The organism is Pantoea sp. SGAir0180 (assembly GCF_043546245.1).
In genome coordinates, this window is record NZ_CP028071.1 from 1,089,991 (window position 1) to 1,320,676 (window position 230,686).

Here is a 230,686-nt window from a genome sequence, read left to right on the forward strand (position 1 = left end):
GGGCGGGCCAGCGTGCCGCCGAGGCGCACTTTACCGAGGGGGGAAATAATCAGGCCGAGACAGAGAAGAACAAAAATATTTCCGGCACTGATAAAGAACCAGTCGAGTCGGGTGGTCAGCCAGTTCAGCATTCCTTTAAACAGCGGTGCCACATCACTTTGAAAGACGAGCGTTAAAACGATAAAGGCAATAATGACCATCCCGGAGAGAACAAATACCCGGTTGTGAATATCCAGACCGAAGGGGCCAACATTTACCACGATATTGTCCTGCCCCACCTGATAATCAGTATCATAAGGTGCGACGTCCCCGTCAGGCAGCATGGGATCTCTGGCGTCTGCCATAATCATTTCCTCGCGATTTGTTCGTTGTTGTTAATGCCATCCTCAGCACGCCGGGCTGGCTCTGTTTTAGTTAACGGACATCGTTTCGCTCATCCCTGACAATCCCTGTTTTCCTGTGGTGCAAGAGTGCGGCTATCAGTCTCCTTTCCTTTCATTCAGCTGAACACCACCGTACGTTTGCCGCTTAAAAACACCCGTTTTTCGACGTGATAACGCACGGCATTAAATAACGTTACCCGCTCAATATCCTGTCCACGACTAATCAGGTCATCCGGATAAAGGGCGTGATCGACGCTCTGAATGCCCTGGGTAATAATCGGCCCTTCATCCAGATCGTTATTCACATAGTGGGCAGTGGCGCCGACCATTTTTACCCCTTTTTCCCAGGCCTGATGGTAAGGGCGCGCGCCTTTAAAGCCCGGCAGCAGGGAGTGATGAATATTGATGGCTTTTCCGTCGAGTTTTTCGCACATGGCAGGTGACAGGACCTGCATATAACGGGCCAGCACTACCAGGTCGATATGATGCTGCGCCAGCAGCGCCATAATGCGGGCTTCCTGTTCGGCGCGGTTCGCGTTATTTACCGGCAGATGGTAATAAGGAATACCGTGCCATTCGGCCAGGGAACAGAGATCGGGATGGTTAGAAATGATCAGCGGGACATCAATATTGAGCTGGCCGGTGCGGTGACGAAATAACAGATCGTTAAGACAGTGATCGAATTTAGACACCAGAATAGCGACGCGTTCGCGATGCTGCGGCGGCGTGAGTTGCCAGTGCATTTCAAAGGGCATCACGCGCGGCGTGAAATTATCCCGAAAAAGGTCGGTACTGAAGGGGGAGGCGGGTGAAAAGGCAACGCGAATAAAAAAATGGTGACTGACCCTGTCATCAAAAGAGTGTATTTCATTGATGTAGTGACCGGACTCTGCCATGAATCGGGTCACAACATCCACGGTACCCAGTTTACTCGGGCAACTGGCGGTAAAAATCCATGAATCGGGCAGCGCGCTCATGGGCAGCTCCTGTGAAGAAGAGAAACGCGTGCCGTCGGAAACGCGTCCGGCCGGCACAACAGGGCATTACTTCGTAATGGTCAGGCCATATTCACGACTGGCATCCTGTAACCACAGCCAGATGTAGTCGGCGAAGCTACGACGGACGACCAGTTCCCAGCGGTCTTCGCCGGTCCGGCGGATCAGTGCGCTGCTTTTGGCAAATACCGAACCTGCGACTTTGCCCACCGGGAACGCACGGGGATGGAGATCCAACACCGTGCTTTTCTTCAGCACATCAATGGCATGTTTGCCGGAGAGCGTCAGTATCGTCTGTCCGCCGCTGACGTTGACCACGGAGTAGTGACCGTCAATCTCTGCGCGCAACGCTTTTTCCACCGGAAACAGCTGATCCATTGGCAGAACCACCAGCCACTCGTCGGGACTCAGCCAGCGCACAGAAATGTCGCCCTCTTCACAGGAGGTAAGGGGGACGGTGGGCAGCGCTACACCCAGCACCGTCAGGCAACCCCGCATAAAACTCCGGTTCTGCTGTGAACCGCGCAGCACCAGATGGCCCAGCAGCGCCTGTTCGCGCAGCTGAACGCCACCGGGCTGCGCATGGCTGGCCGCCAGCTTGTCCAGCCCGGCGTGATGCAGAGGGGATTCGGCGCGTACCTGCGCAGGCGCACACTGATCCATGACCGCCACCTGTCTGACAGTCTTTGCCGGTTTGGTTTCAGGTAAGAGGGTTTCAGACATGTTGACGTTCTCCTTTCGGATCGATAAAGACCGTGCTGCAGATTTCCGCTTCGACCACCCGGCCATCGGCCAGCGGGTAGAATACGGTTTCGCCCATGCGAGACAGCCCGCCTTTGATAAAGCCCATGGCGATGCTGCGATTCAGGTTAGCGCTCCAGTAGCTGGAGCTGATGTGGCCCAGGATATCCATCGGGACAGGCTGAGCAGGATCGGCCACCGCCTGTGCGCCTTCCGGCAAGACGATCATAGGATCGCGTGTTTTCAGCCCGACCAGCTGTTTGCGCTGGTCACGTACGCAGTCAGCCCGCGCCATGCCGCGTTTGCCGATATAGCTGAACGGTTTTGTGTCCGCGACGCACCAGCTCATATTGAGATCGTGCGGCGTCACCGAGCCGTCGGTGTCCTGACCGGCAATGATGAATCCCTTCTCGGCGCGCAGGATATGCATGGTTTCGGTGCCGTAAGGCGTCAGATCGTATTTTGCGCCGTGCGCAAAGAGTTTCTCCCAGACGTACAGGCCGTAATTGGCCTGTACGTTGATCTCAAACGACAGCTCACCGGTAAAGGAGATACGGAAGAGTCGTGCCGGTACGCCCGCTACCTTGCCTTCCTGCCAGTCCATAAACTTAAAGGTCTCTTTGTCCAGCGAGACGTCGCTGCACAGTTCAGCCAGTAAATTGCGGCTGTCGGGGCCGGATACGGTCATCGTGGCCCAGTGATCGGTCACGCTGGTAAAGAACACTTCCAGCTCCGGCCATTCGGTCTGATGGTACAGCTCCAGCCATTCCATGACGTGTGCCGCGCCGCCGGTGGTGGTGGTCATCAGGAAGTGGTTTTCCGCCAGGCATGACGTCACGCCATCGTCGAATACCATGCCGCTTTCGCCGCACATCAGACCGTAACGGCATTTGCCGACGCCCAGTTTGGCCCAGGCGTTGGTATAAACACGGCTGATAAACTCACGGGCATCTTTGCCCTGAATATCAATTTTGCCCAGCGTGGACGCATCCAGAATGCCCACGCCATTGCGCACCGCACGACATTCGCGATCCAGCGTCTGTTGCATCGTTTCGCCGGCACGCGGGTAGTACCAGGGGCGCTTCCACTGGCCGACATCCTCGAACATCGCACCTTGCCTGACATGCCACGGGTGCATGGCGGTGAAGCGTTTGGGTTCAAATAGTTCACCACAGTTACGCCCCGCGATAGCGCCAAAGGCGATCGGCGTATAGTTCGGACGAAATACCGTGGTCCCGGTCTCGGGGATGCTCTTGCCCATCACTTTGGCGGCAATCGCCATGCCGTTGATGTTGCCCAGCTTTCCCTGATCGGTACCAAACCCCATTGCCGTATAGCGTTTAATGTGCTCAATCGCTTCAAACCCTTCCCGCGTTGCCAGAGCGATACCGGCGGCCGTAACGTCATTCTGCAAATCCACAAACTGCTTGGGTGCGCGGCTGATCGGTTTGATGTGCGGAATATGGAACAGGGCGGCGGGCGGATGTTCCAGCCACTTTTTCACGTCGGGGAGGGCGACCTCGACCGGCGTCAGGCCCAGCTTCAGCGCAGCGTCCTGTCCGGCATTGATGCCTTCCTGCAGCACGTTATCAAGCGCATAGCGCCCGTTGATGCCGCCTGCCGTCAACTGCTTCTGATGTGTCGGCCCGGGCAGGAAACCCGTCACTTCCGTGTTCCAGACCGGACGGCTGCCGGTATGGCCCGCCAGATGAATGACCGGGCTCCAGCCCCCAGAGCTGGCTACGGTGTCGCAGGTGAGGGAAAAGGGCTTGCCGGCGATCGCCTCACCTTTTTTATCCAGGGCGGCAATCGTGACGCCGCTGACGCGCTTTTTGCCCTTTACTTCAATAACGGCACTGCCGGTGATGATTCGAATACCGCGGCCACGAACAGCGGCGGCCAGTTCACCTTTGGTCACGGTTCGGGTATCTACCACGGCGACCACCTCGCGTCCCGCATCAGCCCAGTCGAGCGCGGTTCGGTAAGCGCTGTCATTGGTGGTCATCAGCACCAGCTGGTGCCCGGGCACCACGCCATAGCGGTTGATGTAGGTGGAGATGGCAGAAGGGATCATGCAGCCCGGTACATCGTTATGGCTAAACACCAGCGGTCGCTCCTGGGCACCGGTGGCCAGCACAACCCAGTGTGCCCGGACGCGGTGCATACGCTGGCGAACCTGGGCCGCCGCAGCGCGATCGCCTTTGTAGTCGGTTCGGTTCTCGTTAACGGTAAGAAAGTTATGGTCGTGATAGCCATTCACCGTGGCGCGCGTCAGCAGCGTCACCTCCGGCATCGTCGCCAGTTCCGCCACCACCTTGTTGACCCATTCCATTGCCGGTTTGCCGTCAATCAGTTCCCGGCTGGCAAGCAGATGGCCACCGAATTCATCCTGCTCATCCGCCAGGATGACGCGGGCGCCGCTGCGACCGGCGGCGAGTGCCGCCATCAGGCCCGCAGGCCCGCCGCCCACAACCATGAGATCGCAATGCTGGTTCATGGCGTCATAGATATCGGGATCTTTCTCGCGTGGCGCGCGACCCAGACCGGCGGCTTTGCGGATGAATTTCTCATAGGTCGGCCACATCGATTGCGGATACATAAAGGTTTTGTAGTAAAACCCCGGCGGCATCACTTTGCCGCCAAGGTTGCCTACCAGACTCATCAGGTCGGATTCGACAGACGGCCAGCCGTTGGTGGCCGAACAGACCAGGCCGTCATAAAGGGCCTGCTGGGTAGCGCGCACGTTTGGCACCTGCGTGGCTTCTGTCGCGCCAAGCTGCAGCACTGCGTTCGGCTCTTCAGCGCCGGCGGCGACAATGCCGCGTGGACGGCTGTATTTAAAACTGCGACCGACAATATCAATGCCGTTGGCGAGCAGGGCGGAGGCGACGGTATCGCCTTCATAGCCCTGATACGGCTTGCCATTCCACGTAAAAGTCAGCGTACTGGAACGGTTAATTCTGCCGCCGGACGGCAGGCGATTCTTCTGGCTCATGCGCTCCGCTCCTTACGCGTGTTCACGGGATTCAGGCTGTTCGTTGAGTGTGTAAACCTGTTTGATCTCATAGGTCTGGGTATCACGTACCAGATTAAAGAATTTGCGGCATCCCGCGCTGTGCACCCAAAGTTCGTGATGTAATCCGCGCGGGTTTTTACGGAAATAGAGAAAGGTTCCCCACGCTTCATCACTGCACTGATCCGGGTTAGCAGGCCGCGCGATATGCGCCTGGCCACGGGGATGAAACTCTTCTTCTTCGCGATACTCACCACAGTGAGGACAGTAAATGTGCAGCATGTTGTCACTCCTTAGTGGGCTACGCCTGCGGCGCCATGTTCATCGACCAGCGCACCGGTATAAAACCGGGACAGGGCGAAGGGTTCGGCAATCGGGTGCGGCGTGCCGTGCGCTAACTGATGGGCAAACAGGTTGCCGGAGCCAGGCGTAGCCTTAAAGCCACCGGTGCCCCAGCCGCAGTTAAAGAACAGGTTGCGCACCGGGGTGGACGAGAGAATCGGGCTGGCATCCGGGCAGGTGTCGACAATGCCGCCCCACTGACGGTTCATGCGGACACGGCTGGTGCACGGAAACAGCTCAACAATGGCCTGAATGGTGTGTTCGATGACGCTGTAGGAGCCGCGCTGACCATAGCCGACCCAGCCATCAATACCTGCGCCGATGACCAGATCACCTTTATCTGACTGACTCATATAGCCATGCACATGGTTGGACATGACGACGGTATCCAGGAAGGGCTTGATCGGCTCGGAGACCAGCGCCTGAAGCGGATGGGATTCAACCGGCAGCTCAAAGCCGGCCATTTTGGCCATCACGCCAGAGTTACCGGCGGTGACGCACCCCACCCGATCCGCTTTAATTACGCCGTGGTGGCGGGTTTTGACGCCGGTGATTTTGCCGTCACTGATTTCCATATCAATGACCTCGCAGTTCTGAATCAGATCGACGCCCAGGCTGTCCGCCGCACGGGCATAACCCCAGGCCACCGCATCGTGACGGGCATTGCCCCCGCGCCGCTGTACCGACGCGCCCAGTACCGGATAGCGCGCATCTTTGCTGCAGTCCAGTGCGGGGATCTCTTTCTGTAACTGGTCGCCGTAAACCATCTCGTTGTCGATGCCCTGCAGGCGATTGGCATTCGCCAGTCGTTCATTGGTGCGCAGGTCCTGCAACGTATGGCAGGTGTGATAAACCCCACGCTGAGAGAACATCTGGTTGTAGTTCAGCTCTTGTGACAGGCCTTCCCATAATTTCATGGCGTGCTCATACAGCGCTGCGGATTCATCCCACAGGTAGTTGGAGCGCACAATCGTGGTGTTACGGCAGATGTTGCCGCCGCCAAGATGGCCTTTTTCCAGCACCGCCACGTTGGTGATGCCGTGCTCTTTCGCCAGATAGTAGGCGGTAGCCAGACCGTGCCCCCCGCCGCCGATGATAATAACGTCGTAGCGTTTCTGCGGGGTGGGGTTGCGCCAGACTTTCTGCCAGTTCTCGTGATAGCTCAGACTGTGCCTGAGCAGGCCAAATCCTGAATAGCGTTGCATCATTTCTACTCCAGTAACTCTCGCGCGTGGGCGAATTGACAGACGATAAAACCGCGCCGCCGACCGAAGCCGGTGGCCGCCTGGCCTAACGGTAAACCGGGAAGTCCGCGCACAGGGACAGCACCTGCTGCTTCACCTGAGCAATCTTCGTCTCCAGCATGTCGGCGTTGTTCATCACATCCAGGATGTCGGCAATCCAGCCGGCCAGCATGCGACAGTGCGCTTCGCTGAAGCCGCGCGTGGTAACAACCGGCGCGCCAATGCGCAGACCGGAGGTCACAAACGGGGATTGTGGATCGCCGGGAACGGCATTTTTGTTGACGGTAATGTTGGCGCGTCCCAGCGCCGCATCGGCCGCTTTACCGGTCAGCCCCTGTTTAATCAGGCTGAGTAAAAACAGGTGGTTGTCGGTGCCGCCTGAGACCACATCGTAGCCACGCGTCATAAACACGTCGGCCATCGCGCGGGCATTGTTGACCACGCGACGCTGGTAGTCGTTATAGTCAGGCTGCATGGCCTCTTTAAAGGCGACGGCTTTGGCGGCGATCACATGCATCAGCGGACCGCCCTGGCCGCCCGGAAACACGGCGGCGTTGAGCTTTTTCTCCAGCTCGGGGTTGGCTTTTGCCAGAATCAGGCCGCCGCGCGGACCGCGCAGGGTTTTATGCGTGGTGGTAGTGACCACATCGGCATAGGGCAGTGGAGTGGGATAAAGGCCCGCCGCGACCAGGCCTGCCACATGCGCCATGTCGACAAACAGCCAGGCACCGACCTTATCGGCAATGGCGCGGAAGCGCGCCCAGTCCACGACGCGTGAGTAGGCCGAGAAACCGGCGACGATCATTTTCGGCCGATGTTCCAGCGCCAGCGCTTCGACCTGTTCATAATCAATTTCGCCGCTGGCTTCATTCAGGCCGTACTGCACGGCCCGGTAAATTTTGCCGGAGAAGCTGACATGGGCGCCGTGCGTCAGATGACCGCCGTGCGCCAGGCTCATGCCCAGAATGGTGTCGCCCGGCTGGCACAACGCCATATAGACCGCCGCATTCGCCTGCGAACCCGAATGGGGCTGCACGTTAGCGTAATCGGCACCAAACAGCGCACAGGCACGTTCTGTTGCCAGTTTTTCGACTACGTCGACATATTCACAGCCGCCGTAGTAGCGCTTCCCCGGATAGCCTTCTGCATATTTATTGGTCAGTACCGTACCCTGAGCCTGCATCACGCGCGGGCTGGTGTAATTCTCGGAGGCGATAAGCTCAATATGCTCTTCCTGACGCACCGCTTCCTGTTCAATGGCCTGCCACAGTTCACTGTCAAAGCTTTGAATATCGTCGCGCTTCGCAAACATGCTTTTCTCCTTGCCCGGATAACCACGCAGCGCCTGCTTTGGGCCTGAACCGTTCAGGGCAGCGGTAGAGTGAATGTGGGAGGGATAATAACCAGCGTCACCGATGCCGGAATGTTTGGTAGCGCCCCGGCGATGTCAATTTGCGACATACCCACGCAAGGCGGACACATTGAACGGTGAGGAACGGCAGAAAGGGCAAAACATGGCGAATTCATCGCCAAATACGTCGTTATCCGGCATCTCTTGTTTTTCATCCGCGCAGATAATGCGGCTGTCATTCACTCAACGGCAGGCATAAGCCCGGGAGCGCAACATGAGTATCAGTGTCTTCGATCTGTTCAAAGTCGGAATTGGTCCCTCCAGTTCACATACCGTTGGCCCTATGCGCGCGGCACAACGCTTTGTCGAACCGCTCGGTCATCGTGAGGATCGTGGGATGATTTACCGCATCAAAGTCGAACTGTTTGGTTCGCTCAGCGCCACCGGGCGCGGGCACAGTACGGATAAAGCGGTACTGATGGGGCTGATGGGCACCTCACCCGATACCGTCGATCCCGCTACGATCAACAGCACGATACAGGCGATTGATGAAACCGGCTCCCTCACGCTGCCCTGGGGAGAAAACATTGCGTTCGACAGCCATGAGGACCTGCTGTTTGTCGATGATGTGCTTGCTTACCATCCGAACGCGATGCGCCTGAGCGCGTTTTACCGCAACGGGCAAAGCCGTTCGACCGTGTATTACTCCATTGGGGGCGGATTTGTGCTGGATGAGGATGAGGCGCTGGCGTCGGCACATCTGGTGCCACAGTGCACGCTGCCCTACGACTTTAACAGCGGCGCCGCTTTGCTGGCACACTGTGCGGACCGGCAGTTACGCATCAGTGCACTGATGCTGGAGAATGAAAAAGTCTGGCGCACGGAGGCCGGGATTCGGACCGGTCTGGCGCAGATCTGGCAGGTGATGCAGCAGTGCATTGCCAATGGTCTGGAAAATGAAGGCATCCTGCCGGGAGGGCTTAACGTGCGCCGACGAGCGCCCATGCTCTACCGATCGCTGTGCCGCGCCTCAGCGGAAAATGTGATCAGTTCAACCCTGTCGGCGATGGACTGGATCAACCTCTATGCGCTGGCGGTCAATGAGGAAAATGCGGCAGGCGGGCGTATGGTTACCGCGCCCACGAACGGGGCGGCAGGTATTATCCCGGCGGTACTGATGTACTACATGAAGTTTGAACCCCAGGCGCGCGAAGACGATGTGGTCGATTTTCTGCTCGCGGCGGCGGCGATCGGCGCACTGTGCAAGAAAAATGCTTCCATTTCGGGGGCCGAAGTCGGCTGCCAGGGTGAGGTGGGGTCCGCCTCTGCTATGGCAGCAGCCGGCCTGACCGAGGTGCTGGGTGGCACGCCCGAGCAGGTCGAAAATGCCGCCGAGATTGCGCTGGAGCATAATCTCGGTCTGACCTGTGATCCGGTTGGCGGACTGGTGCAGGTGCCGTGCATCGAACGCAATGCCATTGCGGCAATGAAAGCGATAAACGCGGCACAGATGGCGCTGCGCGGCGACGGTCAGCACTTTATTTCGCTGGATAAAGTGATTCGCACCATGCGCGACACCGGACGGGATATGCAGGATAAATACAAGGAAACCTCGCGCGGCGGGCTGGCGGTCAACGCGATTGAATGTTAACGATGTGTTGGTTTTTGGTTACTTACGCTTATGGGTTCGAATAAAAAACAGCCAGAAAAACACGTCACAAAACAGTGCAATAAAACCGTCATATGACTAAAACGGTTCAGCGGGTGCACCGTTATGAAGCCTGCCTGCGTTGAAAGGGCTGCAATGATCAAATCTGTGAAGCTGAACAAACATTTGTTTCGCTTATGTTAACTGTGTGTCATTTTTGCGTCGTGTGACCTGGTGACGAATGGCATGGCTGTTGCTTACTCTATAGGTGTTGGAAAGCAGTTGGGTGAAATACCCCTGGGTGATGTTCCTGTTAAGCCTAATAGAGGTCAGCGCACATGTTCGATACAGACGCAATTCATAAACGTTCCTCTACTGAAAATAAAACGCGCAGCGTAGGCTTTTTGCTGGTGAATAACTTCACCATGATCGCGCTGGCAACCGCCGTTGAACCCTTACGCATGGCGAACCAGCTGAGCGGCAAGGAGCTGTACAGCTGGTATACCGTCAGTGAAGAGGGCGCGCCCGTTGTCGCCAGTGACGGGATTGCCATTACACCCGACCATTCGATGGCGAACGTGCCGGCACTGGATGTCCTGATTGTGGTCGGCGGTGTCAACATTACCCGCAGCTATTCCAGTCGACAGATTGGCTGGCTGCAAAGTCTGGCGCGCCGTAAGATCCTGATTGGTGGCATCTGTACCGGCCCGTACCTGCTGGCGGAAGCGGGGCTGCTGGATGGCTATCACTGCAGCGCCCACTGGGAATGCATAGCCTCCATGCAGGAAGCCTATCCCCGCGTGATCTGCACCAATCAGCTGTTTGTGATTGAGCAGGATCGCATGACCAGCAGTGGCGGTACTGTACCGATGGATATGATGCTGACGATGATTCAACGGCATTTTGGCCATCAGCTCACCGCCGCCATTTCAGAGATGTTTATCTGCGACCGGGTCCGCAACGAGTCCGACTACCAGCGTATTCCCCTGCGCCATGTACTCGGCACCGCCCAGCCCAGCCTGGTCGAAGCCGTTTCCCTGATGGAGGCCAATATCGAAGAGGCCATCGATCTGGATGAACTGGCCGGATACGTGGGCCTGTCCCGGCGACAGCTTGAACGGCTGTTCCAGAAATATCTGCACTGTTCGCCCTCACGTTACTACTTAAAGCTGCGTCTGTTCCGCGCCCGTCAGTTATTAAAACAAACCTCCATGTCGATTATTGAAATTGCGCTGGCCTGCGGTTTTGTTTCCACGCCGCACTTCAGTAAATGCTATCGCGAACACCTTGGCGTGCCGCCGCGTGAAGAGCGGCGCGGCGTTCACAGCCAGGGAAGCGGCAAAACGCTGACGCAGTTTTTCATGGCCGACCTGCCCGGGCTGACTAACTGGCAGCAGGAAAGCACCGTCTCCACCTCCCTGCGTATTCTGAACGAAGCGCGGTTTGAACCCACCTTTGGCTCCGTCACGCTGCCGGGCAATCTCTGACGCCTGTCTTACCCCACTGCGTCAGCAAAAAACAGCCTTTCGGGGCTGTTTTTTGCTTCGGGTCCCGCAACATATTGCCGTTTTTCTGTGCCCTGAACTGCGCCAGCGGTCAGGCAAGTGACGTTTTCAGAACAATTCTGCCCGCGCGTAAACCCTATTCTGTTTTCATCAGGCCGCATCCGGTTATGACGTAAACCAGAGAGGAAGATATGAACGCGACTGAATTGCATGATTCTGCGATTGTCATTGATGGGTTGGTCATTGCGAAGTGGGACAGAGCGCTGTTTGAAGATATGCGTCGCGGCGGACTCACCGCGGCCAACTGCACGGTATCCGTGTGGGAGGGCTTCCAGAGCACGGTGAATAACATCGTCGAGATGAATCACCTGATTGCGCAAAACGCCGATCTGGTCACCAAAGTCACCACGACGCGCGATATCCGCCGCGCTAAGGACGAAGGCAAAACCGGGATTCTGCTGGGCTTCCAGAACGCCCATGCGTTTGAAGACCAGCTTGGCTATATCCAGGTGTTTAAAGAACTGGGTGTCGGTGTGGTGCAGATGGCCTATAACACGCAGAACCTGGTCGGTACCGGCTGCTATGAGCGTGACGGCGGCCTCTCGGGCTACGGCCATGAAGTCGTGGCGGAGATGAACCGCGTCGGCATGCTGTGCGACCTGTCGCACGTCGGCGCGCAAACCTCGAAAGAGGTAATCCTCGCCTCGAAAAAACCGGTGTGCTACTCACACTGCCTGCCGTCAGGTCTGAAAGATCACCCGCGCAATAAATCGGATGAAGAGTTGAAGTTTATTGCCGATCACGGCGGCTTTGTTGGCGTCACCATGTTTACCCCGTTTTTAAAGAACGGTATTCACTCCACCATCGAGGATTATGTCGAAGCCATCGACTACATCTTTAACCGGGTCGGGGAAGACCAAATCGGCATTGGCACCGATTTCACCCAGGGACATGGCCAGGCATTTTTCGAATGGCTGACTCACGACAAAGGCTACGCCCGCCAGTTAACGGACTTCGGCAAGATCATCAACCCGGAGGGCATTCGTACTTTGGGCGAATTCCCGAATTTAACCGCCGCCTTGTTACGTCACGGCTTCACCGAAAAGCAGGTGCGTAAATTTATGGGCGAAAACTGGCTCAATCTGCTGGCCAATGTCTGGAACGAGTAAATCCGTTACCCATTCCTGTGAACACGTGAGGTTAAACCATGGCACATGCGCCTGAAATGCCTATCAGCGTCGATGATGAAACCGGCGTCTGGACCACCGATGCGTTACCGATGTTGTACGTACCGCGCCACTTTTTTGTGAATAACCATATGGGCATCGAAGAGGAAATCGGTGCAGAACGCTATGCCGCGCTCCTCTATAAAGCGGGCTATAAATCCGCCTGGCACTGGTGTCAGAAAGAGGCCGAACTGCACGGTTTTTCGGGTGAGGCGGTGTTTGAACACTACATGAAACGCCTTTCTCAGCGCGGCTGGGGCTTTTTTACCACCGAGTCGCTGGACCTGAAGCAGGGGACCGCGCGCATCCGGCTCGATCACTCCGCGTTTGTGTATCAGTACGGCAAAGTGAACCGTAAGGTGGACTACATGTTTACCGGCTGGTTTGCCGGTGCCATGGACCAGATCGCCGAAAGCCTGGGCTACAGCGTAAGAACGCAGGCGGTGCAGACGCAGAGTGCGGCGGAAGAGGGCTGTGATTACGGCATCTTCACCGTTTCGCCGCGCTAAACACGCACGCGCCGCAGCCTGCTGCGTAAGACGCATGACCTGAAGGAACCGCTGGCTGGCGGCGGGCTATCAGAATTACGTGAAGGTGAAGCTATGTCACAGTTTGATCTGCTGTTTGAGCCATTGAAGATAAATAAACTGACTATCCGCAACCGCATTGTCAGCACGGCCCATGCCGAGGTGTACGCCACGGATGGCGGAATGACCACCGATCGCTACGTGAAATACTATGAAGAGAAAGCGAAGGGAGGATGTGGCCTCTGTATCTGCGGCGGCTCAAGCGTCGTGTCCATCGACAGTCCGCAGAGCTGGTGGAGCTCGGTCAACCTGAGCACTGATCGTATCATTCCGCACTTTCAGAATCTGGCCGATGCCGTGCATCAGCACGGCGGCAAAATCATGATTCAGATTAGCCATATGGGTCGCCGTTCACGCTGGGATGGGGAAAACTGGCCGAATCTGATGTCGCCGTCCGGTATTCGTGAACCGGTGCACCGCGCCACCTGTAAAACGATCGAGGAAGAGGAGATCTGGCGCGTCATTGGCGATTTCGCCAAAGCGGCGGTGCGGGCGAAAGCGGGCGGCCTGGATGGTGTCGAGTTATCGGCCGTGCATCAGCATATGATCGACCAGTTCTGGTCGCCGCGCGTCAATAAGCGCACGGATGAATGGGGTGGCAGCTTTGAAAAACGGATGCGTTTTGGCCTTGAAGTCCTGACTGCCGTGCGTGACGCGGTGGGGCCGGACTTTGTGGTGGGCATGCGCATCACCGGCGATGAGTTCCATCCGGACGGCCTCAGCCATGAGGACATGCGCCAGATTGCCGCGTACTACGATAAAACCGGCCTGGTCGATTATTTCGGTGTGGTCGGTTCCGGCTGTGACACCCACAACACGCTGGCTAACGTGATCCCCAACATGAGCTATCCGCCCGAGCCGTTCCTGCACCTGGCGGCAGGCATTAAAGAAGTGGTCTCGGTGCCGGTGATCCATGCGCAGAATATTAAAGATCCCAATCAGGCACAGCGCATTCTCGCCGCGGGCTATGTGGACTTTGTCGGCATGACGCGCGCCCACATCGCCGATCCGCACCTTATCGCAAAAATCAAAATGAATCAGGTAGACCAGATTCGTCAGTGCGTCGGGGCGAACTACTGTATCGACCGTCAGTATATGGGGCTGGATGTGCTGTGTATTCAGAACGCGGCCACCTCGCGCGAGTACATGGGGCTGCCGCATATCATTACCAAAACCGACGGCCCTGTGCGCAACGTCGTGGTCATCGGCGGCGGGCCTGGCGGACTGGAAGCCGCACGCGTGGCAGCCGAGCGCGGTCATAAGGTAACGCTGATCGAGCGCGCCAGTGAACTGGGCGGACAGATCACCATTGCCGCCAAAGCGCCGCAGCGCGACCAGATGGCGGGGATTACGCGCTGGTTAGCGATGGAGCTGGCGCGCCTTAACGTTAACGTTATGACTGATACGACAGCGGATACGGCGATGATCCGGGACCTGAATCCGGATGTCTGCATCCTCGCTACGGGTGGACAACCTTTCCTTGAACAAAATCCGGAATGGGGCGCAGCCGACGGAAGGGTGGTCTCCAGCTGGGACATTCTCAACGGCGTGGTGGAGCCGGGCAAAAACGTACTGGTGTACGACGCCATCTGTGAATTCTCTGGCATGTCCGCCGCCGACTTCCTGGCGGCACGCGGCGCGTTAGTCGAACTGGTCACTGGCGACATCAAACCCGGCATTGGCATCGGCGGCACGACGTTCCCAACCTACTATCGCAGCCTGTATGAAAAAGCGGTCGTGATGACCGCTGATCTGGCGCTGGAGAAAGTGTATCGCGAAGGCGAGAAGCTGGTGGCGGTGCTGGAAAATGAGTATACCGGCCAGAAAGAGGAGCGGGTGGTCGATCAGATCGTGGTCGAGAACGGCACGCGTCCTGATGAGGCGCTGTACTACGCGCTGAAAGCCGAATCGCGCAACAACGGGCAGATTGATGTAGAGGCGCTGTTTGACATCAAACCGCAGCCGGTGTTGTCGCAGCCGGGCAGTGGCATGATCCTCTGGCGCCTGGGCGACTGCGTGTCGCAACGCAATGCCCACGCCGCGATTTACGATGCACTGCGTCTGTGTAAGGACCTGTAATTCGCCGTCGTTGACGTGCAGCCCGCGCGCTGCACATCGCAGAAATTGTCTGGTAAGGGCACATCATGGTACTCGATCGGTTACTTCCCTGGTTACTGCTTGGCGCAGTGATACTCGCCCTCATCGGTATGGTCAGGCGCATGCTGCTCTGGCGGCGCGGGCAACCTGAAAAGGTGGCCCTGCTGAGCGGTTTGCTGGCCATGCCACGGCGCTATCTGGTCGATCTGCATCATGTCGTGGCACGCGATAAATACATGTCGCGCACCCATGTGGCGACCGCAGGTGGCTTTGTCCTGTCAATGTTACTGATTCTGGCGGTTCACCTCTTTCGCATCAGCAACGTACTGGTCAATGGCGTACTGGCGGCCGCGCTGGTCGTCATGTTTACAGGCGCGCTGTTTGTCTGGTATCGCCGCCGCAATCCGCCCGCCCGGCTTTCGCGTGGCCCCTGGATGCGGCTGCCGAAAAGTCTGCTGGTGTTTGCGTTCACCTTCTTTATCACCACATTGCCGATCTCGGATCGGTTTGGCGAGGCCGGACGCTGGGCGCTGGCGCTGCTTCTGGTGGCGGGCATCATCTGGGGACTGGGTGAGATGGTGTTTGGCCTGGCCTGGGGCGGACCGATGAAACATGCCTTTGCGGGCGCACTGCATCTGGCTTTTCATCGCCGGCCGGAACGCTTTGGCGGCGGACGTTCAACCGGACTCAAAAGCGTCGATCTCAATGCGCCGACACTGGGCGTCGAAAAACCGGCGGATTTTAAATGGAATCAACTGCTCGGATTTGACGCCTGCGTCCAGTGCGGTAAGTGCGAAGCAATGTGCCCGGCATTTGCGGCGGGTCAGCCGCTAAACCCAAAAAAGCTGATTCAGGACATGGTGATCGGCATGGCAGGCGGCAACGATGCCCGTTTTGCGGGCAGCCCTTATCCCGGTGTACCCGTCGGTGAGGCCTGCGGCCAGCCGCATCAACCGATCGTCGGGGGGCTGATTAAAGAAGAGACGTTATGGTCCTGCACGACCTGCCGCGCCTGCGTTGAGGAGTGCCCGATGATGATCGAGCACGTTGATGCCATTGTCGATATGCGCCGTTTTATGACGCTGGAAAAGGGGCAAACACCAGGCAAGGGCGCGGCAGTGCTGGAAAACCTCAGTCTCACTGACAACCCGAACGGCTTTAATCCGCGCAGCCGTACGCACTGGGCGGCTGACCAGAACCTGCCGCTGATGCGCGACGTGAAACAGACCGACGTGCTGTTCTGGGTATCGGACGGCGCGTTTGATATGCGCAGTCAGCGTATCCTGCGCGCCTTCGTCAATATTCTTAAGGCCGCCAATGTGCGTTTTGCGGTGCTGGGCGATGAAGAACGGGACAGCGGCGACGTGGCGCGGCGGCTGGGCGATGACGCTACATTCCAGCGCCTGGCGAAAAGCAACATTGCGACGCTGCAACAGTATCGTTTTAACCGCATCGTCACCACCGATCCGCATGCCTTTCACTGTCTGAAGAATGAATATCCCGAACACTATCCGGCTGGCACACAGCCCGACTACGAGGTGCTGCACCACACGACGTTCATCAACGAACTGGTTAAGGCACAGCTCCTGGACCTGAAGGATTACAAGGGCGGCAAGGTGACCTGGCACGATCCCTGTTATCTCGGCCGCTATAACGGTGAATATGCCGCTCCGCGCGAAGTGCTGGCGGAGCTGGGGATCACGCTGTCTGAAATGACCCGATCCGGCTTTCGTTCCCGCTGCTGCGGTGGCGGAGGCGGTGCGCCGGTGACGGATATTCCTGGTGAACGCCGTATCGCCGATATGCGCATGGAGGATGCCAGAGAGACCGGGGCGGAACTCATCGCTGTCGGTTGCCAGCAGTGTACCGCGATGCTGGAAGGCGTTGTCGGGCCACGTCCGGCGGTAAAAGACATCGCCGAACTGGTGGCTGAGGCGCTGAACGAACCCAAAAAACCGCTGCCCGCGAAAATCCGCGACCGCCAAATTGCTGTGGAGGTTATCTGATGGAAACGATCATACGTCGCGATCCGCGCCTTGAGTGGATCAGCCGCAACCGCCTGCATCCCGAGCATGCGGAGCGGTGTCAGCCACCGCCGGAGAGCCGCGGCCCGTCAGGGTTGCTGCGCAAAAACCCACATGTCGTAGGCTTTACCGGCCCGACTGGCCTCAGGCGCATTGACCGCGAGAACGGTAATGCCTGCGTGCAGCTCGCCAGCCGGCGTCTGGCCGGGCCTGATCATCCGGTCGAACGGCCACTGTATCGTGTGGAGCAGCCCGATTATTGCGTGGCCGTGGTGCTCGACATGTCCGGCGGACGCCTTACCCGCCACGATCGCGATATCCTGGGCCAGGCTCATCAGCTGATCCAGCATGCTGGTGGCGCTGGCGTGGTGATGGCCGTGGTGTTTGGCGAGCATCGTGAAGGGGACTTTGCAACGGCCGGTGTGGATCGCCTGCTGCATCTCAGCGGCGAGCACTACACCGGCTACCGCCCGGAGCAGCGCATTCATGCACTGATGGCGGTTGAAAAAGAGTGGGCACCGCGTTTCTGGCTTTTCCCGGACAGCGTCGCGGGCGGCTTCGAACTTGGCTGCCGGTTTGCCGCCCGCACGGGCGAACGGCCCGCAACCCAGGTCTGGCGCGTAACCGGGGAAACCTGCACCAGCCGTGCCGCAGGCGGCAGCGCGGACATTACCCGTCCGCTTGCGCGCGTGATGTTGCTGGCGGAGGAGTGCGCCGAACCGATCGACGACACCCGGCATGAGGTCTTGCCGGTCAGCATCGGGCCATTGAGTATCCGGACAAAACGTATTGAGGACTGCGGCCTGATACCGGTCGATCCGGCTGCGGTGCCGCTGGGCGAAGCGGAATTCATTCTGTCGGCAGGCAATGGCATCGGCAACTGGGAACAGTTTCATGCCACGGCCGCGCTTCTCGGGGCCACCGAAGGCGCAAGCCGTGTCGTGGTGGACAGCGGTCATATGCCGCGTTTCCGTCAGGTAGGGGCCACCGGCACCTGGGTAACGGCACGGGTTTATGTGGCGGTGGGCATCTCCGGCGCGGTACAGCATTTACAGGGCATTGCGCAGTGTGACCGGGTGATTGCCATTAATACCGACCCCGGCTGTGATATGGTCAGCCGCGCCTCGCTCAGCGTGATTGCCGACAGTGATGAGGTTCTGACAGCGCTGGCACGGCGGGTGCGTGACTGGCGCAAAGAGGAGTTACATCATGCAGCATAATGTGCAACACAGCGGCTGCCGTATCACCGCGCTGGTGTCGGTGGGCAGGCATCCGGAATCCGGACGCGCCCGTCGGGCGGAACAGGACGCCCGCGCGGTAGAGCTTGGGCTGACGCTGGCGCAGGACACCCTGGAAGTCCTGCATGCGGGCGATCCGCATGATGCGGCGCTGCGCAGCTATGCCGGAATGGGCGTGGAGGCGCTGCGCGTGCTCGCCATGGACGAACAGGGCGACGCGGTGGCGGTATTGAGCGATTACCTTAGTCAGGATCAGCCGGACGTGATCCTGACCGGCGGCCGGTCGGAGCGGGGTGAGTCGTCCGGTATGCTGCCTTTTCTGCTGGCGGAAGCGCTGGCGATGCCGGTGGTGGTCGGCGTGGCGGAAATCGTCAGCCTGAACGGCACCGATGCCGAAGTATTACAGGCACTGCCGCGGGGACAGCGCCGGTTGCTACGCATTGCGCTGCCGTTTATCGCCAGCGTCGACATGGCCGCCTGCGCACCGCGTCAGGTCGCCTTTGGTCCGGCAAACCGGGCGACGATTATGGCGCAGCCGGGCGTTGAGGTGCGGGATGCGGCAAGAGCGGAATGGCAGATTGCCCCGGCGGTCAAACGGCCGAAGCGTCTCAAAAAGATCAAAGCCAAAACGGCTGCTGACCGCTTTAAAGCGGCAACCGCCAAATCACAGAGCGACGGCGGAAAGGTTTTGCAAAATAAACCGGTAGAGGAAATGGCGCAGGCGGTCTTTGATCTGCTGCTGGAGGAGGGGGTGATTCGCTAGGGCAACGCTGATCCTGCCTGGCTTGATCCTCGCCAGGCAGGAATATCATCAGTCTTTCACGTTTTTGAGGATGGTTTCACTGTACCAGTCGATAAAGTTAATCACGCCGAACTCATAGGTTTCCGAATAAGGGCCCGGTTGATAGCCGACAGAGTTAATCCCACGCTGGTTTTCTTCCCCCAGAACGCGATCCTGCTCATTGGTCGCATCCCAGACGGCACGCAGTTTCTCGGGATCAAAATCTTCACCCGCCACCGCGTCTTTATGCACAAACCATTTGGTGGTGACCATCGTTTCCTGCGCCGAGAGGGGCAACACGCGGAACACAATAAAGTGATCGCTCTGCATGTGGTTCCAGGAGTTCGGCAGGTGCAGGATGCGCATGGAACCCTGATCGTGACTCAAAAAACGCCCCATGAGTCTGGTGCAGCCTTCGCGACCATCTATGGTCATCGCCTTCGTGCCCTCTTTCAGCGGCATCCGCACGATGCGGTTACGCAGGCCAAAGCTCTGGTGGCGATGGGGAATCCCCTGTTCGTCCCAGCGTGCGGCCTGTTTATTGTAGTAATCGTGGAAGCTCTGCGGCGCGCGCGGATCGTTGGTATCGTCCCACTCCAGCAGGCTGTTCAGCAGTTCAGGATGACTTCCGGCGCAGTGATAGCACTCGCGATTATTCTCCAATACCAGTTTCCAGTTCGCTTTTTCGTACATGTGCGATTCTGCCGCCAGTTTGGTGTTTTCCACGTCATAGGGCGCCATATATTCGTCCAGGGTGGCCAGAAAGGCGTCAAAGTCAGACTGTGGCGGCGCATCAGCCAGACAGACAAAAATAAAGCCGCCGGCGGTTTTGCAGTGCGCCTTTTTCAGCCCGTGCTGCTTCATATCGAATGCCTGATTCATTTCCGAGCCGGCAAATAACAGATTGCCTTTCAGGTCGTAGGTCCACTGATGATAGGGACACACCAGGTTCGCTACTTTGCCGCGCTCTTTTGAGCAGAGTCGGGAGCCGCGATGACGGCAGGTATTATGAAAGGCGTTAATGTTACCTTCCGCGTCTCGCAAGACCAACACCGGGTTCTGACCCACCTCAAGGGTGAAGTAGTCCCCTTTTTTCGGGATTTCACTGCTCATTCCGGCAAACAGCCACTCTTTCTGAAAGATCGCCTCCATATCAATGCGAAACAGAGTCGGGTCGTTATAAAGCGCCTGCGGCAGCGAGTAGTTGGGCTGACACTTTTCGAGCAAATCGCGTATGCGGTCGTTCGCATCGACAAGGCTTGTACAGGTGATATTCAGCAGATCGTTATGGCTCATAGTGATCTTCCCGCGCGGTTAAGGAGAGTGTTTTGCGCCTTTCCAGGCGTAACAGGATGCCAACCACCCAAATTTTCCGTCAGGCCAGACGTTGATACACGCGTAACGGCTAAGGGTGACGTCCATGCTGCACGGGTTACGCGCACGCGAATGTTCTGCCAGCGACATCCATCCCCTCTGTTAAAGACGTGCGCGCGAAATTTCTTAGCGGGACGGTTTTTTTAAGCATTTCCGTGTCGCGAATAACTAAATGCTGAAACAGGGTTAAACGGAAAATCAGGCTTACCGGCTCAAAAGCCTGTTGCGATGTCGCCAGTCAGACAGGCAATTGAACTCTCCACTTCTGATGGGAATGAAACGTATGTCAGACCGAAATATCACCGTACTGAATACCAATGCTTTTGAGCCTGTCACAACACAAACCTGGACCAATGGCCGCCATGCGGTGCGCTGTGTGAAGGTGATACAGGAAACCCATGACGTGAAAACCTTCTGTTTTATGGCAGAGCAGCCGGTGATGTTCTTTTTCAAACCGGGGCAGTTTGTCACGCTGGAACTGCTGATCGAGAATGAAACGGTTTTCCGCTCCTATACCATCTCCAGTTCGCCCTCCGTGCCTTACAGCTTCTCCATTTCGGTAAAACAGGTGCCGGGCGGCGTGGTCTCGAACTGGTTACATGCCACACTGCGCGAGGGCATGAATCTGGCAGTACATGGTCCGGTAGGGCAGTTCAACTGCATCGACTATCCCAGCAACAAGGTGCTGTACCTCTCTGGCGGCGTGGGCATTACGCCCATGATGTCGATGGCGCGCTGGTATTTTGATACCAATGCGGATGTGGACATGGTGTTTGTGCACAGCGCACGAACGCCGGAAGACATTATTTTCCGACGCGATCTGGAAAACATGACGGCGCGCATCCCCAATTTCAGACTGAGTATCATCTGTGAGCGGTACGAATCGGGCCAGTGCTGGTCCGGCTTCAGCGGTTTCCTCAATTTGGCGATGCTGCAGATGATTGCTGCGGATTTCAAGGACCGCGAGATTTTCTGCTGTGGCCCGACACCGTACATGCGTGCGATTAAAACGCTGTTACAGGAAGTCGGTTATGACATGACGCGCTATCACGAAGAGTCGTTTGGTGCCACACCAGAGGTCGTGCAGGAGCAGGTCGAACAGGAGGCCGAAGAGGCCGCTGAAATGGCCGACGCGCTGTGCAGTTCAGAACTGCTTAGCGTGGCATTCACCCAAAGCGACAAGAGCGTCAGAATCGCCCCCGGCGAAACCGTGCACGCCGCCGCGGCCAAACTGGGACTGCATATTCCAAAAGCGTGCGGCATGGGTATCTGCGGCACCTGTAAGGTGAAGTGCCTGGACGGCGACGTCGAGATGAACCACAACGGCGGCATCACCGATGAGGATGTGGAAGAGGGCTACATTCTGTCGTGCTGCAGCATTCCAAAGAACAATATCATCGTTGAATTTTAATGACGATCCGCATCGCCGTCTGGCGCACCCTCAGCGCGAGCACGTTTGCTGTGCACTGCGCAACGGTGACGCAGCCTGAACAGGGGTAAAGCGCCGTTCACCGCAGCGGATAGACAGCCGCAGCGTCAGTGACAGGGCTTATTTTCTTTCTTGCTGGCCGTCCTCACTCTGCATCGACGCCTCACTCCCGCGTAAGGGCCGTCGAACGGGACATATGTCCTGCAAGCGTTCACAAAAGCGCACCAAACAAAAAGCCCGCTCAGGTTTCCCTGAGCGGGCTTTTCTTAATCTGGCTCCTCTGACTGGACTCGAACCAGTGACATACGGATTAACAGTCCGCCGTTCTACCGACTGAACTACAGAGGAATTGTTGGAACGGGGCGAATAGTAGCGGCGTCAGTACGGGATGTCAAAGCACTCTTTAACGGTTTGCGTTCAAGTGCGTGTAAAAGCAGCGCATTGGCGAAGAACTGACGCATTCGCTTGCTTTTCAAACTGCTAACAGGATCTCACTTTAAACCCATTTCCAGGTAGATGTTAGACGCATGTCAAATTTTTGTTATTTGACGATATCAAAACACTTGTTTCAGTGCTTTTATGATAAAAATTTCAAAAAAGTAATTTATGGAATAAATAAACTGTTTACGGCGACAAAATGGAGTGTTCTGAGATGTGTCCGCGTTGCCTGTAGCGCATGTTTATGGAAATCATGAAGATAAGAAAAGTGGTGGGGGTGTCAGAAAAGCGTCAACGTAGTCGTCTTACCTCAAATTTTCCATTAAAAACGCCAGCGAGGCGGTATGAATGTAAAAAATATTTTTCATTCAACAGGTCAGTCGCTAGCAAGTTAACAAATAAGAAGGGTCCCTATGAACATCAAAAAAACGATTGTTGCTTCACTGTTAGCCTGCATCTTGCCCGCCGCTGCGATGGCGAAAGATATTTCCGTGGGGGTTTCGATGGCGATGTTTGACGATAACTTCCTGACCATTGTGCGTAACGCTATACAAAATGAGATGAAAAAGGATGACGTAAAAGGCCAGATTGAAGATGCCAAAGGCGATGTCGCGCAGCAACTTCAGCAGGTACAAAACTTTATTGGTCAGGGCGTCGACGCCATTATTGTTAACCCGGTGGACACCGACGCGGTGAAACCGATTATCGATCAGGCATCTAAGGCGGGTGTGGCGCTGGTGTTCGTCAACCGCAAACCCCAGGCGCAGTTGGGTGACAAGATGGCGTTTGTGGGTTCTGACTCCGAACTGGCGGGCCGTCTGCAGATGGAAGCGCTGGCAAAAGCCATGAACGGAAAAGGTAACGTGGCTATTTTGCTGGGTGATTTGGCGAACGAATCCACCCGCGAGCGCACCAAAGGGGTGGAAGCGGTCGTGGCGAAATACCCGAATATTAAAGTGGTACAAAAGCAAACGGCGAAATTTAGCCGTAACGATGCGGTGGACGTCGTGAGTAACTGGATGACCGCCGGAGACGATATCAACGCTATCGCGTCAAACAACGACGAAATGGCCATCGGTGCCATTCAGGCGCTGGGTAAAAACGATAAACATATTCTGGTCGCCGGTGTCGATGGTACCCCCGATGCGCTGCAGATGATTAAGAACGGCAAAATGGTCGCCAGCGTGTTCCAGGACGCAAAAGGACAGGGTGAAGGTGCCGTTCAAACGGCGGTTAAGCTCGTCAAAGGTGAGAAAGTGCAAAAGATCGTCGATATCCCGTTCCAGCTGATCACCAAAGACAACTACACCAAATACACCAGCATGAACCAAAAATAAACGTCCTGAACCTGTGGAACGGAGGTGATGTATGACCGCGTTTGCGCTTGAAGCCGAAGGCATCAGCAAGTTCTTTCCGGGCGTGAAGGCACTGGATAATGTGTCGTTACGTGTGCGTCCGGGAACGGTACATGCGTTGATGGGTGAAAATGGCGCGGGCAAATCCACTTTAATGAAATGCCTGATCGGGATGTACCGTCCCGATCAGGGCTCCATTAAAATTAAAGGGGAGCCAGTGCAGTTCAGGGACACCATGGATGCGTTACGTTCCGGTATTTCCATGATTCATCAGGAACTCAACCTGGTGCCGCATATGACCGTCGCAGAGAATATCTGGCTGGGACGGGAGCCAGTGAAGTTTGGTTTTGTCGATCACGCCCGACTGAATGAAGAAACCCAGCAGTTGTTAAGCCGCCTGAACATCAGACTGAAAGCCGATCGGCTGGTGGGCGAACTCAGTATTGCGTCACAGCAGATGGTGGAGATCGCCAAAGCGGTGTCCTGGAACTCGGACATTGTGATCATGGACGAGCCCACCTCCGCCCTGACGGAAACCGAGGTCGCCCATCTGTTTACCATCATTCGTGATCTGCGCGAGCAGGGCAAAGCCATCGTTTATATCAGTCACAAAATGGATGAGATCTTCGCCATTACGGATGAAATCAGCGTGTTCCGCGATGGCAGCTGGGTGGGCAGCGACAGTACCAGCGCATTCACGCGTCAGTCGCTGATTACCAAAATGGTTGGACGTGAGCTGACGCAGCTGTTCCCGAAATTCAATAATGCGATTGGGGAAGAGGTGCTCACCGTTCGTCATCTGAGTTGTCAGGACCGCTTTTCCGACGTCAGCTTTGGCGTGCGCCGTGGGGAAATTCTCGGTGTGGCGGGTCTGGTCGGTGCCGGACGCAGTGAAGTGATGGAAAGCCTGTTTGGCATGGTGCCTTTCGACAGCGGCGAAATCCTGATTGATGGTGTGCCGGTCGCTATTGATTCGCCGTCGGTCGCCATCGAAAAAGGAATGGCGTTTCTGACAGAAGATCGCAAGAAGTCCGGGTTGTTTTTGGTGTTGTCGGTGTTAGAGAACATGAGCATCGTCAACATGCCTGAATACAGCGGTAAAGGCGGTTTTGTCAGTCATGTGAAAATGGCTCAGGACTGCATGGATCAGATCCGCCGTCTGAATATCAAAACCCCCACCATGGACCAAATCATCAATAACCTGAGCGGAGGGAATCAGCAGAAAGTCCTGATTGCCCGCTGGCTGCTGGCTCAACCCAAAATCCTGATTCTTGATGAGCCGACCCGTGGAATTGACGTCGGGGCGAAAGCAGAGATTTACCGTTTGATCAGTGAACTGGCCAACCGTGGAGTTGCCATCATTATGGTGTCGTCAGAGCTGCCGGAAATTCTGGGCATGAGTGACCGTATCATGGTGATGCATGGTGGGCGCATTACCGGCATCCTCGATAAAGACGAGGCCGATCAGGAAACTATTTTGTCGTTAGCATCCGAATGAGGCGCGAAACCACGATGAGTAATATGAAAGCAACGGCCACGCAGGCTCCTCAGCATCAACCCTCTTTTTTTGCGCATTTACGTCAGAAACTGCCAAAAGATACCGGCATTTTTGTCGTGATGGTCGGCATTGCGTTGATTTTCGAAATGTTTGGCTGGTATGTGCGCGATCAGTCCTTTTTGATGAACACCAATCGTCTGATTCTTATCGTCCTGCAGGTTGCCATTATCGGCATCATTGCTGTGGGCGTGACCCAGGTCATTATTACCACCGGTATCGATCTGTCCTCCGGGTCGGTTATCGCGCTCACTGCCGTGGTAGCCGCCAGTCTGGCGCAAACTTCAGATACGCTGACCCCGATGTTTCCGTCACTGGTGAACATGCCCGCGGTGGTGCCGATTGGGGCCGGCATTGGGGTAGGGTTATTGTGCGGTCTGATTAACGGCGTATTAATTACCCGTACCGGTATTCCCCCGTTTATTGCCACGCTGGGCATGATGGTGTCGGCCCGTGGACTGGCACAGTATTACACCCAGGGTAACCCTATCAGTTTTCTCTCTGACGGGTTCACCTCGATTGGCCAGGGCGCAATGCCGGTCATTATCTTCCTGGTGGTTGCGCTGGTGTTCCACATCGCACTGAAACATACCCGCTACGGCAAATACGTGTACGCCATCGGCGGTAATATGACCTCGGCCAAAGTGTCCGGTATCAACGTCAATAAATACCTGATTATTGTCTATACCATCGCAGGCGCGTTGTCCGGCCTGGCGGGCGTGGTACTGGCGGCGCGCGTCAGTAGCGGCCAGTCTAGCATGGGCGTGGGCTATGAGCTGGATGCGATTGCCGCGGCGGTTATCGGCGGCAGCAGCCTGATGGGCGGCGTAGGGCGCATTACCGGCACGCTGATAGGCGCGGTGATACTGGGACTGATTAAAAGCGGCTTTACGTTTGTCGGGGTAGATGCGTACATCCAGGATATCATCAAAGGCATCATCATCGTCGCCGCAGTGACCATCGATATGCGACGCAACCGTGCCAAACGCTGAATACGCTGCCGCCCTGGCGCTGTAGCGGCGCTGGCGGCAGGCGCTTATCCCGGTCACATCGTTCACCCTGCGCCCGGGACTAAGCGCCACCGCCGCCTTGCTACATCACAAATGCGTTTACGTCGTCCCGTTTCGCGATCCTGTTAAAAGAAAAAACAGGGTAGTAAACGTTTCGGTTATTCCTTTTTAACTAATGCGCCTTTGCACGTCTGCCGGGCCGCAATAACGCCGCCCCGGCGGTCTGCTAAACCTGTTACGTTTCCCGCCTTTTACGGATAAACCCTGCCCCGGAGAGGTGGGAGGATTTCCCGGTCGTCAAGCCTCATCCTCGGTGAAGATTGCCTGTTAACCATCCCTGCACGCTGGTCTGTCATGTTGCGCACTATTGCGGTGCAGGGCGACATGAATGGGAAAAGCAGGTCTGGCAGTCGTCCGGGATTACCTCTTTAGAGGTAACAGGAAACGCTTTTTTATCCGACTGTTAGAAAAATTTTCAAAGATATTTTGCAAACTGAATAAACCTGGTCTGCATCTTGCAATTACCTCTTATGCAGGCTGGTGAGTAGCGACCAGCCAGACACCTTGACGTAGCGACGGAGGCAAGATGAACTTAAGACGGCTGAAATACTTTGTGAAAATCGTCGATATCGGTAGCCTGACACAGGCAGCAGAAGTGCTGCATATTGCTCAGCCTGCATTGAGCCAGCAGGTTGCTACGCTGGAAGGCGAGCTGGAACAGCAGCTTCTGAACCGGACCAAACGCGGCGTCACACCGACCGAAGCCGGTAAACTGCTTTACAGCCATGCACGCGTCATTCTGCGGCAGTGTGAGCTGGCCCAGTCTGCGGTGATGAATGCCGGTCAGGTGGTGGAGGGGCAGGTGTCAATCGGTCTGGCACCGGGCACGGCGGCATCCGCGTTAACTATGCCGCTTCTGCAAACCGTACGGGAACAGTACCCGGATATCATGATTTACCTGCATGAAAACAGCAGCAGTGCGTTGAATGACAACATCATCAGCGGGCAACTGGATATGGCGGTGCTGTATGACCGCGCCCCCACGGCGGGCATCAACAGCGTGCCCCTGCTGAAAGAAGATCTCTATCTGGTCGGCGCAACCGCCTGCCCTGGCACCAACGTCGATCTGGCCGAGGTAGCCCAGATGAGCCTGTTTCTGCCGCGTGATTACAGCGCCGTGCGCCAGCGGGTTGATGAGGCTTTCTCACTGCGCCGCCTGAGCGCGCGCATTATTGGCGAGATCGAATCGCTTTCGACGCTCACCGCCGCAATATCCAGCGGGATGGGCGTGACCGTGTTGCCTGAATCGGCGGCCAGAGCGCTGGTTGGTTCAACCCAGGCCTGGATGGCGCGGATCACCAGCCCGACCATCAGCCTGCCGCTGTCACTGAATCTTTCACACCGCTTGCCGTTATCGCCACCCGCACAGGCCGTTAAAAATATTCTGCTGTCGCTGCTCAACAAGCCACTGACTGAAAAACGCGAACTCACGCTGGTCAGCTAAACACAGCGTTCTGTTTATCCCTCTCAAGCAGGGCGTGTAAAACCGCGCCGCTGCCTTTTCTCCTCTTCCATGCTGTCCTCTCTGTGCGTCCTGCCGCCTTCTATATGCTTCAAACGCATAAATAAATCTTTTTTATTATTTCAGGTTATCGATAAGCGTTTTTATTATCGAATGATCAGATTGCGTAAAGAGAGGTAAATATTTTGAATTTCCAGCAACTTAAAATTATTCGCGAAGCCGCGCGGCGGGAGTTCAACCTCACGGAGGTCGCCAGCACGCTGTTTACCTCGCAATCAGGCGTCAGCCGTCATATTCGCGATCTGGAGGATGAGCTTGGCGTCGAAATTTTTGTCCGCCGTGGCAAGCGCCTGCTTGGTATGACGGAGCCGGGCAAGGCGCTGCTTACCATCGCCGAACGCATTCTCGATGAAGCTGGTAAAGTGCGTCGCCTGGCCGATGTCTTCACGAACGAATCCAGCGGCATTCTCTCTATCGCCACCACACACACGCAGGCCCGGTACAGCCTGCCGCCGGTCATCAAGTCCTTTCGCCAGCTTTATCCTAATGTCCGGCTTGAACTTAATCAGGGATCGCCGCAGGAAATTGTGAATATGCTACTGGCCGGTGAGGTGGATGTCGGGATTGCCAGTGAAATGCTGGCGAATAATAACAGCCTGGCCGCGTTTCCCTGGTTCAGCTGGCATCATGCACTGCTGGTTCCGCGCGATCATGAACTGGCACAACAGCAGCCGGTCTCACTGAATGCTCTCAGTCAGCATCCGTTAATTACCTACCGGCAGGGCATTACCGGCCGCTCCCGGGTGGACAGCGCGTTTCAGCGCGCCGGCTTAAAGCCGGATATCGTGCTCAGCGCTCAGGATTCCGATGTGGTGCGCACCTATGTCAAACTCGGGCTGGGCGTCGGTATTCTGGCCGATCAGGCCTGTGAAAAAGAGCCGGGCGGAGAGCTGGTCCGGCTGGATGCCACTCACCTGTTCGACGCCAACACCGTCTGGCTGGGCCTGAAACGGGGACAACTGCAGCGCAATTACGTCTGGCAGTTCCTTGAGCTGTGCAACGCGAATCTGTCGCTTGAAGAAATTAAAGCGCAGGCGCTCTCTACGGCAGGCGATGATGAGCCCGTAATCGACTTTCAAATCTGACTCCGCGTTGCGCCCTGACGGCATAAAATTTTTTTTCGGCCGTCATTCGCCATAGCGAACGCTTTCTGGCTGCCAATAACAACATCCTGCGCTTCCCCCAACCGATAAAGTGAAGAGAACTGAAAAAGGGGGATGCGATGTCACGTATACAACTGAAAGATCACACACTACTGCGCCAGCAGGCGCTGTTTGCCGGTGAATGGCAACACGGTTATCAGGGCGCAACGCTCGCCGTTAACGATCCGGCTACGGGCGAAACGCTGGCTAGCGTACCGGCGTTAGGTCGCCAGGAAACGGAGGCGGCAATTGCCTGTGCCGAATCGGTCCGCCATGCATGGGCGACAACCCCCAATGCCACCCGTGCGGCGCTGCTGGAAAAATGGCATCAGCTTATTCTTGATAACGCTGACGATCTGGCCATCATCATGACGGCAGAACAGGGCAAGCCGCTGGCGGAGGCGCGCGGTGAAGTGCTCTACGGTGCCAGTTTTGTGAAATGGTTTGCGGAAGAAGCGCGTCGGATTTATGGCGACACCATTCCCGCCCCAACGACCGACCGGCGCATTATTGTCCTGAAACAACCGGTTGGCGTCGCGGCAGCGATTACGCCCTGGAATTTCCCCATCGCAATGATTACCCGCAAAGTCGCACCGGCACTGGCGGCAGGCTGCCCGATTATCGTTAAACCGTCTGACCTGACGCCGCTGTCTGCACTGGCACTGGCCGTGCTGGCCGAGCGCGCGGGTTTCCCGGCAGGCGTTTTACAGGTGCTCACCGGCATGCCGACAGACATCGGCGCCGCGCTGACCGAAAGCCGTCTGGTGCGTAAAATCTCGTTCACCGGCTCAACGCGCGTGGGCCAGCTGCTGATGAAGCAGTGCGCTGACAGCATTAAACGCCTGAGTCTGGAGCTGGGCGGCAACGCGCCGCTTATTGTCTTTGACGACGCGGATATCGAGATTGCCGTCGCGGGCGTGATGACCAGCAAATTCCGTAATGCGGGACAAACCTGTGTGTGTGCCAACCGTATTCTGGTGCAGCGTAACATCTATGAACGCTTTACCGCCCGACTGCTGGACGCGGTGGCGACCCTGAAGGTCGGAGATGGTTTTGCCCCTGGCAGCACTATCGGGCCGTTGATCAATACCTCCGCGGCGGAGAAGGTCAACGGGCACATTGATGATGCGCTGCAAAAAGGCGCAACGCTGTTGACCGGTGGCATCAGCAACGGCCCCGGTACGTGGGTGCAGCCCACCGTGCTGGGACAGGTCACGAGTGAAATGCGCATCGCGCAGGAAGAAACCTTTGGACCGGTGGCTCCGCTGTTTATCTTTGATGATGAAGAACAGGCGCTGGCGATGGCAAATGACACACCCTTTGGCCTTGGCGCTTACTTCTTTACTGAAAATATCCGTCGAGCCTGGCGCGTGGCGGAAGCGCTGGAGTTTGGCATGGTCGGTTTTAATACCGGCGTCATTTCGCTGGAAGTCGCGCCGTTTGGCGGCGTGAAATTATCCGGGATAGGTCGCGAAGGGTCGCGATATGGCATTGACGAATATCTGGAGCAAAAAACATTTCACATGGGCAGCCTGTAATTTAACTTTTAATTTCTGATATTCCTCGCCAGCATGAACGTTATGCTGGCGTTTTTTTTGTGCGCCAGATCGACGTTTTATCCGTATTCTCCTTTTTAGTGCAAGTTTCATGCGCATTGCACCAAAGCAATGCGGCTTTTTTGTGAAGTAAATCATCTGTTTAACCCTTCGGCAATTCCGCAATAAATCCTTCACGAATACGGCACAAAAATTTTTTTGGGCGGTTTTAAACGCATTTTTATTTTTTTAACGGCTGGCATACTTTCTGCATTACCTAATAAAGCGTGCCGAAAAGCATTGCCAGAAATTAATTCATCCAGCGTGTGATGGGTGTAACAAATAAGGATTCTTTCATGTTGAGTTTCGACCCGGAAAGCGTGCAACTCCCGCCTGGCCACTATATTGGCGGAAAACATGTACAGACCCAGGGCGACGCTTTTGCCGTTAAACGCCCGTCTGATGGCAAGGTGTTTGCCACGCTGCGCGAAGCCCAGGCAGAGGATGTTGACCATGCCGTCATGACGGCACATCAGGCATTGAAAACCAGCGGCTGGTCAGGATGTGCACCGCGTGAACGTGGTCGGGTATTGCGCCGCTGGGCAGACTTAATCGAACAGGATCCCCTGCTGGCGCAGCTTGAAGCCCTTGGCTCAACCCGTCCGATTACCGATGTTGTGCAACATGAAATTCCCTTTACTGCCGAAGCCATTCGCTTCTATGCCGAGTGCGCCGACAAATACAGCGGCGATCTGTTTCCGACACGTGACAGTAGCCTGGGCATGTTGATTGCGGAGCCCTATGGCGTTATCGGGGCGATCACGCCGTGGAACTTCCCGCTGTCCATGGCTTCATGGAAATGCGGACCTGCGCTGGCCGCAGGCAACGCGGTAGTGCTAAAACCCTCAGAGCTGACGCCGCTGTCCACCGTGCGTATGGCCGAGCTGGCGGTACAGGCCGGGTTACCGGCGGGCATTCTGAATATTGTGCAGGGCAGCGGTGCGGTGACCGGCAGCGCCCTGGTCAGGCATCCCCTGGTGCGCAAAGTCTCCTTTACCGGCTCCACTGTGACAGGCGCGCGCATTATGAGTGATGCGGCCCAGTTTGGCATGAAGCCCGTCACGCTGGAGTTAGGCGGCAAAAGCCCCCAACTGGTGTTTGATGATGCGGGCGAGATTGAGGTGCTGGCACAACGCATTCTGCGTGGCTTTACCGCCAATGGCGGCCAGGCCTGCGTTGCCGGGACGCGCCTGATTGTGCAGCGCGGTATTGCCGATGCGCTGACGGAACGGCTGGCGGCGCTGTGTCGTGAGGTCCGGCCTGGCGTGACCTGGCAGGAAACCAGCCGCTATGCCCCGCTGATTGATGCGCGTCAGGGCAACAAAGTGCAGTCCGTGATTGAGGCGGCGAAAGCCCAGGGCGCAGACGTGCTGGTGGGCGGTGACCGCTTCGCGGATACCGATGAGGGCTGGTTCTGGCAACCCACGCTGCTGACGCAGGTGAAACAGGATAATCCGGCAGTGCAGCAGGAAATCTTCGGGCCTGTGCTGACAATTCAGACGTTCGACAGCGAAGACGAAGGGCTGGCGCTGGCGGCACATGAGACCTATGGCCTGTGCGCCGGGGTGCATACGCTGAGCCTGCCACGTGCGATGCGTGCGATACGGGGAATCGCTTCCGGTACGGTATGGGTCAACCGCTACGGGCGGTCCGGCGATTTCATCATTCCTACCGGGGGGTTCATGGGGTCCGGTATCGGCAAAGATTTGGGTCGTCAGGCGTTCCAGGCCTGCCAGCGCCAGAAAAGCGTCCTTATCGATTTTTAAGCACCTAACCAGACAATAACGAGGTTAATGTAATGGCACTGTTTAAACCCAAATTCATCACGTTTGATTGCTATGGCACGCTGATCTTTTTTGATATGGCCGGTGCGGCAAAACGCTGTTTTCACGATCGCGTCGACGCGAAAGACATGGCGGCCTTTGTGACCGACTTTTCCAGCTATCGCCTGGACGAAGTGCTGGGCGCGTGGAAACCCTATTACGATGTGGTCAGCAATGCGATTCAGCGCACCTGTAAAAAGTGGGGCGTGACATGGACGCAGGCTGACAGCGATTACATTTACACCGACTGCGCCACCTGGGGACCGCATCCGGATGTGCCTGCCGGGTTAGCTAAAGTGGCGGAAGCCTTCCCGTTGGTGCTGCTGACCAATTCAATGAAGGATCTGATTCCACACCATATTCCTCGTCTGGGTGCGCCCATCCACATGACGATTACCGCAGAAGAAGCGGGCGCGTATAAACCGCAGATGAAAGGCTTTGAATACATGCTGGAGAAACTGGACTGCCGTCCGGACGAAATTCTGCATGTCTCCTCCAGTTTCCGCTATGACCTGATGACGGCGCACGATCTTGGCATTAAACACAAGGTCTGGGTCAACCGTGGCCACGAACCGGCTAACCCCTATTACCAATACACCGAAATCAAAGACATTGGCGGCCTGCCCGGCGTCGTGGGTCTGTGAGGACAGCGTCATGAAACTGGAATCGTACTGGCAGGCGACCGCACCGGCGTTTCGCGCGGCCGCCAGCGGTCCGTTACCCGCCCATGCGGATGTGGTGGTGATCGGGGCGGGCTTTACCGGTGTTTCGGCGGCCTTATCGCTGGCGCGCAGTGGGATCAATGTGGTGGTGCTGGACAGCGGGGAGGTGATGAGTCAGGCCTCCGCCCGTAATGGCGGTCACTGCAACACCGGCGTGGCACAAAACTTTGCTTCACTGGTGGCCAGCCAGGGGCTTGAGCAGGCCAGTCGGTTCTATAAGGCATTCGATGATGCCGTGACCTATGTCGGGCAGTTGATTAAAGACGAGCAGATTGACTGTGACTTTCGTCTGTGCGGCAAGCTCAAACTGGCCAGTAAGGCGTCGCACTTGTCCGGCCTGCGTGAGGCCTGGGAACTGATGCGCCGTACGGTGGATCCGGATGTGGAACTGCTCAGTCAGTCAGAGGTTGCGCAGGAGATCGACGGCGGCAACTTCCATGGCGGCCTGCTACAGCATCACGGCGGCCAGATGCACATGGGCAAATTTGGCATCGGCCTGGCCGAAGCCGCGGCCCGCAGTGGGGCAAAAATTTATACGCACCATCACGTTACGAAGCTGGAACGGCTTGACGGCTACCGCCATCGGGTGGTGACCAGCAAAGGTGACATTCTGGCCGATAAAGTGCTGATGGCGACGGGCTGTTCCAGTGACGGTCCGTTCCCGTGGTTCCAGCGCCGTATTGTGCCGGTGGGCAGCTTTATCGTGGTGACCGAGCCGCTGGATACGGCGCTGCTTACCGGCTTGCTGCCGCATAAACGTAACTATGTGACCTCCATGAACATCGGCAACTACTTCCGGACCACCGCGGACAGCCGTCTGGTGTTCGGTGGCCGGGCACGCTTCGCCATCAGTAACCCGACGTCGGACTCCCGCAGCGGGGACATCCTGCACGCCGCCATGGCCAGTATGTTCCCCAGACTGCGCCATACGCAGATCGACTACTGCTGGGGCGGCATGGTGGATATGAGCGCCGATCGCCTGCCGCACGCAGGCGAACAGGACGGTGTGTTTTACTCGCTGGGTTACAGCGGGCATGGCACGCAGATGTCGGTATGGATGGGCCGGGTCATGGCCGATCTGTTGAGTGAGAAATCCCGCGATAACCCCTGGCAGCGCGAGACATGGCCTGCACTGCCGGGTTATCACGGAAAACCGTGGTTCCTGCCTCTCGCCGGGCTCTACTACAAAGCAAAGGATCGCCTTTCATAACTTCACATTGTTTTTCAGGCCGCCGGGGCATTGTCGGGTCGAAACATCATGACCGGATCATCGCCTTCGCGGTGCGCGCCACACAGCATGTGCCGTCTGATTAACGCAGGGAATTTCACCGTTCGCTTGAAAACGTAATGAGGGTGTACAGATGAGTAAAATCGATAATAAAGAATCTGACGTAACCAATTCTGCTCTGACGCGGATGATCACTGAAGGTACGCTGTCCCGCCGCAGTCTGATGAAATTGCTTTCAGCCGGGGCCGCGATGAGCACCGGGTTGATCGGCTTCCCTGGCATGGCGCTGGCAGAGGAGAAACCGACTCAGGGCGGCAAAATCCGTGTGGGCATGTCCAATGCGTCGGCGACTGACACGCTGGACCCGGCGAAAGGCAATAACAGCGCCGACTTTACGCGCCAGTTTATGTTCTACAGCGGGCTGACAGAGGTGGATAAAACCCTGACGGTGAAACCTGCGCTGGCGGAATCCATCGACTCTGACGATGGCGTCACCTGGAGCATTAAGCTGCGTAAAGGCGTGACCTTCCATGATGGTAAGCCGTTTACGTCCAAAGACGTGGTTTATTCACTGAGCCGCCATAAAGATCCAGCCGTCGCGTCCAGCGCTTTCAAGCTGGCTGAGCAGTTCAAAACCATCAACGCCGTCAACGACAATGAAGTGCAGCTTATTCTGGTGGCACCTAACTTTGACGTTCCTTACATGCTCGCAACGTCGCCCTTCCTGATCGTGCAGGACGGCACCAAAGATTTCAGCAAAGGTATCGGCACAGGGCCGTTTGTCTGCAAAAGCTTTACGCCTGGCGTCAGTACGCTTGGCACGAAAAATCCCAACTATTTTAAACCGGGGCTGCCGCATCTGGACCAGGTGGAACTGCTCGGCGTGACCGATCAGGCGGCCCGCGTCAATGCTCTGTTATCAGGCGATATTCAGGTGGCTTCAGGGCTGAAAGCCTCGGACAGTATGCGCATCAGCCGTACACCGGATCATGGGGTGCTTGAAACCAAGGGCGGCATGTACACCAACCTGATTATCCGCACCGATATCAAACCCGGCAGCAATCCCGATTTCGTGCTGGCGATGAAATATCTGCAACCCCGAGAGATCGTGGTGAAAACCGTGTTGCAGGGCTTTGGCGACGTCAGCAACGATACGCCGGTGCCGCCGTGGCACCCGCTGTACAACGCCGATCTCAAACCCCGTCCGTTGGATCCGGAAAAAGCGAAGTTTTATATCAATAAAGCCGGCATGAGCGGGCAAACCATTGAGATTGTTACGACGCCGCCGCTGGAAGGCGCAACCGAAGGCGCGCAGCTGATTCAGCAGGTAGGTCGCAACGTCGGACTGAACGTCAACGTGCGTCGTGTGCCGTATGAAGGCTACTGGGGGACCCACTGGATGAAAGATCCCATTGGTTACGGCTCCATCAACCCGCGGCCAACACTGGATATGCTGTTCTCACAGTTTTATCTCTCCAGCGCACCGAACAACGAATGCGGCTGGAAAAATGAACAGTTCGATCAGCTGGTGATTGCGGCGCGTGGCGAACGTGATAAAGCCAAACGCAAGCAGATGTACGGCGATATGCAAACGCTGATCTATGACCACTGCGGCACGCTGATTCCTGCCTTTATCAGCTCGATGGATGGTTACAGCAAAAAGCTGAAAGGGCTGGAAGCCTGGCCGTCAGGCATGTTGATGGGCTATCGCTTCCACGAGTTTGCCTGGCTGTCTGCCTGATCACGCGTCTGTAAGAGGAGTTCGCCGATGAACCGATACATGATGTTCCTGATTGCCCGGCGCATTGGCGCCGGCATCCTGACCTTGCTTATCGTCTCAGCGGTGGTGTTCTTTATCACCAGCCTGCTGCCGGGCGATGCGGCGCAAATGATCCTGGGGCAAAACGCCACACCCGAAACCGTGGCGGCCCTGCGTCAGCAACTGGGCTTAGATCAGCCGCTGCTGGTGCGCTATTTCACCTGGCTCGGCGGCATGCTGACAGGGAATTTTGGCACCTCATTTGCCAGTCATCTGCCGGTGGCACAGCTGGTGGCACAGCGGCTTCCGGCCACGTTTGAACTGGCGGCGACCACCACCGCCATCTGCGTGCCGCTTGCGCTGATTATCGGTATTGCCGCCGCGATGAACCGCGGCTCGAAGCTGGATCGCGCGCTGGTGATTGGCACTATGGCCACGGTAGCCGTACCGGAATTTCTGGTGGCGACCGTAGCGGTGCTGATCTTCGCCGTGAAGCTGCACTGGGTCTCGGCTATGTCACTGGGCAGTCCCAACATGGATTTCGCCAGCTATATCAAAGCCTACGCATTGCCGGTCATCACGCTATGTTGCGGCCTGGTCGCCCAGATGGCGCGCATGACGCGTGCGGCCATCATTAACCAGCTCGACAGCCCGTATCTGGAAATGGCCTTGCTGAAAGGCGTTTCCCCGATGCGCGCCGTGTTGCGTCATGCCTTACCTAACGCCGTTGGCCCGATTGCGAACGCGATTTCCCTCAGCCTTTCTTATCTGTTTGGTGGCGTCATCATCATTGAAACCATCTTCAGCTATCCCGGTCTGGCCAGCCAGATGGTGGATGCGGTCAGTAACCGCGATCTGCCCGTCGTGCAGCTCTGCGTCATGCTGTTTGCCGGCTGTTATCTGTTGCTGCTGCTGGCTGCGGATATCGTCACTATCGCCTTTAACCCGAAATGGAGGAGCTGATGAAACTTCTGCTTCCCTGGCGCATTTTTCAGTCACTGTCGTTATCAGGTCGCCTGGGCCTGATCGTGACCCTGTTCTGGCTGGTCATCGCGCTGTTTGGCACCTGGTGGGCACCGCACAGCCTCGACGATATTGGTTCCGGGCCGCTGATGGGCGGATTCACCCCCGAAAACCTGTTGGGCACCGATTATCTGGGGCGGGATATGCTCACGCGCATTATGTACGGCGCGAAATTCTCGCTGGGCCTGGCACTCGGCGCGGCCATTCTGGCCAGCCTGATTGGGACGATGCTGGCCTTAATCGCGGCGGTCACCGGACGCTGGCTGGAGGAGCTCTTGGGTCGCATTAACGACGCGATGCTGGTGCTGCCGGGTAAAATTCTGGCGCTGATGATTGTGGCGGTATTTGGTTCTTCACTGCCGATGCTGCTGATCACGGCGGTGTTCACCTACTGGCCGGGCGCCTTCCGCATTGCGTTTGCGCTGGCCAGTAGTTTGCGCAATATGGATTACGTCCGCGCCTCCCGGCTGCGGGGCGAAAGCCGCTGGTACATCGCCATCCACGATATTCTGCCGAACATGGTTCATCCGGTGCTGGCCGATTTTGGTCTGCGCTTTGTGTACATCGTCCTGCTGCTGAGCGGCCTGAGCTTCCTGGGATTGGGCGTCCAGCCGCCGTATGCCGACTGGGGCACCTTAGTCCGCGAAAATATTCAGGGGCTGTTTGACGGTTCGCCGGCGGTGTTGATGCCCGCCCTGGCGATTGCCAGTCTTACTATCGCCGTAAACCTGTTTATTGACAGTCTGCAAAGCATGCGTCCGCTGACGCTGGCAAAGGAGGGGGCATGAACGTGACACCACATACGGCGATGCCTGTGATTTCGGTGGATAAGCTGCGCGTAACGGCGCACAACGACAATGGCGATAAGCTGGATATCGTCTCTGATATTCGCTTCACCGTGCAGAAGGGGGAAGTCCTGGCGCTGATTGGTGAATCCGGCTCGGGGAAAACCACCATCGCAATGGCGCTGATGGGCTATGCCCGCCACGGTTGTAAGATCGCCGAGGGAAATATCCACGTCGCGGGCACCAACGTCATGACGTTGACGCCTGCCGAACTTCGCTTTTTCCGCGGAAATAAGGTCGCCTACATTGCGCAAAGTGCGGCGGCCTCGTTTAACCCCGGCATGAAAATTATCGACCAGGTGATCGAGCCAGTGGTGATTCACGGCACGATGACGCGCAAGGCGGCAAAAGCCAAAGCGCTGGGCCTGTTTCGGGAGCTGGCGCTGCCGAATCCGGACACCATTGGCGATCGCTTTCCGCATCAGGTTTCGGGCGGACAGCTCCAGCGCTTAATGACGGCCATGGCGCTGATTAGCGATCCGGAGGTGGTGATTCTTGATGAGCCCACTACCGCGCTGGATGTCACCACGCAGGTCGAAGTGCTCAAAGCCTTCCGCCGCGTGGTCAAACAGCGTGGCGTGACGGCGATTTATGTCAGCCACGATCTGGCCGTCGTTGCACAAATGGCCGACCGTATTCTGGTTTTACTGCAGGGAAAAATTGCCGAATACGGCACCACGGCGCATCTGATAGGCGCACCGCAGTCGGACTATACGCGCCTGCTGATGGCGGCGGCGCAACAGAAAGAACGCCCCAGCAACTGGTGCCCGGCAAAGGCGAATGAGCTGCCGCTGCTGGAAGTACGCGACCTGTCTGCGGGTTACGGACCCAAAGGCAGTGATGGTTTGCCCAAAGTGCGCATTCTGGAAAACATCAATCTTACGCTCTGGAAAGGCCAGGCCATCGGCATTATCGGTGAGTCCGGCTCGGGCAAAACCACGCTGGCTCATGCTATCGCCGGCCTGAACCCGGCCTGTCAGGGGCAAATCCTGTTTAACGGTCACATGGTGGCCGGTCAGATGCAAAAGCGCACGGATAACGAACTGCGTCGTATTCAGTATGTTTTCCAGATGGCGGATACGGCGCTCAATCCTGCACACAGTGTGGAACAAATTCTGTCACGCCCGCTGACGCTGTTTCATGGGCTGAGCGGCATCGCCCGGCAGAACCGGCTGTATCAACTGCTGGATTTGGTCAGGCTGCCACGTACCGTGCTCTCGCGCCGTCCCTGGTCGCTGTCCGGTGGACAAAAGCAGCGCGTGAACCTGGCGCGCGCGCTGGCGGCAGAGCCGGATGTCATTCTGTGCGATGAGGTAACCTCGGCGCTCGATACCGTGGTGGCCTCGGCGGTACTGGATCTGATCAGTGAGCTGCGCCGTGAACTGGGGCTGTCTGTCATCTTTATCAGCCACGATATGCACGCCGTCAGAGCGGTGTGCGATGAGATCGTCGTCATGCGCAATGGCGCTATCGTCACCCAACTGGCGCGGGAAAATTACGAGCAGCCGACCCGCGAGCTCTATTTTGAACGCCTGAAACGTGCCGTGCCTGAACTCCGTCAGGGCTGGCTCGACGAGCACGAAGAGATCCTGAAAGCCGAATAACCGGTAAACAAGCGCCCCCCATTCCGGGGCAGGGCAGCACGCCATTGCCATGTTGCCCCAACACACGACGAGGTTGTGACGACATGCCCGCACCGATTCGATATGTACAGGACAGCCCGGATTTCCCGGATGCTGCTGATGTGGTGGTGATAGGTGCCGGTATCGCCGGTGCAGCCGCAACCTGGTATCTGGCAAAGCAGGGCCTGAAAGTGGTGCTGATAGAAAAAGGCCTGGTCGGGGCCGAACAGTCCAGCCGCAACTGGGGCTGGTGCCGCCAGCAGAATCGCGACGAGCGTGAACTGCCACTGGTGATTGAAGCCCTGCGCGGCTGGGAACAACTGAGCCAGGAAACCGGGGAAGAGCTGGGGTTTCGCCGCAGCGGCCTGGTGTATGCCACCCGCAATGAAGCGGATATTGCCGCCTGGGATAAGTGGGGGCAGATGGCGAAGCAGTACGGCGTGCGCAGCGATATTCTGAATGCCCGGCAGGCTAAAGCGATGACGCCGGGCAGTACCACTGACTGGCTGGGCGGCGTATCTGCGCCTACGGACGGTGCTGCTGAGCCGCGACTCGCCGCCCCCGGCATTGTCATAGGGGCGCAGAAAAACGGGGCGCAGGTTTTTCAGCAGTGTGCCGTGCGCGGGCTGGATATCACGGCGGGCCGTGTCAGCGGCGTCGTTACGGAACGCGGCCTGATCAAGACCAGCCGTGTGATCTGTGCTGCCGGGCCATGGACCTCGATGTTTTGCCGTCGTCACGGTCTCGATCTGCCGCTTGGCAACGTGATTGGCACCGCGTTTCGCACCCAGCCCATTCGGCAGGCCATTACCGTGCCGTTTTATACCGAACGTTTCGCCTGTCGCCCACAACTCGACGGCAGCTATACGGTTTCCGTCTCCGGCCGCGGCAGACTGGAGCCCGGCGCGCAGGGTCTACGTTATCTGAAGCAGTTTTATCCCACATTCAAAAGTCGTCGTAAAAACCTTACCCTGAACCTGGGGATTAAACCGTTTTTCCATGGGCCTGAAGCCATGGGCCGCTGGGATCTGGATAGCGTTTCGCCGTTTGAGCGCATGCGTATTCTCGATCCGGCCGCCGATCGCTCGGTGGTGGAAAACGGCCTGGCAGCGATGCGCCGGGAGTTTCCTGCCCTGGCCAACCTGAAGGTTGCCCAGGCCTGGGGCGGCATGATTGACAGCACCCCGGATGCAATTCCGGTCATTTCCACCGTGGCAAAACTGCCCGGTCTGGTGCTGTCGGCGGGCTTCAGCGCCCACGGTTTTGGCATTGGCCCCGGTGCGGGCCGCCTTGCCGCCGAGCTGGCAACTGACGCCACGCCGGTTGTCGATCCGACCCCTTATCGCTACAGCCGTTTCACTGACGGCAGCGCACTTGATGCACCTGGCATGATGTAAGGAAAGCAAAATGACATTTCATATTCGTACCATGACCTCAGACGATATCCCTCAGGTTCACGCCATGAGCCAGGCACTTAACTGGCCGCACCGTCGCGAGGACTGGGCGATCGGCATCCAGCTTGGCGAAGGCGTAGTGATTGAAGAGCAGGGCGAGGTCATCGGCAGCGCGATTCTGTGGCGCTGGGGTGACGAGGCCGCCACCATTGGCTTGGTCATTGTGGCCAATCAGCATCAGGGCCGGGGACTGGGCAAGCAGCTGATGCTGGCGCTGCTGGAAAAAGTCCCCGGCTATAACGTACGTCTGCACGCTACCGACATGGGCAAGGGCCTTTACGAGAAACTGGGTTTTGTGGCCTGCGGCAACATTCTCCAGTACCAAACGCCATCACTGAGCAGCGTGCCGGCCGTGCCCATCCCGGCGGGGTTAACTCTGTCTGCCGCCACCGCCGACGACCAGGACAGGCTGGTGCAGATGGACCAGGCGGCGCATGGGCTGTACCGCCCTGAACTTATTGCGCATCTTATTAACGATAACCAGACCGTTATTTTGCAGGACGACGCACAACAGGCGCGCGGGTTTGCCAGCCTGCGCCGTTTTGGCCGCGGCTGGGTGATTGGTCCGGTGATCGCGGACAGTTTACCGGTGGCACAGGCACTGACCGCCGCGTTAATGCAGGGCCTGAAAGGGGAATATCTGCGCATGGACACCGACGCCGCGCTGCCGATGGCCAGCTGGCTTGAAAGTCTTGGACTGGCCAATGTGGATGCCCCGGTCACCATGGTACGTGGCCAGGTGTGGGCACCACAGGGCATGCAGGCGTTTGGCTTAATGACCCAGGCGATGGCCTGATGCATATCGTGTACAAATCGGAGCCCCAGCGTGGCCTTTACTGGCAGCGCTGGCTGGCGGCGCATGCGCCGGATATCCACTTACATCTCTGGCCCGAAACGGGTGAGCCGGAGCAGGTGGAGGCGGTGATCGCCTGGGTGCCGCCGGACGATGTGACCCGCCGGTTTCCCAACCTGAAAATTCTGTTTTCTGTCGGTGCCGGGGCGGAACAGTTCGATCTGTCCGCGCTTCCTGCGCACCTGCCGTTAGTGAGGATGATTGAACCCGGGCTGACGCAGGGCATGGTGGAATACATTACCTTCGCCGTGCTGGGACTGCATCGCGATATGCCGCGCTATTTCCAGCAACAGCGTGCGCAACAGTGGCAGGCGCATTCAGCCGTGCCCGCCAGCGAACGGCGCGTAGGGATCATGGGACTCGGCGAACTGGGACGCGCCGCACTGACCCAGCTTCAGACGTTAGGCTTTGACTGCGGCGGCTGGAGCCGGACGCCCCATCAGATACCGGGCGCAGCCTGCTGGCACGGTGACGCGCAGCTGCCCGCGTTTCTGACTCGCAGCGACATTCTGGTGTGCCTGTTACCACTGACGCCCAGCACAGAGGGCCTGCTCAATGCCAGACTGTTCAGCCAGTTGCCCGCCGGGGCCGCGCTGGTGCAGGTCGGACGCGGACCGCAGCTTAACGAACAGGATTTGCTGACCGCGCTGGACAGCGGTCAGTTACGGGCCGCGGTGATTGACGTAACGGAGCCGGAACCGCTCCCTGCCGGTCATGCGTTCTGGACCCATCCCGCCATCTGGCTCACGCCCCACATTGCCAGCCGCACACAAAACGACAGCGCGGTGAGCGCACTGGTGGCCAACCTGCGACGTTTTCAGCGCGGTGAGCCGCTGCACGGCGTTATCGATCGTTCACGAGGATATTAAGATGGACCATTTAGTGGCGTTGCGCCGGGATCTGCACCGTAACCCGGAGCTGGGATTTCAGGAGCAGCGTACCAGCGACATTGTTGCCCGCTTTTTACACGATCTGGGCATTGAAGTGCATCGTGGCATCGGTAAAACCGGCGTCGTGGGCATACTGAAGAAAGGCACAAATTCGCGCATAATTGGGTTGCGTGCCGATATGGATGCGCTTCCTATGCAGGATAAAGGCGAGGTCGCCTGGAGCAGCCTGCAACAAAACCGCAGCCATGCCTGTGGTCATGATGGCCACACGACCATGTTGCTGGGCGCAGCGGAGAAACTGGCGCGTGACGTTGCGTTTGACGGTACGGTGTGTTTTATCTTTCAACCGGCAGAAGAGGGGCTGGCGGGCGCGAAGGCTATGATCGACGATGGCCTGTTTGAACGCTTTCCCTGCGATGCCGTGTATGCGCTGCATAACTGGCCCGAGCTGCCGCTTGGGGAGATTCAAACCCGTCCGGGGCCGATTATGGCGGCAGCCGACCGTTTTGATATCACCGTCAAAGGCGCAGGCGGTCATGCTGCCCAGCCTCATCTGACCCATGACACGCTGTTGGCGCTGAGCGAGCTGGTGGTCCAGCTCAACACGCTGGTGCCACGGGCACTCGATCCCTGCGAACCGGCTCTGCTGACCGTGACGCGCATGCAGGGCGGTTTCTCCCACAATATGATCCCTGCGGAAGCCAACATCACCGGTACGGTGCGCACCTTTAATCCCGCGGCGCAGGACATCATCGAATCACGCCTGCGGCAGATGGCAGAACACATCGCGGCCGCGCACGGCTTACAGGCTGAGGTGAACTATCTGCGCTATTACCCGGCCACGATCAACAGTGATGCGGAAGCGACTCAGGCACTCGCCGCCCTGCAGGCCGCAGGTATGCAGGCACGCCTCGCGGCTCAGCCCGCGCTCACCTCAGAAGATTTTGCTTTTATGTTGCAGGCCAAACCCGGCGCCTATCTGTGGATCGGCTCCGCGCCCTGCAAGCCGCTGCACCATGCGGCCTATGACTTTAACGACGCGTTGATACCGCATGGAATACGGGCATTTATCACGCTGGCCTGCCACGGGCTGGGGGCAACATTTCCTTGCTGAAACCTGTGGGATTTTAACACTTAATGCCGCTACTGGCGGAATTACGGCACCGTCATCGCTCAACAGATTGCGATACTTAAGCCAACCGAACACGACGTGGATGAGGTAGAGAAATGCAGAATGTCCTGGCAGAACAGCAAACTTATTCGGATAACAGCCTGTTGCTGGATGTCCGAGAACACCATGTGCCGCGTGGCATCGTTACCGCACATCCGCTGGTGATCGAACGCGCGAAAGGCAGCGAAGTATGGGATGTGGAAGGGAACCGCTATCTGGATTTCGTGGGCGGCATCGGCGTACTGAACGTCGGTCATAACCATCCTGCGGTCGTTAATGCCGTGACCCGTCAGCTCGGCCTGGTGTCGCATGCCTGTTTTCAGGTTGTGGCCTATCCCGGCTATATCGAACTGGCACAGCGCCTCAATAAGCTGGTCGGCGGTGAAGATCATTATAAAAGTGTTTTCTTCACCAGCGGCGCAGAAGCCGTCGAGAATGCGGTAAAAATTGCGCGAGCTTATACGCAACGTCCCGGCATTATCGCCTTTGACGGTGCCTTCCACGGTCGTACCTTGCTGGGCGTCACGCTGACCGGCATGTCTGCGCCGTACAAACAGAATTTCGGTCCGTTCCCGAGTGATGTGTATCGTCTGCCGTTCCCGAATCCGTTGCACGGTGTCACAGAGGCCGACTGTCTGAAGGCGCTGGAGCAACTGTTTGCGGTGCAGATTCTGCCGGAGCGCGTGGCCGCCATTATCATTGAACCGGTGCAGGGCGATGGCGGCTTCTTACCGGCCGGTCCCGCGTTTATGCAGGCCCTGCGCCGCATTACCACCCAGCACGGCATTGTGTTGATCTGTGATGAAATCCAGAGCGGCTTTGGCCGTACCGGCACCATGTTTGCCTTCCAGCAACTCGGCATCAAACCGGATTTAGTCACGACGGCGAAGAGTCTGGCGGGCGGGTTGCCGATTTCGGGCGTGGTAGGTAAAGCCGAGATCATGGACAGCCCGGCGCCGGGCGGACTGGGCGGGACCTATGGCGGTAACGCGCTGGCCTGTGCGGCGGCCCTCGCGGTACTGGATATCTTTGAGCAGGAAAATCTGCTGGCGCGTTCTTGTCAGTTAGGTGAGCAACTGAATCAGCGTCTGCGTCAGCTGGCAGACAAGTATGCCTGTATTGGCGATGTGCGCGGCGTAGGTTTTATGCAGGCCGTTGAGATTCTGGATGTGGACACACATAAACCCGACAGTGCACTGACGCAAAAGATCCTCGACTGCGCCTGTCAGGAAGGGTTGCTGCTGATTAAATGTGGCTTGCATCGCAATACCATTCGTTTCCTTGCACCGTTAGTGACCACCGATTCGCAACTTGAAGAGGCGCTGCATATTTTCGATATCGCGCTGGCGCGGGCGACCGGTCGTTTGTAACAGCACTGGCCCTCATTGACAAGGCAGCCACCCGGGATGCGGTCCACCAGGCCGCAACCGGGTGTCACGCTGGCGCATTTTTTGCAAAGCGTGATAAGCCCGGGATTTTTTGTGTTACAAAAAAGTAGCGCAGTTGTTATTTTAAAAGGCGTATTTTACGGGGTAATAAAAGTGCGCTTTGCGCGAGTACACAGCGTATTTCTGGGTAGTCACGAACGTCCAGTACAGCGGTAAACAATGAGGGGTGCTATGAACGGCTTAATGAAACTCGATCGCATCGATATCAATATTCTGGTGCAACTACAAAAAGATGGCCGTATCAGCAACGTTAATCTCGCCGATGCCGTCGGGCTTTCCCCGAGCCCTTGCCTGCAACGCGTCAAGCGCCTGGAACAGGCGGGATTCATCACGGGCTATGAAGCGCACGTTAATCTCACCAAAATTACCGATTCCGTCACCGTCTTTACCGAAGTCACGCTTAACGGACACCGCCGCGAAGACTTTATGAAGTTTGAAGCTGCGATGCGTGATGTCGATGAGCTGATGGAGTGTCATCTGATTACCGGCGGTTACGATTACCTTCTGCGCTTTATCACCCGCAGTATTGAGCACTACCAGGACGTGATTGAGAAGATGCTCGATGCCCAAATCGGCATTGATAAATACTTCAGCTACATCGTGATCAAATCCCCGGTCATGAAAAGCAGCGTACCGCTACGGTCGTTGATCAGTAAACATAACTCCATGGAATTTGGCGTGTAATCGCGTTGCAGCGCGCCGGCTTAACCGCCGCACGCGCTGTGTCTGTCCCGGCATCAGGCCGCCAGGATTTGGATCTTAATACCGCTGGCGGAAAAGACGGGCCGCGCACGATAGCCCTCAACGGTGATCTGTTCAAACCGCCCCGAACGCGCAGCGGCATCGATCAGCGGGATCACCTCGCCGAGTTTCGGCTGATAGCCTTTCACAAACCGCACGACGAGCGTGCCGCCCGCCGCCAGCGGCCCCCGAATCGCCAACTGTCCTCCGCCTTTGCCATCAATGTCCAGCTCAAGACGAGCATTCGGTCTGGCCGTAAAGTGACGTTTGATCTGCACGGGCGACGCCGCGCGAATACGCACGGCACCCTGGCTACCGACATACACATCCCCCTTGCCAAAGGCATGCACGGAGCCGGCTTCAAGCGTGCCGCCATCTACCTGGGTGCCGCCGCTGTAATGATTATTCCCCACAAGCTGTAACGTACCTGACCCCTGCAAGGTGAGCTTGCCTGCGCCGCTAATAGCATTGCGCCAGCTGTCACGCTGGTTAAAACCGCCTTTGCTCGCATCCATCGCCACCTGTACATTGCCGTTAAACTGGCCATAGCCGTCGGCAGCGGCCACCAGATTCAGACGGCCCCAGCCCTCCGCATCGTCCATGACAGGATAACCGGAGGCAATCTCGGTGGTTTTCAGCACGACCCGGCGCTGTGAAGCCGTCAGATAAGGAAAACGGGTTTCCAGTAAGATCTCCGCGCCTTTGGGCACGACGGGTGGACGCTGACGTGATGCGATGGGCGTAAAGCCGAATGTCATGCGACGTCGCGCTTCAGCACGGTTGGTGGCGGGATCGGCAAAGCGATCGGCCTGCAACGGTGCTGCGTGGGCAAAGACCCGCAAAGCCTCTGGCGTAGTGCCGGTTCGTTGTAACAAGGTCTGGTGCGCCTGTGCAAATGCGCGCAGGGCCTCATCATGGTAAGCCGTGAGGTTGGCGGTTGCGACAGCCAGCGCCAGCATGCGACCGCCAATGACATCCAGTGGTGAGTGCATCCCGGCAATAATACGATTTTCGCCCAGTTCCATACCGCGGCTGATCATCGCCTGAAAGCGTTCAGGCACCAGCCAGGCCATGGCGATGGCATCTCTGATGGCTTCTGCCGTATGGCCGCTGATGAACCCGCCATCGGTCGCTGGCGTCGGGCTCTCGGCAGGCACCAGTGCGGGCACGACAACCACCTCTGATCGCCAACGGTAGGGACGGGCATATTTGTAGAAGCGTTTCGCCGGTTCGGTAGAGGCGTTGTTGCCCATCTCATTCAGAAAATCGACCACCAGCCCAAAGTCGTGATTGCTTTCCTGAGTGCCTGCGCCGGTATTGTTGCCCTTATCCACGTAAAGCACACGGCTGGCATCAGCCGGAATGCGGGTAATCGAAGTGACCTGTTGGGCGGCGCTACGCCAGACGGAGGTCAACGGTCCCAGGCCATCAGTGACGCTGTAGCCCTTGGCACGGCGGTCATCAAAATAGGCTGCTGCGGCCTGCGCAGGCGAACGATGGGCGGTGGCCTTTACCACGTATTTCAGGTTGGCATCCAGCACATGCCGGTTGAGCACGGTGCCACAAACGGGTGGCTTGTCAGGTAGCCCCGTGCAGTCCGAAGGTGTAATGGCCGGAAAACCGTCACGCGCCGGGGCTGTGACGCCCGCATCGACCCGCAGGGTACGCGGACGCCACAGGGTCAGAAACCCGGACACCACGCGCACGCCCGCATTGGTATTAAGCGTGGCAAAGTGGGCATCGCCGCGCTGGTTGGTGGCGATTGTATCCACAAAAGCCGGCACGTTGGGGGGAGGTGCACTGTCACTGAAGCCCGGATCCGCAGGCGGCGGTGCCGCCAGTGCATTATTCATTAGAACAGGCAGCAGCACCGCGCCCGTCAACCGTGTCAGAAACGTGCCAAAACGCATCACCGCAGGCATAGCGAAAACCTTCGACAAAAGAGTGGGGCGCTATTGTGTCAGGGCAGCGTTAATCACGCATGACACTTCTGTGATGTTTTGACGCTGCGCTGTGTTTCCAGAAACAGGATGAAAGTTTCCCATTCTTTGTGCAACCCTGCCCTGAGGCAGTGCCTGAAAAAGCATCAATCCTGCCAACGATAGCACGCAATTGGATCATAAGAATTCGATCTTGTATCCAAGGCCGTATCCAGACGGACATTCAGCGTATGCGCCCGGCTGAATGCATTTTCTGGCATGCATCATGCAGCATCAGCGGGATAAGAAAGGGTTGTGGCGAAGGCAGTGCACTGCCCCAAAAGGCATCAATGCCTGACCACGACCGGTGAGGGCAACAGGGCTGTTTTCCCTGAGAAACGTAAGTGAGGACAACCGGTGCTTCGGCACATAACCGTAATTTCACCCTAACCCAGGAATTCCTCAATGAAAAAACACGCTACCCCGACGCTGGAGCAGGAATTTGAGCACGAACCCGTGCCGCTCTCGCACCGTCATCCTACCCGGTCAGTTTCCGCCGTCTGGTTTGGTTTCCCAATGATTCTGACTAACGCGCTGTTTGGCGGCATTATTACCTGGCATCTCGGCTTCTGGCCGGCGCTGTTAGCGATCCTGATGGGGAATCTGGTGCTGTTTGCCTATGTCGGCGCATTAAGCTGGTTTGCAGGCAATACCGGGATGAATTTCGCATTGCAGGCTAAGCGCACGTTCGGCAGTAAAGGCTATATCCTCGTGTCGGGCTTTTTGTCGACTGTGGTGATCGGCTGGTATGCCTTCCAGACCGGACTGACGGGCACGGTCATTCATGAAACGTTTGGCTGGAACGCGCTGGGTGTGACGGCGTTTTCCATGGTGCTGTTTACTGCCGTGACCTTTTTGGGTGTGCGCGCGCTCTCAGTGCTGGGCATGATTGCCGCGCCCCTGTTTGTGATACTGGGTTTTGTGGCGCTTTATTTCATTGGCCAGACCCATGACTTTGCCAGCATGTTTCACTGGACAGGCAGCCCGTCGGTAGCAGGGGCCATGAGCATGGGCACGGCGGTGACGATGGTTGTCGCCGGGTTTGCCGACTCGGGCACGATGACGGCTGACTTCACCCGCTGGTCGAAGAATGGTCTGGCGGGCGTGATCGCCGCTTTCTCGGCGTTTCCACTGGCCAATATGATTGCCTACCTGTTTGGCGTGGTGGTGGTTTCCGTCGGTGCCGCTGTGGATCCGTTAACCAATGGCGGCAACTTCCTGCCGATGCTGATGGGCCATGGCCAGCTGCTGACGGTCGCGGCCTTCCTGTTTGTCTTTATCAATCTGGGCTCGGTGTGTACTCACTGTCTTTACAATGGTGCAGTCGGTTTCAGTCATCTGTTCAACAGTAAGATGCGTCGCTGGACGCTGATTCTGGGCATTACCGGCGGACTGCTGGCGTTAGCGGGCGTGTGGTCGTATTTCCTGGCATGGTTAAGCCTGCTGGGCGTAGTCGTGCCGCCTTTCGGTGCGGTGATGATTGTCGATCTGATCTTTATGGCGAAAATCAGTGGGAAACGTGCGCCGCAGCGTTTTCGTGGCGTGGCCTTTGCCGCCTGGGCGCTGGGGAGCCTGTGTGCCGTCATCGCTCATCTCGCGTTCCCACAGTTTGGCGAAGCGGTGATTGGTCTGGTCACCGCCGCACTCAGTTACACCCTGATGATGAAATTACGTGCCCCGGCACCGTTAATGGAGAAAAAGAATGCCTGAGTACAGCGTGAATTCAACGCCTTATCCCTGGCCGTTTGACGGCCACTTCAGCCCCGCCGATACCGCGCTGCTGGTGATTGATATGCAGACTGATTTTTGCGGTAAAGGCGGCTACGTTGACACTATGGGTTATGACATCAGCCTGACGCGTGCGCCAGTCGAACCCCTTAAAGTGTTGCTGGCGCGGATGCGGGCACTGCAGTTCCCGATTATTCACACTCGGGAAGGGCATCGCGCGGATCTGAGTGACTTGCCGGCCAACAAACGCTGGCGTTCTGCCCGAATGCACGCAGAGATTGGCAGTTCAGGGCCCTGCGGGCGCATCCTGGTACGCGGTGAACCCGGTTGGGAGATTATTCCTGAACTGGCGCCATTACCGGGTGAGGTCATTATCGATAAGCCGGGCAAAGGCTCGTTTTATGCGACCGATCTGGAGCTGGTGCTGCGCAGTCGCGGGATTCGCAACCTGATCATTACCGGCATTACCACCGATGTCTGTGTCCATACCACGTTGCGCGAGGCTAATGACCGGGGCTATGAATGTCTGGTGTTAGCCGACTGCTGTGGCGCGACGGAGCAGCGCCATCATGAAGCGGCCCTCAGTATGATTCATATGCAAGGCGGTATATTTGGTGCGGTTGCCACCTCGGCCGCGCTGCTGGATACCCTGGGTCAGCCGTAGTTCGGTAAGGTGCTCGTCTGTTGTGATGGCAGGCGGGCACAAATTCATTTTTACGTCACCGCGTCGTCACCTCTCTGTCATCTGATCCCGTCACGCTGTAGCCATCCCGCAGCCCACCGGCTGCGAAATCCCCCCTTACGCTGTGAGGATTTATTTGTGATGGAGTTATCCAGACATCCGACCACTGTGTATCAGGCCGTTGCGGCGCAACTGGAGCAGGCTGTTCAGGAGCGTTATCGCAGTGGTGACTACCTTCCTTCGGAGCAACAGCTGGCCGATCACTATGCCGTTAACCGCCACACCTTACGTCGGGCGGTTGATGAACTGGTGAATAAAGGGTTGCTGCAGCGTCGCCACGGCGTCGGCATTTTGGTGTTAATGCGCCCGTATGATTATCCGCTCCATGCGCAGGCCCGCTTCAGCCAGAACTTACTGGAACAGGGCAGCGATCCCACCAGTGAGCGCCTGCTGGCCGTATTGCGTCCTGCCAGTACAGACGTCGCGGCCGCATTAGGCGTGAACGAAGGCGACAACGTCATTCATCTGCGCACGCTGCGCCGGGTCAATGGCCTGCCGGTGTGCCTGATTAATCACTTCCTGCCCGACCTCAGTTGGTGGCCGCAGCTACAACGCTTTACCAGCGGCTCGCTCCACGACTTCCTGCGGCAGCACACCGGCAAGCAGCTGGTGCGCACGCAAACGCGCATCAGCACCCGTCGGGCTCAGGCCAAAGAGTGCAAGCAGCTGGAGATCGCACTGCATTCCCCCTTGTTGTGCGTGCGCACCCTGAATAAAACCACCGATGGTGCGATGGCGGAGTACTCCGTCAGCCTGACGCGTGGCGACATGATTGAACTCACTCTGGAGCACGAATGAAACAGCAAGCGGCACGCCAGCACTGGCTTTCGGTGTTGGCCCACAGTAGCGCCGCCGAGCTTGACGCGCTCTGGCAGCCGCTCAACCTTACGCCGGCATTTACGCTGATCCGACCGGCTGAAATTGGCCTGACACGGTTGCAGGCCCGCATGGGCGCGACGGGCAAACGTTTTGTGATGGGCGATGCCACCATCACGCGCGCGGTCGTCCGGCTAAACGATGGCACCCTGGGCTACAGCTACCTGCTGGGCCGGGATAAAGCCCACGCCGAGCGCTGTGCCCTGATGGATGCGCTGTTGCAGCAGACGGGCACCGCCGAGCTGTTACAGGAAAAGATTATTACCCCACTGGCGGCCTTACGCGACGAGCAGCGTCAGCTGCGTGCACGTGAAATCGCCAGTAGCAAAGTGGACTTCTTTACGCTGGTACGCGGAGACAATGAATGACTTTACTGGCAAGTTTTCATCACCCGGTTGCGGATGCGCAGCATGCTTTTCGCCGCATTCTGAAAGCCATGAGCGAACCCGGCGTTATGGTATCGCTGCCGCTGCAACAGGGCTGGGGCGCACTTTCTCCCGCCGCCACTGCCGTGCTGCTGACCCTGGTCGATCAGGAAAGCCCCCTATGGCTGGACCCACAGGTCGATAATCAGACGCTGCGCGATAACCTGCGTTTTCATACCGGCGCACCGATTACCGACAGCAGTGATGCGGCATTTGCGTTAAGTCACGCGACCGCTCAGCCTAACCCGGCCGACTTTTCCGCGGGCGACAACCTGGCACCTGAGAAAAGCACCACGCTGATTATTGAGGTACCTGCGCTGAACGGTGGCCTGGCATTACGGTTGACAGGGCCGGGGCTGCGCGAAGCACGCGCCATTGCGCCACAACTGCCGGAAAGCGTGATCGACTACCTGCGTGCCCGCCCGCATCCGTTTCCTCAGGGTGTGGATCTCATCTTTACCTGTGGCGAAGCGATGATGGCGGTGCCACGGACAACCCACGTTGAGGTGTGCTCATGTACGTAGCCGTGAAAGGGGGCGAAAAAGCCATTGCTAACGCCCATCACCTGCAGGCGGATGTGCGGCGCGGCGATCGCGCGGTGCCTGAATTATCCTGCGACCAGGTCGCGCAGCAGCTCGGTCTGGCGGTAGATCGGGTGATGACGGAAGGTGGCATTTACGATCCCGCGCTGGCGGCGCTGGCGATTAAGCAGGCCAGCGGCGATCTGGTGGAGGCCATTTTCCTGCTGCGTGCCTATCGCACAACCCTGCCGCGGCTAGCGCAAAGCACGCCGTTAGCTACGGGTAGCATGCGAATCGAGCGACGCATCTCGGCGGTGTATAAGGATTTACCCGGCGGTCAGGTGTTGGGCCCGACCTACGATTACAGTCACCGTCTGCTGGACTTTACGTTGATAGCAAATGGCGAAACACCGCCGCCGCCGCGCAGTGAGCAGGCGCTGCCGGAACACTGTCCGCATATGTTCAGCATGATGAGCGAGGAAGGCTTTGCGGAGGCAGAACGCGACGATGGCAGCGAACCCACGGATATCACCCGTGAGCCGATGGGCTTTCCCGCCTCGCGCGCGGCACGTCTTCAGCAACTGGTGCGCGGCGACGAAGGGTTTCTGCTGTCGCTGGGCTATTCCACGCAGCGTGGCTATGGCCGCACGCACCCCTTTGCCGGTGAAATCCGTACCGGATACGTCAGCGTCAGCATTTGCCCCGAAGAGCTGGGTTTTGAACTGGAGATCGGGGAAATGCTGCTGACCGAATGCGAAATGGTCAACGGTTTTACGCACGACGGCGAAAGCGCCCCGCACTTTACGCGGGGTTATGGCCTGGTCTTTGGCCGGGCTGAACGTAAAGCCATGTCCATGGCGCTGGTGGATCGGGCGCTACAGACGCGTGAACACCATGAACGCATTACCAGCCCGGCGCAGGACGAGGAGTTTGTGCTGTCCCATGCGGATAACGTCGAAGCTGCAGGTTTTGTGTCCCACTTAAAACTGCCGCACTACGTCGATTTCCAGGCGGAACTGGAACTGCTGAAACGTCTGCGCCAGGACTATCAGGAGCAGCAAAATGGCTGAACTCAGCGGCTATAACAACGGCTATCTTGACGAACAAACCAAACGTACGATCCGACGCGCCATCCTGAAAGCCGTGGCGATTCCCGGCTATCAGGTGCCGTTTGCCGGACGTGAAATGCCGATGCCTTATGGCTGGGGCACCGGCGGCATTCAAATTACCGCCAGCGTGATTGGCGACAAAGACGTTCTGAAAGTTATCGACCAGGGCGCGGACGATACCACCAATGCGGTCTCGATCCGCCGTTTCTTTCAGCGCGTCAGCGGTGCGGCGACGACCGAGCGCACAGTGGATGCCACGCTGATCCAGACGCGCCACCGTATTCCGGAAACGCCGCTGCAAGAAGATCAGATCCTGATTTTCCAGGTGCCGATTCCCGAGCCGCTGCGCTTTATTGAGCCTCGCGAAACGGAAACCCGCACCATGCATGCGCTGGAAGAGTACGGCATTATGCAGGTCAAACTGTACGAAGATATCGCCCGTTTTGGTCACATCGCCACCACCTATGCCTATCCGGTAAAGGTCAACGATCGCTATGTGATGGATCCGTCGCCGATCCCCAAATTCGATAACCCCAAGATGCACATGATGCCCGCGCTCCAGCTGTTTGGTGCCGGTCGTGAAAAACGCATCTATGCCTTGCCGCCCTATACCAAAGTTGAAAGCCTCGATTTCGACGATCATCCCTTCACCGTGCAGCAGTGGGACGAACCCTGTGCGCTCTGTGGTTCGCGCCACAGCTATCTGGATGAGGTGGTGATGGACGACCAGGGCACGCGCATGTTTGTGTGCTCCGATACCGATTTTTGCCACCAGCAGCAGGAACAACACCATGCACAGTGAACAACCGCTGCTCGCGGTGAACAACCTTACGCATCTGTATGCGCCAGGAAAAGGCTTTGAAGACGTCAGTTTTGATCTCTATCCGGGCGAGGTTCTGGGTATCGTCGGGGAATCCGGATCGGGCAAAACCACCCTGTTGCGTAGCCTGTCAGCGCGGCTGGCACCGCAGGCGGGCGCGATTCACTATCTGCAACGCGATCTGTATCAAATGAGCGAAAGCGACCGCCGCCGCTTACTGCGCACGGCGTGGGGCGTGGTCCACCAGCACCCGCTGGAAGGTTTGCGCCCTCAGGTCACGGCGGGCGGCAATATCGGCGAGCGCCTGATGGCCGTCGGTCACCGCCATTACGGCGAAATCCGCGCGCAAGCCAGCCACTGGCTGCAGGCGGTGGAAATCGCGGCTAACCGCATCGATGATCTGCCGACAACCTTTTCCGGCGGCATGCAGCAGCGTCTGCAGATCGCCCGCAATCTGGTCACCCAGCCGAAGCTGGTGTTTATGGATGAACCGACCGGCGGCCTGGACGTTTCGGTGCAGGCACGGTTACTGGATCTGCTGCGTACGCTGGTGCGGGAACTCAATCTGGCGGTGGTGATTGTGACGCACGATCTGGGCGTGGCGCGCCTGCTGGCGCATCGCCTGCTGGTGATGAAGCAGGGCCGGGTGGTGGAAAGTGGCTTAACTGACCGCGTGCTGGATGACCCGCATCATCCTTACACGCAACTGCTGGTTTCATCGGTGCTCAACTAATGGCGACGGCGACTATGAAAACGCAACTGCGCGTAGAAAATTTGTGCAAAACCTTTGTGATGCACAATCAAAACGGGGCGGCGCTGCCGGTATTACAGGATGCCTGCCTGGACGTCAGTCAGGGCGAATGCGTGGTACTGCACGGGCATTCCGGCAGCGGGAAATCCACCCTGCTGCGTGCCCTGTACGGTAACTATCAGGCCAACAGCGGCCACATCTGGGTACAGCATCAGGGCGAGTGGGTGGATATGGCGCAGGCACCGGCCCGTCAGATTATTGCCATTCGTCGCGATACTATCGGCTGGGTCAGTCAGTTTCTGCGCGTCATCCCGCGCGTGCCGACGCTGGAGATCGTGATGCAGCCGTTGCTGGAGCGCGGTGTGGAACGCGGCTTTTGTGAAGCCCGCGCGAAAGAGCTGCTGACGCGACTTAACGTCCCGCAGCGCCTCTGGTCTCTGGCCCCCTCAACCTTTTCGGGAGGCGAGCAGCAGCGCGTCAATATCGCCCGTGGCTTTATCGCGGACTATCCGGTGTTGTTACTGGACGAACCCACGGCGTCACTCGACAGTGTCAACAGTGCTGCGGTCGTGGGCCTGATTGAGCAGGCGCGTGAACGCGGCGCGGCAATCGTGGGGATCTTTCATGATGAAGCGGTGCGGGAACGTGTGGCCGATCGCCTGCACGTCATGCAGCCCTTCAAAACAGGGGCAGAAGCATGATCATCAATAACGTAAAGCTGGTGCTGGAAAATGAGGTTGTTGCCGGTTCGCTGGAGTTTCGCGAAGACCGTATTACCAACTTTAGCGAAACGAACAGCCAGCTGGCCAGTGCGCTGGATGGCGAAGGCGCGTATCTGCTGCCGGGCCTGGTGGAGTTGCATACCGATAACCTGGACAAATTTTTCACCCCACGGCCTAAAGTCGACTGGCCGGCGCACTCGGCGATGAGCAGCCACGATGCGCTGATGGTGGCCAGCGGCATCACCACCGTGCTGGATGCTATCGGCGTGGGGGATGTGCGTGATGGCGGCCACCGACTGGAAAATCTCAGTAAAATGATTGGCGCGATTCGTGACAGCAACCAAAAGGGGCTTAATCGCGCGGAGCATTTACTGCATCTGCGCTGTGAGCTGCCGCATCATACAACGCTGCCGCTGTTTGAAGCCTTGCTGTCCTCACCTGAGCTGTCGCTGGTGTCGCTGATGGATCACTCACCCGGCCAGCGTCAGTATGCGTCGCTGGAAAAGTACCGGGAATACTACCAGGGAAAATACCAGCTGAATGATGAGCAGATGGATGCGTTTGAGCGCGAGCAACTGGAACTGGCCGAGGCCTGGTCACAGCCTAATCGTCTGGCGATTGCCGCGCTGTGCCGCGATCACGGCATCGCGATCGCCAGTCATGACGATGCGACTGTTGACCATGTCGAAGAGTCGCACGCCGTGGGCAGTGCGATTGCCGAGTTTCCCACCACGCTGGAGGCGGCGAAAGCTTCGCGCTACCGCAACATGCAGGTGTTAATGGGCGCGCCCAACATTGTTCGCGGCGGTTCGCATTCCGGCAACGTGGCCGCCTGGGAGCTGGCCGCTCACGGCATGCTGGATATCCTGTCGTCGGACTACTATCCCGCCAGCCTGCTGGATGCGGCGTTCCGCCTGGCCGCCGATGAGCGCAATACGCTCTCTTTGCCTCAGGCCATTGCGCTGGTAACGTGCAATCCGGCACGTGCGCTGGGGCTGGAAGATCGTGGCGTGATCAGCGAAGGCTGCCGCGCCGACCTGGTCCTGGCGCATACTCAACATGGCCATCCCCATATTCGCCATGTCTGGTGTAAAGGTCGGCAGGTGTACTGATGGCCCGGCTCATCTGGCTTATCGGCCCGTCCGGTTCAGGCAAAGACAGCCTGCTGGACCGGCTGCGCGAGGCACCGCCTGAGGGCTTGCTGATTGCTCATCGCTATATTACGCGCCCCCATGATGTAGGGGGCGAAAACCATATCGCCCTGACGGAAGCGGAATTTATCCGGCGTGATGCGCTGGGGTTATTTGCCGTCAGCTGGCAGGCGCACGGTTTTTATTACGGCGTGGGCAGTGAAATCGACCACTGGCTGGCGTGCGGGCAAAACGTGCTGGTCAACGGATCGCGCCAGCATCTGGAACACGTCCGGGCACGTTACGGCACGCGACTGTTACCGCTATGCCTTGAGGTGTCGTCTGCGGTACTGGCCGCACGGTTACGTCAGCGTGGCCGTGAGAGCGAAGCGGCGATCGCCCAACGGCTGGCACGGGCTGCCCGGCATCAGCCAGAAGGCTGCCTGCGGCTGAATAACGATGGCGCACTCGAAGAGACCGTACAACAGTTACGTCAGCTGCTGGAGGGCGCCTCATGAAACTGACCCTGCTCGGTACGGGCGGCGTAACCGGGGCTCCCGTGTTCGGTTGTGACTGTGGCGCCTGTTTGCGCGCCCGTCAGTCTGCCCGTTATCGCCGCGCGCCTACAAGCGCGTTAATCGAAGCCGGACGTGAACGTATTTTACTGGATGCGGGCTTACCCTTGCTGGCAGAACGGTTTCAGCCTGAGGATATCAACCGGATTCTGCTGACGCACTATCACATGGATCATGTGCAGGGCTTATTTACCCTGCGCTGGGGCAAAGGGAAACCGATTCCCGTCTGGGGGCCGCCGGATGAAAAGGGCTGTGACGACTTGTTTAAACATCCCGGCTTACTGGATTTCCGGCCCGCGTTAACTCCCTTCGTGGCCCAGTCATTTGGCGACCTGCGGGTGACGCCCTTACCACTCCAGCATTCACGGCTTACGCATGGCTATCTGTTTGACTGGCACGGTGCCCGGCTGGCCTGGCTGTGTGATACCTGCGGTCTGCCGCCGGATACCGCGGATTTCCTTCGTGGGCAAACGCTGGACCACCTGGTGGTGGACTGCAACGATCCCCCCGGTCAGGGTGGGCGTAACCATAACGATGTGACCGCGGCCCTGACCATCATCGAGGCACTGAAACCCCACCAGGCCTGGCTGATTCATCTGAGTCACGATATGGACAACTGGCTGGCCGAGCATCCGCTACCGGCCTCGGTGCAGGCGGCGCATGACGGCCTGTCGCTGTCTCTGGACGCCGTTTTGCCTGTCATCGTTTAATCACATAACCGTAATACAGCTTTCATCCCCGGTGTTCTTAATATAGCGGTCTCTCGTCAGGTTCCTGCTGCGTGAGCAGGGCCTGCTGTCCCTGCTGCCAGCAAAGGCACTGAGCAACAGGTGCGGGCCAGACAGGGTAATGAAGCCCCGGATTCAGCGTCGGGTGCACAGAACGTTAACTGGAACAACGGAGAACATCATGGCACAGGCACTGCTGAAAACGGTGGTCGATAACGTCACGTCGTTGACCCACTCCGGCGGGCAAAAAGTGTTATCTGTTCAGGGATTGAGCAAAGCCTACGGTAGCAACAAGGTCCTCGATAATGTCAGTTTCGATTTGCATGCGGGTGAATTAGTGGCGGTGATTGGTCGCTCTGGCGCAGGCAAATCGACATTGCTGCATATGCTGAACGGCACCATTTCGGCCTCGCAGGGCGCAATCATCAGCCTGCATCACGGCGAAGCCGATCGCAATGTGGTCAACCTCAGTAGCCGCCAGATGCGCGAATGGCGTGCGCAGTGCGGCATGATTTTTCAGGATTTCTGCCTGGTGCCGCGTCTTGACGTGCTGACCAACGTGCTGCTGGGTCGTCTCAGCCAGACGTCGACGCTGAAATCGTTTTTCAAAGTCTTCTCTGACGCCGACCGCGCCCGCGCGATTCAACTGCTGGAGTGGATGAACATGCTACCGCAGGCGTTACAGCGTGCCGAAAACCTTTCAGGTGGACAAATGCAGCGCGTGGCGATCTGTCGGGCGCTGATGCAAAACCCCAAAATTCTGCTGGCCGACGAACCGGTTGCCTCTCTCGATCCCAAAAATACCACCCGCATTATGGACGTTCTGCGCCAGGTGAGTGAACAGGGCATCAGCGTGATGGTTAACCTGCACTCGATCGAGCTGGTGAAAAGTTACTGCACCCGCGTCATCGGGATTCAACGCGGTGTGGTGCTCTTTGACGGCCATCCTTCTGACCTGACCGACGGCCTGCTGCATCAGCTGTACGGCGATGAATTCAACCAGATCCACTAACTATCACAGCAAGAGAACAAGGCTAATGAAAATCAAAGCTTTCGCGTTATTGACTACGGCACTGCTTACCTTTGGCGTTAATGCAGCGGATGCACCTAAAGAACTGAATCTGGGCATTTTGGGCGGTCAGAACGCCACCCAGCAGATTGGTGATAACCAGTGTGTGAAATCCTTCTTTGATAAAGAACTGCACGTGGATACCAAAATCCGCAACTCGTCCGACTATTCCGGCGTAATTCAGGGCCTGCTGGGTGGCAAAGTGGATCTGGTGCTGAGCATGTCGCCGTCGTCTTACGCCTCGGTGTATATTCAGGACCCGAAAGCTGTCGATTTAGTCGGCATTGTCGTGGATGACAAAGATCAGTCTCGCGGTTATCACTCTGTCGTGATTGTGAAAGCTGACAGTCCTTACAAAAAGCTGGAAGATTTGAAAGGCAAATCGTTTGGGATGGCCGATCCGGATTCCACGTCAGGCTTCCTGGTACCCAATCAGGCCTTTAAAAAGCTGTTTGGCGGCAACATCGACAACAAATACAACAATTTCTTTTCCAGCGTAACCTTCTCCGGTGGTCATGAGCAGGACATCCTGGGCGTGCTAAATAATCAGTTCGACGGCGCCGTCACCTGGACCTCCATGGTGGGGGATTACAATACGGGCTACACCTCGGGTGCGTTTGGCCGCCTGATCCGTATGGATCATCCTGACCTGATGAAACAAATCCGCATCATCTGGCAGTCACCGTTAATTCCTAACGGGCCTATCCTCGTGAGCAATAAACTGCCCGCCGATTTCAAAGCGAAAGTGATTGCTGCCATCAAAAAACTGGATAAAGACGACCACGCCTGTTTCACCAAAGCCGTGGGCGGCCAGCAGCACATTGGCAAAACCTCTGTGGCTGACTTCCAGAACATCATCGACATGAAGCGCGAGCTGATGAAAGGCGCGCGCGGCTAACGGTAAAGCCGTTGGCGTTGAGCCAGCGAGCCGCCCGCCGGGGTGCGGGCGGCCCGCTATCACAGACAGATTTCCCTTTCTCTGCTGACTTTGCCACACATCAATCTGAGAACACCGCCGTGACCGACTTCGAACGCTATTATCAACGTATCCGCCGCCAACAGAAGCGTGACTCGCTCGTCTGGTCACTGGTGCTGGTGGGGCTTTACCTGGCGGCGGCGAATATGGCCGAGTTCAATCTCGTGACCATCTGGCAATCCTTACCGCACTTTTTTGATTATCTGCACGAAATCATGCCCGTATTGCATCTGCCGGTGTTATTTGCGGATGGCAAGACAGAAGGTTCGCTGGCTTACTGGGGCTATCGTCTGAATATCCAGCTGCCGTTGATATGGGAAACATTGCAGCTGGCGCTGGCCTCCACGCTGATTGCGGTGGTGATAGCGGGCGTGCTGGCCTTCTTTGCGGCCGATAACACACAAACGCCAGCCAGTCTGCGCATGGCGATTCGCGCTTTTGTCGCCTTTCTACGCACCATGCCGGAACTGGCCTGGGCGGTGATGTTTGTAATGGCATTTGGCATCGGAGCGATTCCCGGCTTTCTGGCGCTGGCGCTGCACACCATTGGCAGCCTGACCAAGCTGTTTTATGAAGCCATCGAGTCCGCCTCGGATAAACCGGTGCGCGGGCTGGCGGCCTGCGGTGCCAGCAAACTGCAACGGATGCGCTATGCCTTCTGGCCGCAGGTGAAGCCGGTTTTTCTGTCATACAGCTTTATGCGCCTGGAAGTTAATTTCCGTTCGTCGACCATCCTGGGGCTGGTGGGGGCGGGCGGCATTGGTCAGGAGTTAATGACCAATATTAAACTGGATCGCTTTGATCAGGTCAGCATGACGCTGCTGCTGATTTTGATTGTGGTCTCGCTACTGGACACCGTTTCTGGCCGCCTGCGCCGTCGCGTTGTGGAGGAATAATTATGGTTACGCTTGCGCCCGATATCAGCGCGATGAAACAGCAGCATCCCGCGCTGTTTGCTGCACAAAACCGCTATCTGCGTCGCCTTGCCATGCTGGTCCTGGCGCTGGTGCTCTATTATGTCTTTTTCTTTATGGTGTTTGGCATCGAATGGAACCGCCTGCTCACAGGATGCCAGCAACTGGGCCGCTATTTTCTGCGCATGTTTGTCTGGCAGGACTTCGTGAACTGGCCGTTTGGCTACTATTTCTCTCAGGTCGGCATTACGCTGGCGATTGTGTTTGCCGGCACGCTGACCGCCACGCTGCTGGCGCTGCCGCTCTCGTTTCTGGCGGCGCGTAATGTGATGCATGACAAGGTTGCCCGTCCCATTGCGTTTGTTGTGCGTCGCCTGTTCGATATGCTGCGCGGCATTGATATGGCGATCTGGGGCCTGATTTTTGTTCGCGCGGTCGGCATGGGGCCGCTGGCCGGGGTGCTGGCGATTATCCTGCAGGACATTGGTCTGTTAGGTAAGCTCTATTCCGAAGGCCACGAAGCGGTTGAGCGTTCACCCAGTCGCGGCCTGGGCGCGCTGGGCGCCAACAGCCTGCAGAAGCACCGGTTTGGTATTTTCACCCAGTCCTTCCCACAGTTTCTGGCACTGAGCCTGTATCAGATCGAGTCCAATACCCGCTCAGCGGCGGTGCTTGGCTTTGTCGGCGCGGGCGGTGTCGGCCTGGTGTACGCGGAGAACATGCGCCTGTGGAACTGGGATGTGGTGATGTTCCTGACGATCATCCTGGTTGTCGTGGTCATGGTGATGGATGCCATCTCCAGCCGCCTGCGTAAACGCTATATCATCGGGAAGCCGGTGCCGTTGTGGCAGCCTGGCGGGCACGATTAAGCCGTGCGCTGCGCTGCCAGGCGCGCTGAAGCGCCTGCACCAGCTGCGCTGCCTGCCAGGGTTTCGCCAGTCGTTCACACAACGGCAACGTGACGGGCTGGTGACGCAGATCCTGGCCGCTGATGAGCAATGTAGCCAACTGCGGCCACTTTTGCTGTGCCTGACGAATCACCTCCGCACCGTTAATCTCACCCGGCAACATCAAATCGCTGATCAGCAAATCGATATCCGGCGTCTGGTGCAGCAGCGCCAGCGCCGCTTCGCCCGTGTCACACTCCAGCGTCAGGTAACCCAGTTGGTGCAGATGTTCACACAGGGTTTGCCGCACAGCCGGTTCATCATCCAGCACCAGAACTAACCGGTCCTGCGCGGCATCCGGCTGCGCCGGGTGCGAGGTGACGGATCGGACCGCCGGGACATCGGGCGCGCGTGGCAGTAACAGCCGTACGGTGGTGCCCTGGCCCGGCGCGGTTTCCAGCTCTACCTGTCCGCCTGACTGACGAACAAAACCGTAGACCATCGACAGGCCCAGGCCGCTACCGGTACCGGTTGTTTTGGTGGTAAAGAAGGGTTCAAACACCTGCGCACGCACCTCTTCTGACATGCCGCAACCGTGATCGATGACCTCAATGGTGACCCGGTCTCGCTTTTCACCGCGCTCAGTGCGGCGCTGGTTCCAGATACGCAGACGGATCTCGCCGCTTTGTCCGTCCATCGCATCTCTGGCATTCACCACCAGATTCATGACCGCATTCTCTAACTGACTGGCATCAATCCAGGCAGGCCAGCCGGGCCGTTGGGCATCAATAATCAGGTGTTGACCGGGCAACAGCGAATGTTGCAGCAGCCCCTGCAGGTTTTCCACTAACGACACGACCGACACCGCATGCGGATTCAGGGTTTGCTTACGCGAAAAGGCCAGCAGTCGCTGGGTCAACAGAGCTGCCCGATCCGCCGCCTGGCGGGCGCGTTCTATCCGGCTCGCAAGAGGGCCGGGCGGCAGTTGCCCCTCGGTTAACGCCAGGCTGCCGATAATGACGGCCAGCAGATTGTTGAAATCATGCGCGATGCCGCCGGTCAGTTGACCTACCGCTTTCATTTTCTGGCTGTGTACCAGCGCTTCTTCCAGCACCTTCCGTGAGGTGCGCTCCAGCACCGTATTCACGCTACCGCGCCGGGGGACCGGGCTGAAGCGCAGTTCTACGGTGCGGCCATCGGCCAGCCTGACTTCCTGTGGTTCCGCCAGATCGTGCAGGTGTATATCAAGCTGCGCCAGCAGATGCTGGTAGTGCAGTCCCCGCTGCAAATCCCGCGGTGCGATGCCCAGAAGCTGCGGATACTGATCGTTCCACACCACCAATTCGCCGCTGTTATCAAACAGGGCAAAGCCATCACGCATTGCCAGAAAGGTGGATTCAAGTTGGGTACTTTTCTCTTTTAGCAGACGCGACGTATGGGCCAGCGAGGCGGTATTACGGGCAAACACGTTGAAGGCGCGCGCCAGCTCGCCCAGTTCATCCCGTCGCTGAAGGCCCGGCACGCTGACATTGTGTTCCCCCTGGGCCAGCCGGGTCATTGCGGCGGCAATGGCGGTCAGGCTGGACCCCAGGTTGCGGTAGATGTAGTACCCGGTATAGACGGTGATGGCGAGTGCCAACAGGGCAGAAAGCAGGATAAAGCCACTGACCGAATCCCGTTGTCGGTGAGTGGCAATGTTACGCTGGTCACTTTGCCGGGCTACCTGCTGAACGTACGCGGTAATGTCATCATTCAGCGCGGCTACAAGCGCCTTGATACGGTAGGTGGCATAGGCGATGGACAGATCGCTCTGTTCCAGCGCTGCCGCCAGCGGGATCAGGCTGCGTTGGGTTTCCAGTAACTGCTGCACGTTGTCACCCAACGCGCCCGATGCGACCACGTTGCGCCATTGCGTCATCACCTGCTGTAACTGATCGATGACCGCGGTCGAGGAGGGCGTACGAATCGCAATATCCAGTAGCCTGCCGGTCTGCTGGCGCAAGGCGAAATCGGGTGCGCCGGTTCCGTTGCGGTGTGCCAGGTCATTAATGCGTTCCAGCAGCAGCTGTGACTGCCATAACCCGCTGAGCACAAGATTGCGCTGCAAATGACGCTCATGGCCTTTACGCAGCAACAGACTCACAGACTGCTCAAGCATCAGACTGCGTGCACGCAGTCGGGCCACGCGTTCAGGCTCGCGTGCAGCCAGCGGCGTACTGGCCAGCAGGGCGAGTGAATGTTGCAGGGCCTGCTGATTCTGCTGCAGTCGTCGCGATTCGCTCTGATATTCCAGCGCGCCCACGACCTGAGATAACCGCACGGCGGTGATGGCGACATTTGCGGTATTGCGCGCCAGCGCCAGGCTGCCGTTCATATCGGCCAGCGTCTGGGCCTGAGCCTGTTCCTGAAGGCTTCCGGCATGGCGAAAGCTGGTAATGGCCACCACGCTCACCATCAGGGTGACGCACACAACTAATAAATGCGACAGCAACAGGCGACCGCGCGCCCCGACCTGCCACGGCAAACTGCGTTGCATCAATACGCTCTCCGGCCATGCGACGATAGGGCGAGTATAAAAGTGAGTGCGAAGCGGAATATGACAAATATGAATGGCCGCTGACATTATCCATTTATCTTCTCCTGCTTAACTCGCGGCTATCCATAATCAGCAGGAGCGGGGCGATGACAGCTAAGCCGATACTTGAAATGCGTCAGATCACCCGGCGTTTTGGCCACTTCTACGCACTGAAAGGCGTTGACCTGACCGTTTATCCTGGCGAGGTGCATGCGCTGATGGGGGAGAATGGCGCGGGCAAAAGCACCCTGATGAAGATTCTGGCGGGGGCCTATACGGCTACCAGCGGCGAGGTGTTGATCAACGGCGAGCCGTATCCGCTTAAAGGACCGAAAGCGGCATTAGCGGCCGGGATTACGCTGATCTATCAGGAAATCAACCTTGCTCCAAATCTCACCGTGGCAGAAAACATCTTTCTGGGAAGCGAAATCACCCGTGCTGGCATGGTCAGGCGTCACCAGATGGCCCGTGAAGCGCAGCAGGTTATTAACCACTTAGGCGCGCAGTTCAGCGCAACGGACAAAGTCAGCAGGCTGAGCATTGCCGAGCAGCAACAGGTGGAGATTGCGCGCGCCCTGCATCGCAACAGCCGTATTCTGGTGATGGATGAGCCCACCGCCGCCTTATCCAGCCGCGAAACTGAACAACTCTTTGCCCTGATCAAACGGCTGCGCAGCCAGGGAATGGCGATTATCTACATCAGTCATCGCATGGCGGAAGTGTATGAGCTGTCGGATCGCGTCAGCGTACTGCGCGACGGGCAGTACGTCGGCAGTCTGACGCGCGACAACCTTAACGCCAGCGAGCTGGTGCGCATGATGGTGGGACGCCCACTCAGCGATCTGTTCAATAAAGACCGCACCATTCCTCGCGGCGAGGTGCGTCTGGCTCTGCACAACCTGTCCGATGGCGGCAAGGTACAGCCCTGTAGCCTTAACGTGCGGGCAGGCGAAATTGTTGGCCTGGCCGGCCTGGTTGGTGCGGGACGCAGCGAACTGGCCCAGCTGATTTTTGGCGTGCACCGGCTTCAGCAGGGTGAAATCTGGGTGGACGGCCAGAAGGTAGAGATTCACTCCCCAAGAGAAGCGATTGCGCACGGCATTGGCTTCCTGACCGAGAACCGCAAAGAACAGGGATTATTCCTCGAAATGGCTGCACAGGAAAACATCGTGATGGCCACGCTGGAACGGGATGCGCAGTACGGCATGCTGAACCGCCGTCAAGCCAGAAAGATCGCCAGCGAGGCGATTGCCGCGCTCAATATCCGGGTTCCCCACGCGCTGGTGCGGGCAGGAGGCCTGTCCGGTGGCAACCAACAGAAGCTGCTGATTTCCCGCTGGATTGCCATTGGTCCGCGCATTCTCATCCTGGATGAGCCGACGCGCGGCGTGGACGTCGGGGCCAAAAGCGAGATTTACCGCATGATGCAGGATATGGCGCGGCAGGGCGTGGCCATTCTGATGATCTCCAGTGAATTACCGGAAGTGGTCGGCATGAGTGACCGGGTCTATGTGATGCATGAAGGCACTATCGTAGGGGAACTGGCAGGTAACGAGATCAGTCAGGAAAACATCATGACGCTGGCAACCGGTGCGTATAGCGCATCACCGCTTGAAGTATGAGGATAAAACCATGACACAAACGGCACGGATTCATCCACCCACGGTCAGACGAGCCCTGATGGGCGACATCATGCAGACCGTCGGCATTTTACCCATTTTGATTTTAATCGTGGCGGTCTTCGGCGTTGTCACACCCAATTTCTTTACCGAAGCCAATTTACTGAATATTACGCGCCAGGCGTCCATCAACATTGTACTGGCCGCAGGCATGACGTTTGTCATTCTTACCGGCGGTATCGATTTATCTGTCGGCTCAATGCTGGGCACGACGGCGGTGGTGGCGTTGCTCACTTCGCTGGATCCGATGCTGGCCTCGCTCACGATTCCGATGGCGCTGGGAGCCGGGCTGGCGATGGGCCTGTTTAACGGCATTCTGGTGGCCTGGGCCGGGCTTCCGCCGTTTATCGTGACGCTGGGCACCTATACCGCACTGCGCGGAGCCGCCTATCTGCTGGCGAACGGCACCACGGTCATCAACGCCGATATCAATTTCGAGTGGATAGGCAATGGCTATCTGGGGCCGGTACCGTGGCTGATTGTCATTGCGTTCGCGGTGATTGCGCTTTGCTGGTTCATCCTGCGCCGCACCACGCTGGGCGTTCACATCTACGCCGTAGGCGGCAATATCCAGGCAGCCCGTCTGACCGGGATCAAAGTCGGGCTGGTACTGCTGTTCGTTTACGGGATGAGCGGCTTACTGTCCGGCCTGGGCGGACTGATGAGCGCTTCACGTCTCTACAGCGCCAACGGCAATCTGGGCATGGGTTACGAGCTGGATGCCATTGCGGCGGTCATTCTGGGTGGCACCAGTTTTGTGGGGGGAATCGGCACCATTACCGGCACGCTGATTGGCGCACTGATTATTGCCACGCTGAACAACGGCATGACATTGATGGGCGTTTCTTATTTCTGGCAGCTGGTGATTAAAGGTGCCGTGATCATCATCGCCGTGCTGATCGACAAATATCGCACGCGTCATCATGTGGGCTGATGTCCCCTATGCAGAGAGTACACAACGCGCCATTCAGCAGTTGGCCGATAAATAACAGCAGGAGAAGATCTATGCGTTTTAATCCGATTGTAACCGGGTTGCTGGCGGCAACGCTGCTCAGCGCCGGTATGGCTCAGGCAAAAGAACTAAAATCGATTGGCGTGACGGTGGGCGATCTGGCTAACCCGTTCTTCGTGCAAATCACCAAGGGCGCAGAGATGAAGGCGCGCCAGCTGGCTGGCGATAACGTCAAGGTGACGCTGGTGTCGAGTGGCTACGATCTCGGACAGCAGGTAGGGCAGATAGATAACTTCATCGCCGCTAAAGTCGACATGATTATCCTGAATGCCGCGGACTCAAAAGGGATCGCGCCCGCAGTGAAACGCGCACGGGATGCCGGTATTGTGGTGGTGGCTGTCGACGTCGCCGCCGACGGTGCCAACGCGACGATCACCTCGGATAACACTCAGGCCGGTGAAATGGCCTGTAAATATATCGCTGACCGTCTGAAAGACAAAGGCAACGTCGTCATTATCAACGGGCCGCCGGTCTCGGCGGTGCAAAACCGCGTGGAAGGCTGTATGACGGCGCTGAAACGCCATCCTGACATCAAACTGCTTTCTTCTAATCAGAACGCCAAAGGCAGCCGTGAAGGCGGCCTGGAAGTGATGACCGGCCTGCTGTCGGCCAACCCGAAAATCGATGCCGTGTTCGCGATTAACGATCCAACCGCAATTGGCGCGGATTTAGCGGCGAAACAGGCACAGCGTAACGAGTTCTTCATTGTCGGAGTGGACGGTTCACCGGACGGCGAAGAAGCGCTGAAACGTAAGAACTCGCTCTTTGCCGCCACGCCCGCTCAGGATCCTCAGGTGATGGCCGCGAAAGCCGTCGAAATCGGTTACGACATCCTGCAGGGAAAACCCGCACCGGATAAACCCGTGCTGATCCCGGTGAAGCTGATCGACCGTAATAATGTCGGCAGCTACAAAGGCTGGACCGTGAAATAAACCAGCAGGCGGCATCACAGGGTGCCGCCTTAACGGGAGAGCGGAAGATGAAACGCGCCGACGTGAACAGACATTTGCAATATACGCGAGACTTTTTCACCCGTCAGGACGTCCCTCTGCCGTCCTGGGCCGATTACGGTCTCCGGCAGTGGCGTCAGCAACAGGAGGACATCACTGAAATCGTTGCCTTACGCCTGGGCTGGGATCTGACCAGTTTTGGTGGCGACGATTTTCTGCAAACCGGCCTGACGTTATTCACACTCCGCAACGGCTCGCCGCACGGAACGCCCTGGCACAAACCTTATGCAGAAAAAGTGATGCACGTGCGTGAAGGGCAGGTAACGCCGATGCATTACCATCCGCGCAAGATGGAAGACATTATTAATCGCGGCGGCGGCAACCTGATTGTCGAGCTGTATAACCGTGAAGGCCATGACAAAGCCGCCACGCCGGTGACGGTTTCCCTGGACGGCATCCGGCAAACCCATGCGGCGGGTTCGCAGATCAGGCTTTCCCCTGGTGAAAGTGTCACGCTTGTCGCGGGCGTCTGGCACAGCTTCTGGGGCGAAAACGGCTTTGGTGACGTGCTGGTGGGGGAAGTCTCCATGCCCAACGATGATGACAACGACAACGTCTTCCTGACGCCGCTGGCGCGTTTCAACGACCTTGACGAGGATGAGGAACCCCAGAGGCTGCTTTGTAACGACTATTCCCGCTGGCTCACCTTGAGGAGTGAATGATGGCTTTGATTTCTCTGGCACAGGGGCTGGCGCATGCCCAGCAACAGGGTTATGCGCTGGGCGCGTTTAATGTCCTGGACAGCCATTTCCTGCGTGCGCTGTTTGATGCGGCAGAGCGACAGCGCTCGCCGTTTATTATCAACATTGCCGAAGTGCATTTTAAGTACGTCACGCTCGATCAGATTACTGAGGCGATCCGTTTTGAAGCCGCGAAGCATACTGTTCCGGTGGTGCTGAACCTGGATCATGGCTTGAACTTTGAGGCGGTAATGCAGGCGATTCGTCTCGGGTTCACCTCGGTGATGTTTGATGGTTCGACCCTGAGCTACGAAGAGAACATTCGCCAGACGCGGGAAGTGGTTCGCGCCGCACATGCCGTCGGCGTTTCCGTTGAGGCAGAGCTGGGCGCAGTCGGGGGTGATGAAGGCGGCGCACTGTTTGGGGAAGCGGACAGCGAGAAATTTACCGATCCGCGACTGGCCGCTGAATTTGTGCGCGAAACCGGCATTGATACGCTGGCGGTCGCCATTGGTAATGCGCACGGCAAATACAAAGGGGAACCCAAACTGGATTTTGACCGGCTGGCGGCGATTCGTCAGCAAACCGGTGTACCGCTGGTGCTGCACGGCGGGTCGGGCATCAGCGACGCGGATTTCCGTCGGGCAATCTCACTCGGTATTCACAAAATTAACTTTTACACCGGCATGTCTCAGGCGGCCCTTGACGCGGTGGAACGCAGCCTGGCCTCGCGCAATACCCGTTATGATGAGTTCGCAGAGTTACTGATGGCGGTGGAAAAGGCGATTTGTGAAACCGTTATGCAGCAGATGAACATTTTCGGCAGCACAGGCCAGGCGTAAATGGCAACGCGAAGCGGCATTCTGGCCGCAGGTGTCATGCTGGTGGATTATGTGCATCGCATCAGCCACTGGCCGGAACAGGGCTGGCTGACCGAAATACAGCACAGCGAAAAGGCCGCAGGTGGCGCGCCGCTCAATGTCCTGCTCACGCTGTCACGCATGCAGTGCGCACTGCCGCTGGCGGCGATTGGCCTGCTCGGCAATGACGCCGATGGCGATTTTCTGCTGGCTATGATGAAAGCGGCGCAGATTGACTACCGCTTAGTGCAGCGCACCGACGACAAGCCTACAGCGATGACCCAGGTGATGACGACACCGGACGGACAACGGACTTTTTTCTTTTCACCCGGCGCCAACAGCTTACTGGACAGACCGCACTTCGCCGCCGTCGATGACGCACAGCGCATCTTTCATCTGGGGTATTTGCTGCTGCTGGAAACGCTGGATAGCGTGGACAGCGAATTTGGTACCCGCAGCGCCCGGTTGCTGGCACACATGCAGCAGCGGGGCTATTTCACGTCCCTGGATCTGGCTTCCCGCGCGGGCGATTACCGCCCTCAGGTGCTGCCCGCCTTACGCTGGCTGGATTATCTGGTGATTAATGAACTGGAAGCGCAGGCGTTGTCAGGCGTGCTGTTACGTGATGGCCGCGGCATTCAGCCGCCCGCCGCTTTTGCCCGTGCCGCGCAGTGGCTGGTGGAGCAGGGCGTGCGTCAGCGTGTTGTTATCCATGCGCCCGAGGGCGCATGGGGACGTGAAGCGGACGGCGAAGGTGTCTGGCAGCCCGCCTGGCAGCTGGCACCCGACGACATTGTGGGCAGCGTCGGAGCGGGTGATGCATTTTGTGCGGGCGTGCTGTTTGCCAGCCATGAAGGCGAGGATATGGTCTCGACGCTGAAACTGGCCCATACCTGCGCCTGTTTTAATCTGCGTGCCGCCAATGCGACAGACGGCATTCGCCCCTTGCGCGATATGCGTGAATGGATGGCTCAGGCGGTTTGTGTGGAAAGTCCCAGCCCTTCAGGTTTGACCACATCGGCAGAAAAAACATAGCCCAGCCCGCGGATAGTGCGGATCAGGCCGGGCTGATGCGGATTGGCTTCAATTTTACGGCGTAACCGCATGATCAGCACATCGATCGTGCGGTCAAAGACATCCATCGTCTCGCTGTGGGTCAGTTCTAATAACTGATCGCGTGTCAGGACCTTACGTGCATGCCGTACCATGGCGCGTAACAAAGTATATTCCCCCTGCGTCAGGGGAACCGTTTCGCGTTGAGGATTGAGTAACTGGCAGCGCGCTTCATCAAGCACCCAGCCATTGAAGCGCCAGCCTGACTGCGCGTCATCACTGGTTGCGGCACGTCCGCTGCGTCTGAGGGCGGCGCGTGCGCGGGCCACGACCACGCGGGGATTGAACGGTTTAGCAATATAGTCGTCCGCGCCCATCTCCAGACCCACGACCATCTCCGATTCCGATCCCATGCCGGTCAGCATGATTACGAGGATATCAGGCCGTTGACGCTGCAACTGCTGGAGCACCAGCAATCCATTGGTATCAGGCAACATCATATCTAACATTACCAGCGCGATGTCCGGGTGAGCACTGACCATCGCCAGCGCCTCTTTACCCTGATGACAGCGATAAACCCGTAAAGCATGTTCACTGAGCGCGTCCTGCAACAGATCGCAGACCGCAGAATCATCATCCACCACCAGAACTGCTGGCTTCATTGTGTGACCTCAATGTTACTAAAGAGTTAATGTCGAGTTTACACATTCCCCTTTTGCCTGCAGGTTAATGCGGCTGAAACGTGACCAGCGTCGCCTCACAAAGTGTTGAAGCGTGCGTCAGCACCCTTTTTTTGCCTTTTCGGCATTGAAAGGAAAACGTTTGCGCATTTAGGGGGCAATGCACCATAATCGCGCCCTGATTCGGTTCAGAATTCTCTTAAGGCTCGTTTGCGCTTATCCAGGTAATCGATTGCGTGTCGGACTGGCACAGCAATTGCTTGAGACTTAGCAATTGCTCACATGACAAAGGAAAGCAACCCCGGTTTTTAGCAGGCCTGCAACGGCGCGGGCCAGCCGTCGGCATTACCACAAACAGCATGATAATAACTTTGGCAAGAGAGCACGTACCTGAGTGACGTCTCTATCATCGAGAGATAATGATGTTAGAAAAACTATTTAAATTAAAAGCGCACAACACAACGGTTCGCACCGAAATCATCGCCGGGATCACGACCTTTCTGGCAATGGCTTATATCCTGTTCGTTAACCCCAGTATTTTAGGGGCGACCGGCATGGACAAAGGTGCGGTCTTCGTCGCGACCTGTCTGGCGGCGGCAATTGGTTCTGTGTTGATGGGACTGATTGCCAACTATCCTATCGCCCTGGCACCGGGAATGGGCCTGAATGCGTTCTTCACGTATACCGTTGTGCTGCACATGGGCTACACCTGGCAGATTGCGCTGGGCGCGGTATTCCTGTCTGCGGTTATCTTCTTTGCGTTATCAATCTTTAAAATTCGCGAATGGATTATCAAAAGCATTCCGTTGCCGTTGCGTGCGGGGATTGCCGCCGGTATTGGTCTGTTCCTGGCGATTATTGCGCTGGAAGGGGCGGGAATCGTCGTCGACAATCCGGCCACGCTGGTAGGAATTGGTGATTTGACCAAGCCTGGACCACTGCTGGCGATGTTAGGTTTTATCATCATCGTCGTGCTGGAGGCGCGCCGTGTGACGGGCGCGGTTTTGATTGGCATTCTGATCATTACCTTTATCTCCATGGGAATTGGCCTGACGCCGTTTGGCGGCGTATTTTCTGCCCCGCCGTCCATCGCCCCGACGTTTATGCATCTGGATATCGCGGGTGCGTTTAACGTGGGTCTGATTAGCGTGATTTTTGCGTTCCTGTTTGTCGACGTGTTTGATAACACGGGAACGCTGCTGGGCGTGACCAAACGTGCCGGACTGGCTGACGAAGAGGGCAACGTGCCTAAAATGGGGCGCGCGCTTGTGGCGGACAGTGCGGCGGCGCTGTTTGGTTCTCTGCTGGGAACGTCCACGACCACCAGCTATGTCGAATCGGCTGCAGGCGTCAGCGCCGGTGGCCGTACCGGATTAACGGCTGTGGTAGTGGCGGTGCTGTTTTTACTGGCGCTGTTCTTTTCACCCCTGGCTTCCAGCGTGCCGGTTTACGCCACGGCACCCGCACTGCTCTTTGTGGCTGTGCTGATGACCTCAGGCCTGGCCGAGATCGACTGGAAAGACATTACTACTGCGGCTCCTGTTACGGTGACGGCCCTGACCATGCCATTAACGTATTCCATTGCAAACGGTATCGCTTTCGGCTTTATCACCTGGACCGTGGTGAAACTGCTGAGTGGACGGACGAAAGAAATTAATGCGGCGCTGATTATTCTTTCCCTGCTGTTTGTCATTAAGCTCGGCTGGTTGAGTGCATAATTAACTTCACCGTTACAGCATATTTAATATGCTGTAACGGTTTTAGCGTTATATTTCGCGTCGATGCATCACCAGGCTGCCTCAGCTTTTTCAATCGTTGTGCATTCTCTTCCAAAATGAATATGAACTGCCTTTTCTTCACGCCTTTCACCTCTTACTCTCCGACAACACCTTCTGAATAAGGCGGCACGCTGGTTTTATTTTGCGTTCTTATTCAATCAGGTAATGTTTATTGTGCGGGACTTTGCTTCAATAACGTCGAAGCAGGTCGTGAATAACGTTAACGGATGCATGTAATCCGCCTGTCAGGGACCGATAATGGGCAACCTTTGTATAAAACGGGATCGCGGAAAGCCAAACGTAATCGACCGTCATTGCGGGACGGGAGGCAAAACAATGGAAAATTTTGAAAAGCGCTTTGAGCGACTGGAGCAAGACAGCCATCAGATGAAAATTGATCTGGCGCTGTTCAGTGGGCGCGCGACGGCATTTGCGACGAAAACTGATCTTGAAATACTGCGCTCAGAGCAAACGCTGTTTCACGTTGAAATGCTTCAGCGATTCACTGGCCTGGAAGAAAATGTAGGACACGTCGCGAGTCAGTTTGCCGGTATTGAGAACAGGCAGGATCGTATTGACAGCAAAATTTTTGAAATCAATAAGGTATTAGTCGACGTTACTAACCGGTTTAACAGCATTGACGCCACCTTCTCGGTTGTCATAGCGAAATTTGATGATACTGACAGCCGATTTGATGGGACAGATAAGCGGCTGGACGGACTTGGCTGTCGGTTCGAGGGTGTGGACAAGCGGTTCGACGGACTTGACTGTCGACTTGATGGCGTGGATAAGCGGTTCGACGGACTCGACTGTCGGCTTGATGGCGTGGATAAGCGGCTGGACGGACTCGACTGTCGGCTTAATGGCGTGGATAAGCGGCTGGACGGACTCGACAGTCGGCTTGATGGCGTGGATAAGCGGTTCGACGGACTCGACTGTCGGCTCGATAGCGTGGACAAGCGGCTGGACGGACTCGACAGTCGGCTTGATGGCGTGGATAAGCGGCTGGACGGACTCGACAGTCGGCTTGATGGCGTGGATAAGCGGCTAGACGGAATCGACTATCGCCTTGATGGCATTGATAAACGACTCGACGGAATGGATCGTCGCTTCGACAAGGTGGATCAGCGATTCGACAAGGTGGATGAGCGATTCGATAAGCTGGATGCGCGATTTGAAAGCCTGAATAATCGCCTTATCTGGACATTTATGGTCCCGGCTATTCTGGCTGTGTTTGCCTGGTTTATAAATACTGCCGTACTGAACGCAGCCTGATTCAGCAGAAACGGAGAAGGGATGACGGCATTAATGTGAAAGAGACTCACCCTTAATACCGTCTTTGATTTTACTCTTTAACGGAACGGGGGTTCGTTAAACGTTCGCAGTTTACGCGAATGTAACTTGTCACCCTCAGCCCGTAACAGCTCTACCGCCTGAATCCCAATCTGCAGGTGTTCAGAGATGGCGCCGTCGTAAAAGCGATTCGCCTGACCGGGCAGCTTAATTTCGCCGTGTAACGGTTTATCGGAAACACAGAGTAACGTGCCATAAGGCACCCGGAAGCGGTAACCCTGGGCGGCAATGGTGGCACTTTCCATATCCACCGCCACGGCGCGGCTGAGATTAAAGCGCAGGGCCGAAGCCGAGTAACGCAGCTCCCAGTTACGGTCATCGGTGGTGACAACAGTACCGGTGCGCAGGCGCTCTTTGACTTCTTCGCCGGGCATACCGCTGACCGATTTGGTGGCATCGTAGAGGGCGCGCTGAACTTCGGCGATGCTGGGAATCGGGATATCCGGTGGCAGCACGCTATCCAGTACATGATCGTCACGCAAATACGCATGGGCCAGCACGTAATCTCCAATACGCTGACTTTCGCGCAGGCCGCCGCAGTGACCTATCATCAGCCAGGCATGAGGGCGAATGACGGCAAGGTGATCGCAGATGGTTTTGGCATTGGAAGGACCCACACCGATATTGATCAGCGTGATGCCGCGACGATGCGGTGACGTCAGATGCCAGGCAGGCATCTGATGTTTTTTCCAGGCCAGATCGGACAGCATCGCGTCATTGTTTTCCGTGTCAGCCGTCAGGATGACATCTCCGGCGCATACCAGGCTGTCAAACGGGGTTGACGGATCGCGTACCTGTTCGATGGCCCAGCGGACGAATTCATCCACATAACGCGTGTAGTTGGTAAACAACACGAACGGCTGAAAATACTCCACAGCCGTGCCGGTATAGTGGCGCAGGCGTGCCAGCGAAAAGTCGGTGCGCAGCGCATCAAAGTGGGAAAGGGGAAAGGTGGCGTCAGCATGAAACAAGCCATCTGCCGTCTCATCCCCAATCTGCGAGAGTTCAGTCGTGGGAAAATGACGGGCTATGCCGGCGCTCATGGTCCGGTCCAGCGACAGGTCAGAGCCGTCTATTACATACGGGTAGGGAATCTCCTGCTGTGACGGGCCGACTTCGATGTCCACGTCGTACTCTTTTTCCAGCATCGCCAGCTGTTCTGAAATGTAATGACGAAGCAAAGCGGGGCGGGTGACGGTGGTGCTGTAACTGCCTGTATGTGTAAATCGGCCCCATGCACGCGTGCGATTCTGTTGCGGTCCGTCTCCCTGCCAGGTAATGCGTAATTCAGGATAAACAAACAGGCCTTGCTCACGCGCGGCGGGGTCCGGCAGCACGCCTTCTTCCGTGTAGGCCTTGATGGACGCACGAAGCGCATCGACGGCGTCATTGTAAAGTTGCTCAAGCGCATCGAGTGCCTGTTCGCGTGTCAGCTTTTTCCGTTGGGCTGGCATAACTTCTCCTTTCAGGTTCTTACCACAATGCTCCTCAGCTTAGCGGTTTTAACAACGGATTGGGTGAAGAATCTATGATCGCGCGCATTTTGCGGCTGCCTGTTATGGGCGAGGCTAGTGGGCATCATGCGGCACTGAGTAAAAAACGGATTAACCCGACAGCATCAGGATGTGCAGGGCAGCAATGGCTTTCGCTAAGGCAAGAGGGTGGACCGGAGCATGGCAGCACCGATTCGGCACGACTAAAGGCGAGAGCAGAAAAGTGTGTAACGATGATTTAACAGGAATGCAAAACGTTTTGCATATTTCACTTTACGCTACCATCATTAGAGTTCTTTCCCGACATGTTCATATTTGGTACTCCTTTGCAAAATCCCGGCGTAGCAGTGGTGCAGGCGATTAAGCGCACGGCGTGGTATCCGAAACGTCGCGCTTACCGCACGCTGTACTGGCGTGAAATTTCGCCTCTTGCAGTTCCTATCTTTTTTGAAAATGCCTGTGTGCTACTGATGGGCGTGTTAAGTACCTTCCTGGTGAGCTGGCTGGGCAAAGAAGCCATGGCCGGCGTCGGGCTGGCAGACAGCTTCAACATGGTCGTCATCTCCTTTTTTGCCGCCATCGACCTGGGAACCACGGTAGTGGTCGCGTTTAGCCTGGCCAGACGCAATGGTAAACGGGCCCGCGCCGCAACACGGCAGTCGCTGGCAATGATGACGGTATTAGCCCTGGTGCTGGTTATCGCCATTGAGTTCTGGGGGCATCTGATTATTGACGCCATCGCAGGCGCAGCAGAACCGAAAGTGAAAGCCCTGGCACTCAGCTATCTGCAGGTTTCCGCATGGAGTTATCCGGCGGCGGCCATTACGCTGATTGGTAGCGGTGCGCTGCGTGGGGCAGGGAACACGAAAATACCGATGCTGATTAACGGTGGGATGAATATTCTTAACATCGTTATCAGCAGTGTGCTGATTTATGGCTGTTTTTCATGGAAGGGGCTGGGCTTTGTGGGGGCCGGATTAGGGCTGACAATTACCCGCTACATTGGCGCAATAGCGGTCATCTACGTGTTAATGATTGGCTTCAACGCCTCACTGAGAATTTCGCTGTCCAGCTATTTCAGGCGTTGGAACAGCAGTATTTTATTTGAAGTCTTAAGCATCGGTGTGCCGGCCAGTATTGAATCCGTGCTGTTTAACGGCGGGAAGTTACTGACACAGGTCTTTGTGGCGGGCATGGGTACCAACGAAATTGCCGGCAATTTTATCGCGTTTTCAATCGCCTCACTGATTAACCTGCCTGGTAATGCGCTGGGATCGGCGTCGACCATTATTACGGGAAAACGCTTAGGTAAATACCAGGTTTTTCAGGCAGAGCGGCAAATCAAGCACGTCTATCTGTTGGCTACAATCTGTCTGACAGGCGTTGCTGCACTGACCATACCGCTGGCGGGGCTGCTGGCACGCTTCTACACCAGCGATCCGGAAGTGATTAGCGTTACCAAACACCTTATCTGGCTGAATGCCCTGTTTATGCCGATTTGGGCCGCCTCCTGGGTGCTCCCCGCCGGCCTGAAGGGCGCGCGTGATGCCCGTTATACGATGTATGTATCGATGTTCAGTATGTGGTGCGCAAGGGTTGTTATTGGTTATCTGCTGGGCATTGAACTCGGTATGGGCGTGATTGGTGTCTGGCTGGGCATGTTCCTTGACTGGACGGTGCGCGGCGGATTTTTCTGGTGGCGGCTGAAAAGCGGGAAATGGCTTAATAACTACCGCAAGATGCTCGCCAGGGCAGAATCCACCTGAATACCTTCAGCCCACCCGTTTGTGAGAAGTGATGATGCGTGGCAGCTTCGCGCCGCGCATCATCACAGTCTGTTTTAATACTGCCACGCTTTTCATTTACCTGCCTCTACACAGGTTTCGTCATTCGTCAGGACGGTTCTGTGCCCACTTTTCCCGCAAAGCGGACGAAATGCGTTCGAATCCAGGGCCGCGCGCATCGCCTTCGGGTAGGAATACTCTTAAATTTAACGCCATTGCTTCGTTTAACTCTTTGATTAATATGGGTTATTGATTTTGTTTCAGAAAGGCCAGGCAGCCAAATTTGACTTAATTCCTCTTTTCAACTTACGCATCGCGTTTGAGCTGACGGTTTTCTCAGCTTTCAGGGCCATCCGGCACCTTAAAATATTCATCTGGCTTAAGCTTTTATACTAAAGGATAGGGGCGCTGAGACCATAGATGAGTATCAGACGTACGAAATGTGCAGGTTTCACCGTATTGTCATCTGTTTGAGTTAGTAAAAAACATAAATACTATTACTTAGTTACGTAACTGGGAGCTGTATTGAATTTTTCAAGGCAATATGTAAAGCTGTGTAAGATGTTAATAAATGGAAAAGAACTTTACACAGGCGAGCAGGATGTACAGGCTCGTGCGGTAGCTATGGTGCTGCATATTTTTTGTAACCCATTGATTTATTGCTATTTGTGTGAGATCGACTGGAATTTAAGCAGGATGTTACCATTCTCCCCACACGAATAACGATTAACCAGCCCCGTTAAGTTTAACGATTACCTAACAAAAATCGTGTCTTACCAAAACATAATCAGGCTGCTTTAATACCGTTTGCTTTTAGGAATGGGTCAGTTTGCTGAATGTATTTGGTGAAATTCAGCCGACCCGCTTCTCCGGTCATCAGGTTTTATGAACTGTGCCTATACTGTTCATGCTCATCGTATAAAATTTACACTCAATCAACGCTCCTATTCAGGCAACTTGTATTGTTAATCAATGACTTGGCGTCATCTGGCGTCCAGTTGACGTTGTGCAACAATACGACGCGCTGACCACCGGCCAAAGGCCACTTTTTTGGGTATTAATGGAACTAAATATGAAAAAAATGGTGAACTTTCGAATTGCATTAAGCCTGATGTTTGTTTTTGCTGTTGCAGGCTGTAAAACACCGCCAAAAATGACAGATGACACAATGGTCACCAATACCGTTGATGGCACTACCCTGATTCACCGTCATGCCGTAGCTGCGCCTGCACAGTTCACCGCCGTCAATGAGAGTTACCGTGCCCTGTATCCTGCCTCTGTGATGACACGCCCGGATTTTGGCGGCAAGGTCGTGGAAACGCTGAAAACGGGTGAAACCTATACCGTTGTGGGTCAGGTAGAAAATAACTGGCTGGCACTGGGCGAAGAAGCTGACGCGGTTTCACCACCCGCAACTGACGCGAAAGCCACCGACAGTAAGGGCGCCGCGCCTCAGGCACCGACCAATGCGGTCAAAGTCATTGGCTATGTGCCTTTCCGTGCAGTGGTAAAAAGCGATTTATACGACCAAACCATCAAAGCCGATCAGCCTAAGCGTCGTGCGCGTGCCGCCGCGAAGAAAAAGACCTGCGTCTCTGTTGATGGCAACAGCCAGGCCTGCCAGAACAGCAATAACGGTACCTGGATCATTAACTAAGTCAGGGGCAGGGAGGGGCAGATATGGCACATACCCACTTGCGCGCTGGCCTGAAAAAATGGCTCTGGCCCTTCCTGCTACTTCTGCTGACCGCATGCAGTAGCAGTAAGCCCGATATCGCGCGCTACAACCTGAATTTTCAGGCGCATCCCCCCATCAACGCCGGCGCGCCGCTCAAAGTGCGCGTCATGCTGTTGACGTCGGATGCCGAGTTTATGTCCGCTGATTTCTTCACATTACAGAATCAACCCGCGACCGCATTAGGCAATACGCTGCTTAACAGTCAGCAGTTTTTCCTGATGTCCGGTCAGCTCAGTAAAACGCTGAGTGCGAAAAGCCTGCCTGAGGCACGGTTTATCGGCATCATGGCGGAATATCAAAAGCTGGATGGCAAAGTGTGGCGGCTGGCGCTGCCTTTCCCGGACAGCGACAGCAGTTCATTCTGGCAGTTCTGGAAAAGCAATGATGGTGAGCTAAACGCCAACATTATTGTTGACGATGCCGGTATGCGTCCCGTTAAGCAATAACACCGTCTTCAAAGGATGATTATGAACAGAGCCGAAAAGGTTGTTTGGGCGGAAGGGATGTTTTTGCGTCCTCACCATTTCCAGCAGGCAGAAAATTTTCTGCAAAGCTCGCTGCGTGAATGGGGCCAGTCGCAACGTCCTTACATTTGGGGATTTTTCGATCTCGAATTTGATGAAGCGCTGTTACGGCAGGGCAAGCTGGCGCTCAATGCCGCCAGTGGATGTCTGCCGGATGGGACGTTTTTTGCTTTCAGCCAGCCCCAGCAAGGTCCAGCCCCATTAGACGTGCCCGCGAATATTGACCGGGCGAAAGTGGTGCTGGCCATCCCCGCGCGGCGTAATGGCCGCGAAGCGGTAACGTTTGAAGATGCGCCAGATTCTCTGGCGCGCTACCTCGCCTGGGAAGCGGAAGTCGAAGATGACAACGCGCAGGCTGTTGGCACCGCCACCGTCCAGTTTGGCAAGCTTCGCCTGCGGTTAATGCTGGAGCAGGATCTGACCGCAGAGTGGACGGCCATGGGCGTGGCGCAGATTGTTGAAAAACGCAGTGACAACCACATTCGTTTAGACAATGACTATATCCCTCCTACCTTAACGCTTGCAGGCAGTCGTCCGCTTCAGAGCATGATGACGGATTTGCACGGTATGATTCAGCAGCGCAGCCAGCAACTGAGCCAGCGCGCGCCAGGTACCGGGCGTTTTAACAGTGCAGATATGGTGGATTTCATGCTGCTGGCGCTCCTTAATCGCCAGTTGGGGCTGCACGCTCATCTGCAGCACCTGCCGTTACTGCATCCTGAAACGCTCTACAGCCACTGGTTACAACTGGCCGCGGAACTGGCAACCTGGACGCAGGCCCGTACGCCTGACGCGCTTCCCCTTTATGATCACGATGATCTGCAAGGTTGCTTTTCGCGCCTCACCCTGTTGCTGCGTCAGGGGCTGTCGCAGGTCATGGAAGAGAGCGCCATTCAACTGCCACTGACGCAGCGTTCACACGGCCTGAACGTCGCCACCGTGCCAGACAACAGCATGGTGCGTGAATTTGGCTTTGTGCTGGCCGTCAAGGCAAGCGTTCCCGCCGATGCACTCAAAACCCATTTCCCGGCACAGATGAAGGTCGCGCCTGTGACCAAAATTCGCGATCTCGTGCAGTTGCAGCTTCCGGGGCTGGCCCTGAGAGCCATGCCTGGCGCGCCCCCGCAAATCCCCTGGCACGCCGGATACAGCTATTTTGAGTTGGATAAAAACAGCGAGCTTTGGCAGGAGATGGAACGATCGGGTGCCTTCGCGCTGCACCTTGCCGGTGAGTTTCCGGGCCTGAACATGGAGTTCTGGGCCATTCGCAGTCAGTCAGAATAATTCAAACTGAGCAGGCATGATGCAGGAACAAAACAAACCGAACAGTGATGCTTTTCAGCAGGAGTTAAGTCTGAGCCATCAGAACACGCTGGTGGCCGCAGCTAATCCGCTGATCAACGCCATTCCCCAGATTCGTCACTCGGTATCGCATGACGATCCCGCCCGTTTACGCCAGCAACTTATCGAACAGATTCGTCGTTTCGAGCTGGCCTGTCAGCAGTCGGGTCTGAGCTACGAAGTGATCGTTGGCGCACGTTACTGCCTGTGTACGGCGCTGGACGAAGCCGCTGCGCTGACGCCCTGGGGCAGCCGCGGTGTGTGGACCAGTAATGGCTTGCTGGTAACTTTTCACAACGAAACCTGGGGTGGCGAAAAGTTTTTCCAGCTGCTGGCTAAACTGTCACAAAATCCGCGACAGCATATTCTGTTACTGGAGCTAATTTATTTCTGTCTGGTGCTGGGGTTCGAAGGGCGCTACCGCGTACTCGACAACGGGCGTTCACAACTGGACACCATTAAACAGCGCCTGCTGCAGATGATCCGAAGCGTCAGGGGAAGTTTTGCCGCTGCGCTTTCGCCGCATCCTACCGATCAACCGGTGTTGCGCAAACTGTGGCGACCAATGATTCCGCTGTGGGCCTGCGCCGCGCTGGCGGGCCTGGCGGCCTGCCTGTTCTACATTGTGCTTAACTGGCGGCTGGGGGATTACACCTCGCCGGTGCTGGCCAAAATTTATCAGACGACACTGCCCGAAGTGCAGATTCGAAATCCGGCACCGCCGCCGCCGCCGTCACTGAACCTGAAGTCCTTCCTCAAACCAGAAATCGATGAAGGCCTGGTCGCGGTGCGTGACGAGGCCGATCAGAGCGTGGTGACGCTGAAAGGAGACGGCTTATTCGCCTCTGGATCAACGGAAGTTCGTGGGCGTTATGATGCGGTGATTCAGCGCATTGCCGAGGCCATGAACAACGTCAGCGGGAAAATCCTGGTCGTGGGATACAGCGATAACGTGCCGATTCGCAGTGCACGTTTTGCGTCGAACTACGAGCTGTCGCTGGCTCGCGCTCAGTCCGTTCAGAACCTGTTGCAAAAACAGCTGGCCAATCCGTCACGTGTCAAAGCGGAAGGGCGGGGCGAAACGCACCCGCTGGTGCCTAATAACAGTGCAGAGAACCGCGCCCGCAACCGTCGTGTTGAAATCACGCTGCAGGTCGCACCTGACACGACGAAAGCTGAACTTAACGGCCTGGCAAGAGGGAACTAATCCATGCTGAATGTCCTGTTTTCGATACTGACCAGCCGCCTGGCGTGGGGCTTCGTCGGTATCACAGCGTTATCATTTATCATTTGGGTCATCGGTCCGGTGTTCTCGATAGTGGATTCCCGGCCGCTGGAGTCTGAACAGAACCGCATGATCAGTATTGCGCTGCTGTATGTGGTCTGGGGCCTGAGTCAGGCGATTCCACGTCTGTATAACTACTGGCTGAACCGCAAACTGATGTCCAGTCTGGAGACCAGCAAACCGGACGCACCTGAGGAAGAGCGCAAACGCCTGACCAGTGAGGATCAGGTGCTTGCCAGTCGCTTCTCTGAAGCGACAGAAATGCTAAAAAAGGCGCATTTTCAGCGCCAGAGCAGCAAGGGCGCCCCTTTCTGGGCGCAGCGCTTCAGCCATCAGTACCTGTACCAACTGCCGTGGTACATGATTATCGGTGCGCCTGGCGCGGGTAAAACGACGGCGCTGGTGAATTCCGGTTTGCAGTTTCCGCTGGCCGATAAATTTGGCAAAGCGGCCTTACGCGGTATTGGCGGAACACGAAACTGCGACTGGTGGTTTACAAATGAAGCTGTCCTGCTGGATACCGCAGGACGCTATACCACGCAGGAAAGTCAGCAGGAGCGTGATGCCAGTGAATGGCACCATTTTCTGGCGCTGTTGCGCAAATACCGTGGCCGTCAGCCTGTAAACGGCGTCATTGTGACACTGAGCGTGGCTGATCTGTTGTCGCAGTCGCCCGACGCCATGCGTAATCAGGCGATGGCGCTGCGTCAGCGCCTGATGGAACTTCACGATCAACTGGGCATTCGCTTTCCGGTTTATGTGCTGGTCACTAAAGCTGACCTGTTAAAAGGTTTCCGCAGTTATTTTGCCAGCCTGGATAAAACACAGCGCGAACAGATTTGGGGATTTACCTTCCCATGGGCGAAAGCCTCGACAGCGGATTTCGAACTGAGCAGCCAGTTCCAGCAGGAATATGCTCTGTTGCAACAGCGGCTGGATGCCGGGCTGGCGGATGTTCTGCTGGCGGAAAGTGATGCGCAGGCGCGGGCAGAAAGTTATCTGTTCCCACAAGAATTTGCCGCGCTGCGCCCACAGTTGGCTGAAGCGCTGGATATTCTCTTTGCCCGTTCTGATTTCGAAACGCAGTTTGCGCCGCGCGGGATCTATTTCGCCAGCGGCACCCAGGAAGGGCTGCCATTTGACCGTGTGATGGGCGAACTGACACGTGCACTGCACTTGCCGGGCCAGCAGCAGGGCGAGTCAGGTAGCTGGGACAAGGTGGATAAAGAGGCCCCGATTCCGCAGAACAAAGGCCAGAGTTTCTTCCTGAAAGGGGTGCTGGAAAACGTCATCTTTCAGGAGTCGGGCCTGGCGGGCAGCAATCGCTGGTGGGAACTCCGTAATCGCGTAGGGCTCTGGTCGGGCTACCTGGCCTTGCTTATCCTGGTGCTGATTGCGGGGACATTGTGGCTGATCAGCTACAACAAAAATAAAACTTATCTGCAGGAGATGGCGGCCAAAACGCCGCAGGTCGAGCAACTGGGTGACAAACTGCAAAAAGAGGTGAACGGTAACCTGTTTGCGCTGGTCCCTTATCTCAACACGCTGTTGCACCTGCCGGAAAGCGCGTCTTTTTCCCTGGAGCATCCGCCGCTGACGCGTCGCATGGGGCTGTATCGGGGTACCGAAGTGAGTGACGCCACGCAGGCGTTATACGATCGCGCACTTAAACAACTGTTGATGCCACAAGTGGCGCAAAATATTACCCGCTGGTTACGCAATGACAACGGCAGCGATGCCGATTACAGCTATGAAGCCCTGAAGGCTTATCAGATGCTGTATCAGCCAAAGCACTATGACGGTAAGTTTCTTCAGGCGTGGATGATGTTAAATATCTCCCGTGAACTGCCTCAGGATGTGACGCAGTCGGAGGTGAAACAGCTGGCGTGGCACCTGCAGCAGTTGCTGGAAACACAGATCCAGTCCTCGCCCTATGCGAAGGATGACGCGCTGGTAAAGCGCGAGCAGGCGCTGATTAGTCAGATGCCGCTGTCACAGCGCGTTTACGGACGCCTGAAACGCCTGCTGGAACGCGATAGTGCATTGTCACCCGTGACCCTGGCTGCCCTGGGTGGTCCGCAAAGCGAACTGGTGTTCTCACGTAAAAGCGGTAAATCCGTGAATGAAGGCGTGTCCGGACTTTTCACGCCCGACGGCTACTGGAACCACGTTGATAAAGAGATCGCCCCCGTTACGGATGCCCTCTACAAGGATGATATCTGGGTGCTGGGTGGCGAAACGGCCCATGAAGACAGCAAACAAACCGATATGGCGGTGCGTCAGCTGTATATTCAGGACTATATTCGCCAGTGGGAGCAGTTTCTCAGCGATATTCAGCTCAACAGCAGTGCCGATTTAACGCAGCGTATTAATACCGCACGTCTGTTATCCAGTAACCATTCCCCGCTGCGGCAACTGGTTATTAATTTGAGTAAACAGCTCACGCTGACGCGGGCACAACCTGACGACAAGAGCGCGAAAAATGCCGCAGCCGCGTCAGATAACAGTGCCACGCGCACGTTACAGGCACTGTTTACCTCGCCGCGCTCGAATGGTGAACAGGGTGCGGTGCAGCAAACGCCTGAACAAGCGGTAACGGCCCATTTCGCACCGATTATCGAACTGGCACAGCCATTGCAGCAGGGCAGCAAAGTGCTGGCCGTGGATGATTTCCTGAAGCAGATTGACGACCTCTATCGTTACCTCACGGCCGTACAGGACGCGGCGAACAGCGGAATGCCACCGCCCTCCAGTGATGCGATCAGCCGTCTGCAGGCCAGCGCAGGCCGTTTGCCTGGCTCGCTGCAAAATATGGTCTCCGGTATGGCTGTCGGTGCCAGCAGTGATGCACAGCGTCGCGATATGGATAACGTCCGCAAGCGTATTACCATGGAAGTTGGCAGTTTCTGTCGCCAGGCGATTGCCGGCCGCTATCCATTAGTGCGCAACGCGCGAAGTGAAGTCACGCCTGACGACCTGGCGCGCATGTTTGCGCCAGGCAGCGGACTGATGGACAGCTTCTTCCGGGACAATCTGGCCAGTAAAGTGGATACCACCCGCGCGGCATGGCGTTTCACGCCGGGCATTGATGGTAAAACGTTACCGGGGGGCGAAGCGCTGCTGCGTCCGTTCCAGCAGGCTCAGTCGATTCGCGATGCGTTTTTTGCCAATGGTGCCACCACGCCTTCTTTCCGCGTGACGTTGCGCACGGTAAAAATGGACAACGACATTCTTAATATGACGCTGGACGTGGACGGGCAAATCTTACGCTACAGTCATGGTCCACAGGCGGTGCAGTTAGTCAGCTGGCCCGGTCCGGGGGGAACCAGTCAGGTGCGCATGCAACTGGGCCTGACGAATGGCACGACCTCCACGCTGACCACCAGCGGGCCATGGGCGCTTAATCGCTTCTTTGACCGCGCACAGGTCACCTCGGTCGGCGGACTGACGCGCGAAGCCAGCTTTAATGTGGACGGCCATAATGTGACGTTGTCCTTTACGCCGGGCAGCATCAGGAACCCCTTCCAGCTCCCTGCATTTAGCTGTCCCTGAAACAGGATCTGACTATGACTCAATACGCAGCACCTGGCTGGTACGGCAAACTGCCCAGTTCGGGTGATTTCGTAAAACGACGTTTCCCCGATACCCTGCAGCGCCAGTGGTCGAACTGGTTTCAGGTAGGATTGCATCACTGGCAAACCAGTGCGGAAGGCGAGCATTCCGCGTCCCGGGCCTTTCTTAAAGCGCCCGTATGGAATTTTGTCATACCGCCCATGTTAGGTACGCAGCTGATTCAGATGGGCTGCCTGACCGCCGCCCGCGACAGCGTCGGGCGACATTATCCGCTCTGTGCGTTGCGCTACTTTACGCCAACGGAATGGGCCCCGTTATTGCTGGCCCGCGCCGGTGACTGGTATCACCAGATGGGCAATACCTTGTTGCGGGCGGTTCAGGAGGGTGGCACGCCCGAGCAGTTTGATCAGGCGTTGTTAAGTATTCCCCTTCCACAGCCTCAGGAAGGCGAAGCCTCATCGGATATCTTATCGGTGATCGGCAGCGGGGAGAATAATGCCTCCACCCTGAGCTGGAATTTGCCATCACAGAGTTTTGATCCCCAGTTTCAAAGCAGTTTTTGGTGGACCAATCAGAGCGACGGTTTTCCGCTTTATACCCATGTCCACAGCGGCAACCTGACAGCGCAGTTATTTTCGCTGTTATTCGATCCGGCGGGCGGTGCAAAGCCCGGGCGAAATGGACTTTATCCTCCTATGTTTGAATCCTGAGGCGAAACGGATGAGTATTGATATTGACACGTTGCTGATACCGGTAAGCCACGATAATCCCTGCGGGGATAACCTGGAATACGATGCGGATTTTCAGGCGATGGAACAGGCCAGCGTAGGCAAAGCCGAGCAGCAGTTCGGCAATACCATCATTCCGGCCGAACCGGCTGACTGGAACAAGGTCGAAAAGCTGGCACTGGATTTAATGAGCCGCAGTAAAGACTTACGCGTCATGCTCACGCTGACGCACGCCTGGACTCGTCTCAAAGGGTTGCCCGGCTATGCACAGGGGTTGCAACTGATTGAGCAGGCCATGTCGCAGTACTGGGAAACCTTATGGCCACGTCTGGAAGAAGATGGCCAGCCCGATCCTTTTTACCGCATCAATGCCCTGGCCGTGCTGGGCGACCAGTCAGCCCTGGCGGGCGCGGTGCGCCAGTCGTGGTTGCTGCGTTATGCTTCCGACGGGATTACGCTTCGCGATGCCGCTGCATTATGTGACGGCAGTAAAACGGAAGTGCCAGACTACCCTGGCGGCCTGCCGCGTCTTAATGATGAACTGGCGCGAGGCGAGCAACCCGGCGTTGCGGCCATTCAGGACATTGGCGAACGTTTGCAGCGCATTCGTAGCCTGGTGACTGAAAAGCTGGATGAAACGGCCTTACCGGATATGAGTCAGCTTCAGCGCAGCTTCGCCATGCTGAATGAGCGTTGCCAGGCCACCGATATCGGCGCGTTACAGTCTCTGGTAGCGGCCGTACAGTCTGCACCGGAAACCGAAAACCCAACCGCGCCCAGGGCCGCGTCGCGCGCCGCTACAGACTGGCGCAGTGCTCAGCTTAACTCGCGTGCTGAAGCGCAGTTAATGCTGGAGAAAGTGAAACAGTACTTTACGCAGCACGAGCCCAGCCATCCGGCACCGTTGATGATTGACCGTGTACAGCGCCTGATCGAACTCGACTTTATGGACATCATTCGCGACCTTGCGCCGGATGGTGTACATCAGTTAGAAAACATTTTTGGACGCCGCGACTAAGCTATCAGTGAAGTCTTAACGCAGCGAGACCTGCGCGCCTCCTGCGAGCCAGTAACCGCGCATTATTTATGGAGAGAACCATGCCAACAATGAAGTCCAGTGGGCAGAAATTTATCGCCCGCAATCGCGCGCCACGCGTTCAGATTGAATATGACGTGGAAGTTTATGGTGCAGAACGAAAAATTCAGTTGCCCTTCATCATGGGCGTACTGGCCGATTTAGCCGGTAAGCCGCTGGAGCCGCAGGCCAGCGTTGACGACCGCAAATTCCTGGAAATCGACATCGATAACTTCGATGAGCGCATGAAAGCCATGAAGCCACGCGCTGCATTCCAGGTCGACAATACGCTGAACGGCGACGGCAAACTGAATATTGACCTGACTTTTGAAAGCATGGACGATTTCTCCCCGGATGCCATTGCCCGTAAAGTCGAACCACTTAACAGCCTGCTGGAAGCACGTACTCAGCTTTCAAATCTGCTGACCTATATGGATGGCAAAAATGGCGCTGAAGAGCTTATCGGCAAAATTCTTCAGGATCCGACCCTGCTGCAGGCGCTGACGCATGTGCCTAAGCAGGCGGATGCCGCAGAAGGGAAGGAGGAGCAATAATGAATCAGACTTCTCAACAACCCCAGTCACAGGGCGATGCCAGTTTTAGTCAGGACGAGTTTAGTGCCTTACTGAACAAAGAGTTTCGTCCAAAGAGTGATCAGGCGCGCGAAGCGGTAGAAAGCGCGGTGAAAACGCTGGCACAGCAGGCGCTGGAAAATACGGTGACCGTTTCCAGCGATGCTTACCGCACCATTCAGGCACTGATTGCTGAGATTGATGAAAAGCTGTCTCAGCAGGTCAATCAGATTATTCACCATGAAGAGTTTCAGAAGCTGGAAAGCGCCTGGCGCGGTCTGAGCTATCTGGTGAATAACACGGAAACCGATGAGATGCTGAAGATTCGTTTCATGAGCATCTCTAAACAGGAGCTGGGCCGCACGCTCAAGCGCTATAAAGGCGTGGGCTGGGATCAAAGTCCGCTGTTTAAGAAAATCTATGAACAGGAATACGGCCAGTTCGGTGGCGAGCCGTTCGGTTGCCTGGTCGGCGATTACTACTTCGACCACAGCCCGCAGGACGTTGAGCTGCTGGGCGAGATGGCCCGCATCGGTGCGGCCGCGCACTGTCCGTTTATCACCGGTACCGCGCCAGGCGTTATGCAGATGGAATCCTGGCAGGAGCTGGCGAATCCACGCGATCTGACCAAAATCTTCCAGAATACCGAATATGCCGCCTGGCGCAGCCTGCGCGAATCGGAAGATGCGCGTTACCTGGGCCTGGTAATGCCGCGCTTCCTGTCTCGTCTGCCTTACGGCATTCGTACCAACCCGGTTGACAGCTTCGATTTTGAAGAGCAGACCGATGGCTCGGATCACAGCAACTACAGCTGGACCAACGCAGCTTATGCGATGGCGGCCAACATCAACCGTTCATTTAAAGAGTACGGCTGGTGTACCTCCATCCGTGGCGTGGAATCAGGTGGCGCAGTGGAAAACCTGCCCTGCCATACGTTCCCCAGCGATGACGGCGGCGTGGACATGAAGTGCCCGACCGAGATCGCCATCAGCGATCGCCGTGAAGCCGAACTGGCGAAAAATGGCTTTATGCCGCTGGTCCACCGTAAAAACTCAGACTTCGCCGCGTTTATTGGCGCACAGTCGCTGCAAAAACCGGCGGAATACCATGATGCGGACGCTACCGCGAATGCTCGTCTGGCTGCCCGTCTGCCGTACCTGTTCGCCTGCTGCCGTTTCGCTCACTACCTGAAGTGCATTGTGCGCGACAAAATTGGTTCATTCCGTGAGCGTGACGATATGGAACGCTGGCTGAATGACTGGATAATGAACTATGTCGATGGTGACCCGGCTAACTCTTCACAGGAAACCAAATCACGCAAGCCACTGGCTGCGGCGGAGGTGAATGTGGAAGAGCAGGAAGACAACCCTGGCTACTATGCGGCGAAATTCTTCCTGCGCCCGCATTATCAACTGGAAGGATTAACAGTGTCGCTGCGTCTGGTATCGAAGCTGCCTTCGCTGAAGTCGAACGAGAATTAAATTTTTTTGCAATGTAAAGCACGTCCAGGTGGCGTGCTTTTTCAGACGATTAAGCATGACCTTTTTCATTTCAAAAATTCTGTTGCCCGCAAAATAAACCTTTTCTGAAAATACTGGCTCCGGTAGAAGGTCTACGGGTTTCGACCGGGCTATAAAGGTATAATGGCAGGCTACTTAATCAGATATTTTGCTGTTCCATGTCGGCCAGATAAATAATTAGCTCAACTGTTCTGTTATCGCTGTGAGAATGGATAGGGGTTAAGTCATCAGCCTGCAACAGAATGAACGACATAATTAAATTTAGCGTATTTACGACGGATGCCTTGTGTGCGTCAGCATTCATTTGACATACCGATACGGCAAGAAAATCTCCTGCTGTTGCAGTTTATTGTAGTGGGACCCTTCGGGAAGCCTGTAGCACTCCCGAAGTCGAGGCAAAAGTAAAATATGGACTGTTTTATTCAGCCCCATGCTTTTCTCTTTGCCATATAGATGCTTTTTCGAAAGCGACAACTTTTTCCATAACGAAGAGTAAATATTATGGCTATTGATATGTATTTGAAAGTAGACGGCATTACGGGTGAATCTAAAGATTCTAACCATACCGGCTGGATTGATATTACCTCTTTCTCCTGGGGCGCTAATCAGCCGGGTAATATGAGCGTGGGCGGCGGTGGCGGTGCTGGTAAAGTTAACTTCAACGACCTGCACATTAATGCCAAAATCGACAAAGCGGTAACTGCACTGCTGAAAAACTGTGCCAGCGGTAAGCACGTTTCTAAAGTTGAAGTGTCAGTTTGTAAAGCGGGCGGCACGCAAATCGAATACACCCGAATCACCCTGGAAGATGTGCTGGTAACCAACGTTCAGTTCGTGGGTTCAGAGCACGATGACACCCTGGGCGTAACTTATGCATTCCAGGCTGCGAAAGTGAAACAGCAGTACTGGGAGCAGAGCTCTTCTGGTGGTAAAGGTGCAGAAACCAGCGCGGGCTGGAACATCAAAGAGAATAAAGAAGCGTAAGAAAAAACGCCTCCTTATCGGGAGGCGTTTCTCGCTAAGTGGTTTTTTCTTTTTATGCGTTAGGCTCCCAGCCAATTTACAAGGATTTCTCTGGATCAGATTCATTGGGTGGAGATAGTAAATGAGTATTACAGGGTCAGTTGGTATAGGTGGCCGTAATAATTACGGCGATGTAAAAACGGTACAACGGCTTTTACAAAATAATGGTTTTCCCCAGCTTCGTGATGACGGCAGAATTGGGCCAAAAACTATCGAAGCTATCAAAAGTTACCAATCACGTTTCATGTCACGGCCAGATGGTTTGGTTGATGTTCATGGTCGGACCTGGAATAAATTATCTAATTCTGAAAAAACTAACCGAACGCAGCCCACACCAGAAGAAAATCGCCATCTCAATTCAGGTCGCTTAACTGTAAATGCAGGGCAAATAACTTTTGATGCAGAAGGTAATGATTGGCCTAACAGCCCAGGATTTAGTCGTCATATCCATTGGCCTAAAGGGGCTTCTGGCGTAACAATCGGACGTGGTTATGATATGGGTGGGCGTTCTGGTGAGACGGTGAAAATAGACTTGATCCAGGCTGGTGTTCCGCAGGAACAAGCTATTCTTCTGGCAAGAGGCGCTCGATTATCACCTTCACAGTCAGACAAGTTCGTAAAAGAACACCGTAATGAGTGTGGTATTATTACTCGTGAGGCTCAAGCTAAATTATTTGAAATGATATACCCTAAATATCTGGTTAGAGGGCAATCAATTTATCTTAGTAAAACTTCTGGCTTCCCAGAAAGAACCCCTTGGGAAAACCTTAAACCTCCTATAAAAGATATAGCTGTAGACTTTGTATATCAAGGACTGGGTTTTGAAAGAACCATGAAAGCCTGCATGTACAACGATATCGATAAGTTAATACATTTTATTGAAAATAATGCCCAAGTAAAAAGTTATGAGGGTGGACGCCAACGAGCAAATTATCTGAGAAAACATAAATAGGCGGGAGTTTTTATGTGCAAGCAATATATTTATAGTTTGGCTTTTGTTTTTTTTATATTTGGTCATTCAGCTTATGCGATGGATGATTGCTCTAAGGAAACAAGTGATCCTGCAGTGTTTACTTGTGCTGAAAAAAACAAAAACACTGCAGAGCAAAAGTTAAATAATGAGTACTCGGCGGCAAAGAAACGCATCGATAAAGTCTTTCAAAACGAAGCGGAAGTCAAAAAAGAATATTTGAATATATTTCTTGAGTCACAGCGAAGCTGGCTAAAATATCGCGATGGGCAGTGTAAGTTATTTGCGCATGTTGCCGATAAAAACAGTAATCCTTATACGGTATTTACGAATAATTGTATTGCAGAACTTGATGAGGCAAGAACGAAACAGTTGGAACAGATCCCGTACGATTGATTTTTTTAATATGCACCTATTGTAATCCAGGTGCATATTATATTGTAACGCTTTAGTAACTCTATCTATTTTTATATCCCGCCTTTCTCCCCGAGAGACGCGCGATATAGATGTCGAAAAGCTAACCGCAGGAATCCGTGATGCGCTTTACGATAATAACCGCTAAACCCGGCCATCAACCGCCGCAAACCAGTTTTGATTTTCTTCCTCCCGGCGGCACAATTGATCGTGGTGTGGATAACAATCTGGTACTGCCCGACGACGATCGCACGATTTCCCGCCTGAAGGCGATTGTGCTTATCACTGCTGAAGGTGAATGCCGCCTGACGAATCGCGGTAACGTGACGCGTGTGCTGTTAAACGATATCCCACTGGAGCAGAGCTCTTCTGGTAAAGGTGCAGAAACCAGCGCGGGCTGGAACATCAAAGAGAATAAAGAAGCTTAATAAGATGCGCCTCCATCAGGAGGCGCCCTTTACACTAATCTGTTAAAGCTGAGTCGAGAGGGATTTGACGTGACTACAATACAGATAAGCCAGAGCGTTGGTTTAAGACAACCTAATAAATCACGTGATGTTAAAACCGTTCAATCATTATTAAATTCCAATAAGTCTGTTACACCTCACTGGTAGTGAATTAAAAGTTGATGGTTTTTTGGGACCAAAAACTATTGATAAAATAAAAATATTCCAGGAAAAGATTGTGGGTCTTCGCAACCCGGACGGTATTGTTTCACCCCGGGGGCCTACAATGCGTAGGTTACATGGAAATATTACGCCGGTCAGCAATATAAAAATTAAGCCTCGATACTACAGCCTCTGCTGTTACTGATGAAATGTATGTTAGTATGGCGAAAGCATTAAATTGCGAACCAGCAGCAATAAAAGCAGTTGTGATGTCGGAAACCAAGCAAAGTCCATTCGATTCATCAGGTCGGCCGACAATTCTATATGAAAGGCACTATTTCAGTAGATTAACAAATCACAATTATGATGCAACTCATCCTGAAATATCAGGAAAGCCATACGATCATTATGGTAAATTTAGTGAGCAATACGACTAATTAAACAAAGCAATAGCACTTGATCGTGCAGCAGCGCTCCAGTCAGCTTACTGGGGAGCATTCCAAATTATGGGTAGTAATTATGTCACTTCGGGTTACGAAAATATCGAAGAGTTTGTCAAAGGAATGAATACTATTCCGGGGCAGGTATACGCTTTTGTTAATCATGTTTCTCATACGCCGACTCTTTTGAATGCAATCCGAACGAAGAACTGATCAAGTTTTGCCAGATACAACAATGGTAGTGATTATAAAAAGAATAATTATGATGTTCATTTATCAAGAAATTATGACAGAGCCATGCATAATTAATTCAGGATTTTATATAATATGAAAATCTTCAATCTAATATTGTCTTTACTTGTTATTAGCCCTATAGCGAATGCTTCCATAACTCTTTCTAAACCTCATTCAAATGATTATGAAAAGACTATTATTCAGGAAGCTCAGCATGAAGGTCTTGAGCGAGTTGAATTAGATAAAAATCAAACTTTCGATTTAATCAAAAATGGCAAAGTATTAGGTACTCTTGTACAAGGAAAAGGATGGGTAAGAGAAGTTCAGCCTGTATGTTTTATTGCCTGGACAAAGGATAGTAAAAAATCTGATCAGTTTATCCAAACAATCGGTCAAGGGGATTGGGAAACAGTAGGTTGCCATAAAGTTGATTCAGTTGGCCTTATTTCAAAAAAAGACGATCCTGCTACGAAAGTTGCGGTTATTTATACCACTGAAGCCCCTGATCACTATGCAAATGATTATTACATTTTGGGATTAAAAAGTGGTGATAACAGCATCTATTACGATCAGAGTGTTACTGAAAAGTTTCAAAATTCATATATAAAAAATCTCTCTGAACTGCGTAAGGCTTATCAAAAGTAATTTTAATTAAACCTCTTTAGCAAAACAACCAAGGTTATATGTTAATTTTAATTAAAGGGGTTTGCATATGAGATGTATGATTAAACTCCTTTGTACTATTAGTGGAAATTGATGAATTTTCCGCTATAGAAAATTTCTGCAACGATAGCAACGAGCAGTAAGTATACGCTTGTACAGAAAGAATCATTAATAAGACGAGAGGCAATTTAACAAAGAATGCCAGGCAATAAAATTAAGGATCAATGATTTTATTATAGCCCTTTCAAAAGCTAAGATAAGTCTCTGCAGCTTTTTACTGAATCATAGCGTCCATGGCTTAAATGCCGCCATGAAGGATTGCGCGTTCGCCTCACTGACGGCGGATAAGAACTCTGCCGCGAGCATGGCATACAAAACACCTGTGCAGCAAGTCTGGACAAACAAATAATTAATAAGTTGAGAAGAATCCCTTACAGTTAATGTTGTATTTTGAAATATTTTCTTTTACTTTATCCCACTTTCAGGTGTCCATCATGCAGAGAACCGGTTATTTGTTACTTTTTATCGCGTCGTTGGTCATGTCCTTAAAGTGTTTTTCTGAACAGGAATATTCTTTAAATCTTAATGGTAAGTGGAAAGTTGAACATGTATATGTTGACGAGGATGTTGCCTCTGCGAAGCTGATAACGCTAATTCCTGATGATCCGAATCTAAAAGGACGTATATTTGAATTCACGTCGGATAAAATAAAGACGTCTATACAGCCAGATAGTGGCTGCGAGTTCCCAGATTATCATTCTATGAATGTGACAATATTAAATCATTTGATGAGCAGTACGACAGAAGGGGTGCAATATGACCCTGCTAAAAGCTATTCTCTGCCGGTCAAAGGAACGCTGAATATACATCCTTATAGTATTCATTGTCAGAATGGGAAGATCAGTCCTTCAGGTGAGCATATTGAACACTGGCTTGTGAAACTTAATGTTAATTTGGTATTACTGAACTGGGATAACCAGTCTTACATATTACTAAAAAAGTTATCAGATAATGCCAGATTTTCACCTTCGTTCGCGTGCGAAAGGGCAACGAATGATAGTGAAAAAACGATTTGCCATGATCCAGATTTGTCTTCCTGGGATGTGAGTGTCGCCGAGGCATATAATATTGTATTAAAGCAAATTACAAATACAGGTTTAGATGCCAAGATACGTTTAGCTCAGTTCCATCAAAACCAAAAGCACTGGCTTGACGCCAGAAATGCGTGTTCTGCTAATTCTACCTGTATAAAGAAAAAAATGCAGGCTCGTGTTGCCGAACTTATTGAGCTTGCGAAGTCATAAATAAATGCCTTTTTAAACAAGCACGTTTCATATCACGGTCAGATGGTTTGGTTAATGTCCATTGAAAAAATGGAGTGTACTTTCTCGCTCAGGTAACAATACCAGTAAAGTTTTACCTCCTGGGAAAGTCGATGATCCAAATGTTAATTCTGGCCGTCTTACTGTTAATGCGGGACAAATTACATTTGATGCCGAAGGTAATGACAACATTCATAGTCCTTATTTCAGTAGGCATATACATTGGCCAGGATATAACTCAGGGATAACCATTGGAAGATGGTTACGAAATGGGCGGAAGAAGTTCAGGTGAAATTTATTCTGATCTTTTGATGGTGGGGGTTGAGTAAGAGCAGGCAAGGCGTCTTTCTTTAGGCTCTACAAAAAAAGGAAGTGCGGCACATTCCTGGGTTAAAAAATACAGGGATGAATGCGGCATCATATCACGTAAGTCGCAGGCAAGGCTCTTTGAGATTATTTACCGAATCTATGTAAGTCGTGCTAAATCTTCTTATCTATCTATAACTGCCAGTCATCACGAAAGAACGGACTGGGATAAGCTGAAGCCCGCAATCAAAGATATTATTGTGGATTTAATTTATTAAGGTGCAAGTTCGACGATAAATATGCAGGCGGCTATGCATAATTATATCAATAAATTGGCAGATTTTACTGATAGCTCAGCATATCTCCAAAAGTTTGAAAAGGGTCGTCATCGTGCTCGTTATCTCAGAAGTAGACGATAGATAAGAGGTTACATGGAAAAGATATTGCTTTCTACTTTGCTCGTAGTTGGTATGCAAGTGCTTAATCCGGTTTATGCTTTAAGTGATTGCTCACAAGGAAATAATGATCAAGAGGTTTACTCCTGTGCAGAAAAGAATAAATCTGAAACAGAAGTGATGTTGAATAAGGAATATAAAGCGGCTAAATCAAGGGTTCAGGAGCTTTATAAAGGCAATGATGAGGAGCTTAATAAGTACATAAGCACGTTAACTGAAGCACAACGGGCATGGTTAAAGTACAGAGAAAATGATTGTGAACTTGCCTCTTTTGCAGCGGATAAAGGTAGTGATGCAAGTCTTTCTTATATCAATATCTGCATGTATGAGCACAATGAACAAAGAATTAAAAAGTTAAAGATGATACCTTATCATTAATTAAATTATAATAATCAATTCCTCTGGGGTGCATTTTTATTTTCAGCTGTCGTCAAGTGAATATAGCATAGGATAAGTGATGTCTTTTAAAAGATCTGACCTTATTAATGCTTAAAAATAGATCGTAAATGTATGCACCTCTTTTTGGCAAGGCAGGGTTGGATGTTTTAGCTCGTATTAAAAATTTTACAGAGGAACTCTTGCAGTTCATGCTTTAAATCTTTCAAGTTCATCAATAGTCCATGAGTGGCAAACGGCAGGTGTAGGTGCTATTCGAGGATACTCAACTTACGTTGATGCAGCAGCTAAGGCCGCAAGATTCATGAAGTATGGAGGTTGGGTTGCTATCGGTTTCAGTGCATTGAACACAACTAATGATGTCTATAAAGGATGCACAGTTGATCGCGAGAATGAGTGTACAAAAGTTGCTGTAAAAGAATATTCGAAGTTTGCAGGAAGTACAGTGGCTGGTTTTTATGGTGGGGCGTTGTCAGCTTCACTTGCCACAGGCGCATGCGTTGCGTTGGGAGTGGCAACTGGCGGAGTGGGTGCCTTGGCTTGTGGTATAGTTGGTGGTGCCGCAGGTGGATATGGTTTTGGTGAAGCCGGTGGAAAAGCCGTGGACTTTATCATGGATAAGATCTTATGACATTATATGATATCACCATGTATACGATTATTTTTTTATTTTTCCTTATTGGTTTTTTGCATATTTATGCCTCTTTTCTTTTTAAGAAAAACAGTGAAAAATACGCTAAGATAATTCGTGAATTTAATAATGCAGGTCTCCAGCTTGATACTACTACTAAATTTTCAAGTAACTTGGGGTTTTATGCAAATTATCAAAAGATTTCATATTTATATCGCCTTCAAAAAGGTGTGAAAATGAAATTCAGACAAAATGAAGAAGTAAGGGAGGAAGCTTATAATTTTATTCAGTCGCAACCAAAAAATATGACAGCGTGGATCGCTGATTTAGTTGTTTTTTATAAAGCTATATTTGCCCTGACTGCGGTTTTTGGTTTTCTTTTGTTTTTCTTTGTTTACATACTCAACTAGTTTGCCGATTAATTAAAGTGAGAAAATAAATCTCGAACTGGTAATGATGTTTTTAGGTGTTTACGTTTTGCGGGCTTTACACTTTCACCTTTTAGGTCATTCCTGGATGATAGCGTTCTACTTCCGAAAATTAAAATTCATAACTTGGGTTAACAAGTATGTTGATATTAACCATAGTCAAACATTCCATCTTAACGACAGTAAAGAAGTTGAAGCGCTTATTCAGGAAAGCGCTTGAGTTAATACGACGTAATCTGTTTGTTTCATCGCTTGGTCTGAAAATGGAAAAGTTATAGACCATTTTATTGAGACAATAGGCCCGGGTAAATGACCGTAGGCTGCCATTAGTAATAATGTGCAAGAAGCCTACACATGTTTTAATGATGAAATGAACGTTACTGAGTTATCATTTAAACAATGAAGACCAGGCAGCACAATCCACTAAGCCTCTATATCCCGCCTTTCTCCCCGAGAGACGCGCGATATAGATGTCGAACAGCTAACCGCAGGAATCCGTGATGCGCTTTACGATAATAACCGCTAAACCCGGCCATCAACCGCCGCAAACCAGTTTTGATTTTCTTCCTCCCGGCGGCACAATTGGTCGTGGCGTGGATAACAATCTGGTACTGCCCGACGACGATCGCACGATTTCCCGCCTGCAGGCGATTGTGCATATCACTGCTGAAGGTGAATGCCGCCTGACGAATCGCGGTAACGTGACGCGTGTGCTGTTAAACGATATCCCACTGGAGCGGGGACGCCAGGTAGAATTGCAGGACGGCGATGTGCTGGGCATTGATGACTACCGCCTGCTGGTTAACGATCTTAACGGTGAACAGCAACCCCAGCCGTCGCCTGTCGTGACGGCTGCACCAGCCAAAGCGCCGGTCATGAACGATGCGCCACCGGTCGCTGCACCAGTCACTGCCACAGCAAGCACGGCGGCCATTCCGAGTGAAATCTGGGACAGCCTGGCAAAAGAGTTTTCCATTTCAGACGATTTGTCGAAGCGTAAAACGCCGGCCCCCGATATGCCAGATGCCAATCCGTTAACTTCGACGGCGGCGAACCGTAATCCGGAAGATCCGCTGGCACAGTTGATCAGCGATAAGCCGCTGGATATCGGGCAGCAGCCTAAAACCAGCAGTCTGTTTGATGAAGGCGATGCGCTCTTTGCGCAGGAAAGCATCTTTGATGATCGTACGCCGAGCACCTTATCAGCCCAGCAAAATGCTCAAGGACAGCCGAAAGTCGAGGCGCCATCGGGCGATCTGGATCCCCTGAATCTGTTTGGCAGTCAGAATACGCCCGACCCACGTCATCATGACGATCCTCTTGGATTAATGATGAGCGGCGCGGTGCCGCTGGCGCAACCTGAGGTGCCGGTTACACAACCTGAAGCACGGCCAGCCCCGCAGAAACCGGCCCCGCATCCGCAAACGCCTGAGCCTGCTCCCGAACCGCGTGAAAGCGCGCCGGTTGAGCTGGCCGAGTTAAGCAGCTCACCGCTGTTTGATCACACTGAAACGCAGCCCACTCACGATCCCGTATTCGAAACCGAGCCGGAGCCTGCGCAGCCTGAAGGGGCGCAGAGTCCCATCGATTACGGGGGCATTACGTTACCGACGCCGCAGGCGGTTCAGCGTGCGCCTTCGCCGACGCCAAAAGGACGACTGCGTATTGATCCGGTTGCCTCGCACAACAATAACGGTGGGGCAGAGCAGACGACAGGAAACAGCAGTAGCGGTGATGCGTTGAAAGGTGAATTGCTGGATGCGCTGCTCGAAGGCATGGGTCTGCAGGATCTGCAACCAACGCCGCAATTCGACCGTGAGCAGATGCGGCAATTTGGCCAGATGCTGAGCATGTTTTCACAGGGAACGGTCGCGCTGCTCTCGTCGCGCTCAATTTTGAAACGCGGCGTGAAGGCGGATATGACGGTGATTCTCGACGACGCGAATAACCCGTTTAAACTGTTGCCCTCGGGCAAGACCGTGCTGATGCAGATGTTTGGAAGCCGTATGCCAGGTTTTATGCCACCACGTCAGGCGGTACGCGATGCGCTGATTGATTTGCAGGCCCATCAGTTGGGCATGATTGCCGGTATTCGTGCGATTATCGCCTCCATGCTGCAATCGTTTAATCCCGATCAGCTGGAAGAAGAGGCGCGTCAGAACGGATCAATCTCACGCATTGGTCTGCTCGGTAATCGCAAAGCCGCGCTGTGGGAACATTTTGTTCAGCGCTATGGCGAAACCGCCGGTGAAATCGAAGATGACTTCCATACCTTGTTTGGCGAAGCCTTCTTGCACGCGTACGACATGGAAGTAAATCAGTATAAAGACTCTCAAACCCACACGGATGACGCATGAATATCTCTACTGCTTCCACGTCGAATCAGGGCGACCGCGCCACCAATCAGGATCAAACCGGTGAGCGCATCGGTGAACGTTCGGCCTGCTTTGTGGTGTGCGATGGTGTGGCAGGGTTTCCTGGCGGTGATGTGGCAGCGAAAATTGCGCGCAGCAGCCTGATGGAAGCCTTCGATGGCAATGCGCACCTGGATGCGCAAACTATCCGCGATTACGTCAATTATGCCAACGACGCAATCCGGCAACAGCAAAAAGCCAACAGTCAGCACAGTCGCATGGGCACCACGCTGGTGAGTTTGTTTATCGACAGAGACTATGAGCTGGCTTACTGGGCCCACGCAGGCGACAGCCGCCTGTATCTGTTTCGCCGCGGCTATCTCTATCATGTCACCACCGATCACAGCCTGGTGCAGCAAATGAAAGATGCCGGTCATCAGACCGAAGGCATCAACAGTAACCTGCTTTATTTCGCCCTGGGCATGGGCGATGAACAGCGTGATGCCAGCTATAGCGACGTGGTGCCTATTGAAGACGGCGACGCCTTTCTGCTGTGCACGGACGGCTTCTGGCATGGCGTCACGCTGGAACAAATGCAGCAATCGTTGCATATGGTGAACACGCCAGAAGAGTGGCTGACCCTGATGCAACAAATTATCAAAAACAGCCAACCGCAGGGTGGTCAGCAGGACAACTTCAGCGCCATGGCTGTCTGGGTAGGTTCCCCGGAAGACACCACTTTATTGCACTCGCTGTCAGATGCGGCGCAGTTTTTCCCTCTTCGAGATTGAGAACGCCAACATGAAATATGGATTAGTGGGCCTGGCTGCAATGCTGTTGAGTACCCATGCCTTTGCTGAGAACTATCGCATTGTGCAGTCGCCAACTCAGAAACTGGATGTCTGGATTGATGATGTTAAAGATAACCAGCTCGCAAGCTGGTGTAAGAGCACGGTGAACCTGCGCATTGTGACGCACGGGGATAAAGATCCTTCAGTATTAAATGATTTTCTGCCGCGTGTCGCCGGATTAATGGGCTCGCAATGTAAGCCGCTGCAACAACTGCACTGGACATTAACCGATACCGAAGGTGCCCAACTGGGTAACGGCAGTGCGGCAAAAGCGCAGCAGTGGAAAGTGGTTATCACACCGCCGGCAACCTCACAGCCTGCTTCAGCTGCCACTGCACAGCAGCAGGCACCGGTGACGCAGACGCAACCCGCCGCGCCGGTCGTGCTGAATTCTCCACCCGCCGATACCACGCCATGGCTGCAGTTCAGTTTGCTGGATGGCTGTCATTTCCGGACCTGGTGGCATCAGCCCGCGCAGTCAAGTGCCGTCTTCGTGCCCGCTAAGCAGGGCGTGACCTGTGGCAAAGATGGCTGGCTAAGCGGTCACAGTACCTTAACGGAAGTGGGCAAGGGCCAGAGCAAACCCGTCTCTGTCAGCTTCTTACAGGGTTTCCCGGTGGCGGGCCTGAGCGACAAACAACAGCTTGATGAGCTGACGATTACCACGGTCAACAGCGAGCGCATGGTGCTGAGCGATGAAAAATCGCCAGACAGCTGGCTGGTGCTGCCGTTCAGCCCACAATTCAACGGCTGGCAGGCGGTGAATCAGGTCGTTGTGGCGATGCCTGCCAGCGAAGCCGCAGATGAAAATGCCCTGCGGGCGCGCCTGCAGGAAGTGCGGAAAACCTGGTCACCGTGGCTGAGCAGCCCTGCCTCAATCAAAGTGCAGTTGGTGGAAAAACTCCATCCGGAACTGAAAGATCCGGCCGCCGCCGTCTATCGCACCATCAACTAAGGCATAAGGAGTTTGAATGGATTCTTTACAACAGCGTCTGGCTAACGCCTCTCTGGCAGAAAACCTGGCCAGCATTACCGCGCAAATCCAGGCAAACCCTGCGGATGCCGATTTACGGGCTGCCTTCGTCCAGCTGTTGTGCCTTGCCGGTAACTGGAAGCGGGCACAGACACAACTGAAATCCTGGCTGGCGATGCTGCCGCAGGCGCAGCCCACCGTAACCTTGCTGCAACAGGCAATTGCGGGCGAAGTATTACGTGAGGCTGTCCTGCGCGGCGAGGCCGATCCCCAATTGCCTGGCAGTGCCTGGCCCTGGTGCAATCTGATGCTGGCCGCGTTGAAAGCCGATATCGCCGGGGATAGCGTAGCAGGGGCGACACTGCGTGCTCAGGCGCTGGACAGCGCAGAAGCGAGTGCCGGTCGTGCCGTTGCGCAGGAGGGCGAAAGCCCGTTCGCCTGGCTGATGGACGGCGACAGTCGCTTCGGACCGATCTGTGAAGCGATTGCTAATGGTCGCTATTACTGGATCCCGTTTGCGGCGATCGCGGAAATGGAATTCCAGGCACCAGCAAGCGTGACGGATCTGGTCTGGCGTCATACGCGTTTGCAACTGGTGGATGGCAGTGAGCAAATCTGTCAGATCCCGGTTCGTTATCCTCTTCAGGAAGGCGCAGACGAACGCTTCCTGCGTGCCAGCATCACAGAATGGCAGGCACTGGACGGTGACGAAGGGCAGTTCATTGGGCACGGACAAAAAATGTGGCTCAGTGACGAGGCAGACTTTCCCTTACTGACGCTGCAACAGATGATTTTCAACGAAACTGAGTTACCTCATGAGTCGTAACGACAATTCATCCGGTGACGGCTATTCACAGCTGCATGGCGGCTATCGTTCGCGTAAAAATCGCGAAACGCTGACCGCGCGCGATAAGCTTCAGTCATCGCTGCTGGACAGACTGACGGATGATGCACCCGAGAAAGCGACAGAATCGGGCAACAGTTCGGTGATTACCCACAGCACGCTGCGACGCAATGTACTGCGCGATCTTCAGTGGCTGTTCAACACCATTAACAATGAAGCACAGCACGATCTTAGCGGGTTGAATGAGGTGCAGCGCTCTGTGCTGAACTTTGGCGTCGCGCCGCTGGCCGGACAGAATATTTCTGACATTGAGTGGCAGGATATGCAGCGGAAAATGACCGATGCCATCCTGCATTTCGAACCGCGTATTATACCGCAGGGCCTGCAGGTGCGCTGCGTCAGCGATCTGACCTCCCTCAGCCTGCACAACGTTTTGTCGATCGAGATAAAAGGCCGGTTATGGTGCGTACCTTACCCGCTGGAGTTTCTGTTCCGCACTCAGGTGGATTTAGAGAGCGGCCATTTTGAACTACAGGATGCAGGTTAATCATGGACAGCAAGCTGCTCGATTATTACAACCGTGAACTGGCCTATCTGCGTGAGATGGGCGAGGAATTTGCTGCGCAGTATCCGAAAGTCGCAGGACGGCTCGGGATGCGCGGCATTGACGTTGCCGATCCCTATGTCGAGCGGCTGATGGAAGGTTTTGCTTTCCTGACCTCCCGTGTGCAGCTAAAGATGGATGCGGAGTTTCCGCGCTTTTCGCAGCGCATGCTGGAAATGGTGGCGCCCGGCTATCTGTCTCCCACGCCGTCCATGGCCATTGCGCAACTGACGCCGGACAGCCGGAAAGGCGATATCAGCAATGGTTTTTTAGTGCCGCGCGGCACGATGATGGAAAGCCAGAACCTGAAAAAAACCGGTGTCACCTGTAGCTACAGCACGGCACATGATGTGATGCTGCAGCCGCTGCGCATCAGCGATGTCTCCCTGGGGGGCGTACCGGCGGATATTCCGCTGGGAGAACTGAAGGCACGCGGATCGTCCGGGGCGTCCAGTGCACTGCGCATCCGTATGACCTGCGAAGGCATTTCCTCGCTGAGCCAGCTCAGTCTGGACGACATTATGTTTTTCCTCAGCGGCCCGGATATTCAGGCGCTCAAGCTGATGGAGCTGCTGATGCAGCATCGTAGCGGTATTATTTTGCAGTCCGTGGAAGCAAAACCGCAGCGCCAGTCGCTGCCAGACGATGCGCTGGAGCAGGAAGGCTTTTCGCCGGATCAGGCGCTGCTGCCGGATGACCTGCGTAATTTCGATGGCTATCGTCTGCTACAGGAATATTTCGCTTTCCCGGCACGTTTCCAGTTTGTCAGCCTGCGCCAGCTCGCGCCGTTTTTGCGCCGCTGCGACAACACACAGTCTTTTGACATCGTTATCCTGCTGGATAAAGCCGATGCCGCGCTGGAAAGCGTGGTCGACAATACGCACCTGGCGCTGCACTGCACGCCGGTGATCAACCTGTTCCCGAAAACGGCTGAGCGACTCAAAGTCAGTGACAGCCAGCATGAATATCATCTGGTGGTCGATAACATCCGCCCACTGGACTATGAAATTCATTCGGTGAAGCGGCTGTTTGCCTCGGTGGAAGGGCAGCGTGAAGAGCAGATTTTCCGTCCATTCTGGAGCACCTTCAGCCACGATGGCGGCGATTACGGCGCCTATTTCTCGCTGCGTCGCGAACAGCGCACACTGTCCGAACATGCGCTGCGCTATGGCACCCGCACAGGCTATATCGGCTCTGAAGTATTTTTGTCGTTGGTCGATCAAAACCACACGCCGTGGAACAGCGATATCCGCTACCTGTCTGCCGAGGTGATGTGTACCAGCCGCGATCTGCCGTTAATGCTGTTACAGCAGGAACAGGGCAACTTTGTTATGCCCGACTCAATTCCGGTCGGGCAGCTTACCTTATGCAAAGGGCCCACGCCGCCACGTCCCGCGCTGGCCGAAGGGCTGTCAGCCTGGCGGTTAATCAGTCATCTGCAGATGAACTATCTCAGCCTGATGGACAGCAGTGAGGGGGAAGGCGCGGCGGCCTTGCGCCAGATGTTGAGTCTGTATGCGAGCCTGGCGGAAACACCGCTAACGCGCCAGATCGACGGCATACGGCACTGCAACCTGAAAGCCGTGCACCGTCGCGTACCGGAACCGGGCCCGGTGGTCTTTGCACGCGGCGTGAGCATCGCGCTGGAAGTCGATGAACAGGCTTTTTCAGGTGCCAGTCCGTGGCTGTTTGGCAGCGTACTGGAGCGCGTCTTCTCTCGCCTCGTGGCGCTGAACAGCTTTACCGAATTCACCCTGAGCAGCCAGCAGCGCGGCGAAGTGGGCTACTGGCCACCGCGCATGGGTAAAAAGGCGCTGCTATGAGTGAAACGGCGCACATCATTCCCTTACAGCGGGCCGTTCGCCTGCCCGATGATTTCTGGCAGGCGGTCATGGCCGCTCCCTGGCGCTACGACCTGTTTCAGCTGTTGCGTAAGCTGGATGCCCAGAGCGGTCAGCGTTATGCCTTAGGTAAAGCGCCGCTGCCAAAATTTGAAGCCGTGCGCATCGGACAAACCCCTTCGCTGGCCTTTGCACCGTCCACCGTGTCACAGGTTAAACCGCGCGAGCAGGACGACCGTTATGACGTGGCCATCTACAGCTTTGGCTTGTTCGGCCCTAACGGCCCGTTACCGACGCACTTAACGGAATACGTTCGTGGCCGCATCGATCACCATCAGGATCACAGCCTGAGCGCCTTTGCCGATCTGTTCCACCATCGCGCCACCTTGCTGTTTTACCGGGCCTGGGCGAATGCTCAGCCCACCAGCTCGCTGGATCGCCGTGATGACCGACGCTTTCAGGATTACCTGGCCTGCGTGGCAGGCATTGGCTTACCGGCTCAGCAACAAGCCAGTTCGCTCAGCCTGCATGCGCGCCTGATGCTGTCCGGCCACCTCAGCCGTCACGGTCATGATGCCGAAGGCCTGGTGCGGATTCTGCGTCATTACTTTGGTGTGCCGGTGATGTTGCAGCAGAACGTGCCGCAATGGTTAGCGCTGGACAGCCGCGATCAGGCGCGGTTGTCAGCAGGACGCCACATGCCGCGGCTGGGTGAGTCCGCTTTCCTTGGCGTGGCCGTACGTGATGTGCAGCATCGCTTCCGCCTGCGCATCGGACCACTCAGTGCCGAGCAGTATGAACGTTTTTTACCCAATGCTCAGGGCGCGTGCGAAGTGCGCGACTGGGTACGTCACTATTTAGGGATTGAGATGCAGTGGGATCTCAGCCTGATCCTGGCGGCCGACGCTGTGAAAGGGGTAACCCTGGGCGGTGAGGCGCGGCTGGGCTATACCAGTTGGCTTGGACAGCAACCGCAGCCCATAGATCGTGAAGATTTTGCTTTTGAGGTTGAGGCCATGCCGTAACGGCGCAACCGCTTTCCCCGATATTTAGCCGCTTCTTTCATTAAAGAGAACCGATATGTCAGAAATCAGCCGTGCCGTACTATTTGGCAAACTGGATACGCTGTTATTTACCTCGCTTGAGAGTGCGACCGCCTTCTGCAAACTGCGTGGCAACCCCTACGTGGAGCTGGTGCACTGGCTGCATCAGCTCATGCAGCAGCAGGATGGCGATCTTCAGCAGGTGATTAAGCACTTTTCACTGGATGAAAACGCGCTGACGCGGGATATCGTCGCTGCCCTGGACCGCCTGCCGCGCGGCGCCAGTGCGGTCTCCGATCTCGCAGAACACATCGACAGCGCCGTTGAACGCGCCTGGGTTTATGCGTCGCTAAAATATGGCGCGAACCGCATTCGCGGCGGGCATCTTCTCATCGGGATGTTGAAAACCTTTAATCTGGCCAGCGTGCTGAAAGGCATCTCGCCGCAGTTTTCGCGCATCAATGCCGATGCGTTACTGGCGCAGTTTGATACCTTGCTGGCGAACAGCAAGGAGGTTCAGCAGGCCGTTGTGCCGCCTGTCGGTGAGGCCGCCGCGCCAGCGGCAGCGGGCACCAGTACGCTGGTGCAGTATGCACAGGATCTGACGGCCCGCGCACGGGACGGAAAAATCGATCCGGTCGCCGGCCGTGATGAAGAGATCCGCCAGATGGTGGATATTCTGATGCGCCGCCGCCAGAACAACCCGTTACTCACCGGTGAAGCCGGCGTGGGAAAAACGGCGGTGGTAGAAGGGCTGGCGCTGCGCATCGCGGCCGGTGACGTACCTGCACCGCTGCGCGACGTACAACTGTGGCTGCTGGATATCGGTATGCTACAGGCTGGTGCGGGCATGAAAGGTGAATTTGAAGCGCGCTTACAGGCGTTGATCAACGAGGTGCAATCCAGTCCCACGCCGATTGTGCTGTTTATTGATGAAATTCATACACTGGTAGGCGCGGGTGGACAACAGGGCACAGGCGATGCCGCCAACCTGTTAAAACCCGCCCTGGCCCGTGGCCAGCTGCGCACAATTGGCGCAACCACCTGGGCCGAATACAAAAAATACATTGAGAAAGATCCCGCGTTAACCCGCCGTTTCCAGACCGTGCAGGTGCAGGAGCCGGATGAAGCGAAAGCGATCCTGATGCTGCGCAGCACCGTCAGTGCTCTGGAGAAACATCACCAGGTACTGCTCCTGGATGAAGCCGTCAGCGCCGCCGTAAAGCTGTCTCACCGCTACATTCCTGCCCGTCAGTTGCCGGATAAAGCCGTGGCGTTACTGGATACCGCCTGCGCCCGCGTGGCCGTCAGCCAGGGCGCTCAGCCGCCTGCGCTGGAAGATTGTCTGCACCGCCTGGCGGCGCTGGACATTGAAGCAGACATTGCGGAACGCGAAGCGAAGGTCGGGCTGAGCGATGAAACCCGTCAGGCCGCCATTGCTGCGCAACGCAGCGCACTGGAGGCCGAGCGTGATGCGCTGGACGCCCGCTGGCAGCAGGAGCGCGAACTGGTCGAAGAGTTGATTGCACTCCGTGCCCGCTGCGTGACGGAAGGAGAAGCCTCGCTGCGTGAGGCGCTGGATCACACCCGGCAGAAGCTGCAGGCGGTACAGGGCGAAGCGCCCCTGCTGTTTGCCGCCGTGGATGCCAGTGTGGTCGCAGCGGTGGTATCTGACTGGACCGGTATCCCACTGGGCCGCATGGTGAAGAACGAAATCGACGCTGTGCTGAATCTGGCCGATACGCTGAACCAGCGCGTGATTGGTCAGCGCCACGGTCTGGATCTGATTGCCAAACGCGTCCGCACCTCGCGCGCCCGTCTGGATAATCCCAACAAACCGGTCGGTGTGTTTATGCTCTGCGGCCCGTCGGGCGTGGGCAAAACCGAAACCGCGCTGGCGCTGGCTGAGTCGCTTTACGGTGGTGAACAGAACATTATCACCATCAACATGAGCGAGTTCCAGGAAGCGCACACCGTATCAACCCTGAAAGGTGCGCCTCCGGGCTACGTCGGTTACGGGGAAGGTGGCGTACTGACGGAAGCCGTCCGCCGTCGCCCTTACAGCGTGGTACTGCTGGATGAGATTGAAAAAGCCCATCCTGACGTGCACGAGCTGTTTTTTCAGGTGTTCGATAAAGGCTGGATGGAAGACGGGGAAGGCCGTCATATCGATTTCCGTAATACCATCATTATTCTGACCTCCAACGTCGGTACAGAACTGATCAGCGCTCTGTGCGCCGATCCGGAACTGATGCCGGAGCCAGAGGCTCTCAGCACCGCGTTACGTAAACCGTTGCTGGAGGTTTTCCCGCCTGCGCTGTTGGGCCGTCTGCTGGTGGTACCGTATTATCCGCTGAGTGATGAGATGCTGGCGGAGATTGTTAAACTTCAGCTGGGACGCATTGTCCGTCGGCTGGAAGAGAATCACGGTATTGAGGCCGTTATTGACGATTCGGTGGTCAGCCAGATCGTGCAGCGTTGTACGGAAGTGGAGTCTGGCGGTCGCATGGTCGACGCCATCCTGACCAATACCCTGTTGCCGCAAATGAGCCAGATACTGCTCAGCGCCCATGCCCGTGACGAACGTTATCGTCGTGTGCAGGTCAGCTGTGAGCAGGGCGAGTTTGTTTGCCAGTTTGCTGTCTAAAGCCGTTCGTTATCAGAGAGCGTTCGAATATGTCGGAACACGATAATCACCAGACTGTACCCAATGCGCTACCGATTGGTTACCGGTTCAATGAGTTTGAAATCAAGGAAGTCATCGGCGGCGGTGGCTTTGGCATCGTCTATCGCGCGTGGGATCACCAGTTGGAACGCGATATCGCCATCAAGGAGTTTATGCCGTCCTCACTGGCTGTGCGCAGCGACGATCTGAATCTGGTACTGCGCAGTGAACGGTTCAGTAAGACGTTCCATGCCGGCCTGAACAGTTTTATTCAGGAAGCCCGTCTGCTGGCGCGTTTTAACCATCCTAATCTGCTGCATGTACTGCGCTTTTGGGTGCAAAACGACACCGCCTACATGGGCACGGTGTTTTACAGCGGGACCACACTGTCAGCCCTGCGTGAGCGCAATCCGCAGCTGATCGATGAGAACTGGATTCGTCGCCTGCTGCCGCCCCTGCTAGGTGCGATTAAGACCATCCATGATGCGGGTTATCTGCATCGGGATATCTCGCTGGATAACATCCAGATTCAGAGTAACGGCGATCCGGTGCTACTGGATTTCGGCTCCGCGCGCAAAACCATCGGTAACCTTTCGGATGAAAGCGAAACCATGCTGCGTCCGGGTTATGCGCCGATTGAGCAATACAGCGACAACGATGAAAGTGAACAGGGCGCGTGGACCGATATCTATGCGCTGGGTGCCGTACTGCACACGCTAATCACTGGCGCACCGCCGCCGGTGAGCGTGGTACGCAGTATTGAAGATAATTATCAACCGCTGGTTCAGCGTGCGCCGGCCGGCTACAGCCAGACCTTGCTGGCGGCAGTCGATCGCGCGCTGGCCCTGAAACCGGAAGATCGACCGCAAAGCATTGACGCCTTTGCGGCCTCCCTGGTGCTGCCAGAAAAAGCGCCCGAACCGCTGCCGGAAGTGAAAAACACCGGGCCGGGCACGATGCTGGTGCCGGTAGAAGAAAACGACGAGGCCGCTGCACCGGCTACACCGCTGAAGAAACTGATGCGTAACCGCTTTGCGTTACCGGGCCTGGTCGCGGCGGGCGTGCTGGTGGGCGTGTGTGCAGGTTTACTGATGGCGGGCGGCGACAAACAGGACGCTGAACCGGCTGACGTTGCGCAGACGGAAACGGCCCCGGCAGCTTCCTCCGCATCGCAGGCACCGACGGAGCCCTCTGTTACACCGGCTCAAACCCAGACGGCGCCAGCACAAACGCAGACTGCCCAGGCCCAACCGGAAAAAGCGCAGGAGCCGGTGGCACCGCCACCGCCACCTGCGCCCGTCGCGCAGGTGTATATCAAATTACAGCCCGGCGAGCGCGTTGAGGTGAACGGCCAGCCGCAGGCGGTTGTACCGGCAGCCAATGGTTTTGCCGCACTGCAACTGGCACCAGGCAATTACACGTTTTCAGTGACAGGTCAAAGCGGCGAACGCGAACAGACGTTGACGATTAATCAGGAAGGCGTCTGGTTACTTGATCCTCATATTTAACAGGTATGTCTATGTTTTCACGTATTACTGTACAACTTCCCGCACAGGGACTGCTGTTCCGTCGTCTGAGCGGCCGCGAGGCGCTGTCTGAAGCGTTCGTGCTGGAAGCGGAGCTGCTTTCCACGGACGCGCGCATTGACCGCCAGTCGCTGCTGGGTAAACCGGTCACCTTCACGCTGCCGACGGACGGCCTGATGAGCGCGCTGAACCCGCGCTATATCAACGGCAAAATCACCCGGATAGGAGTGCGCAGCGAGGAGCTGGGCGGTGTGCGCTATGCGGTCTACGGGCTGACGGTGGAGCCGGACCTGTGGCCGATGAAGCGCGACCGCAACCTGCGCATCTTCCAGAGCCAGACGGTGCCGCAGATTGTGCAGACGCTGCTGAAGGAGTACGCGGTAAACGTGGAGACGCGCCTGGCGGGCAGCTACCGGGTGTGGGAATACTGTGTGCAGTATCAGGAGAGCAGCTTCGACTTCATCAGCCGGCTGATGGAGCTGGAGGGCATTTACTACTTCTTCCGCCACGAGGCGGACAAGCACACGCTGGTGCTGTGCGACGCGCCGGACCAGCATCAGCCGTTCCCGGGCTACGAGACAATCGCGTACCACGTGACGCCGTCGGGCGGCAGCGTGACGGAAGAGGGCGTGAGCCAGTGGGCGCTGGCGGAGAGCGTGACGCCGGGCATCTACAGCACCGACGATTATGACTTCCGCAAGCCAAACGCGTGGATGCTACAGGCGCGCCAGAATCCGGTGTCGCCGACGCCGGGTTCAGTGGACGTGTACGACTGGCCTGGCCACTTTGTCGAGCACGGTCACGGCGAATACTACGCGCGCGTCCGCCAGGAGGTGTGGCAGGCAGAGCACCACGAGGTGAGCGGAAGCGGAACGGCGACGGGCATCGCGCCGGGCTACACTTTTGCGCTGCTGAACGCGCCGCACTTCAGCGACAACGGCAAATACCTGGTGACGTCGGCGTACTATGACTTTGAAGAGAACAGCTACGCCAGCGGCGACGTGGGTGCCACGCGCCACAACATCGACTTCACGGTGCTGCCTGCCGCGGTGACCTTCCGTGCGCGCCCGGAAACACGGTGGCCGAAGACGCACGGCCCGCAGACGGCCAGGGTGGTAGGGCCGAAGGGTGAGAGCATCTGGACGGACAAATACGGCCGGGTGAAGGTGAAGTTTCACTGGGACCGTCTGGCGAAGGGTGACGACACGAGTTCATGCTGGGTGCGGGTGTCAAGCGCCTGGGCAGGCCAGGGGTTTGGCGGGGTGCAGATCCCGCGCGTCAACGATGAAGTGGTGGTGGATTTCATCAACGGCGATCCCGACCGTCCATTGATTATCGGCCGGGTTTACAATGAGGCCAGTATGCCGCCGTGGGCACTGCCCGCTGCCGCCACACAGATGGGCTTTCTGAGCCGTTCGAAAGACGGTACGGCGGATACCGCTAACGCATTGCGCTTTGAGGATAAGGCGGGTGAGGAGCAGGTATGGCTTCAGGCGCAGAAGAATATGGACACCAACATCAAAAATGATGAAACGCATACTGTTGGTGGGGAACGAAGTCACTATGTCGCTAAAAGTGAGTTACATCGTGTTGAAGTCAATCTGGTACAGGCTGTTAAAGGCGACACTGAGATTTTGACCGGTAAAGGTAAAGTTGATGCTGTAGTCGAGCAATATGTTCTGGCGTCGGGGACCCAGCTACGCCTTGTCTCGGGCGAAAGTGCCATCGAACTGAATGCAAATGGCACTATCAATCTTATCGGAAAAGATTTTAATTTCTTCGTCGAGAAGGACGGCAATATCACCACAGGTGGAAAACTGAATCTGAACACCGAAGGCGCGCAACCGGGCACCTCTGCGCCGGGGTCGGGACACAAAGGCGATATCAGCGCGGCTGTTCAGGAGAAATTTACGCCGGGAAAGCCGGGTAAGGCAGGTGCTTTAGCAAGCGCACCTGCCGACGCTTCAAATAATGCCGTTGCACCCGCTAACGTGCAAACGCCCTCTTTCAGTGGTTATGGCAAAGATGTAGACAGTTTGGTTGAGAAGTCACCTACCATGAAACAGGACATCACCACCCTGAAAAAGCGTGGATGGGTTTTCAAAGAGGGTGAGGCGGGGAAAGGGACGTTTGCGGATCGTCAAGGTCGTATCATCACTGTCGATAAAAGCAACATGAATGATGCTGCTAAAGTCGTACAGTCGCTGTCACATGAAAGTGGACATGCACTTTATAAACCCAATATTGATCTGAGTTCTAAGGATAATTACCTGAACAGCACACTCAGTGATGAGGGCGCAGCCACACTAAATAATATTCGTGTACAGCGTGAGATCATTGCTAATCACGGTGAGGACATCGGCATAGCAGGCAATACAGCGAATCAGAAAGATTACAATGCTATCTTCGACTCCCTGCAAAAAGGTGACATCACTGAGAGTGACGCGAGGATGAAGATCGGGCGTATATTCGGAAAAGGTGAGAGGACCTCCACGACGAAGGAGCTATACGAGGATTATTATGGAGGTTGGTATGATAAAAATTACCCGGCAAAGTAAGCTATCAGTCATGTTACTGGCAGGTTTTTTTATAAGCGGATTAGTGGAAGCAAAGATGCAAGCAAATGATATATGGAGTTTTGTCACGCAAATGCGTTCCAGTGTGAAGAGTTTATCTGTACAGGCTATTCACAATGCCCCACTGGCGTTTAAATTAAAAAGTCAGAATGAATATATCAATTTTTACCGGGCTGACGGCATCAGGCTTAACGATGCGTTACTGATAAACGATATTGAGTTGCGACTGAGTAAAAGCCCTGACGGAATGGCACCTTTTCTGAGTTTTTCGCCGCAAGGGAAGTGCATTACGCTGAATGAGATCAAAAACCATTATCAGACTATCCGTTTAACGGATTACCCGCGTGGTCAGTCTGAAAATGAGCTAACCAGCTACACATCACCTCCCGATGCCAACGGCCAGGTCATCACCTTTTCATTTACGGCTAAAAATCCAGACTGTCTGAGCAGAGTGATTATTACTTCTGAAGAGTAAAGGAACGGCTTACTGACAATGATGGTCTGGTACAAAGCTCAGCAGCAATTGTCACCTCTTTGTGCGATTATCTGGCTTTGAATGTTCCTCTCTCATCAGAAAATATATGACGTTAATCAGGTTATTTTTGACACTGGCGTTTTTTTTCACGCCTGTTTTAAGTCTGGCAAATACGGTGTCGACAGAAACAGTACCGCCACTGAGCAACGACGATTTCTCTGTCCTGCTCAACGACTACGCTTTCACCCCTGGTGACGCATGGAACAATCAGAGCTTCGTCCGTGCAGGCAAAGCCTTGAGCTCGGTTGTGGCCGGAGAAGTGGTCATCGATGAACAACGATACAACTATTTCCAACACAGCTATGACGGCTTTGCGTTGTTCAGCGCAACGGCGGTGGGAAATGCCAGCCATACCATTCTGGCGGAGATTCTTGTGGACGCTGCCAGCGTGCCGACGGCTCGCAATATTGTGGTGGGCGATAGCGTGGAACAGGTTCGGCAAGCCTATGGCCCAGGCAAAGAAAGTGACAGCGATAATCAACACTGGCTTATCTACAAGCTGGGTGAGAAACAGTTGATGTTCGAAATTGACCAGCAAAAGGTCAGCCATATCATGTTGAATACCACTATGAGTGCCAGACAGCATGACATCAGCGCAGACCAGGCTGTCAGCGCGGCAACAGAAGCCATTCACACTTATCACCTGACAACACTCAGCGATCAATGTCTCAGGTATGATGTTGACGACAGCAGTGATAAAAGTTTCTTTATCATTACGGTTCGCGAAGACAACCATGACGTCAGTTGTGGCGGCGATCCGGATATCTCTCCTCGTCTTTTCGACATTAAAGTGGCGCGTGATAACACTCAAATACTCACTAACGCCGATGATGCCGATGGCACGTATCGAAGCCTGAATACGTCAGCCACACCCAATCAATAAACGGACACCCTATGAATTATCAGTTCAATGAAGGCGCATTTGCGCTGTTTCCTGCTGCGTGGCAGGACACCACCATGAATATTTTGCGGGATGAGGCCAGTGGGCTGGCATTCGTTGTGAGTCGTGGTGTCATTCCTGAAGGCAGCGATGCGGAGACGGAGTTCCAGCGTCAATGGGATACATTACGCAGTCAGATGGGCGCTATTCAGCAAACAGCGTTTGTACGGGTTATGGCTGGGATTGATAGCGCGCTACAGGCGCTGGAAGTTGAAACCGCCTTCGAGCGCAATGGACAAGCTGTGTGGCAGCGGCAGTTGGCTACTCAGGTTCCTGACAGCAACATTTTCATGATTTTTACCCTTTCCGCGATGCGTCCTTTCAATGAAGAAGATGGAGAGCGCTGGAAGAGTTTTAAACACAGTCTGAGTCTGAACAATCCACGGAAAGCATAAGCTATGGATAACCATGCGGCCCGCGTGGGCGATGAGATCATTCACTCCAGCATTTTTGCTGATATCACCAGTATTGTCGCTGAGGGCGCAGCCTACGCCGTGATCGGTGCGGCGGTGGGCGCGGCGGCAACCGCCGCCGCGCCCCTGTTAGGTGCAGGGATGGCCGCGGCCAGTGTGGCCGCTATTGGTTCCAGCTGCCTGCTCAGTGGTATTCTGGGCGGCGTACTGGCCAATGCCGTTGGCCTCTCAGAGGACATCACTAAAGTAGCCGATGGGCTGGGAAACATGCTGTTCCCTCCTTCGCCCGCTGGTGTGATTGCCAGCGGATCAGAAAATGTTCTGGTGAACGGTCTTCTCGCGGCACGTGCGGCGGGCATGCTCGTATCCGGAGAAACTCCACCGCCGGAACCGCAGTCACCCAAAAGCTTTGCCGATTACGGCGGCATGTTGCTCGCTGCAGCCAGCCAGTTTGGCAGTGCGATGTGGCAGCCTACGGTTGCGTCAGCCGATGCCGGAACGTCTCCGCTGGAGCAGGACAAAGTTGTCTGCGAAAAACACGGCGCGCCGCAATATCTGGCCCAGGGTTCTAAGCAGGTTTTTATTAACGGGCAGCCAGCCGTTCGCGCCAAAGACAAAACCACCTGCGAAGCCACGGTAAGTGACGACGTTTCACCCAATGTCATCATTGGCGGTGAAACCGTGACGGTAAGAGAGATCAAAAGCGGTAAAGTACCCGGGCTGGCTTTAGCGATGATCGGCCTGTCCCTGATCCGCGGTCGACCCAGTCAGATTCTGAAAAACATGCCCTGTGCACTCGCCGGTGCGGCCGGGGGGATGATGGCCGATATGGCGATTAATGCGGCCTTTTCGTCGCTGTTTCCGGTTCATGCCTCGACTGGCGTCAAAGTCCTCAATGATGATGCCGAACGTGATTTCTCCCTTCCTGGCCGTTTTCCGCTCAGTTTCCAACGTAGTTACAACAGCCTGACGCAGCGCAACGGATTATTTGGTCTGGGCTGGGCAACGGTGTTCGACAGCTATTTAGTGCTGGATGGCACACAGGCAACCTGGTTTGATGACAACGGGCGCGAGCTGCGCTTTGCGGTGCCGGGGGATAAAGAGGTGCTTTACAGCATCAGCGAAGGACTGATGGTGCGCCGTAATGAAATGGGCGATATCGCTATTGCCGATGATGATGGTGCGGTTTGGCGGCTCTATAAACCTACAGCGGCGAATCCTCAGGTACTGCGTCTGGCTTCGCTGAGCGACGAATACGGTAACGCGCTGGAGATGGGCTGGGATGAGCAGGCGCGTCTTGTGCGTATTCATGATGCACCGTTGGCCATCGACGTCACACTGCATTACGGCGACAACCAGCACCCTCAGCGCCCGACATCCGCCAGTCACTTTGATGGTGAACAGCACTGGCCGCTAGCGCACTGGGACTATACAGAACAGGGCCAGCTTGCCAGCGTCACCGATGCGGCTGGCATTACCTCGCGCCGTTTCCGTTATAACGACGATGGGTTAATGATCTGGCATCAGCTGCCAGGCGGACTGGAAAGTGAATATCGCTGGCAGAAACTGGATCACTGGCGTGTGGTCGAGAATCGCACCAATACCGGTGATGGCTGCCATATGCACTACGATCTGGAAGCAGGCATTACGCGGGTGTCGACCTATGACGGTCAACAGCGCGAACACCACTGGAATGCTGCGGGCCTTATCACCTGTTTCATTGATGAACGGGGCGAGAAGTGGCGTTATGAGTGGAATGAAAACGAACTCATGACGCGCCGCATCGATCCGCTGGGCAATGCGGTGAGCTTCACCTATGACGATCTTGGTAACCGTGTTGAAGAGAAAGATGCGGACGGCGGTGTGCAGGCAGTGCAATGGCTGTCCCACCGTTCTCTGCCAACGGTCGTTGCAGGCGCAGACGGCTCCACAACGAAATACTATTACGATCCCCATCATGGCCTTGAGCGTGTGGTCGATGCGCTCGGGCAAAGTACCGTTTATAAGCGGGATGAGTTTGGGCTGGTTATCGAAGAAATCGATGCGGCAGGCAACAGCTATCGTCGGGAGTTCAACGATGCAGGCCAGGTCATCCGTGAAACAGACTGCTCAGGGCTGACGACGCGCTACCGCTATCATCCGCTGGGCTGGCTCAGTTGTGTGACGGCGCCGGATGGTGAAGAAACCCGTTATCACTATGATGCAGCAGGCCGTCCTGTTTTGCTGGAGCGGGCAGAGGGCTGGGAAGAGCGGTTGCGCTGGAGTGACAACGGCCTGCCGCTGGCCCATGAGTCAGCGGATGGCAAACGCAGTGAATTCCGCTATGACAACGTCGGGCGCTTAATCGCGAACCGCAATGCCCAGGGTGAGACGGTTCAACGCAGCTGGGACAGCCGTAGTCGGTTAACGGCGCTGCAAAACGAGAACGGCGAGCAGTATCAGTTCGAATGGGGTGCAGATTCTCTGCTGCTGGCCCAGACTGGACTGGACGGCGTGGCTACGCGTTATGAGTATGATGCTGCGGGCCGCACGTTAGCTCGCACTTTTGCCGCCGGGCATCCTCAGGCGATTACCCATCGCTATCACTGGAGTCGGGCCGGACAACTGCTGGCGCGCACGACACCCGAAGGCCAGACGCGCTATCACTACCGTGGTGGTGGTCAGCTAAGTAAAGTGTCACAACATCTGCCACTGTCTGACACCGAGTGGAGCCAGCAGGCTGAGCAGGAGATTACGTTTACCTATGATGCGCTGGGCCGCATCGTGAGTGAACAGGGGGAGCAGGGCACACTGGCCTGGGAGTACGACGCGCTGGGTAATTGCACAGCCCTAACCCTGCCGGATGGCCGCAACCTGAAGCAGCTTTACTACGGTAGCGGTCATTTACTGAGCATCGCACTCGATAACCTCCCTGTGACGGAGTTTACCCGTGACACATTGCATCGGGAACTCAGCCGCACGCAGGGCGGTCTGACCACGCGCAGTGAATACGATCGTCTCGGCAGACTGCGCCGCCGTGACGTTTTCAGGGGGGAAGCCCAGCGACCTGCACCGCGCGTCTGGTCCCGCCGGCGCGACTTCGATTACGGCAACAACCTGATCCGTGAAGAGCGCGACGATAATCCGTTCAGCCAGACATTATGGCACTACGATAACGCAGGTCGTTTGTTGTCCCAGGAAGGCGCGCAGCCTGGTAATGAACATTGGCGCTGGGACGGTGCAGGCAACCCGCTGGATCGCCATGCCGCTTCCCACGTCATGCATAACCGCGTGACCGAACTGAACGGGATTCGCTGGCAGTACGATATTCATGGCCGCACCACTGAGAAGGATGACGGCCAGACCCGCTGGCGCTACCGTTACGATGGTGAGCATCGTCTGACGGATGTCATCAGCGAGCCGCGTGATCGCAACAAGCCACGCAACAAAGTGAGCTTCCGTTACGATCCGCTGGGCCGACGCATCAGTAAAACCTGCCAACAATCGTTACAGGGTAAGCCGTCTGGTCATGCTGTCACAACGCGGTTTGTGTGGGAAGGTTACCGTCTGCTGCAGGAAATCCACGACGATATTCCGCTGACTTATGTCTACAGCGACAGCCAGAGCTATGAGCCACTGGCCCGTATTGATGGCGTGGAAAGTCCGGAGATATTCTGGTTCCACTGCGCCGCAAATGGCACGCCCGAGCGACTGACCGACGTTGAAGGCCAGAAGACCTGGGAAGGTGTGAACAGCCCGTGGGGCAAACTGCTGCGCGAATCGAATCAACGAATTCCGGTGGTAGAGCAGAACCTGCGTATGCAGGGCCAGTACCTGGACCGGGAAACGGGGCTTCACTATAATTTGTTCCGTTATTATGACCCGGACAGCGGCCGGTTTACCCAGCATGACCCGATAGGGCTGGCGGGGGGGATTAACCTTTATCAGTATGCGCCGAATGCGCTGGGATGGGTGGATCCGTGGGGGTTGAGTTGTAAAAAACTTGAAGGTAAATATAAAGAAATTGAGAAAAAACCTCTCCCAGAATCACTCGCTGCTACGTTTACAAATAGTGATTATAAAACTGTTGTAACAACAGAAGATATTATTTTGTATAGGGTATATGGAGGGAAGGCTGAAGCAGGTGGTTCATTCGTTTCAACAACAAGCGCCGGTAGTCGTATTCAAGCTAAGATAGATGCTGCATTACTACCGCAATGGAAAAATACTCGACAATACGAAGCTACAATATTGGTACCTAAGGGGACAGTACTACAGATTGGTGAGGTTGCACCTCAAGTGACAAAGTCCGGGGCAATACTTAATGGGAAAGCTGATCAAATAATACTTCCTCGAGACTGGGATCAGAATTGGATTTTAAACACTAGAAGAATTAGCACTCCATAGGACGTCTATATGAATACGAATCAAGTAGTGAAAATTTTGAAAGATACACTGGCATTAATTAAGAACGAATCCTTAATAAATGGAAAAAATAAGCTTAGTGATATCATTGAGAAATATGAGTTAACAATCCAGAAGATAGAGGATGGTACTTTGAAGTATAATGAAATTCATAATTCAGTAAAAGCCTACCTTGAGATTTATAATGATTATGATAACCCTTTGCTTTTTAAGATGTCAGATGCTGAGAAAGCAGTGTCTATATACCTTGAAGTATAATGATTGTCGATAATTTTAATGAGTGATAATTGTAGTTGGCTTAAGGTTATCAATAATCCGAATACGCTTAAATTGGTTGATAAGTGGTATTTGAATAGGTGTTGAAAAGTGAATCCTGAGCTCAGAAATAAGTGCGAGTATATTTTTATCATGAGCTAGAAAATAAGTCTAATGGGCTGATGAAGTAATTATTACTTTAGCGACGGCGAAAGTAATTTTCAATTTTTTAGTGTAAGGATTTTTCGACCGGTATAAATTTTTCCAATATGGAGAGTTTAAATTAATATTAACGAAGAAAATATAATTGTGATTTTTGACAATGGATTAGTTATCTCCTCAATTTCAACTAAGCAGAAGTTGTTTATTATTGACGGGCTGCGCTGGGAGGCGTGGCCTGACAATGGTGATGATACCGTAAACTATCGAGCCGTTTTTAATATAAAAATAATAGACAAGGTGATATTTACCTCATCGTATTTTTATCTCATCAAGGTGATGTAGATGCCACAGTAGTAAGTTGGTGCTTTGCACCTGATAAACTATTGATGGTAGAGAAAAATAAACCAGAAGGTAAAGTTACGTGAAAATTAAGAAAGTGGTTTGAAGTGCAATCTGATTGTAAGCTTCCCGTCTATGGCCCATGGGGACACATTGATGCAGTATATGATCCACATGACAGAACAGGTATGGTTACTTGTAAATAATTTTCAGGTTTCGAAGATGTAAAGTCATGGGGGGATATTTAAAATGGAATAACTTAAAGAATTACTATGAATAATTAAATTTCTTCTGCATGTTTTTGTGGTTTATCAATCAATACATTCATTTTTATATTTTTAAGTATTTCCATCCTTCTATATACAATAATCGGCAATATATTGATTTTCTTTTATTAAATTAAAGCTGGTAGGTGTTTTTTTACATGTGACTCATTTTATAGAGATTTTTAAAGTATTGATTTATAAGCTATGGATTATCATAATTTTTCACAATATGCAAAGTTAAATATGTTTTGAAAGTGTGATAATCATCCTTGACGTAAGCTAAAAGAATGAATGATTTTACATGTGGATGCAATTATTATTTTCACGATTTGCATTAAGATTAACACTGACATAAGCTTACTAAATAAAAATGATAGTGTTAGGCTTCTGAAGCGTTTTCAATTTTTGATATTTTGAATTAATTGTTGAGATCATTTGGTTTACACACTAACTGACTAGTCAAGTTGTCTGTTTTCCTAGATTTAAATGAATTTACGGATTTTTTATGAATGAATTAATGTTCTCAGGATATGGCGTAGATATTATAAAAAGAAATGATGAGTATTATATTAGGTACGATAACGGGACGATTGCTATGTATGAGATAGAATCAAAAATTTCATTTTACGAAGCATTAAAAGCTCAGAAAAGTGAACGTGATGCCTATGAAGTCATTATAGCCACCCAATCCAGATAGGGAAGAGGACGGTCTCAATTTTGATTACTCACATATAGATGAAGTGAAAATTCCGGAGATATTCTGTTCCATTGCGCCACTGATAGCACGCCAGAACTTTTAACCGACGTTGAAGGCCAGAAGACCTGGGAAGGTGTGAATAGCCCGTGGGGCAAACTGTTGCGCGAATCGAATCAACGAATTCCGATGGTAGAGCAGAACCTGCGCGTATGCAGGGCCAGTACCTGGACCGCGAAACGGGGCTTCACTATAATTTGTTCCGTTATTATGACCCGGACACTGGCCAGTTTACCCAGCATGACCCTATAGGGCTGGCGGGCGGGATCAACCTTTATCAGTATGCGCCGAATGCGCTGGGATGGGTTAATCCGTGGGGGTTGAGTAGGTGTAAAAACGAATGGAATGAGTTTCAGAAAAAATCGAACAATAATCAATTTACTTCAAGGAAACAAGCATCCAAAGCATATGCTTTATGGAAAAAACAAGACTGGGCAGCGTTAGAACAATTTATGGGTGAAGGTGCCTGGCCACCTAATCGCGGTTTTGTAAAAGCAACAAGAACAACTCTTCAACCCGGCACTTTAGTTGATCGATATGGTGGTTGGATAGATGAAAAAGGATTCCATGATATTGGTACTTTTATTTTTCCAGTAGGTTCATCATTTGAGGGCAGGGCTTTACAATCGAGTACACTGGATAAACCTTATTCAATTTATGAAGCATTGAAGCCATTGCCGGTTGATACTGGACCAGCCATACCTTGGTTTGGACAACCAGGCTACGGAACGCAACATGAAACCTTTTTAAAAATTGATAAACTAATCGAGAAAGGCTATTTGAGGAAAGTATGAAAATAATTAATCATCAGAACAAAAAGGTATTAATTCACGATGGATTAGAAGATGCATTCCTGAAGAATGACAAGCTAATTTCTTGCCCTCGCTGTGATGGCATGGCTTATTATGGCTTGTACAACTCTACAGATTTAGATATGTATGATGAAAAGAAAATAAAAGCTTTAGTTGGCAGTATTAAGGGATTGGAATTTATTGGAGGCGAAATTCTAGAGTATAGATATAAAAGTAGCTCATTGAGAGTTTCAGAAACAAAATGTTCTAATGGGCATGATATTTTGGTTGTGTTTACTTACAAGGAGTTACAGCCTGCTCGTTATGAATCCTATCTTGTAGGGGTGTTTGACAATAATACGTTCAATGAAGAGTGATGATAATTATAGAGAGTGTCATTTTTAATGGGATCTTTTTCCTTTATGACGTTTTTAATGGAAGGTCTAGTGGATAATTCAATTAGACACCCTGCTGAACATAATAGTATTAGTAAACAGTTTGAAATTATCAATAATTATCAATAAAACTAATGTGCTTGAATGGGTTGATAAGTTAAGTTTGAATGCATATTAAAAAGAAATACAAAGTAAGTGCTGAGATACAGAATAAGCACATGCATACCTTGACTATGAGTTACATGATTAATTCCGCAATTGTTAAGGAAAGGTATAAATGAATGGGGATGAAATGGCATATATCAATGAATTGAAAAATGATAATTCAGCTTATGCATATCAAGATAATGATCTTGGACATATACGAATTAAAATTATCTGCAGAGGCGAACGAATGTATCTTCAAGTGGAAGATAGAGCCGCAATATGTGTGACCTGCCCCCAGTATTAGATATAAGGCTCAGTTAGTAATGTCGGATCCTTCACTCTCAGAATTATTCTTTCTCCAGCCCACCGCAAATTCAGACGGCGTCTGATAATTGAGCGCGGAGTGCGGGCGGCACTCATTATAATCCTGACGCCATTCACTGATGGTTTCCCTGGCATGACTGACGTCACTGAACCAGTTTTCATTCAGACAATTCATCGCGAAAGCGTCCGTTAAAACTCTCAATAATTCCGTTCTGTGTCGGCTTGCCGGGCTGGAGGTGTAAGCACACCCGTTTTAGTTCCACGCACTTTTTGAGAGTTCCGGGGTTTCAGTCATCAGCCGTTACTCTTCCGGTGTCAGGTTATTCAGGGATTCATGGGGACGCTCGCTGTTGTATTCATTCAGCCAGCTTTCCGTGATTTCCCGTGCTTCATTCAGCGTTCTGAACAGGTAAAAATCCAGGATTTCTGTCCGGTACGTCCGGTTGAACCGTTCGATACACGCATTCTGCGTCGGCTTACCCGGCTTGATAAATTCCAGTGCCACACTATGCTCTTCAGCCCACTGCGCAAGTGTCAGCGAAACCCGTTCCGGGCCGTTGTCCATCCGCAGTTTCAGCGGATACCCCCGGTTCGCCACTGTCCTGTCCAGTACTCTGACCACCCGTTGCGCCGGGATATTCAGGTCAATTTCGATCGCCAGTGCTTCGCGGTTAAAATCATCCACTACGTTGAAGGTCCGGAAGCGTCTGCCGCACACCAGCGCATCGTGCATAAAATCGATGGACCAGCTCTGGTTCATCGCCTCTGGCGTCGCCAGCGGAGCAGGATTACGCACCGGCAGGCGCTGTTTTCCCTTACGGCGAAAATTCAGTTTCAGCAGGCAATAAATCCGGTGAACACGTTTATGATTCCGGGTGTTGCCCTGCCTGCGCAGCAGCTGGAACAACTTCTTAAAACCATATCGCGGGTAGCGCTCTGCCAGCTCAGTCAGCAACTGGATCACTGGTTCATCGCGCCGGGTATCGGGCTGGTAAACATAGACCGTCCTGCTCAGCGATAATGTCCTGCAGGCCTGGCGGATGCTCATGGCGAATTGTGCCGTCAGATAGCTGACGAGCTCCCGCTTTATCGCTGGTTTTAAAGCTTTTTTTCAATAACGTCTTTCAGTGCACGGCACTCAAGACTCAGGTCCGCAAACATCTGTTTGAGGCGACGGTTTTCATCCTCAAGGTCTTTCATCTTTTTGATATCAGAGGCTTCCATCCCGCCAAACTTCGCTTTCCAGTTGTAGTACGAAGCCTCGGAGATCCCGGCTTCACGGCAGACATCCTTGACGGTACGTCCGGCTTCGACGGACTTCAGAACGGCAATGATCTGGTGTTCGGTGAATCGGGCTTTACGCATGGCGATCTCCTCAGAGGACATAATCAGTATGTCGGAAGATCTCTAAAAGTGAATGGTTCGTTTTACCGGGATGCTTACATCTCAGTGAAAGAGACCCTTCAGCCAGGAACTAAATTAGATCGTTATGGTGGTTGGACTGAAAATGGTGTTATCAGAGATACAGGTACGTTCCTTTCTCCAGCAGGAGCTTCTTTTGAAGGTAGGGCGCTTCCGGATTATACATTGAAAAAACCTCTATCTACCTGTGAGGTATTGAAATCTTATGAAGTTGACGCCGGTCCAGCAATCCCATGGTTTGGAAAGGCAGGAATGAATAAACAATATGAAACAGCTGATAATGTTGAAAATCTGATTAGAAATGGAGTTTTGAAAAAAATTATGAAAAATGGTATTAAAGCTCAAGTTTTGTTACATGATGGTTTTGAGAATGATTTTATTCATAAAAAAAACGTCATTATATGCCCGTATTGTTCTGGAGAAGTCGTTTTTTCAGTATATGGTTCGAAAAGTTTTAATTCGGAAGATTTAGAGTTTAAACAGTTTTACTCCAAAAAAATAAGGGGAGTAAAAGAAATGACTAAGGGTTCTGGTCTTTATCATTACAATGATGAAGCTATCAGTTTTTTTGAAACTCAATGTGACTCTGGAAGGCATAATCTTTTGATTTTTTTTACTTTTTCTGAGATTCAACCAGCCAGGTATATTTCTCATTTGATTGGTATTTTCCTAAAGAATTAGAATGTCTATTATCCTGTAGTTGTGTGAATTTTAGATAAAATTATCAATTTTTTCTTAAAGTTAATTGTGGATATTATGATTTATAGTATTGACTATTTAATTTACCCTTCTCTTAATATTACTCAATTTTAACTTAAATTTTCGTACTTATATAAAGCAAAAGGGATGTGTGACTTGCCACTGGCCTGACAATTAACCAGATGTATCAGTAAAACCCGCCAGCAATTGTTACAGGTAAGCCGTATAACAATGCTGTCATAATACGATTTATATGCAAGGTTGCCGTCTGCTGCATGGAAATCCACGAAGATATTTCGCTACGTTTACAGCGACAGCCAGAGCTATGAGCCACTGGCCCGTATTGATGGCGTGGAAAGTCCGGAGATATTCTGTTTCCACTGCGCGGCTAACGGCACGTCAGAGCTACTGACCGACGTTGAAGGCCAGAAGACCTGGGAAGGAGTGAACAGCCCGTTGGGCAAACTGCTGCGCGAATCGAATCAACGAATTCCAGTGACGGAGCAGAACCTGCGTATGCAGGGCCAGTACCTGAACCGCGGAACGGGGCGCTACTACAATCTGTTCCGTTATTATGAGCCAAACAGCGGCCGGTTTACCCAATAGGGCCCGATTAGATTAGCGGGCGTGATCGACTTTTATCAGTATGCGCCGAATGCGCTGGCATGGGTGGAACAGTGGGGGTTGATAAAGTGTAAAAATCCTTCTGAGGAAGCAACAAAATGGCAACGTCCAAAAAACCAATTACCCAGAAATTGACGTTTATAAGAACAGGAAGATTAAAAAAGGTACAATTCTCTACGCTCTTTACCCTAATGGAGACCAACAACTTGCATATGTAGTGGCGTTCTCTACAGTTAATCAGTACAGAGAAAATCCGTTAGGTTATCATCAAGCATTGCAAGTTAAATTGGATCCTCGCTGGCCTGTGTGTACGAAATTAAGAGCATTTTATATAAGCGACGACATTTACATTACTTACGGTAGAGCTGCAGCGAATAAAATGTATGGCGATTGTGGGGGCTTCAGTTCTTCATACCAGAGAATAGAGGAATTTTATAATCTCTGAGAAAATTATTGATATATGAAAAAATTAAAAGTTGATCCAATTACAGGTGCAATAATTTTAGATGAGTTAGGTCTGGACGTTACAGATGAAGACACTTTTTGTGAAAGTAATTTCTATAAAAGCATGAATAGTAAAGGGAGTATAAAAAAAATTATTCCTCATCATTATCTAATCGAGTCAATAATTTTTTTTAATAAAGAATTTGAAATGCATATAAGGCCGATATGCTTTAACTTTCCGTTTATGGTAAAACTTATAGATAAGAAAAGTAAATATTACGATTCCTTAAGTGATTGGGATAAACGAACCAATATTAAAATGTTAAATGAATCAGTAGAAAATTTGTCTAATTGGCTTGGTTCATCACTAGAATTAAGAGAGCCTGATTTCATTTCAAATGAAGTAGTAAGGTGGGAGTTCTCTTGGGGAGATATTTCAGTTTCCTATGAGACAAGATCATTCAACCATGGTATATACATCACATGGTATGCTGGTGAGTAATAAAGGTCATAATACCGATTAAATTTTTTTAATGTTAACGAAAGCCAAGAGTTTGCGTTCATATAAACATGACTACTGGTGTTTTTAAAAGGTACCACTAGTTCGAAATCCATCATGGAAATTTTTTGAGACATTATCTACTATACAAAGAGATTAATAACTTATCGTATGAGTGTTACCGGTTGTTGAAAAAGTATGTTGCTCATTTCTGTGCTCTCGAATATTCCGGCTCTCATGGCTATGCATATCGATATGGAGTTCTAAAAAAAATCCATAGTAATTTTTTATAGTTAAAACCAGAACCCTGTACAAAACTCAGTAAATTACCGCACACCGGCTGGTTGAATATAAAAGCCAGCTTCTTTATAAATACCTAAGCAATCTGATGTCCGGAAACTTACTGATTGGTAGCTGAAACCCGTAAGTCTCAAAAAGTGCATGAAGCTAAAATAATTGTAATTATCCATTCACCTTATAATATTCAGAATCGGTATGCCGCTTGTCACGTCATGCATAACCGCGTGAACGAACTGAACGGGATTCGATGGCAGTACGATATTCATGGCCGCACCACTGAGAAGGATAACGGACAGACCCGCTGGCGTTACCGTTACGATCCGCTTGGCGAGGCATCAGCAAAACCAGTAAGTCGTTGTTACAGGTCAGGCAATCTGGTCACGCCGTAACGACGCGATTTGTATGGGCTACCGACTGCTGCAGGAAATTCACGACGATATTCCGCTGACTTAGGTTTACAGCGACAGCCAGAGCTATGAGCCACTGGCCCGTATTGATGGCGTGGAAAGTCCGAAGATATTCTGGTCCACTGCGCCGCGAATGGGCCGCCCGAGCTACTGTCCGACGTTGAAGGCCAGAAGAAGCAAGACTTAAACTGAAACCAGGAAAAATAATAGATATATGAAAAAAATGACTTTAGATGTAAATACTGGAGGTTTGCGGATAAATGAAAATGAGATAGAGCTTGAATCTTACGATTCCTTCATTAAATCCCATTTTTTTCAATTATCTGATGATTTGACATGCGTTGGTAAATATTGTTTCTTTGCTAAAGAAATCATCTGGCATAATGAATCATTTACTATAGAGTTTAGACCTGCAGTTTTTTCTTTTAAAAAAAGTGTTTATCTTATTAGCAAAAGTGGTGGTTATTTTCAAAGCCTTCACGATTGGAATAAAAAAGCTGACTTAAATATGCTGAAGGATGAAGAAAAAAGGTTATATGAATGGGCTCGGAATAAATACCCCGGAAACTATGATGGTGAGATAAAAAATCCTCCCTATGGGTATGTATGGTGCTTCCAGTGGGGTAATGTAGCGGTTCAATCAAACTCCAATACTTTTGAGTGCGGTATATATATAGAATGGAATTGAAGTAGTTGTTTTATTGAGTGTGCTGTTAATTTTTTTTTTTTTTTGAGTTGTGAAAGGATTTCGCCTCAATAAAACCATCTGTTTTATGGTTATTGATTTTTGGGAGTATTGGGGATGTCGTATTAATGGTAGTCCACTAATCGGCTATTTTCTCAGGATGGCGCGCAGCCTGGTAAAGGGGACTGGTGCTGGGACGGTGCAGGCAACCCGCTGGATCGCCATGCCGCTTCCCACGTCATGCATAACCGCGTGACCGAACTGAACGGGATTCGCTGGCAGTACGATATTCATGGCCGCACCACTGAGAAGGATGACGGCCAGACCCGCTGGCGCTACCGTTACGATGGTGAGCATCGTCTGACGGATGTCATCAGCGAGCCGCGTGATCGCAATAAGCCACGCAACAAAGTGAGCTTCCGTTACGATCCGCTGGGCCGACGCATCAGTAAAACCTGCCAACAATCATTACAGGGTAAGCCGTCTGGTCATGCTGTCACAACGCGGTTTGTGTGGGAAGGTTACCGTCTGCTGCAGGAAATCCACGACGATATTCCGCTGACCTATGTGTACAGCGACAGCCAGAGCTATGAGCCACTGGCCCGTATTGATGGCGTGGAAAGTCCGGAGATATTCTGGTTCCACTGCGCCGCGAATGGCACGCCAGAACTTTTAACCGACGTTGAAGGCCAGAAGCTATGGGAAGGTGTGAACAGCCCGTGGGGCAAACTGCTGCGCGAATCGAATCAGCGAATTCCGGTGGTAGAGCAGAACCTGCGTATGCAGGGCCAGTACCTGGACCGGGAAACGGGGCTTCACTATAATTTGTTCCGTTATTATGACCCGGACAGCGGCCGGTTCACCCAGCAGGACCCGATAGGGCTGGCGGGGGGAATTAACCTTTACCAATATGCGCCGAATGCGCTGGGATGGGTGGATCCGTGGGGGGTTGAGTAGGTGTTCATTAGATAAAACGCCAATAACGCGAAATTCAGCCAGAAAACTGTTGAGAAGTCGCGGATTAAATAAGCAAATTCAGCATGACACTATCAATAGTTTTGATGGTCAGATTTATGCATCCAGAGGAAAGTCTGGAGATGTGTTCACTATTACAGAGCATACACCAGGTAGTGCCTCACAAGTATATGTCACAAGAGGAAGTGCAGGTGCCACCCCAGCGGCAAGACGTGCAAACTTGGCTTTGCCACCGAATAACTCAGCAACTTATGAAGGTAAGGTAGCCCTGACCAGACCTCAAGTTCTTCTTGAAGGTAAAGTTGCGCCTCAACTGCAATGGGGGGCAGATAAGGTCGGTGGCGGATGGCAAATAGTAACTGCCGGCGGTAGATATTCAGGAGCGACAGAATCATTATGAATTTAGAAGAAGTTGGCAAAAAAATATGTGATATATTAGCTTCATCTGCTTATCTTGATGAATCTAATGACATTAAAGATCTAATGATTAAAGTTTTAACGTTGGATAAAAATGATCCTTTAAGAATGATGGCGATAGATAGTTTAATATCACGATGTCATCCTAAATGGCTTGGGGACTATTATGTTAACAATATTACTTATAAACAATGGACCGATCTTATTACAGACTTTAAGAATAAGCTAAATAAAGAAAAATAAATTATGGCCGGAAGTGATCCCAGAGATCTCTCCGGTTTTTCTTTTTAGTTGCCCGGTGTCAGGATCAGGCAGCCCTGTCCCACCTTTATGCTGAACCCGGATTAGTTGCACACCAAGCTGCAAGAACGGACATCCTGTCCGTTGGATAACTGATGTAAAATTTTTATAATTGAGAAATTGACTATGAACAAGCATGAGTTAATGGCTGAAATAGATAAGGCATCTTCTTACATAGAGCAAGTTATGAATAACGAAAATAAAGGGGGGTGAAGGTCTTTATTGATGAGTTAAAGTCACTTAAAGTTATAAATAACAGTCTTATGAATAATCCTTTAAGAGGCTTTCCCCGGCGCTATGCTGAGATGTATAACGATTACCTCCATACAATAACGGATGTAATGAACAAGATTGAAAAAGTCTGTCGATGTATATTTGACTAGCAACTAATTCTTGCTTTGGTATTAATGGCGTTGACTTACTGAAAGCGTTAGGCGAACCCTTGGGTTGCGCCTTTTTCTTTTTAGATTGCTGTATACTTAGTGTCGAAATGGTGATTTTAGTTTTACTACAGGTGAAGAGATGAAATTCGGAAGCAATTATTTAATTTTTGGCAGCGATAATGGAATTGATGCAATTTAATTTAAATAATTCATCGCTTTTAAGGTGGATGATATTATGAATTTCATAAAGGTAAAAAAGCTTGGAAAGTTATTAAAAGCATACGGAATAAAAAGCTACTACAGTTGTCGGGAATAGCTGGGCAAAGTGTCATATCATTTGTCGTTGTCTAATACCTGGTAGCTCTGGCACGACGAACTGGCATGTGAGTATGTTGCGCTGGGCAACTGCACAGCCCTTCCTCGGGTGCCAGTCTTTTGCATTTAAAAATCATCAACGCGCTGGCAAGTCAGATTGTCGATGATGATTTCAGGCACGCCTTATTTTCGCTCGAAAACAAGGATGCCCTTTTCCAGTTTATGGTGCAACGAATTCAGTTTTAGGAGGAAGCATGAATATTGTAGGCGTCACATCCTGTATTGCCGGGTTAGCGCATACACCGATGGCAGCGAAATCGCTTTAGAAAGCGGGAAGAAAGCTGGGCCATCAGGTGCATATCCAACAGCAAGGGACGATGGGGATGATCGATAAATTCACTCTGGAATATATCACGGAGACAGACTTCGTGCTGATTGCGGCGGATCGCTCAATTGAAGAATGAGGAGCGTTTTGCCGGTAAAACCATCATCCGGGTGAAAATCAGCCAGTGCGTGGGGCATGCCGCCGTGGTGACTGCTAAATGTGTGGCGGCTGTCGAGGCGCGCCGTAATCCCTGATATTGGTGACACTATGAAAAAACGATGGTCAATATCAAAAACCATTTAATGACAGGCATCTCTTTTGCTCTGCCCGTCATTACTGCTGGCTCATTAGTAGTTGTGCTGGCTAGGATTATCGGCATCGTGTTAGTTGAGCCTGGCCTGGACAGCTTTGCTCAAAGTCGCTGGCTGAATAAATGGCTACATCTTATGCAGGATATCGGTTTCAAAATCATTGGATTAATGAATTACCTGTCAGGTGTTTACGTTGCCTGTTCAATCTCCGGAAAGCGGTCTGGCGTCGGATTTCTGAGAATCTTACTGGCTGGGTACTTCAGTATTACGCAAGATTCGTATTATCGCTTCTGCCGCCTCGTCTGCACCGCCCATCATTATGCCGTTTATTACCGCTGAGTTGCATGCCATAGTGATGCTATTGATACACGTGTCCGGTTCAAATACCACTTCAGATCGGCGCTCAGAAAATATCAACGAAAAAGGCAAAACCATGTAGCCACTCACGCCCAAAAAAATTTCATTTTCCTCGCTTGAAATCCCACTAAATGATCCTATAAATGTCTGTGAGCAGCGGGGGAGATCCCCACGCCGATGAGCTTTTGAATGAACCATTAATTCAGGAGGTTATCACTATGGCATTACGTAATTTTCCCGTATTTCCTTCTATCGCAGATTCTGCCTTTTCAGACCGGTTTAACCGTATCGACAGGCTGTTCAGCCAGTTGACCGGTGATGCGCCCGTGTCGGTTTCTCCCTCTTACGACCTGAAGCAGGTTGATAACGAACACTACGAACTGACCGTCAGCGTGCCGGGCTGGAAAGAAAGCGAGCTTGAAATCGAAGTAGCAGGCGGTCGTCTGACCGTGACCGGACAGAAAGAGGAGGTCAGCGATAACGATACGGAAAAAGAAGGGCAGAACAGCGGTTGGCTGCACCGTGGTATCAGTCGTTCAGACTTCCGTCTGAGCTACAGCGTGCCGGAACATATGAAAGTGACCACCGCACGCCTGCAGGACGGTTTGCTGCGCGTCGGCCTGCACCATGAGATACCGGAAAGCGAGAAGCCTCGTCGCATTCCGATCGAACACCGTACGGCGGAAGCCATTGAACATCAGGCCTAATGGCAGGTTAACGAAAAAGCGGAGGGCGCTGACGGCGTTCTCCGCGCTTTGTCATCAAGGTGCCAGAGAATCAGGAGGCGGTAATGAAAGTCATCAGCGTGCCCGAAGATCGTGCTCTTTATCCCAAACTGGTTGGCGAAACCGTAATGGCGGCAAAGTTACAGTTAGGCCGCACCCGGTTGTCGGTGAATTACAACAAAGTGCCTGGCGGTATCATGCCGGTGCTGGTGGTGGATTTCTACAACGAAAAAGGCAAACTTTACTCCCTGCGTTACAACCTGCCGCCCGATACACCAGAGCGCACTGAACGTCGATTGTCGCTGTTAATGCGGCTGATTGAGAAAGAGGCCAGTGAGGAAAAGCTGGCTGAGGCGGTGTAAAACCGATAAGTGCAACCAAAACGAAGAGGAGGTGACGATGCTCAACACACTCATGCTACATACCTCGTTGGGTGCTGGCATGCTAGCGATGACGGCCAGCCTGTTTCACAACCGTTTTAAATAAGCCGTTTTCGTTTTCTCTCTTCAGGGTGCCGACATCGCGGCACCCTGTTTCATTCGTGCCCGCCGCTTGTCTTTCTGCGCCTCAATTGTTATGTTATAACATATCTATTTGTAGGAAAAAAAACATGCCGTCATCCAGAGCGTTACCTCAATCCGATTCTGTTTTGCAGGTCAACATTGCGCAGTTGAACCGAACGGACGGCGAACCGCTCTTGCATCACATTCACTTCAGCGTCAGAGAGGGAGAGCGGCTGGTCATCATCGGGCCAAACGGCAGTGGCAAGACGTCATTACTGCGGGCAATATGCCATGAGTTATCGTCACCGCCACAGGCGATTCAGCTTAACGGCGCATGTCTGGCAACGTTTTCACGGCAACAGCTTGCCACCTGCATAGCCGTGATGGCGCAGAATGATATGCCCGATCTCAGGCTGTCGGTCGAAGAGTACGTTGCGTTGGGCCGTATCCCGCATCTACGCGCCTGCCCGGCAGGAGTAAATCAACGGATCGTCCAGGAGTCCATTGATGAAACCGGTCTTTCAGCGCTAAAAACACGCCCGCTGGCTGCGCTGTCCGGGGGAGAACGACAACGTGCTGCACTGGCGCGCGTGCTGGCGCAAAAGCCGTTATTGATCTTACTGGATGAACCGACGAACCATCTTGATCCGCTGGCCCGCCAGCAGCTACTGGCACTCATTAAAAACAAAGGGATTACGGCAATAGCGGTACTGCATGACCTGTCCCTGATTGATACGTTTGCCGATCGTGTGCTTATCCTGTCGCAGGGCGAGCAAATTGTGTGTGATCACCCGTCGCGCGCGCTGACGTCGCGCTATCTCCAGCCTGTGTTCGGCTTAAACAGCTTTACCGTAAAACATCCTGCCAGCGGTAAGCGCTTACGTATTTTTGAGGTGCCCGACTGTGCATGATGCATTGAGTAAAATCGGTTTTGCCGCGTTCCTGGCCGTGACGCCAGCCATGTGGGCCAGCGCGAGTGATTTTCCTGTCACCATCGACAGTTGCGGCCAGCGCGTGACGTTCACCTCGCCGCCTGCGCGAGCCGTGATTAACGACCTCAATATGGCAGAGATGGCTTTTGCGCTGCATCTGCAGAACCGTATTGTCGGTCTCACCGGCATCAGTGGCTGGTACAAGATGACGCCGGCCTTTAAGCAGGCCATGGGATCCATCCCTGAGCTGGCACCGAAATATCCCTCACTGGAAACGTTGCTGGCCGCGAGCCCTGATTTCTTTTTTGCTGGCTGGAATTACGGGATGAAAGTGGGCGGTGACGTTACGCCTGCTTCACTGCGTCAGTACGGCATTAAAACCCTGGTGCTGAGTGAAAGCTGCGTCTTTACGCAGAAGGACAAGCAGAAAGCGACGATGGATCTGCTCTATAGCGACGAGATTAAACTGGGCAAAATTTTTGGCAAGCGGGCCGAGGCCGAGGCGCTGGTGGCGGAGTGGAAGCAGCAACTGCAGGCCTTACCTCAGCGTCCGGCTGACACGCAGCCTCGAAAAGTCTTCGTTTACGACTCAGGCGAAGACAAACCGTTTACCAGCGGAAAATATGCCATGCCGACCGCCATCATTGAGGCCGCCGGAGGTAAAAACGCGATGGAAGCGCTGGAGATGAGCTGGGGCACCACCTCCTGGGAGAGCGTGGCGGCCACGCAGCCGGATTTTATTATCTTGCTGGACTATCAGACCGGCAGTGGGGCTGAGGCACTGCGCCACTTCCTGGAAAATCATCCGCTTATGAAGCTGACGCCTGCGGTGAAGCACCACCGCTACCTGAAGTTACAGTACGCTGAACTCACACCGGGGCCGGCCAATATTCAGGCCGTAGAGAAGCTGGCTCATGCGCTCTATTCGCCGGATGCACCGTGAATCGATTGCCGCATCGTTATCCAGGAATAATAAGTGTGTCCTGCCTGCTACTGGCGATCCTGATGCTGATCAGCACGGCGGAAGGCACCGTGTCATTGTCTTTAACGCAGGTGCTGTCCGCACTCGACATGGCAGACGCGCCCGTCTCTGAAATGGTAACCCGAATCGTGATCGATTTACGGTTACCGCGCACGCTGCTGGCCGTGATGACGGGGGCTGGCCTGGCCATGGTCGGGGCTTTATTGCAAACCACCACGCGTAACGCGCTGGCCGATCCCTTTTTGTTTGGTCTGTCCTCAGGAGCATCCGCGGGTGCGGTGCTGGTCATTACCCGCTTTGGCGATCGGCTGGCGGCGTTGACATTGCCGGTGGCCGCGTTCGCAGGCGGTCTGTTTTCAGCCGCCGCCGTCATGTTGCTTTTTCATTTCAAAAAGCAGCGCTCAGCAGAGCACTTGATTCTCAGCGGGCTGGCCGTGTCATTTCTGTTTGGTGCGGTGACCAGCTATTTGATTTTTTCAGGCGACCAGCGCGCGGCCAGCTCGGTGATGTTCTGGTCACTGGGCGGGCTGGGATTAGCCAACTGGCTTAACCTGCCTTATGCACTGGTAAGTCTGGCACTACTGACAGGGTTTGTGGCGCTGCGCGGGCGGCAGTTGGATGGATTGCTGGCGGGCGAGCAAACCGCACTCTCGCTTGGTATTCACGTCAACCGGTTACGCATCGAGGTGTTTCTGTGCTGTGCGCTGGCAACCGCGTTGCTGGTGGCACTGACCGGCGTCATTGGCTTTGTCGGACTAATGGTGCCGCACCTGTGTCGGCACATCACCGGCGTGAAACACGGGCTCCTGATTCCGCTCTGTGCGCTGTGGGGCGCCATTTTGCTCTGCGGAGGCGATATTGTCAGCCGTACATTGCTGGCCCCGCAGGAGCTGCCCATCGGCATCATCACAGCGGGCATTGGGGGGATGTTTGTGATTGTCCAACTGACGCGCGCCCGACCCTGAATGCTGAAATCTGCCGCTGAGTAAGACCGGTTCACGGTGCCTGACTCAGTAAGGTAATTTCATTATTTCATTCCGAGACAGCTGGCCAATAATGGCGAGCGATCTTCTGCAATCAAGGTATTTCCACCGAGGATTGCCGGATTGCCCGGCTTTATTATGAATGTAATAGCTATTCACACTTCTTTGCATTCGGGTAACATATTAGCCATTGTCTTATTTACTTAAACAATCGATCCGATCCATCCTAAACCTTAAAACAAACGTACTCACGAAGTCCCGCGTGACTTCAGTCTGACGTCAGGGTTCGATTTATGCTCAATCGCATTACTGTTCAGTTACCCGTTGAAGGCTTGCTGTTCTGGAAGCTATCTGGCCGAGAGGCCCTGTCTGAATCGTTTATCTTAACGCTTCAGGTTTTAGGGACCGATGCGCGTATCGAACGCAGCGCGTTGCTGGGTAAAGCCGCTACCGTAGTGGTGCCGACGCAAAGTCTGGCAAATCCACGTTACTTTAATGGCAAGATCACGCGGGTGGCGGTGAGCGCGGTAGAGATGTCAGGCACGCGTTATGCTGTTTACACGTTAACGCTTGAGCCAGATCTGTGGCCGATGAAACGTGACCGGAATCTGCGCATTTTTCAGGAGCAAACCGTTCCACAAATCGTGCAGACGTTACTCAGTGAGTATCAGGTTAACGTGGAAAATAACCTGTCGGGTAGCTATCGCAGCTGGGATTACTGTGTTCAGTATCAGGAAAGCAGTTTTGATTTCATCAACCGACTGATGGAGCTGGAAGGCATTACCTGGCACGTTCGCCATGAGGTCGGTAAGCATACCATCGTGCTCACGGATGCCACTGCGCAGTACACGCCATTTAGTGGCTATGAAGTGATCCCCTATCATCAAACGCCTTCAGGCGGTTCCACCAGTGAAGAAGGGATAAGCCAGTGGGCCCTTACTGACAGCGTGACGCCGGGTTTATACAGTCTGGACGACTACGATTTTCGCAAACCTAACGCCTGGCTCTTCCAGGCACGACAAAATCCAACATCTCCTTCACCCGGCACCATTGATGTGTATGACTGGCCGGGGCGGTTTGTGGAACATGGTCATGGCGAATTTTATGCCCGCATCCGTCAGGAGCGTTGGCAGGTAGAGCATCAACAAACCCACGGCACCGCGACGGCAATGGGGATTGTGCCGGGCAGCACGTTCCAGCTCACCAATGCGGCCTTTTTCAGCGATGTCGGTGAATATCTGGTGACTGCTGCTGACTACCAGTTTGAGGAGAATCGCTACGCCAGTGGCCCGGACAGCCAGACGATTCATCGTACGGAGTTTAGCGTGATACCAGCGGGTGTGGTGTTTCGTCCTGAGCAGAAAACGCCGTGGCCGCGCACGGGCGGCCCGCAAACGGCGAAGGTGGTCGGGCCGAAAGGCGAAAGTATCTGGACCGATCGCTATGGTCGGGTCAAGGTTAAGTTTCACTGGGATCGGCTGGCAAAAGGTGACGATACCAGTTCCTGTTGGGTGCGTGTTTCCAGCGCGTGGGCGGGACAAGGTTTCGGCGGCGTGCAGATTCCACGCGTAGGCGACGAAGTGGTGGTCGACTTTATTAATGGCGACCCTGATCGGCCAATTATCACCGGTCGCGTCTATAACGAGGCCAGCATGCCGCCCTGGGCTTTGCCCGCTGCCGCTACGCAGATGGGATTCATGAGCCGCTCAAAGGATGGATCGCCTGACAATGCCAATGCGCTGCGTTTTGAAGATAAACCCGGCGAAGAGCAGCTCTGGTTGCATGCTGAACGTAACATGGATACCGAGGTTGAAAACGACGAAACCCATGATGTCGGCAGCAATCGCACCAAAACCGTTGGTAAAGACGAAATCAGCCATATCAAGCAGAACCGTACACGGACCGTGGATGGCAATGAAACCATCTCGGTTGGACAGGACCGCAGTAAAACCATCAGCGGCAATGAAACCACCACGGTTCAGCAAAATCGTACGGAAACGGTGAAAGGTAATGAAACGCTCAGCGTTGAGCAAAACCGCGATGAAACCATTACCGGAAACCATACCACGACGGTGAAAAGCAATAACACCGGCACAGTAGAAGGGAAGCAAACGCTAACGGTGATTCAGGATCGGACCCGTACGGTGCAGGGCAATGAAAAGGTTAGCGTGCAGCAAAACCGAACCGTGCAGGTGACGGGTAATCAGACACTCGACGTGACGGGTAATCGTCACGTCAGTGTCAACAGCAATGAGGCCCGTACCATTGCGCAAAAGCAGGATGTGACGATCGGCGCTGGGCGCACGCTCAGTATCACGGGGGGCGATACCCGCTTTACTCAAGGAAGCGTGGCCGACAGTGCCACGGATACGTTTCATATCAACGTCGGTGAGAGCGGGATTTTAATCAGCAATGGCAGCGTGCAAATTACGGCGGGCGGATCGACGATTACCATTAATGCCGCCGGTGTCATGGTGAATGGCAAAAAGATTGAACTCAATGCTTGACAGGGATGAGAAATGAGCACCGCAAAGAATCCCACTGAACGTGTTATGACTGAGCTGGAGCTGAGCTGGTTAACCGCCACGGAAAAGACCGACGCGGGTCTGTTTATCTGGCGCGTTCCAGCCGCAGGCGAATCACTACTTGATGCGTTCATCGCCCTTCAGCAGCATCCGGAGGGGCGTTCCGTACCCGATATATTCCTTGGTCTGTCTACGGCGTTTGAAACCGGTTATGGCTATAGCGATGCACTGTCGCGTGACTTTCTTGAACATTATGACGCCACGCCCGATGCGGCACATTGGGATGGCGATGTGTTGCTGCCCTGCTACACCATTGAACAGCTTTGCGGCCTGTTACAGGACTTCGCCGATCATTTTGCAGAGGATGTACGTTACCTGGTTCTGGTGCTTAAACCCGCTGCCGTAAGTGACGAGAGTGCGTTGATGCGCTGGCTGAAACGCTGGCTGGCTTCCTCCGCGCCTGCGCCGCGTTTACTGCTGATTGATACGCTTGAACAACCGCTTTGGCAGCCACTTCATGACGCGCATCCTGATCGCGTCCAACTGATTGTCGATCAGGTCGATGGCATGAAGGTGATGCATCAAACCGCCCAGCAGCAAAGCGATCCTGATACCGATCGGGCATTGCTGCGGCGTTACCTTGCCGATGCGATGCTCTTGCTGGAAAAAGGGACCGCCCAGCAGGTCGCTGCGCGCGGCAGTCTGGCGTTAGGCATTGCACAGCGGCGAGGCTGGCCTGATCAACAGGCGATGTTGCATAACCTTATTGCGGGCGGCTGGCTGAAAGGCCAGGATCACAATAAGGCCGTCGACCACTATCGTGAGGCGCAAAACGCGTCCAGCAGCGTGGCGGACCCCGTTGTCAAAGGCCAGCTTCGAACGCAGAGTACGTTTGGCGAAGCCGGTGCCTGGTTTTCACATAAAGAGTACGTTCGGGCGGCACAGTGCTACCGGCAGGCCGCGCGTGAGGCAGAGGTAATCCCCCATCCTGTGTTTGCGATTGAGGGCTGGCGCATGACTGGCTTCTGTTTATGGCTCGCCGGACAACGCCCGGCTGCCATGGAAGCCTATGGTAAGGCCGTGCGAGCCGCAGAGAATGTGCCGCTGGCCGAGCGGGGCGAAACCACGCTGCCGCTGGTCTTTCAGGATCTCCTGCGCAGTCACGATAAACGCCGCACAGAGGCGCTTGAAGCCTATGCATCTCGCTGGCAATCCGATAAACAGCGGCTTATTCAGCAGGCCGACGCGAACCTGCCGCCTGTGCCCACCCCATCGCAGGTCCGCCAAACTGACAGCCTGCTGCAACGCCAGCTCGAGGCAACCTTTTTACTTATTCGCGAGGAGCGGGAAACAGTCATCCGCAATGGCGATGACAGTTTTCGCCGTGTCATCCACCTGGCCCGTGAAAAACTGCATCCGCAGTGGAATGGCTTACCTGACATCGCCCATCCTTTTGATGCCCCGCCGGGTGAATGGCAAAGCCTGCCTGCGTGGGGAAGCACTGAACCCTTAGCCACACAACCTGCAGGGAGCAACACATTGTGAAAAACCGCATCATCCTTATTGTCGTCGTCACGGTCCTGGCGCTGCTGTTCTTAAGCCTGTCCGATAGCGGTCTGGCGACGGAAGTCAGAACATTTTTGCGCGCGCTGCTGCGTGCCATTTTCTGAGGCCTGATTCATGCATTCCGGTGCGCACTTTGATCCGCAGCTAGGACTTGACATTCACACCTATCCCTGGCCTTTACCGACGCCTCACATCGGTATTGTGTTTGATGTGTTTGACTATCTGCCATTGATTGGCACTACGGTGCATGTTAACAGCATCAAACGGGCCAGCGCGGGAACGGGTGGAATGTCGATACATATCCCCGTTGGCGGCGTTTGGGTGCCGCCGTTGCGTGCGCCCGGCGGCCCACAGATTGAAGATGAGCTGTTTATGGGCAGTAAAACGGTTTCGGTGGATGGTGAACCGTTTTCCCGAATTGGCATGCCGGTACTGAGTTGCAATATTGTCGGTATGATTCCCCCGTTTCGCCTCAAGCGCGTCACTAAACCCAAACCGTTGTCCCTGACGCTACCGCTGACGTTCAACCTGGCCATCCCCAACAATGTCATCGTAGGCGGGCCACCAACAATCAATTTGATGGCGCTGCTGATGCGTGCCGGGTTGAGCGGTCTGGGAAAAGGGCTGAAGAAGTTCCGGAAGTCGGTGAAATGGCAAAATTTCATGAAACGCTTTGGCGACTACAGGCGCAAATTGTTTCGTAATATGGAGCCAGGGGTTCTCAAGTGTAAGGTTCTGCGAGCGGAACCGGTCGATATTCGGGATGGCAGCGTCAGTCTTGAACAGCAGGATTTCCTGTTGCCGGGCCGGCTGCCGCTGGCCTGGCATCGGACGTATTCGTCGGCCGATGTTGAAACGGCAGGACTTTGTGGCTATGGCTGGCTGACACCCGCGGATACCCGGCTGGAAATCCTGACTGAAGAGGGCATTGCGCTCTTTATTCAGCCTGACGGGATGACGCTTTTTGCCGCCCTGCCACAGGAAGACGGACGTAAACATGCTGTCATGGGGTTGCCGGATGGCAGCCGCCTGTGGCGAGACAGCGCCCAGGGCCAGGTGACCTGGTGCGTTGAGCAGGAAGCGGGGATCCTGTGGCATTTCACCGGTGCCGATGGGCGGTTACCGATACAGCAATTATCCGATCGTAACGGAAACGGCTGGGCCTTTGAATGGAAGGACGAGATGCTGATTCGGCTTCGCGAATTCAGCCTTAACGGGTTGACCGGACGAGAGGTCCTTGTCACTCATGATAAGGGCCGCCTGAGTAGCTTACGCCTGCACAATGCGCTGGACGGTGACATCACGCCGCTGACGCGCTACGAATATCATGCCAATGGTCAACTTAGCGCCGAAATTGATGCGCTATCGCATCCCCGGCGTTTTGACTATCAACAGTTTTATCTGGTCAGTCACTTTGACCGAAACGGCCAGGGATTTCATTACCAGTACAATCAGGACTGGCGCGTCATTCACGCCTGGGGTGACGGCGGCGTCTGGGACTACCACTTCGCTTACGAACCGCTGCTCAATGAGGTTGAAGTAACGGATTCACTGGGCCACCTCTCACGTATTACGTTTGACGACAATGGTCTGCCGATCGCCGAAATCGATCCCTGTGGCGGAAATACCGTATTTCGTTACGATGACTTTGGTCGAACGGTAGAAGTGATTGAACCGGATGGCAGCATTCATCGGTGGGATTATGACGCGCAGGGTCGCATGATCGCTGAGCATTTACCCGACGGCAGCAGGGTGCAGGCTGTTTACAATGAGGATGGCCTGCCGCTGGCGATCACCGATCAGAAAGGTGCGGTCTGGCACGCCGACTATGACAGCGGTGGCAACCTTATTGCCAGTCGCGATCCGGGCGGTGTGACGGCCCGTTATCAGTTCGATCGGCTTGGCCAACTGACCCAGGCGAATGAGCCGGGTGCACCGCAAACAGAGTATCGTTATGACCGCTTTGGTTTCCTGCTGGTGGTCAGCGTGGCAGGCGCGGGAGAGACGCGTTTCAGGCACAACGTACGTGGGAATTTACTGGAACGTGCTGATGCCAGTAACGGTGTGACCCGTTTTTACTGGGATTCGAAAGATCGCCTCATCGCCACGGTCGACCCGGCGGGTGGCGATGTCCGGATTGAGTATGACCGTGAAGATGAGCCTGTCACGTTTACCGATGAAGTGGGGCAGACCACGCGTTTTTACTATAACGGCACAGGCATGCTCACCGCCTGTGAAACGCCTGATGGTGCCCGGCTGGGTTATGAATACGATCCTGAGGACCGCCTGCTGGCCGTGATTAATCAATCTGGTCAACGCTGGCAGATGGAACGAGATGGGCTTGGACGTGTGACGGCCGAGCAGGATTATTGGGGACAAAAAACGCAGTACCGTTGGGACAAAGGCAGCCGCCTGGCCGCACGTTGCGATCCGCTCGGACGTGAGGTGCACTATGGCTACGATAAAGCCGGGCGCCTGAGTGAACGACGTAGCGGTGATACCTTACAGGCAACGTTCCACTATGATCCCTGCGGAAGGCTGGTGCTCTGCCAGAATCCCTGGCGGCGACTCAGCTGGCGCTACGATGACGCGGGACGGTTACTGACAGAAGATCAGGACGGCTTTCAACTTCGCTACCATTATGACGAGCAGGGACGTTTGCACGAGCGTGAAAGCGACAGTGGCCATCGGGTGGTTTATCGGTACGATGCGTATCAACGTTTACGCACCGTGCAACTCAACACTGATTCGCCGATCACCTTTGATTATGATGCCGCGGGACGGTGTATTCATGAACAGTTGTCAGAGGCATTGACGCGCACCCTGAATTACGACCACCAGGGACGGCTTACGTCACAGCAGGTACTACAAAATGATTTACCGCTGTTTGCCAGTGGCTTTGTCTATGACAAAAGCGGAAATATGACTGCGCGTCACGACAGCCAGTGGGGCAACGATCGCTATCGTTATGACCCTGTGGGCAGGCTGACGGCACATATCACCCCTGACGGGGCACTGCGAAAGTTTGTGCAGGATGCAACAGGTAGCCATTTGCAGACGCAAACCCGTGAGGTTAATGACCGCGCGGAAGGTTGGTTCCGGGAGGGCGTGCATCAGGGCGTTCGTTATGTTTATGATCGTGCCGGTGAGTTACGCCAGCGACGCCGAGTCGCGGGGACCGCGGGTGATCAGGATGAAAAAGAAGATTTCCTCTGGGATGAAAATCGACAACTGATTGCGGTGCGTAAAGGGAACCATCAGGTGCGCTATGGCTATGATGGGCTGGGCCGCCGGGTGTTTAAGCAAACCGACAGCGAAACGCGCTGGTTCTACTGGCAGGAGGACGCGCTGGTGGGCGAAACGCTCACCCGCACACATGAACCTCTGGCCGCGCAGAGTATCTTTGATACAGGCAGTCGCCTTAAGCGACAAAAAGCACAGGCTGCACTGTTCAGCACGATGCGGGAATACGTCTATTATCCCGGCACGTTTCGACCGCTGGCGTTGCTGACGCAACAGGGGGACAGTAAACAAAGCTGGCACTATCACTGCGATCCTAATGGCGCACCAGTCAGACTGACATCCGTTACTGGTGAGATTGTCTGGGCAGAAAAAACCGGTGTCTGGGGTGAAAAAGGCCAAATCTTTGCTGATCAGATCGAAAACCCCCTGCGTTTTCAGGGGCAGTATTTTGATGCCGAGACGGGGTTACATTATAACCGCTATCGGTATTATGACCCTGAGATTGCGGCGTATATCAGTCAGGATCCGATAGGGCTGGCGGGGGGGGTTACTCCCTATCGTTATGCTCCAAATCCATTTGTATGGAGTGATCCACTCGGGCTTACGACGGAGGAAATAAAAACTTTGTTCCATTTCACCGATTTGAAAGGAATGGAGGGTATTAAAAACAGTGGAGTTATCAGGCCTTCCACGGGCGGTGTTCATGCACGTTTTGGAGATGGTCAGTATTTTACTAATGTTCACCCAGATAGGATTGGTGGGCGTACATTAAAAGATTTAGAAGACTCTGGTAAAATATCTTTGGGGCAACTTGCGGCTAACATTTATGGTGATGCAAGAAAGTCTGGTAGTATCACTCATTATATTGAGATTGATGTGACAGGGTTGAATATAACTGAGCCGAGACCGGGTACTTTCTTAGTCAAGAATGACAAAGAACTTGATGTCTCGAACCGAATAGTGAGTAGTGGGAGTTCATGCTAGTGAGTAATAAAAGTTACTACCGTGCGGTTTCAGAATTTTTGAGGGGAGCCGGTGTTGTCTATACTGAATTCATCGGGGAAGTGGCAACCAGACAGATAAGCGTTTTTGAAGGGAATCATTACTCTTCATCTTCTGTCACTGACTGGCATGAAGATATTGGTTACTTACTCTATGATGGCAAAAAAAATGAGTTAGATTTATCTGATTCTGAAGAGATTACAGATGAAAATTTTGAAACCGAATGGAAAAAAACACTCGTCAATGAAGACCAAATAGCCTATATCCATCATCATAGTGGAGATGCATCAATACCATTTAAAGAATCAGTTATTATTTTGCACGTTGTGAATAACCTAGGAAAGTGGGGGAAAGGTTTTGTCCTTTCTTTGTCTAAAAGATATCCGTTGGCAAAAGAAAAATATTTGGCCTCTTCGCGAATTGGGTATAAGATGGGCGATGTGCAATTTATTGAAGTGGATACTCTTAATAGAGTATTTGTAGCGAATATGGTTGCACAGGAAGGAATAAAAAAATCCCAAAGAGACGCTAAAAGATACATTTCATATGAGGCTCTTGAAGAGTGTCTGGAAATTGCAAGTGACTATGCGTTGTGCAATAGATTAGAAGTTCAGATGCCAATGATCGGTGCAGGTCTGGGCGGCGGAGATTGGCAAGTTATTATTGATATTATAAAAGATAAACTGACTTATAAAAAAATACCCTGCCATATTCTAACTTTAGATTAGATGGCAAGAAAGGGCTTTTATCAGCCTTTTCTTTTTTCTCGCTTTTTCCTTTTAATTAAGTTTTTTTATGAGGGTTTAGTTTTCCTTTTTCATGTGAAAAAAAATAATATTACTCTAGTTCATAGTGGCGAAATTTTAATAAGTCGTGCTACTTTGCTATGATTTATTCTGTGATAAATTTTCTTTTTTTGGTGAATTAGCTAAGTCATATTAAAACTAGAGCTGAAAATTAGATGTTAGATATAAATTGGAAAGAAACCTATAAAAAAATGCCGCTAATGCGGCAATTCTTAATTCTATGAGCATTATTATAAATAAATGTTCGGCTGGGTACACTTAAAATACCCCCTCACTCACACCACCGTTTCATTCTCAAGCTTCTGCCTTTTCCGCAGATTCGGAAAGAGCATCATCCAGAGCCCAACCACCACCAGTGTCCCGACGCCGCCAATGACGGCGGCGGGCACCGCGCCCATCCATGCCGCGAGCAGCCCGGATTCAAACTCACCCAATTGATTTGAGGTATTGATAAAGATAGCGTTAACCGCATTGACGCGGCCGCGCATCGTATCCGGTGTATCCAGCTGAACCAGTGCGCCACGGATCACCATGCTCACCATATCGAAACCGCCCAGTGCGGCCAGCGCCAGCAGAGAAAGCCACAGTTTTGTTGAGAGCGCAAACAGCAGCGTCGCCAGGCCAAAACCGGCCACGGAACCAAACATAATCATGCCGACATGTTTTTCCAGCTTATGACGGCTGAGCCAGACACCGACCAACAGGGCACCCACTGACGGCGCACCGCGTAACAGGCCAAGTCCCCATGGCCCGGTGTGCAGAATATCCTGGGCGAAGACAGGGAGCAGGGCGGTCGCCCCGCCCAGTAACACGGCGAACAGGTCGAGCGATATTACGCCCAGAACATCCTTGCGTTCGCGAATAAAGCGCACGCCCATAAACATGTTCGACAGCGTCATCGGCACACGTTCCTGAGGAGGGCGTTCATAACGTAAGCAACCCACCAGTATCAGCGAGAATAAATAAAACAGGGCTGAAACCCCGTAAACCACCTCGGGACCGGCTATATACAGCAGGCCACCCAGCGTTGGCCCGACGATCACCGCCGCCTGACCGCCAACAGAGCTGGCCGCCATGGCGCGCGCCAGAATCGGTGGCGGGACCAGCGCCGGCAACATAGAGGTAATGGCTGGCCATTCCAGGGCTTTCGCCAGCGAAATCAGAAAGACCAGCCCCCAGATTTCAAGTTTGTCTGCCCAGTGCAATAGCGTCAGCGCCACCAGGCCGAGCAGCGCGGCCCACTCAATCAGTTGGCCGATAACCACGATACGGCGGCGGTCGAACTGATCGGCCAGATGTCCTGCCGGCAACGCCAGAAGCACTGAGGGCAGAAACTGCATCAGGCCAATCATGCCTAACGCCATCGCGCTGTGGGTTATTGCATAGATTTGCCAGCTGACGGCCACGGAAAACATCTGAAAACCAAATGAAGAGCAGGTTCGGGCGAGCCAAAACGCCACAAATGACCTGTGTTGCAGCAGCGAGTCTTCGCCTGTTGAAACGCCTGTACGCATCCTGATTCCTGTCCCGAAAAGCCTCGCGGCAAAAGTGATTGCCTCAGTCTGATTGATGACCATGATGCAGTCTGGTTTTTTCTGACTAAAGCATGGCGATGTTACTGCCTGGCGGTCCGCGCGATATTCACGACATGGGCAGCGTCAGTCAGCACAGATAGAGCCCTAAATATTAGCATGCTCAATATTCAGTTTAATAAATCAAAATATCGACAAGATGTGATTTTAACCCGCTGAATAATGGGGAATTGCCGGATTACTTTTTATCATTCACCACAGAAAATGTACGAGCCGATCGGAAGGGACGCGACTTATCAGAGCTATTGGTCTTTCGTCGACGCAGCGATGATAAGATACGATCCAATGTTTTTTGACCGTCAGGCAAAGCCGTGTCAAAAAGCACATAAAGGCGGGCTCGCAGGGCATAACGCTTTTTACGGCGTAAAAGACGTTAAAGCCCGCCTGACTGTTTCATCCATAGTCCGGGCTCATAAGGCGGCGTAAGACGTCAGCAAAGACGTTGGCAGGCTGACTCGACGTCGTCGCAGAAGTCTCCGCCAGGCCTTCGTTTCGCCGTCACTGACGCAAAAGGCGCAGACGGAGGAGATGATGTCCTTGAGTGTGCTACAGTGTTCAGGCACTTTTTTTCCTTGGGTTTTCAGAGGTCCCAGCTAATGACGAATAAACAGGGTGTTTTAATTGTTAACCTTGGAACACCAAAAGAACCCACGACTGCTGCGGTTAAAACATTTTTATCGAAATTTTTGCACGACTACAGAGTGGTCGATTTACCCCGGATCCTGTGGTGCCCGATCCTGCATGGCGTAATTATCCCGCTACGCGCCAAACGCGTGGCCAAATTATACTCCTCTATCTGGATGGACGAAGGTTCACCGCTGATGGTGTACAGCGTCCGTCAGGCGCGCGCACTGGAAGCGCTGACAGGCATGCCTGTTGAGCTGGGCATGAGTTATGGTGAGCCGAGCATCGGGGGCGCTATCGACAGGCTGCTGGCGAAAGGTGTCGATAAAATTATCGTTATTCCTTTGTATCCGCAGTTTTCCTCGTCCACCGTGTCATCCGTTTTCGACAGCGTGAGTCGTCACCTGCAGACGATGAAGAACCGCTACACACCGGCGATCAACTTCATCAACGACTATGCTGATCATCCTGCTTATATCGATGCGTTAAAAACGTCCGTGCTTGAATCGTTTGAGGCCAATGGCGTGCCGGATGCCTTACTGGTCTCCTATCACGGTATACCAGTCAGGTTTTCAAACGAAGGCGACAAATATCAGGAGCGTTGTGCGTTAACGACGAAATTACTCACCGACGCCCTGAACATGCCTTCGCTAAAAGTAGTGATGACCTTCCAGTCACGTTTCGGCAGGGAACCCTGGTTAACGCCTTATACCGATGAAACCATTAAAAATCTGCCTGCGGAAGGCGTGAAAAGCCTGCAGGTAATCAGTCCGGGCTTTGCGGCAGACTGTCTGGAAACGCTGGAAGAACTGGATGAGCAGAACAGGGAAATCTTTATGCATGCGGGCGGGGCGTCCTTTACCTATATTCCTGCGCTCAATGATAAACCTGTTCATATTGAGATGCTGCGCCAGCTGGCGGAGGGCGCGAAATAGCGTGCTGCGGTCCGTCACTTGTTAAAGACCGGTAGCGACAAAGCCAGAATGCGTTCATTCTGGCTTTTTTTTATTAACCTGCAGCATTTTATGATGGCAGATTGCTAAATTTGGCCGTAAAGCACGCGCGGAGAGAAGGCAGAGAAAGGCGATCGGCTGAAAAGCAAAAAGCCTGCTCGTAAGCAGGCTTTTTTAATTCTGGCTCCTCTGACTGGACTCGAACCAGTGACATACGGATTAACAGTCCGCCGTTCTACCGACTGAACTACAGAGGAATCGTGTGAACGAGGCGAATAGTAACGAGGTCGGCTCAGGGTGTCAACAGTATAAAAGCGTTTAGCATTCAACTGGCTAGCTTTAAAGCAATGCGTCTGCAAAGCAGGCGATTTAGTCGTGAGCGGCTCCTGTTCTGCTTAACGGGTCCTGCTGATAAAAGTGCTGAAGATGACGGTACATGGCCGGGAAACGCTCCGCCAGCAGGGCCGGGGCCGTAAAAAAATACTCGGATAATACCGCGAAACACTCTGCCGGATCGCTGGCGGCATAGGGATCGATGCTGGCGGCCTGCTCACCGACACTTTCCACTTCATGTTCAATCCCGGCCATCGCGCTACGCAAATCTTTTTCCCATTGGGCAACCTCACGTAGCGGCATCATTGGCACGCCGCTGGTATAACCGCTACCGCGCGCATCCAGTTTGTGCGCCACTTCATGAATGACCAGGTTGTAGCCGGAAAGATCGAAGGAGTCCTGAATATCCAGCCAGTTGAGCACGACCGGCCCTTGCGTCCAGCTTTGCCCGGCATGGACGGCAGGGGCGTGATGGACCAGGCCATGCTCATCCTGCCACAGGTCATCCACATTGAAAGGCTCGGGATAAATGAGCACTTCGTGAAAGCCGTCCAGCCAGTCGAGCCCCAGCTTCAGCACCGGCAGGCAGAACAGCAAAGCAATGCGCACGGTACGCAGCGTATCAAGCTGACAGCCTTCAAGCGGAACCAGTTTTTTTTGCTGCAGAAAATGCTGAGCCATGGCCTGCAGCGACTGACGTTCATCGTGGTTGAGGAGGGTAAAAATCGGCTGTGTCAGCCCGGCCTGCCAGGGCAGGTCAGTCAGATCCGTATTGCTGTGTGTTTTCCATGGCCATTTAAACATCGTTGGTTCCGCACTGAATGCTGCAATTGCAGAACCCTGAGCGACCAGACAGTAAAATGCCAGCATCAAAACGGCATGCTGGCATCGTCAGGCTTCAGGGATGAAGGAGCAATATTCAACCTGTTAGCAAGGAAATTGTCTGTGATTCAGCCCACAAAGCGCAGGCTAAGTTGATTCGCGCGTGGCACGCTCGAACTCAATAACCCAAACCCACGGGTTAACCTGCCAGCTGGTTGCCCCGTACTGTTTTTGCCAGGCTTTGCGATAGGCTTCTTTAGGCAGTTCAGAATTGACGTTCATGGTAAAGAAGTTGTTCAGGAAGTGCGAGTCGGTCTGCACACCTTCCGCCATAATGTCGTCTTCACTAATATCCTGAATCTGCTCTGCGCGCACATCCGTAATAATCAGGTCGATGCGGCTTGCCCAGCGCGGCATATGAATGGCTGTTTGCCAGCCAAACTGCTCGGCGTCCGGTCCGCCTGACGTATGTTGGCCCAGTTCATTGCTGTCCGCCCGGTACTGGCAAAAGTCCGGCGAGCGAAACGGGGTGGGATCGCGTTCATAATCCGCCAGCGCATGTTCAGGCACGATGGGGCCACGCCAGGTTTCGCGGACCCAGAGCTTGTCGCCAGGCATGCCGTAAGGACAATGATAACGAATGTCGTTCATGGCCATCATTTTGTCACCGTGCAGGTGATTAGCCTGCACATCAAAGGCATGTACCCCTTCATGATGATCCTGGCCTGGACCAAAAGCCTGCGTTTTCATTATGCGCCGGGTTTGGGTTTGTTGGCCAACCAGCAGGGCTCGGACCCGCTGTTCGGAAAAAAGAATCGGCCGCTCTTTCATGGATTACCTCTTTTTATTAGTCGATCCCGGTTACTGCTGAAACAAAAAGGGCACCTAAATGGTGGCAATATCATAAAAAATATAAATCATTATTCCTGATAATTGGCCACCGTGTGGTTCGCTCAGTTGTGATGATTTTTAATCCACCGGACAGGAGTGGATAAAAAATCATCAGTACTGCTGTTAACGCGTATTACCGGACATCTGATAGTGAGAATACAGTACGTTATATCGGCAAAAATAGGAACCTTTTCAGATTTATCCATCTATAATTTTCGCCGCTTTTATTGTTTTTTACATTTTTATTATGACATCAATTCCCTCACTCTGAGATAAAATAGCGCTGATTAATCATTATTAATATTAAACTATTCATCCTGCCTAAAACTGAATCAGTCAAGGCTGAAAAAGCAGCAAATGCCTGTTTTCCTGGTAGCAAATTGCCATAAAAATGATCAGCGTCTCATTTTTAAGAGGAATTTAAAGGTCCCGACCGGCTTTTTCCTTAGCGATGTAAAGAAAATGTCATTAGCCATTCGTTATGATGACAAAGCCTATTCGCGTAACAGGTCGTCCATTGAGACGAAAATAACCCTTACAGGAAAAGATTATGTCACTTGCACTTTGGCAGGCTCGCTATGAAACCTGGTTTGAAAAAAACTGGATTCATGATGATGGCGCACACGATATTGCGCATTTACGTCGGGTCTGGATGAGCGCGCAGCGCATTATGGCAGGTACATCTGCCGACCCCCTGATCGTCCTGACTGCCTGCTACTTTCATGATGTGGTGAACTTACCGAAAAACCATCCTGAACGTCACAAGGCTTCCACTTACGCCGCCAGCGAAACGCAGCGTATCCTGCAGCAGGACTTTACGGATTTTCCTGCCGAATTAATCGGTGGAGTGATGCACGCGGTTCAGGCACACAGTTTTAGCGCGGCCATCACGCCTGAAACCCCTGAAGCGAAAATCGTTCAGGATGCCGATCGGCTGGAATCGCTGGGTGCAATCGGGCTGGCCCGGGTGTTTTACACGGCCGGTACGATGAACCGTCCTCTGTTCAACAGTGAAGACCCGCTGGGGAAAGCGCGTGAACTTAATGATGTGAAATGGACACTGGATCACTTTCAAACCAAGCTGTTACGGTTGCCTGAAACGATGCAAACCGAAGCAGGGCGGAGACTCGCAGAACACAACGCGGACTTCCTGGTACGCTATATGGCCAAGTTGTGTGCTGAGCTGCAGGGTAATCTGGTTAGTCTGGATGAAGCAGTACTTCGTGATTTTAGTCCCTTACACGCTGAATATTAAATTTTTATGACAGTATAGGAATCGATACAGTCATCCGGTAGCGTGGAAGCAATAACAAAAAAGGAGTGAGGAAATGACCGAAACTGTTAATTTGACGATTAAAATTGATCCTGCATTGAAAGAACACATTAAACAGCTGGCGCTTGAAAACCAGGTATCAATGAGTCAGGAGATCGTGCAACGTCTGCAGGCCAGCCTCGAAGCACCTTCTCAGCCCGCCATCGACAGTCAGAACACGGAAGAAGGCGCGTCGGATGCTTTAAGTTCCAGCGAAATTAAACAACTGCGTACGCTGCTTAAGAAGCAGAGTAAGAAAAAGAAATAATGGTTATCGGTTGTTCTCGCGATGAAAGCCGCCTTTGATAAAGGCGGCTTTTTTATTCAGAGCGCGTATTCAGACGGCAATGCGAAATTGTTGCACGCTTTCGGCCAGGCGTGAGGCCTGATGTTGTAAGGTATCGGCGGTGCGTACCTGCCGCGCCGTAAGCCCCTCGTTAGTATGCAGTTCCTTGTCCAGCGCCACCACTTCGGCGGCAATGCCAGACACGCGGCGACTTTGTGCTGTGGCGTTTTCCTCCAGTTCTTTTAACTGGGTGACCACGGCGCTGACCGACTGACTGATTTGGTAAAACAAGGCTTCCAGTGACTTCACCTTGTTGAATCCCTCAGAAATATGCAGCTGTGTATTGTTCACCAGCCCGTTAATTTGCTGTGCCGACTCGCCGCTTTTATTCGACAGGGTACCCATCTCTTTTGCCACGACGCTAAAGCTGCGTCCATAAACCCCTGCATGCGCTGATTCAATCGCCGCATTCAACGCCAGCAGACGCGTTTGCAGTGAAAGACCGTCCAGCAGCTCGACAATGCCGGCGATTTCCCCTGAGGAATCGACGATGTGGCGCATCTGCACCTCCATTTCATCGACCTGACTGGCGCACTGCTGCATAAGTTCATCCGCGACATGTGCCTGCTGTGCGGCCTGTTGCGAAAACAGCGTACTGTTTTCAACCTCTTCCGAGACACGATGCAGGCGCTGCGAAATATGACTAAAGCTGCTGTTTTGCACCTTATAGTGCTCGCTTACCTGGTCATTGGTATGCTGCATTTCCCGCGCGCCCTCCGCCACGCTGGCGGCTATGGTATTAATTTCTGCCACAATGGTGCGCAGCCCTTGCCGCATATCCGCCACCGCGTTAAACAATCCGGCGGTTTCTAACGATTGCAGACGAGGCGGTTGCGGGCAACTGACTAAGTCGCCAGTGGCGATAGCCTGCAGCTGGCGGCTGGCCAGTCTTAAAGGAATAATCACGCCGCGCAGCAGCAAAACTCCACCCGTCAGCAACAGCGTAAACAGCAGCCCTGTGACCAGCAGCGACAGGTTACGGCTGGTGGTCAGCGTCTCCAGTGTCAGGTTGTTGACGGCAGAAAGCTGTTTGTTGGCCTGGGTGATTTCGTTAAACCAGGCGCTGTTAAACTGCTGCTGATAAGCCTGCATCGGCACCATAAAGAACGCATCGATATTATTGGCTTCCAGGCCTTTAAGCTGCTCTTCAAGGCCCTGGGTTAACATCATGAAACCCTGCTCAAGCTCCCCCTTGGGAACGGCATGGTACTGAGCAAACAGCTGTTCTGCATGCACGAGTGAAGATTTTGCGGTTTGCGCCAGGCTCTTCCAACTGTCCACCGATCCACTTTTCTGATCTTCCATCAGATAAATGCCTGCCCGGTGGCTGTTATCGCTGGCCGTCAGCAGCTCTATGCGAGCGTGATCGAGCAGCGCCAGCCGGTCGCGCATGGCACTCGCCTGCGTCAGGTTCACTTTGGTATGGCTGACCTGCGCGGTCAGCAGAACAATCCCGATGGATTGCAGCAAACAAAACAGCACAACGAACAGCATAAAATTGCCGCGCAGGCTGGTAAGCCAGGTGGGCACCGGGGGCAGTTTGACGCGATAGCGACGCTTCAGACTGCGCAGGGATAACAACGTGAGAGGTGACATCATTCTACCCATCAAGTGAAAAAGCAGCAGTATTCTGGGCTTGTATGACGAGGTTGTGACAATATCGCCTGGCAGCGGGAAAAGAGGAGAAAGGTTGCGCCTAAGCGCAACTTTTAGCGTGTTTTATGCTGTAAATCGCGGATGTAGGGCAGGAGAAGCTGCGCCACGGCGGCAAAAACGGGGACGACAACGGAATTACCAAACTGTTTATACGCTTGCGTGTCGGAGACCGGAATGCGAAAAGGCTCACTGCCGGCATCATCGAAGCCCATGATGCGTGCGCATTCACGGGGCGTAAGACGACGGGGACGATGCGCCATATTGGTGGCATCAAGGAAATCACGCTCGCCTTTATCCGCGTCCCAGCCGCGATCGATCAAAATCTCAGAGCCATCTTTATAGTAGCGGGCAGACAGGGTGCGCACGCAGCACTGCAGATTGCGCGGATCGTTCAGACCAAAGCCAAAGCCATTCCCCAGCGCTTTATGCTTTTTGGCATACTGATACAGATAACGCCACAGCACCGGCGACAGGATGTACTTATCATCAGGTGCGGCTTCCAGCAAACTTTGCAGGCTGGGCACCTGGGCAGGGAAAAAGCGTTTGATGTCGCGCAGGGTAAAATTCTCGCAGCCGGCAATGTCCCGTCGAATGCCCACCAGCACAATACGCTCGCGGTGTTGAGGCAAAAAATGGCGGGCATCAATCACTTTCGGATCCGGTGCACTGGCATCGGCATCCGCGACGGCATAGCCCAGCTCATCCAGCGTGTCCATGATGATGGCAAAGGTCCGGCCTTTGTCATGGCTTTTTAGGTTCTTCACGTTCTCCAGCACGAAGAAGGGCGGTTTTTTGGCGGCAAGAATGCGTGCTACATCAAAAAACAGCGTACCCTGCGCCTGACATTCGAACCCATGCGCCCGACCCAATGCATTCTTCTTACTGACGCCAGCCAGCGAAAAAGGCTGACAAGGAAAGCCTGCCAGCAGCACCTGATGATCGGGGATGGCTGCATCAATGGAGGAGTAGATCGCTGCTTCATCGTTTAGCCCGGCAGGCTGCGTGACCTGGCGGATATCAGTATTGAAGTGGTGCTCAAGCGGATCGCTGTAATGGTTGGCCCGGTACGTGCGAATCGCCTCTTTATTCCACTCACTGGTAAAGACACATTTTCCACCAATGCGCTCAAATCCGCGACGAATCCCCCCGATGCCGGCGAACAGATCAACAAAACGAAACGCAGGTGCATCATAATGCGCAGGACGAGACGGCAATAAGCGTTCGAACAGATCCCGCTCCGCAGTGCTCAGCACGGGCAGTGTGCTTTTACCCTGACGAATACGGTTGATGAGCGTCGGTGACCAGTGCGCAAAGCCGGCCTGATGCAGTCGGGCAACGATATCCCTGACGGAATAGATCGACAGGACCTGGTGTAACAGATTCAGTTCATCGGAATGCAGAGCTGCAGAAAGAAGAGGTTCAGCGGTTGCGACGGCGTGCATGCAAATATCCTTAACAGTGAAGCGCCTATGCTATCACTCCTTGCCCGATGAGGAAATCCGCCTGACGCGGCGGCGGTATGCTGCAAAACACGCGAGTGGGAAAGTCAGGACAGGTAGCACCGGACGTCTGATTACCGTCCGGAAGCGGCAAAAAAATGGCCGCTTTTGTCCAGGTGGCTTTCGCTTTTCAGGACGGCGACTAAAGTTGAATGAGTAGCCTTTAAGGAGATGCTATGGCCGACGTTCACTCCAGCGAAACGCGCAGCAAAAACATGCGCGCCATTCGCCAGCAGGACACTGCGATTGAGCAACGCATCGCACTGTTGCTTAAAGATCGCGGATTCACTTACCGGGTTCAGGACAAAAACCTGCCAGGGCGGCCTGATTTTGTCCTGACCGCTCATCAGGCCATTATCTTTGTGCACGGCTGCTTCTGGCATCGTCATCACTGCTATTTGTTTAAGATACCCGCCACGCGCACCGAGTTCTGGACAGGCAAGATTAACAGCAACGTCGAACGAGACCATCGCTATGTACGGCAGTTACGTGAGAGCGGCTGGAAGGTTCTCATCATCTGGGAATGTGCACTGCGTGGCAAACTCCGTCTCGACGACGACGCGTTGCTTGAACGACTGGAAGAGTGGTTACTGGCGATGAATGACAGTGCTGAAATCGATCATCAGGGCATTCATCATTATCGTGAGCAGGAATGATCGGGCCTTGCTCATCAGTAACATAACATGTTAGATAGACGCTTTTCCGTGACCGGGAGACCGAGATGAGCAGCATAAAACTGACGGTTAAACGTCTCTACCAGATTCGTGATGAGCGCATGGTGAATACCAAAGCCACCGCCAGAATTTATGTGGGCGAAACGCTGGTGGCCACGGAAGAAATTACCGGCATGACGGAAAGCCCGGTCAGTAAATACCTGCATAGCGAAGGACTGGCTGGGCAAGCGGTGCGCGTCGAATGGGATTGTGAGGGCATCGCAGAGATGACGGTAACGGAAATCGAACGATGCCCATGTTGTCAACATAACGAACCGGAATAGTCACAACGCACGCATCGTGTGCCGTTGGGCTTCGTCGAGGATGAGGCTTCCACTGTTTGCGATGTAAGTCGTTGTCGATGACCGAATAAGGGACATATTTTGGCAGGAACCAGTTTATTAACGTTGCTGGATGATATCGCCACGCTGCTGGATGATATCTCTGTAATGGGCAAAGTCGCGGCAAAGAAGACGGCGGGCGTTCTGGGTGACGATCTGTCACTGAATGCGCAACAGGTCAGTGGCGTAAAAGCCAATCGCGAACTGCCGGTCGTGTGGGGCGTGGCCAAAGGCTCGTTTCTGAACAAGCTGATTTTGGTGCCGCTGGCGCTGATTATCTCGGCATTTGCGCCGTGGTTAATCACGCCGCTGTTGATGATTGGCGGCGCTTACCTTTGTTATGAAGGTGTCGAGAAAGTGCTGCACAGCCTGCAACACGACAAGCAGCAAAATTCACCAGAGGCCCGTCAGCAGCGTCTGGATAACCTGGCAAAGCAGGACCCGCGTGAATTTGAAAAGAAAAAGGTTAAAGGGGCTGTGCGCACCGATTTCATTTTGTCCGCCGAAATCGTCGCGATTACGCTGGGCATCGTTTCGGAAGCACCGCTGCTGAATCAGGTTCTGATCCTGGCGGGCATTGCCATTCTGGTCACGATTGGCGTTTACGGTATTGTGGCGGGCATCGTGAAAATCGATGATCTGGGATTCTGGTTAAAGCAAAAATCGTCACGGGTGGCCCAGTCAGTTGGTGCCGTGCTGCTGGCCGCGGCACCCTGGCTGATGAAAATATTAACCGTGGTGGGCACGCTGGCCATGTTCCTGGTGGGAGGGGGCATCATTGTTCACGGGATAACGCCTTTGCACCACTTTATTGAAAATGCTATCGCTCCGTTTAGCGGTCTGGTATCAGGGCTGCTGAGTAACGGCGCTAACCTGGTGATTGGTTTTATCATTGGGTCGATCGTGCTTTTAGTGGTTAACCTTATTGCCAAACTGCGTGGGTAATCGGTATAACAGCGCCTTCTTTTACGCGTTCTGGGGAGAAAACAATGAGCGACGATATGTTTGAATTCGATATAGATGCTCAGTTAGAGCAGGCCGAAGCCAAGGCAGAAAAAAAGGCGGCCGAAGTGCCTGACGACCTGAGTGACGAAGCGGATTGCGAAGGCTGCAAAATCTGATTCATCCTCCCTCTGAAGCGGATAGCCTCTTATCCGCTTTATTCCTTTCCAGGATAACCTTCTACTTTATTCTGAATTTGCCCTTTTTCTGCGCGCCTTAACAGCAGCAACTTTTTTACCATGCTATAAATAAATATTAAGAATTAATGTCAATGGATAAAGAGGGCGCAACATGGTTTTTGCAATCAGTGATGAAGTGCAGCATAAGGACGGCGGGCAAACGATGGTGGTGACCGGTCATGCCAGTGGCATGGTAGAGTGTCGCTGGTATGATGGTTATGCGGTCAGAAGCGAGGCGTTTCGGACAGACGAGCTCAGCCACACCCGTGAGTCACAACCGCAGTTAACGTCCTGATTGCAGATGACCGGGCCGGTGTTGTACACCTGGCCCGTCTGTCTTCCTTCCAGGCATCACGTCACGTAATAGCCTGTCTTCCACCTATGGCACGCTAGACGTTACCGTCATTATCCTCTTCTACCGCCTTGTAAATTCGTTGCAGTATATCCGGGAAGGCAGACTGAACCCGACTCCAGCTTGGGATAAACGGCTTGTCATTTGGGCGTTCTATAAAGGACTGACCCGCATCCAGGATAGCCTGGGTAAACATCTCGACCGCAGCCTCTTCCACGTGCTGATCGAATTTCAGTCCGTTCATGGCGGCCTCATGATTGTAGATTTCCATCATATCTAACGCGTTGCGATAGTAGGTGGCTTTCAGCACGCGGAAGGAGTCACTGGTGAGCGGCACGCCCATGGTGGCAAGTTTACGTAAAAGCGACTGAACAATATCGTTGCTCATGCGCTTCAGGCCGCCTGTTCCGTCATCCTCTGCCAGCGGTTGATGCTTGTGGTCATAATTATCCGCAATCTCAACCTGGCACGACTGGCGTGTGGTGTAATTGCGATAGATCTCGGAGAGCACGCCAATCTCCAGGCCCCAGTCACCCGGAATTTTAATCCCGTTAAGGACATGAGTACGCATGGCGAACTCGCCGGAGAGCGGGTAACGGAAACTGGAGAGGTAATCAAGGTATTCCGAGTGACCATACACTTTTTGCAGGGAACGCAGCAGCGGCCCGACTAATAAACGGCCCACGCGACCATTGAGTTTGCCGTCGGCGACGCGCGCATAAAACCCTTTACAAAACTCATACTGAAACGCGGGATTCGCCAGCGGATAAAGCAGACGTGCCAGCATACCGCGCTCATAGGTAACAATATCGCAATCGTGTAGCGCGACACAGCTGGTGCGGTCGGAGGCCAGCGTATAGCCGGTGCAGAACCAGACGTTACGCCCTTTGCCCGGATTCGTCGGCGACAAACCTTCTTTGTCCAGTTCCGCGTCGATCGCCTTCAGGCGGGGACCATCATTCCATAAGATCCGATGGCGCTGCGGCAGGCGAGAAAAGAACTCGCGGGCATGGAGGAACTGATCGCGATCGGCCCGGTCCAGGCCGATGACAATTTCATTCAGATACGGCACTTTGGCCAGTTCATCGACGATTTTGCTCAGTGCCGGTCCTTCCAGCTCAGAAAACAGGGAGGGCAGAATTAACCCCATTTTGCGTTTACGCGCAAAACGCACCATTTCTTTTTCCAGCGATTCGACGCTGCGGTGCGTGAGATTATGAAAGTTAGTAATTACGCCATTCTGAAAGAAATCACTCATTGCATCATCCTTATGGGGTTGCCCGAGGAACCACAGCCGTTCATGGCTGCGTTAAAAAATGGTCCAGACCTTCGCGCCAGCCTTCAGGGCCGTGATGCGTTGTATGATAAACCTGCCCATCATTACGCGTTAACGTGACAGGGTTTTTGCTGAAGCCTTTAATCACGATGGCATAATCGACCGCATCAAGCATAGGTGCATCGTTAGGGCCATCACCCAGTCCAATCGTGATCAAATCCTGATGGCTGTAATGCGACAGTAATTTATGCAAGGCATGGCCTTTTCCGCTTCGGGCCGGCATCACGTGCCAGAAGCGGCCGCCCTGGGTAAGCGTCAAATGGTAGTCAGCCAGCGCATGGCGAAAACGGTCTAACGCCTCGTCGGTATCGCGCCAGACGATAACTTCGGAGGCATCGCGCTGGCGGGCGAGCGCGGCCTCGGCTTCCGGTAAACCTGTCATTGCCGACACGTCGCTGTCGCTAAAATTTTGAAAGCCGCTAAAGCGGAACTGCTGTTTCAGCGCGCTAAGAATCCGACAGATGGCGACGTAGTTCAGCTTATCGTCAGGGATACGAACGGGTTTGTCCTCACGGAGATAGAGAACCGCGCCGTTTTCGGCGATAAACGGCGTACCGCTAATCCCGATTTTTCGTTGCAGCGGCAGAATTTCCGCCGCCGTCTTGCTGGAGCAAATCACCACAGGAACCTGATGCTGGCTGAAGGTCTCCAGCCATGCTGTGGCGGCATCCCAGTTGTAGTCGTGGTGGTCAAGCAGCGATCCATCGAGGTCGGTCACGATCATCAGCGATTCATTCAGGTTGGGCATCCAGGTCTCCTCCACACGGCTCACGTTAGCCACGGCATCTGTTTAGTGTAGTTGAGTCCTGAAAAGGCCCGAGGTTCCGTACTCATGCAGACAGAACCAGGAGGATTCTTAAAACCCGATATGACAAAAAGCGGGAGCGGTCAGAATGTGCACGACGCATGGCGCGCACGCTGCGGCTTGCGTAGGCAGGAGGAGAGCAGGAGTAGAATAAGATGAGCGAAACGTGCATCGCAGAAGCTTGTTTTCATTACCGGAACAGCTACTCTGAGAAAGCAGTATGTCTTCCCTGGTGTAACGATTTGAATACTTGCCTGGCCTGTGCCGGGTATTTTTTTGCCTGCTATTCCGCCCGGCGAACGATCCCGCTAGCGATTGATCTCACTGTAGCGGCAATCGTGAATGTCCATCTCACACTGCTCCGCAGGTTCACGGCACGGGGCTGTCGGCCCGCCAGCATTTTTTTCAGCCTGCGCAACCTGAGGCGAAAAATAGTCCTGTACCTGTCCTGCCGTGTCACGCTGGATGGCATGAAGAAGCGCATCCATTTCACTGTCCCGATCACTTTGGTTTTCATCTGAAGCGAGAAAATGCGTCATAGTCTGCCTCCAAAGAGCAACGTGAATACTGAGTATAGAACGGCGGGCTGACAGCAGGGAAGGGTAAAAAAAAGCCCGCGCTGCGCGGGCAAAATAATCCTTGTTACTTTGGGTGTGTTGTTTTCCTGGGGTAGGAAAGCAACGCAATGAAGTGTAACGATTCTCGTGTTAAACGTCCGGCTGTGAAGTGTCAGGAAAACGAAAAAAACCCTGACTCAGATTTACCTGACTTTTCCTGTAACCCTTCAGAAAACGGCTATATTGGTAAGCAAAACGGTTTTTCTCAGTACCTAAAGGAATGGTTATGGACTTACTTCGAATTCTTATCGCTATTTTACTTCCACCACTGGGCGTTTTCCTGCAGGTCGGTTTTGGCGGCGCGTTCTGGCTGAACATTTTACTGACCTTGTGCGGCTACATTCCCGGCATCGTCCACGCCGTGTGGGTGATTGCCCGCCGTTAATGCCTGCATTCGTCCTACGCTTCCATTACACTGTTATCAGGAACGTTTCTGGAGAGTAACAGATGAAGGTAGACGATCGCGTAAGCGTTAAAACCGACGGTGGACCCCGGCGAATCGGTACGATCCTGGCGGTAGAACCTTTTAACGAAGGGACGATGTTTTTGGTGGCGCTGGACGATTACCCGCAGGGGATCTGGTTTTTTAACGAGAATAATCACCGGGACGGCGTTTTTGTCGAGCCCTGGGTTCCCGCCTGATTATCGGTCAGTCTGATGAAAACGCCCGCGATGTCTGAGGATGTCGCGGGCGTTTACTTTTATCTGTCCTGTCACAAATGTCACAGGACAGGGGCGTCCGCTTGGGTCAGAACGTTTCCCAGTTTTCATGACCAGAGGTAGTGGCTACCGGACGTAGCACGGGTGAGCTCGCTTTCGGTGCCACGTTTTTAACATCGGGAGTTTTCGCGACCGGTGTGTCGACTAAGCGAAATGCGGAAACCGCTTTCGTCAGTTTACCCGCCTGATCTTCCAGTGATGCCGCCGCCGCTGAGGCTTCTTCAACCAGCGAGGCGTTCTGCTGGGTCACGTTATCCATTTCCGTTACCGCCTGGCTCACCTGCTGAATACCGCGGCTTTGTTCATCCGAGGCGGCAGCAATCTCAGACATGATATCGGTCACGCGACGCACCGCTTCGACAATTTCACCCATCGTACTGCCGGCCTCGCCAACCTGATGCGAGCCACTGCTGACTAACTTTACAGACTCGGCAATCAGGGATTCAATTTCCTTCGCGGCCTGGGCGCTGCGTTGTGCCAGACTACGGACTTCACTCGCAACAACCGCAAAGCCACGTCCTTGCTCCCCTGCGCGCGCCGCTTCGACGGCGGCGTTCAGCGCCAGAATATTGGTCTGGAAAGCGATGCTGTTAATCACATTGGTGATCTCAGCAATTTTCTTCGAGCTGCCAGAAATATCGTTCATGGTTTTCACTACACCACTGACCATGTCGCCACCGTTGCGTGCTTTATCTGATGCATCGGCTGCCAGTTGGCTGGCATGGTGCGCGTTATCGGCGTTCTGTTTCACCGTCGCCGTTAACTGCTCCATGCTGGCTGCGGTCTGCTCAAGGGCGGCGGCTTGCTGCTCCGTCCGCGAGGAAAGGTCGGTGTTACCGGCTGAAATTTCACTGGAGCCTTGATAAATGGCGATAGCGCCTTCACGCACCGTACCGACCGTTTTGACTAACGATTCCTGCATGCGCTGCAGATTATCCAGCAGTAAGCCGATTTCGTTACGACCGTGCGGTACTGAAGGGGCGGTTAAGTCACCCTGAGCGATACGCTCGATATGGGCAACCGATTTGCGTAAAGGCGTGATCACGACCCGACGGAGAAAAACAAAGGTCAGCAGCACCAGCACCAGCGCAGCCACAAACGCACCACCCATGGAAATAAAACCAATACGTGACTGTTCGGCAGCCTTGGCGTTAATGAAATCAGAACGGATATCCCGAAGTTTGATCGCCTTGACCAGCACAGCGTTATAAGCGTTATCCAGTTTACGCGTGGTGTCGGTTTCCTGGGCAATGATGCTTTCAAAACTGCCCTGTTTACCGGCATCAATCATCGGCTTCAGGCCTTTTTGAACATACTCTTTGAAGCGAGTAGTGAGCTCTTCATCCAGCCTGACGTCTTCGGGGGTTTTATTCTTGCGGTTCAGGTAGACGTTGAGGCCATTTTCAGCCTGCTTAATACGCTCATCCGTTGCGGCAAGGTTGGCATTGAAATCATCCATCTCACCAATACGCGCGGCCGCACCGGCCTGGATGATATTCAGTCGGGCAGAGCGGAGGTTTGAGGAGCTGTCGATCAGACCGTTGCGGACCTGAATTTCCTCAGTCGCATCTTTCAACGACTGATTACTCAGGATGAGGAAGTAGCTGGAAATGCCTATACAGAGTGCGAACAAAAATAATATCCCGCCGAAAATCAAACTAAACAGCGGGACCAGTCTGAGATTTTGCCAAAAACTGACGTTGTGATGTCCTTCATTAATCAGCGTTGTGTTCATTTCCTTGCTCTCTTAAGGGGGCCTGATGAAAAAAACATCGGCAGGAGCAGGAAAAGGTTTATGCTGAAAATTGAGATCTTGATCGCTAATCACTAAAAAAACCGGCCTTTTGGGCCAGTTCTGTGAGGCGGCAAACTATCTTACGTTGACGTAAATACCAGAGGTCACGTTATCGGTTAAGCGCACGACATGGTAAATCACCTGCTTGTTGTGCGTTTTAATTTTCCGCTTAATGTTTCCTTTATGGGAAGAGACCGTCTTCGCTTTAATTTGCATTTTGTCGGATATCTGGATGGTATCATGACCCGACATCCACATTTTCAGCATATTTGACTCAGTCTGGCTCAACGTCAGAGGGTGAACGTCCAGCCCTGAGGAAATACGCGGAGACATGTTAAGTTTCTTTTGCAAATACGTGCTAAGGAGAGAATCCAGCGTTGAAGGTTTAATGGCTTTCGACGTAATAATTAAATTTTTTCGGACATACAGATATTCTTCAAAATGAATATTACTGATGGCCATAAAAATAAAAAACAGTGTTTCGGGATGCTGATTAATAATGCTGCGAATGCGCTCGCTTGAGTCGGTTTCGTGAATGAAACAGTCTTCATTAATAAACACAACACCTGGTTTCAACTGCTCACATCTTTGCTGTAATTGCTCAATATCGGAGACAGAAGTAATATTTTTCTTCTTCACTCCTTTAGAAGACATATAGTCCGATAATCCCAGGCGTGTGTAGTTGCAGGAATCCATAATAATCGTTGGCATGTTAGCGACCCTCACCAATTTGTTATCCGTTTAAATCAACGATGAATTACGCGTTGCGGTACGAGAAGATTTCCAAAGCGCTTTTTTTTATTCTGCTGATGCAGCGTGGCAACGGGCAAACGCCCGTAAAAGTCTTCTTCCTTGACCCGTTCTGCAAAATTTTTTCTTACTCTGGCCCCACACCTGGCGTCGAATCCACATCGGGTATTGATGTAAAGTCGTACCGGCGCGAAACACCGTTTTTGGGAGCAATGTCACTATCGCTGAAAACCCAGAGTTTTCTGATAGGACAAGTCTTAAAAACATTTGTTTCACGAAAGTGTAAGGCTGAAGAGTGAGTTGACAATGCCGGAAAAAACATTTTCTGACAAGAAAAATCACACAATATTTTTTCTTGTTTAATTTCAATGCATTGCCGATTTTATCACCAAAACAACCCTGTCGATGACTCTGTGTACCGCCCGACTAAAATACGCGATGCGCGGTTTAATAAGAATTATTTTAAGACTTATCGCACATTTATCAGAATATCCTTAGTTGATTTCTGGAAAATATGGTTTGAAAAATGCCCGGATAGTTGTGAATTTCTTAAGTATGGAAAAGGAAAAATAGTTAGATACTTAATGTTCAGGAGGGGGACAGTTCGGTGAGGAACTGGGCCAGAAGATCAAATATTTCGCCGAACAGGTGCTCACAGAACGGGGCGAGAAGGGGCATCAGCAGGCTGATCGTCAAAATGCCGACTGATAAGGTAATCGGGAAGCCGATCGCGAAGATTGATAACTGTGGTGAAAGACGGTTTAACAAACCCAGGACCATGTTTAGCGTGAGTAGCAGAACGATCAAGGGTAACGCTAACATCATGCCATTAAGGAAAATCATGCCGCCTGATTTTGCCAGCGCCATAAAAGCATTAGCTTCAAGTGGTGTTCCACCCACAGGAAGTGTATGAAAACTGTCCGCCAACAGTGAGATAAGCCACAAATGACCGTTGAAGGATAAAAACAGTAACATAGCCAGCATGTCGAGAAAACGCGCAAGGACCGGCATATTAAGCCGACTGGCGGGATCAAAAAACGTCGCAAATGACAGACCCATCTGCAAACCAATCAGTTCACCGGCCGCCCGGACAGCTGCAAAGGCAAACTGCATCGTAAAACCAATGGCGATACCAATCAGCATTTGCTGAATCAGCAGCATGAAACCGGCCGGCGAAAACAGGGTGACGTTCACCGGCGGTAACAGCGGGACCAGCAACCAGGTGATCATGGCCGCCAGGCCGATTTTCACCCGTTTGCTGATGGCGCGCTCACTCAATACCGGCGCTGTCGCAATCAGCGCCAGAATGCGCACCAACGGCCAGAAAAACTGGCTTATCCAGTGAACAAGCTGGCTGCTGTCGAGCGTAATCATCAGCCGATGATATAGGGCAGGTTAGAAAAAACGGTGCGGATATAATCCAGCAAGACGTTTAACATCCAGGGACCGGCAACGACGCCCGTGGCCGCCACCGCAATAATCTTAGGAATGAAAGACAGCGTTTGTTCATTAATCTGAGTCGCTGCCTGTAGCAAGCTCACCAGTAAACCGCTGACCAGGGCGGCCAGCAGCATCGGAGCGGCCAGCAGCAACGCGACGCGCATCGCCTCCTGGCCCATTACCATTACCGATTCAGGTGTCATGAATATCTCCTGTGCAATTCACAAGATCAGGAATAGAAACTTTGTGCCAGCGATCCAACCAGCAACTGCCAGCCATCCACCAGAACAAATAACATTAATTTAAAGGGCAGGGCGATGGTTGCCGGCGGCACCATCATCATACCCAGCGCCATTAATACGCTGGCCACGACAAGGTCAATAATTAAAAAAGGAATAAAGACGGTAAATCCAATCTGGAAGGCGGTCTTTAATTCACTGGTCACATAAGCAGGTAATAAAATACGCATCGGCACGGCTTCCGGCCCGACAATAGGAGGCGTATTTGCCAGACGGGCAAATAACGCTAAGTCAGCTTCACGCGTTTGACGCAGCATAAATTCGCGCAGGGGTTGTGCGCCTTTATCAATGGCCACATCCATACTGATTTTATCCTGACTGAAAGGCAGATAGGCATCCTGATAAATTTTATCAAAGGTAGGTGCCATAATAAAAAAAGTTAAAAAGAGCGTCAGGCCCAGTAATACCTGATTGGGCGGCGCAGAGGGCGTGCCCAGCGCATTACGCAGCAGACCAAAAACAATAATGATGCGGGTGAAGCTGGTCATCATTAACAGAATGGCCGGCAGAAACGTCAATGAGGTAATAAATACCAGCGTTTGTACCGGAAGTGACCAGCTCTGGCCACCATTGGCTAATGGCTGGCTTACCAGGCCCGGTAACTGGGCGTGAGCAACCGGTGCCAGCAACAGCAGCGGCAGAAGAGGGAGCAGTCGACGCATCATGGGTTTTTTCCGGGACGTTTAACCAGATTCTGTAATAACTGACGAAAATCCTGCGGTGCTGCCTTTTCCGCGGTGTCTACATCGGGTGAACCCGGTGGCAACGTATGCAGGTGGGTAATTTGCTGTGCCGTTACGCCCAGTACCAGACGGGCATCTGGCGTATCAACGATGACGACGCGCTCGCGCTGACCGACCTGGACACTGGCCGTGAGCGTCAGCTCACGGCTGCCGACTTTTTTCGGCGCAAAGCCCATACGACGGGCCAGCCAGGCGCATGCCAGAATCAACAGGATAATAACAACCAGAACACCACTTACCTGAGTCAGTACAGAGCCCGCTGAGATGGCGGGCGTCTGCGGTGTAGCCGGTTGGACAGTATGATTCTGGTTATTCATATTAACGGCTCAGACGGCGCATACGTTCTGAAGGCGTAATGATGTCGGTGATACGCACACCATATTTGTCGTTAACGACCACGACTTCACCCTGCGCAATCAGGTAACCGTTAATCAGGATATCCAGCGGCTCGCCTGCGAGACCATCCAGTGAGACCACAGAACCCTGTGTCAGACGCAGCAGTTCTTTGATGGTCATCTTGGTGCGGCCCAGTTCCACAGTCAGTTTTACCGGGATATCCATAATCAGGTCAATATCCTGCAATGAGCCTGAAGTGTTGCTGCTTTCAAACGATTTGAAAACGTCATCACTCTGTGAGGTGCTGGCACCAGAGCCCACCTGCTCATTCATTGCTTCAGCCCACAGATCGTCCGCAGAGATGGTGTCATCGGACGGTTTCTTGCTGTCAGTCATGGGGCTGTTCCTCGTTAAGCGAATTCAAAATCGGGTTAATCAAATGTTCTACACGCAGCGCATACTGACCGTTAAGTGTACCGTACTGGCTGGTTAAAACAGGCACACCGTCCACGTGGGCAATAATGCGCTCGGGTTTTTCAATCGGCAGGACATCGCCGGGTTTCAGCTGCAACACGCGTGACAGACGCAACGACGTTTCAGCAAAATGGGCAATCAGTTCCAGTTCAGAATGCTGAACCTGCTTCACCAGATTGTCCCGCCAGTGTGTATCTTCTGACCGCGAGTTTTCCAGCGGCGGATTCACCAGCATTTCACGCAAAGGTTCAATCATCGAAAACGGAATACAGATGTTGAACTCACCGACAAGGTTGCCAATCTCGACCTGGAACGGCGTGTTGACGACGATATCGTTAGGCGATGTGGTGATGTTGGTGAACTTCACCTGCATTTCCGAACGGACGTACTCGACATCCAGAGGATAAATCGCTTTCCACGCATCGCTGTAGCCATCAAGCGCCAGTTTCAGCATACGACGAATGACGCGTTGCTCGGTATGCGTGAACTCACGTCCTTCTACTTTAGTCGGAAAACGCCCATCTCCGCCAAAAAGGTTATCAACGGCAATAAACACAAGGCTCGGTGAAAACACGACCAGAGCCGTGCCGCGCAGCGGCTTCAGGTGGATCAGGTTCAGGTTCGTTGGCACCGGCAGGTTGCGGGCAAACTCATGGTATGGCTGAATCTTGATCGCGCCCACGCTGATATCCGGGCTACGGCGCAGCAGGTTAAACAGCGCCATACGGAAATGACGGGCAAAACGCTCGTTAATAATTTCCAGCGCCTGTAAACGCTCGCGCACCACGCGGCGCTGGGTATTGGGATCATAAGGGCGAATATCGCCCTCTGGCCCGTTTTGTTTCTTTTCTTCTTCCGCGCTGCCACTGTCGCCGTTTAATAGCGCGTCAATTTCAGCCTGGGAGAGAATGCTGTCGCCCATTGATTCACCTCAAAATGAAGGCGGTAAACAGTACGTCGTCTACGACCTGCGGAGGTTGACCTTTCACCAGCGGTGGTGCCAGCGCCTGTTTGATTTGCTCAACAAGCGCTTGCTTTCCTTGCTCTGTCGCCAGCGCAGCAGCGCTCTGGCGAGAAAGCAGCAGTAACAGACGACTGCGAACCTCAGGCAGATAGTCACTCATCCGACGACGCGTTTCTTCATCCGGCAGACGCAGAGTAAACCCTACGTACAGTACGCGGTCTGGATCGTTGTCGGGATTGACCAGGTTAACCGTAAATGTATCAAGTGCAAAAAAGACCGGGGCGGGAGGCGGTTCAACTTTCGCGACCTCCGGCTTATCGCCCTCATGTTTATTCATTATTCGCCAGACTGCATAGCCTGCCACGCTGCAAGCGGCCAGCGTTACGATCAGCAACACTGGAATCAGGATTTTACGTTTGCGACCTTTAGCTTTCGCGTTATCAGACATTTTAGCAGTTACTTCCTGTGAATTATGGGCGAGCCTCTCGGCTCACCTGAACAGATTATCGCGTGTCTTAAGTCAAACAATGGCAAGAAAAGACACGGGTTTTACGCTTACCTTCAGCGTTTGTCGCTGTCAGGCAAAGGTGTCGACGGCGCCCTTACCGTTTAACCGGGCCTGAAGAGCCTGCGGTACGGCAATCGGCGTGATGTCGTTATCACTGTCCTGGGTCAGAGAGAAGCTGCCGTGCTGTCCGTCGCGACGCGCCTCCTGCTGATGCTGGAAGCTTTGCCCTTGCGCGAAACTGTCACTGCTGACCTGACTCTCACCCAGGTTAATACCATTTTCAGCCAGCGCAGTGCGCAGCTGAGGAAGCGCGGCTTCCAGTGCAGCCCTGACATGGCTGTGACCTGAAACCATATTTAACTGTGCCTGATCGTTATTCAGTTTCAGGCTGATCTGGATCGCACCGAGATCTTCTGGATGCAGGCGTAACTCCGCATTCTGCTGGCCGTTACGACTGAACATCACAATTTGTTGACTCAGGGCCTGCTGCCATTCATTGCTACCCAGGTGGGCATTCAGCATCGGCGTAGACGGCGTGTTCATCGACGCAGAGGCCGTGAAGGGTTGCATAACGCTGCTGGCGCTGGTTATCGGCGCGGCAATCATCGTCTGATTATCGCTGGCTGCAGCGTTTATCGGACGCTCATCCTGCTTGTTGACGCTGCTCAGTATCTGCTGAAAACTGGCGTCTGTAGTCAACTGTGCCGGTGTCGATGCGGTTTGCGTCGTGGCTGCGGGCGTTACCCCATGGCTGGCCTGGTCAACGTTACTGGCCAGACGACCGGCGTCCTGCACCTTGCTGTTTTTCGCGTCTTTGTCATCACCGCTCAGTGCCGTGGTCACCGCCTGCGTCAGTACCGATAAGGCAGAACGCGGTCCGGCATCGCGTTGCATATCCACGTCACGCGTCGTCGTGCTGTCTTTCACGGCCTGTTGCAAGCCGGTTGCCGGTAACATGGCAAACAGCGCCTGAATATTTTGCATATCGCTGCTGTTCAGCGCGGCCTCTTTCGCGTCACCCTTATCATCGGCTGATTTTGTACCGGCTTTAATATTTTCCGGTTTAAACAGCGCACTGAGTGCAGTCGGGTTTTCCAGCGAAGAGATCAATGCATTCAACGACGTGGCAACCTTGCTGTCGTCATCAGTGACGCTATTTTTTTCTGCTGCAACCGTGGTTTTACTGTGCAGTTTCGCCAGGGAAAGCAACTGATTTCCCAGCGTAGTGATAAAGTCCTTCGGTAGCGCCTCGCCACTGCTCAGCAGATCGGTTGTCCCCGATGTTTCAGCGGTGCCGGTTGTTTTCGTTGTCAACGCAATGTTTGGCAGCGTAATCATTCGCCTTTCCTCAGTGCAGCCCGTTGGGCAAATTCATCCATCCGTTTCTGGTCGAGACGGTTTTCTTGTCGTAATGCATTTTCTTCTGCCCGGGTAATCAGCGTCTGATAGGCATTGAGGCGTTGTTGTTTTTCACGCCAGTTAACCAGTGCCTGTTCAAGCCGTTGATTCCATTGCTGCAACTGACTGCGGTGTTGCTCAATGGCTTTTTCCAGCGTCTGAATGAACTGGTGATAGTTCGTCCAGCGGTTGCTGGCAATACCGCTGGACATGTCGCTGTTCAGCTTGTTGCGGTATTCATCCTGATAGTCAAGCAACATACTGAGCTGCTCGTTTGCAGCCTGCTGGCCACGCCGCATATCGCCTAACAGCACGGCGGCGCGTTCAAGATCCTGTTCCGCCAGGTCACGCAAAGTGTCAATGGCATTGACTGTTTTCATTACGATGTCCTCATATCAAACGCGCGAATTAACCGAACAATGCATGTAAATGCAGGCAGGCATCGTCGTACTCACTGCGCTCAAAAATGCCTTGTTGCAGGAAGGCTTCCATCTGCGGATAAAGCTGAATGGCTTTGTCCAGCATCGGATCGCTACCCGCGGCATAGGCACCGACGCTGACCAGATCCCGGTTGCGCTGGAAACTCGAGAGCAACTGTTTGAACTGGCGCACGCGTGCATAATGGTTTTCATCAATCAGTGACGTCATGGCACGACTGATTGAGGCTTCAATATCAATCGCCGGATAATGGCCGGCTTCGGCCAGACGACGTGACAGCACAATGTGGCCGTCAAGGATGGCACGCGCAGAGTCAGCAATCGGATCCTGCTGATCGTCGCCTTCGGTCAGCACGGTATAAAACGCCGTGATCGAGCCGCCGCCATCGATGCCGTTACCCGCGCGTTCAACCAGGGCGGGCAGTTTGGCAAATACGGAAGGTGGATAACCTTTGGTGGCCGGCGGCTCACCAATCGCCAGCGCGATTTCACGTTGCGCCATGGCATAACGTGTCAGCGAATCCATGATTAATAAAACATGTTTACCGCGATCGCGGAAATCTTCCGCAATGCGCGTGGCGTAAGCGGCACCCTGCAGACGCAGTAGCGGTGAGACATCTGCCGGCGCGGCGATGACGACCGAACGGGCGCGGCCTTCAGCACCTAAGATGTTTTCAATAAAGTCTTTAACTTCACGGCCACGTTCACCGATTAAGCCCACCACGATCACATCGGCCTGGGTATAGCGCGCCATCATGCCGAGCAGCACACTTTTACCCACGCCTGATCCGGCGAACAAGCCCATACGTTGTCCCCGGCCAACGGTGAGCAGGGCGTTAATCGCCCGAACGCCGGTGTCCAGCACATCGGTAATAGGGGTGCGCTGTAAAGGGTTAAACGGCGGTGTGTTCAATGGGGCACGGTAGCCCGTTTCCGGGGAAGGCAAGCCATCCAGTGGGCGGCCGCTGCCATCAAGCACCCGGCCTAACAGCTGTGGCCCCAGCAGCAGCTGTTTACCTGAATGAGGGTTATCGCCGGTGGTACGGGCATAAACGCGCGCGCCGGGCAGAATGCCGTCCACTTCTTCCAGCGGCATCATCAACAGTTTCTGACCGTTGAAGCCCACGACTTCGCTTTCAATTTCGCTAATCGTTTTACCGTCATTACGTTCAATCACACAGGTCGAACCGAGCGGCAACTGCAGGCCGGTTGCTTCGAGAACCAGGCCGGTGGCACGCGTCAGCCGTCCATAGCGACGAACAGGTTGCACCTGCGCAATACGACTTTCGAAGGCATCAAGCGAGCCCAGCCAGCGGTTCAGACGAGTGGTCATTAAAACTCTCCAGGTGCGGCAAGACGGCACAGTTCCTGCCAGCGGGTTGCCACGCTCGCGTCAAGATCGCCGTCTTCGGCACTGAGCTTGCAGCCGCCGGGGTGCAGTGTATTGTCAGCCAGTAAACGCCAGCCGTGCAGATCAAGCGTTGGCCCCAGTGTTTGTTCAATCCTCAGCAGGTCATCAGGATGCACCCGAAGCTGCGGCTTACCGCTAAACATGGGCTCCTGCTGCAGTAAGCCCTGAATCTGGCGCAGCAACGCACTGCCATCCACCGTGGTGGCCTGACCAATCACCGAACGCGCGGCTTCCAGAGCCAGCTGCATCAGGCGGGCAGCAATGACGCTGTCCAGCGATTCCAGCGTATTTTGAAATTCCGTCACCAGCTGCTGCATTCGCGCCTGTAAGGGAGCCTGCTGTTGCTGCGCATCAGCAAGGCCTTGCTGAAAGCCCGCGTCATAGCCGGCTTTCTGACCTTCATTAAACCCCTGCTGATGGCCTTCGCTGTAGCCTTGACCGTGGGCTTCTTTACGCAACTGCTGCTGCATCTGCTCAAACTGCTGTTGCTGTTCGTCTTCTTCTGATTCGAAGAATTCGATTTCGGGTTCAGCCTGAATCGTCGCGGGCTCTTCATGACGCCCCAGTTCTACAGGCTGCCACAGTTGCCAGGGGCGGGCGGAAAATGCATCAGACATAGGTTTCCTCGCCGCCACCGATTACCATCTCGCCGGACTCTGCCAGACGACGCACCACCAGCAGGATCGCTTTCTGTTCGTTCTCTACTGCAGACATACGTACCGGACCACGGTTGGCCAGATCGTCGCGCAGGATATCGGCCGCACGGGCTGACATGTTTTTGAGGAACTTCTCGCGCAGCGGCTGCTCGGCACCTTTCAGGGCGATCAGCAACTGCTCGGATTCCACTTCCTGCAACAGACGCTGGATACTGCGGTCGTCCACTTCCACCAGGTTTTCGAACAGGAACATCTCGTCGATAATTTTCTGTGCCAGTTCGCCATCGAAGTCGCGTACCGCTTCGATAACCGCTTCTTCCTGCTGCGTTTTCATCAGGTTGATAATTTCGGCCGCTGTTCTCACGCCGCCCATCTTCGCACGCTTGAGGTTGGTACCGTCGAGCAGGCTGTTCAGGACTTCGGTCAGTTCTGCCAGCGCTGCCGGCTGCACACCACCGAAGGTAGCAATACGCAGCATGACGTCATGACGCAGGCGCTCATCAAACAAGGCCAGAATATCGGCAGCCTGACCACGTTTCAGGTGGACCAGGATAGTCGCGATGATCTGTGGATGCTCGTCGCGAATCAGATCGGCTGCGGCCTGCGGTTCCATGAAGTTGAGCGTTTCCATACCACTGGTGGTATCGCGGGTTTCAAGGATATCTTCCAGCAGGCTTGACGCACGCTCTTCACCCAACGCCCGGGTCAGCACGGAGCGCAGGTAATCGTTCGAGTTGAGGCTCAGTGCCGCGAACTGCTCGGCATCGCCTTCAAACTCACGCAGCACTTCGGTCAGTTGCTTATGCGAGACCTGACGCATGCTGGCCATCGCGGCACTCAGATGCTGAACCTCACGCTGGTTCAGGTGCTTAAAGACTTCCGCCGCGCGTTCTTCACCAATGGTCATCATCAGAATGGCGCTTTTTTCAGTACCGGTCAGACTCATAGTTCGTTACTCATCCATTCGCGAATCACCAGCGCAACAACGCGCGGATCGTTTTCAGACATGTCGCGGATACGCTGGCTCATGACTTCAGCGCTCATGCGGTTATTAGATTTACGTTCCTGCTCAAGTTCATCTTTGCTGAGCTGGACGCTGTAAGCTTCCTGATCGTTCTGCTGAGCAGCACGGGCAGCCTGAGCTTCTGCAGCGGCCTGCTCTGCGGCTTTCTTACGCAGAACATGCGGACGCACCATTTTGCGATACAGGATGAACGCCACCAGCGCAACCAACAGCCATTTACCTGCATTAATCAGCTGATCAAAGAACGACTGCTGTTGCCAGAAGGGCAGTTCAGTTGATACAGGCTCGGTGGTATTAAACTGCGAGTTCACCACGTTGACAGTGTCACCCCGTGTCTGTGAATAGCCCATGGCTTCGCGCGTCAGGTCTTCAATCTGCTTCAGCTGCTGCTCATTCAGCGCAATCGCTTTGCCTTTATCGTCTTCGCGATAGTTCACCACCACCGCAACAGACAGGCGCTGCACGTCACCCACATTCATCTTGGTATGACGAATGGTACGATCCAGCTCATAGTTCACCGTATCATCACGGCGCGAGTTGGTCGGTACACTGCTGGTAGAGGCTGTGCTGGTCCGTTGACCATTGGCTGCATTGTTCTGACCATTGGCATTCTGGCCATTGGCCGCATTGTTATTTGCCGTGTTGATCGGGGCCGTATTGGCTGGCGCAGGCTGGTTAGACAGTGCGCCCGGTACGCCGCCCGGATAAGGGCTGCCCGTCTGCTCGCTGGTACTGGTCTGCTGAGAGCGAATAGACGCGTTTTTCGGATCGCCGTTCGGCTGGTACTTCTCATCCGTCTGTTCACTGGTATCGAAGTTAATCTGTGCCGTTACCTGCGCATGGACATTGCCCTGGCCCAGAATCGGGTTAAGGATCGCTTCGATACGTTGCTGGTAACGCGCTTCGACTTCAGCGGCATATTTCAGCTGTGCATCGTTCAGATCACGGCCTACTGCGTCAGAACGGGTTAACAGATGACCGCTCTGATCGACTACGGTCACGTTCCCCGGCGGTAAACCGGCCACGCTGCTGGAAACCATGTGCGTGATGGCCTGAATCTGACCTTCATCCAGCGCACGGCCTGGCTGCAGAGTTAACGTCACAGACGCGGAGGGCGCTTTTTGCTCACGTACGAACAGGGTTGGTTTAGGCATCGCCAGATGGACGCGCGCCGTTTTCACCGGCCCCAGAGATTCGATAGTACGTGCCAGCTCGCCTTCCAGTGCGCGCTGGTAGTTCACCTGCTCGCTGAACTGGCTGATACCGAACTTCTCTTTATCCAGCAGTTCAAAACCGACGTTGCCACCTTTAGGCAGGCCCTGTTCAGCCAGACGCAGGCGCAGCTCATGCACCTTATCTTCCGGCACCATTAATGCACCGCCGTTATCCGCGAAACGATAAGGGACATTCATTTGCGTCAACTGCGTGACAATGGCACCCCCGTCCTCATTGGACAGGTTGCTGAACAATACGCTGTAGTTCGGTGTTTTGGCCCAGAGCACCAACGCAAAAACCACAGCGATAGCGGCTGCGGCTGCGACAATTAACGGAATACGTGGATTGGCACGCAGGCGAGCGAGAAGGTCACCAAAGCCTTTCGTTTCTTCATTTTGTGTGGCGGCTGCACTCGCATTCATGACCGATTCCTGCCTGACGTAATTGACCGGGTTAGTTGTGATGGCAAAACAGACTCCCTGACCTGCTTAAATAAAATTTCTACTTCAATGCCTGGCATTATTTGATGAAACGCAAAATTCGATGGGTGAATAAGCCACGGTTTTTAGCGTCATTTAGCGGCTTTGTCTTATTGACAATGTGTTAACTTCTCCCCACGTCAAAAATCTTCATCTTTTTTAATGAGGTAGCAACCATGTCAATTCAGGCAATCGACGGTGTTTTACAGCAGTTACAGATGACCTCGCTTCAGGCCAATAACAAAAGCGATGAGGTCAACAGCCATATCGATTTTGGCGCGACCATGAAAGCCGCTCTGGACAAAATCAGCGAAACCCAGACCACTGCCCGTAGCCAGGCGCAGGCGTTCGAAATGGGGAAACCCGGTGTCGCTTTAAACGATGTGATGGTCGATCTGCAAAAATCGTCTATCTCCATGCAGATGGGGATTCAGGTCAGAAACAAGCTGGTTTCGGCCTATACCGACATCATGAACATGCAGGTGTAGTCGGGAAAACGGGTCTTTATTATCAGGTATATGCCTGGCGGCGTTGAGTTGGGACAAGAGCGACACAGAATGTGGCTTTACCAAAAGCGCCTTCTTGTTGCTTTATACGTGTTCAACGATGCAATCGTACACCTGATAACCTTTCCTGTGCGTTCAGGCCATGCCAGCCGCGCGCGGTAGCCGACTTGGGCCTGTCAAGGCAGCGTCTGAGACGCGATTATCGCACCACAACCTGCCTCATCATCCCTTTACTTCAGACATCTACCTGTCGGTGTTTATTCTCCTTTTCTTGCCGAAAGAAAATATATCCTGCATCTTTATCCTTCGCTTCCGTGCAGGCGTTCACTATGACATTTTCGCTGTGCCGGTTACGGCTGCATGACGCCATCCGCTAAAGTATTTTCAGCACGGTTCCTGCGTCAAAAAATATCATTTCTAATGTTGTAATTTCTCTACGACTTTTAAAAGCAAAATTAGTTAGCTTAATAACTAAAAATATCCCTGAAGGTGGGAAGTAAAAAATGAAATACTGAAAGCAAAAGATGTAATCTGGTATGTATTCGTAAGCCAGCAAAACCTGTTTACCTTAACGGCGACGCGGGTTGCGACAGCAGCGTAACAGGCACCACGCGGCTTGCATCCCCGGTTACACATCAAACGGAAATATTCCTCTTCTAATCTAATTAAAATATTTAACTGTTTAAATCTGTCGCCTGATATTAATGTCAGCATTCATTCTGCTCACGGATATATCAACATGAGATACTTAATTCAAACACTTCTCACGACCTCAAAAAGTGGTGAGCAGATTAAATATGAAGTCTATTCGGAAAACCGGAAGTCAGATTTTATAGATAAAATCCCGGAGGGTTCCTGCACAGTGATTTCTTACAAACTGACTGAGGGGACGATTCAGTTGCTGGATCGGGATGTGAATCTGCAACCGTTATTCGATGCCCATCGACCGGCGCAGGATGTTTTTTATCCAGACGGCCCTCACCGGATTAATCTTGAGATGCTGGTCGATTATTTAAATCAGCAAGCCTGATCATGTGCAGAGGGGGCCCGCTCCCGTATCCGGCGATTTTCTGCGCCTGCGATCCGTGTGAATAAAGGGCCAAAGCCTGTTGCCCGCCCGTCCCTGACCGTTGCCAGGCGAGCAGCCCACATGCCAGCCCAGCTGAGTTAACGAACAGGGAGGCATGGCTTCTCATCCTGCTGGCCTTAAAATAACGACTGCACCGGCTTCAAAGCATGGTGCAGATCACCGTCTGCCCCGGTTAAGTGGGCAGACAGTGACATGTCATGATGCTTTGAAAGGATCCTTTTTATCATCCTGACTGTCATCATTTTTTCTGGGCACTTCACCGTGATCTTTCGGTGCATCGTTTGCGGGATGATCATCTTCCTCGTAGGCATTTCCCGCATTAGGTGCGGCTTCGGGTAATCCTTTGCTGACATCGCCTTCATGTTTACGTTTATCGTTACTTTGGTTGTGCATCGTTTGCTCCTCTTTGTCGTCCTCTAAGTCTAGACCAGCACAACAAAGCTGTGAGCGGAGACCCGTCAGCAAAATTATCATCACGTAAGGACGGGGTATGACTCCGCCGTTTTCCGCCTGACCACGACGAGAAGCCATGTCCTGTAAAAGTGACTTCCGATTATTCCTAATGCAAAACCGCTATATTGCCCTAACTTTAAATCTCCAGACGATATTTTCATTGGAAAAACAACCAAAAGGAAACACAGCATGAGTGATTCAATCGAAACCAAAAGCAAAACCGATTATCTGCGTGACGTGGCATCCCAGTTGAAAGAAATGCGCCACTATGCGCAAACGAATACTGAGACGCTTTCCGCCCATTGGTTAGCCTTTGATGCCGGTGAATACAAGGATGAAGGGAATGCGGCCCGTATTGACGCATTACTGAATAAGCAGGGAACGTTGCTGGAAGATCTGGAGAAAGCCATTCAGGATATTGAAATTGAAATCAACCACAGTGAGCAGGAGAGTTAAGGTATCTCCCGCTAACTGAGGGGTGGCGATTAACGGATTAATCCGCCACCAGCCAAAACTCGGCTTCATCAAACATTTCTTCCACCAGACGCGCGACAGTGGCTTTATCATTCTTGCTGAGGTCGGTTTCTATCGCGTTACGTTCCATCGGTTTCACCTTGACCTCGATGTCAGGAAAAACACGATGCACACGCTTTTCAAGCTCTGCCAATATCATGTCGCGCGCCCCTGGCAGGCCCGCGACATTACGCTTATCGTAAATTAACTCTACAAACATAATAACCATCCCTTCAGGGCAAAATCGCGTTGCCATTTTACTGTAAATAAAAACAGTATCAAGCTGATGTTTGCATGAATCCGTTTTTTAGGTCCCGCGTAGAAAAGCATTTTTATCTGATTTACTCTGAGGGCGCTCTTAACGATATATGCGCTCACTCACCGGGAGAAGTGCAATGCGACAATTGGTTATTGATATTCTGCTTAAACTGGCAAAAATGGATGTCGATGCAAAGGAACTGACTGCTCAGGTCGAAGCGCAGTCATTGCTGGTTGCCGCTTTATTAGTCCAGGCGAAACAAGATAATGCGTTAACGATTTCTGAGACGGTGCAGGATGCCATTGTCACGGCATCGCGTTCCTCATCAGAGTTCATGCAGTCTGATATTGATCTGTTGCTCACGCACCTCAACCGATTACTGGCCGTGGCTAAGTATGTTGAGGTGAGGGGAAAGCTCGAACAAGAAGAGTGATGGCTAACGCTGGCGGCAGCGGGGTTTTCTGCCGCCAGCTAGGACATCACGGGCATTAACCGTTTGTTGTCACGACGCTGCGCAACGCCATCGCCGTTATTCTTCCTGTCCGCACAGCTGAGGTATAGCTAGAGCTCGTTCTTAATACAAAATTCTTCCCAACTCATTCCCAGAGATTCGGCATGCGATCGGAGATAGGCTTCGATGGCTTCGGCGGCGACGGCTTTATCCGGCTCTGCCAGTTGAATCGAAAAAATCATACCATCAAGATTTTTCTGGCGTAAAAAGGCGGCATAAATGCGTTCGGCGTGCCACTCGCGCAATTCACGCAGGGACATATTGGCGGCACGGGCATCCTGTTCGGTCAGTTCATCGAGTGCGGCCTGAAAATCGGCATGGGCAGTGAAGAACATTTGGCGTGCCTGGGCATAATAAGCTTCTGGAGTTTTCATGACAAATCTCTGAGATGTAATGCAGGGCGACAGTGTAGCCTGTTGTGCCTCCCTTGTCAGGCCGGAGTGGACAGGTTCATTCACAGCGATAAAAGCGGGCAGGGAAGGGAATAAACATCACCCGGTGCGTGATGAATCCAGGAAAAGCGCGCTTTACGTTGATTTCATCCCTCAGATATCTTGCACATCTGGCGGTAAAAATTATAACGTAGCCGCCATTAACCGGATTTAGGGATCAAAGATGAAAAACTGGATGCTGATTGCCACACTGGCGCTGAGTGGCTGCGCACAAATAAACAGTTATCAAAGTGCGGTGCAAACGCCGGCCCCGGCAAATTTACAAGGCAACTGGCAGACGGTTGGGCCGCAGAGTAACCTGATTAGCGACAAGGCGATTGGGAGTCTGATTATCAACGCGGACGGCAGTACGCTGGATTGCCGGCAGTGGCAACGGGTCATTGCGAAGCCAGGCAAATTGACGCAGCTGAATGGCGATTATGTCAATGTTACGCGTCAGTTACGCATCATGACACTGGATCTGGATGGCGGTGAGCTGGATTACGACGGGCTTACGTTGCGTAAGGTCGATCGACCCACGGTGGAATGCCAGAAAGCTTTACAGGAAGCGGCCCAACATCCCGGTGTGGATGTGATTCAGAATATCGAACCCGAGATTATGCGTCCGGTTCTGAACAAATAAATGACGCAAAGCGGTCTTAAGGACCGCTTTGCGCTGATGCGCAGGCTGTTACCGCGCCAGAAAAAGCAGCGGACCTGTGGTTTTATGCCTCAACAACCCAGACACTCACGCTGCCTGCATTACAGCGAAACACGGCGCTGCCGGCGTCGTCCGTCGTAACGGTATCGGATTGATGTCCCAGATAGTCATACCATACTTTCCCGGCATATCCTTCTCCCATTGAAATCTGTTTTTCCCCCGCTTCGCCATTCGACATGATCACAATACAGCCCGGCTTTTCAGCGGTTCCGCTGCGGCTGAACGCGACGCAGTTAGGATGGTCGAAGTAATCGGTTTGCGCGCCCCAGCCAAATTGCTGACGGGCACGAATCAGCCCTTCGAGTTCAGGAATGACCGGCATATCGACCTGATGCATTTCACCGTCTCCGCCTTCATCCTCATAGTGGGCACCGAACAGGTCCGGATAAAAAATGGTCGGAACGCCTTGCTCGCGCAACAGAATCAGCGCATAAGCCAGCGGCTTAAACCAGGCTTCAACGGGCGCTTCCAGAGACTGCAGCGGCTGTGTGTCGTGGTTGGCCACGATAGTCACGGCATGCCACGGGTCGGCTAATACCAACGAGTTATCAAAAATTTTGCTCAGGTCATAATCGCTGCCGGCTTTAGACGCCTGATGAAAATTCATATGCAGCGGGGCGTCAAACAGCAGCGTTTTGCCTTCCACCTGATCGATATATTCCTGCAACTTTTCGGTTTCAAAGGACCAGTATTCCGCCACAATAAACAGCGGTTCGTTAGCGACGTCCTGAATATGTTCGATCCAGTCTTTGTAAAACCAGGCCGGGATATGTTTTACCGCGTCCAGACGAAAGCCGGTGCAGGGGACCTGCTCCATGACCCAGCGCGCCCAGTATTTGAGTTCTTCGCTCACCGCCTTATTGCGGAAATCAACATTGGCGCCCATCAGATAATCAAAGTTACCTAACTCGTTATCCACCTGGTCGTTCCAGCCTTCAGCGGTGTAATCGTTGATAATTTTGAACACGCCGTTTTCATCGGGATTTTCAATATGGTCGACCCCGCTAAAACACTTATGATCCCAGATGAATGTCGAGTATTCGCCTGCCCGCGCCGGAAACGTAAACTTTGTCCAGGCTTCGCATTCCACGACCTCGGGATAAATTTCATCACGATTATCCGGGTTAACGCGATTTACGCTCACCTGTTCTTTCTCGTCCGCGCCCATTTTATGGTTGAGAACCACATCCAGCAGCACGCCAATGTTGTGGCTGCGCAGCGCATTGACGGCAGCCAGCAACTGCTGCTTATCACCATATTTGGTGGCGACGCTGCCTTTTTGCTCAAACTCGCCTAAATCGAAGAGATCGTAGCTGTCATAACCCACCGAGTAACCACCGGACTCGCCTTTATAGCAAGGGGGCAGCCAGACCATGTTGATGCCGATGTCATTAAGCAGGGCCGCTTTTTCTGCGACTTCCGGCCACAGCGTGCTGCCATCGGGATAATACCAGTGGAAAAACTGCAAAAGGGTTGGGTTGTGCATGACAAACGTCCAGTCAGAGGAGAGGGAACTGGAAGTATGGGATAAGAGTGAAGAAATTACGCGGGTAAACTAAAAAAAGAGTGTTTACCCGCATAAGTCGGCCTTTACTGGTCTTTTGGGTAAAGGATATTACCCGCCATCTTGCCGTAAGAAGAGACAATGTTGTGTTGCTGCGTTGAGGTCGTGACCAGCGAGCGCAGTTCGCTCATACGTTCACCCAGCAACGTCTTCAGCGTGGTTTCATTCTTCAGAATTTGCTCAAGTACCGGGCGAATTTGTGCCCGCTGTAATGCTGACAGCGCACTGGCATCGTTATCACGCGCAACACGCTCGACGCTACTAACGTAAGTTGATTCGCAACTAAGCAACTCATCCCATTGTCCCTGCCGGGCATTTTCCAGCATGGCATTACTGAGCGTGAGTAAGTGTTGATATCCTTTTAGCAGCTCGAGTGGATAACTCATTAAAAGGTATCCTGCTGTGGCTGGTAATTAGGGCCAATCTGTTTCCACGCATCCGCAATATTATTGAGCAAGCCTTCGACTTCCGTAATGGCCTCAAGGTCGTTGTTCAGGTTAGCCTGTAACAGACGACGGGTCATATATTCATACAGATCGTCGAGATTAGCGGAAATTTCACCGCCAACCTCATGGTTCAGGCCTGCGCGCAGCCCGTTAGTAATGATATTAATGGCCTTAGATAAGGCGTTACCTTTACCGGGAATATCGCCTTGCTCAATTAAAATGGCAGCTTTTTTCATGGCGCTCAGGGCGCCATCAAAAAGCAGCACGACCAGCTGATGTGGGCTGGCGCTTAATACGGCGCTTTCCACACCTACCTGCGCATAGGCCTGAATACCGGACTTAGCGTACATGCTTACCACTCCTGTTATAGTTTGGCGAACTGCTGGGTCAAATAGTTACCGGTCTGGGTCATGGAGCTGACCAGGGTAGACAGACTGGTAAACTGTGTTTTGTAACGCGCCATGGTCGCCGCAATCTGGCTGTTTACTTCGTCGTACTGATCGGACAGTTTTTTCAGTGAGGTATTAATGCCGTTAGTGGCATTTTGTACCTGTCCGTCACTGGCCAGTATCTGCGTCAGTTTGTTATTTGCCTGTGTGGCAAACCCGGTTGTTTTACCGTCACCCGTCAGAAAGTTCAGGACATCTGTCGGTTGATTGGTCAGGGCTTTGTCCAGTTTGGTGCTGTCCACAGTCAGCTTGCCGTTAACGTCCTGCGTGATCCCCAGTTGTGACAGACTGGTCAGGTTTCCGCTGGCTTGTGCGCTGGACAGTTGACTGCGCAGGCTGGTCTGGATGTTACGTAAGGTATTATCACCCAACAGATCGCCGTTACCGGAACTTTGCGACTCACCCGCTTTCACCGCGGTGTATTTCGTCTGGTTACCGATAGTGGTTTGCAGGGAATTGTAGGCATCCACGTAAGCCTGGATTGCCGCCGTCATTGGCTGATTATCTGTGGCGACGGTCAGCGTTTCCGGTGTATTTGTAGCGGTGGTTTTCGTCAGGTTCAGCGTGACACCTTCAGGCGCGTCCGTGACGGTATTGCTGCTGCGGGTGATGGACACGCCGTTAATTTTTAACTGCGCATCTTTAGCGGCAACCTGTTCGGTCATCGCGTTGCTGCTGCCACCCGAACTGTAATTAATATACTGGGACAGCGTGCCGTCGTCCGTACTGACCGTCATCGCATTCGCTGTGCCACTGTCGCGTGCAGTCAGAGACAGATAATAGGTATTATCGTCTGCTTTAATAATACTGGCGTTTACGCTGCCTTGCTGTTTATTAATCGCATCGCGAATATCAGACAGGCTGGTTTGATCTTTGCTCAGTGTTACCGTGAGCGGCGATTTCTGCCCAGACTGGGAAATCGTAATCGTGCGAGATGCCAGGCTCTGATCACCTAAATCGGTATCTTTACTGCTGGCTGATTTTGACAGCAGCGATTGCGAAGAGGCGAGTTGAGTAACCTCAATAGAATAGTTACCGGCGGAGGCTTTGCTCGCCAGCGTGGCAGTGAAAGCGGTATTCGTGCTGGTGACTTTCGTAGCCGCAATCGTCGAGGCATTTTGCAATGCCGCCGCCGCGGTCTGCAATTTTGACAGGCCGGTTTTCACCACGCCCCAGGCGGTAAGCTGAGCGTTATAGGACGCCTGCTGCTTAGTAATAGGCGTCAGTTTAGTCTGCTCAGCGGATTCCAGGCTGCTGTAGAGAGTATTCAGGTCGAGGTTCGTACCAGCACCGAGTGAACTTACACTTGCCATGCTTTAATCCTTTACGAGTTTACGTTAAGTGAAATGGGTATCGGCAGCGAGTGGCAAAAGATTAGCCTGTCTCTGAAAAAATTGATGGCTGAATAAAACCCCTTTCTTTAATTGTCTTCCCGGATTTGGCTGGCGAAAAATTACTGAATTTTTTTTCTAAAGGTTGAACGAGGGCTGACGATAATCAGGTTGTCGGTAAGCTAGCCGAATTCAGACGCCTAATATGGCTCAATTTTTTAAAGGAAAAACATCATGGCAGTGATTAACACCAATACCCTGTCGCTGGTTACCCAGAACAACCTGAGCAAGTCACAGTCTTCTCTGGGTACTGCAATTGAGCGCCTGTCTTCTGGCCTGCGTATCAACAGCGCAAAAGACGATGCAGCCGGCGAAGCTATCGCTAACCGCTTCAGCTCTAACATCAACGGCCTGACCGTTGCAGCCCGTAACGCCAACGACGGTATCTCTCTGTCGCAGACGGCTGAAGGCGCCCTGACTGAAGTGAACAACAACCTGCAGCGTGTACGTGACCTGACCGTTCAGGCGCAGAACAGCTCTAACTCAGCATCTGACATCGACTCAATCCAGGCTGAAGTTAACCAGCGTATGCAGGAAATCGACCGCGTCACCAAGCAGACCGATTTCAACGGCATCAAAGTTCTGAACACCGGTTCAGGCAGCACCACTTATAACTTCCAGGTTGGCGCAAAAGACGGCGAAACCATCGGTATCACCATCAGCTCAAGCGACGGCTTTGACCTGGCAGCAGCGGGCCAGTCTGGCACCACTCAGAACACCAGCTCAACAACCGGTCAGACCGTTAACGGTAACGCGCGTACCACTTCAGCTATCGGTTTCGACGTGCTGAAAGGCGCAGTAACCGGCGGTACCGGCGGTACTGCAGCAGGCACCACACCGCTGGCCGACATTGACAAGGCGATCAAAGCCGTTGACAACCAGCGCAGCCTGCTGGGTGCGTCTCAGAACCGTTTTGAGTCCACCATCAGCAACCTGAACAACACCGTGACCAACCTGACCGCTGCCCGCAGCCGTATTCAGGATGCGGACTACGCGACAGAAGTGTCGAACATGTCCCGCGCGCAGATCCTGCAGCAGGCCGGTTCTTCTGTACTGGCACAGGCTAACCAGGTGCCACAGACCATGCTGTCTCTGCTGCGTTAATCGCCGCACAGCCCGTCTGATTAAAAGCGCCCCCAGTGATGAGGGCGCTTTTTTATTGTTGATGGATCCAGCAGACGGTGTATTTTCCGGGTATGACAGTCTGCCCGAAGCTCTCTCACAGGGTTGTCTGACTGTCGTTTGACAAACTAAGGTTCGCGCAATGCTTATTGTCGATGGGGCAATGATTGTTTGCGCTGAGTTAATGTCATCAGAAAGCGTAACAGCGACAGCACTATTTTTTGATAACCCCGCCATTCCGCCAGGATGCCTTCCTGTCTCATTAAAATAAAAGCCGTCATTCTCTCTAAAGTTTTAGCCCCGACGGGCGATAACAATAGTGAAGGCGATAAAGCCGCAGGATTAACACCTGACCCCCGACATTATTTATGAAGGATAATTATCATGGCCGTTATTAACACCAATACCCTGTCGCTGGTTACCCAGAACAACCTGAGCAAGTCACAGTCTTCTCTGGGTACTGCAATTGAGCGCCTGTCTTCTGGCCTGCGTATCAACAGCGCAAAAGACGATGCAGCCGGCGAAGCTATCGCTAACCGCTTCAGCTCTAACATCAACGGCCTGACCGTTGCAGCCCGTAACGCCAACGACGGTATCTCTCTGTCGCAGACGGCTGAAGGCGCCCTGACTGAAGTGAACAACAACCTGCAGCGCGTACGTGACCTGACCGTTCAGGCGCAGAACAGCTCTAACTCAGCATCTGACATCGACTCAATCCAGGCTGAAGTTAACCAGCGTATGCAGGAAATCGACCGCGTCACCAAGCAGACCGATTTCAACGGCATCAAAGTTCTGAACACCGGTTCAGGCAGCACCACTTATAACTTCCAGGTTGGCGCAAAAGACGGCGAAACCATCGGTATCACCATCAGCTCAAGCGACGGTTTTGACCTGGCAGCAGCGGGCCAGTCTGGCACCACTCAGAACACCAGCTCAACAACCGGTCAGACCGTTAACGGTAACGCGCGTACCACTTCAGCTATCGGTTTCGACGTGCTGAAAGGCGCAGTAACCGGCGGTACCGGCGGTACTGCAGCAGGCACCACACCGCTGGCCGACATTGACAAGGCGATCAAAGCCGTTGACAACCAGCGCAGCCTGCTGGGTGCGTCTCAGAACCGTTTTGAGTCCACCATCAGCAACCTGAACAACACCGTGACCAACCTGACCGCTGCCCGCAGCCGTATTCAGGATGCGGACTACGCGACAGAAGTGTCAAACATGTCCCGCGCGCAGATCCTGCAGCAGGCCGGTTCTTCTGTACTGGCACAGGCCAACCAGGTGCCACAGACCATGCTGTCTCTGCTGCGTTAATCGCCGCACAGCCCGTCTGATTAAAAGCGCCCTCAGAAATGAGGGCGTTTTTTTTGCCAAATCAGTTAAAAAAATTTAAGTAATGTATAAAGTTTGTCCCCCGTTCGACGATAACAATAATGAAGGCGATAAAGCCGCAGCCCAAATCTGAACCCTATCATCATGAAGGATAATTATTATGGCAGTCATTAATACCAATACCCTGTCGCTGGTTACTCAGAACAACCTGACCAAATCTCAGTCATCACTGGGTACGGCGATTGAGCGCCTGTCTTCTGGCCTGCGTATTAACAGCGCAAAAGACGACGCAGCCGGCGAAGCTATCGCTAACCGCTTCAGCTCTAACATCAACGGCCTGACCGTTGCAGCCCGTAACGCCAACGACGGTATCTCTCTGTCGCAGACGGCTGAAGGCGCCCTGACTGAAGTGAACAACAACCTGCAGCGTGTACGTGACCTGACCGTTCAGGCGCAGAACAGCTCTAACTCAGCGTCTGACATTGACTCAATCCAGGCGGAAGTTAACCAGCGCATGGAAGAGATCAACCGCGTTACTCAGCAGACTGACTTTAACGGTATTAAAGTGTTGAATACCGGTTCAGGTTCTCAGACGTATAACTTCCAGGTTGGCGCAAAAGACGGCGAAACCATCGGTATCACCATCAGTGCAAGCAACGGTTTCAACCTGTTCAATACCTCTGGTGCGACTGCTCAGACAACCGGTCAGACTATCAATGGCAACGCGCGTACTACCGCGGCTGAAGGTTTTGACGTGATGAGCGGGACCGTAACAAGCGGTGGCACCACCGATGGTTCACCTCTGGCGGACATCGATGCGGCCATCAAAGCGGTCGACAACCAGCGCAGCCTGCTGGGTGCGTCTCAGAACCGTTTTGAGTCCACCATCAGCAACCTGAACAACACCGTGACCAACCTGACCGCTGCCCGCAGCCGTATTCAGGATGCGGACTACGCAACGGAAGTGTCAAACATGTCCCGCGCGCAGATCCTGCAGCAGGCCGGTTCTTCTGTACTGGCACAGGCCAACCAGGTGCCACAGACCATGCTGTCTCTGCTGCGTTAATCGCCGCACAGCCCGTCAGATTAAAAACGCTCTCAGAAATGAGGGCGTTTTTTTTAATCGGTCTAATTAGCCCGCTTTGCTATAGCTTTTCCCGCCCTAAGTTAATGCCCAAAAATTTACAATAGTCTGAAACAGGTAAGGTACTTACGTGCAGGATAGTGCTATGCACAACCAGAGGATGTCAGATGAACAGGCTTTTAATAAGCATTGACCGAGTTGAGCAGTTTTCTCTTCACGTGAATGAGGCGCTCGATATCATTGATGTTTTTTTACCCTGGGGATGGCAGGTGGATATTGTCACCAGTACCTATGGTAAAACGCTGTCGTTTGAACTGGAAAAGTACAAATCCAACCCGGCTTTCCGCATTATCAGTGATAAGCAAGGCACACTCGCTGATGCTTATAGCCTCATCTGGGTCTATAAGGGTTTTATTGCACAAAAATTGTTACCCGTGCTGGAAACGTTAACAGGCACGGCCCCGGTTATTTTCCGCCACTTTTATGATTATCATGACATTTATATGCCGTGGGGCGCTGAGCTGGAAAATCAGCTCGCCTCCCTGTCATTGAGTTTGTCGCCTGTGGTGTCAGAACGTTTGCTGCAAAACGGACTGCTATCCAGTCAGATCGCTGTTTTGCCGTTTACCGTTCCTTCCGCATTCAGTTGCTATCCATCTCGTAATGCCCGCACTGCGCTCAAACGCATACTTTATTACGCCCCGGATATTTCCGCCGAAATGTATGAGCTGCAACAGCAACTCAAAAGTCAGTCCATTACGCTGGAATGGTTCGACTGTAGCCAGCCTGTGAGTCGGATTGAGCCTGAGTGGCTGGATAACTACGATATGGTCATGGGTGGCGATGAAATTGTGGCCAAGGCGTTAATACTGGGGATTCCGGTATTTTTAGCGTCTACAACCGGTGTGGAAGGTTATCTTAACGCGCATAACCTTCAGGAGTTTGAACAATCGCATTTTACCGTGGTGAATCTGCAGTTTTGCCCGGAGACGGAGGAGTGGATCGCCGCACTCAAACGGGGTTTCAGTGAGGCCGTGGCATGGACCCGGGCAAACCAGGGCCGCTTTGGCGATAAATGGACGATGCCTGCTGCGATCCAGACTATCCTCAGCCAGCTCCCTGCGCCCAAACGCTGGTCCATGGATGACCCGGCGCAACATGCGTTACGCTTTCACAGACAGTCCGTCCTGTCCTGGGCCGATAAAAATTACTCTATTGAGCAGTGGCTGAAAGACAGGTCAATTACCGAAGCCCGACGCGCAGCGTTACAGTCATTTATTCAGTCTGTGCCCGAAAGTGGCGACATCGGGATCGTGATCATTGATGAAAACGGTGATGCCGCAGCCTGTGAACGTTCCCTTGCCGCCGTCAGGCAGCAAACATTGCCGCCCGCGACGGTCATGTTACTGAGCGATGTCGACATTGAGTTAAATGAGGGGACGATAAGCGCCTGTGCCTCAGGCTGGGTCGCTGAACTTAACGAGGTCGTTTATCACCAAACCGGGCCAGCCGCGCTGCTGCTGGTGATGGCAGGGGATGAGCTTTTGCCTGACGCGTTGCTGTTGCTGGCAGAGCAGCGTTTGCGACGCCCGGAAACGGCTGTGTGGTATGTCGATGAAACCTTCAATGATGATATGAATGAGCCGGGAGCGATTCTTCGTCCCGATCCCAATATCGATCTGTTAAGAAGTACGCCTTACGTAGGCCGCACGTTGCTGTTTGACCGCCGGAAAGTGCAGGCGGCGGGGAAGGGTGAGGATGCCGTCAATCCTCTGATCATGTATGAATGGCTGTGGCGTTGCATTGAAAATCAGGGACCGGGCGCGCTCGGACATGTGTCAGATGTCGTAGTCAGAGGCCAAAAAGAGAACGGGCGCTGGCATGAAGCGCAGTCCTGTGAAGCCGGCTATCGGCGCGTTGTCGAGGCGCATTTACAGCGTTTAGGGATAAAAGCGTCACTTGATGCCGGCATGAATACCGGTTTTGCACGGGTGCGCTATCAGTGGGACACGCAGCCTCTTATTTCCATTATCGTCCCCACGCGTGATCATGCCGCCTTACTCCGTGCCTGCATCGATACGTTGATGGAGAAAACGCGTTATCCCTATTATGAATTACTGATCGTCGACAATCAGTCCGTGGATGCGCAGGCCTGTACCTTTCTCAACGATCTCGACAAACTCAATATCGAACAGATTAAGGTACTGCGTTACGACGCGCCGTTTAATTTCGCCGCCATGCATAATCGCGCCGCAGAGCAGGCGAAGGGCGATGTCCTGTTGTTCCTGGATAACGACTGCCAGATTACGCAACCTGACTGGCTGGATGCGCTGCTGGAGCATGCACTGCGGCCAGAGGTCGCATTAGTCGGGGCGCGCCTTGAATACCACGATGGCCGGGTTCAGCACGGCGGTTATCTGCTGGGTGTACAGAACGGCGTTGACAGTCCGTGGGAGGGGATGCAGGAACATGCCAGAGGTTTCCAGAGCTATCTGCAAACGGAGCACAATCTTGCTGCAGTGAGTGCGTCCTGCATGATGGTCCGCAAAGACGTGTTCTTTAGTCTGGGTGGCTTTGCTGAGAACGATTTCCCGCTTTACTTCGCGGATGTCGATTTGGGGTTACGTGCGCAGCAACAAGGTTACTTAAACGTCTGGACGCCGTGGTCGCGTGTTCGCCATATGGGCGGTGCAACGCGGTTGATGCCAGAAAAGTTCAACGTACAGGAAAGGCCGTTTCAGCATGACTATAGCCGGCTTCGCCAGCAGTGGCGCGCCACGCTGTTAAAGGATCCCAGTAACCATTCGCTGATGCAGCGGGCAGGTAAACCGTTTACGCTGGGTGCAGGGACGGCGCGTTTTCAGCAGCCGCTGCCGGGCAGGCCACTGCCTGTCGTGCTCGCACACCATGTCGACTGGCAGGGATGTGGCAATCACCGCATCCTGCAACCGTTCAAGGCCATGGAAAGTCAGTTGCTGCTTGAGGGCGGACTCACTCAGCAAATTCCCGGCGTAATGGAAGTCGCACTTTTACAGCCTGATATTATTGTGCTGGAGTCGCTGAGTGGCGGTCGTTTCCCGTCGGTCATGGCGCAATATCGCGACGTCTGCGATGCCAAAATTGTGGTTGAGTACGACGACTACCTGCTCAACGTACCGGTAAAAAATGGCAACCGTAACCAGTTCCCTAAACAGATTGTCAAAAATCTTCGCAAAGTAATGGAGTGCGCGGACTGGGTGGTCGTGTCAACCGCACCGTTAGCGGATGCCTACAGCCGTTTCCATCATGACATCCGCATTGCACAGAACCGTCTCGCAGAAGGTCAGTGGGGCCATTTGACCAGCCAGCGCGGCGTGGGGCGTAAAGTGCGTATCGGCTGGGCGGGCGGCAGTACACATGCCGGTGACCTGCAAATTTTGCTGCCGCTTATCAAGGAGCTGGAAGACAAGGTTGAATGGGTTTTCATGGGAATGAAACCGCGGGGCGTGCACTGTGAGTTCCACACTGGCGTGCCGTTTGATATGTACCCCGAAAAGCTGGCCAGCCTGAACCTGGATCTGGCGCTGGTGCCGCTCGAAGTCAACCAGTTCAATGAATGCAAAAGTAATTTGCGGTTACTGGAGATCGGCACCTGTGGCGTGCCGATCATTGCCACCAGTATCGAACCCTATCGTTGTGGCCTGCCCGTCACGCTCGTTGAAAACCGCTTTAAAGACTGGATGGGCGCTATACGCGCGCACCTTGCGGATATGGATGCCACTCGTCGTCTGGGCGATCAACTTCGCGCGGCGGTCCATCAGGACTGGTACCTGAGGGAGCAGGGATTAAACGAATGGCAGAGAGGTTGGCTTTCTGCCTGAGACAGTGGCGGCGCGTCGTCCTGATGATGACGCCGTCGTTACATGACCGGACATAACGTCTCCATAGAGACACACAACGTTCAGGCAACGCCAGCTTTTCATTGTCGCGCCTGTAGAAAAAGAGGCTGTTATGCGTGGGTTCACCTTTCCTTACTTACTTCTGGCACCGGATTACATCGAATCTTCATCAGGCGTTCAGGTTATCCATCAGCTCTGTCACATGATTAATGAACAGGGCGGTAAAGCCTGGATGGTTAATTGCCGCGTGAATCCAGAATGGAATACGCCGGTGATAAACAGTGAAGACTGGAAAGTTATTCAAAACAGCGGGCAACCCTGGATTGCCATTTACCCTGAAATCGTATCGGGTAATCCTCTTTCCGCGCCCGTATGTGTTCGCTATATGCTGAACCGGGAAGGCGTGATCATGAATAACCGGATCCATGAAGGACCGGATGATTTATTTTTCTGGTACCGCAATGAGTTTGCTGAAAAAGCCGTTGACCCACAAATATTGGGAATCGAATCCTTTGATCTGCAATTATTTTGTGACGACAACCCGCAGAAAGACCTGAATATCCTCTACCTGAATCGTGTGCCTGAGTCGGTCGTTGATTTCAGCCAGCTACCCGCGGATACCAAAATCTTGTCCATGGCAAACCCATTGACGCTGAAAGAACTTGCCGTTGTGCTCAAGCGTACGCGCGTATTTTATTCGTATGAGTCCTCGGGCACCTGCGCAATGGCGATTTTATGCGGCAGTCCTGTAGTTGCGTTAACCGCACCGGGTTATGAAAAGTATGCCATTACGCAGGAAACCGTGCGTGACAACGGTGGCGCTGGATTTTGCTGGGAAAACACCCAGGAAGCTATTGATACCGAGCGCCAGAATTTATGGAAGATGCGAGACTATTTTCTGGTCCGACGCGCGCGAAGTCAGCAACAGTTTGAAAACTTCGTTACGTTGACACAAGAAAAGGCCGAACAACGTGCCGCGCAGGATAAGCGACACGCTTTGAATGACTGGCTGTATAAGCGGCAACTTCCGGCTCCTGCTGAAGAGGTGCAGAGTACTTCATCACTGCCACTCCTCAGAATGCTGATTGCCGTCCAGCCAGGCAGCGAAGCGGACAGGACCTCGACGCTGAATGCCTTATTGCCTCAGTTAGATCAGGTAACAGGATGCGCCGTTTTACTGGCGACGCCGCAGGAAACGTGCCACGTTTCTGACGATCGTGTCTTTCAGATTCGGTCTGATGTGTGGCTGAATGAAATGAATTGTCATCTGGAGCAGAACGTTTACGACTGGATATACGTCGTTCCTGCCGGGTGTCAGTTTACAGCGGAAAGTTTACGACTCCTTGCTGAGGCCTTGCACAGCAGAACGGGATGCGCCTTTGTTTACGCGGATGAAGGCCTCTCTGACAAGGAAGGGAAAATTCATCCTCATTTTAAGCCTGCATTTTGCCCGGACCTTTTTCTGAGTCAGCCTTCACTCTACCTTAAGCGCGGGATCTTCGCGCGAAACGCCTTGATGGCTATCGGCGGGTTTAATGCTGATTTATCCGCGTGCTATGAGCTGGATGCGATTACGCGACTGTTAGCTACGCGCGATAGCAACGTGTTTGGTCATGTTTCAGAGGTCTTTACCGTGACGCCTCTGAACAGCTGTGTGGCACAGGATCTGCAGCAGGAACATGCTGTGTTGCAATCTTATCTTCAGCAGCAGGGCTTCAGCCAGGGTGTAGTGGAGCACCAGCCGGGTAAGCCGTGGCGGTTAAGATACAGCACGGAGCCGGTGATTTCGCTCAGCATCATACTTGTCGCTGGCACAAATATCCATCAACTGCAGTGTTGCATCACTACGTTATTTGAACAAACCCATCAACCTGTATGCCAGTTGATTGTTATTGTGACGCCGGCGACCTCTGAGGCCATCACGGCCTGGCTGACGACAAATTTGTCAACAGCGTCGGTTAACATCAACATCCTGAAAAGTCATGGCAGCCAAACCCAGGAAGCGGCGATTAATGAGGCAGTAGGGCAGGCAGAAGGCGAGTTTCTGCTGTTATTGGATCCCCGTGTTTTATTTGTCAGCCGCGGCTGGCTGGAGGCGCTGGCATGTCATGCCCTGCGGCATGATGTTGTCTGCGTCGCGCCTCATATTATCAACCTGGACAGTCAGATCTTATGTGCCGGAGAAATTCTTGGGGTCAGGGGCCTGGCCTTCCCCGTTGGGTATGCCGAAAGATGGGGCAATGCAGGCTACCTGTCACGCTATCAAAGCGACTGTAGTTATTCGACGTTGGCCACAGACTGTCTGTTAATCAGAAAAGACAGATGGCTGGAGGTCGGTGGATTTGATACGGCTTATACACAACCTCTGCTGGCCAGACTGGACCTGAATCTGCGACTGGTTCAGCTGGGCGGTCGGGCAATATGCACACCTTACAGCGTTGTAGCAAAACAGGAAGCCGTGACGGACTTTCCGCCACAATATGCGTTGTCGCCTTCACAGGAACTTGACCGTTTCTATCACGCCTGGCTCCCTGTTCTGGCAGATGATCCGGCTTATAATAAAAATTTAAGCCTGAACAGAACCCTTTTTACCGCAGACAGCACGTTAGTCACGGGCTGGAACCCGCTCAAACCTGGCGAAACACGCACCGTCATTTTTATCGCGCAGGATCAGAATGATACTGGCGTGCAGCGATTTACCACCGCGCTGGACAGGCTGATGAATGCCGGTGGCGTCAAAAGCGTGCTTCTTGAACAGATACCCTCCGCGCCAGAATTATTGCGGCATCATCCTGACGAGCTCGTTATCAGCGGCGAACTGACGGATCTCGCCTGCCAGACAATCAGGCAACTCAAAAACGCCATAACCTGTCGTGTTCATTATCTTATTCAGGACGATCCGAATGCGCGGAAATATAAAAAATTAATTGAAGATAATGTTATCGATAACTGGCTAACGTACAGCGATGCACTGGCCAATTGGCTCAAAAAGCGCCATAAACCTGTCGTTATTCTTCCCAATGTTTTAGTGCAACCCTGTCAGGATAGGGTTAAGCAGAAAAAAGACAAATGCCGTGTCGTGTGTTTCACATACGATCTCAGGAAGAAAGATTGTGAATTACTGACTCCAGCGATAACGACAAGTGCGGAAAAGCTTGACTGGATTGTCATTGGACATTGTCCGCCGGAATGGCTGCCTTATATCAGGGAAACGTACCGTTTTCAGACTGAGGCCCGCCTGGTCGCGCAGTTGCTGCATTGTGACGCCGATATCGCCGTGCTTCCGCGCTGCAACAATGATGAAAACCGTTACAAAGATAACAACGTACTCACGCAGTTAGCGGTAATGGGGATACCGGCGATGTATAGCGATCATCCTACATTCGGTGAGTCCGTTCCCGGCTGGAGAGTAAAACATAACCCGAACGCCTGGAAAGAGGCTATCGCAACGCTTTGTGCTGATACGTCGCTGAGTGACACGCTCAGTCAGCAATTGAAAGAAAAAGCGTATAACGAGGTAAACCAGGACGCGCTTATGACACTTTTCGGCCGGATACAGGCGTTATCTGAAGCCACTCAGGCATAAATGACGTGCAGAGACAGCGCGCCAGATAAAAGCCCTGTACGCATTCAACAATTATTTAAGGTCAGGAAGTTATCCGATGAAGATAAACAAACCCTCATCAAATGTGCTGGTGACAAGTCCTCTTCTGCCGCCCCTGGAAGAGTTCCTGCCTTATTTAGAACGTATCTGGGGCAGTAAACAGCTCACAAATGGTGGTCCGTATCACCAGGAGCTGGAACGGGCCCTTGCCGATTATCTCGGTGTCGAGCACCTCAGTTTGTTCGCGAACGGTACCCTGGCGCTGGTGACGGCGCTACAGGCGCTCAGAATCACGGGGGAGGTGATTACCACTCCTTATTCTTTCGTCGCGACATCCCATTCCTTATTATGGAACGGCATAAAACCCATATTCGTCGATATTGATCCTGTTACCTGCAATATCGATCCTGAAAAAATCGAGTCCGCCATTACGCCTACCACCAGTGCAATTTTACCCGTTCACTGCTATGGCATTCCCTGCGATGTCGACCGCATTCAACGTATTGCCGACAACTACGGTCTGAAAGTCATCTACGATGCCGCGCACTGTTTTGGTGTTAAACAAAAAAACGTCAGTATCCTGAATCACGGCGATCTTTCTGTTTTAAGCTTCCATGCGACAAAGGTATTTAACACGTTTGAAGGCGGCGCCATTATCTGCCCGAATGAAAAAATCAAACGACGTATTGATTATTTAAAGAATTTTGGCTTTGCCGATGAAACCACGGTGGTTGCGCCGGGTATCAATGGCAAAATGAATGAAGTTCAGGCGGCATTTGGATTACTCCAGCTGAAGCATGTGGATTCAGCGCTGGCTAAGCGTAAAGTCATCTACGAAAAATATCAGCAGGCATTAGGGCATATACACGGACTTACGCTACTAACGCTCGTTGATGAAACCGACTGGAACTATGCGTATTGCCCGGTCTTTGTTCACGCGGGATTATTCCCGATGACGCGTGATGAACTGTATCATCACTTCAAAAGCCAAAATATTTATGTCAGACGGTATTTTTATCCGCTCATCTCCGATTTCCCGATGTACAAAGGCTATGAATCATCGGCTCCTTCAAATTTGCCGGTGGCCAGTCAAATTTCTCAGCAGGTGTTGTGTTTACCGGTGCATCCAAACCTGGCGGAAGCGGATCAGGATGAGATTATTAACATTATTATGCGCGCCAGCAATGTGAATGCTGCGTAAGGCTTCAATCCGGATCTTTACAAGCCCGTCAGGCAAAAGGGAACATGCGTTTGCCTGACGCTGCACATCTCACATGCTTTCCATCTGCACGATCTTGCTTTCTTAATCGTTTCTCATCTCAAAAAATCGTTGCTGACAGCGGTATATCGAAAAAGAAACGGGAAGGGCACAGACGACGGATACAGGTAATGAGAACAACTCTGCCCGGCTGATACGCGAGAGCCGGGCTGATGCAAAGAAAAAATCAGGCAGGAATCGCGTACAACACCAGTTCAAAAGCATGAACAGGATGATGGGCGCGGAGATAAAATCGATACCCGGGCATAATGCTTTTGATATAAGCAGGAATCTTTATAAGATCATCCGGTTTGTGATAAGCGCTGATTGCCAACAGTGGGTAACAGCGTTGAATACTGTTTTTCGCCCCCTCCAGCGCAGAAAGCTCAGCGCCTTCAATATCCATTTTGATAAACGTCACCTTACTGTCCGCAATAACGCTATCGAGTGTGGTTAATGCGATACTGTTAGTCGTGACCTTTTCAGTAATTTTTGAATCCAACGCTTTTCCTGAGTCGAAATACAGCGTTGTCTCTTCACTCCATACGCCTGCCTGGTGGCATTCACAATACGCTTTATCCGCTGTAGCGGCACACAGCAACGGATAATTGACGTCGTCAGGTTCGAAGGCAAAGATTTTTTTCGGCGAAGGGAGTCCGCGGGTGGCCAGTGCGGCTTCGAAAGCATTCACGCTGTCACCATTATAAGCACCACAGTCAACAAAAACCTCGGACTTACTCAACGCGACAATGTCGGTTGGGAAGTAATGGTTCTCATCATACACTGTTTTAATATAGTCAGGGCGTGCGCTAATACGCTGATTCATGAATGCGATAAACGTCTCGCGAGATTTATCATCACCAAGACTTTCATATAAGGAATGCAGGGCGTCAGCATGGGTCTGACAAAAATCATAGGAAATAATATCTTCGGTGTTTACGCCCGTAAAAGAGGGGTCATAGACCAGCACTTCAGATTGAACGTCTGATAATGAATTTAAAAACGCCTGCTCCACATACTGTAGTGCAATAATAAAATTATATTTTTTATTGGTGTTGAGCAAACTTTCCAGAGGGACAACAGTCAGTTCGTTTAACGTTTGACCAGGAGAAAAATACATTTCATTGACCGCTACATAATCGATATGCAAGTGATTACGCGCCATATATTCACTGGTCTTGGTAGCCAGACAGCCTGCGCCAATGAGGACTACCGGATTACCGTTTTGGTACATTTTCTCCAGCGTAACGAGAAAATGGTTATTTTTCTCGACTATTTCACTAAGAAAACTCATGAGGAACTCCGTTATATTTTATCTTTTTATTGTACAAAGGGTACATTTTTGCTGACTTGTTGCACTTTTCGCGGCACTTTCAAGAAAGTGAAGCCCGCGAGCCGCAACGTCTGAACCCATCACGTAATCGTTAGGTTCCCCTCTCAATGCAGAGGCAATGTCAGCATAATAATTGGCAAATGCTTCAATAAAGCCAGCAGGGTGACCCGCTTTAAAACGGCAGTAACGTGCATCAGCAGCAACAATGTTGTCATTGGCTGTGCGATCGATAACAGAACGACTGCCTTGCAAACCGCTGACATACAGGAATTCAGGATCCATCTGGAGCCATTCTGCGCTGCCCTGACTTCCCATGACGCGAATCCGCAGGCCATTTCGGTATCCCAGAGCGGCTTTGCCATACCAGTAATTACACGTCATACCGCTTTGATAACGCGATAAGATATGTACGGTGTCGATAACGCCGGGAATTTTGGCGTAGGTATCATTGATCGCATAAATATCGACGGCGTGATCCCCGGTGATAAATTCAATAAGCTGGTGAACATGAACGCCAAGATCGAGCGAAACGGTTGGAATGACGGCATCCTGCTGCCGCCATCTCTGCGGTTTTGGCACATCGCCATGCTGATTATGGCGTGCAAAACCTTCCTGAGGCATTTCAACCATGACCTGCTGAATGGCCCCGAAATCGCCCCGCTGTACGCGCTTTTGCAGTTCGCGCACCATGGGATAGCCACTGTAATTATAAGTGACAAACAATTTAGCCTGATGTTGGTGCTCGCTGTTCATGATGTGCAAAGCGCTTTGATGGCTTTCAACCATTGCCTTTTCGCAAATTACAGCCAGACCGTTTTCGAAACAGGCGGTGATAATTTCATGATGGTCAGGGGTAGGTGTTAACACCGCAACTGCGTCAAGATGGTGGCGCTCCTGTAAAATAAACGCCTGAATACTGTCATAAATACGTTCAGGATGAATATTCCAGCTCTCACCCGTGTGACGATTCTGCTCAGGATTGCGGCTAAAACAGCCCGCCACAAGCGTAAAATCCCCGTCGAGCTGTGAGGCAATTTTATGGGTAAGACCAATAGCCGAATTCGCGCCACCGCCAATAAAACCAAGTTGTAGTCGTTTTTTCATATCGGTTTCCTAGTACTTACCAAGCGTAAAAAAATTTTTTAACTGTGGTGTGAAGCGGGCCAGTTCATCACGTTGGTGGAATTCAGCAAAAATAAGCGCGGCGCGATCGTGAGGCGCGCGCTGGATTCTCTCGCCTGTTTTCTTAAGTGGCAGAAAAGAAAGGATATTGGCCGGTAATGCTGCGAAGCTGACGGAGGTAAAGGTTTGTTCCTGATCAACGGACACAGTATGGCGAGCGATTAATCTGACATGTTCGGGACGCCGACTGGCTGGCGTAAAAGGCGTGCCGGTAAAGGCATGGGTGAACCAGAGTGAATAAGGCGTGTCTGTAGAGTTTTCAATGAGTTGATTATACAGGTCACCCGGGCATCGGCGTGTCATTTCTATCATAGAAAAGCTTTTACCATCCGAGATAAACTGAGTGTGCAGTAAACCATCACAAAGCCCGAGCTCATCAACGAGTGCCTGTATACAGTCGCTGACCTGGTCTTTTATCGACGCAGGAAGATTGAGGCTGAGGCTACTACTGTTTACCTGCCAGGGATAAACGGTACAAAATTCATCAACAAAATATTCGACCGCCACTTTTCCATTCACGATAAAAGCGGAGTGGCTGTGTAAATCACCGGCTATCCAGCGCTCTATAAGTGCCTGGCCACAGGATGATGCCGCACAGGCGTCTCGCCAGGCGGCGGAGATGTGTTCGCGCTCAGTCACCAGTGAAATCCCTAATCCGCTGTAGGAATCGACAGGTTTTATCATCAACGGTAACGGAAGTTGCGCCGCCTCTTCAGGACAGCTCACGGCCACAGGGACTGGATAACCCTTCTTCTGTGCCCACTGGCGGAAAACGTCTTTTTTAAAAATAATTTCTGCTACATCAGGGCGATCAAAACCGCGTAAGCCCATTGCCTCAGCGACACTGGCACCCGTAAGGTAAGACACATCGGTAACACCAGGCAGAAGTGATGTAATATTGAGTGATTTCGCCAGGGTCAGTACGTCCTGTACGTTGGCATAATTCAGGCAAAAAGAGTGGGCCGCGAGTTGATGACCCGGATCCTGCGGTTTGCCGCTGCATACGGCTGTTTCATAACCGGAATGCTTAAGTGCCATCAAAAGAGGCATGGCAGCAAAACCGGCATCCAGCATAAGTGCTTTTTTATTACTGCTCATTATGATTTGCCTGAGGTGGTGCAGCTAACACATTGTTTAGCTGGCAAAGTTTTTTCCTGGTATGGATGGGGTGCCAGGCGCGCTTTTATAGCAGATTGTAATCCCGGCAGGCTGAACTGATGCCGTAAATAAAGCCCTTTTTAGTGTGTATTTAACGCAAACGGGGACAGGCAGGCTCGTCAGGAACCGCGCTTCTTTCTGGCGGCAACGTGAATGTTTTATGCAGAGTCATAATGACCGGAATGGCAGAGACAGGCAGACGCCACAAAGCGATATAACGCTGTATTAATACAGTAAAGCAACATCGCAGTATTGATTGCATTGCCGCCGTGACTGAATGGTACTGTTTTGTGTGCTGACAAGCCTGATCGATAAGATGCATCTTCAGGCTTACAGCAAAGGCTCAGAGGTTTTGATAGCCGGATTTCAGGCTACGATAATAAGTGGAACGCAGTAAGGCTTCTGAGAGTTGTTCACGCGGTTGTGAAGAAAAGAAGTGATAGTTAATTTTACAGGCCAGAGAAAGCCCTGTTTCGCGCATCATGAAATAATGCTGTTCGCCACTGCCTACCTCTGGAGCAATATAGTTTTTGAGCAAATCGTTGCCGCCGAGATCGAAGTTCTTATTCTCTTTAAATAAATCAAAAAAGATTGCACTAAAGAAAATGCTTAAATGTTTGTTATTGGGGTGGCTTACCGTGCTGTAGCAATGTTTATCTTTTAACAGGGCGTCCCGATAAAAGTCTGAATAATCAAACGCCACCTTACCTTCTTTGAACAACCGCTGGTAGCGATTAGCGTCGTCCATGATCATGTTATGCTGCCTGGCCGCGTCGTAACTGACATTGTGGTACGCAGCAACGGCATCCGCACAGGCATGTGCGGTCAGATAAAGATGCAAAAAACGGTAATCGACATACACCATCAAATCGGGCACGGCAGCAGAATAATACCCTAACTGTGGTGTTGATACACTTGATTCCATTGTGGGTAATATGCGGATATCGAAATACTCGGTCAGTTTCGCGGTTGAAAGCAAACCCCAGCGTTCAGAATGATACTGCATATAAATATGATCGCAGCTTTCAAGTTCGTGCATCAGATTGATAATGTCTCGCTGAGCATCAAGTTTATACAGAGGTGTATTAACAACGTGTGTTATTGCGCCACGATGAAGCTCAGAATAATTACTTAATAACTGACCAACGACTTCGAGCTGACAGTTACCAATCGTTGCTACTTTCATTCCATTATCTCCTTATAAAGTATTCGCGTAGGGAAAGGGGGTTGCCAGGTGATTCAGACAGAGGCGAAGTTTATCCTGCCAGTCTGAGGGGGGGATGCCGATGGTGCTGAGAGCGTCACTGTTCATCACACTGCGCGCCGGCCGAATCGCCGCAGACGGATAGTGCGAGCTGATAATGCCATGCACAACCACGTCCTGTTGCGCCGCGACAAAGATTGTCTGAGCGAATTCGCACCAGCTGACGGCAACGTCGCCACAGTAATGGTAAAGGCCGCGCTTTTCGGGCATGTCGGCGAGCGTGATCATGGCGCGGGCTAAATCACCCGCGTAGGTCGGACAGCCATACTGATCGTTCACCACATGTAACTCGGAACGTGTCTGCGCCAGACGAAGCATGGTACTGACGAAGTTATTACCGTATTCGCTGAACATCCATGAAGTACGGATCACAATCGCCTCGGGCAGGACCTCAAAGACGCGCTTTTCACCTTCCCACTTACTCAGGCCGTAAAAATTAATCGGGCAGGGCTGATCCTGTTCGGTATAGGGTGTTTTTTTCACCCCGTCGAAAACATAATCTGTGGAAATATGAATGAAACGCGCCCCGATCATTTTGGCGGCCTGAGCCAGATTTTCAGGGCCAATCGCATTGATCTTTAAGGCTCGTGTCCGGTCGGTTTCTGCTTTATCAACGGCAGTATAAGCCGCTGCATTCATAATGACATCGGGCTTAAATTTTTTAACCACGCGCAAAACGGCAACGCGATCGGTAATATCCAGTTCCGCCGAACCACACGCCAGCGTAATCCAGTCGGCGGGAAAACGATCCAGTAAACAACGCCCTAACTGGCCATAAGCACCCGTGAGTAAAACGCGCATTACACCAACTCCTGCAATGAGAGTCCTTGTTGATCTTTTACCGACAGAATCGGCTGTTGGACAGGCCATTGAATCGCAACATCAGGGTCATTCCACATCAGACAGGCTTCATCCTTAGGGTTGTAATATTGAGTACATTTATATTCAAAGTCAGCCATGTCCGAGAGCACGACGAAACCGTGCGCGAGCCCTGGTGGGACCCATAGCTGAGTCTTATTTTCTTCTGAAAGCAAAATACTGACCCACTGACCATAGGTGGGCGAATTTGGGCGGATATCGACGGCGACATCAAAGACTTCTCCGCGCACCACACGTACCAGTTTGCCTTGAGGCTCTGTTTTCTGGAAATGTAAGCCGCGTAAGACGTGCCGTGCAGAGCGGGAATAATTATCCTGAACAAATTCAAGATCGGTTTGCAGAAGATCCTGATAACGGCGTTTTTCAAAGGTTTCCAAAAAAAAACCGCGCTCATCGCCATATACGGCCGGCTGAATAATTTTAACGTCAGCAATGTGGGTTGCTTTAACTTCCACGTTATTCCTCCACCAGCATTTTTAAATACTGGCCGTACTGCGTTTTGCCAAGATAATGCGCACGCTTTAACAGCGCATTATTGTCTGTCCAGCCTTTACGCCAGGCGATTTCTTCCAGACAGGCGATTTTAAATCCCTGACGTTTTTCAATGGTGTGAATGAAATGAGAGGCCTCAAGCAGGCTTTCATGTGTGCCCGTATCTAACCAGGCAAAGCCGCGGCCCAGGATTTCAACGTTAAGTAAGCCGTCATTAAGGTACATCTGATTGAGCGTAGTAATTTCCAGCTCGCCCCGTTCAGATGGCCTCACTTCACGCGCCATGGCGCAGACGTTGTTGTCATAAAAATACAACCCCGTCACGGCATAGTTGGATTTCGGTACGGCGGGTTTTTCTTCGATGGAAAGGGCGCGGAACTGCTTGTCAAATTGCACAACGCCAAAGCGCTCAGGATCCATCACCTGATATCCAAATACGGTTGCGCCCCGATCGCGTGCAACGACATCTTCCAGCTTCTTACCGAAGCTTTGACCAAAGAAAATATTATCGCCGAGTACCAGCGCGCAGCGTTCACCGGCAACAAATGACTCACCAATAATGAACGCCTGAGCCAGACCATCAGGCGACGGCTGAACCGCATACTGCAAATTAACACCAAAATGCGAACCATCACCAAGCAGGCGCTGAAACCCAGCCAGATCTTCCGGTGTGGTGATGACCAGAATGTCCTGGATCCCCGCGAGCATTAAGACGGAAAGGGGATAATAGATCATGGGCTTGTCATAGACCGGCAGCAGTTGCTTAGAGACGCCACAGGTCACCGGATGCAGTCGGGAACCGGTTCCGCCTGCCAGTACTATGCCTTTCATCATTCGCTTCCTTCATAACTCGTCTGCGCTTGCAGCGTGATAGTGAAAGAATACGAGTGTTCGAGTGAAAGTAATGGCACGAATAACCGACAAAAAAGCGGGTAAAGTCAAGGATAAGTCCGTCCCCGCATCCATAGCGGCTAATGAAATAAATCAGCATAAGCGAAGCGGGCACATTTTATCGCGCAGTAATGCAAATCGCGTCAGCCAGACGGAAGTGATTTTGGATTAGGGTTTTCGGCGCGATAAAAGTTGGATAAACGTTACAGTTCATACAGATGGTGCCGATAACACTCTTCAGGATAAGTTTAATTTGGCTACAACTTCGCGTGTTCTGGGGTGGTTATGCGCTTCAACTATGACCTGCTACCGGGTGAACGGCTTTCCTTCGAGGAGATCGCCCGGCGCTATGCACAGCAATACCCTGATGAGAAAGAATTAACAGCGCGAGCGCTGCTGAGTCCTTCGACCAGCTTTCGGACGCTAAAGATTCGTGCTGTCTTCGCACAGGAAGAAAGCAACAGTCCGCTGGAAGACCTGTTATTTATTGCGAACGACAATGAACGTAAAAATTACCTGCGCCGTTTTGAGTATTACCTGAAGCAGCAGGCCCCTTTTCACTATTTCCGCCGGGGAGAGCAGGACAAAGCGGAGAATTTATGGAAAGTGATCGGCCAAAGCTACGTATATGCCATGATCGATCCTCATTCAGCACAGGCGCAGAACCTGATCAACAGCCGGGGATACAAACTGGTGCTGATGAGAGAAGACGGCGACGATGCCTGGTGGCAGTTGTTTAACATGCACTCCAATCCGTGCTTTTCGCAATCACAGCGTATCCAGTTTATTGTGGTACTGAGTACACCCGGACATAAAACACCCGCCGCAGTGATGCCTGGTACTGAAGTCGGGCGGCGGGTAAAGGCTAAAGTGCTGCAGCGAGCCAGCCAGGCCGAATTTATGGCCGCCGTGAAAGCCCGTTATGGTGCCTGTGTCATTACCGGCACCAGTCTGATCGATCAGCATCCGTGGCCATGGGTGGAAGCCTGCCATATTGATACGCGAGAGAATGATGAAGGTTTTCTGGCGGATAACAGTGTGGATAACGGATTGTTCCTGCGCAGCGATTTACAGCGACTTTTTGTTAACCGAATGATTAGTATTGATGGTGATTCCGGCAAGGTCCGTTTTAATGGGGATGAAAAAACCCGCGAAAGCATTAGCCCTTTTTATCAGGAAATGGAAGGGCAGGTTTGTGCTTTATGGGACAGCGTGCCCTCCGCCACTCGTCAACGTTTACTGTCATTAGGTTAGCCTGTTGAGACAGAGCGGAATCTTCCGCTCTGAAACATCACAAATTTGAAATAACCTCGGTTTATCCCGCCTATTCTGCCAATCGAAAGTCCTACAGAATTGCATAATCATGCCGATAACTTCATTAACGCAGGGTAGTCAACGTGAACGATCTCTATACCGCCGAAGGCGTGATGGACAAACATTCGCTCTGGCAGCGCTACGTCCCACTGGTGCGTCATGAAGCACTGCGCTTGCAGGTTCGCCTGCCTGCCAGTGTGGAACTTGACGATCTGCTGCAAGCCGGGGGCATTGGTCTGTTGAATGCGGTGGAGCGCTACGACGCGCTTCAGGGTACCGCCTTTACCACGTATGCAGTCCAGCGCATTCGTGGCGCAATGCTTGATGAGCTTCGCAGCCGGGATTGGGCGCCACGCAGCGTCAGACGTAATGCACGTGAGGTAGCCGGAGCCATGCATCAGGTTGAGCAGATGCTGGGTCGGGCCGCTTCCGAGCAGGAAGTCGCGCAACAGTTGAATGTTTCGATAGAAGAGTACCGGCAGATTCTGTTGGATACCAACAACAGTCAGCTCTTTTCATACGACGAGTATCGGGAAGAACATGGTGACAGTGCGGAGCTGGTGACGGAAGGGCACGAAGAGGCCAATCCACTTCATCAGTTAATGGAAGGGAGTCTGCGTGAACGCGTCATAGAAGCGATCGAGGCGTTGCCTGAGCGCGAGAAAATGGTGCTGACACTGTACTACCAGGAAGAACTGAATCTTAAAGAGATTGGCGCGGTACTTGATGTCGGGGAATCCCGGGTCAGCCAACTGCACAGTCAGGCGATTAAACGCTTGCGTGCCCGACTTACGGGAGCGCGCTAGAAGGCTCAGTTCCTGGAGATCTATAAATATAAGAAATCGGGGACTCAACAGTGGGAGCCAAAACCAAAGCCAGACCTTTAAGTCGCTATCTTAAAGACTATAAACACAGCCAAACCAATTGTTCACACTGTGGCAAAGTACTAGACCGAATGGCGCTGGTTTTTCGTGGCCAGATCATCAATAAAGAGGCCATCGCACGGATGGACCAAATGATTGATGAGCCACTCTGGCTAAAACTGCAGCCAGAATTAACGGCACTTTGTCGTTTTTGCAGCGATATTTTTTGTAATACACATCCTAACTATTTTGACATTATGGCGTTTAAACAATATCTGTTCGAGCAGACGGAAATGAGCCCAAGCACGATTCGTGAGTATGTGGTTCGGTTACGTCGGCTTGACGATATGCTGAAGGCGCGAAATTTTCCGGCAGAAAAACTGAAAGGCAATAGCTGGCATCAATGCCTGGAAGAAGATTTACCCGATGCAGGCAACAATAATTATCGAATTGCGCTGCGCAAATATGACCAGTTCTTAGGCTGGCAGCAACGTTAAGGGAAAAATGCCGGGCACAGGATGCACGGTCAGTCGATTTCCCGCCCCACGTTTCTTCTCACCATCGGAAGAAACGTGGGGATGTTGTGCATTCCCGTCTTCCACGTTCCTGACCTCAATTCAGGATGATCCTTTCTTCATCTTCTGTAACACTGTAATGATAACTGCTCTGTGCCTGACTGGAGGCCGCATTGTCTTTACATCTTATTCATCAGTTTCCCCGTATTGAACTTCTGGGTGCGCCCACGCCTCTGGAATTTTTGCCCCGTCTGTCGGACTTCTTAGGTCGTGACATTTTTATCAAACGCGACGATGTAACGCCGCTGGCGCTGGGCGGCAACAAACTGCGCAAGCTGGAGTTCCTGGCGGCCGATGCGCTGCGTGAGGGGGCCGATGTGCTGCTCACCGCCGGTGCGATCCAGTCCAACCACGTGCGTCAGACCGCTGCGGTCGCGGCCAAACTTGGGCTGAAATGCGTGGCATTACTCGAAAACCCCATCGCGACCCAGAGCGAGAATTATCTCACTAACGGTAACCGGCTGCTGCTGGAACTGATGGACGTTGACGTGGTGATGGTTGAGGCACTGACCGATCCTGCCGCACAACTGGCGGAACAGGCGGAACGCCTTGAGGCGCAGGGTTTTCGACCCTATACCCTGCCTGTTGGCGGATCAAACGCGCTAGGCGCGCTGGGTTATGTAGAGTGCGCCCAGGAGATCGTGCATCAAAGTGAAGGCGTGGTGGACTTTGCTGCGGTAGTTGTCGCGTCTGGCAGTGCCGGAACGCATGCGGGGCTGGCCATTGGGCTGGAACACCTCATGCCGCAAACCGAGCTGGTGGGCGTGACCGTATCGCGTCAGCGTGATGAACAGCTGCCGAAAGTGGACACCATTCGTCAGGCGCTGGCATCGCAGTTGTCGGTAAAGGCAAAGGCCCCAGTGACGCTGTGGGATGACTACTTTGGGCCACGCTATGGCGAGCCAAATGAAGAGGGCACAGAGGCGATCAAGCTGCTGGCCCGGCTGGAAGGCCTCCTGCTCGACCCGGTTTATACTGGCAAAGCGATGGCGGGGTTAATTGACGGGATCAGTCAGAATCGTTTCCGCCGCGAAGGACCGCTCCTGTTTGTGCATACCGGCGGTGCGCCCGCGTTATTTGCTTATCACCCTTCGGTCTGAGACGTCGCGAAAAAAAGGTTTATAATCCGGCCGTTATTTTGCTGTCTCAGGTAAATAACGCCCATAATGACAGAGCGGCAAACGGGGTTTAGCCGCTCAACAGCACACTCACGAATAATAAATGGGGTACACATGGCTTTCTCACAGATTCGTCGCCAGCTGGTGACGGGAATGATGGCGGTTGCGCTGGTTGCTGGCGTTAGTGTTAAAACCTTTGCCGCAGAAGATTTGCTGCAGCAAGTGAAAAGTAAAGGCGAACTGCGTGTGGGCCTGGAAGGCACCTATCCGCCTTTCAGTTTCCAGGATGAAAAAGGCAAGCTGACCGGATTTGAGGTGGAGTTCGCCCAGGACCTGGCGAAACACATGGGTGTGAAAGCCGTTCTGAAACCGACCAAATGGGATGGCATGCTGGCCGCGCTGGATTCTAAACGTATTGATGTGGTGATTAATCAGGTCACCATTTCCGATGAGCGTAAAAAGAAATATGACTTCTCCACGCCGTACACCATTTCGGGCGTGCAGGCGCTGACGCTGAAGAAAAATGCCGGCAGCATCACCCGCCCCGAAGATCTGGCGGGTAAAAAAGTGGGCGTCGGTCTGGGCACCAACTACGAGCAGTGGTTACGTGCAAACGTGAAAGGTGTCGATGTTCGTACCTATGATGACGATCCTACCAAATACCAGGATCTGCGTTCAGGTCGCGTTGATGCGATTCTGGTGGACCGTCTGGCGGCACTGGATCTGGTGAAGAAAACCGGTGACACGATGGCCGTTGCTGGCCCTGCGTTCTCGCGTCTTGAAGCGGGCGTTGCACTGCGTAAAGGTAACGAAGATTTACTGAAAGCCATTAACCAGGCGATTGCAGAGATGCAGAAAGACGGCACGCTTAAAAAGCTGTCTGAGAAATGGTTTGGCGCGGACGTTACGCAATAATGCAGGAAAGTTTACAACTGGTGCTGGATTCAGCACCATTCCTTCTTAAAGGCGCGCTGTTTACGCTTCAGCTCAGTATTGGCGGGATGTTTTTTGGGCTGATACTGGGCTTTGTGCTGGCGCTGATGCGCTTGTCGCGCTTCTGGCCCATCAGCTGGCTGGCACGTATCTACGTGTCGATTTTTCGTGGCACGCCGCTTATCGCTCAGTTGTTTATGATCTACTACGGTCTGCCCCAGTTTGGCATTGAGCTGGATCCAATTCCTTCCGCGATGATTGGCCTGTCGCTGAATACAGCAGCCTATGCATCGGAATCGCTTCGTGGTGCCATTGCGGCGATTGAGCGCGGCCAGTGGGAAGCGGCGGCCAGCATTGGCATGACGCCGTGGCAAACGCTGCGCAGGGTTATTTTGCCTCAGGCTGCCCGTACCGCTTTACCGCCATTGGGTAACAGCTTCATCAGCCTGGTCAAAGATACCTCACTGGCGGCGACCATTCAGGTACCGGAGTTATTTCGTCAGGCCCAGTTGATTACCTCACGTACGCTGGAGGTATTTACGATGTATCTGGCGGCCTCGGTTATCTACTGGATCATGGCTACCGTGCTGTCTGCCTTACAGAACCGGCTCGAAGCACACGTTAACCGTCAGGATCAGGAGGCGAAATGAGTGCCATTGAAGTACGCCAACTGGTGAAACAGTTTAACGGCCAAACGGTACTGCACGGCATCGATCTGGATGTTGCGCCGGGTGAAATTGTGGCGATTATCGGCCCGAGCGGATCCGGTAAAACGACGCTGTTGCGCAGCATCAACCTGCTTGAAGTGCCTGAGGCCGGGCGCATCAAAGTCGGTGATATTACGATTGACGCCAGTCTGGGGATCAATAAGCAGAAAGAACAGGTGCGCCAACTCCGTCAGCAGGTGGGGTTTGTGTTTCAGAACTTCAATTTGTTTCCGCATCGCTCGGTGCTGGAAAACATTATTGAGGGGCCGGTCATCGTCAAAGGTGAAACCAAAGCGGACGCGGTTGCGCGGGCGCGTGGCCTGCTTGAAAAAGTGGGATTGCAGGGTAAAGAAGACAGCTATCCACGTCGTCTTTCCGGCGGACAGCAACAACGTGTTGCCATTGCCCGCGCGCTTGCCATGCGGCCTGAAGTCATTTTGTTTGATGAACCGACCTCGGCGCTGGATCCCGAGCTGGTGGGCGAAGTGTTGAATACGATCCGGGCGCTGGCGCAGGAAAAGCGCACGATGGTGATTGTGACCCATGAGATGAGCTTTGCCCGTGATGTCGCTGACCGGGCGATTTTCATGGATCAGGGCCGCGTGGTAGAACAGGGCCCGGCCAAAGCGTTGTTCAGCGCTCCTCAGCAGGCACGTACCCGACAGTTTCTGGATAAATTTCTTAATCAATAATCCCCAAAATGCCGCCCGACACGGGCGGCGTTTTATTTATTTTTTTCCTGCCTGCGCGCTCAGTTTCTTCTGAAAATTTACGGCTGGTCTTTCCTTAACCTGTTGTTATCGCTTCGGTTATACGGAGTGATGTTTCAATGACGTAACAGAGTGTAAATTTTAAGACCTCCCCGATTGAGGTGACAGTGAAAATATTAATAATTCTTCACAAATTCATCGCGCTATCGGGACGTTATAATGACTCACCCCAGGAAGGAAATCCTCTGGATCAATACCCTCAAAGGAGGGTGCATTTTACTTGTCGTACTGCATCACGCCATCATCACCACGTTCGCACCCTCGCTTCATCATCTGACCGCGGGTCTGCTACCGGCACAAGGATGGATGGCGTTTAATACCTGGCTCTCGCCGTTGCGTATGCCCGCTTTCTTCTTTGTGTCTGGGTTGCTGGCCGCTAACGCGGTCGTGAAGAAAAGCTGGCAGGAAGTGTTTACGAAAAAATTCAGCAATATTGTTTACCTCTACCTGCTGTGGGGCGTGATTCAGTGGCTGAGTATCCACTACATTTCCACCCATTTAGGCGAACGGCTGTCCAGTAGCAAAAATGCCGCCTATGCGGATTCGCCTCTTGAGTTTATTAAGCTGCTGATGCTGTCGATGACCAGCCTGTGGTACCTGTACGCGTTGGCAGGGTTTTTCCTGGTGACTAAGCTTTTCCATCAACAGAAAAGGGTTCTGCTGGCGGCGGCGATAGCGGCGAACTACGCTGCGCAGTTTAACCTGATCCCCGGATGGGGCCCGGCCAGCGTGGCGCAGAACTCTCTGTATTTCCTGCTGGGCGTATTTTTCAGCGCGAGGCTAATTGAACTGAGCGCCCTCAAGGGACGTCACTGGCTGTGGCTTGGCGCGATTGCACTTGTCGGCATCGCCCATCATGCAGGTGGCATCTATAAAAACCCGTTTTACAGCCTGCTGACGATCGTGTTTGGCATCGTGCTGTGTCGTTTTCTCAATGCGCATTTCAGAATGACCTGGCTGAACGCTATCGGTCGAAATACATTACAAATCTATGTGTTACACCGCATTTTTATCGAACTGCTCGGACTGAGCGCTATCACACTGGCCCTGCATTTCGGCTGGTTCGGCAATGCCGGCTTTAGCTGGGCCTGGGCGCTGCTGATGCCGGTGACCGGTGTGGCGGTATGCACACTGCTGTCGCTGCTGGTCTGGTCGTTACTTAATCGCGGGCCGGGACGTATGCTGTTTCTCCATCCACGCCTGGTCAGTCAGCGTCAGCCTGAAACGCAAACCTTATCCTGAAGATCCGGGCCAGCGTGCTGGCCCCTTTTTTCATCCGCCAGATCACCTCTCCGTTGCCCGTCATGCCCGCGAGCCCGAAGCCAGGTCAGCGCACGCCTGACCGTGAAGCCATTTTTTATCGGGAAAACGGAATAAAAGCGCCTACGTCAGTCCCAAAGGTACGCCTGTTGAAAGCAGGGCAGGGCCTCGGTTTATGTCATAAGGATAACCAGACAGGAAAGGAAAACGCGCCTGAATAACGCGCTTGCCGGGCGCAGTGTCAATAAATCCCTTTAAGTGTAAAGTACGGTCCGAAACGCACCGCAACGCGGGTATTTAAGACTTTCGCTACATTCAGCAGAAAGAACATACGGAATACTTTTCGCACAAGAGAAGGCGACGTGAATTGCCGTTTCACCGCAGCGGAAATGTGCCGATGATGAGCAAAGAAAAAGAAGAAATTGCCTGGATTAATACACTCAAAGGCCTGTGTATCCTGCTGGTTATTCTGTATCACACGGTATTACCCGGCTTTGATAATACGGTAACACATCTGACCGCGGGCCTGCTCCCGGCTGAACTGTGGGTCCGGTTTAACCTGCTACTGTCGCCGCTGCGCATGCCCGCCTTTTTCTTTGTATCGGGTCTGCTGGCCAGTCATGCCATTCTTCACCGGCCCTGGCAGTCTGTCGCCACCAGCCGCATTATGAATCTGTTTTACCTTTATCTGTTATGGGGCGTTATTCAGTGGGGATCCATTTCCGGCATCGCGACGGAAATTACCGGACAGCGTATTTCGCAAAATCTTAATGCGGCCTATGCCGGTTCGTTTTCAGAATTTCTCAGACTGACCTTTCTCGCCATGAGTACCGCCTGGTATTTATATGGTCTGGCACTCTATTTCCTGTGCGCCAAATGGTTTCAACATTACAAAATCCCGCTGCTTATCGTAGCCGCTGTGCTGAACTATCTGGCGGTCGAAAAGAGTATCCCGTTCTGGGGACCGCAAAGTCTGGCGCAGTATTTTATCTTTTTTGTACTGGGCGCATTTTGGTGGGCACCCATGCTACGACTGAGCGAAGGGCGACGGGAGAACAGGTTGCCGTGGCTGTTACTGGGACTGCTGGCTGTACTACAGGGCCTGCTTGATTTGAACAGCCGTCTTTTTCTCTGTCTGATTGCCATTCTGGCCAGCGTGGCCGCCTGCCGATGGTTAAGCCAGCTGGGCTGTATGGCCTGGCTGAACTGGACAGGCCGCCATACCTTACCCCTTTACGTTATTCACCGTATTTTCATTGAATATTTCGGGATGACGGCGACTTTATATGCGCAACGTCACCAGCTTTTTGAGCTGACAGGCTTTTCATGGCTTTGGGCCTGTCTCTATCCTCCGGTGATGGTTACGATCTGCGCCTTGTGCTCCATGGCGGTCTGGTCATTGCTGAATCGGGGACCGGGACGCGCGCTGTTTCGCTTGCCACATCTGATGAAACGGCCTTCCATTCCGGCAGCCTGACCGTTGTACGCATGTCAGCCACCTGTCTCTGCGGCGCGTCCGGATTGCGTATGAGGGGGATGTGCGCGCAGAGACCACCTGGTAGCGCGAATCCCTTCGCACTTCTCCACTGCTGAGGCGCTCAACGGCCGCGGGTTTTTCATCCGTCATAAAAAAAGGTTCATGCCAGGCATGAACCTTGATCACAACCAGAATGAAACGCGCCGACAGTTAACCGATCGTCATCAGGCTGGCGTTACCGCCCGCGGCGGCGGTGTTGACGCTCAAAGAGCGTTCAATCAGCAGGCGTTCCAGTAACAGGTTGGTTTCACCGCGGGCAAATCCCTGTACTGAGACAATCGCACCTTCACGCGCCGCAATCTGCTCGCACAGGCTGCGGAGCTGGTCGGCATCACCATGATAAATCACGGCATCAAACTGCGCGGTCAGCGGATCCTTCGCCAGGGTAATACGGCTCTTCACCGCTGCCGGTAAGGTATTAAGCAGCGTACGATGCAGGTCATCATCCGGCCACAGAGCCTGACTGCCAACGCTGGTTACCGCAGCCAGCTGAATCAGCGCATCGTCGTTGTTATCTGCCAGACAGAGCACCTGTTCGCGCGGGAGTAACAGGAAGGTGTTGCGCTCTCCTGTTGGGCCCGGCAGCAGACGAACCGTACCGGCCTGCGCCAGCTGTTCATAATGCTGACACAGCGCAGACAGCTGTGGCTTATCTTTTGCCCAGTCGGTCAGTGCCTGATGCGGCGCTAACAGGCGTTGACGCTGACTGTTGTCTGCGGGACGTTCCGCATCCTGACGGGCGAGGGTGGTGCTCAGCGCCTCATCCGGGCGGTTAGCCAGCAGACGATAAAGATACAGTGGGCCGCCCGCTTTTGGACCGGTACCTGAGAGGCCTTCGCCCCCAAAGGGTTGCACACCGACGACCGCGCCGACCATGTTGCGGTTAACATACAGGTTACCCACTTTGGCACTGGCGGTGACCTGCGTGATGGTTTCGTCGATGCGCGTATGAACACCCAGGGTCAGGCCATAGCCTGTGGCGTTAATCTGCTCAACGATCTGCGGCAGGTTGCTGCGGGTAAAACGCACCACGTGCAGGACAGGACCAAACACTTCCTGGGTCAGATCGCTGACCTTATCCAGCTCAATCAGCGTTGGTTTCACAAAGGTGCCTGTGGCCCATTCTTTGCTGTCCTGTGGGTTATCCTGTGCCGTCTGGTAGACCTTAAAGCCTTTATTACGCATGGCCTGAATATGGCGTTCGATGTTGGCTTTGGCTTCCTGATCAATCACCGGACCGATGTCGGTGGACAGGCGTTCCGGGTTGCCCATGCGGCATTCCGCCATCGCGCCACGCAGCATTTTTAACGTGTGGTCTGCGACGTCTTCCTGCACGCAGAGCAGACGCAGGGCGGAACAGCGTTGTCCCGCGCTGTCAAAGGCCGATGCCACGATGTCGACAACCACCTGTTCGGTCAGCGCGGAGGAGTCCACAATCATGGCATTCATTCCGCCCGTTTCCGCAATCAGCGGTGTCGGACGGCCCTGCGGATCGAGTCTGCCCGCAAGATTGCGTTGCAGCAGCGTGGCAACGGCGGTGGAGCCGGTAAACATGACGCCGCGCACCCGTTCGTCGCCGGTGAGCTGTGCCCCCACGGTTTCGCCCTGACCCGGCAGCAGTTGCAGTACACCGGCGGGCACGCCAGCGCTCAGTAAAATATTGACGGCCTGTGCGGCAATTAACGGCGTTTGCTCGGCGGGTTTCGCCAGCACGCTGTTACCTGCCGCCAGAGCCGCGGCGATTTGGCCGGTAAAAATGGCCAGCGGAAAGTTCCACGGGCTGATGCAGACTACCGGGCCAAGCGGGCGGTGGGTTTCGTTATCGAAATCATGGCGCACAATGCCGGCATAGTAATAAAGGAAATCGACCGCTTCACGCACCTCGGCAATGGCGTTGTTATAGGTTTTTCCGGCTTCACGCACCAGAAGACCCAGCAGTTGCTGTAGCTGGCTTTCCATCAGCTGTGCGGCGCGCTCCAGAATGGCGGCACGCTCCTGCGGCGGCGTGGCAAACCAGATAGGGCCGGCATTAACGGCGGCCTCAATGGCCAGGGAAACCTCCTGTTCGGATGCCTGGCGCACGGTGCCCACCACATCCGCAGGGACGGCCGGATTGAGCACTGGCTCGCTTTCCCCTCCCGTTAAGGGGCCATCGATAAGCGGTTGCGCCACATATGTTTCGGTAGCACCGCTCAGCAGCGCGCTGGACAGCGACGCAAGACGATGTTCATTCGCCATATCAAGACCGGCGGAGTTTACGCGGTCCTCGCCATACAGGTCACGCGGTAAGGGAATTTTCGGGTGCGGCAGGCCCAGTGTTCCTTCGCTGAGACCCAGTTTTTCCACTTCGGCAACCGGATCGGCGACCAGTTCGTCGATGGGCAGTGACGTATCGGCGATGCGGTTAACGAAGGAGGTATTCGCGCCGTTCTCCAGTAAGCGTCGCACCAGATAGGCGAGCAGCGTTTCATGCGTACCGACCGGGGCATAAATACGGCAGGGACGATTAAGTTTACCGTCTGCGACCTTGCCGACCACCTGTTCATACAGCGGTTCACCCATGCCGTGCAGGCACTGGAACTCGTACTGACCCGGATAGTAGTTATTGCCTGCCAGCTGATAAATGGCGGCCAGGGTGTGCGCATTGTGCGTGGCAAACTGCGGATAGATCAGGTTCGGCACCGCCAGCAGCTTGCGCGCGCAGGCCAGGTACGAAATGTCTGTATACACTTTGCGCGTGTACACCGGATAGCCCTCCAGGCCTTCCATCTGGGCGCGTTTAATTTCGCTGTCCCAGTAAGCGCCTTTCACCAGACGAATCATCAAACGGCGGCGGCTACGTTGCGCCAGGTCGATCAGCTCATCAATAACAAACGGACAGCGCTTCATATAGGCCTGAATGACAAAGCCGATACCGTTCCAGCCCTCCAGTTCAGGCTCAAAACACAGCCTTTCGAGCATATCAAGAGAGAGTTCCAGGCGGTCGGCTTCTTCTGCATCAATATTAATGCCGATGTCGTAAGAGCGGGCCAGTAGCGTCAGCGACTTAAGCAGCGGATACAGCTCATCCATCACCCGGTCGTACTGGGCACGGCTGTAGCGCGGGTGCAGGGCAGAGAGCTTAATTGAAATGCCCGGGCCTTCATAAATGCCGCGGCCATTGGAGGCTTTGCCAATCGCATGAATCGCCTGCTGATACGAAACCAGATAGGCTTTCGCATCGCTGGCGGTCAGGGCGGCTTCGCCCAGCATATCGTAAGAGTAACGGAAACCTTTCTCTTCAAGCTTACGGGCGTTAGCCAGTGCTTCGGCGATGGTTTCACCCGTCACGAACTGTTCACCCATCAGGCGCATCGCCATATCCACGCCTTTACGGATCAGCGGTTCACCACTCTTGCCAATGATCCGGTTGAGCGAGCGCGACAGATTCGCTTCGTTATGCGTTGAGACCAGGCGGCCGGTAAATAACAGGCCCCAGGTAGCGGCGTTAACAAACATGGACGGACTGCGGCCCAGATGCGACTGCCAGTTGCCGTTACTGATCTTGTCACGGATAAGCGCATCGCGCGTCGGTTTATCCGGAATACGCAGCAACGCTTCCGCCAGGCACATCAGCGCCACGCCTTCCTGTGAAGATAATGAAAACTCCTGAAGCAGACTTTGCACCATACCGGCGCGTCCGGTTGCCCCTTTTTGGTGCCTGAGCTTCTCGGCCAGGGTAAAGGCGAGCTGCCGGGTTTTTTCAGCCAGCGGAGCGGGAAGGCGGGCTTGCTCCAGCAACATGGGAACGGCATCGGTTTCAGGTCGACGCCAGGCGGCCGTCACGGCCGAACGGGCTACCGACTGCGGCAGGATGTGCTCTGCGAAGTCAAGGAACGGCTGAACCATCTCGTCCGCAGCGACCTCATCAGAAGCCGATTCGTTGAGCTGCAGGGGAATCTCTTCCACTGTTTCACCGGCTTCTAACTGCACGAGATAGTTAAAGATCGCTTGTTTAATCAGCCAGTGCGGCGTGCGATCCATTTTCTGTGCCGCCAGTTTAATGCGACTGCGGGTGGCTTCATCCAGCTTCACCCCCATGGTCGTTGTTCCCATGATTTCTGTTCCTTAAAACGTTTTTTACCAGAGCAAGGGCTGCACTATCACTCATGTTGCAACTTTGTGCAACCTTGTTAAATGTGACCTTGCTTCCACACTTTACCGCCGCTTTTGCCATTAACATTTAAAAGCGGCACAAATCTTGCTGCAAGAAACTCGCCAATGTTGCAACCCCCTTCAATTTAAACAGGGTTGTGGTGGTAAAGGTGCAACTTAAGTGTGAGCGGGCGCAACCTGTGAACATTTAAAACAGAGAGAGAGGTGAAACTGATGTAACGGATGTGTTAAATGCATTGTGTAGAACGTGCCTTTACGGCAGGATACCGCGCCTTAAGGGAAACGGGCCTTTTATCGATGCGGTAATACGCTGACGCTACCCCGTTCCGGTGGCGCAGGAAAAGATTTCTCTTAAGAGATCGGATAATAACGGAGAAACACATGACAGTAAGTACACCCATGCTGGTGACCTTTTTAATTTATATCCTCGGGATGGTGCTCATCGGTTTTATTGCCTGGCGCTCAACCAAAAACTTTGATGACTACATTCTGGGCGGTCGCAGCCTGGGCAGTGTGGTTACCGCGCTGTCAGCGGGTGCCTCTGACATGAGCGGCTGGCTGCTGATGGGCTTACCCGGTGCCATTTTTCTCTCCGGCATTTCAGAAAGCTGGATCGCCATTGGTCTGATTATTGGTGCCTGGCTTAACTGGAAAATTGTCGCGGGTCGTTTACGCGTCCAGACAGAACATCATGATAACGCCTTAACCTTGCCCGACTTTTTCACCAGCCGCTTTGAAGATCGCAGCAAAATTCTGCGTGTGATTTCTGCGGTCGTCATCCTGATGTTTTTCACCATTTACTGTGCTTCCGGTGTGGTTGCCGGTGCGCGCCTTTTTGAAAGCACCTTTGGAATGGACTACGCCACGGCCTTATGGGCCGGTGCGGCGGCGACCATTCTCTATACGCTGGTGGGCGGATTCCTGGCGGTAAGCTGGACAGATACCGTTCAGGCCAGCCTGATGATCTTCGCCCTGATTCTGACGCCGCTTATCGTCATCATGGCCGTCGGCGGTTTAAGCGATTCGCTGGCAGTCATTCAGGCTAAAAGCACGGAAAACCTGGATATGTTCAAAGGACTGAATGTGGTTGCGGTCCTGTCGCTACTGGGCTGGGGATTAGGTTATTTTGGCCAGCCCCATATTCTGGCCCGCTTTATGGCGGCGGATTCACACCGGTCAATTCGTACCGCGCGCCGTATTGGTATGGCCTGGATGATTTTGTGTCTGGCCGGCGCCGTCGCGGTTGGCTTCTTTGGTATCGCCTATTTCCAGAACAACCCGGGCGAGGCCGCTGGTGTAACTCAAAACGGCGAGCGTGTATTCATTGAGCTGGCACGTATTCTGTTTAACCCCTGGGTTGCCGGGATTCTGCTGTCAGCCATTTTAGCGGCCGTCATGTCGACACTCAGTTGCCAACTGCTGGTGTGCTCCAGCGCCCTGACCGAAGACCTGTATAAAGGCTTTTTGCGCAAAAATGCCAGCCAGAAAGAACTGGTCTGGGTCGGTCGCCTGATGGTGCTGCTGGTCGCGCTGATTGCCATCGCGCTGGCCGCCAACCCTGAAAACCGGGTATTAGGCCTGGTCAGCTATGCGTGGGCGGGCTTTGGTGCGGCGTTCGGGCCGGTTGTGCTGTTCGGCGTGTGCTGGAAACGTATGAACCGCAATGGCGCATTAGCGGGCATGGTTGTCGGTGCGGTGACCGTGGTGGTCTGGAAGCAGTATGGCTGGCTCGGTCTGTACGAAATCATCCCGGGCTTTATCCTGGCCAGTCTCGCCATCGTCGTCTTTAGCCTGGCGAGTCGCGCACCGTCAACCCAGGCGATGGCACGTTTCGATGCCGCTGAGGCCGAGTTCCAGACGAAGTAATCGCCTTCTTTTTTCCACCGCCTGCCCCCGTGAGGGCAGGCTTTTTTTTGCGCGTTATCTGGCACAGACAGTTACGAAATTATTTCGTTGTGGAACTTGTATTTTTTTGAGTGGTAATGATAATCGGTATCGTTCGTTTTTACGTAACTTTACGCGTCGTTGACGCCGGTTAACATTTAAGAGGTTGGCGATGTTCGTTCCGTTTCTCATTATGCTGCGCGAAGGACTTGAAGCCGCGTTGATCGTCAGCCTGATCGCCAGTTATCTGAAGCGCACTCAGCGCACTCAGTGGTTTCCTGCGATGTGGGCAGGCGTCTTTATTGCCGCCGCACTCTGCCTTGGGCTGGGTATCTTTATCAACCAGACCACGGGTGAGTTTCCGCAGAAACAGCAAGAGCTGTTTGAAGGTATCGTGGCGGTAATCGCGGTCGTTATCCTGACCTCGATGGTGTTCTGGATGCGCCGGGTCGCGCGCAATATCAAACGGGAACTTGAACACGCCGTCGACGAGGCATTGCATAAATCGGCCGGCGGCGGCCTGGCGCTGGTGATGATGGTGTTTCTGGCCGTCGCACGCGAAGGGCTGGAATCAGTGTTCTTTCTGCTGGCCGCGTTCACACAGGATGTCGGTTATGCGCCGCCGTTGGGTGCGGTGTTGGGGCTGGCCACGGCGGTGGTGCTGGGCATGCTGATCTACTGGGGCGGCCTGCGGCTCAACATGGCGCACTTTTTCCGCTGGACCAGTATTTTCATTCTGCTGGTGGCAGCAGGCCTGGCGGCAGGGGCTATTCGCGCTTTTCATGAGGCAGGGCTGTGGAACCATTTTCAGCAGGTGGCCTTTGATATGAGCCCGATCTTATCCACGCATTCGCTGTTTGGCACAGTGCTGGAAGGCATGCTTGGCTATCAGGAAGCGCCCAGCGTCAGTGAAGTCGCTGTCTGGCTGCTCTATCTGATCCCCGCTTTATTATTGTTTGTTATGCCTGCACGCGCTGATACCTCAGCAGCTGCGCGCTAACGCGTTTATCCGGCGCGTCAGCCGCGCCTCTGACTGAACAGGGAAAAAATATGATGATGCGTTTTAACCGTAATGCGGTACTGGCTTCTCTGCTGGCGTTTTCTGGCTCTTCACTGGCTGCAGCCATTCCGCAGGTCAGCGTCACTGTGACGGACAAACAGTGTGAGCCCATGTCAGTTACGGTACAGGCCGGTAAAACTCAGTTTCTGATTAAAAATAACAGCCAAAAAGCGCTGGAATGGGAAATTCTCAAAGGCGTGATGGTGGTCGAAGAGCGCGAAAATATTGCGCCGGGCTTTAGCCAGAAACTGACGGCCAACCTGGAAGCCGGGGAATATGACATGACCTGTGGCCTGCTGACGAACCCGAAAGGCAAACTGATCGTGCAGGGCACCGGGAGCAAAAGTGCGCAACAAGGCAAACCCGAACTGATGCAACTGGCGGGCCCCATTAATGCCTATAAAGCCTATGTCACTGAGGAAGTGAGTCAGCTGGTATCCGGCACGCAGGCGTTTACGGATGCGGTGAAAGCCGGTGATGTGGCTAAAGCCAAAGCGTTATTTGCGCCCACCCGTCAGCACTACGAGCGCATTGAGCCGATCGCGGAGCTGTTTTCTGACCTTGATGGTCGTATTGATGCCCGCGAAGATGATTACGAGAAAAAAGCCGACGATCCGAAATTTACCGGCTTCCATCGTCTCGAAAAAGCCCTGTTTGCAGATAACACGACGAAAGACATGGCAGGCTATGCCGACCAGTTAAATCACGATGTGCATGACCTGCAACAACGCGTGAGTGAACTGGCATTTCCTCCGGCGAAAGTGGTGGGCGGAGCCGCCGGGCTGATTGAAGAGGTGGCGGCGACCAAAATCTCTGGCGAAGAGGATCGCTACAGCCGCACGGATCTGTGGGATTTCCGCGCGAATGTGGATGGCGCACAAAAAATTGTCACACTTTTACGTCCGGTACTGCAGCAGGCGAACCCACAGCTTTTAGCAAAAATAGACGCTAACTTCAGTAAAGTGGATGCGATTCTGGATAAATACCGCACGCAGAAAGGTTATGAATCCTATGAAAAACTGACCCAGGCTGACCGCACGGCGCTGAAAGGGCCGATCACCGCTCTGGCGGAAGATCTTTCCCTACTGCGTGGCACACTGGGCCTGAACTAATCATGGACAAGGATCAGGAATTACAGCAGCCTGCGCGGCGGCGTTTATTAAAAGGGCTGGGCATGCTGGGCGGCGCGGCTGCAGTAGGCGCGGGCTGTCCGTTTCATGCCGGGGCTGCTGAGCAGCCCGACAGTTTTGCACCGGGCACGGTTACGCCGAACGCGCGTCAGCAACGACAGCCTTTCTATGGCGTGCATCAGGCGGGCATTATTACCCCACAGCAGGCCGCCATGATGCTGGTGGCGTTTGATGTGCTGACCAGCGACAGGCGTGAGCTGCAGCGGTTGTTTCAACTGCTGACACAGCGCATTGCGTTTTTAACGGCGGGCGGCAAGGCCCCCGCCGTGGTCAACCCACAGCTGCCACCGATGGATTCCGGTATCCTGGGGGCCGAGATTGCCCCCGATAATCTGACCATCACGGTGTCAGTCGGTAACGCGCTGTTTGACGGGCGTTTCGGTCTGGCTGCGCTCAAACCCGCGAAACTGCAGCCGATGACCCGGTTCCCTAATGATTCGCTGGATGCCAGTCAGTGCCATGGCGATCTGCTGTTGCAGATTTGCGCCAATACCCAGGACACGGTGATCCACGCGCTGCGCGATATCATCAAACATACGCCGGATCTGCTGGGCGTACGCTGGCGGCGGGAAGGCTTTATCTCCGATCATGCCGCGCGCAGCGCGGGCAAAGAAACGCCCATTAATCTGCTGGGCTTTAAAGACGGCACGGCAAATCCGGACACGCACAATCACGCCTTGATGGATAAGCTGCTCTGGGTCACCGAGGATCAGCACGAGCCAGCCTGGGCGCGGAATGGCAGCTATCAGGCGGTAAGGTTGATTCGCTTCCACGTGGAAATGTGGGATCGCACACCGTTGGGCGAACAGCAGACCATTTTCGGTCGCGAAAAGCTGAGCGGCGCGCCGCTGGGTATGAAAAATGAACATGACGTTCCCGATTACCGTAACGATCCGGATGGCCAGATAATTGCGCTGGATGCGCATATTCGTCTGGCAAACCCCCGTACGCCCGCCACGGAAAGCAGCCTGATGTTGCGCCGGGGATACAGTTATTCGTCCGGTGTTTCCGCTTCAGGTCAACTGGAGATGGGATTACTCTTCGTCTGCTATCAGCATGATTTGGAATTGGGTTTCCTTACCGTCCAGAACCGCTTAAATGGCGAAGCGCTGGAAGAGTATATACGTCCGTTTGGCGGCGGTTACTTTTTTGTCTTACCCGGCGTGGTGAATGAAAACCATTATTTAGGCCAGTCCTTACTGGAAAGTTGATTAAATTTTAGGCGCGGCATTCTGTGTCTGACAGCGCAGCGTGCCGTGTTTTCATATTGCCGTTTTTTCCCCGTACGGCTTTTTTATCACCCCGTTTAACACGCCTTTTAACGTGACGTAAAATATACTAACCCTCTGTAATAAATACGTAATTTAATTTAAGTAAGGTCTTCGTTAACGGTCGGTTGAATATTTATTTTTCATGAAAGTGAAAATACTGTTGCAAAATACCAATAAGATGGTTCACTTTACTATGAAAGCGTAATCGGGCGTGTTGATGTCTCACACTGGAGTTCGCGCATGGATAGATGTTTTTACAGCCGTTCAGCAGTAAACAATATCGCACTCACCCGTGAGGGACGTTCTTCCTCAACCGCTTTTACATCTCAATGTGTTTTCTCTCTTCAACTTCACTCCTTTTTTACCGGTATACGGTCAGGCTGTTTTGCTGCCGGATATCAATCGTCATGGCCTGTCACGGCTCTAAAGGAAGCCAACTGAAACCTCTAAAGCGTTCACGTAATCGCAACGGGCGTATTGCCTGAAGCGGGAAATGAAACCAACTGTAAGGTGCCACTATGGGAAGACAGAAAGCAGTGATCAAAGCGCGTCGAGAAGCAAGACGAGTGCTTCGTAATGACTCACGCAGTCATCGTCAGCGTGAAGAAGAATCGGTCACTTCGCTGGTGCAAATGGGTGGGCTCGATGCAATTGGCATGGCACGCGATGTGCGTGACCGGGCGCCGATTGAAGCCCGAAATGAAGCTCAGGCGCATTATCTTAACGCCATAGAAACAAAACAGCTTATCTTCGCCACGGGCGAAGCGGGCTGCGGCAAAACCTGGATTAGTGCTGCGAAAGCAGCAGAGGCCCTGATTCATAAGGATATCGACAGGATTATCGTTACGCGCCCGGTGCTACAGGCGGATGAGGATCTGGGATTCCTTCCCGGTGATATCTCAGAGAAATTCGCCCCCTATTTCCGCCCGGTTTACGACATTCTGGTTAAACGTCTTGGCGCATCCTTTATGCAATATTGTCTGCGTCCGGAAATCGGCAAAGTGGAAATTGCGCCTTTTGCCTATATGCGCGGCCGCACCTTTGAAAATGCGGTAGTGATTCTGGACGAAGCGCAGAACGTGACGGCTGCGCAGATGAAAATGTTCCTGACCCGCCTTGGCGAAAATGTCACGGTGATTGTTAACGGCGATATAACCCAGTGCGATTTGCCCGCTGGGGTGCCTTCCGGTCTCGCAGACGCGCTGGCGCGTTTCGAAGAGGACGAGATGGTTGGCATTGTCCGTTTCGGCAAAGAGGATTGTGTGCGTTCCGCGCTGTGTCAGCGCACTCTGCACGCGTACAGCTAGCGTTCGATTGAGTCATGTAGCGACCAAACCCGGCTCCGGCCGGGTTTTTTTGTGTCTCAGACCCGCCGTCTGGCGCGATCATTCACCGCTGCCGATCTGCCAGATAAAGGTCGGATCGCGCCGGTTCACTTCCCTGTCGCCGACATTTCGACTCTTGTAGATCACCGGATTGTGGGACGCGATGGTTCGGGCATTGCGCCAGTGCCTGTCCAGCGCGTTTATCACCCGCGTATCTGACGCGCCCAGCGCATTAAATAACTCGCTGGCCGCGCGGGTAATCCATTCAACGGCGACGACCTGCGCTTTGGCGGCCTCCACTTCGGCCTGCACGTTGGCGGCGTGAATCAGGCTTTCTGCTTGCCCTTGTTGGTGCGCATCAAACGCAAGCTGGAGCGACGGCGTGGCCTGCTGCACGGCGGCATCTGTCGCCCAGACCCAACTGCTTATCTGGCCGACAACCTGCAACACCTGCACATCCTGTTTGACCTGGCGGGCATTGCCGTGGCTGTAAATGCGTTTTCGTTGTGCAACGCTCCGGGACACATCCCGCACAATAGCGCGACCAATGCCGGCCAGGGTCGCGAGTAAGACATGCTGATAAAAAGCCGTCTGATAGCGAAAGCGTTCACTAAAGTCATACACATGCGCAGGCTCCACGTGCGCCTCGCGAAAGCGCGTAGTGCCGCTACCGGTCAGGCGTTGCCCAAATCCATCCCAGTCATCGTCCCGCTCAACGCTGTCCTGATGAGTGCTCACCACCGCAATCACGTCGCGCTGGTTGTCGGTGCGCTTAGCGTACACATCAATCCAGTCGGCATAGAGTGTGCCGGTGCTGTAAAACTTTTCGCCCGTCAGTTGCCAACCGTGCCCGGTAGGGGAAACGGTGGTATTCACGTCTCCCAGCCTGACGCTGCCCGTTTCACTCCAGCCACTGCCGACGATGTCGCCATCAACAAAGCGGCGAAACCAGCGTTGACGGTCTTCGCTGTCAGGTTGATTGAGGCGATCCTCGACAAAGGCCATATGGGCGCGCAGAGCCTGAGGCAGATTGGAATCCGCTTCTGCCAGCTCGGTGAGCAAACGAAAAAGCTGCGGCAGCGAGGCTCCCAGGCCGCCATTAGCCGTTGGGATACGCAGCGTGCCAAAGCCCGCCGCCTTAAGCCAGTTTATCGGCTCATGCAACAGTGTCCGGTCGCGTTCGCGTGCAGCGGCCCCGTCGGCGATGCGGGCAAAAACAGGACGAAAGCGTTCTGCCAGACGGGTGTAATCAGGTTCAGACATGGTGTTCTCCTTGGGCTGACGGGTCATCAATATCGTGGCGCGTCGGTTCAAAGCGCACCACAAGCAGGAAAATGATGGGGATGAGAGCGGCCAGTGACACGATCCAGAACAGGTTGGTGCCATAAGCCGCCTGCAATATCGGCAGAATGAACAGCGCCAGTGCGCTTCCTGCACCAGAGATCGAACGGCTAAATCCGACGCCGGTGGCGCGAATAGATGTGGGATAGGCGAGGGCGGGATAGATCATTAACTGCGCACCGGGTCCGAACCCTTCGGCAAACAGCCACACTCCCAGCAGCAGAATGGCAAAGACCACACCGTAAGTGGCTTCAGGATGCCCGATCAAGGCCAGTGAAATCAGGGTGATAAACTGTAGCGCAAACCCCGCGATGGCCACATGACGAGAGGGAAACTTCCAGGCCAGTCGCATGCCCAGCAGGCCGCCGGTAAAGGCGAACAGCGCATTAAGTCCCAGTGAGGCGGCAATGGTTTCGAACACGCCCGCGCCCAGAAACTGCGCCAGAATCGAGGGCAGGAAAAATGCGATAGCCGTATATTCAAAAGCGATACAGGCGTTCATCACCGCTGCCACGATAGTGCGTTCGCGATATGGCTTCTGGAACAGCACGCGGAAACTGACCGCCGGTGCGACAGGCTCGATGGCAGAGGACTTATCTTCATGTGCCTGGATGCCATAGGACTCGCGCAGAATACGGACGGCACCGCGTAAATCTCCCTGATTAGCCGCCCATAAAGGCGATTCGTTCATAAACTTGCTGCGCCCGGCAATAATCAGCAGGGCTGGCACGGCACCAAACAACAGCGATGCCCGCCACAGCCAGTCAATGTGCTGGGCTGGCAACAGGAAGTAGAGGGCGAAGATGATGAAAAAGCAGACCGACGAGGCGGCATACCACATCGGGCACCAGGCCGCCAGTCGCGCAGCTTTGTTGCCTTTACCCGAAAACTTCGAGAATTCGGCCAGATAGGCCATGGCCACAGGCAAATCCATTCCCACACCAATGCCCATCAAAAAGCGCGCCCCGATCAGTACCCAGACATTCGGAGCCAGACCGGCAGCGAGGGCAGAAACGACGAAAAAAAGCATGTCTGCCATAAACACCGAATAGCGACCGTATTTATCGGTCAGCCAGCCGCCAGCCAGGTTGCCCACAATGGTGCCGATCATAATGGAGGAGGTGACCAGCCCGGTTAAGGTTGGCGTTAAGCTAAACGTCTTAACGACATCATCGATGCCGTAGGACAGCGTCGTGAGGTCATAGGCATCCAGAAAAACGCCGCCCAGCGCCAGAAACACGATCCAGCGCGCATAGCTGTTTTTGTCACTTTGCGTATTGATCAGTCGGGCCACATCGTTGACGGAGCGAACCGGTGTGGAAGGCGGCGAGGGAATCGCCACATCATCATCGATATTGAGAGTGCTCATGTTATCCTCGTTATTGTCTGTACAGGTGCTGCCTTTATAAGCAGTGCATACGCAGTAAACAAACAAGAAAAAGTGATAAGGATTGCTTTAAATTCAATAAGTTAATTTTTATTTTTCAGACATGAAAAAGACCGGAAACGCGGGCACGCTTCCGGTATGGGTTAGGTGAATCAGGCTAACGAAGCCGTCTCGTTATGTTATGAGGCTTCAGCAGGGACGATCAGGCCCGCTGACGAGGGCGTGCGTCGGTAGCTGGCACCAGGATGAGGATGAGTAAGGCGATCGCCCAGCCCAAAAAGCTTCTCCCGTAACGTGCCGGGCTGGTAATCCTGCTTATATACGCCGCGTTTTTGCAGTTCCGGCACCAGCAGGTTCACGACGTCAGCAAAGGTTTCATGGGTAACGGCATAAGCCAGATTAAAACCGTCAACGTCTGTTTCCTCCACCCAGCTCTGTAGTTCATCTGCCACGGTTTCGGTGCTGCCCACCAGCAACGGCCCAAAGCCGCCAATGCCTACCCAGTCGGCCATGTTTTGCACCGTCCATTCACGCTGCGGATCGGCGGTCGAGAAGCTCTCTACAACAGACTGAATCGCATCGGTATGAAGATGTTTAAACACCTGATCGGGTTGATAATGACTAAAGTCAATGCCGGTCCAGCCGGAAATCAGGGCAAGGGCACCTTCGTGGCTGACATAACGTTTGTAATCCTGCCATTTGGCCTGGGCCAGCTTATCGGTCTCGCCCACGATCACGGTTTGCATATTGAAAATGAGAATGCTGCGCGGATCGCGTCCGGCCTCCTCTGCGCGCCGACGAATATCGGCCACGGTTTTCCTGAGCAGCACCTTAGACGGCGCGGCAACAAACACGCACTCGGCATGTTGCGCGGCAAAAGCTTTACCGCGGCTGGAGGCACCCGCCTGATATAACACCGGCGTGCGCTGTGGTGACGGCTCACACAGGTGAATGCCCGGCACCTGGAAAAAGGTGCCCTGATGGTTGATCGGATGGACTTTGTTCGGATCGCTGAAGATATGGCGCTCCCGGTCGCGAATAACGGCGTCGTCTTCCCAGCTGCCTTCCAGCAGTTTATAAACCACCTGCAAATACTCATCTGCATAATCGTACCGGGCATCATGACGGGTTTGCGTGGCCTGGCCCAGATTGCGTGCGCCGCTTTCCAGATAGGAGGTGACGATGTTCCAGCCAATCCGCCCTTTGGTAAGATGGTCCAGCGTCGACATCCTGCGCGCAAACGGATAAGGATGTTCAAACGAAAGCGAGGCGGTCAGACCGAAACCGAGATGCTGAGTGACCATCGCCATTGGGGTGATCAGCGCCAGCGGATCGTTAACTGGCACCTGAGAGGCACTGCGAAGGGCGGCATCATTGTTGCCGTTAAAGACATCATAAATGCCCAGTACATCGGCGATAAACAGGCCGTCAAATTTACCGCGCTCCAGCAGCACGGCTAAGTCTGTCCAGTATTCCAGGTCCTTGTACTGGCAGGAGCGATCGCGCGGATGCGCCCACAGGCCGGGTGACTGATGACCCACGCAATTCATATCAAAGGCATTTAAGCGGATTTCACGTTGTTTAGGCATAGCAGGCTCCTGAGCGGATGCGGCACGCCGGTGCCGCCCACTTTTTAGGGGGATAATAAACAGGTAAGTGATTAGTCAGTCAGTGAAAGGGGACATCGCTCGTTTAGCGTAGCGGTTGTGAGATTCAGCAGTTGACGGGCAACCGCTTCCGCATGCATTGCCACCTGCGGCAGGCCCATCAGTTCACCAAACCGACCGCGGGCCGCGGGACCGACCACATACAGATGGGAATTGCTGTGGCCCTGTGCCGTTCGCGTCTGCGACAGGGCATTGACATCAATGCCAAGCGCTAAAGGATCGGGCCGGATGACGCCATCATCACACAACTGGCGTAGCAGGACATCATGTTGTACCAGTTTCCCGTGCGCCGGGCCGGTGGTCACGATCACCTTATCCACCTCCCGCGTCACGATTTCGCCCGAGCGAGTTTGCAGATGCAGCCGCACCGCAGAATGGCTGGACTCTGCCGCCGTCAGCCGCGCCGCCATCACCTGCAACGATCCGTTTTCCAGCCGCGCGTTCAGCACCTGGCCTGCCTGTGGCGCAATGCGGTAGCGGTGCACATCCCACCACGGCCGCAGATGGCGCAGAAAGCGCCGTTGCTCATTCAGTGGCAGGCTCTGCCAGAGGGTCTGGCCCTGCCGACGAACCTCATCAAAGACGACCTGCCACGGAAGCCCTCTCGCCGCCGCCTGACGCATGTCCTGGCGGATGCGCCGTAACCAGCAGCGCACACCCGCTGGCCTGGCAAGGTGCCCTTCAAGCGACCAACTGAGGTCATGCTGACTGATATTGGGCCGGGTAAGTTGTCCACGGCGCGAGAACACGGTGACAGGGCCGCGGTGCCCCTGGCGATCCAGCGTGGCCACCATATCCGCCATCGTTAAACCGCTGCCCACAATGGCGATGCGCTCCTCCGGACCGACAGAGGCGAGGGCGTTCTCCTGCCAGGGATCGGCGATGATGGCGGGATGGTCAGCCAGTGCGGTTAACGCGCCAGGCAACGACGGCGCGGGATGACTGACGGCCAGGACCACAATGTCGGCGGCAAGGTGTTTGCCGGCGGCGGTGCTGACCGTGCCGTCCCGGAAAGCCACAGCGCGATCCTGCAGATGCGCCAGAACGACAGGCGACTCACGTTGTGCCGCCTCGAACTGTGCATTGACCCAACGGGCAAACTGCCTGCGCTGAGGATAGACATGACCATCGTGCCAGCGCGCGGCGGGATCGCTGACATATGCATCAGAGGCGCGATACCAGCGATCAAAGCTGCCTTCTTCCTCTCCCGCCAGCTGCATGCGTGACGCGGGTACATTAAGGCGGTGAGCCGGATCGGCCGTCGAGTAGGCAACGCCCTGCGCCAGCTGCGACCGGGGTTCGATGAGCGTGACACGCAGTCCGGCCTGGCCCAGACGACCCAGATGCACGGCCAGCGCTGTCCCGCTAAATCCACCGCCCACGATGACAATATGCTGCTCTGACATAAACCGCCTCATTTGTTAACTGGCACTGGCGCTTTTTTCGGGACGACGATCGCCACCGATAGTTTCACCAAAGGGACCTGTATTCACGCTGCGCTGTGCTTTCCCGGCGTGCGTCGACAGCGGCAGCAGTGGCATCAGTAACTCGGCTACCCGGTGCGCTTCTTCCAGATGCGGATAGCCCGACAGAATAAAGTTATCAATCCCCAGCGCCTGGTATTCCCGAATCCGCGCAGCCACCTGCTGAGGGTTGCCGACCAGTGCAGTGCCCGCGCCGCCGCGCACCAGTCCGACGCCTGCCCATAAATTGGGGCCGATGCGTAAGCCTTCGCGTGAACCGCCGTGCAGTGCACTCATGCGCGCCTGGCCCGTCGAATCCATACGGGCAAAGATCTTCTGAGCGGATGCGATGGTTTCATCATCCAGATGAGCTATCAGTTTATCGGCTGCTGCCCAGGCTTCCTCTTCGGTTTCACGCACAATAACGTGCAGTCGAATGCCGTAGGACAACGCCCGGCCACGTTCCTGCGCCCGCTGGCGCACAACGTCCAGTTTGGCGGCAACCTGCTCAACGGGTTCGCCCCAGGTGAGATAAGTATCGACCTGACTGGCGGCCACGTCGACCGCATCGTCCGACGAACCACCAAAGTAGAGCGGTGGACCGTCGGCCTGCACAGGCGGAAACAGAATTTCAGCGCCCTCCACACGAATATGTTCACCGTGGAAGTCCACTTTCTCGCCTTTCAGCAAACGGGAATAGACCTCCAGGAACTCCCGCGTGACCTGATAGCGTTCGGCATGACTCAGGAAAATACCGTCGCCTTTATTTTCCACCGGATCGCCACCCGTCACCACATTGATCAGTAAGCGCCCGTCTGACAGACGGTCCAGCGTTGCCGCCATGCGCGCCGCCAGGCTCGGTGGCTGCAACCCCGGCCTGACCGCCACCAGATAACGCAGCTGTTTAGTGATGGGGGCCAGAGCCGCCGCCACCAGCCAGGAATCTTCACAACTTTTACCCGTGGGGATCAGTACGCCGTAGAAACCCAGATTGTCTGCCGCCAGGGCGACCTGTTGCAGATAGGGCAGATCGACCGCTCTGCCGCCCTGGGTGGTCCCCAGATAACGTCCGTCACCGTGGGTGGGTAAAAACCAGAACAGATTAATGTTTTTCTCAGAGGCTTCAGGCATTAGCAGATTCCTTTATAACGATATTTGAAATTGGCAAATGAAAAGCAATCTTTCAGTTATAAAGCCATTAGCAGAATACGTGCCAACTGCGGCTGGTCATTTTTTCCTTTTAATTTATAGCGTTATGATCTCAGCGTTCAGGTACGCGCTGTTGCACATGCAGCAGGCGTTGAACTTCAGTGCTGCATTTGCAGCAAAAGGGCTCAGCCCGTGTCTCGTTTCCCTTCACGCTTAGCGTTATCGTGAGCGCTCATTCACTTTGCAGGTATCCGCTATGGAACACGCTGGTCCCGATTTAATTGACCCGGCTTCTCTGGCCTTCAAAAGTATCCTGGATCGCCTGGCGCCTACGGATGCCACGGTGTTAATCATTGGCGAAACCGGCACCGGTAAAGAGGTGATGGCGCGCTATCTGCATCATCACAGCCCACGCCGCCGCGCGCCCTTTGTCGCCGTGAACTGCGGCGCACTGACGGAAAGTCTTGCCGAGTCAGAACTGTTTGGGCATGAGAAGGGCGCGTTTACCGGTGCCACGGAACGTCATCGTGGCTGGTTCGAGGCGGCGCAGGGCGGCACGCTGCTGCTGGATGAGATCGGTGAACTCAGTTTGCCGCTCCAGGTAAAACTGTTGCGCGTATTGCAGGAGAGAGAGATTACCCGGGTAGGTTCATCTCAGGCGATAAAGGTAAATGTTCGGGTGCTTGCCGCCACGAACCGCGACCTGACCGGTGCGATTGCCGAACGGCGCTTCCGCGAGGATCTTTATTACCGGCTGAATGTG

195 protein-coding genes, 2 tRNA genes and 8 pseudogenes (2 of these 205 running past the window's edge) are annotated in these 230,686 nt (G+C 53.6%); 146 read left to right on the forward strand and 59 right to left on the reverse strand.

Going from position 1 to position 230,686, the window contains the following annotated elements:
* From C1N58_RS05155 to glyA, 7 genes are all read right to left on the reverse strand, one after another.
* A protein-coding gene (locus C1N58_RS05155) for a BCCT family transporter (protein ID WP_039338067.1) crosses the window boundary here: on the reverse strand, positions 1–344 show its 5' portion. The gene continues 1,315 nt to the left of window position 1, outside the view; only the first 344 of its 1,659 coding nucleotides appear in the window; the start codon lies at positions 342–344; its stop codon lies beyond the left edge, outside the window.
* A gap of 155 nt (positions 345–499) precedes the next feature.
* Positions 500–1,360 (reverse strand): formyltetrahydrofolate deformylase, encoded by an 861-nt coding sequence (gene purU / locus C1N58_RS05160; RefSeq protein WP_164482139.1) that lies wholly within the window; start codon positions 1,358–1,360, stop codon positions 500–502.
* Between the two features lie 66 nt (positions 1,361–1,426).
* The gene (locus tag C1N58_RS05165; protein WP_081011341.1) at positions 1,427–2,101 is read right to left on the reverse strand and encodes a sarcosine oxidase subunit gamma; all 675 of its coding nucleotides are present in this window, start codon (positions 2,099–2,101) and stop codon (positions 1,427–1,429) included.
* Positions 2,094–5,114 carry a sarcosine oxidase subunit alpha family protein gene (locus tag C1N58_RS05170; protein WP_394564651.1) on the reverse strand — a complete coding sequence of 1,007 codons (3,021 nt, stop codon included), beginning with the start codon at positions 5,112–5,114 and terminating at the stop codon, positions 2,094–2,096. Before C1N58_RS05170 ends, C1N58_RS05165 begins: the two co-directional genes overlap by 8 nt.
* A 12-nt stretch (positions 5,115–5,126) precedes the next feature.
* Complete coding sequence (locus C1N58_RS05175) at positions 5,127–5,414, reverse strand: sarcosine oxidase subunit delta (protein WP_033740381.1); 288 nt, start codon at positions 5,412–5,414, stop codon at positions 5,127–5,129.
* An 11-nt stretch (positions 5,415–5,425) separates the two neighbouring features.
* Positions 5,426–6,679: a sarcosine oxidase subunit beta family protein gene (locus tag C1N58_RS05180; RefSeq protein WP_033740946.1), complete on the reverse strand. Its 1,254-nt coding sequence runs from the start codon at positions 6,677–6,679 to the stop codon at positions 5,426–5,428.
* Between the two features lie 85 nt (positions 6,680–6,764).
* Positions 6,765–8,030 (reverse strand): serine hydroxymethyltransferase, encoded by a 1,266-nt coding sequence (glyA, locus tag C1N58_RS05185; protein ID WP_058708379.1) that lies wholly within the window; start codon positions 8,028–8,030, stop codon positions 6,765–6,767.
* Between the two features lie 313 nt (positions 8,031–8,343).
* On the opposite strand from glyA, the gene C1N58_RS05190 reads away from it, so the two are divergent.
* The 8 genes from C1N58_RS05190 to C1N58_RS05225 all read left to right on the forward strand — a co-directional run bounded on the left by C1N58_RS05190 (position 8,344) and on the right by C1N58_RS05225 (position 19,157).
* Positions 8,344–9,720: an L-serine ammonia-lyase gene (locus C1N58_RS05190; RefSeq protein WP_394564652.1), complete on the forward strand. Its 1,377-nt coding sequence runs from the start codon at positions 8,344–8,346 to the stop codon at positions 9,718–9,720.
* Positions 9,721–10,055: 335 nt separating this feature from the next.
* Positions 10,056–11,204 (forward strand): choline metabolism transcriptional regulator GbdR, encoded by a 1,149-nt coding sequence (locus C1N58_RS05195; RefSeq protein WP_033740379.1) that lies wholly within the window; start codon positions 10,056–10,058, stop codon positions 11,202–11,204.
* 209 nt (positions 11,205–11,413) lie between these two features.
* Positions 11,414–12,391, forward strand: coding sequence for a dipeptidase (locus C1N58_RS05200; RefSeq protein WP_033740378.1), 978 nt, complete (start codon positions 11,414–11,416; stop codon positions 12,389–12,391).
* Positions 12,392–12,429: 38 nt separating this feature from the next.
* A complete protein-coding gene (locus tag C1N58_RS05205; protein ID WP_394564653.1) occupies positions 12,430–12,957 on the forward strand; it encodes a DUF5943 domain-containing protein in 528 nt (175 codons plus the stop codon).
* A gap of 93 nt (positions 12,958–13,050) precedes the next feature.
* Positions 13,051–15,114, forward strand: coding sequence for a dimethylglycine demethylation protein DgcA (dgcA, locus tag C1N58_RS05210; RefSeq protein WP_039338060.1), 2,064 nt, complete (start codon positions 13,051–13,053; stop codon positions 15,112–15,114).
* A 65-nt stretch (positions 15,115–15,179) separates the two neighbouring features.
* Positions 15,180–17,138, forward strand: a complete 1,959-nt coding sequence (locus tag C1N58_RS05215; protein WP_394564654.1) for a (Fe-S)-binding protein — start codon at positions 15,180–15,182, stop codon at positions 17,136–17,138.
* Complete coding sequence (locus C1N58_RS05220; protein ID WP_394564655.1) at positions 17,138–18,376, forward strand: electron transfer flavoprotein subunit alpha; 1,239 nt, start codon at positions 17,138–17,140, stop codon at positions 18,374–18,376. Before C1N58_RS05215 ends, C1N58_RS05220 begins: the two co-directional genes overlap by 1 nt.
* Complete coding sequence (locus C1N58_RS05225; protein WP_054633522.1) at positions 18,366–19,157, forward strand: electron transfer flavoprotein subunit beta; 792 nt, start codon at positions 18,366–18,368, stop codon at positions 19,155–19,157. Before C1N58_RS05220 ends, C1N58_RS05225 begins: the two co-directional genes overlap by 11 nt.
* A 48-nt stretch (positions 19,158–19,205) precedes the next feature.
* Here C1N58_RS05225 and C1N58_RS05230 read toward each other — a convergent pair whose 3' ends face one another.
* Complete coding sequence (locus C1N58_RS05230) at positions 19,206–20,471, reverse strand: aromatic ring-hydroxylating oxygenase subunit alpha (RefSeq protein WP_394564656.1); 1,266 nt, start codon at positions 20,469–20,471, stop codon at positions 19,206–19,208.
* Between the two features lie 361 nt (positions 20,472–20,832).
* Between C1N58_RS05230 and C1N58_RS05235 the strand changes: the two genes are divergently transcribed.
* Positions 20,833–21,960: a hybrid-cluster NAD(P)-dependent oxidoreductase gene (locus tag C1N58_RS05235; RefSeq protein ID WP_110268332.1), complete on the forward strand. Its 1,128-nt coding sequence runs from the start codon at positions 20,833–20,835 to the stop codon at positions 21,958–21,960.
* Positions 21,961–22,250: 290 nt separating this feature from the next.
* Here the strand turns inward: C1N58_RS05235 and C1N58_RS05240 are convergent.
* Positions 22,251–22,326 (reverse strand) — tRNA-Asn (locus C1N58_RS05240).
* A gap of 503 nt (positions 22,327–22,829) precedes the next feature.
* Between C1N58_RS05240 and C1N58_RS05245 the strand changes: the two genes are divergently transcribed.
* The 19 genes from C1N58_RS05245 to C1N58_RS05335 all read left to right on the forward strand — a co-directional run bounded on the left by C1N58_RS05245 (position 22,830) and on the right by C1N58_RS05335 (position 46,177).
* On the forward strand, positions 22,830–23,753 hold the full coding sequence (locus C1N58_RS05245) for a sugar ABC transporter substrate-binding protein (RefSeq protein ID WP_006119664.1): 924 nt from the start codon (positions 22,830–22,832) through the stop codon (positions 23,751–23,753).
* Positions 23,754–23,784: 31 nt separating this feature from the next.
* A complete protein-coding gene (locus tag C1N58_RS05250) occupies positions 23,785–25,269 on the forward strand; it encodes a sugar ABC transporter ATP-binding protein (protein ID WP_033740365.1) in 1,485 nt (494 codons plus the stop codon).
* 23 nt (positions 25,270–25,292) lie between these two features.
* Positions 25,293–26,318, forward strand: a complete 1,026-nt coding sequence (locus C1N58_RS05255) for an ABC transporter permease (protein WP_369974382.1) — start codon at positions 25,293–25,295, stop codon at positions 26,316–26,318.
* Between the two features lie 604 nt (positions 26,319–26,922).
* Entirely contained in the window at positions 26,923–27,840 is a 918-nt protein-coding gene (nac, locus tag C1N58_RS05260) for a nitrogen assimilation transcriptional regulator NAC (RefSeq protein WP_394564657.1), read from the forward strand.
* A 203-nt stretch (positions 27,841–28,043) separates the two neighbouring features.
* On the forward strand, positions 28,044–29,003 hold the full coding sequence (gene cbl, locus C1N58_RS05265; protein ID WP_006119660.1) for an HTH-type transcriptional regulator Cbl: 960 nt from the start codon (positions 28,044–28,046) through the stop codon (positions 29,001–29,003).
* 137 nt (positions 29,004–29,140) lie between these two features.
* Complete coding sequence (locus C1N58_RS05270; protein WP_394564658.1) at positions 29,141–30,598, forward strand: NAD-dependent succinate-semialdehyde dehydrogenase; 1,458 nt, start codon at positions 29,141–29,143, stop codon at positions 30,596–30,598.
* 353 nt (positions 30,599–30,951) lie between these two features.
* Positions 30,952–32,421 carry an aldehyde dehydrogenase family protein gene (locus C1N58_RS05275; RefSeq protein ID WP_033740361.1) on the forward strand — a complete coding sequence of 490 codons (1,470 nt, stop codon included), beginning with the start codon at positions 30,952–30,954 and terminating at the stop codon, positions 32,419–32,421.
* A 32-nt stretch (positions 32,422–32,453) separates the two neighbouring features.
* Positions 32,454–33,122: a haloacid dehalogenase type II gene (locus C1N58_RS05280; RefSeq protein ID WP_039338052.1), complete on the forward strand. Its 669-nt coding sequence runs from the start codon at positions 32,454–32,456 to the stop codon at positions 33,120–33,122.
* Positions 33,123–33,132: 10 nt separating this feature from the next.
* Positions 33,133–34,410 (forward strand): NAD(P)/FAD-dependent oxidoreductase, encoded by a 1,278-nt coding sequence (locus C1N58_RS05285; RefSeq protein ID WP_394564659.1) that lies wholly within the window; start codon positions 33,133–33,135, stop codon positions 34,408–34,410.
* 151 nt (positions 34,411–34,561) lie between these two features.
* Positions 34,562–36,169: an ABC transporter substrate-binding protein gene (locus tag C1N58_RS05290; protein ID WP_283786227.1), complete on the forward strand. Its 1,608-nt coding sequence runs from the start codon at positions 34,562–34,564 to the stop codon at positions 36,167–36,169.
* A 27-nt stretch (positions 36,170–36,196) separates the two neighbouring features.
* Positions 36,197–37,150, forward strand: coding sequence for an ABC transporter permease (locus C1N58_RS05295; protein ID WP_039338049.1), 954 nt, complete (start codon positions 36,197–36,199; stop codon positions 37,148–37,150).
* Positions 37,150–37,998 carry an ABC transporter permease gene (locus C1N58_RS05300; protein WP_006119653.1) on the forward strand — a complete coding sequence of 283 codons (849 nt, stop codon included), beginning with the start codon at positions 37,150–37,152 and terminating at the stop codon, positions 37,996–37,998. The genes C1N58_RS05295 and C1N58_RS05300 overlap by 1 nt, the downstream gene beginning before the upstream one ends.
* Entirely contained in the window at positions 37,995–39,659 is a 1,665-nt protein-coding gene (locus C1N58_RS05305; protein ID WP_054633528.1) for an ABC transporter ATP-binding protein, read from the forward strand. Before C1N58_RS05300 ends, C1N58_RS05305 begins: the two co-directional genes overlap by 4 nt.
* A gap of 83 nt (positions 39,660–39,742) precedes the next feature.
* Positions 39,743–41,074 carry an NAD(P)/FAD-dependent oxidoreductase gene (locus C1N58_RS05310; RefSeq protein ID WP_394564660.1) on the forward strand — a complete coding sequence of 444 codons (1,332 nt, stop codon included), beginning with the start codon at positions 39,743–39,745 and terminating at the stop codon, positions 41,072–41,074.
* A gap of 10 nt (positions 41,075–41,084) precedes the next feature.
* Positions 41,085–41,927, forward strand: coding sequence for a GNAT family N-acetyltransferase (locus tag C1N58_RS05315; protein WP_039338046.1), 843 nt, complete (start codon positions 41,085–41,087; stop codon positions 41,925–41,927).
* The gene (locus C1N58_RS05320) at positions 41,927–42,853 is read left to right on the forward strand and encodes a 2-hydroxyacid dehydrogenase (RefSeq protein WP_394564661.1); all 927 of its coding nucleotides are present in this window, start codon (positions 41,927–41,929) and stop codon (positions 42,851–42,853) included. The genes C1N58_RS05315 and C1N58_RS05320 overlap by 1 nt, the downstream gene beginning before the upstream one ends.
* A 1-nt stretch (position 42,854) precedes the next feature.
* Positions 42,855–43,988 carry a M20 aminoacylase family protein gene (locus C1N58_RS05325; RefSeq protein WP_054633531.1) on the forward strand — a complete coding sequence of 378 codons (1,134 nt, stop codon included), beginning with the start codon at positions 42,855–42,857 and terminating at the stop codon, positions 43,986–43,988.
* Between the two features lie 113 nt (positions 43,989–44,101).
* Positions 44,102–45,415 (forward strand): 4-aminobutyrate--2-oxoglutarate transaminase, encoded by a 1,314-nt coding sequence (gabT, locus tag C1N58_RS05330; RefSeq protein WP_033740353.1) that lies wholly within the window; start codon positions 44,102–44,104, stop codon positions 45,413–45,415.
* Positions 45,416–45,664: 249 nt separating this feature from the next.
* Positions 45,665–46,177, forward strand: coding sequence for an Lrp/AsnC family transcriptional regulator (locus C1N58_RS05335; RefSeq protein WP_054633532.1), 513 nt, complete (start codon positions 45,665–45,667; stop codon positions 46,175–46,177).
* Positions 46,178–46,230: 53 nt separating this feature from the next.
* Here C1N58_RS05335 and C1N58_RS05340 read toward each other — a convergent pair whose 3' ends face one another.
* A complete protein-coding gene (locus tag C1N58_RS05340; protein ID WP_054633533.1) occupies positions 46,231–48,156 on the reverse strand; it encodes a phosphatase PAP2 family protein in 1,926 nt (641 codons plus the stop codon).
* 462 nt (positions 48,157–48,618) lie between these two features.
* Here C1N58_RS05340 and C1N58_RS05345 point away from each other — a divergent pair, with 462 nt between their 5' ends.
* The 16 genes from C1N58_RS05345 (at position 48,619) to phnE (C1N58_RS05420) (ending at position 62,168) form a co-directional block, all read left to right on the forward strand.
* Positions 48,619–49,923, forward strand: coding sequence for a purine-cytosine permease family protein (locus C1N58_RS05345; RefSeq protein WP_054633534.1), 1,305 nt, complete (start codon positions 48,619–48,621; stop codon positions 49,921–49,923).
* On the forward strand, positions 49,916–50,605 hold the full coding sequence (locus C1N58_RS05350; RefSeq protein WP_054633535.1) for a biuret amidohydrolase: 690 nt from the start codon (positions 49,916–49,918) through the stop codon (positions 50,603–50,605). Before C1N58_RS05345 ends, C1N58_RS05350 begins: the two co-directional genes overlap by 8 nt.
* 159 nt (positions 50,606–50,764) lie before the next feature.
* Positions 50,765–51,481 (forward strand): phosphonate metabolism transcriptional regulator PhnF, encoded by a 717-nt coding sequence (phnF, locus tag C1N58_RS05355; RefSeq protein WP_006119641.1) that lies wholly within the window; start codon positions 50,765–50,767, stop codon positions 51,479–51,481.
* Entirely contained in the window at positions 51,478–51,927 is a 450-nt protein-coding gene (gene phnG / locus C1N58_RS05360) for a phosphonate C-P lyase system protein PhnG (protein WP_054633536.1), read from the forward strand. The genes phnF and phnG overlap by 4 nt, the downstream gene beginning before the upstream one ends.
* The gene (gene phnH, locus C1N58_RS05365) at positions 51,924–52,508 is read left to right on the forward strand and encodes a phosphonate C-P lyase system protein PhnH (protein WP_033739495.1); all 585 of its coding nucleotides are present in this window, start codon (positions 51,924–51,926) and stop codon (positions 52,506–52,508) included. The genes phnG and phnH overlap by 4 nt, the downstream gene beginning before the upstream one ends.
* Entirely contained in the window at positions 52,499–53,575 is a 1,077-nt protein-coding gene (locus C1N58_RS05370; RefSeq protein ID WP_054633537.1) for a carbon-phosphorus lyase complex subunit PhnI, read from the forward strand. The genes phnH and C1N58_RS05370 overlap by 10 nt, the downstream gene beginning before the upstream one ends.
* Positions 53,568–54,416: an alpha-D-ribose 1-methylphosphonate 5-phosphate C-P-lyase PhnJ gene (locus tag C1N58_RS05375; RefSeq protein WP_006119637.1), complete on the forward strand. Its 849-nt coding sequence runs from the start codon at positions 53,568–53,570 to the stop codon at positions 54,414–54,416. Before C1N58_RS05370 ends, C1N58_RS05375 begins: the two co-directional genes overlap by 8 nt.
* The gene (gene phnK / locus C1N58_RS05380) at positions 54,406–55,167 is read left to right on the forward strand and encodes a phosphonate C-P lyase system protein PhnK (protein ID WP_006119636.1); all 762 of its coding nucleotides are present in this window, start codon (positions 54,406–54,408) and stop codon (positions 55,165–55,167) included. Before C1N58_RS05375 ends, phnK begins: the two co-directional genes overlap by 11 nt.
* Positions 55,167–55,886: a phosphonate C-P lyase system protein PhnL gene (gene phnL, locus C1N58_RS05385; RefSeq protein ID WP_054633538.1), complete on the forward strand. Its 720-nt coding sequence runs from the start codon at positions 55,167–55,169 to the stop codon at positions 55,884–55,886. Before phnK ends, phnL begins: the two co-directional genes overlap by 1 nt.
* Positions 55,883–57,019, forward strand: a complete 1,137-nt coding sequence (phnM, locus tag C1N58_RS05390) for an alpha-D-ribose 1-methylphosphonate 5-triphosphate diphosphatase (RefSeq protein WP_039338201.1) — start codon at positions 55,883–55,885, stop codon at positions 57,017–57,019. The genes phnL and phnM overlap by 4 nt, the downstream gene beginning before the upstream one ends.
* Positions 57,019–57,555: a ribose 1,5-bisphosphokinase gene (gene phnN, locus C1N58_RS05395; RefSeq protein WP_394550519.1), complete on the forward strand. Its 537-nt coding sequence runs from the start codon at positions 57,019–57,021 to the stop codon at positions 57,553–57,555. Before phnM ends, phnN begins: the two co-directional genes overlap by 1 nt.
* Positions 57,552–58,322, forward strand: a complete 771-nt coding sequence (gene phnP, locus C1N58_RS05400) for a phosphonate metabolism protein PhnP (protein WP_039338203.1) — start codon at positions 57,552–57,554, stop codon at positions 58,320–58,322. The genes phnN and phnP overlap by 4 nt, the downstream gene beginning before the upstream one ends.
* 199 nt (positions 58,323–58,521) lie before the next feature.
* Entirely contained in the window at positions 58,522–59,352 is an 831-nt protein-coding gene (gene phnC / locus C1N58_RS05405; RefSeq protein ID WP_006119631.1) for a phosphonate ABC transporter ATP-binding protein, read from the forward strand.
* Positions 59,353–59,377: 25 nt separating this feature from the next.
* Positions 59,378–60,307, forward strand: coding sequence for a phosphonate ABC transporter substrate-binding protein (gene phnD / locus C1N58_RS05410; RefSeq protein WP_054633541.1), 930 nt, complete (start codon positions 59,378–59,380; stop codon positions 60,305–60,307).
* A 119-nt stretch (positions 60,308–60,426) separates the two neighbouring features.
* Positions 60,427–61,281: a phosphonate ABC transporter, permease protein PhnE gene (gene phnE, locus C1N58_RS05415; RefSeq protein WP_033739498.1), complete on the forward strand. Its 855-nt coding sequence runs from the start codon at positions 60,427–60,429 to the stop codon at positions 61,279–61,281.
* 2 nt (positions 61,282–61,283) lie between these two features.
* Positions 61,284–62,168 carry a phosphonate ABC transporter, permease protein PhnE gene (gene phnE / locus C1N58_RS05420; RefSeq protein ID WP_054633542.1) on the forward strand — a complete coding sequence of 295 codons (885 nt, stop codon included), beginning with the start codon at positions 61,284–61,286 and terminating at the stop codon, positions 62,166–62,168.
* Here phnE (C1N58_RS05420) and C1N58_RS05425 read toward each other — a convergent pair.
* On the reverse strand, positions 62,122–64,722 hold the full coding sequence (locus tag C1N58_RS05425) for an ATP-binding protein (protein WP_283788856.1): 2,601 nt from the start codon (positions 64,720–64,722) through the stop codon (positions 62,122–62,124). The genes phnE (C1N58_RS05420) and C1N58_RS05425 overlap by 47 nt on opposite strands.
* Before the next feature lie 146 nt (positions 64,723–64,868).
* Between C1N58_RS05425 and C1N58_RS05430 the strand changes: the two genes are divergently transcribed.
* The 6 genes from C1N58_RS05430 to C1N58_RS05455 all read left to right on the forward strand — a co-directional run bounded on the left by C1N58_RS05430 (position 64,869) and on the right by C1N58_RS05455 (position 71,037).
* The gene (locus tag C1N58_RS05430; RefSeq protein WP_283786247.1) at positions 64,869–66,383 is read left to right on the forward strand and encodes a sugar ABC transporter ATP-binding protein; all 1,515 of its coding nucleotides are present in this window, start codon (positions 64,869–64,871) and stop codon (positions 66,381–66,383) included.
* 10 nt (positions 66,384–66,393) lie between these two features.
* Positions 66,394–67,374 carry an ABC transporter permease subunit gene (locus tag C1N58_RS05435; RefSeq protein WP_033739482.1) on the forward strand — a complete coding sequence of 327 codons (981 nt, stop codon included), beginning with the start codon at positions 66,394–66,396 and terminating at the stop codon, positions 67,372–67,374.
* Positions 67,375–67,445: 71 nt separating this feature from the next.
* Entirely contained in the window at positions 67,446–68,384 is a 939-nt protein-coding gene (locus tag C1N58_RS05440) for an ABC transporter substrate-binding protein (protein ID WP_054633546.1), read from the forward strand.
* Between the two features lie 47 nt (positions 68,385–68,431).
* Entirely contained in the window at positions 68,432–69,124 is a 693-nt protein-coding gene (locus C1N58_RS05445; RefSeq protein WP_054633547.1) for a D-lyxose/D-mannose isomerase, read from the forward strand.
* The gene (locus tag C1N58_RS05450; RefSeq protein WP_394564867.1) at positions 69,124–69,984 is read left to right on the forward strand and encodes a ketose 1,6-bisphosphate aldolase; all 861 of its coding nucleotides are present in this window, start codon (positions 69,124–69,126) and stop codon (positions 69,982–69,984) included. Before C1N58_RS05445 ends, C1N58_RS05450 begins: the two co-directional genes overlap by 1 nt.
* Positions 69,985–71,037 (forward strand): carbohydrate kinase family protein, encoded by a 1,053-nt coding sequence (locus C1N58_RS05455; RefSeq protein ID WP_394564662.1) that lies wholly within the window; start codon positions 69,985–69,987, stop codon positions 71,035–71,037. It abuts the gene before it with no gap.
* On the opposite strand, the gene C1N58_RS05460 is transcribed toward C1N58_RS05455, so the two are convergent.
* A complete protein-coding gene (locus C1N58_RS05460; RefSeq protein WP_394550523.1) occupies positions 70,974–71,717 on the reverse strand; it encodes a response regulator in 744 nt (247 codons plus the stop codon). The genes C1N58_RS05455 and C1N58_RS05460 overlap by 64 nt on opposite strands.
* A gap of 437 nt (positions 71,718–72,154) precedes the next feature.
* Between C1N58_RS05460 and C1N58_RS05465 the strand changes: the two genes are divergently transcribed.
* Both C1N58_RS05465 and C1N58_RS05470 read left to right on the forward strand, forming a co-directional pair.
* Positions 72,155–73,453 carry an NCS2 family permease gene (locus C1N58_RS05465; protein ID WP_199227855.1) on the forward strand — a complete coding sequence of 433 codons (1,299 nt, stop codon included), beginning with the start codon at positions 72,155–72,157 and terminating at the stop codon, positions 73,451–73,453.
* A gap of 396 nt (positions 73,454–73,849) precedes the next feature.
* On the forward strand, positions 73,850–74,788 hold the full coding sequence (locus C1N58_RS05470) for a hypothetical protein (protein WP_394564663.1): 939 nt from the start codon (positions 73,850–73,852) through the stop codon (positions 74,786–74,788).
* A gap of 77 nt (positions 74,789–74,865) precedes the next feature.
* Here the strand turns inward: C1N58_RS05470 and C1N58_RS05475 are convergent, their stop codons facing one another.
* A complete protein-coding gene (locus C1N58_RS05475; protein WP_033742179.1) occupies positions 74,866–76,320 on the reverse strand; it encodes an AMP nucleosidase in 1,455 nt (484 codons plus the stop codon).
* 389 nt (positions 76,321–76,709) lie between these two features.
* On the opposite strand from C1N58_RS05475, the gene C1N58_RS05480 reads away from it, so the two are divergent.
* From C1N58_RS05480 to C1N58_RS05665, 38 genes and pseudogenes are all read left to right on the forward strand, one after another.
* Positions 76,710–78,125: an EmmdR/YeeO family multidrug/toxin efflux MATE transporter gene (locus C1N58_RS05480; RefSeq protein WP_039338298.1), complete on the forward strand. Its 1,416-nt coding sequence runs from the start codon at positions 76,710–76,712 to the stop codon at positions 78,123–78,125.
* Positions 78,126–79,203: 1,078 nt separating this feature from the next.
* The gene (locus C1N58_RS05485) at positions 79,204–79,800 is read left to right on the forward strand and encodes a hypothetical protein (protein WP_033742175.1); all 597 of its coding nucleotides are present in this window, start codon (positions 79,204–79,206) and stop codon (positions 79,798–79,800) included.
* A gap of 23 nt (positions 79,801–79,823) precedes the next feature.
* Complete coding sequence (gene tssJ / locus C1N58_RS05490) at positions 79,824–80,327, forward strand: type VI secretion system lipoprotein TssJ (RefSeq protein WP_050504999.1); 504 nt, start codon at positions 79,824–79,826, stop codon at positions 80,325–80,327.
* 21 nt (positions 80,328–80,348) lie between these two features.
* Positions 80,349–81,689, forward strand: a complete 1,341-nt coding sequence (gene tssK, locus C1N58_RS05495; protein ID WP_033742173.1) for a type VI secretion system baseplate subunit TssK — start codon at positions 80,349–80,351, stop codon at positions 81,687–81,689.
* Between the two features lie 16 nt (positions 81,690–81,705).
* The gene (locus C1N58_RS05500; protein ID WP_080752842.1) at positions 81,706–82,953 is read left to right on the forward strand and encodes a DotU family type VI secretion system protein; all 1,248 of its coding nucleotides are present in this window, start codon (positions 81,706–81,708) and stop codon (positions 82,951–82,953) included.
* A gap of 3 nt (positions 82,954–82,956) precedes the next feature.
* Positions 82,957–86,583 carry a type VI secretion system membrane subunit TssM gene (tssM, locus tag C1N58_RS05505; protein WP_394564664.1) on the forward strand — a complete coding sequence of 1,209 codons (3,627 nt, stop codon included), beginning with the start codon at positions 82,957–82,959 and terminating at the stop codon, positions 86,581–86,583.
* A 14-nt stretch (positions 86,584–86,597) separates the two neighbouring features.
* Complete coding sequence (gene tagF / locus C1N58_RS05510; protein ID WP_033742168.1) at positions 86,598–87,314, forward strand: type VI secretion system-associated protein TagF; 717 nt, start codon at positions 86,598–86,600, stop codon at positions 87,312–87,314.
* Positions 87,315–87,324: 10 nt separating this feature from the next.
* Positions 87,325–88,350 carry a type VI secretion system protein TssA gene (gene tssA / locus C1N58_RS05515; RefSeq protein ID WP_394564665.1) on the forward strand — a complete coding sequence of 342 codons (1,026 nt, stop codon included), beginning with the start codon at positions 87,325–87,327 and terminating at the stop codon, positions 88,348–88,350.
* An 80-nt stretch (positions 88,351–88,430) separates the two neighbouring features.
* Entirely contained in the window at positions 88,431–88,961 is a 531-nt protein-coding gene (gene tssB / locus C1N58_RS05520) for a type VI secretion system contractile sheath small subunit (protein WP_033742165.1), read from the forward strand.
* Positions 88,961–90,460, forward strand: a complete 1,500-nt coding sequence (gene tssC, locus C1N58_RS05525) for a type VI secretion system contractile sheath large subunit (RefSeq protein WP_033742163.1) — start codon at positions 88,961–88,963, stop codon at positions 90,458–90,460. Before tssB ends, tssC begins: the two co-directional genes overlap by 1 nt.
* A 540-nt stretch (positions 90,461–91,000) precedes the next feature.
* A complete protein-coding gene (locus tag C1N58_RS05530) occupies positions 91,001–91,483 on the forward strand; it encodes an Hcp family type VI secretion system effector (protein WP_033742159.1) in 483 nt (160 codons plus the stop codon).
* Between the two features lie 121 nt (positions 91,484–91,604).
* Positions 91,605–92,474, forward strand: coding sequence for a peptidoglycan-binding protein (locus C1N58_RS05535; protein WP_205956542.1), 870 nt, complete (start codon positions 91,605–91,607; stop codon positions 92,472–92,474).
* Between the two features lie 12 nt (positions 92,475–92,486).
* Positions 92,487–92,888, forward strand: a complete 402-nt coding sequence (locus C1N58_RS05540; RefSeq protein WP_052133231.1) for a lysozyme inhibitor LprI family protein — start codon at positions 92,487–92,489, stop codon at positions 92,886–92,888.
* A 140-nt stretch (positions 92,889–93,028) separates the two neighbouring features.
* Positions 93,029–93,268 (forward strand): annotated as a pseudogene (locus C1N58_RS05545) (hypothetical protein); the annotation flags it as partial.
* Between the two features lie 515 nt (positions 93,269–93,783).
* Positions 93,784–94,263 (forward strand): annotated as a pseudogene (locus tag C1N58_RS05550) (N-acetylmuramidase family protein).
* Between the two features lie 18 nt (positions 94,264–94,281).
* On the forward strand, positions 94,282–94,833 hold the full coding sequence (locus C1N58_RS05555) for a hypothetical protein (RefSeq protein ID WP_394564666.1): 552 nt from the start codon (positions 94,282–94,284) through the stop codon (positions 94,831–94,833).
* 512 nt (positions 94,834–95,345) lie between these two features.
* On the forward strand, positions 95,346–96,155 hold the full coding sequence (locus C1N58_RS05560; RefSeq protein ID WP_394564667.1) for a lysozyme inhibitor LprI family protein: 810 nt from the start codon (positions 95,346–95,348) through the stop codon (positions 96,153–96,155).
* Positions 96,156–96,910: 755 nt separating this feature from the next.
* A complete protein-coding gene (locus C1N58_RS05565; RefSeq protein WP_394564668.1) occupies positions 96,911–97,312 on the forward strand; it encodes a lysozyme inhibitor LprI family protein in 402 nt (133 codons plus the stop codon).
* 208 nt (positions 97,313–97,520) lie between these two features.
* Positions 97,521–97,961, forward strand: a pseudogene (locus C1N58_RS05570) (hypothetical protein); the annotation flags it as partial.
* Entirely contained in the window at positions 97,958–98,371 is a 414-nt protein-coding gene (locus C1N58_RS05575; protein ID WP_394564669.1) for a hypothetical protein, read from the forward strand. The pseudogene C1N58_RS05570 and the gene C1N58_RS05575, both read left to right, overlap by 4 nt.
* 518 nt (positions 98,372–98,889) lie before the next feature.
* Positions 98,890–100,746, forward strand: a complete 1,857-nt coding sequence (tagH, locus tag C1N58_RS05580) for a type VI secretion system-associated FHA domain protein TagH (RefSeq protein WP_394564670.1) — start codon at positions 98,890–98,892, stop codon at positions 100,744–100,746.
* Positions 100,743–101,534, forward strand: a complete 792-nt coding sequence (locus C1N58_RS05585) for a PP2C family protein-serine/threonine phosphatase (protein ID WP_039338221.1) — start codon at positions 100,743–100,745, stop codon at positions 101,532–101,534. The genes tagH and C1N58_RS05585 overlap by 4 nt, the downstream gene beginning before the upstream one ends.
* Before the next feature lie 10 nt (positions 101,535–101,544).
* The gene (locus tag C1N58_RS05590; RefSeq protein WP_039338307.1) at positions 101,545–102,549 is read left to right on the forward strand and encodes a hypothetical protein; all 1,005 of its coding nucleotides are present in this window, start codon (positions 101,545–101,547) and stop codon (positions 102,547–102,549) included.
* 16 nt (positions 102,550–102,565) lie between these two features.
* Entirely contained in the window at positions 102,566–103,393 is an 828-nt protein-coding gene (locus C1N58_RS05595) for a type VI secretion system accessory protein TagJ (RefSeq protein WP_110268310.1), read from the forward strand.
* Positions 103,383–103,958 (forward strand): type VI secretion system baseplate subunit TssE, encoded by a 576-nt coding sequence (gene tssE / locus C1N58_RS05600; RefSeq protein WP_039338225.1) that lies wholly within the window; start codon positions 103,383–103,385, stop codon positions 103,956–103,958. The genes C1N58_RS05595 and tssE overlap by 11 nt, the downstream gene beginning before the upstream one ends.
* Positions 103,959–103,960: 2 nt before the next feature.
* The gene (gene tssF, locus C1N58_RS05605; RefSeq protein WP_394564671.1) at positions 103,961–105,838 is read left to right on the forward strand and encodes a type VI secretion system baseplate subunit TssF; all 1,878 of its coding nucleotides are present in this window, start codon (positions 103,961–103,963) and stop codon (positions 105,836–105,838) included.
* Entirely contained in the window at positions 105,835–106,881 is a 1,047-nt protein-coding gene (gene tssG / locus C1N58_RS05610) for a type VI secretion system baseplate subunit TssG (RefSeq protein WP_054687598.1), read from the forward strand. Before tssF ends, tssG begins: the two co-directional genes overlap by 4 nt.
* 55 nt (positions 106,882–106,936) lie before the next feature.
* Positions 106,937–109,546 (forward strand): type VI secretion system ATPase TssH, encoded by a 2,610-nt coding sequence (gene tssH / locus C1N58_RS05615; RefSeq protein ID WP_394564672.1) that lies wholly within the window; start codon positions 106,937–106,939, stop codon positions 109,544–109,546.
* Positions 109,547–109,575: 29 nt separating this feature from the next.
* Positions 109,576–111,072, forward strand: a complete 1,497-nt coding sequence (locus C1N58_RS05620) for a serine/threonine protein kinase (protein WP_394564673.1) — start codon at positions 109,576–109,578, stop codon at positions 111,070–111,072.
* 11 nt (positions 111,073–111,083) lie between these two features.
* Positions 111,084–113,648, forward strand: coding sequence for a type VI secretion system Vgr family protein (locus C1N58_RS05625; protein ID WP_394564674.1), 2,565 nt, complete (start codon positions 111,084–111,086; stop codon positions 113,646–113,648).
* Complete coding sequence (locus tag C1N58_RS05630; RefSeq protein ID WP_241492751.1) at positions 113,623–114,141, forward strand: hypothetical protein; 519 nt, start codon at positions 113,623–113,625, stop codon at positions 114,139–114,141. The genes C1N58_RS05625 and C1N58_RS05630 overlap by 26 nt, the downstream gene beginning before the upstream one ends.
* Positions 114,142–114,316: 175 nt before the next feature.
* Positions 114,317–115,084, forward strand: coding sequence for a hypothetical protein (locus tag C1N58_RS05635; protein WP_394564675.1), 768 nt, complete (start codon positions 114,317–114,319; stop codon positions 115,082–115,084).
* Positions 115,085–115,095: 11 nt separating this feature from the next.
* Entirely contained in the window at positions 115,096–115,536 is a 441-nt protein-coding gene (locus tag C1N58_RS05640; protein ID WP_033742127.1) for a DcrB-related protein, read from the forward strand.
* Positions 115,537–115,539: 3 nt separating this feature from the next.
* Complete coding sequence (locus tag C1N58_RS05645) at positions 115,540–119,940, forward strand: RHS repeat-associated core domain-containing protein (RefSeq protein ID WP_394564676.1); 4,401 nt, start codon at positions 115,540–115,542, stop codon at positions 119,938–119,940.
* A 9-nt stretch (positions 119,941–119,949) separates the two neighbouring features.
* Positions 119,950–120,216, forward strand: coding sequence for a hypothetical protein (locus tag C1N58_RS05650; RefSeq protein ID WP_205958573.1), 267 nt, complete (start codon positions 119,950–119,952; stop codon positions 120,214–120,216).
* A gap of 1,269 nt (positions 120,217–121,485) precedes the next feature.
* Positions 121,486–121,677 carry a hypothetical protein gene (locus C1N58_RS05655; RefSeq protein ID WP_394564677.1) on the forward strand — a complete coding sequence of 64 codons (192 nt, stop codon included), beginning with the start codon at positions 121,486–121,488 and terminating at the stop codon, positions 121,675–121,677.
* Positions 121,678–121,705: 28 nt separating this feature from the next.
* Positions 121,706–122,528: pseudogene (locus C1N58_RS05660) on the forward strand (glycohydrolase toxin TNT-related protein); the annotation flags it as partial.
* Positions 122,525–122,902, forward strand: a complete 378-nt coding sequence (locus tag C1N58_RS05665) for a hypothetical protein (protein ID WP_277282487.1) — start codon at positions 122,525–122,527, stop codon at positions 122,900–122,902. The pseudogene C1N58_RS05660 and the gene C1N58_RS05665, both read left to right, overlap by 4 nt.
* 478 nt (positions 122,903–123,380) lie before the next feature.
* Here C1N58_RS05665 and C1N58_RS05670 read toward each other — a convergent pair.
* A pseudogene (locus C1N58_RS05670) lies at positions 123,381–123,624 on the reverse strand (transposase); the annotation flags it as partial.
* Between the two features lie 68 nt (positions 123,625–123,692).
* A protein-coding gene (locus tag C1N58_RS05675) for an IS3 family transposase (protein WP_394564678.1) occupies positions 123,693–124,756 on the reverse strand; the annotation gives its coding sequence in 2 pieces (ribosomal slippage) (positions 123,693–124,504 and positions 124,504–124,756; 1,065 coding nt in all).
* A gap of 84 nt (positions 124,757–124,840) precedes the next feature.
* Here C1N58_RS05675 and C1N58_RS05680 point away from each other — a divergent pair.
* From C1N58_RS05680 to C1N58_RS05775, 20 genes and pseudogenes are all read left to right on the forward strand, one after another.
* Positions 124,841–125,494 carry a TNT domain-containing protein gene (locus C1N58_RS05680; RefSeq protein ID WP_394564679.1) on the forward strand — a complete coding sequence of 218 codons (654 nt, stop codon included), beginning with the start codon at positions 124,841–124,843 and terminating at the stop codon, positions 125,492–125,494.
* Between the two features lie 192 nt (positions 125,495–125,686).
* Positions 125,687–126,226 (forward strand): annotated as a pseudogene (locus tag C1N58_RS05685) (RHS repeat domain-containing protein); the annotation flags it as partial.
* Between the two features lie 370 nt (positions 126,227–126,596).
* Positions 126,597–127,082, forward strand: coding sequence for a hypothetical protein (locus C1N58_RS05690; RefSeq protein ID WP_394564680.1), 486 nt, complete (start codon positions 126,597–126,599; stop codon positions 127,080–127,082).
* A 476-nt stretch (positions 127,083–127,558) separates the two neighbouring features.
* Positions 127,559–127,960, forward strand: a pseudogene (locus C1N58_RS05695) (hypothetical protein); the annotation flags it as partial.
* A gap of 40 nt (positions 127,961–128,000) precedes the next feature.
* Positions 128,001–128,474, forward strand: a complete 474-nt coding sequence (locus tag C1N58_RS05700) for a hypothetical protein (RefSeq protein WP_394564681.1) — start codon at positions 128,001–128,003, stop codon at positions 128,472–128,474.
* A gap of 132 nt (positions 128,475–128,606) precedes the next feature.
* Positions 128,607–129,422 (forward strand): annotated as a pseudogene (locus tag C1N58_RS05705) (RHS repeat domain-containing protein); the annotation flags it as partial.
* A gap of 55 nt (positions 129,423–129,477) precedes the next feature.
* A complete protein-coding gene (locus C1N58_RS05710; protein ID WP_394564682.1) occupies positions 129,478–129,846 on the forward strand; it encodes a hypothetical protein in 369 nt (122 codons plus the stop codon).
* Positions 129,843–130,106, forward strand: coding sequence for a hypothetical protein (locus C1N58_RS05715; protein ID WP_039338247.1), 264 nt, complete (start codon positions 129,843–129,845; stop codon positions 130,104–130,106). The genes C1N58_RS05710 and C1N58_RS05715 overlap by 4 nt, the downstream gene beginning before the upstream one ends.
* Before the next feature lie 1,208 nt (positions 130,107–131,314).
* Entirely contained in the window at positions 131,315–131,440 is a 126-nt protein-coding gene (locus tag C1N58_RS05720) for a PTS sugar transporter subunit IIB (protein ID WP_269750923.1), read from the forward strand.
* A gap of 24 nt (positions 131,441–131,464) precedes the next feature.
* Positions 131,465–131,836, forward strand: a complete 372-nt coding sequence (locus C1N58_RS05725; RefSeq protein ID WP_394564683.1) for a hypothetical protein — start codon at positions 131,465–131,467, stop codon at positions 131,834–131,836.
* Between the two features lie 236 nt (positions 131,837–132,072).
* Positions 132,073–132,561 (forward strand): Hsp20 family protein, encoded by a 489-nt coding sequence (locus C1N58_RS05730; protein ID WP_033742122.1) that lies wholly within the window; start codon positions 132,073–132,075, stop codon positions 132,559–132,561.
* A gap of 83 nt (positions 132,562–132,644) precedes the next feature.
* Positions 132,645–132,941: a hypothetical protein gene (locus C1N58_RS05735; RefSeq protein WP_033742120.1), complete on the forward strand. Its 297-nt coding sequence runs from the start codon at positions 132,645–132,647 to the stop codon at positions 132,939–132,941.
* A gap of 248 nt (positions 132,942–133,189) precedes the next feature.
* Complete coding sequence (locus C1N58_RS05740; RefSeq protein ID WP_054633585.1) at positions 133,190–133,993, forward strand: ABC transporter ATP-binding protein; 804 nt, start codon at positions 133,190–133,192, stop codon at positions 133,991–133,993.
* A 49-nt stretch (positions 133,994–134,042) separates the two neighbouring features.
* The gene (locus tag C1N58_RS05745; RefSeq protein ID WP_155489645.1) at positions 134,043–134,957 is read left to right on the forward strand and encodes an ABC transporter substrate-binding protein; all 915 of its coding nucleotides are present in this window, start codon (positions 134,043–134,045) and stop codon (positions 134,955–134,957) included.
* Positions 134,958–134,986: 29 nt separating this feature from the next.
* Entirely contained in the window at positions 134,987–135,961 is a 975-nt protein-coding gene (locus tag C1N58_RS05750) for a FecCD family ABC transporter permease (RefSeq protein WP_394564868.1), read from the forward strand.
* A gap of 311 nt (positions 135,962–136,272) precedes the next feature.
* On the forward strand, positions 136,273–138,486 hold the full coding sequence (locus tag C1N58_RS05755) for a type VI secretion system Vgr family protein (RefSeq protein WP_394564684.1): 2,214 nt from the start codon (positions 136,273–136,275) through the stop codon (positions 138,484–138,486).
* 12 nt (positions 138,487–138,498) lie between these two features.
* Positions 138,499–140,049 (forward strand): hypothetical protein, encoded by a 1,551-nt coding sequence (locus C1N58_RS05760; protein ID WP_054687629.1) that lies wholly within the window; start codon positions 138,499–138,501, stop codon positions 140,047–140,049.
* Positions 140,046–140,174, forward strand: a complete 129-nt coding sequence (locus C1N58_RS05765) for a hypothetical protein (protein ID WP_096010432.1) — start codon at positions 140,046–140,048, stop codon at positions 140,172–140,174. The genes C1N58_RS05760 and C1N58_RS05765 overlap by 4 nt, the downstream gene beginning before the upstream one ends.
* Before the next feature lie 10 nt (positions 140,175–140,184).
* Complete coding sequence (locus C1N58_RS05770) at positions 140,185–144,297, forward strand: RHS repeat-associated core domain-containing protein (RefSeq protein ID WP_394564685.1); 4,113 nt, start codon at positions 140,185–140,187, stop codon at positions 144,295–144,297.
* Positions 144,291–145,043, forward strand: coding sequence for a macro domain-containing protein (locus tag C1N58_RS05775; protein ID WP_054687633.1), 753 nt, complete (start codon positions 144,291–144,293; stop codon positions 145,041–145,043). The genes C1N58_RS05770 and C1N58_RS05775 overlap by 7 nt, the downstream gene beginning before the upstream one ends.
* Positions 145,044–145,396: 353 nt before the next feature.
* Here the strand turns inward: C1N58_RS05775 and C1N58_RS05780 are convergent, their stop codons facing one another.
* Complete coding sequence (locus tag C1N58_RS05780; protein ID WP_054687634.1) at positions 145,397–146,635, reverse strand: MFS transporter; 1,239 nt, start codon at positions 146,633–146,635, stop codon at positions 145,397–145,399.
* A gap of 674 nt (positions 146,636–147,309) precedes the next feature.
* Between C1N58_RS05780 and hemH the strand changes: the two genes are divergently transcribed.
* Positions 147,310–148,272, forward strand: coding sequence for a ferrochelatase (gene hemH, locus C1N58_RS05785; RefSeq protein ID WP_394550544.1), 963 nt, complete (start codon positions 147,310–147,312; stop codon positions 148,270–148,272).
* Positions 148,273–148,471: 199 nt separating this feature from the next.
* On the opposite strand, the gene C1N58_RS05790 is transcribed toward hemH, so the two are convergent.
* The 3 genes from C1N58_RS05790 to C1N58_RS05800 form a co-directional block, all read right to left on the reverse strand.
* Positions 148,472–148,547, reverse strand: a tRNA-Asn gene (locus C1N58_RS05790).
* 112 nt (positions 148,548–148,659) lie between these two features.
* Entirely contained in the window at positions 148,660–149,427 is a 768-nt protein-coding gene (gene mtfA / locus C1N58_RS05795) for a DgsA anti-repressor MtfA (protein ID WP_394550545.1), read from the reverse strand.
* A 165-nt stretch (positions 149,428–149,592) separates the two neighbouring features.
* On the reverse strand, positions 149,593–150,276 hold the full coding sequence (locus C1N58_RS05800) for an ASCH domain-containing protein (protein WP_033742103.1): 684 nt from the start codon (positions 150,274–150,276) through the stop codon (positions 149,593–149,595).
* Between the two features lie 610 nt (positions 150,277–150,886).
* Here C1N58_RS05800 and C1N58_RS05805 point away from each other — a divergent pair.
* Together C1N58_RS05805 and C1N58_RS05810 are read left to right on the forward strand one after the other, a co-directional pair.
* Positions 150,887–151,591 carry a phosphohydrolase gene (locus C1N58_RS05805; protein WP_039338268.1) on the forward strand — a complete coding sequence of 235 codons (705 nt, stop codon included), beginning with the start codon at positions 150,887–150,889 and terminating at the stop codon, positions 151,589–151,591.
* A 73-nt stretch (positions 151,592–151,664) separates the two neighbouring features.
* Positions 151,665–151,916 (forward strand): Arc family DNA-binding protein, encoded by a 252-nt coding sequence (locus C1N58_RS05810; RefSeq protein WP_006119599.1) that lies wholly within the window; start codon positions 151,665–151,667, stop codon positions 151,914–151,916.
* 69 nt (positions 151,917–151,985) lie between these two features.
* On the opposite strand, the gene C1N58_RS05815 is transcribed toward C1N58_RS05810, so the two are convergent.
* Both C1N58_RS05815 and dcm read right to left on the reverse strand, forming a co-directional pair.
* Complete coding sequence (locus C1N58_RS05815; RefSeq protein WP_394564686.1) at positions 151,986–153,602, reverse strand: methyl-accepting chemotaxis protein; 1,617 nt, start codon at positions 153,600–153,602, stop codon at positions 151,986–151,988.
* A gap of 101 nt (positions 153,603–153,703) precedes the next feature.
* A complete protein-coding gene (gene dcm, locus C1N58_RS05820) occupies positions 153,704–155,092 on the reverse strand; it encodes a DNA (cytosine-5-)-methyltransferase (protein ID WP_282497973.1) in 1,389 nt (462 codons plus the stop codon).
* A 233-nt stretch (positions 155,093–155,325) separates the two neighbouring features.
* Here dcm and C1N58_RS05825 point away from each other — a divergent pair, with 233 nt between their 5' ends.
* The 5 genes from C1N58_RS05825 (at position 155,326) to C1N58_RS05845 (ending at position 157,679) form a co-directional block, all read left to right on the forward strand.
* A complete protein-coding gene (locus C1N58_RS05825; protein ID WP_058701674.1) occupies positions 155,326–155,805 on the forward strand; it encodes a very short patch repair endonuclease in 480 nt (159 codons plus the stop codon).
* 65 nt (positions 155,806–155,870) lie between these two features.
* Positions 155,871–156,146 (forward strand): hypothetical protein, encoded by a 276-nt coding sequence (locus C1N58_RS05830; protein ID WP_006119595.1) that lies wholly within the window; start codon positions 155,871–155,873, stop codon positions 156,144–156,146.
* 99 nt (positions 156,147–156,245) lie between these two features.
* Positions 156,246–157,148: a DUF808 domain-containing protein gene (locus C1N58_RS05835; RefSeq protein WP_054633597.1), complete on the forward strand. Its 903-nt coding sequence runs from the start codon at positions 156,246–156,248 to the stop codon at positions 157,146–157,148.
* 44 nt (positions 157,149–157,192) lie between these two features.
* Complete coding sequence (locus C1N58_RS05840; RefSeq protein ID WP_006119592.1) at positions 157,193–157,324, forward strand: hypothetical protein; 132 nt, start codon at positions 157,193–157,195, stop codon at positions 157,322–157,324.
* A gap of 172 nt (positions 157,325–157,496) precedes the next feature.
* Positions 157,497–157,679 (forward strand): YodC family protein, encoded by a 183-nt coding sequence (locus C1N58_RS05845; protein WP_033742091.1) that lies wholly within the window; start codon positions 157,497–157,499, stop codon positions 157,677–157,679.
* Positions 157,680–157,773: 94 nt separating this feature from the next.
* On the opposite strand, the gene C1N58_RS05850 is transcribed toward C1N58_RS05845, so the two are convergent.
* The 3 genes from C1N58_RS05850 to C1N58_RS05860 all read right to left on the reverse strand — a co-directional run bounded on the left by C1N58_RS05850 (position 157,774) and on the right by C1N58_RS05860 (position 160,416).
* The gene (locus C1N58_RS05850; protein ID WP_033742089.1) at positions 157,774–158,994 is read right to left on the reverse strand and encodes a glycosyltransferase family protein; all 1,221 of its coding nucleotides are present in this window, start codon (positions 158,992–158,994) and stop codon (positions 157,774–157,776) included.
* Between the two features lie 40 nt (positions 158,995–159,034).
* Complete coding sequence (locus C1N58_RS05855) at positions 159,035–159,820, reverse strand: mannosyl-3-phosphoglycerate phosphatase-related protein (protein ID WP_394564687.1); 786 nt, start codon at positions 159,818–159,820, stop codon at positions 159,035–159,037.
* A 365-nt stretch (positions 159,821–160,185) separates the two neighbouring features.
* Complete coding sequence (locus C1N58_RS05860; protein ID WP_033742085.1) at positions 160,186–160,416, reverse strand: DUF2525 domain-containing protein; 231 nt, start codon at positions 160,414–160,416, stop codon at positions 160,186–160,188.
* Positions 160,417–160,720: 304 nt separating this feature from the next.
* On the opposite strand from C1N58_RS05860, the gene C1N58_RS05865 reads away from it, so the two are divergent.
* A complete protein-coding gene (locus tag C1N58_RS05865; protein ID WP_006119587.1) occupies positions 160,721–160,879 on the forward strand; it encodes a YqaE/Pmp3 family membrane protein in 159 nt (52 codons plus the stop codon).
* Between the two features lie 62 nt (positions 160,880–160,941).
* Entirely contained in the window at positions 160,942–161,136 is a 195-nt protein-coding gene (gene dsrB / locus C1N58_RS05870; protein WP_006119586.1) for a protein DsrB, read from the forward strand.
* 106 nt (positions 161,137–161,242) lie between these two features.
* Here the strand turns inward: dsrB and C1N58_RS05875 are convergent, their stop codons facing one another.
* The 15 genes from C1N58_RS05875 to fliF all read right to left on the reverse strand — a co-directional run bounded on the left by C1N58_RS05875 (position 161,243) and on the right by fliF (position 175,086).
* A complete protein-coding gene (locus C1N58_RS05875; protein WP_394550548.1) occupies positions 161,243–162,949 on the reverse strand; it encodes a methyl-accepting chemotaxis protein in 1,707 nt (568 codons plus the stop codon).
* 135 nt (positions 162,950–163,084) lie between these two features.
* Positions 163,085–163,720, reverse strand: coding sequence for a transcriptional regulator RcsA (rcsA, locus tag C1N58_RS05880; protein WP_006119584.1), 636 nt, complete (start codon positions 163,718–163,720; stop codon positions 163,085–163,087).
* Between the two features lie 627 nt (positions 163,721–164,347).
* Positions 164,348–165,133 carry a flagellar biosynthetic protein FliR gene (fliR, locus tag C1N58_RS05885; RefSeq protein ID WP_110269026.1) on the reverse strand — a complete coding sequence of 262 codons (786 nt, stop codon included), beginning with the start codon at positions 165,131–165,133 and terminating at the stop codon, positions 164,348–164,350.
* A complete protein-coding gene (gene fliQ, locus C1N58_RS05890) occupies positions 165,133–165,402 on the reverse strand; it encodes a flagellar biosynthesis protein FliQ (RefSeq protein ID WP_033742083.1) in 270 nt (89 codons plus the stop codon). The genes fliR and fliQ overlap by 1 nt, the downstream gene beginning before the upstream one ends.
* Before the next feature lie 26 nt (positions 165,403–165,428).
* On the reverse strand, positions 165,429–166,160 hold the full coding sequence (gene fliP, locus C1N58_RS05895; RefSeq protein ID WP_033742230.1) for a flagellar type III secretion system pore protein FliP: 732 nt from the start codon (positions 166,158–166,160) through the stop codon (positions 165,429–165,431).
* On the reverse strand, positions 166,160–166,558 hold the full coding sequence (fliO, locus tag C1N58_RS05900; protein ID WP_033742082.1) for a flagellar biosynthetic protein FliO: 399 nt from the start codon (positions 166,556–166,558) through the stop codon (positions 166,160–166,162). The genes fliP and fliO overlap by 1 nt, the downstream gene beginning before the upstream one ends.
* A gap of 1 nt (position 166,559) precedes the next feature.
* A complete protein-coding gene (gene fliN / locus C1N58_RS05905; RefSeq protein WP_006119577.1) occupies positions 166,560–166,973 on the reverse strand; it encodes a flagellar motor switch protein FliN in 414 nt (137 codons plus the stop codon).
* Positions 166,966–167,973: a flagellar motor switch protein FliM gene (gene fliM, locus C1N58_RS05910; RefSeq protein ID WP_006119575.1), complete on the reverse strand. Its 1,008-nt coding sequence runs from the start codon at positions 167,971–167,973 to the stop codon at positions 166,966–166,968. Before fliM ends, fliN begins: the two co-directional genes overlap by 8 nt.
* 4 nt (positions 167,974–167,977) lie before the next feature.
* Positions 167,978–168,463, reverse strand: a complete 486-nt coding sequence (fliL, locus tag C1N58_RS05915; RefSeq protein WP_006119574.1) for a flagellar basal body-associated protein FliL — start codon at positions 168,461–168,463, stop codon at positions 167,978–167,980.
* 129 nt (positions 168,464–168,592) lie between these two features.
* Positions 168,593–169,861, reverse strand: a complete 1,269-nt coding sequence (locus tag C1N58_RS05920) for a flagellar hook-length control protein FliK (protein ID WP_394550549.1) — start codon at positions 169,859–169,861, stop codon at positions 168,593–168,595.
* Entirely contained in the window at positions 169,858–170,301 is a 444-nt protein-coding gene (gene fliJ, locus C1N58_RS05925) for a flagellar export protein FliJ (protein WP_033742078.1), read from the reverse strand. Before fliJ ends, C1N58_RS05920 begins: the two co-directional genes overlap by 4 nt.
* Positions 170,302–170,329: 28 nt before the next feature.
* The gene (gene fliI, locus C1N58_RS05930; RefSeq protein ID WP_033742076.1) at positions 170,330–171,691 is read right to left on the reverse strand and encodes a flagellar protein export ATPase FliI; all 1,362 of its coding nucleotides are present in this window, start codon (positions 171,689–171,691) and stop codon (positions 170,330–170,332) included.
* Positions 171,691–172,386 (reverse strand): flagellar assembly protein FliH, encoded by a 696-nt coding sequence (fliH, locus tag C1N58_RS05935; RefSeq protein ID WP_394550550.1) that lies wholly within the window; start codon positions 172,384–172,386, stop codon positions 171,691–171,693. Before fliH ends, fliI begins: the two co-directional genes overlap by 1 nt.
* Positions 172,379–173,371, reverse strand: coding sequence for a flagellar motor switch protein FliG (fliG, locus tag C1N58_RS05940; RefSeq protein WP_006119564.1), 993 nt, complete (start codon positions 173,369–173,371; stop codon positions 172,379–172,381). The genes fliH and fliG overlap by 8 nt, the downstream gene beginning before the upstream one ends.
* A complete protein-coding gene (gene fliF / locus C1N58_RS05945) occupies positions 173,368–175,086 on the reverse strand; it encodes a flagellar basal-body MS-ring/collar protein FliF (RefSeq protein ID WP_033742074.1) in 1,719 nt (572 codons plus the stop codon). Before fliF ends, fliG begins: the two co-directional genes overlap by 4 nt.
* 233 nt (positions 175,087–175,319) lie before the next feature.
* Here fliF and fliE point away from each other — a divergent pair, with 233 nt between their 5' ends.
* Positions 175,320–175,631, forward strand: coding sequence for a flagellar hook-basal body complex protein FliE (gene fliE / locus C1N58_RS05950; RefSeq protein ID WP_006119561.1), 312 nt, complete (start codon positions 175,320–175,322; stop codon positions 175,629–175,631).
* 757 nt (positions 175,632–176,388) lie between these two features.
* A complete protein-coding gene (locus C1N58_RS05955; protein WP_324030481.1) occupies positions 176,389–176,679 on the forward strand; it encodes a hypothetical protein in 291 nt (96 codons plus the stop codon).
* Positions 176,680–176,934: 255 nt separating this feature from the next.
* Here the strand turns inward: C1N58_RS05955 and C1N58_RS05960 are convergent, their stop codons facing one another.
* Entirely contained in the window at positions 176,935–177,132 is a 198-nt protein-coding gene (locus C1N58_RS05960) for a hypothetical protein (RefSeq protein WP_006119494.1), read from the reverse strand.
* A 249-nt stretch (positions 177,133–177,381) separates the two neighbouring features.
* On the opposite strand from C1N58_RS05960, the gene C1N58_RS05965 reads away from it, so the two are divergent.
* Positions 177,382–177,648 carry a hypothetical protein gene (locus C1N58_RS05965; RefSeq protein WP_006119493.1) on the forward strand — a complete coding sequence of 89 codons (267 nt, stop codon included), beginning with the start codon at positions 177,382–177,384 and terminating at the stop codon, positions 177,646–177,648.
* Between the two features lie 37 nt (positions 177,649–177,685).
* On the opposite strand, the gene C1N58_RS05970 is transcribed toward C1N58_RS05965, so the two are convergent.
* Positions 177,686–177,925 (reverse strand): DinI-like family protein, encoded by a 240-nt coding sequence (locus C1N58_RS05970; protein ID WP_033742070.1) that lies wholly within the window; start codon positions 177,923–177,925, stop codon positions 177,686–177,688.
* 175 nt (positions 177,926–178,100) lie between these two features.
* On the opposite strand from C1N58_RS05970, the gene iraP reads away from it, so the two are divergent.
* Positions 178,101–178,397: an anti-adapter protein IraP gene (gene iraP / locus C1N58_RS05975; RefSeq protein ID WP_006119490.1), complete on the forward strand. Its 297-nt coding sequence runs from the start codon at positions 178,101–178,103 to the stop codon at positions 178,395–178,397.
* Between the two features lie 128 nt (positions 178,398–178,525).
* Here the strand turns inward: iraP and C1N58_RS05980 are convergent, their stop codons facing one another.
* On the reverse strand, positions 178,526–178,849 hold the full coding sequence (locus C1N58_RS05980; RefSeq protein ID WP_006119488.1) for a DUF6388 family protein: 324 nt from the start codon (positions 178,847–178,849) through the stop codon (positions 178,526–178,528).
* A gap of 241 nt (positions 178,850–179,090) precedes the next feature.
* Here C1N58_RS05980 and yedD point away from each other — a divergent pair, with 241 nt between their 5' ends.
* Positions 179,091–179,549, forward strand: a complete 459-nt coding sequence (yedD, locus tag C1N58_RS05985) for a lipoprotein YedD (protein ID WP_006119487.1) — start codon at positions 179,091–179,093, stop codon at positions 179,547–179,549.
* A gap of 82 nt (positions 179,550–179,631) precedes the next feature.
* On the opposite strand, the gene amyA is transcribed toward yedD, so the two are convergent.
* The 4 genes from amyA to fliD all read right to left on the reverse strand — a co-directional run bounded on the left by amyA (position 179,632) and on the right by fliD (position 183,399).
* Complete coding sequence (gene amyA, locus C1N58_RS05990; protein ID WP_394564688.1) at positions 179,632–181,113, reverse strand: alpha-amylase; 1,482 nt, start codon at positions 181,111–181,113, stop codon at positions 179,632–179,634.
* A gap of 104 nt (positions 181,114–181,217) precedes the next feature.
* A complete protein-coding gene (gene fliT / locus C1N58_RS05995) occupies positions 181,218–181,577 on the reverse strand; it encodes a flagellar protein FliT (RefSeq protein ID WP_394550552.1) in 360 nt (119 codons plus the stop codon).
* The gene (fliS, locus tag C1N58_RS06000) at positions 181,577–181,987 is read right to left on the reverse strand and encodes a flagellar export chaperone FliS (protein ID WP_033742062.1); all 411 of its coding nucleotides are present in this window, start codon (positions 181,985–181,987) and stop codon (positions 181,577–181,579) included. The genes fliT and fliS overlap by 1 nt, the downstream gene beginning before the upstream one ends.
* A gap of 14 nt (positions 181,988–182,001) precedes the next feature.
* The gene (fliD, locus tag C1N58_RS06005; RefSeq protein WP_058708341.1) at positions 182,002–183,399 is read right to left on the reverse strand and encodes a flagellar filament capping protein FliD; all 1,398 of its coding nucleotides are present in this window, start codon (positions 183,397–183,399) and stop codon (positions 182,002–182,004) included.
* A 252-nt stretch (positions 183,400–183,651) separates the two neighbouring features.
* Between fliD and C1N58_RS06010 the strand changes: the two genes are divergently transcribed.
* The 6 genes from C1N58_RS06010 (at position 183,652) to C1N58_RS06035 (ending at position 195,698) form a co-directional block, all read left to right on the forward strand.
* On the forward strand, positions 183,652–184,581 hold the full coding sequence (locus C1N58_RS06010) for a flagellin N-terminal helical domain-containing protein (RefSeq protein WP_006119482.1): 930 nt from the start codon (positions 183,652–183,654) through the stop codon (positions 184,579–184,581).
* A 402-nt stretch (positions 184,582–184,983) separates the two neighbouring features.
* On the forward strand, positions 184,984–185,913 hold the full coding sequence (locus C1N58_RS06015; protein ID WP_006119482.1) for a flagellin N-terminal helical domain-containing protein: 930 nt from the start codon (positions 184,984–184,986) through the stop codon (positions 185,911–185,913).
* 178 nt (positions 185,914–186,091) lie between these two features.
* Positions 186,092–186,997: a flagellin N-terminal helical domain-containing protein gene (locus C1N58_RS06020; protein WP_039342628.1), complete on the forward strand. Its 906-nt coding sequence runs from the start codon at positions 186,092–186,094 to the stop codon at positions 186,995–186,997.
* Positions 186,998–187,182: 185 nt separating this feature from the next.
* Positions 187,183–190,875, forward strand: a complete 3,693-nt coding sequence (locus C1N58_RS06025) for a glycosyltransferase (protein ID WP_394564689.1) — start codon at positions 187,183–187,185, stop codon at positions 190,873–190,875.
* Between the two features lie 130 nt (positions 190,876–191,005).
* Positions 191,006–194,479 carry a glycosyltransferase family 2 protein gene (locus C1N58_RS06030; RefSeq protein ID WP_394564690.1) on the forward strand — a complete coding sequence of 1,158 codons (3,474 nt, stop codon included), beginning with the start codon at positions 191,006–191,008 and terminating at the stop codon, positions 194,477–194,479.
* 76 nt (positions 194,480–194,555) lie between these two features.
* Complete coding sequence (locus C1N58_RS06035) at positions 194,556–195,698, forward strand: DegT/DnrJ/EryC1/StrS family aminotransferase (RefSeq protein WP_394564691.1); 1,143 nt, start codon at positions 194,556–194,558, stop codon at positions 195,696–195,698.
* A 244-nt stretch (positions 195,699–195,942) separates the two neighbouring features.
* Here C1N58_RS06035 and C1N58_RS06040 read toward each other — a convergent pair whose 3' ends face one another.
* The 7 genes from C1N58_RS06040 to rfbA all read right to left on the reverse strand — a co-directional run bounded on the left by C1N58_RS06040 (position 195,943) and on the right by rfbA (position 202,894).
* Positions 195,943–197,049 (reverse strand): FkbM family methyltransferase, encoded by a 1,107-nt coding sequence (locus C1N58_RS06040; protein ID WP_164482094.1) that lies wholly within the window; start codon positions 197,047–197,049, stop codon positions 195,943–195,945.
* A gap of 18 nt (positions 197,050–197,067) precedes the next feature.
* Entirely contained in the window at positions 197,068–198,192 is a 1,125-nt protein-coding gene (locus tag C1N58_RS06045; RefSeq protein ID WP_394550556.1) for a Gfo/Idh/MocA family protein, read from the reverse strand.
* Positions 198,193–198,201: 9 nt separating this feature from the next.
* Complete coding sequence (locus tag C1N58_RS06050; protein WP_394564692.1) at positions 198,202–199,368, reverse strand: ATP-grasp domain-containing protein; 1,167 nt, start codon at positions 199,366–199,368, stop codon at positions 198,202–198,204.
* 403 nt (positions 199,369–199,771) lie between these two features.
* Positions 199,772–200,614: a WcbI family polysaccharide biosynthesis putative acetyltransferase gene (locus C1N58_RS06055; protein WP_394564693.1), complete on the reverse strand. Its 843-nt coding sequence runs from the start codon at positions 200,612–200,614 to the stop codon at positions 199,772–199,774.
* 12 nt (positions 200,615–200,626) lie between these two features.
* Positions 200,627–201,493 (reverse strand): dTDP-4-dehydrorhamnose reductase, encoded by an 867-nt coding sequence (gene rfbD / locus C1N58_RS06060; RefSeq protein ID WP_394564694.1) that lies wholly within the window; start codon positions 201,491–201,493, stop codon positions 200,627–200,629.
* Positions 201,493–202,026: a dTDP-4-dehydrorhamnose 3,5-epimerase gene (rfbC, locus tag C1N58_RS06065; protein ID WP_394564695.1), complete on the reverse strand. Its 534-nt coding sequence runs from the start codon at positions 202,024–202,026 to the stop codon at positions 201,493–201,495. The genes rfbD and rfbC overlap by 1 nt, the downstream gene beginning before the upstream one ends.
* A gap of 1 nt (position 202,027) precedes the next feature.
* Positions 202,028–202,894, reverse strand: a complete 867-nt coding sequence (gene rfbA, locus C1N58_RS06070) for a glucose-1-phosphate thymidylyltransferase RfbA (protein WP_039342608.1) — start codon at positions 202,892–202,894, stop codon at positions 202,028–202,030.
* 345 nt (positions 202,895–203,239) lie between these two features.
* Here rfbA and C1N58_RS06075 point away from each other — a divergent pair, with 345 nt between their 5' ends.
* The 9 genes from C1N58_RS06075 (at position 203,240) to C1N58_RS06115 (ending at position 211,971) form a co-directional block, all read left to right on the forward strand.
* A complete protein-coding gene (locus C1N58_RS06075) occupies positions 203,240–204,208 on the forward strand; it encodes an HNH endonuclease signature motif containing protein (protein WP_394564696.1) in 969 nt (322 codons plus the stop codon).
* Between the two features lie 143 nt (positions 204,209–204,351).
* The gene (locus C1N58_RS06080) at positions 204,352–205,074 is read left to right on the forward strand and encodes an RNA polymerase sigma factor FliA (RefSeq protein ID WP_006118887.1); all 723 of its coding nucleotides are present in this window, start codon (positions 204,352–204,354) and stop codon (positions 205,072–205,074) included.
* A 50-nt stretch (positions 205,075–205,124) separates the two neighbouring features.
* Positions 205,125–205,628 (forward strand): flagella biosynthesis regulatory protein FliZ, encoded by a 504-nt coding sequence (fliZ, locus tag C1N58_RS06085; RefSeq protein WP_039342604.1) that lies wholly within the window; start codon positions 205,125–205,127, stop codon positions 205,626–205,628.
* A gap of 191 nt (positions 205,629–205,819) precedes the next feature.
* Positions 205,820–206,806, forward strand: a complete 987-nt coding sequence (locus C1N58_RS06090; protein ID WP_394564697.1) for a D-cysteine desulfhydrase — start codon at positions 205,820–205,822, stop codon at positions 206,804–206,806.
* Positions 206,807–206,938: 132 nt separating this feature from the next.
* Positions 206,939–207,739, forward strand: a complete 801-nt coding sequence (tcyJ, locus tag C1N58_RS06095; RefSeq protein ID WP_033742037.1) for a cystine ABC transporter substrate-binding protein — start codon at positions 206,939–206,941, stop codon at positions 207,737–207,739.
* Positions 207,739–208,407, forward strand: coding sequence for a cystine ABC transporter permease (gene tcyL, locus C1N58_RS06100; protein WP_033742036.1), 669 nt, complete (start codon positions 207,739–207,741; stop codon positions 208,405–208,407). Before tcyJ ends, tcyL begins: the two co-directional genes overlap by 1 nt.
* On the forward strand, positions 208,404–209,156 hold the full coding sequence (gene tcyN, locus C1N58_RS06105; protein WP_006118892.1) for an L-cystine ABC transporter ATP-binding protein TcyN: 753 nt from the start codon (positions 208,404–208,406) through the stop codon (positions 209,154–209,156). The genes tcyL and tcyN overlap by 4 nt, the downstream gene beginning before the upstream one ends.
* Positions 209,157–209,393: 237 nt before the next feature.
* Positions 209,394–210,476: an acyltransferase family protein gene (locus C1N58_RS06110; protein ID WP_394564698.1), complete on the forward strand. Its 1,083-nt coding sequence runs from the start codon at positions 209,394–209,396 to the stop codon at positions 210,474–210,476.
* Between the two features lie 415 nt (positions 210,477–210,891).
* Positions 210,892–211,971 carry an acyltransferase family protein gene (locus C1N58_RS06115; protein ID WP_394564699.1) on the forward strand — a complete coding sequence of 360 codons (1,080 nt, stop codon included), beginning with the start codon at positions 210,892–210,894 and terminating at the stop codon, positions 211,969–211,971.
* A 210-nt stretch (positions 211,972–212,181) separates the two neighbouring features.
* Here C1N58_RS06115 and putA read toward each other — a convergent pair whose 3' ends face one another.
* Positions 212,182–216,126 (reverse strand): trifunctional transcriptional regulator/proline dehydrogenase/L-glutamate gamma-semialdehyde dehydrogenase, encoded by a 3,945-nt coding sequence (gene putA / locus C1N58_RS06120; RefSeq protein ID WP_185199340.1) that lies wholly within the window; start codon positions 216,124–216,126, stop codon positions 212,182–212,184.
* 441 nt (positions 216,127–216,567) lie between these two features.
* On the opposite strand from putA, the gene putP reads away from it, so the two are divergent.
* The 5 genes from putP (at position 216,568) to phoH (ending at position 222,898) form a co-directional block, all read left to right on the forward strand.
* Positions 216,568–218,052, forward strand: a complete 1,485-nt coding sequence (gene putP, locus C1N58_RS06125) for a sodium/proline symporter PutP (RefSeq protein WP_039342584.1) — start codon at positions 216,568–216,570, stop codon at positions 218,050–218,052.
* 190 nt (positions 218,053–218,242) lie between these two features.
* The gene (efeU, locus tag C1N58_RS06130) at positions 218,243–219,070 is read left to right on the forward strand and encodes an iron uptake transporter permease EfeU (protein ID WP_033742028.1); all 828 of its coding nucleotides are present in this window, start codon (positions 218,243–218,245) and stop codon (positions 219,068–219,070) included.
* A gap of 50 nt (positions 219,071–219,120) precedes the next feature.
* Positions 219,121–220,242, forward strand: a complete 1,122-nt coding sequence (gene efeO / locus C1N58_RS06135) for an iron uptake system protein EfeO (protein WP_205950342.1) — start codon at positions 219,121–219,123, stop codon at positions 220,240–220,242.
* A gap of 2 nt (positions 220,243–220,244) precedes the next feature.
* Positions 220,245–221,531, forward strand: coding sequence for an iron uptake transporter deferrochelatase/peroxidase subunit (efeB, locus tag C1N58_RS06140; RefSeq protein WP_110267410.1), 1,287 nt, complete (start codon positions 220,245–220,247; stop codon positions 221,529–221,531).
* A gap of 578 nt (positions 221,532–222,109) precedes the next feature.
* The gene (gene phoH, locus C1N58_RS06145; RefSeq protein ID WP_006120221.1) at positions 222,110–222,898 is read left to right on the forward strand and encodes a phosphate starvation-inducible protein PhoH; all 789 of its coding nucleotides are present in this window, start codon (positions 222,110–222,112) and stop codon (positions 222,896–222,898) included.
* Positions 222,899–222,976: 78 nt separating this feature from the next.
* Here phoH and C1N58_RS06150 read toward each other — a convergent pair whose 3' ends face one another.
* The 5 genes from C1N58_RS06150 to ssuD form a co-directional block, all read right to left on the reverse strand.
* Complete coding sequence (locus C1N58_RS06150) at positions 222,977–224,179, reverse strand: acyl-CoA dehydrogenase family protein (protein ID WP_394564700.1); 1,203 nt, start codon at positions 224,177–224,179, stop codon at positions 222,977–222,979.
* The gene (locus C1N58_RS06155) at positions 224,172–225,626 is read right to left on the reverse strand and encodes an MFS transporter (protein ID WP_394550570.1); all 1,455 of its coding nucleotides are present in this window, start codon (positions 225,624–225,626) and stop codon (positions 224,172–224,174) included. Before C1N58_RS06155 ends, C1N58_RS06150 begins: the two co-directional genes overlap by 8 nt.
* A gap of 197 nt (positions 225,627–225,823) precedes the next feature.
* A complete protein-coding gene (locus C1N58_RS06160; RefSeq protein ID WP_394550572.1) occupies positions 225,824–227,233 on the reverse strand; it encodes an LLM class flavin-dependent oxidoreductase in 1,410 nt (469 codons plus the stop codon).
* Between the two features lie 71 nt (positions 227,234–227,304).
* Entirely contained in the window at positions 227,305–228,717 is a 1,413-nt protein-coding gene (locus C1N58_RS06165; protein ID WP_394564701.1) for an FAD/NAD(P)-binding protein, read from the reverse strand.
* Between the two features lie 15 nt (positions 228,718–228,732).
* A complete protein-coding gene (gene ssuD, locus C1N58_RS06170; RefSeq protein ID WP_039343204.1) occupies positions 228,733–229,905 on the reverse strand; it encodes an FMNH2-dependent alkanesulfonate monooxygenase in 1,173 nt (390 codons plus the stop codon).
* A 274-nt stretch (positions 229,906–230,179) separates the two neighbouring features.
* Here ssuD and C1N58_RS06175 point away from each other — a divergent pair, with 274 nt between their 5' ends.
* A protein-coding gene (locus C1N58_RS06175; protein ID WP_110267413.1) for an aliphatic sulfonate ABC transporter substrate-binding protein crosses the window boundary here: on the forward strand, positions 230,180–230,686 show its start. Its footprint extends 1,383 nt past the window's final position; only the first 507 of its 1,890 coding nucleotides appear in the window; the start codon lies at positions 230,180–230,182; the stop codon falls past the right edge of the window.

Bases quoted from the DNA above. Each gene is read 5' to 3' on its own strand.
- purU (WP_164482139.1), bottom strand. From the start codon at position 1,360: ATGAGCGCGCTGCCCGATTCATGGATTTTTACCGCCAGTTGCCCGAGT.
- C1N58_RS05165 (WP_081011341.1), bottom strand. From the start codon at position 2,101: ATGTCTGAAACCCTCTTACCTGAAACCAAACCGGCAAAGACTGTCAGA.
- C1N58_RS05170 (WP_394564651.1), bottom strand. From the start codon at position 5,114: ATGAGCCAGAAGAATCGCCTGCCGTCCGGCGGCAGAATTAACCGTTCC.
- C1N58_RS05175 (WP_033740381.1), bottom strand. From the start codon at position 5,414: ATGCTGCACATTTACTGTCCTCACTGTGGTGAGTATCGCGAAGAAGAA.
- C1N58_RS05180 (WP_033740946.1), bottom strand. From the start codon at position 6,679: ATGCAACGCTATTCAGGATTTGGCCTGCTCAGGCACAGTCTGAGCTAT.
- glyA (WP_058708379.1), bottom strand. From the start codon at position 8,030: ATGTTTGCGAAGCGCGACGATATTCAAAGCTTTGACAGTGAACTGTGG.
- C1N58_RS05190 (WP_394564652.1), top strand. From the start codon at position 8,344: ATGAGTATCAGTGTCTTCGATCTGTTCAAAGTCGGAATTGGTCCCTCC.
- C1N58_RS05195 (WP_033740379.1), top strand. From the start codon at position 10,056: ATGTTCGATACAGACGCAATTCATAAACGTTCCTCTACTGAAAATAAA.
- C1N58_RS05200 (WP_033740378.1), top strand. From the start codon at position 11,414: ATGAACGCGACTGAATTGCATGATTCTGCGATTGTCATTGATGGGTTG.
- C1N58_RS05205 (WP_394564653.1), top strand. From the start codon at position 12,430: ATGGCACATGCGCCTGAAATGCCTATCAGCGTCGATGATGAAACCGGC.
- dgcA (WP_039338060.1), top strand. From the start codon at position 13,051: ATGTCACAGTTTGATCTGCTGTTTGAGCCATTGAAGATAAATAAACTG.
- C1N58_RS05215 (WP_394564654.1), top strand. From the start codon at position 15,180: ATGGTACTCGATCGGTTACTTCCCTGGTTACTGCTTGGCGCAGTGATA.
- C1N58_RS05220 (WP_394564655.1), top strand. From the start codon at position 17,138: ATGGAAACGATCATACGTCGCGATCCGCGCCTTGAGTGGATCAGCCGC.
- C1N58_RS05225 (WP_054633522.1), top strand. From the start codon at position 18,366: ATGCAGCATAATGTGCAACACAGCGGCTGCCGTATCACCGCGCTGGTG.
- C1N58_RS05230 (WP_394564656.1), bottom strand. From the start codon at position 20,471: ATGAGCCATAACGATCTGCTGAATATCACCTGTACAAGCCTTGTCGAT.
- C1N58_RS05235 (WP_110268332.1), top strand. From the start codon at position 20,833: ATGTCAGACCGAAATATCACCGTACTGAATACCAATGCTTTTGAGCCT.
- C1N58_RS05245 (WP_006119664.1), top strand. From the start codon at position 22,830: ATGAACATCAAAAAAACGATTGTTGCTTCACTGTTAGCCTGCATCTTG.
- C1N58_RS05250 (WP_033740365.1), top strand. From the start codon at position 23,785: ATGACCGCGTTTGCGCTTGAAGCCGAAGGCATCAGCAAGTTCTTTCCG.
- C1N58_RS05255 (WP_369974382.1), top strand. From the start codon at position 25,293: ATGAAAGCAACGGCCACGCAGGCTCCTCAGCATCAACCCTCTTTTTTT.
- nac (WP_394564657.1), top strand. From the start codon at position 26,923: ATGAACTTAAGACGGCTGAAATACTTTGTGAAAATCGTCGATATCGGT.
- C1N58_RS05270 (WP_394564658.1), top strand. From the start codon at position 29,141: ATGTCACGTATACAACTGAAAGATCACACACTACTGCGCCAGCAGGCG.
- C1N58_RS05275 (WP_033740361.1), top strand. From the start codon at position 30,952: ATGTTGAGTTTCGACCCGGAAAGCGTGCAACTCCCGCCTGGCCACTAT.
- C1N58_RS05280 (WP_039338052.1), top strand. From the start codon at position 32,454: ATGGCACTGTTTAAACCCAAATTCATCACGTTTGATTGCTATGGCACG.
- C1N58_RS05285 (WP_394564659.1), top strand. From the start codon at position 33,133: ATGAAACTGGAATCGTACTGGCAGGCGACCGCACCGGCGTTTCGCGCG.
- C1N58_RS05290 (WP_283786227.1), top strand. From the start codon at position 34,562: ATGAGTAAAATCGATAATAAAGAATCTGACGTAACCAATTCTGCTCTG.
- C1N58_RS05295 (WP_039338049.1), top strand. From the start codon at position 36,197: ATGAACCGATACATGATGTTCCTGATTGCCCGGCGCATTGGCGCCGGC.
- C1N58_RS05300 (WP_006119653.1), top strand. From the start codon at position 37,150: ATGAAACTTCTGCTTCCCTGGCGCATTTTTCAGTCACTGTCGTTATCA.
- C1N58_RS05305 (WP_054633528.1), top strand. From the start codon at position 37,995: ATGAACGTGACACCACATACGGCGATGCCTGTGATTTCGGTGGATAAG.
- C1N58_RS05310 (WP_394564660.1), top strand. From the start codon at position 39,743: ATGCCCGCACCGATTCGATATGTACAGGACAGCCCGGATTTCCCGGAT.
- C1N58_RS05315 (WP_039338046.1), top strand. From the start codon at position 41,085: ATGACATTTCATATTCGTACCATGACCTCAGACGATATCCCTCAGGTT.
- C1N58_RS05320 (WP_394564661.1), top strand. From the start codon at position 41,927: ATGCATATCGTGTACAAATCGGAGCCCCAGCGTGGCCTTTACTGGCAG.
- C1N58_RS05325 (WP_054633531.1), top strand. From the start codon at position 42,855: ATGGACCATTTAGTGGCGTTGCGCCGGGATCTGCACCGTAACCCGGAG.
- gabT (WP_033740353.1), top strand. From the start codon at position 44,102: ATGCAGAATGTCCTGGCAGAACAGCAAACTTATTCGGATAACAGCCTG.
- C1N58_RS05335 (WP_054633532.1), top strand. From the start codon at position 45,665: ATGAACGGCTTAATGAAACTCGATCGCATCGATATCAATATTCTGGTG.
- C1N58_RS05340 (WP_054633533.1), bottom strand. From the start codon at position 48,156: ATGCCTGCGGTGATGCGTTTTGGCACGTTTCTGACACGGTTGACGGGC.
- C1N58_RS05345 (WP_054633534.1), top strand. From the start codon at position 48,619: ATGAAAAAACACGCTACCCCGACGCTGGAGCAGGAATTTGAGCACGAA.
- C1N58_RS05350 (WP_054633535.1), top strand. From the start codon at position 49,916: ATGCCTGAGTACAGCGTGAATTCAACGCCTTATCCCTGGCCGTTTGAC.
- phnF (WP_006119641.1), top strand. From the start codon at position 50,765: ATGGAGTTATCCAGACATCCGACCACTGTGTATCAGGCCGTTGCGGCG.
- phnG (WP_054633536.1), top strand. From the start codon at position 51,478: ATGAAACAGCAAGCGGCACGCCAGCACTGGCTTTCGGTGTTGGCCCAC.
- phnH (WP_033739495.1), top strand. From the start codon at position 51,924: ATGACTTTACTGGCAAGTTTTCATCACCCGGTTGCGGATGCGCAGCAT.
- C1N58_RS05370 (WP_054633537.1), top strand. From the start codon at position 52,499: ATGTACGTAGCCGTGAAAGGGGGCGAAAAAGCCATTGCTAACGCCCAT.
- C1N58_RS05375 (WP_006119637.1), top strand. From the start codon at position 53,568: ATGGCTGAACTCAGCGGCTATAACAACGGCTATCTTGACGAACAAACC.
- phnK (WP_006119636.1), top strand. From the start codon at position 54,406: ATGCACAGTGAACAACCGCTGCTCGCGGTGAACAACCTTACGCATCTG.
- phnL (WP_054633538.1), top strand. From the start codon at position 55,167: ATGGCGACGGCGACTATGAAAACGCAACTGCGCGTAGAAAATTTGTGC.
- phnM (WP_039338201.1), top strand. From the start codon at position 55,883: ATGATCATCAATAACGTAAAGCTGGTGCTGGAAAATGAGGTTGTTGCC.
- phnN (WP_394550519.1), top strand. From the start codon at position 57,019: ATGGCCCGGCTCATCTGGCTTATCGGCCCGTCCGGTTCAGGCAAAGAC.
- phnP (WP_039338203.1), top strand. From the start codon at position 57,552: ATGAAACTGACCCTGCTCGGTACGGGCGGCGTAACCGGGGCTCCCGTG.
- phnC (WP_006119631.1), top strand. From the start codon at position 58,522: ATGGCACAGGCACTGCTGAAAACGGTGGTCGATAACGTCACGTCGTTG.
- phnD (WP_054633541.1), top strand. From the start codon at position 59,378: ATGAAAATCAAAGCTTTCGCGTTATTGACTACGGCACTGCTTACCTTT.
- phnE (WP_054633542.1), top strand. From the start codon at position 61,284: ATGGTTACGCTTGCGCCCGATATCAGCGCGATGAAACAGCAGCATCCC.
- C1N58_RS05425 (WP_283788856.1), bottom strand. From the start codon at position 64,722: ATGCAACGCAGTTTGCCGTGGCAGGTCGGGGCGCGCGGTCGCCTGTTG.
- C1N58_RS05430 (WP_283786247.1), top strand. From the start codon at position 64,869: ATGACAGCTAAGCCGATACTTGAAATGCGTCAGATCACCCGGCGTTTT.
- C1N58_RS05435 (WP_033739482.1), top strand. From the start codon at position 66,394: ATGACACAAACGGCACGGATTCATCCACCCACGGTCAGACGAGCCCTG.
- C1N58_RS05440 (WP_054633546.1), top strand. From the start codon at position 67,446: ATGCGTTTTAATCCGATTGTAACCGGGTTGCTGGCGGCAACGCTGCTC.
- C1N58_RS05445 (WP_054633547.1), top strand. From the start codon at position 68,432: ATGAAACGCGCCGACGTGAACAGACATTTGCAATATACGCGAGACTTT.
- C1N58_RS05450 (WP_394564867.1), top strand. From the start codon at position 69,124: ATGGCTTTGATTTCTCTGGCACAGGGGCTGGCGCATGCCCAGCAACAG.
- C1N58_RS05455 (WP_394564662.1), top strand. From the start codon at position 69,985: ATGGCAACGCGAAGCGGCATTCTGGCCGCAGGTGTCATGCTGGTGGAT.
- C1N58_RS05460 (WP_394550523.1), bottom strand. From the start codon at position 71,717: ATGAAGCCAGCAGTTCTGGTGGTGGATGATGATTCTGCGGTCTGCGAT.
- C1N58_RS05465 (WP_199227855.1), top strand. From the start codon at position 72,155: ATGATGTTAGAAAAACTATTTAAATTAAAAGCGCACAACACAACGGTT.
- C1N58_RS05470 (WP_394564663.1), top strand. From the start codon at position 73,850: ATGGAAAATTTTGAAAAGCGCTTTGAGCGACTGGAGCAAGACAGCCAT.
- C1N58_RS05475 (WP_033742179.1), bottom strand. From the start codon at position 76,320: ATGCCAGCCCAACGGAAAAAGCTGACACGCGAACAGGCACTCGATGCG.
- C1N58_RS05485 (WP_033742175.1), top strand. From the start codon at position 79,204: ATGGAACTAAATATGAAAAAAATGGTGAACTTTCGAATTGCATTAAGC.
- tssJ (WP_050504999.1), top strand. From the start codon at position 79,824: ATGGCACATACCCACTTGCGCGCTGGCCTGAAAAAATGGCTCTGGCCC.
- tssK (WP_033742173.1), top strand. From the start codon at position 80,349: ATGAACAGAGCCGAAAAGGTTGTTTGGGCGGAAGGGATGTTTTTGCGT.
- C1N58_RS05500 (WP_080752842.1), top strand. From the start codon at position 81,706: ATGATGCAGGAACAAAACAAACCGAACAGTGATGCTTTTCAGCAGGAG.
- tssM (WP_394564664.1), top strand. From the start codon at position 82,957: ATGCTGAATGTCCTGTTTTCGATACTGACCAGCCGCCTGGCGTGGGGC.
- tagF (WP_033742168.1), top strand. From the start codon at position 86,598: ATGACTCAATACGCAGCACCTGGCTGGTACGGCAAACTGCCCAGTTCG.
- tssA (WP_394564665.1), top strand. From the start codon at position 87,325: ATGAGTATTGATATTGACACGTTGCTGATACCGGTAAGCCACGATAAT.
- tssB (WP_033742165.1), top strand. From the start codon at position 88,431: ATGCCAACAATGAAGTCCAGTGGGCAGAAATTTATCGCCCGCAATCGC.
- tssC (WP_033742163.1), top strand. From the start codon at position 88,961: ATGAATCAGACTTCTCAACAACCCCAGTCACAGGGCGATGCCAGTTTT.
- C1N58_RS05530 (WP_033742159.1), top strand. From the start codon at position 91,001: ATGGCTATTGATATGTATTTGAAAGTAGACGGCATTACGGGTGAATCT.
- C1N58_RS05535 (WP_205956542.1), top strand. From the start codon at position 91,605: ATGAGTATTACAGGGTCAGTTGGTATAGGTGGCCGTAATAATTACGGC.
- C1N58_RS05540 (WP_052133231.1), top strand. From the start codon at position 92,487: ATGTGCAAGCAATATATTTATAGTTTGGCTTTTGTTTTTTTTATATTT.
- C1N58_RS05555 (WP_394564666.1), top strand. From the start codon at position 94,282: ATGAAAATCTTCAATCTAATATTGTCTTTACTTGTTATTAGCCCTATA.
- C1N58_RS05560 (WP_394564667.1), top strand. From the start codon at position 95,346: ATGCAGAGAACCGGTTATTTGTTACTTTTTATCGCGTCGTTGGTCATG.
- C1N58_RS05565 (WP_394564668.1), top strand. From the start codon at position 96,911: ATGGAAAAGATATTGCTTTCTACTTTGCTCGTAGTTGGTATGCAAGTG.
- C1N58_RS05575 (WP_394564669.1), top strand. From the start codon at position 97,958: ATGACATTATATGATATCACCATGTATACGATTATTTTTTTATTTTTC.
- tagH (WP_394564670.1), top strand. From the start codon at position 98,890: ATGCGCTTTACGATAATAACCGCTAAACCCGGCCATCAACCGCCGCAA.
- C1N58_RS05585 (WP_039338221.1), top strand. From the start codon at position 100,743: ATGAATATCTCTACTGCTTCCACGTCGAATCAGGGCGACCGCGCCACC.
- C1N58_RS05590 (WP_039338307.1), top strand. From the start codon at position 101,545: ATGAAATATGGATTAGTGGGCCTGGCTGCAATGCTGTTGAGTACCCAT.
- C1N58_RS05595 (WP_110268310.1), top strand. From the start codon at position 102,566: ATGGATTCTTTACAACAGCGTCTGGCTAACGCCTCTCTGGCAGAAAAC.
- tssE (WP_039338225.1), top strand. From the start codon at position 103,383: ATGAGTCGTAACGACAATTCATCCGGTGACGGCTATTCACAGCTGCAT.
- tssF (WP_394564671.1), top strand. From the start codon at position 103,961: ATGGACAGCAAGCTGCTCGATTATTACAACCGTGAACTGGCCTATCTG.
- tssG (WP_054687598.1), top strand. From the start codon at position 105,835: ATGAGTGAAACGGCGCACATCATTCCCTTACAGCGGGCCGTTCGCCTG.
- tssH (WP_394564672.1), top strand. From the start codon at position 106,937: ATGTCAGAAATCAGCCGTGCCGTACTATTTGGCAAACTGGATACGCTG.
- C1N58_RS05620 (WP_394564673.1), top strand. From the start codon at position 109,576: ATGTCGGAACACGATAATCACCAGACTGTACCCAATGCGCTACCGATT.
- C1N58_RS05625 (WP_394564674.1), top strand. From the start codon at position 111,084: ATGTTTTCACGTATTACTGTACAACTTCCCGCACAGGGACTGCTGTTC.
- C1N58_RS05630 (WP_241492751.1), top strand. From the start codon at position 113,623: ATGATAAAAATTACCCGGCAAAGTAAGCTATCAGTCATGTTACTGGCA.
- C1N58_RS05640 (WP_033742127.1), top strand. From the start codon at position 115,096: ATGAATTATCAGTTCAATGAAGGCGCATTTGCGCTGTTTCCTGCTGCG.
- C1N58_RS05645 (WP_394564676.1), top strand. From the start codon at position 115,540: ATGGATAACCATGCGGCCCGCGTGGGCGATGAGATCATTCACTCCAGC.
- C1N58_RS05650 (WP_205958573.1), top strand. From the start codon at position 119,950: ATGAATACGAATCAAGTAGTGAAAATTTTGAAAGATACACTGGCATTA.
- C1N58_RS05655 (WP_394564677.1), top strand. From the start codon at position 121,486: ATGAATGAATTAATGTTCTCAGGATATGGCGTAGATATTATAAAAAGA.
- C1N58_RS05665 (WP_277282487.1), top strand. From the start codon at position 122,525: ATGAAAATAATTAATCATCAGAACAAAAAGGTATTAATTCACGATGGA.
- C1N58_RS05690 (WP_394564680.1), top strand. From the start codon at position 126,597: ATGAAAAAATTAAAAGTTGATCCAATTACAGGTGCAATAATTTTAGAT.
- C1N58_RS05700 (WP_394564681.1), top strand. From the start codon at position 128,001: ATGAAAAAAATGACTTTAGATGTAAATACTGGAGGTTTGCGGATAAAT.
- C1N58_RS05715 (WP_039338247.1), top strand. From the start codon at position 129,843: ATGAATTTAGAAGAAGTTGGCAAAAAAATATGTGATATATTAGCTTCA.
- C1N58_RS05725 (WP_394564683.1), top strand. From the start codon at position 131,465: ATGGTCAATATCAAAAACCATTTAATGACAGGCATCTCTTTTGCTCTG.
- C1N58_RS05730 (WP_033742122.1), top strand. From the start codon at position 132,073: ATGGCATTACGTAATTTTCCCGTATTTCCTTCTATCGCAGATTCTGCC.
- C1N58_RS05735 (WP_033742120.1), top strand. From the start codon at position 132,645: ATGAAAGTCATCAGCGTGCCCGAAGATCGTGCTCTTTATCCCAAACTG.
- C1N58_RS05740 (WP_054633585.1), top strand. From the start codon at position 133,190: ATGCCGTCATCCAGAGCGTTACCTCAATCCGATTCTGTTTTGCAGGTC.
- C1N58_RS05745 (WP_155489645.1), top strand. From the start codon at position 134,043: ATGTGGGCCAGCGCGAGTGATTTTCCTGTCACCATCGACAGTTGCGGC.
- C1N58_RS05755 (WP_394564684.1), top strand. From the start codon at position 136,273: ATGCTCAATCGCATTACTGTTCAGTTACCCGTTGAAGGCTTGCTGTTC.
- C1N58_RS05760 (WP_054687629.1), top strand. From the start codon at position 138,499: ATGAGCACCGCAAAGAATCCCACTGAACGTGTTATGACTGAGCTGGAG.
- C1N58_RS05770 (WP_394564685.1), top strand. From the start codon at position 140,185: ATGCATTCCGGTGCGCACTTTGATCCGCAGCTAGGACTTGACATTCAC.
- C1N58_RS05775 (WP_054687633.1), top strand. From the start codon at position 144,291: ATGCTAGTGAGTAATAAAAGTTACTACCGTGCGGTTTCAGAATTTTTG.
- C1N58_RS05780 (WP_054687634.1), bottom strand. From the start codon at position 146,635: ATGCGTACAGGCGTTTCAACAGGCGAAGACTCGCTGCTGCAACACAGG.
- hemH (WP_394550544.1), top strand. From the start codon at position 147,310: ATGACGAATAAACAGGGTGTTTTAATTGTTAACCTTGGAACACCAAAA.
- mtfA (WP_394550545.1), bottom strand. From the start codon at position 149,427: ATGTTTAAATGGCCATGGAAAACACACAGCAATACGGATCTGACTGAC.
- C1N58_RS05800 (WP_033742103.1), bottom strand. From the start codon at position 150,276: ATGAAAGAGCGGCCGATTCTTTTTTCCGAACAGCGGGTCCGAGCCCTG.
- C1N58_RS05805 (WP_039338268.1), top strand. From the start codon at position 150,887: ATGTCACTTGCACTTTGGCAGGCTCGCTATGAAACCTGGTTTGAAAAA.
- C1N58_RS05810 (WP_006119599.1), top strand. From the start codon at position 151,665: ATGACCGAAACTGTTAATTTGACGATTAAAATTGATCCTGCATTGAAA.
- C1N58_RS05815 (WP_394564686.1), bottom strand. From the start codon at position 153,602: ATGGGTAGAATGATGTCACCTCTCACGTTGTTATCCCTGCGCAGTCTG.
- dcm (WP_282497973.1), bottom strand. From the start codon at position 155,092: ATGCACGCCGTCGCAACCGCTGAACCTCTTCTTTCTGCAGCTCTGCAT.
- C1N58_RS05825 (WP_058701674.1), top strand. From the start codon at position 155,326: ATGGCCGACGTTCACTCCAGCGAAACGCGCAGCAAAAACATGCGCGCC.
- C1N58_RS05830 (WP_006119595.1), top strand. From the start codon at position 155,871: ATGAGCAGCATAAAACTGACGGTTAAACGTCTCTACCAGATTCGTGAT.
- C1N58_RS05840 (WP_006119592.1), top strand. From the start codon at position 157,193: ATGAGCGACGATATGTTTGAATTCGATATAGATGCTCAGTTAGAGCAG.
- C1N58_RS05845 (WP_033742091.1), top strand. From the start codon at position 157,497: ATGGTTTTTGCAATCAGTGATGAAGTGCAGCATAAGGACGGCGGGCAA.
- C1N58_RS05850 (WP_033742089.1), bottom strand. From the start codon at position 158,994: ATGAGTGATTTCTTTCAGAATGGCGTAATTACTAACTTTCATAATCTC.
- C1N58_RS05855 (WP_394564687.1), bottom strand. From the start codon at position 159,820: ATGCCCAACCTGAATGAATCGCTGATGATCGTGACCGACCTCGATGGA.
- C1N58_RS05860 (WP_033742085.1), bottom strand. From the start codon at position 160,416: ATGACGCATTTTCTCGCTTCAGATGAAAACCAAAGTGATCGGGACAGT.
- C1N58_RS05865 (WP_006119587.1), top strand. From the start codon at position 160,721: ATGGACTTACTTCGAATTCTTATCGCTATTTTACTTCCACCACTGGGC.
- dsrB (WP_006119586.1), top strand. From the start codon at position 160,942: ATGAAGGTAGACGATCGCGTAAGCGTTAAAACCGACGGTGGACCCCGG.
- C1N58_RS05875 (WP_394550548.1), bottom strand. From the start codon at position 162,949: ATGAACACAACGCTGATTAATGAAGGACATCACAACGTCAGTTTTTGG.
- rcsA (WP_006119584.1), bottom strand. From the start codon at position 163,720: ATGCCAACGATTATTATGGATTCCTGCAACTACACACGCCTGGGATTA.
- fliR (WP_110269026.1), bottom strand. From the start codon at position 165,133: ATGATTACGCTCGACAGCAGCCAGCTTGTTCACTGGATAAGCCAGTTT.
- fliQ (WP_033742083.1), bottom strand. From the start codon at position 165,402: ATGACACCTGAATCGGTAATGGTAATGGGCCAGGAGGCGATGCGCGTC.
- fliP (WP_033742230.1), bottom strand. From the start codon at position 166,160: ATGCGTCGACTGCTCCCTCTTCTGCCGCTGCTGTTGCTGGCACCGGTT.
- fliO (WP_033742082.1), bottom strand. From the start codon at position 166,558: ATGAATAACCAGAATCATACTGTCCAACCGGCTACACCGCAGACGCCC.
- fliN (WP_006119577.1), bottom strand. From the start codon at position 166,973: ATGACTGACAGCAAGAAACCGTCCGATGACACCATCTCTGCGGACGAT.
- fliM (WP_006119575.1), bottom strand. From the start codon at position 167,973: ATGGGCGACAGCATTCTCTCCCAGGCTGAAATTGACGCGCTATTAAAC.
- fliL (WP_006119574.1), bottom strand. From the start codon at position 168,463: ATGTCTGATAACGCGAAAGCTAAAGGTCGCAAACGTAAAATCCTGATT.
- C1N58_RS05920 (WP_394550549.1), bottom strand. From the start codon at position 169,861: ATGATTACGCTGCCAAACATTGCGTTGACAACGAAAACAACCGGCACC.
- fliJ (WP_033742078.1), bottom strand. From the start codon at position 170,301: ATGAAAACAGTCAATGCCATTGACACTTTGCGTGACCTGGCGGAACAG.
- fliI (WP_033742076.1), bottom strand. From the start codon at position 171,691: ATGACCACTCGTCTGAACCGCTGGCTGGGCTCGCTTGATGCCTTCGAA.
- fliH (WP_394550550.1), bottom strand. From the start codon at position 172,386: ATGTCTGATGCATTTTCCGCCCGCCCCTGGCAACTGTGGCAGCCTGTA.
- fliG (WP_006119564.1), bottom strand. From the start codon at position 173,371: ATGAGTCTGACCGGTACTGAAAAAAGCGCCATTCTGATGATGACCATT.
- fliF (WP_033742074.1), bottom strand. From the start codon at position 175,086: ATGAATGCGAGTGCAGCCGCCACACAAAATGAAGAAACGAAAGGCTTT.
- fliE (WP_006119561.1), top strand. From the start codon at position 175,320: ATGTCAATTCAGGCAATCGACGGTGTTTTACAGCAGTTACAGATGACC.
- C1N58_RS05955 (WP_324030481.1), top strand. From the start codon at position 176,389: ATGAGATACTTAATTCAAACACTTCTCACGACCTCAAAAAGTGGTGAG.
- C1N58_RS05960 (WP_006119494.1), bottom strand. From the start codon at position 177,132: ATGCACAACCAAAGTAACGATAAACGTAAACATGAAGGCGATGTCAGC.
- C1N58_RS05965 (WP_006119493.1), top strand. From the start codon at position 177,382: ATGAGTGATTCAATCGAAACCAAAAGCAAAACCGATTATCTGCGTGAC.
- C1N58_RS05970 (WP_033742070.1), bottom strand. From the start codon at position 177,925: ATGTTTGTAGAGTTAATTTACGATAAGCGTAATGTCGCGGGCCTGCCA.
- iraP (WP_006119490.1), top strand. From the start codon at position 178,101: ATGCGACAATTGGTTATTGATATTCTGCTTAAACTGGCAAAAATGGAT.
- C1N58_RS05980 (WP_006119488.1), bottom strand. From the start codon at position 178,849: ATGAAAACTCCAGAAGCTTATTATGCCCAGGCACGCCAAATGTTCTTC.
- yedD (WP_006119487.1), top strand. From the start codon at position 179,091: ATGAAAAACTGGATGCTGATTGCCACACTGGCGCTGAGTGGCTGCGCA.
- amyA (WP_394564688.1), bottom strand. From the start codon at position 181,113: ATGCACAACCCAACCCTTTTGCAGTTTTTCCACTGGTATTATCCCGAT.
- fliT (WP_394550552.1), bottom strand. From the start codon at position 181,577: ATGAGTTATCCACTCGAGCTGCTAAAAGGATATCAACACTTACTCACG.
- fliS (WP_033742062.1), bottom strand. From the start codon at position 181,987: ATGTACGCTAAGTCCGGTATTCAGGCCTATGCGCAGGTAGGTGTGGAA.
- fliD (WP_058708341.1), bottom strand. From the start codon at position 183,399: ATGGCAAGTGTAAGTTCACTCGGTGCTGGTACGAACCTCGACCTGAAT.
- C1N58_RS06010 (WP_006119482.1), top strand. From the start codon at position 183,652: ATGGCAGTGATTAACACCAATACCCTGTCGCTGGTTACCCAGAACAAC.
- C1N58_RS06015 (WP_006119482.1), top strand. From the start codon at position 184,984: ATGGCCGTTATTAACACCAATACCCTGTCGCTGGTTACCCAGAACAAC.
- C1N58_RS06020 (WP_039342628.1), top strand. From the start codon at position 186,092: ATGGCAGTCATTAATACCAATACCCTGTCGCTGGTTACTCAGAACAAC.
- C1N58_RS06025 (WP_394564689.1), top strand. From the start codon at position 187,183: ATGAACAGGCTTTTAATAAGCATTGACCGAGTTGAGCAGTTTTCTCTT.
- C1N58_RS06030 (WP_394564690.1), top strand. From the start codon at position 191,006: ATGCGTGGGTTCACCTTTCCTTACTTACTTCTGGCACCGGATTACATC.
- C1N58_RS06035 (WP_394564691.1), top strand. From the start codon at position 194,556: ATGAAGATAAACAAACCCTCATCAAATGTGCTGGTGACAAGTCCTCTT.
- C1N58_RS06040 (WP_164482094.1), bottom strand. From the start codon at position 197,049: ATGAGTTTTCTTAGTGAAATAGTCGAGAAAAATAACCATTTTCTCGTT.
- C1N58_RS06045 (WP_394550556.1), bottom strand. From the start codon at position 198,192: ATGAAAAAACGACTACAACTTGGTTTTATTGGCGGTGGCGCGAATTCG.
- C1N58_RS06050 (WP_394564692.1), bottom strand. From the start codon at position 199,368: ATGAGCAGTAATAAAAAAGCACTTATGCTGGATGCCGGTTTTGCTGCC.
- C1N58_RS06055 (WP_394564693.1), bottom strand. From the start codon at position 200,614: ATGAAAGTAGCAACGATTGGTAACTGTCAGCTCGAAGTCGTTGGTCAG.
- rfbD (WP_394564694.1), bottom strand. From the start codon at position 201,493: ATGCGCGTTTTACTCACGGGTGCTTATGGCCAGTTAGGGCGTTGTTTA.
- rfbA (WP_039342608.1), bottom strand. From the start codon at position 202,894: ATGAAAGGCATAGTACTGGCAGGCGGAACCGGTTCCCGACTGCATCCG.
- C1N58_RS06075 (WP_394564696.1), top strand. From the start codon at position 203,240: ATGCGCTTCAACTATGACCTGCTACCGGGTGAACGGCTTTCCTTCGAG.
- tcyJ (WP_033742037.1), top strand. From the start codon at position 206,939: ATGGCTTTCTCACAGATTCGTCGCCAGCTGGTGACGGGAATGATGGCG.
- tcyL (WP_033742036.1), top strand. From the start codon at position 207,739: ATGCAGGAAAGTTTACAACTGGTGCTGGATTCAGCACCATTCCTTCTT.
- tcyN (WP_006118892.1), top strand. From the start codon at position 208,404: ATGAGTGCCATTGAAGTACGCCAACTGGTGAAACAGTTTAACGGCCAA.
- C1N58_RS06110 (WP_394564698.1), top strand. From the start codon at position 209,394: ATGACTCACCCCAGGAAGGAAATCCTCTGGATCAATACCCTCAAAGGA.
- C1N58_RS06115 (WP_394564699.1), top strand. From the start codon at position 210,892: ATGATGAGCAAAGAAAAAGAAGAAATTGCCTGGATTAATACACTCAAA.
- putA (WP_185199340.1), bottom strand. From the start codon at position 216,126: ATGGGAACAACGACCATGGGGGTGAAGCTGGATGAAGCCACCCGCAGT.
- putP (WP_039342584.1), top strand. From the start codon at position 216,568: ATGACAGTAAGTACACCCATGCTGGTGACCTTTTTAATTTATATCCTC.
- efeU (WP_033742028.1), top strand. From the start codon at position 218,243: ATGTTCGTTCCGTTTCTCATTATGCTGCGCGAAGGACTTGAAGCCGCG.
- efeO (WP_205950342.1), top strand. From the start codon at position 219,121: ATGATGATGCGTTTTAACCGTAATGCGGTACTGGCTTCTCTGCTGGCG.
- efeB (WP_110267410.1), top strand. From the start codon at position 220,245: ATGGACAAGGATCAGGAATTACAGCAGCCTGCGCGGCGGCGTTTATTA.
- phoH (WP_006120221.1), top strand. From the start codon at position 222,110: ATGGGAAGACAGAAAGCAGTGATCAAAGCGCGTCGAGAAGCAAGACGA.
- C1N58_RS06150 (WP_394564700.1), bottom strand. From the start codon at position 224,179: ATGTCTGAACCTGATTACACCCGTCTGGCAGAACGCTTTCGTCCTGTT.
- C1N58_RS06155 (WP_394550570.1), bottom strand. From the start codon at position 225,626: ATGAGCACTCTCAATATCGATGATGATGTGGCGATTCCCTCGCCGCCT.
- C1N58_RS06160 (WP_394550572.1), bottom strand. From the start codon at position 227,233: ATGCCTAAACAACGTGAAATCCGCTTAAATGCCTTTGATATGAATTGC.
- C1N58_RS06165 (WP_394564701.1), bottom strand. From the start codon at position 228,717: ATGTCAGAGCAGCATATTGTCATCGTGGGCGGTGGATTTAGCGGGACA.
- ssuD (WP_039343204.1), bottom strand. From the start codon at position 229,905: ATGCCTGAAGCCTCTGAGAAAAACATTAATCTGTTCTGGTTTTTACCC.